This window comes from Aeromonas sp. R7-2 (assembly GCF_040908105.1).
GTDB classification, from domain to species: Bacteria; Pseudomonadota; Gammaproteobacteria; order Enterobacterales; family Aeromonadaceae; genus Aeromonas; species Aeromonas caviae.
In genome coordinates this window covers 1-230,686 of sequence record NZ_JBFODC010000022.1, presented here as the reverse complement: position 1 = coordinate 230,686, position 230,686 = coordinate 1, and the positions used below count along the sequence as shown (strand labels likewise).

Annotated in this window: 189 protein-coding genes, 1 tRNA gene and 1 other RNA gene (1 of these 191 cut by a window edge); 81 read left to right on the top strand and 110 right to left on the bottom strand. The window is 62.8% G+C overall.

All coding sequences use genetic code 11. The features are described 5' to 3' along the window. From ppiD to tig, 6 genes are all read right to left on the bottom strand, one after another. Nucleotides 1-436: the start of a peptidylprolyl isomerase gene (gene ppiD, locus AB5Y47_RS08340; protein WP_042016078.1), read on the bottom strand. 1,478 nt of this gene lie to the left of the window's left edge; 436 of the gene's 1,914 nt are visible here — the first part of the coding sequence; it begins with the start codon at nt 434-436; the stop codon falls past the left edge of the window. A 149-nt stretch (nt 437-585) separates the two neighbouring features. Then, the gene (hupB, locus tag AB5Y47_RS08335) at nt 586-858 is read right to left on the bottom strand and encodes a nucleoid-associated protein HU-beta (protein WP_005315375.1); all 273 of its coding nucleotides are present in this window, start codon (nt 856-858) and stop codon (nt 586-588) included. A 240-nt stretch (nt 859-1,098) separates the two neighbouring features. Beyond that, nucleotides 1,099-3,453, bottom strand: coding sequence for an endopeptidase La (gene lon / locus AB5Y47_RS08330; RefSeq protein WP_221436949.1), 2,355 nt, complete (start codon nt 3,451-3,453; stop codon nt 1,099-1,101). Nucleotides 3,454-3,592: 139 nt separating this feature from the next. Continuing rightward, complete coding sequence (gene clpX, locus AB5Y47_RS08325) at nt 3,593-4,867, bottom strand: ATP-dependent protease ATP-binding subunit ClpX (RefSeq protein ID WP_010674573.1); 1,275 nt, start codon at nt 4,865-4,867, stop codon at nt 3,593-3,595. A 70-nt stretch (nt 4,868-4,937) separates the two neighbouring features. Further along, nucleotides 4,938-5,561 carry an ATP-dependent Clp endopeptidase proteolytic subunit ClpP gene (gene clpP / locus AB5Y47_RS08320; RefSeq protein ID WP_005324106.1) on the bottom strand — a complete coding sequence of 208 codons (624 nt, stop codon included), beginning with the start codon at nt 5,559-5,561 and terminating at the stop codon, nt 4,938-4,940. Nucleotides 5,562-5,647: 86 nt separating this feature from the next. After that, on the bottom strand, nt 5,648-6,958 hold the full coding sequence (tig, locus tag AB5Y47_RS08315; RefSeq protein WP_319896655.1) for a trigger factor: 1,311 nt from the start codon (nt 6,956-6,958) through the stop codon (nt 5,648-5,650). A gap of 430 nt (nt 6,959-7,388) precedes the next feature. On the opposite strand from tig, the gene AB5Y47_RS08310 reads away from it, so the two are divergent. Further along, entirely contained in the window at nt 7,389-7,823 is a 435-nt protein-coding gene (locus tag AB5Y47_RS08310) for a YccF domain-containing protein (RefSeq protein ID WP_042016081.1), read from the top strand. A gap of 84 nt (nt 7,824-7,907) precedes the next feature. After that, nucleotides 7,908-8,498 carry a 5'-deoxynucleotidase gene (gene yfbR, locus AB5Y47_RS08305; protein WP_010674569.1) on the top strand — a complete coding sequence of 197 codons (591 nt, stop codon included), beginning with the start codon at nt 7,908-7,910 and terminating at the stop codon, nt 8,496-8,498. Nucleotides 8,499-8,628: 130 nt separating this feature from the next. Here the strand turns inward: yfbR and lolE are convergent, their stop codons facing one another. The 3 genes from lolE to AB5Y47_RS08290 are packed head-to-tail and all read right to left on the bottom strand — an operon-like array spanning nt 8,629 to nt 11,844. Next, nucleotides 8,629-9,870: a lipoprotein-releasing ABC transporter permease subunit LolE gene (gene lolE, locus AB5Y47_RS08300; protein WP_039039045.1), complete on the bottom strand. Its 1,242-nt coding sequence runs from the start codon at nt 9,868-9,870 to the stop codon at nt 8,629-8,631. Then, a complete protein-coding gene (lolD, locus tag AB5Y47_RS08295; RefSeq protein WP_010674567.1) occupies nt 9,870-10,568 on the bottom strand; it encodes a lipoprotein-releasing ABC transporter ATP-binding protein LolD in 699 nt (232 codons plus the stop codon). The genes lolE and lolD overlap by 1 nt, the downstream gene beginning before the upstream one ends. 40 nt (nt 10,569-10,608) lie before the next feature. Further along, nucleotides 10,609-11,844 carry a lipoprotein-releasing ABC transporter permease subunit gene (locus tag AB5Y47_RS08290; RefSeq protein WP_124244105.1) on the bottom strand — a complete coding sequence of 412 codons (1,236 nt, stop codon included), beginning with the start codon at nt 11,842-11,844 and terminating at the stop codon, nt 10,609-10,611. Between the two features lie 76 nt (nt 11,845-11,920). Between AB5Y47_RS08290 and AB5Y47_RS08285 the strand changes: the two genes are divergently transcribed. After that, the gene (locus tag AB5Y47_RS08285; protein ID WP_042863798.1) at nt 11,921-12,496 is read left to right on the top strand and encodes a PilZ domain-containing protein; all 576 of its coding nucleotides are present in this window, start codon (nt 11,921-11,923) and stop codon (nt 12,494-12,496) included. Between the two features lie 42 nt (nt 12,497-12,538). Then, the gene (mfd, locus tag AB5Y47_RS08280; protein ID WP_368220125.1) at nt 12,539-16,003 is read left to right on the top strand and encodes a transcription-repair coupling factor; all 3,465 of its coding nucleotides are present in this window, start codon (nt 12,539-12,541) and stop codon (nt 16,001-16,003) included. A 524-nt stretch (nt 16,004-16,527) separates the two neighbouring features. On the opposite strand, the gene fbp is transcribed toward mfd, so the two are convergent. Together fbp and AB5Y47_RS08270 are read right to left on the bottom strand one after the other, a co-directional pair. Continuing rightward, complete coding sequence (gene fbp, locus AB5Y47_RS08275) at nt 16,528-17,562, bottom strand: class 1 fructose-bisphosphatase (protein WP_029314452.1); 1,035 nt, start codon at nt 17,560-17,562, stop codon at nt 16,528-16,530. Next, nucleotides 17,550-17,792: a hypothetical protein gene (locus tag AB5Y47_RS08270; RefSeq protein WP_158656287.1), complete on the bottom strand. Its 243-nt coding sequence runs from the start codon at nt 17,790-17,792 to the stop codon at nt 17,550-17,552. Before AB5Y47_RS08270 ends, fbp begins: the two co-directional genes overlap by 13 nt. A gap of 143 nt (nt 17,793-17,935) precedes the next feature. Here AB5Y47_RS08270 and AB5Y47_RS08265 point away from each other — a divergent pair, with 143 nt between their 5' ends. Further along, nucleotides 17,936-19,552 carry a peptide ABC transporter substrate-binding protein gene (locus AB5Y47_RS08265; RefSeq protein WP_010674562.1) on the top strand — a complete coding sequence of 539 codons (1,617 nt, stop codon included), beginning with the start codon at nt 17,936-17,938 and terminating at the stop codon, nt 19,550-19,552. A gap of 50 nt (nt 19,553-19,602) precedes the next feature. Here AB5Y47_RS08265 and AB5Y47_RS08260 read toward each other — a convergent pair whose 3' ends face one another. The 3 genes from AB5Y47_RS08260 to sixA all read right to left on the bottom strand — a co-directional run bounded on the left by AB5Y47_RS08260 (nt 19,603) and on the right by sixA (nt 21,516). After that, entirely contained in the window at nt 19,603-20,523 is a 921-nt protein-coding gene (locus AB5Y47_RS08260) for a DMT family transporter (protein WP_104452888.1), read from the bottom strand. Between the two features lie 185 nt (nt 20,524-20,708). Then, nucleotides 20,709-20,915: a DUF1107 domain-containing protein gene (locus tag AB5Y47_RS08255; protein ID WP_005324080.1), complete on the bottom strand. Its 207-nt coding sequence runs from the start codon at nt 20,913-20,915 to the stop codon at nt 20,709-20,711. Between the two features lie 133 nt (nt 20,916-21,048). Further along, a complete protein-coding gene (gene sixA / locus AB5Y47_RS08250) occupies nt 21,049-21,516 on the bottom strand; it encodes a phosphohistidine phosphatase SixA (protein WP_069651167.1) in 468 nt (155 codons plus the stop codon). Between the two features lie 162 nt (nt 21,517-21,678). Here sixA and AB5Y47_RS08245 point away from each other — a divergent pair, with 162 nt between their 5' ends. Continuing rightward, entirely contained in the window at nt 21,679-24,453 is a 2,775-nt protein-coding gene (locus AB5Y47_RS08245) for an insulinase family protein (protein ID WP_323895383.1), read from the top strand. Nucleotides 24,454-24,737: 284 nt separating this feature from the next. On the opposite strand, the gene AB5Y47_RS08240 is transcribed toward AB5Y47_RS08245, so the two are convergent. After that, nucleotides 24,738-25,385: a thiopurine S-methyltransferase gene (locus tag AB5Y47_RS08240; protein WP_039039037.1), complete on the bottom strand. Its 648-nt coding sequence runs from the start codon at nt 25,383-25,385 to the stop codon at nt 24,738-24,740. A 110-nt stretch (nt 25,386-25,495) separates the two neighbouring features. After that, nucleotides 25,496-26,866, bottom strand: a complete 1,371-nt coding sequence (locus AB5Y47_RS08235; RefSeq protein WP_323895385.1) for a leucine-rich repeat-containing protein kinase family protein — start codon at nt 26,864-26,866, stop codon at nt 25,496-25,498. Between the two features lie 260 nt (nt 26,867-27,126). Here AB5Y47_RS08235 and AB5Y47_RS08230 point away from each other — a divergent pair, with 260 nt between their 5' ends. The 5 genes from AB5Y47_RS08230 (at nt 27,127) to AB5Y47_RS08210 (ending at nt 30,855) form a co-directional block, all read left to right on the top strand. Continuing rightward, the gene (locus AB5Y47_RS08230; RefSeq protein ID WP_368220124.1) at nt 27,127-27,657 is read left to right on the top strand and encodes a MarR family winged helix-turn-helix transcriptional regulator; all 531 of its coding nucleotides are present in this window, start codon (nt 27,127-27,129) and stop codon (nt 27,655-27,657) included. Next, entirely contained in the window at nt 27,654-28,436 is a 783-nt protein-coding gene (locus tag AB5Y47_RS08225) for a HEAT repeat domain-containing protein (protein WP_323895387.1), read from the top strand. Before AB5Y47_RS08230 ends, AB5Y47_RS08225 begins: the two co-directional genes overlap by 4 nt. Next, nucleotides 28,433-28,804, top strand: a complete 372-nt coding sequence (locus tag AB5Y47_RS08220) for a DUF6616 family protein (protein ID WP_323895388.1) — start codon at nt 28,433-28,435, stop codon at nt 28,802-28,804. Before AB5Y47_RS08225 ends, AB5Y47_RS08220 begins: the two co-directional genes overlap by 4 nt. Before the next feature lie 407 nt (nt 28,805-29,211). After that, the gene (locus AB5Y47_RS08215; RefSeq protein ID WP_124244096.1) at nt 29,212-29,976 is read left to right on the top strand and encodes an SDR family oxidoreductase; all 765 of its coding nucleotides are present in this window, start codon (nt 29,212-29,214) and stop codon (nt 29,974-29,976) included. Nucleotides 29,977-30,027: 51 nt separating this feature from the next. Next, on the top strand, nt 30,028-30,855 hold the full coding sequence (locus AB5Y47_RS08210) for a methylated-DNA--[protein]-cysteine S-methyltransferase (RefSeq protein WP_319885825.1): 828 nt from the start codon (nt 30,028-30,030) through the stop codon (nt 30,853-30,855). Between the two features lie 185 nt (nt 30,856-31,040). Here the strand turns inward: AB5Y47_RS08210 and AB5Y47_RS08205 are convergent, their stop codons facing one another. From AB5Y47_RS08205 to AB5Y47_RS08185, 5 genes are all read right to left on the bottom strand, one after another. Beyond that, on the bottom strand, nt 31,041-31,799 hold the full coding sequence (locus AB5Y47_RS08205) for a hypothetical protein (protein ID WP_182310606.1): 759 nt from the start codon (nt 31,797-31,799) through the stop codon (nt 31,041-31,043). 901 nt (nt 31,800-32,700) lie between these two features. Next, complete coding sequence (gene guaA, locus AB5Y47_RS08200; protein ID WP_010674550.1) at nt 32,701-34,290, bottom strand: glutamine-hydrolyzing GMP synthase; 1,590 nt, start codon at nt 34,288-34,290, stop codon at nt 32,701-32,703. An 84-nt stretch (nt 34,291-34,374) separates the two neighbouring features. Continuing rightward, on the bottom strand, nt 34,375-35,838 hold the full coding sequence (guaB, locus tag AB5Y47_RS08195) for an IMP dehydrogenase (protein ID WP_010674549.1): 1,464 nt from the start codon (nt 35,836-35,838) through the stop codon (nt 34,375-34,377). A 263-nt stretch (nt 35,839-36,101) separates the two neighbouring features. Further along, nucleotides 36,102-36,737 carry a YitT family protein gene (locus tag AB5Y47_RS08190; RefSeq protein ID WP_010674548.1) on the bottom strand — a complete coding sequence of 212 codons (636 nt, stop codon included), beginning with the start codon at nt 36,735-36,737 and terminating at the stop codon, nt 36,102-36,104. A gap of 840 nt (nt 36,738-37,577) precedes the next feature. Further along, entirely contained in the window at nt 37,578-40,784 is a 3,207-nt protein-coding gene (locus AB5Y47_RS08185; RefSeq protein WP_368220123.1) for an alpha-amylase family glycosyl hydrolase, read from the bottom strand. 376 nt (nt 40,785-41,160) lie between these two features. On the opposite strand from AB5Y47_RS08185, the gene AB5Y47_RS08180 reads away from it, so the two are divergent. Beyond that, nucleotides 41,161-42,069, top strand: a complete 909-nt coding sequence (locus AB5Y47_RS08180) for a DMT family transporter (RefSeq protein ID WP_103243224.1) — start codon at nt 41,161-41,163, stop codon at nt 42,067-42,069. 106 nt (nt 42,070-42,175) lie between these two features. Continuing rightward, nucleotides 42,176-43,540 carry an exodeoxyribonuclease VII large subunit gene (gene xseA / locus AB5Y47_RS08175; RefSeq protein ID WP_368220122.1) on the top strand — a complete coding sequence of 455 codons (1,365 nt, stop codon included), beginning with the start codon at nt 42,176-42,178 and terminating at the stop codon, nt 43,538-43,540. A 56-nt stretch (nt 43,541-43,596) separates the two neighbouring features. Here the strand turns inward: xseA and hutW are convergent, their stop codons facing one another. From hutW to pspA, 12 genes are all read right to left on the bottom strand, one after another. Further along, nucleotides 43,597-44,952: a heme anaerobic degradation radical SAM methyltransferase ChuW/HutW gene (gene hutW, locus AB5Y47_RS08170; protein ID WP_368220168.1), complete on the bottom strand. Its 1,356-nt coding sequence runs from the start codon at nt 44,950-44,952 to the stop codon at nt 43,597-43,599. 275 nt (nt 44,953-45,227) lie between these two features. Beyond that, nucleotides 45,228-45,716: an OmpA family protein gene (locus AB5Y47_RS08165; protein WP_368203673.1), complete on the bottom strand. Its 489-nt coding sequence runs from the start codon at nt 45,714-45,716 to the stop codon at nt 45,228-45,230. 33 nt (nt 45,717-45,749) lie between these two features. Continuing rightward, entirely contained in the window at nt 45,750-46,991 is a 1,242-nt protein-coding gene (locus tag AB5Y47_RS08160; RefSeq protein ID WP_368220121.1) for a diguanylate cyclase, read from the bottom strand. Then, nucleotides 46,988-47,506, bottom strand: a complete 519-nt coding sequence (locus AB5Y47_RS08155; RefSeq protein ID WP_368220120.1) for a YfiR family protein — start codon at nt 47,504-47,506, stop codon at nt 46,988-46,990. The genes AB5Y47_RS08160 and AB5Y47_RS08155 overlap by 4 nt, the downstream gene beginning before the upstream one ends. A gap of 222 nt (nt 47,507-47,728) precedes the next feature. Then, nucleotides 47,729-49,276, bottom strand: a complete 1,548-nt coding sequence (gene tyrR, locus AB5Y47_RS08150) for a transcriptional regulator TyrR (protein WP_043156202.1) — start codon at nt 49,274-49,276, stop codon at nt 47,729-47,731. A gap of 142 nt (nt 49,277-49,418) precedes the next feature. After that, on the bottom strand, nt 49,419-49,757 hold the full coding sequence (locus AB5Y47_RS08145; RefSeq protein WP_010674539.1) for a 4a-hydroxytetrahydrobiopterin dehydratase: 339 nt from the start codon (nt 49,755-49,757) through the stop codon (nt 49,419-49,421). A 41-nt stretch (nt 49,758-49,798) separates the two neighbouring features. Then, the gene (gene phhA, locus AB5Y47_RS08140; RefSeq protein ID WP_183148519.1) at nt 49,799-50,593 is read right to left on the bottom strand and encodes a phenylalanine 4-monooxygenase; all 795 of its coding nucleotides are present in this window, start codon (nt 50,591-50,593) and stop codon (nt 49,799-49,801) included. 166 nt (nt 50,594-50,759) lie between these two features. Continuing rightward, nucleotides 50,760-51,803 (bottom strand): YcjF family protein, encoded by a 1,044-nt coding sequence (locus AB5Y47_RS08135; protein WP_201872075.1) that lies wholly within the window; start codon nt 51,801-51,803, stop codon nt 50,760-50,762. A 49-nt stretch (nt 51,804-51,852) separates the two neighbouring features. Further along, nucleotides 51,853-53,259, bottom strand: coding sequence for a YcjX family protein (locus AB5Y47_RS08130; protein WP_368220119.1), 1,407 nt, complete (start codon nt 53,257-53,259; stop codon nt 51,853-51,855). A gap of 72 nt (nt 53,260-53,331) precedes the next feature. After that, nucleotides 53,332-53,736 carry an envelope stress response membrane protein PspC gene (gene pspC / locus AB5Y47_RS08125; RefSeq protein WP_010674535.1) on the bottom strand — a complete coding sequence of 135 codons (405 nt, stop codon included), beginning with the start codon at nt 53,734-53,736 and terminating at the stop codon, nt 53,332-53,334. Nucleotides 53,737-53,842: 106 nt separating this feature from the next. After that, nucleotides 53,843-54,079 (bottom strand): envelope stress response membrane protein PspB, encoded by a 237-nt coding sequence (gene pspB / locus AB5Y47_RS08120; RefSeq protein WP_005300084.1) that lies wholly within the window; start codon nt 54,077-54,079, stop codon nt 53,843-53,845. A 3-nt stretch (nt 54,080-54,082) separates the two neighbouring features. Beyond that, entirely contained in the window at nt 54,083-54,763 is a 681-nt protein-coding gene (gene pspA / locus AB5Y47_RS08115) for a phage shock protein PspA (RefSeq protein WP_214004899.1), read from the bottom strand. 196 nt (nt 54,764-54,959) lie between these two features. Between pspA and pspF the strand changes: the two genes are divergently transcribed. The 6 genes from pspF to AB5Y47_RS08085 all read left to right on the top strand — a co-directional run bounded on the left by pspF (nt 54,960) and on the right by AB5Y47_RS08085 (nt 61,688). Further along, a complete protein-coding gene (pspF, locus tag AB5Y47_RS08110) occupies nt 54,960-56,006 on the top strand; it encodes a phage shock protein operon transcriptional activator (RefSeq protein WP_368220118.1) in 1,047 nt (348 codons plus the stop codon). Between the two features lie 136 nt (nt 56,007-56,142). Then, complete coding sequence (sapA, locus tag AB5Y47_RS08105) at nt 56,143-57,738, top strand: ABC transporter substrate-binding protein SapA (RefSeq protein ID WP_010674532.1); 1,596 nt, start codon at nt 56,143-56,145, stop codon at nt 57,736-57,738. Between the two features lie 61 nt (nt 57,739-57,799). Next, nucleotides 57,800-58,759, top strand: coding sequence for an ABC transporter permease subunit (locus AB5Y47_RS08100; protein ID WP_010674531.1), 960 nt, complete (start codon nt 57,800-57,802; stop codon nt 58,757-58,759). 89 nt (nt 58,760-58,848) lie between these two features. After that, nucleotides 58,849-59,742 (top strand): ABC transporter permease subunit, encoded by an 894-nt coding sequence (locus AB5Y47_RS08095; RefSeq protein ID WP_010674530.1) that lies wholly within the window; start codon nt 58,849-58,851, stop codon nt 59,740-59,742. A 79-nt stretch (nt 59,743-59,821) separates the two neighbouring features. Continuing rightward, nucleotides 59,822-60,820 carry an oligopeptide/dipeptide ABC transporter ATP-binding protein gene (locus tag AB5Y47_RS08090; protein WP_010674529.1) on the top strand — a complete coding sequence of 333 codons (999 nt, stop codon included), beginning with the start codon at nt 59,822-59,824 and terminating at the stop codon, nt 60,818-60,820. Between the two features lie 82 nt (nt 60,821-60,902). Continuing rightward, a complete protein-coding gene (locus tag AB5Y47_RS08085) occupies nt 60,903-61,688 on the top strand; it encodes an ABC transporter ATP-binding protein (protein ID WP_039039015.1) in 786 nt (261 codons plus the stop codon). A 138-nt stretch (nt 61,689-61,826) separates the two neighbouring features. On the opposite strand, the gene miaE is transcribed toward AB5Y47_RS08085, so the two are convergent. Beyond that, the gene (gene miaE, locus AB5Y47_RS08080; RefSeq protein WP_042016277.1) at nt 61,827-62,585 is read right to left on the bottom strand and encodes a tRNA-(ms[2]io[6]A)-hydroxylase; all 759 of its coding nucleotides are present in this window, start codon (nt 62,583-62,585) and stop codon (nt 61,827-61,829) included. Between the two features lie 93 nt (nt 62,586-62,678). After that, complete coding sequence (locus tag AB5Y47_RS08075) at nt 62,679-63,689, bottom strand: LacI family DNA-binding transcriptional regulator (protein ID WP_103243232.1); 1,011 nt, start codon at nt 63,687-63,689, stop codon at nt 62,679-62,681. Between the two features lie 252 nt (nt 63,690-63,941). Between AB5Y47_RS08075 and ascF the strand changes: the two genes are divergently transcribed. Next, nucleotides 63,942-65,396: a PTS cellobiose/arbutin/salicin transporter subunit IIBC gene (gene ascF, locus AB5Y47_RS08070; RefSeq protein WP_368220117.1), complete on the top strand. Its 1,455-nt coding sequence runs from the start codon at nt 63,942-63,944 to the stop codon at nt 65,394-65,396. Between the two features lie 31 nt (nt 65,397-65,427). Continuing rightward, on the top strand, nt 65,428-66,858 hold the full coding sequence (locus tag AB5Y47_RS08065) for a 6-phospho-beta-glucosidase (protein WP_368220116.1): 1,431 nt from the start codon (nt 65,428-65,430) through the stop codon (nt 66,856-66,858). 89 nt (nt 66,859-66,947) lie between these two features. Here the strand turns inward: AB5Y47_RS08065 and purF are convergent, their stop codons facing one another. The 7 genes from purF to lrp all read right to left on the bottom strand — a co-directional run bounded on the left by purF (nt 66,948) and on the right by lrp (nt 76,007). After that, a complete protein-coding gene (gene purF / locus AB5Y47_RS08060) occupies nt 66,948-68,468 on the bottom strand; it encodes an amidophosphoribosyltransferase (protein ID WP_041215287.1) in 1,521 nt (506 codons plus the stop codon). Nucleotides 68,469-68,486: 18 nt separating this feature from the next. Next, nucleotides 68,487-68,978, bottom strand: a complete 492-nt coding sequence (locus tag AB5Y47_RS08055; RefSeq protein ID WP_010674522.1) for a CvpA family protein — start codon at nt 68,976-68,978, stop codon at nt 68,487-68,489. A 175-nt stretch (nt 68,979-69,153) separates the two neighbouring features. Continuing rightward, nucleotides 69,154-70,449, bottom strand: coding sequence for a serine--tRNA ligase (serS, locus tag AB5Y47_RS08050; RefSeq protein WP_039039009.1), 1,296 nt, complete (start codon nt 70,447-70,449; stop codon nt 69,154-69,156). A gap of 280 nt (nt 70,450-70,729) precedes the next feature. After that, a complete protein-coding gene (locus AB5Y47_RS08045) occupies nt 70,730-72,067 on the bottom strand; it encodes a replication-associated recombination protein A (RefSeq protein WP_041211365.1) in 1,338 nt (445 codons plus the stop codon). Nucleotides 72,068-72,134: 67 nt separating this feature from the next. Next, nucleotides 72,135-72,743, bottom strand: a complete 609-nt coding sequence (gene lolA, locus AB5Y47_RS08040) for an outer membrane lipoprotein chaperone LolA (protein ID WP_368220115.1) — start codon at nt 72,741-72,743, stop codon at nt 72,135-72,137. Nucleotides 72,744-72,820: 77 nt separating this feature from the next. After that, nucleotides 72,821-75,325 (bottom strand): DNA translocase FtsK 4TM domain-containing protein, encoded by a 2,505-nt coding sequence (locus tag AB5Y47_RS08035; RefSeq protein WP_368220114.1) that lies wholly within the window; start codon nt 75,323-75,325, stop codon nt 72,821-72,823. Between the two features lie 190 nt (nt 75,326-75,515). After that, entirely contained in the window at nt 75,516-76,007 is a 492-nt protein-coding gene (gene lrp, locus AB5Y47_RS08030; RefSeq protein ID WP_005300047.1) for a leucine-responsive transcriptional regulator Lrp, read from the bottom strand. Nucleotides 76,008-76,157: 150 nt separating this feature from the next. On the opposite strand from lrp, the gene ald reads away from it, so the two are divergent. The 3 genes from ald (at nt 76,158) to AB5Y47_RS08015 (ending at nt 79,707) form a co-directional block, all read left to right on the top strand. Further along, complete coding sequence (gene ald / locus AB5Y47_RS08025) at nt 76,158-77,273, top strand: alanine dehydrogenase (protein ID WP_010674517.1); 1,116 nt, start codon at nt 76,158-76,160, stop codon at nt 77,271-77,273. A 183-nt stretch (nt 77,274-77,456) separates the two neighbouring features. Then, nucleotides 77,457-78,407: a thioredoxin-disulfide reductase gene (gene trxB / locus AB5Y47_RS08020; protein ID WP_010674516.1), complete on the top strand. Its 951-nt coding sequence runs from the start codon at nt 77,457-77,459 to the stop codon at nt 78,405-78,407. A 58-nt stretch (nt 78,408-78,465) separates the two neighbouring features. Beyond that, nucleotides 78,466-79,707 carry a diguanylate cyclase gene (locus AB5Y47_RS08015; protein WP_029314438.1) on the top strand — a complete coding sequence of 414 codons (1,242 nt, stop codon included), beginning with the start codon at nt 78,466-78,468 and terminating at the stop codon, nt 79,705-79,707. A gap of 83 nt (nt 79,708-79,790) precedes the next feature. Here AB5Y47_RS08015 and AB5Y47_RS08010 read toward each other — a convergent pair whose 3' ends face one another. Further along, on the bottom strand, nt 79,791-80,261 hold the full coding sequence (locus AB5Y47_RS08010; RefSeq protein ID WP_041211363.1) for a glycine zipper 2TM domain-containing protein: 471 nt from the start codon (nt 80,259-80,261) through the stop codon (nt 79,791-79,793). 17 nt (nt 80,262-80,278) lie between these two features. On the opposite strand from AB5Y47_RS08010, the gene aat reads away from it, so the two are divergent. The 3 genes from aat (at nt 80,279) to infA (ending at nt 81,986) form a co-directional block, all read left to right on the top strand. Further along, the gene (gene aat / locus AB5Y47_RS08005; RefSeq protein ID WP_029314435.1) at nt 80,279-80,986 is read left to right on the top strand and encodes a leucyl/phenylalanyl-tRNA--protein transferase; all 708 of its coding nucleotides are present in this window, start codon (nt 80,279-80,281) and stop codon (nt 80,984-80,986) included. Continuing rightward, the gene (locus AB5Y47_RS08000; RefSeq protein ID WP_045524744.1) at nt 80,983-81,699 is read left to right on the top strand and encodes an arginyltransferase; all 717 of its coding nucleotides are present in this window, start codon (nt 80,983-80,985) and stop codon (nt 81,697-81,699) included. The genes aat and AB5Y47_RS08000 overlap by 4 nt, the downstream gene beginning before the upstream one ends. Nucleotides 81,700-81,767: 68 nt before the next feature. Beyond that, complete coding sequence (gene infA / locus AB5Y47_RS07995) at nt 81,768-81,986, top strand: translation initiation factor IF-1 (RefSeq protein WP_005300033.1); 219 nt, start codon at nt 81,768-81,770, stop codon at nt 81,984-81,986. 69 nt (nt 81,987-82,055) lie between these two features. Here infA and clpA read toward each other — a convergent pair whose 3' ends face one another. After that, on the bottom strand, nt 82,056-84,308 hold the full coding sequence (gene clpA / locus AB5Y47_RS07990; protein ID WP_010674511.1) for an ATP-dependent Clp protease ATP-binding subunit ClpA: 2,253 nt from the start codon (nt 84,306-84,308) through the stop codon (nt 82,056-82,058). A gap of 60 nt (nt 84,309-84,368) precedes the next feature. Continuing rightward, nucleotides 84,369-84,686 carry an ATP-dependent Clp protease adapter ClpS gene (clpS, locus tag AB5Y47_RS07985; RefSeq protein WP_005325410.1) on the bottom strand — a complete coding sequence of 106 codons (318 nt, stop codon included), beginning with the start codon at nt 84,684-84,686 and terminating at the stop codon, nt 84,369-84,371. 228 nt (nt 84,687-84,914) lie between these two features. On the opposite strand from clpS, the gene cspD reads away from it, so the two are divergent. Next, a complete protein-coding gene (gene cspD, locus AB5Y47_RS07980; protein WP_010674510.1) occupies nt 84,915-85,133 on the top strand; it encodes a cold shock-like protein CspD in 219 nt (72 codons plus the stop codon). A 116-nt stretch (nt 85,134-85,249) separates the two neighbouring features. On the opposite strand, the gene asd is transcribed toward cspD, so the two are convergent. Next, the gene (gene asd / locus AB5Y47_RS07975) at nt 85,250-86,362 is read right to left on the bottom strand and encodes an aspartate-semialdehyde dehydrogenase (RefSeq protein ID WP_042016283.1); all 1,113 of its coding nucleotides are present in this window, start codon (nt 86,360-86,362) and stop codon (nt 85,250-85,252) included. 339 nt (nt 86,363-86,701) lie between these two features. Here asd and sugE point away from each other — a divergent pair, with 339 nt between their 5' ends. Beyond that, nucleotides 86,702-87,016, top strand: a complete 315-nt coding sequence (sugE, locus tag AB5Y47_RS07970) for a quaternary ammonium compound efflux SMR transporter SugE (RefSeq protein WP_041211362.1) — start codon at nt 86,702-86,704, stop codon at nt 87,014-87,016. A 216-nt stretch (nt 87,017-87,232) separates the two neighbouring features. Here the strand turns inward: sugE and AB5Y47_RS07965 are convergent, their stop codons facing one another. Further along, nucleotides 87,233-87,916: a B3/4 domain-containing protein gene (locus AB5Y47_RS07965; protein WP_045524741.1), complete on the bottom strand. Its 684-nt coding sequence runs from the start codon at nt 87,914-87,916 to the stop codon at nt 87,233-87,235. A 340-nt stretch (nt 87,917-88,256) separates the two neighbouring features. On the opposite strand from AB5Y47_RS07965, the gene ycaO reads away from it, so the two are divergent. The 3 genes from ycaO to pflB all read left to right on the top strand — a co-directional run bounded on the left by ycaO (nt 88,257) and on the right by pflB (nt 93,571). Beyond that, nucleotides 88,257-90,017 (top strand): 30S ribosomal protein S12 methylthiotransferase accessory factor YcaO, encoded by a 1,761-nt coding sequence (gene ycaO, locus AB5Y47_RS07960; protein ID WP_048207529.1) that lies wholly within the window; start codon nt 88,257-88,259, stop codon nt 90,015-90,017. Between the two features lie 381 nt (nt 90,018-90,398). Next, nucleotides 90,399-91,247, top strand: a complete 849-nt coding sequence (gene focA, locus AB5Y47_RS07955) for a formate transporter FocA (RefSeq protein WP_010674505.1) — start codon at nt 90,399-90,401, stop codon at nt 91,245-91,247. Nucleotides 91,248-91,288: 41 nt separating this feature from the next. Beyond that, on the top strand, nt 91,289-93,571 hold the full coding sequence (gene pflB / locus AB5Y47_RS07950) for a formate C-acetyltransferase (protein ID WP_103244647.1): 2,283 nt from the start codon (nt 91,289-91,291) through the stop codon (nt 93,569-93,571). A 137-nt stretch (nt 93,572-93,708) separates the two neighbouring features. Here pflB and phnX read toward each other — a convergent pair whose 3' ends face one another. From phnX to phnW, 3 genes are read right to left on the bottom strand one after another with little or no spacing between them, the layout of a single operon-like run. After that, nucleotides 93,709-94,548: a phosphonoacetaldehyde hydrolase gene (gene phnX, locus AB5Y47_RS07945; protein WP_368220113.1), complete on the bottom strand. Its 840-nt coding sequence runs from the start codon at nt 94,546-94,548 to the stop codon at nt 93,709-93,711. Continuing rightward, complete coding sequence (locus AB5Y47_RS07940) at nt 94,541-95,965, bottom strand: aspartate aminotransferase family protein (RefSeq protein ID WP_368220112.1); 1,425 nt, start codon at nt 95,963-95,965, stop codon at nt 94,541-94,543. Before AB5Y47_RS07940 ends, phnX begins: the two co-directional genes overlap by 8 nt. After that, entirely contained in the window at nt 95,962-97,104 is a 1,143-nt protein-coding gene (gene phnW, locus AB5Y47_RS07935; protein ID WP_368220111.1) for a 2-aminoethylphosphonate--pyruvate transaminase, read from the bottom strand. The genes AB5Y47_RS07940 and phnW overlap by 4 nt, the downstream gene beginning before the upstream one ends. Before the next feature lie 254 nt (nt 97,105-97,358). Here phnW and phnR point away from each other — a divergent pair, with 254 nt between their 5' ends. The 5 genes from phnR (at nt 97,359) to AB5Y47_RS07910 (ending at nt 103,744) form a co-directional block, all read left to right on the top strand. Then, nucleotides 97,359-98,066 carry a phosphonate utilization transcriptional regulator PhnR gene (phnR, locus tag AB5Y47_RS07930; protein WP_016350513.1) on the top strand — a complete coding sequence of 236 codons (708 nt, stop codon included), beginning with the start codon at nt 97,359-97,361 and terminating at the stop codon, nt 98,064-98,066. 121 nt (nt 98,067-98,187) lie between these two features. Continuing rightward, nucleotides 98,188-99,207, top strand: coding sequence for a putative 2-aminoethylphosphonate ABC transporter substrate-binding protein (locus AB5Y47_RS07925; RefSeq protein WP_368220110.1), 1,020 nt, complete (start codon nt 98,188-98,190; stop codon nt 99,205-99,207). A gap of 284 nt (nt 99,208-99,491) precedes the next feature. Further along, nucleotides 99,492-100,586, top strand: a complete 1,095-nt coding sequence (locus tag AB5Y47_RS07920; protein ID WP_215801164.1) for a putative 2-aminoethylphosphonate ABC transporter ATP-binding protein — start codon at nt 99,492-99,494, stop codon at nt 100,584-100,586. Further along, the gene (locus tag AB5Y47_RS07915; RefSeq protein WP_368220109.1) at nt 100,583-102,319 is read left to right on the top strand and encodes a putative 2-aminoethylphosphonate ABC transporter permease subunit; all 1,737 of its coding nucleotides are present in this window, start codon (nt 100,583-100,585) and stop codon (nt 102,317-102,319) included. The genes AB5Y47_RS07920 and AB5Y47_RS07915 overlap by 4 nt, the downstream gene beginning before the upstream one ends. Nucleotides 102,320-102,337: 18 nt before the next feature. After that, nucleotides 102,338-103,744: an FAD-dependent oxidoreductase gene (locus AB5Y47_RS07910; RefSeq protein WP_368220167.1), complete on the top strand. Its 1,407-nt coding sequence runs from the start codon at nt 102,338-102,340 to the stop codon at nt 103,742-103,744. Nucleotides 103,745-103,862: 118 nt separating this feature from the next. Here AB5Y47_RS07910 and AB5Y47_RS07905 read toward each other — a convergent pair whose 3' ends face one another. Then, nucleotides 103,863-104,318, bottom strand: a complete 456-nt coding sequence (locus AB5Y47_RS07905) for a YcgN family cysteine cluster protein (RefSeq protein WP_368220108.1) — start codon at nt 104,316-104,318, stop codon at nt 103,863-103,865. Between the two features lie 255 nt (nt 104,319-104,573). Here AB5Y47_RS07905 and AB5Y47_RS07900 point away from each other — a divergent pair, with 255 nt between their 5' ends. Then, a complete protein-coding gene (locus AB5Y47_RS07900) occupies nt 104,574-106,394 on the top strand; it encodes a DUF4209 domain-containing protein (protein WP_368220107.1) in 1,821 nt (606 codons plus the stop codon). Nucleotides 106,395-106,540: 146 nt separating this feature from the next. Here the strand turns inward: AB5Y47_RS07900 and sucD are convergent, their stop codons facing one another. From sucD to sdhC, 8 genes are all read right to left on the bottom strand, one after another. Continuing rightward, entirely contained in the window at nt 106,541-107,413 is an 873-nt protein-coding gene (sucD, locus tag AB5Y47_RS07895) for a succinate--CoA ligase subunit alpha (RefSeq protein ID WP_005300222.1), read from the bottom strand. Then, nucleotides 107,413-108,579: an ADP-forming succinate--CoA ligase subunit beta gene (gene sucC, locus AB5Y47_RS07890; protein ID WP_005300220.1), complete on the bottom strand. Its 1,167-nt coding sequence runs from the start codon at nt 108,577-108,579 to the stop codon at nt 107,413-107,415. The genes sucD and sucC overlap by 1 nt, the downstream gene beginning before the upstream one ends. Before the next feature lie 106 nt (nt 108,580-108,685). Next, nucleotides 108,686-109,879 carry a 2-oxoglutarate dehydrogenase complex dihydrolipoyllysine-residue succinyltransferase gene (gene odhB / locus AB5Y47_RS07885; protein ID WP_368220106.1) on the bottom strand — a complete coding sequence of 398 codons (1,194 nt, stop codon included), beginning with the start codon at nt 109,877-109,879 and terminating at the stop codon, nt 108,686-108,688. An 86-nt stretch (nt 109,880-109,965) separates the two neighbouring features. Next, entirely contained in the window at nt 109,966-112,776 is a 2,811-nt protein-coding gene (gene sucA / locus AB5Y47_RS07880; protein ID WP_368220105.1) for a 2-oxoglutarate dehydrogenase E1 component, read from the bottom strand. Nucleotides 112,777-112,890: 114 nt separating this feature from the next. Beyond that, complete coding sequence (locus AB5Y47_RS07875; protein WP_010674497.1) at nt 112,891-113,607, bottom strand: succinate dehydrogenase iron-sulfur subunit; 717 nt, start codon at nt 113,605-113,607, stop codon at nt 112,891-112,893. Between the two features lie 17 nt (nt 113,608-113,624). After that, nucleotides 113,625-115,391 carry a succinate dehydrogenase flavoprotein subunit gene (gene sdhA, locus AB5Y47_RS07870; RefSeq protein WP_045524725.1) on the bottom strand — a complete coding sequence of 589 codons (1,767 nt, stop codon included), beginning with the start codon at nt 115,389-115,391 and terminating at the stop codon, nt 113,625-113,627. A 1-nt stretch (nt 115,392) separates the two neighbouring features. Further along, entirely contained in the window at nt 115,393-115,737 is a 345-nt protein-coding gene (gene sdhD, locus AB5Y47_RS07865) for a succinate dehydrogenase, hydrophobic membrane anchor protein (RefSeq protein ID WP_010674495.1), read from the bottom strand. Continuing rightward, nucleotides 115,731-116,120, bottom strand: a complete 390-nt coding sequence (sdhC, locus tag AB5Y47_RS07860) for a succinate dehydrogenase cytochrome b556 subunit (protein ID WP_029314418.1) — start codon at nt 116,118-116,120, stop codon at nt 115,731-115,733. The genes sdhD and sdhC overlap by 7 nt, the downstream gene beginning before the upstream one ends. Before the next feature lie 423 nt (nt 116,121-116,543). Here sdhC and AB5Y47_RS07855 point away from each other — a divergent pair, with 423 nt between their 5' ends. The 3 genes from AB5Y47_RS07855 to AB5Y47_RS07845 all read left to right on the top strand — a co-directional run bounded on the left by AB5Y47_RS07855 (nt 116,544) and on the right by AB5Y47_RS07845 (nt 118,860). Beyond that, the gene (locus AB5Y47_RS07855) at nt 116,544-117,830 is read left to right on the top strand and encodes a citrate synthase (protein ID WP_039040080.1); all 1,287 of its coding nucleotides are present in this window, start codon (nt 116,544-116,546) and stop codon (nt 117,828-117,830) included. A 93-nt stretch (nt 117,831-117,923) separates the two neighbouring features. Beyond that, nucleotides 117,924-118,238, top strand: a complete 315-nt coding sequence (locus tag AB5Y47_RS07850) for a DUF4377 domain-containing protein (RefSeq protein WP_323895425.1) — start codon at nt 117,924-117,926, stop codon at nt 118,236-118,238. A gap of 97 nt (nt 118,239-118,335) precedes the next feature. Then, nucleotides 118,336-118,860: a GNAT family N-acetyltransferase gene (locus tag AB5Y47_RS07845; protein WP_323895427.1), complete on the top strand. Its 525-nt coding sequence runs from the start codon at nt 118,336-118,338 to the stop codon at nt 118,858-118,860. Between the two features lie 83 nt (nt 118,861-118,943). Here the strand turns inward: AB5Y47_RS07845 and fabB are convergent, their stop codons facing one another. Beyond that, on the bottom strand, nt 118,944-120,155 hold the full coding sequence (fabB, locus tag AB5Y47_RS07840) for a beta-ketoacyl-ACP synthase I (RefSeq protein WP_069651496.1): 1,212 nt from the start codon (nt 120,153-120,155) through the stop codon (nt 118,944-118,946). Nucleotides 120,156-120,245: 90 nt separating this feature from the next. Here fabB and mnmC point away from each other — a divergent pair, with 90 nt between their 5' ends. Next, complete coding sequence (mnmC, locus tag AB5Y47_RS07835; protein WP_368220104.1) at nt 120,246-122,261, top strand: bifunctional tRNA (5-methylaminomethyl-2-thiouridine)(34)-methyltransferase MnmD/FAD-dependent 5-carboxymethylaminomethyl-2-thiouridine(34) oxidoreductase MnmC; 2,016 nt, start codon at nt 120,246-120,248, stop codon at nt 122,259-122,261. Between the two features lie 117 nt (nt 122,262-122,378). On the opposite strand, the gene AB5Y47_RS07830 is transcribed toward mnmC, so the two are convergent. Next, entirely contained in the window at nt 122,379-122,984 is a 606-nt protein-coding gene (locus tag AB5Y47_RS07830) for a DUF922 domain-containing protein (protein WP_045524720.1), read from the bottom strand. 323 nt (nt 122,985-123,307) lie between these two features. Here AB5Y47_RS07830 and dcuC point away from each other — a divergent pair, with 323 nt between their 5' ends. The 5 genes from dcuC (at nt 123,308) to AB5Y47_RS07805 (ending at nt 129,792) form a co-directional block, all read left to right on the top strand. After that, entirely contained in the window at nt 123,308-124,660 is a 1,353-nt protein-coding gene (dcuC, locus tag AB5Y47_RS07825; protein WP_010674486.1) for an anaerobic C4-dicarboxylate transporter DcuC, read from the top strand. A gap of 90 nt (nt 124,661-124,750) precedes the next feature. Next, a complete protein-coding gene (locus AB5Y47_RS07820; RefSeq protein ID WP_368220103.1) occupies nt 124,751-126,400 on the top strand; it encodes a bifunctional UDP-sugar hydrolase/5'-nucleotidase in 1,650 nt (549 codons plus the stop codon). Nucleotides 126,401-126,680: 280 nt separating this feature from the next. Further along, entirely contained in the window at nt 126,681-128,324 is a 1,644-nt protein-coding gene (locus AB5Y47_RS07815) for a hypothetical protein (RefSeq protein WP_368220102.1), read from the top strand. 131 nt (nt 128,325-128,455) lie between these two features. Further along, complete coding sequence (locus AB5Y47_RS07810; RefSeq protein WP_010674483.1) at nt 128,456-128,959, top strand: M48 family metallopeptidase; 504 nt, start codon at nt 128,456-128,458, stop codon at nt 128,957-128,959. Nucleotides 128,960-128,979: 20 nt separating this feature from the next. Continuing rightward, nucleotides 128,980-129,792 carry a DUF2927 domain-containing protein gene (locus AB5Y47_RS07805; protein WP_052258834.1) on the top strand — a complete coding sequence of 271 codons (813 nt, stop codon included), beginning with the start codon at nt 128,980-128,982 and terminating at the stop codon, nt 129,790-129,792. Nucleotides 129,793-130,070: 278 nt separating this feature from the next. Here AB5Y47_RS07805 and AB5Y47_RS07800 read toward each other — a convergent pair whose 3' ends face one another. Further along, entirely contained in the window at nt 130,071-130,325 is a 255-nt protein-coding gene (locus AB5Y47_RS07800; protein ID WP_010674481.1) for a DinI family protein, read from the bottom strand. Between the two features lie 225 nt (nt 130,326-130,550). Between AB5Y47_RS07800 and AB5Y47_RS07795 the strand changes: the two genes are divergently transcribed. Together AB5Y47_RS07795 and ykgO are read left to right on the top strand one after the other, a co-directional pair. Continuing rightward, a complete protein-coding gene (locus AB5Y47_RS07795) occupies nt 130,551-130,820 on the top strand; it encodes a type B 50S ribosomal protein L31 (protein ID WP_254231985.1) in 270 nt (89 codons plus the stop codon). Next, complete coding sequence (ykgO, locus tag AB5Y47_RS07790) at nt 130,817-130,942, top strand: type B 50S ribosomal protein L36 (protein WP_010674479.1); 126 nt, start codon at nt 130,817-130,819, stop codon at nt 130,940-130,942. The genes AB5Y47_RS07795 and ykgO overlap by 4 nt, the downstream gene beginning before the upstream one ends. Nucleotides 130,943-131,010: 68 nt before the next feature. Here the strand turns inward: ykgO and araC are convergent, their stop codons facing one another. The 4 genes from araC to AB5Y47_RS07770 all read right to left on the bottom strand — a co-directional run bounded on the left by araC (nt 131,011) and on the right by AB5Y47_RS07770 (nt 135,651). Next, entirely contained in the window at nt 131,011-131,922 is a 912-nt protein-coding gene (gene araC / locus AB5Y47_RS07785; protein ID WP_368220101.1) for an arabinose operon transcriptional regulator AraC, read from the bottom strand. Nucleotides 131,923-132,054: 132 nt separating this feature from the next. Beyond that, a complete protein-coding gene (araH, locus tag AB5Y47_RS07780) occupies nt 132,055-133,056 on the bottom strand; it encodes an L-arabinose ABC transporter permease AraH (RefSeq protein WP_010674477.1) in 1,002 nt (333 codons plus the stop codon). 48 nt (nt 133,057-133,104) lie between these two features. Then, entirely contained in the window at nt 133,105-134,601 is a 1,497-nt protein-coding gene (araG, locus tag AB5Y47_RS07775; protein WP_323894958.1) for an L-arabinose ABC transporter ATP-binding protein AraG, read from the bottom strand. Between the two features lie 66 nt (nt 134,602-134,667). Next, complete coding sequence (locus tag AB5Y47_RS07770; protein WP_039040094.1) at nt 134,668-135,651, bottom strand: arabinose ABC transporter substrate-binding protein; 984 nt, start codon at nt 135,649-135,651, stop codon at nt 134,668-134,670. 360 nt (nt 135,652-136,011) lie between these two features. Here AB5Y47_RS07770 and AB5Y47_RS07765 point away from each other — a divergent pair, with 360 nt between their 5' ends. Genes AB5Y47_RS07765 through araA form a run of 3 tightly spaced genes read left to right on the top strand, consistent with a single transcriptional unit; the run spans nt 136,012 to nt 139,897 of the window. After that, nucleotides 136,012-137,688, top strand: coding sequence for a ribulokinase (locus tag AB5Y47_RS07765; RefSeq protein WP_368220100.1), 1,677 nt, complete (start codon nt 136,012-136,014; stop codon nt 137,686-137,688). After that, nucleotides 137,685-138,383: an L-ribulose-5-phosphate 4-epimerase gene (locus AB5Y47_RS07760; protein ID WP_257726012.1), complete on the top strand. Its 699-nt coding sequence runs from the start codon at nt 137,685-137,687 to the stop codon at nt 138,381-138,383. Before AB5Y47_RS07765 ends, AB5Y47_RS07760 begins: the two co-directional genes overlap by 4 nt. Before the next feature lie 14 nt (nt 138,384-138,397). Then, nucleotides 138,398-139,897: an L-arabinose isomerase gene (gene araA, locus AB5Y47_RS07755; protein ID WP_324035985.1), complete on the top strand. Its 1,500-nt coding sequence runs from the start codon at nt 138,398-138,400 to the stop codon at nt 139,895-139,897. A 96-nt stretch (nt 139,898-139,993) separates the two neighbouring features. On the opposite strand, the gene AB5Y47_RS07750 is transcribed toward araA, so the two are convergent. Beyond that, a complete protein-coding gene (locus AB5Y47_RS07750) occupies nt 139,994-140,887 on the bottom strand; it encodes a LysR family transcriptional regulator (RefSeq protein ID WP_160836895.1) in 894 nt (297 codons plus the stop codon). Between the two features lie 115 nt (nt 140,888-141,002). Between AB5Y47_RS07750 and AB5Y47_RS07745 the strand changes: the two genes are divergently transcribed. From AB5Y47_RS07745 to AB5Y47_RS07735, 3 genes are read left to right on the top strand one after another with little or no spacing between them, the layout of a single operon-like run. Further along, nucleotides 141,003-142,154 (top strand): methionine aminotransferase, encoded by a 1,152-nt coding sequence (locus AB5Y47_RS07745; protein ID WP_319899588.1) that lies wholly within the window; start codon nt 141,003-141,005, stop codon nt 142,152-142,154. An 8-nt stretch (nt 142,155-142,162) separates the two neighbouring features. Next, nucleotides 142,163-142,978, top strand: a complete 816-nt coding sequence (locus tag AB5Y47_RS07740; protein WP_198497935.1) for a carbon-nitrogen hydrolase family protein — start codon at nt 142,163-142,165, stop codon at nt 142,976-142,978. Nucleotides 142,979-143,031: 53 nt separating this feature from the next. Then, entirely contained in the window at nt 143,032-143,802 is a 771-nt protein-coding gene (locus tag AB5Y47_RS07735) for an ABC transporter substrate-binding protein (RefSeq protein WP_323930042.1), read from the top strand. Nucleotides 143,803-143,894: 92 nt separating this feature from the next. Here the strand turns inward: AB5Y47_RS07735 and AB5Y47_RS07730 are convergent, their stop codons facing one another. Both AB5Y47_RS07730 and mprF read right to left on the bottom strand, forming a co-directional pair. After that, the gene (locus tag AB5Y47_RS07730) at nt 143,895-144,608 is read right to left on the bottom strand and encodes an AcvB/VirJ family lysyl-phosphatidylglycerol hydrolase (RefSeq protein WP_368220099.1); all 714 of its coding nucleotides are present in this window, start codon (nt 144,606-144,608) and stop codon (nt 143,895-143,897) included. A 10-nt stretch (nt 144,609-144,618) separates the two neighbouring features. Next, on the bottom strand, nt 144,619-147,174 hold the full coding sequence (gene mprF, locus AB5Y47_RS07725; RefSeq protein ID WP_368220098.1) for a bifunctional lysylphosphatidylglycerol flippase/synthetase MprF: 2,556 nt from the start codon (nt 147,172-147,174) through the stop codon (nt 144,619-144,621). 219 nt (nt 147,175-147,393) lie between these two features. On the opposite strand from mprF, the gene AB5Y47_RS07720 reads away from it, so the two are divergent. The 3 genes from AB5Y47_RS07720 to AB5Y47_RS07710 all read left to right on the top strand — a co-directional run bounded on the left by AB5Y47_RS07720 (nt 147,394) and on the right by AB5Y47_RS07710 (nt 150,365). Next, complete coding sequence (locus AB5Y47_RS07720; protein ID WP_319896776.1) at nt 147,394-148,104, top strand: metallophosphoesterase; 711 nt, start codon at nt 147,394-147,396, stop codon at nt 148,102-148,104. Between the two features lie 178 nt (nt 148,105-148,282). Beyond that, entirely contained in the window at nt 148,283-149,710 is a 1,428-nt protein-coding gene (sbcB, locus tag AB5Y47_RS07715; RefSeq protein WP_199770397.1) for an exodeoxyribonuclease I, read from the top strand. A gap of 148 nt (nt 149,711-149,858) precedes the next feature. Next, complete coding sequence (locus AB5Y47_RS07710; protein ID WP_368220097.1) at nt 149,859-150,365, top strand: hypothetical protein; 507 nt, start codon at nt 149,859-149,861, stop codon at nt 150,363-150,365. Nucleotides 150,366-150,423: 58 nt separating this feature from the next. Here AB5Y47_RS07710 and AB5Y47_RS07705 read toward each other — a convergent pair whose 3' ends face one another. Continuing rightward, nucleotides 150,424-152,139, bottom strand: coding sequence for a glycoside hydrolase family 36 protein (locus AB5Y47_RS07705; RefSeq protein ID WP_368220096.1), 1,716 nt, complete (start codon nt 152,137-152,139; stop codon nt 150,424-150,426). Between the two features lie 130 nt (nt 152,140-152,269). Between AB5Y47_RS07705 and AB5Y47_RS07700 the strand changes: the two genes are divergently transcribed. The 3 genes from AB5Y47_RS07700 (at nt 152,270) to cdd (ending at nt 154,420) form a co-directional block, all read left to right on the top strand. Then, complete coding sequence (locus AB5Y47_RS07700; protein ID WP_010674461.1) at nt 152,270-152,629, top strand: CidA/LrgA family protein; 360 nt, start codon at nt 152,270-152,272, stop codon at nt 152,627-152,629. Continuing rightward, a complete protein-coding gene (locus AB5Y47_RS07695) occupies nt 152,626-153,312 on the top strand; it encodes an LrgB family protein (RefSeq protein WP_041212945.1) in 687 nt (228 codons plus the stop codon). The genes AB5Y47_RS07700 and AB5Y47_RS07695 overlap by 4 nt, the downstream gene beginning before the upstream one ends. A gap of 226 nt (nt 153,313-153,538) precedes the next feature. Continuing rightward, nucleotides 153,539-154,420: a cytidine deaminase gene (gene cdd / locus AB5Y47_RS07690; protein WP_010674459.1), complete on the top strand. Its 882-nt coding sequence runs from the start codon at nt 153,539-153,541 to the stop codon at nt 154,418-154,420. A gap of 786 nt (nt 154,421-155,206) precedes the next feature. On the opposite strand, the gene AB5Y47_RS07685 is transcribed toward cdd, so the two are convergent. The 3 genes from AB5Y47_RS07685 to AB5Y47_RS07675 all read right to left on the bottom strand — a co-directional run bounded on the left by AB5Y47_RS07685 (nt 155,207) and on the right by AB5Y47_RS07675 (nt 158,472). Further along, nucleotides 155,207-156,871, bottom strand: coding sequence for an AMP-binding protein (locus AB5Y47_RS07685; RefSeq protein ID WP_368220095.1), 1,665 nt, complete (start codon nt 156,869-156,871; stop codon nt 155,207-155,209). Nucleotides 156,872-156,970: 99 nt separating this feature from the next. Further along, the gene (locus tag AB5Y47_RS07680; RefSeq protein WP_010674457.1) at nt 156,971-157,249 is read right to left on the bottom strand and encodes a YfcL family protein; all 279 of its coding nucleotides are present in this window, start codon (nt 157,247-157,249) and stop codon (nt 156,971-156,973) included. Nucleotides 157,250-157,356: 107 nt separating this feature from the next. Next, nucleotides 157,357-158,472: an ATP-NAD kinase family protein gene (locus AB5Y47_RS07675; RefSeq protein ID WP_042881832.1), complete on the bottom strand. Its 1,116-nt coding sequence runs from the start codon at nt 158,470-158,472 to the stop codon at nt 157,357-157,359. Between the two features lie 117 nt (nt 158,473-158,589). Here AB5Y47_RS07675 and AB5Y47_RS07670 point away from each other — a divergent pair, with 117 nt between their 5' ends. Continuing rightward, the gene (locus AB5Y47_RS07670; protein ID WP_010674455.1) at nt 158,590-159,312 is read left to right on the top strand and encodes a TerC family protein; all 723 of its coding nucleotides are present in this window, start codon (nt 158,590-158,592) and stop codon (nt 159,310-159,312) included. 86 nt (nt 159,313-159,398) lie between these two features. On the opposite strand, the gene aroG is transcribed toward AB5Y47_RS07670, so the two are convergent. From aroG to AB5Y47_RS07645, 5 genes are all read right to left on the bottom strand, one after another. Further along, nucleotides 159,399-160,454, bottom strand: coding sequence for a 3-deoxy-7-phosphoheptulonate synthase AroG (gene aroG / locus AB5Y47_RS07665; protein WP_041212942.1), 1,056 nt, complete (start codon nt 160,452-160,454; stop codon nt 159,399-159,401). Between the two features lie 197 nt (nt 160,455-160,651). Beyond that, complete coding sequence (gene aroA / locus AB5Y47_RS07660; protein ID WP_041212941.1) at nt 160,652-161,932, bottom strand: 3-phosphoshikimate 1-carboxyvinyltransferase; 1,281 nt, start codon at nt 161,930-161,932, stop codon at nt 160,652-160,654. 170 nt (nt 161,933-162,102) lie between these two features. After that, entirely contained in the window at nt 162,103-163,191 is a 1,089-nt protein-coding gene (gene serC / locus AB5Y47_RS07655; RefSeq protein WP_010674452.1) for a 3-phosphoserine/phosphohydroxythreonine transaminase, read from the bottom strand. Between the two features lie 224 nt (nt 163,192-163,415). Next, nucleotides 163,416-164,345 (bottom strand): electron transfer flavoprotein subunit alpha/FixB family protein, encoded by a 930-nt coding sequence (locus tag AB5Y47_RS07650; RefSeq protein ID WP_104452801.1) that lies wholly within the window; start codon nt 164,343-164,345, stop codon nt 163,416-163,418. 103 nt (nt 164,346-164,448) lie between these two features. Continuing rightward, nucleotides 164,449-165,198, bottom strand: a complete 750-nt coding sequence (locus AB5Y47_RS07645) for an electron transfer flavoprotein subunit beta/FixA family protein (RefSeq protein ID WP_191967265.1) — start codon at nt 165,196-165,198, stop codon at nt 164,449-164,451. A 126-nt stretch (nt 165,199-165,324) separates the two neighbouring features. Between AB5Y47_RS07645 and AB5Y47_RS07640 the strand changes: the two genes are divergently transcribed. From AB5Y47_RS07640 to AB5Y47_RS07630, 3 genes are all read left to right on the top strand, one after another. Continuing rightward, nucleotides 165,325-166,968 (top strand): electron transfer flavoprotein-ubiquinone oxidoreductase, encoded by a 1,644-nt coding sequence (locus tag AB5Y47_RS07640; RefSeq protein ID WP_368220094.1) that lies wholly within the window; start codon nt 165,325-165,327, stop codon nt 166,966-166,968. 415 nt (nt 166,969-167,383) lie between these two features. Beyond that, nucleotides 167,384-168,331: a magnesium/cobalt transporter CorA gene (gene corA / locus AB5Y47_RS07635; protein ID WP_005301617.1), complete on the top strand. Its 948-nt coding sequence runs from the start codon at nt 167,384-167,386 to the stop codon at nt 168,329-168,331. Between the two features lie 144 nt (nt 168,332-168,475). Further along, the gene (locus AB5Y47_RS07630; RefSeq protein ID WP_368220093.1) at nt 168,476-168,937 is read left to right on the top strand and encodes a DUF2919 domain-containing protein; all 462 of its coding nucleotides are present in this window, start codon (nt 168,476-168,478) and stop codon (nt 168,935-168,937) included. Between the two features lie 9 nt (nt 168,938-168,946). On the opposite strand, the gene AB5Y47_RS07625 is transcribed toward AB5Y47_RS07630, so the two are convergent. Continuing rightward, nucleotides 168,947-169,696 (bottom strand): hypothetical protein, encoded by a 750-nt coding sequence (locus tag AB5Y47_RS07625; protein WP_319873485.1) that lies wholly within the window; start codon nt 169,694-169,696, stop codon nt 168,947-168,949. 215 nt (nt 169,697-169,911) lie between these two features. Here AB5Y47_RS07625 and AB5Y47_RS07620 point away from each other — a divergent pair, with 215 nt between their 5' ends. The 5 genes from AB5Y47_RS07620 to AB5Y47_RS07600 all read left to right on the top strand — a co-directional run bounded on the left by AB5Y47_RS07620 (nt 169,912) and on the right by AB5Y47_RS07600 (nt 176,200). Further along, nucleotides 169,912-171,147, top strand: a complete 1,236-nt coding sequence (locus AB5Y47_RS07620) for an MFS transporter (RefSeq protein ID WP_368220092.1) — start codon at nt 169,912-169,914, stop codon at nt 171,145-171,147. A 60-nt stretch (nt 171,148-171,207) separates the two neighbouring features. Continuing rightward, the gene (locus AB5Y47_RS07615) at nt 171,208-173,181 is read left to right on the top strand and encodes a siderophore amonabactin TonB-dependent receptor (RefSeq protein WP_042017256.1); all 1,974 of its coding nucleotides are present in this window, start codon (nt 171,208-171,210) and stop codon (nt 173,179-173,181) included. 78 nt (nt 173,182-173,259) lie between these two features. Next, nucleotides 173,260-174,276, top strand: coding sequence for an amonabactin ABC transporter permease subunit 2 (locus AB5Y47_RS07610; protein WP_010674444.1), 1,017 nt, complete (start codon nt 173,260-173,262; stop codon nt 174,274-174,276). Nucleotides 174,277-174,288: 12 nt separating this feature from the next. Next, nucleotides 174,289-175,338: an amonabactin ABC transporter permease subunit 1 gene (locus AB5Y47_RS07605; protein WP_043155877.1), complete on the top strand. Its 1,050-nt coding sequence runs from the start codon at nt 174,289-174,291 to the stop codon at nt 175,336-175,338. Between the two features lie 43 nt (nt 175,339-175,381). Continuing rightward, a complete protein-coding gene (locus AB5Y47_RS07600; RefSeq protein WP_368220091.1) occupies nt 175,382-176,200 on the top strand; it encodes an amonabactin ABC transporter ATP-binding protein in 819 nt (272 codons plus the stop codon). A 90-nt stretch (nt 176,201-176,290) separates the two neighbouring features. On the opposite strand, the gene AB5Y47_RS07595 is transcribed toward AB5Y47_RS07600, so the two are convergent. Further along, nucleotides 176,291-177,022: a 4'-phosphopantetheinyl transferase gene (locus AB5Y47_RS07595; protein WP_368220090.1), complete on the bottom strand. Its 732-nt coding sequence runs from the start codon at nt 177,020-177,022 to the stop codon at nt 176,291-176,293. Between the two features lie 185 nt (nt 177,023-177,207). On the opposite strand from AB5Y47_RS07595, the gene AB5Y47_RS07590 reads away from it, so the two are divergent. Next, nucleotides 177,208-178,146 carry an ABC transporter substrate-binding protein gene (locus AB5Y47_RS07590; RefSeq protein WP_368220089.1) on the top strand — a complete coding sequence of 313 codons (939 nt, stop codon included), beginning with the start codon at nt 177,208-177,210 and terminating at the stop codon, nt 178,144-178,146. A gap of 81 nt (nt 178,147-178,227) precedes the next feature. Here the strand turns inward: AB5Y47_RS07590 and amoH are convergent, their stop codons facing one another. From amoH to AB5Y47_RS07555, 7 genes are all read right to left on the bottom strand, one after another. Beyond that, a complete protein-coding gene (gene amoH / locus AB5Y47_RS07585; protein WP_368220088.1) occupies nt 178,228-179,772 on the bottom strand; it encodes an amonabactin biosynthesis glycine adenylation protein AmoH in 1,545 nt (514 codons plus the stop codon). Further along, entirely contained in the window at nt 179,769-186,041 is a 6,273-nt protein-coding gene (gene amoG, locus AB5Y47_RS07580) for an amonabactin biosynthesis non-ribosomal peptide synthetase AmoG (RefSeq protein WP_368220087.1), read from the bottom strand. The genes amoH and amoG overlap by 4 nt, the downstream gene beginning before the upstream one ends. Nucleotides 186,042-186,055: 14 nt before the next feature. Then, the gene (gene amoA, locus AB5Y47_RS07575) at nt 186,056-186,805 is read right to left on the bottom strand and encodes an amonabactin biosynthesis protein AmoA (RefSeq protein WP_045524971.1); all 750 of its coding nucleotides are present in this window, start codon (nt 186,803-186,805) and stop codon (nt 186,056-186,058) included. A gap of 20 nt (nt 186,806-186,825) precedes the next feature. Then, entirely contained in the window at nt 186,826-189,927 is a 3,102-nt protein-coding gene (gene amoF / locus AB5Y47_RS07570; protein WP_368220086.1) for an amonabactin biosynthesis non-ribosomal peptide synthetase AmoF, read from the bottom strand. Next, entirely contained in the window at nt 189,924-190,832 is a 909-nt protein-coding gene (gene amoB / locus AB5Y47_RS07565) for an amonabactin biosynthesis bifunctional protein AmoB (RefSeq protein WP_069652602.1), read from the bottom strand. Before amoB ends, amoF begins: the two co-directional genes overlap by 4 nt. Nucleotides 190,833-190,855: 23 nt before the next feature. Beyond that, complete coding sequence (gene amoE, locus AB5Y47_RS07560; protein WP_069652603.1) at nt 190,856-192,517, bottom strand: amonabactin biosynthesis (2,3-dihydroxybenzoyl)adenylate synthase AmoE; 1,662 nt, start codon at nt 192,515-192,517, stop codon at nt 190,856-190,858. A 76-nt stretch (nt 192,518-192,593) separates the two neighbouring features. Then, nucleotides 192,594-193,781, bottom strand: coding sequence for an isochorismate synthase MenF (locus AB5Y47_RS07555; protein ID WP_069652604.1), 1,188 nt, complete (start codon nt 193,779-193,781; stop codon nt 192,594-192,596). Between the two features lie 320 nt (nt 193,782-194,101). Between AB5Y47_RS07555 and AB5Y47_RS07550 the strand changes: the two genes are divergently transcribed. After that, on the top strand, nt 194,102-194,653 hold the full coding sequence (locus tag AB5Y47_RS07550; RefSeq protein WP_069652605.1) for a lipoprotein: 552 nt from the start codon (nt 194,102-194,104) through the stop codon (nt 194,651-194,653). Between the two features lie 146 nt (nt 194,654-194,799). Then, a complete protein-coding gene (locus AB5Y47_RS07545; RefSeq protein WP_368220085.1) occupies nt 194,800-196,800 on the top strand; it encodes a hypothetical protein in 2,001 nt (666 codons plus the stop codon). 58 nt (nt 196,801-196,858) lie between these two features. On the opposite strand, the gene glgC is transcribed toward AB5Y47_RS07545, so the two are convergent. After that, entirely contained in the window at nt 196,859-198,133 is a 1,275-nt protein-coding gene (gene glgC / locus AB5Y47_RS07540; RefSeq protein WP_010674430.1) for a glucose-1-phosphate adenylyltransferase, read from the bottom strand. A gap of 188 nt (nt 198,134-198,321) precedes the next feature. Here glgC and AB5Y47_RS07535 point away from each other — a divergent pair, with 188 nt between their 5' ends. Further along, the gene (locus tag AB5Y47_RS07535) at nt 198,322-199,959 is read left to right on the top strand and encodes an EAL domain-containing protein (protein ID WP_069652607.1); all 1,638 of its coding nucleotides are present in this window, start codon (nt 198,322-198,324) and stop codon (nt 199,957-199,959) included. On the opposite strand, the gene AB5Y47_RS07530 is transcribed toward AB5Y47_RS07535, so the two are convergent. The 9 genes from AB5Y47_RS07530 to recR all read right to left on the bottom strand — a co-directional run bounded on the left by AB5Y47_RS07530 (nt 199,922) and on the right by recR (nt 209,677). After that, complete coding sequence (locus tag AB5Y47_RS07530) at nt 199,922-200,416, bottom strand: hypothetical protein (RefSeq protein ID WP_010674428.1); 495 nt, start codon at nt 200,414-200,416, stop codon at nt 199,922-199,924. The two genes, AB5Y47_RS07535 and AB5Y47_RS07530, sit on opposite strands and share 38 nt — an antisense overlap. Before the next feature lie 147 nt (nt 200,417-200,563). Then, nucleotides 200,564-200,926, bottom strand: a complete 363-nt coding sequence (locus AB5Y47_RS07525) for a DUF2750 domain-containing protein (protein WP_010674427.1) — start codon at nt 200,924-200,926, stop codon at nt 200,564-200,566. Nucleotides 200,927-201,050: 124 nt separating this feature from the next. Continuing rightward, nucleotides 201,051-202,679: a methyl-accepting chemotaxis protein gene (locus tag AB5Y47_RS07520; protein WP_039038910.1), complete on the bottom strand. Its 1,629-nt coding sequence runs from the start codon at nt 202,677-202,679 to the stop codon at nt 201,051-201,053. A gap of 162 nt (nt 202,680-202,841) precedes the next feature. Next, nucleotides 202,842-204,146 carry an inosine/guanosine kinase gene (locus tag AB5Y47_RS07515; protein WP_010674425.1) on the bottom strand — a complete coding sequence of 435 codons (1,305 nt, stop codon included), beginning with the start codon at nt 204,144-204,146 and terminating at the stop codon, nt 202,842-202,844. 175 nt (nt 204,147-204,321) lie between these two features. Beyond that, a complete protein-coding gene (locus tag AB5Y47_RS07510; RefSeq protein ID WP_104455791.1) occupies nt 204,322-204,714 on the bottom strand; it encodes an MAPEG family protein in 393 nt (130 codons plus the stop codon). Between the two features lie 64 nt (nt 204,715-204,778). Further along, nucleotides 204,779-205,753, bottom strand: a complete 975-nt coding sequence (hemH, locus tag AB5Y47_RS07505; protein ID WP_042017278.1) for a ferrochelatase — start codon at nt 205,751-205,753, stop codon at nt 204,779-204,781. Nucleotides 205,754-205,868: 115 nt separating this feature from the next. Beyond that, the gene (gene adk / locus AB5Y47_RS07500; protein ID WP_010674422.1) at nt 205,869-206,513 is read right to left on the bottom strand and encodes an adenylate kinase; all 645 of its coding nucleotides are present in this window, start codon (nt 206,511-206,513) and stop codon (nt 205,869-205,871) included. Nucleotides 206,514-206,751: 238 nt separating this feature from the next. Continuing rightward, complete coding sequence (htpG, locus tag AB5Y47_RS07495) at nt 206,752-208,665, bottom strand: molecular chaperone HtpG (RefSeq protein ID WP_010674421.1); 1,914 nt, start codon at nt 208,663-208,665, stop codon at nt 206,752-206,754. A 409-nt stretch (nt 208,666-209,074) separates the two neighbouring features. Continuing rightward, nucleotides 209,075-209,677: a recombination mediator RecR gene (gene recR, locus AB5Y47_RS07490; RefSeq protein ID WP_010674419.1), complete on the bottom strand. Its 603-nt coding sequence runs from the start codon at nt 209,675-209,677 to the stop codon at nt 209,075-209,077. A gap of 747 nt (nt 209,678-210,424) precedes the next feature. Between recR and hypF the strand changes: the two genes are divergently transcribed. The 6 genes from hypF to hypB all read left to right on the top strand — a co-directional run bounded on the left by hypF (nt 210,425) and on the right by hypB (nt 216,734). Further along, nucleotides 210,425-212,836: a carbamoyltransferase HypF gene (gene hypF / locus AB5Y47_RS07485; protein WP_368220084.1), complete on the top strand. Its 2,412-nt coding sequence runs from the start codon at nt 210,425-210,427 to the stop codon at nt 212,834-212,836. Between the two features lie 5 nt (nt 212,837-212,841). Next, on the top strand, nt 212,842-213,093 hold the full coding sequence (locus tag AB5Y47_RS07480) for a HypC/HybG/HupF family hydrogenase formation chaperone (RefSeq protein WP_021230224.1): 252 nt from the start codon (nt 212,842-212,844) through the stop codon (nt 213,091-213,093). Continuing rightward, nucleotides 213,087-214,205 carry a hydrogenase formation protein HypD gene (gene hypD, locus AB5Y47_RS07475; protein ID WP_368220083.1) on the top strand — a complete coding sequence of 373 codons (1,119 nt, stop codon included), beginning with the start codon at nt 213,087-213,089 and terminating at the stop codon, nt 214,203-214,205. The genes AB5Y47_RS07480 and hypD overlap by 7 nt, the downstream gene beginning before the upstream one ends. Next, on the top strand, nt 214,202-215,206 hold the full coding sequence (gene hypE, locus AB5Y47_RS07470) for a hydrogenase expression/formation protein HypE (protein ID WP_368220082.1): 1,005 nt from the start codon (nt 214,202-214,204) through the stop codon (nt 215,204-215,206). Before hypD ends, hypE begins: the two co-directional genes overlap by 4 nt. A 66-nt stretch (nt 215,207-215,272) precedes the next feature. Then, a complete protein-coding gene (gene hypA / locus AB5Y47_RS07465) occupies nt 215,273-215,614 on the top strand; it encodes a hydrogenase maturation nickel metallochaperone HypA (RefSeq protein WP_234579447.1) in 342 nt (113 codons plus the stop codon). 1 nt (nt 215,615) lies between these two features. Then, nucleotides 215,616-216,734 (top strand): hydrogenase nickel incorporation protein HypB, encoded by a 1,119-nt coding sequence (hypB, locus tag AB5Y47_RS07460; RefSeq protein ID WP_368220081.1) that lies wholly within the window; start codon nt 215,616-215,618, stop codon nt 216,732-216,734. 353 nt (nt 216,735-217,087) lie between these two features. Here the strand turns inward: hypB and AB5Y47_RS07455 are convergent, their stop codons facing one another. From AB5Y47_RS07455 to hybO, 11 genes are all read right to left on the bottom strand, one after another. Continuing rightward, on the bottom strand, nt 217,088-217,729 hold the full coding sequence (locus AB5Y47_RS07455; protein ID WP_368220080.1) for an ATP-binding cassette domain-containing protein: 642 nt from the start codon (nt 217,727-217,729) through the stop codon (nt 217,088-217,090). After that, a complete protein-coding gene (locus tag AB5Y47_RS07450; RefSeq protein ID WP_368220079.1) occupies nt 217,729-218,517 on the bottom strand; it encodes an ATP-binding cassette domain-containing protein in 789 nt (262 codons plus the stop codon). Before AB5Y47_RS07450 ends, AB5Y47_RS07455 begins: the two co-directional genes overlap by 1 nt. Next, entirely contained in the window at nt 218,511-219,326 is an 816-nt protein-coding gene (locus tag AB5Y47_RS07445) for an ABC transporter permease (RefSeq protein WP_368220078.1), read from the bottom strand. The genes AB5Y47_RS07450 and AB5Y47_RS07445 overlap by 7 nt, the downstream gene beginning before the upstream one ends. Continuing rightward, on the bottom strand, nt 219,316-220,293 hold the full coding sequence (locus tag AB5Y47_RS07440; protein ID WP_368220077.1) for an ABC transporter permease: 978 nt from the start codon (nt 220,291-220,293) through the stop codon (nt 219,316-219,318). Before AB5Y47_RS07440 ends, AB5Y47_RS07445 begins: the two co-directional genes overlap by 11 nt. An 11-nt stretch (nt 220,294-220,304) precedes the next feature. Beyond that, the gene (locus AB5Y47_RS07435) at nt 220,305-221,924 is read right to left on the bottom strand and encodes an ABC transporter substrate-binding protein (RefSeq protein ID WP_368220076.1); all 1,620 of its coding nucleotides are present in this window, start codon (nt 221,922-221,924) and stop codon (nt 220,305-220,307) included. A gap of 121 nt (nt 221,925-222,045) precedes the next feature. Beyond that, a complete protein-coding gene (gene hybE, locus AB5Y47_RS07430) occupies nt 222,046-222,582 on the bottom strand; it encodes a hydrogenase-2 assembly chaperone (RefSeq protein ID WP_368220075.1) in 537 nt (178 codons plus the stop codon). After that, the gene (locus tag AB5Y47_RS07425) at nt 222,564-223,094 is read right to left on the bottom strand and encodes a HyaD/HybD family hydrogenase maturation endopeptidase (RefSeq protein ID WP_368220074.1); all 531 of its coding nucleotides are present in this window, start codon (nt 223,092-223,094) and stop codon (nt 222,564-222,566) included. Before AB5Y47_RS07425 ends, hybE begins: the two co-directional genes overlap by 19 nt. Beyond that, a complete protein-coding gene (gene hybC / locus AB5Y47_RS07420) occupies nt 223,091-224,797 on the bottom strand; it encodes a hydrogenase 2 large subunit (protein ID WP_368220073.1) in 1,707 nt (568 codons plus the stop codon). Before hybC ends, AB5Y47_RS07425 begins: the two co-directional genes overlap by 4 nt. Next, complete coding sequence (gene hybB / locus AB5Y47_RS07415) at nt 224,794-225,981, bottom strand: Ni/Fe-hydrogenase cytochrome b subunit (RefSeq protein WP_368220072.1); 1,188 nt, start codon at nt 225,979-225,981, stop codon at nt 224,794-224,796. Before hybB ends, hybC begins: the two co-directional genes overlap by 4 nt. Next, nucleotides 225,974-227,011: a hydrogenase 2 operon protein HybA gene (gene hybA / locus AB5Y47_RS07410; RefSeq protein ID WP_069652625.1), complete on the bottom strand. Its 1,038-nt coding sequence runs from the start codon at nt 227,009-227,011 to the stop codon at nt 225,974-225,976. The genes hybB and hybA overlap by 8 nt, the downstream gene beginning before the upstream one ends. Nucleotides 227,012-227,013: 2 nt before the next feature. After that, nucleotides 227,014-228,147: a hydrogenase 2 small subunit gene (gene hybO / locus AB5Y47_RS07405; protein ID WP_368220071.1), complete on the bottom strand. Its 1,134-nt coding sequence runs from the start codon at nt 228,145-228,147 to the stop codon at nt 227,014-227,016. Nucleotides 228,148-229,210: 1,063 nt separating this feature from the next. Between hybO and alr the strand changes: the two genes are divergently transcribed. Next, on the top strand, nt 229,211-230,323 hold the full coding sequence (gene alr, locus AB5Y47_RS07400) for an alanine racemase (protein WP_216944125.1): 1,113 nt from the start codon (nt 229,211-229,213) through the stop codon (nt 230,321-230,323). A 91-nt stretch (nt 230,324-230,414) separates the two neighbouring features. On the opposite strand, the gene AB5Y47_RS07395 is transcribed toward alr, so the two are convergent. Together AB5Y47_RS07395 and AB5Y47_RS07390 are read right to left on the bottom strand one after the other, a co-directional pair. After that, a non-coding RNA gene (locus AB5Y47_RS07395) (RtT sRNA) lies at nt 230,415-230,544 on the bottom strand. Nucleotides 230,545-230,596: 52 nt separating this feature from the next. Further along, nucleotides 230,597-230,684: transfer RNA gene (locus AB5Y47_RS07390), tRNA-Ser, on the bottom strand. Nucleotides 230,685-230,686: the final 2 nt, after the last annotated feature.

Here is a 230,686-nt window from a genome sequence, read left to right as displayed (position 1 = left end):
CACGGCGAATGAGCTGCAGGTAGCGGTCATTGCTGAACTTGCCGTTCTCGGCAAACTCGGGCATGGCGACGATGGCCTGCTTGATCTGCTCATCGCTGACGCGCAGACCCAGGGAGCGAGCCTTGTCATCGATCAGCGCCTGATCGATCAGACGGTCCAGCACGCCACGGCGGAACTGTTTCATGTAATCGGGATTGGCGGCCAGCTGGTTGAAGGCCTCACCCATTTGGGATTCCATGCGGGCCCGCTCATTGCGGTAGGCATTCTCCAGTGCGGGGGCACTGATGTCATTGCCGTTGACGGTGGCGGGGGCGGTACGTGCCGGGCCATTGAGGTAGCTGCCTACGCCGGCCAAGGCAAAGGAGAGGATGATCAGGCCCAAGATAACCTTGGCTACCTTGCCCTGCGCCCCTTCGCGTAGTTTATCCAACATCATGTTTGTACTTATGCTCCCGAACTCGATGGGCGTAAATAATGAAAAGGCGCACCGATTGCGATGCGCCTTGGTCAAGCAGTATGAGGGAGAGCCCTCTCACTTGTCTGGTCAGAGACCAAGGACGGTGCCGATAGATATCAGCGACCGGCTTAGTTGACCGCGTCTTTCAGGGCCTTGCCGGCTTTGAAGGCAGGAACTTTACCGGCAGCGATTTCGATGGTCGCACCAGTTTGCGGGTTGCGGCCGGAACGGGCTGCACGCTCGCGAACGGCGAAAGTACCGAAACCAACCAGAGCAACCTGGTCACCCTCTTTCAGGGCTTCGCCCACGGCATCGATGAAGGCATCCAGCGCACGGCCAGCGGCAGCTTTGGAGATATCAGCACCGTCTGCAATCTTGTCAATCAGTTGAGATTTATTCACTCTTATATTCCCCTTTTATCGAACATCGCTGCGGCGCTGATTTCCCTGGCCACAACAAGTGGAGGTTTTATAACAAGCCTCCTGATCAGTTGCAAGTGACAATCTGGCGCAAACCCGCGCCACATCACGCATTGCGACTCATCATGAGTACCCGATCGGTGGTCAAGGCTACTTCCGTTGTCCGGTGCATGCAAGCCTTAACCACCCCCCGAATGCGCCAAATTTGCGGCGCATCAACATTTACACGACAGAAACGCGTTCGAAACCTTGCGGATTGTCCTGCAACGCCAGTGCAAGCACCTCATCAATCCAGCGAACCGGATAGATTTCAAGATCTTGTTTGACGTTGGCCGGGATCTCCTCGAGGTCACGTTCGTTCTCTTTCGGGATCAGCACACGCTTGATGCCACCACGGTGGGCCGCCAGCAGTTTCTCCTTGAGACCACCGATGGGCAGCACCTCGCCACGCAGGGTGATTTCACCCGTCATGGCCACGTCGGCACGCACCGGGTTGCCGGTGAGGCTGGAGACCAGGGCGGTACACATGGCGATACCGGCGCTCGGGCCGTCTTTCGGGGTCGCCCCTTCCGGCACGTGCACGTGGATGTCTCGCTTCTCGTAGAAGTCGCCGTTGATACGCAGCTTCTCGGCGCGGGCCCGCACCACTGTCATGGCCGCCTGGATGGACTCCTGCATCACGTCACCGAGGGAACCGGTGTAAGTGAGCTTGCCCTTGCCCGGCATGTTGGTGGTCTCGATGGTGAGCAGATCGCCCCCCACTTCGGTCCACGCCAGCCCGCACACCTGACCAATCTGGTTCTGGTCGGTGGCCTTGCCATAGTCAAAGCGCTGTACCCCCAGGAACTCCTTGAGGTTCTCCTGGTTGATCTGAACATGCTTGATGCTCTTGTCCAGCAGGATGCGTTTGACTGCCTTGCGACAGATTTTGGAGATTTCACGCTCCAGGCTGCGTACACCCGCCTCGCGGGTGTAGTAGCGAATCACCCCGATCAACGCCGAATCCTCGATGGTGATCTCGGAAGGCTTCAGGCCGTTGCGCTGGATCTGCTTGGCCACCAGGTGCTGCTTGGCAATGTTGAGCTTCTCGTCCTCGGTGTAACCGGACAGACGAATCACTTCCATCCGGTCCAGCAGCGGACCCGGGATGTTCATGGAGTTGGAGGTGGCCACGAACATCACGTCCGACAGGTCATAATCCACTTCCAGATAGTGATCGTTGAAGCTGCTGTTCTGCTCGGGATCCAGCACCTCCAGCAGGGCGGAAGCGGGATCGCCACGCATGTCCGAGCTCATCTTGTCGATTTCGTCGAGCAGGAACAGCGGGTTCTTCACGCCGACTTTCGCCATCTTCTGGATGAGCTTGCCGGGCATGGAGCCGATGTAGGTACGGCGGTGACCACGGATCTCCGCCTCGTCACGCACCCCACCCAGGGCCATGCGCACATACTTGCGGCCGGTTGCCTTGGCGATGGACTGGCCCAGGGAGGTCTTGCCCACCCCGGGAGGCCCGACCAGGCAGAGGATGGGGCCCTTGAGCTTGTTCACCCGCGCCTGCACCGCCAGGTATTCGAGGATGCGATCCTTGACCTTGTCCAGGCCATAGTGATCTGCATCCAGCACCTCCTGGGCCTTGCCCAGGTCTTTCTTGACCTTGGAGCGGGCCTTCCAGGGCACCTGCACCATCCAGTCCACATAGCTGCGCACCACTGTGGCTTCCGCCGACATGGGGGACATCATCTTGAGCTTGGCGAGCTCGGCCTGGGCCTTCTCGCGAGCATCCTCCGGCATCCCGGCCTCTTCAATCTTGCGATTGAGGGCTTCGAATTCATCCGGGCTGTCTTCCAGCTCACCCAGCTCTTTCTGGATGGCCTTCATCTGCTCGTTGAGGTAATACTCCCGCTGGCTCTTCTCCATCTGCTTCTTGACCCGGGAGCGGATGCGTTTCTCGACCTGCAACAGGTCGATCTCCGACTCCATCATGGCCATCAGAAACTCGATGCGCTCGGACACGGAGGCGATTTCCAGCACCTTCTGCTTGTCTTCGAGCTTGAGCGGCATGTGGGCAGCCATGGTATCGGCCAGGCGCGCCGCATCGTCGATCGCCGAAATCGAGGTGAGTACCTCGGGCGGGATCTTCTTGTTGAGCTTGATGTAACCTTCGAACTGGCCGATGGCAGAGCGCACCAGCACGTCCTGATCCTTCTCCTCGATGGGGGCGGACGCGATGTACTGGGCCTCCCCGACAAAGAAGTCGCGATCGTCGATCATCCGCTCAAGGCGGGCACGCTGGCCCCCCTCCACCAGCACCTTGACGGTGCCGTCCGGCAGCTTGAGCATCTGCAGAATATTGGCCACTGTCCCGACGGAGAAAATTTCCTCCACCGTCGGTTCGTCAGTCGACGCATCCTTCTGGGCCACCAGCAGGACTTTCTTGTCCTGCTCCATGGCCGCTTCCAGACAGCGAATGGATTTTTCCCGCCCCACAAAGAGTGGAATGACCATGTGGGGATAGACCACCACGTCACGAAGAGGCAGGACGGGAATCTCGATGCGTTCTGAACGCTCTAGGTTCATATATGTCCTCTCGGCTTGTTATACCGTTGGCAAAGGCTTGGCTGAGTATATGGGGGCGCAAAGATGAGATTCAATCGCCTTGGCCGTAAAAAGCATGAAAGGGGCAAAATGCCCCTTTATGTGATTAAAAATCAGACAGTTACTCTGAGGCTGCGGCCTGAGTCTCGGGATTGTCGTAGATCATCAGGGGCGCGGAGTCTCCCTTGATCACCGTCTCGTCGATCACCACCTTGCTGACCCCTTTCAGGGAGGGCAGGTCATACATGGTGTCAAGCAGCACGGCCTCGACAATGGAACGCAGACCCCGGGCACCGGTTTTGCGCTCCATGGCCTTGCGGGCAATGGCATTGAGCGCGTCATCACGAAACTCCAGCTCCACCTCTTCCAGGGCAAACAGCGCGGCATACTGCTTGGTCAGCGCGTTCTTTGGCTCTTTCAGGATCTGGATGAGGGCAGCCTCGTCAAGCTCGGTCAGGGTCGCGACCACCGGCAGACGACCGATGAACTCGGGGATGAGACCGTACTTGATGAGATCTTCCGGCTCCACCTTGGCAAAGTTCTCGCTCAGGGTGGCCTTGGCATTCTTGGATTTCACCTCGGCGCCAAAACCGATGCCGGTGCCCTTGACGGAACGCTGCTCGATCACCTTGTCCAGCCCCGCGAAGGCACCACCACAGATGAAGAGGATCTTGGAGGTATCGACCTGCAAAAACTCCTGCTGCGGGTGCTTGCGACCGCCCTGGGGCGGCACGGAGGCGATGGTGCCTTCGATCAGTTTCAGCAAGGCCTGCTGCACCCCTTCCCCGGAGACGTCGCGGGTGATGGAGGGGTTGTCCGACTTGCGGGAGATCTTGTCGATCTCGTCGATGTAGACGATGCCACGCTGGGCCTTCTCCACGTCGTAGTCGCACTTTTGCAGCAACTTCTGGATGATGTTCTCCACGTCCTCGCCCACGTAACCGGCTTCGGTCAGGGTGGTAGCATCGGCCATGGTGAAGGGCACATCCAGCAGACGAGCCAGGGTCTCGGCCAGCAGAGTCTTGCCGCTGCCGGTGGGGCCAATCAGCAGGATGTTGGATTTGCCCAGCTCCACGCCACCGGACTCGCTGCCGCTGCGAAGACGCTTGTAGTGGTTGTAGACAGCCACTGCCAGCACCTTCTTGGCGTACTCCTGACCGATCACGTAGTCGTCCAGATGGGCGCGGATTTCATGAGGGGTCGGCAGCTCGCTACCATCGCGCTTGGGAGAGATCTCGCGGATCTCCTCGCGGATGATGTCGTTGCACAGCTCGACACACTCATCACATACGTAGACGGAAGGGCCAGCGATCAGCTTGCGCACTTCATGCTGGCTTTTGCCGCAGAAAGAGCAATACAGCAGCTTGTCGCCCTCACCCTTGCGTTTCTCTGTCATTCAGCGACCTCGTTTTATCAATAGAGGATGGATCGTCCTGTTGAGTTTACAACAGGACGGGGTACCCTGCTCAGCCGCGCTGGCTCAGGATGCCGTCAACCAGACCATAGGCAACGGCCTGCTCGGCGGACATGAAGTTGTCACGGTCGGTGTCGCGCTCGATGGTGGCCATGTCCTGACCGGTATGGAACGCCAGACGATCGTTCAGGGTATTCTTGATTTTCAGGATCTCCTGGGCATGGATCTGGATGTCAGAAGCCTGCCCCTGGAAGCCGCCCAGCGGCTGGTGGATCATCACTCGGGCATTGGGCAGGCAGAAACGCTTGCCCTTGGCGCCACCGGCCAGCAGGAAGGCCCCCATGGAGCAGGCCTGCCCCATGCAGACGGTGCTCACGTCCGGCTTGATGAACTGCATGGTGTCATAGATGGACATACCCGCAGTGACGGCGCCACCCGGCGAATTGATGTAGATGCTGATGTCCTGATCCGGGTTCTCGGACTCCAGGAACAGCAGTTGGGCCACCACCAGGTTCGCCATGTGATCCTCGACCTGACCGGTCAGGAAGATCACCCGCTCTTTCAGCAGACGGGAATAGATGTCGTAGGAACGCTCCCCTTTCGCGGTTTGCTCTACCACCATCGGGATGAGCGCATTGCGTGGGGATTCAGTCACATCGTTATAGTTCTTGTACATAAGGCATTGTCCCTAAAATAAAATGGCCCGAGTGGAGATCACACGAGCCATTATACTTAACAGTTTTGACCTTAAGTCAAATGTTCTTAGGCAGCGGCACCGGACTTGTTGATCACTTCGTCGAAGGCAACTTCTTTCTCGGTGACTTGCGCCTTGGACAGGATCAGATCGATGGCTTGATCTTCAATGGCCAGGTTGCGCACGCCGTTCAGCATCTGCTCGTTCTGCTGATAGTACTCGATCACTTCTTTCGGATCTTCGTAGGCAGTGGCCATGGACTCGATGATGCTGGTCACACGGGCGTCGTCAGCCTTGATCTCGTTGGTGCGGATGACGTCACCCAGCAGCAGACCAACGCGGACACGGCGCTCGGCCTGGGCCTGGAACAGCTCGGCCGGCAGCTCGGGGGCGTTGCCGCCCTGGAAGCCACCGAAGCGCTGCAGAGCCTGCTGACGCAGGGTGTCGATTTCCTGGGTAACGGCAGCCTTCGGCAGATCGATCTGGTTGGCTTCAACCAGGCCGTTCAGTACCTGCTCTTTCACGCTGTTTTTCAGGGCCTGGGCCAGTTCGCGCTCCATGTTCTTGCGCACTTCTGCCTTCAGTTCTTCAACGCTGCCGCTCTCGATGCCGAAACGCTTGACGAACTCTTCGGTCAGCTCGGGCAGCACTTGCTCTTCAACCTTGTGCAGCTTGGAAGCAAATTTGGCAGCCTTACCCTTCAGGGCTTCGGCGTGGTAGTCAGCCGGGAAAGTCACCTCGATGGTGAACTCGTCGCCCGCTTTCTTACCCAGGATGGCGTCTTCGAAGCCCGGGATCATGCGGCCAGCGCCCAGTTCCAGGGTGAAGCCTTCAGCCTTGCCACCGTCGAACTCTTCACCGTCGATGGAACCGACGAAGTCCATGGTCACACGCATGCCGTTGGCGGCAGCCACAGCGGCTTCAGTCCAGGTGGCGTGCTGCTTGCGCAGGGTGTCGATCATGTTTTCCAGGTCGCTGTCCTTCACGGTGGCAACCGGCTTCTCGACCTTGATGCTCTCCAGACCGGCAACTTCGAACTCCGGATACACTTCGAAAGTGGCGGTGAATTCGAAATCCTGACCTTCTTTGATCTCTTTCGGATCCATGGTCGGGGCGCCAGCCGGGCTCAGTTTGTTCTCGATGATGGCCTTGATGAAGTTGTTCTGCATCATTTCATCGGCAACGCGGGCGTGAGCCATGGCACCGAACATCTTCTTGATGATGGCAACCGGAGCCTTGCCAGGACGGAAACCGTCGATGCGACGGGTTTTGGCCAGGCCATTCAATTCTTTGCGCACGGCGGCGTCAACGGTAGCGGCCGGTACAGTGATGGTAAGACGGCGTTCCAGACCCTGGGTTGTCTCTACAGAAACTTGCATTCTTTTACCTCGTTCAACTCAGCACTGCGTGCTGACCCTTTATTGCCCCCGGGCAAGCCCGGAGTCTTCCTGTTTATAAAGACAACGACTGTCTTTGTGATGAGAAAATATGACGCGACATTATAGCGGCGTGCAGTGGTCGCGTCGAGCCGCACATCCCCCATCCGGGGCACAGACAGCACAATTTGCGCAAGACTTTCTCCTATATGGGGAAGCCTTGCACCGAGTTCAAGCATTCCATCCGCAATAATTTGCACTGGCTCACTCTTTTTCACGGCGAACGGGCCATTTTGATCGCCATCCACCGCCAATCAGGCACAAAAATGGCGTGCTGCGACCCAAATTGTCCACCTTCTCGCCTGTGCCATTGCGTCCCCCGGCAGGGCTCGCTATGGTGACAACCAATTCACGTGCTGCTGGAGTCACCCACATGTCCTTTTTCCGCTTCTTGTTCAATCTGCTCTGGTTCGTGCTGGGAGGCGTCTTCATGGGGCTGGCCTGGTGGCTGGCGGGGCTGCTCTGCTTCATCTCCCTCATCGGGATCCCCTGGGGACGCGCCTGCTTCGTCATCGGCACTTTCACCTTCTTCCCGTTTGGCAAGCAGGCAGTGAGCCGCAAGAGCATGACGGGCCAGAGCGACATCGGCACCGGTGCCCTGGGGCTGATTGGCAACATTCTCTGGTTTGTGCTCATCGGGGTCTGGCTGGCCATCGGCCACATCGCCTCGGCGCTGGCCTGTTTCGTCACCATCGTCGGCATCCCGTTCGGCATCCAGCACCTCAAGCTGGCCCTCATCAGCCTGGCCCCCATCGGCCAGATGATAGTGACCAACCACGAGGCCGAATCGGGCCGCTACATCCGCTGACGGCCCATCTCAGGCTATCCTTGCGGGTGGAAAAAAGGGCAGACTAGGGTCTGCCCTTTTTCATTGCCCCATTCGAGGTCTTCCATGCTGCCCAGCCATTTTTTTGCCAACCTCGCCCGTATGCGCCTCATCTACCGCTGGCCCCTGATGCGCAACATCCAGCCCGAAAACATCGCCGAGCACAGCCTGCAGGTCGCCATGGTGGCCCACGCCCTCGGTCTTATCAGCAATCGCCTGTTCGGCGCTCAGGTGGATGCAGACCGGGCCGCCGTCATGGCCCTCTACCACGACAGCAGCGAGGTGCTGACCGGGGATCTGCCCACCCCGGTCAAGTACTTCAATCCCGAAATCGCCCGCGAATACAAGAAGATTGAGCTTGCCGCCGAGCAGCGCCTGCTCGGCATGTTGCCGCCTGAGCTGGTCGAGGACTTTCGCCCCCTGCTCGACTCCGGCGCCCAGGACGAGGCCCTCACCAGCCTGGTGAAGGATGCAGACACCCTCTGCGCCTACACCAAGTGTCTGGAGGAGCTGAGCGTCGGCAACCGGGAGTTCGAGCCCGCGCGAAAGCGCCTCGAGCAGATGCTGGACGCCAGGATGAACCCCGCCATGCGCTACTTCATCGATGTCTTCGTGGGGAGTTTTTCACTGCCTCTCGATGAGTTGAATGCCCATTGATGCCATCAACACGGCACCGGGCATCATCTCCTCCTGCGTATTACCCCGATAACCGCCACTTCGGGGGTTTCCCCACAAAAGAGTGACAATAAAAAGGGCCCCGCAGGGCCCTTTATCACATCCATGGGCATCAATGCCCCAGTTCCCGGGACGGCACCAGGCCGCTCGCCCGCCAGGCGGGATAGAGAGTCGCCACCAGGCTCATCAGGATGGCGGCGCCGGTCACGATGAGCAAGTCCTGCATGTGCAGCTCGGTCGGCAGGAAGTCGATGAAGTAGATGTCCGGATTGAGGAAACGGTGCCCGATCACCCCTTCAATGGCGCTCAGGATCTGGGTCAGCTTGCTGGAGAGCAGGCCGCCCAGCAGGGCGCCTAGCAAGGCTCCCGCCACCCCGTTCACCATCCCCTGGATGACGAAGGTAAGCCGGATCTGGCCCGGGCTCGCCCCCATGGTCTTCAAGATGGCGATCTCGCTGCGCTTCTCGTTCACCGCCATCACCAGAGTGGAGACGATGTTGAAGCAGGCCACCGCCACCACCATCAGCATCACCACGTACATCACGGTGCGCACCATCTGGATGTCCTGATAGAGATAACCCTGACGGCTCATCCAGCTACTGATATAGACGTAGTGCGGAAATTTCTGGGCAGCCGCCACCGTGATGGACTGGGCCTTGAGCACGTCGCTCACCTTGAGGCTGAACCCTTCCACCGCGCTGCCCATGCCGGTGATGGCCTGGGCGTCCGCCAGGTGCATGAAGCCGAGCAGGCCGTCGAGCTGGCCACCGATCTCGAGCAGCCCTACCACGGTGAGCGCCTCCCGTTTCGGGTTCTTGATGCCGGCGGCATCACCCGCCTGGGGCAGCAGCAGGGTGACGGTGTCCCCTGTCTTGACCCCCAGCTTGTCGGCGATGATCTTGCCGAGGATGACTCCGTGTTCACCCGCCTGCAGCTCGCGAAGGCCCCGACCCGTCATGAAGTTGCCCGCATCGGAGAGATTGGCTTCCAGCTCCGGCAGCACCGCACGCAGCTGGACCCCCTTGAGGGCGGAGCCGTGCTCCAGCAGGCCGTCCAGGCGAATGACGGGCGCAGCCGCCTCCACCCCGGGCTGGGCCAGCAGGTAGTCCCTGAGCCTCGGCCAGTCAGGCAGCGGCGCTTCCATGCCGATGAGCTCGCCGTGGGGGACCACGGAGAGCACCCGGTTCTTGAGCTCCCGCTCGAACCCGTTCATGGCGGAGAGGCCAAGAATGAGGGCCATCACCCCGAGGGCGATGCCGATGAGGGAGGAGGCCGAAATGAAGGCGATGAAGCCGTTGCGGCGGCGGGAGCGACTGTAACGCAGGCCCAGGAACAGGGGCAGCGGCTTGAACATCAGGCGACCTCCGCCATGATGCCGCTCACCAGGGTGACCCGGCGGTGGAGCTTGGCGGCCAGGCTCAAGTCATGGGTCACCACCACGAACGCGGTGCCAAGCTCGCGATTGAGCTCGCACAAGAGCTCATAGACGGCGGTGGCGCTGGCGTGATCCAGGTTGCCGGTGGGCTCGTCCGCCAGCACCAGGCTGGGTTCGTTGACCAGGGCACGGGCGATGGCCACCCGCTGGCGCTCGCCACCGGAGAGCTCGGACGGTCTGTGGTTGAGACGGTGGGAGAGCCCCACCCGCCCCAGCATCTTGCTCGCCTTCTCGGTGGCGCTGGCCACCGACTCACCGGCGATCAGCAGCGGCATGGCCGCATTTTCCAGCGCGCTGAATTCCGAGAGCAGGTGGTGGAACTGGTAAACGAAGCCCAGCTCCTGGTTGCGAAACCTCGCCTGGGTGCGGCTGTCCCAGCCATGGATGTCCTGCCCCTTGAACAGCACGGCGCCGCTGGAAGGGTTGTCCAGCGCCCCCATCAGGTGCAGCAGGGTGGTCTTGCCGGAGCCCGAGCTCCCCACCACCGCCAGCATCTCCCCGGGGGCGACGTCCAGCTCGATCCCCTTGAGTACCTGGGTCTCCAGATTGCCCTCTTTGTAGACATGATTGAGGGCCTGGCAGCGCAGCAGCGGCTCGCAGGAGACGGATTGATTCATAACGGGGGCTCCACTTGCACCAGTAACAACAGAAGATGAATTATTCATAACGCAGCGCCTCCGCCGGTTTGACCCGGGCCGCGCGGGAGGCCGGGTAAAGGGTGGCACTGAAACTCAGCAGCACGGCACCCAGCAAAATGGTCATGACCTGGGCCGGCTCGACGATGACCGGCAGACCGCTGCCCCCCGCCGCCATATAGAGGTTGAGCCCAAGGGCGTTCAGCAGAGGATTGAGGCCGAAGCAGAGCGCCAGCCCCGCCAGCCCCCCGAACAGGGCGCCGATGACGCCGCTCGACGCCCCCAGCACCATGAAGATCTTGACGATGCCGGATTCGCTCATGCCCATGGTACGCAGGATGGCCACCTCCCCTTCCTTGTCGGTGACCACCATCACCAGGGCGGAGAGGATGTTGAAGGTGGCGACCGCGATGATCAGCACCAGCATCAGCCCCATCATCCGTTTTTCCATGGCCACCGCCTGGAACAGCTCGCCGCGCTCGCGGCGCCAGTCCTGCCACTCCAGCCCGTCCGGCAACGCGGTCTTCACCACCTCGTCGGCGGCGAAGGGATCGTCCAGCCAGAGGCGGATGCCACCCACCTTGTCTGCGGGCAGGCGCAGCATGCGCTGGGCATCCCCGAGGGCAATCAGGGCCACCTGGCTGTCCACGTCGGCGCCGACCCCGAAGATGCCGGAGACGGTGAAAAGACGCTGGGCCGGCACCCGGCCAAAGGGGGTAAAGCGGGTACCTTCGGTCAGGATGAGACGCACCTGGTCGCCGATAGAGACCTTGAGGCGGCTGGCCACCCCCTGCCCCAGCACGATGTGGTATTCACCGGCCTGCAGGCTGTCAAGGCGCCCTCCCAGCATCTGGGCGTGCAGGATGTCATTCTTGGGCCAGCGGGCGGGATCGATCCCCTGCACGCTCACGCCGGTGAGCTGGCCCGGGCTTTGCAGCATGCCTTCGCTGTCGAGCATGGGGGCCGTGGCCACCACGTGGGGCAAGCGGGCCAGGTCGGGCAGACCTTCGGGCTCGGCCTCGATGCGTCCGGCCTGATTGGTCACCACCACATGGGGGATCACCCCGAGGATGCGCCCCTTGAGCTGGCCTTCGAACCCGTTCATCACCGAGATCACCACCATCAGGGCGGCGACCCCGATGGCGATGCCAAAGGTGGAGAACAGGGAGATAAAGGAGACGAAGCGGTTACTGCGTCGCGAGCCTGCATAACGCAGGCCGATGGCCAGCGACAGTGGCTGAAAAAGTCCGGTCTTCAAGGATATCTACGTTGCCAACGAAATAAGATACCGGATAATAAAGGGAAACCGTCTATGACAACAAGGGATAGCCTCCATGCAGGAACAGTTCTTCAGCGTCACCCATGCCACGCCGGTCAATGTGATCCCCATGCCGGCCGACTTTCGTCTGCCGACGCTGGAGGCCCTGGAGGCCGAGTTGCCCGAGCCGTTTCGCATCGCCTCCGCCATCACCTCCATCGATCTGGTGAGCAGCCGGTTGCTGCGCAGCCAGAACGAGTCCATGCACGATCTGGTGGAGATCATCAATCAGCAGTCCCGCAAGATCGACATGATCATGGGCTATGTGCTGGCGGCCCAGGATCACCCCGAGCACCGCTTCCACACCCTGCGCTTTGGCGCCGGGCAGCTCACCTACCTGCACCCCCACCAGGGGCACGGGGAGGCCCCCGCCCTGCACCAGATCGTGCGACTCAAGATCTTCCTGCGGGAAGAGGCCTCCGCCGTCTACTGCTACGGCGAGGTCGTGCAGCGGGACGCCGGAGAGCATGGCACCCACGTGGTGCTCGACTACGTGCGCATCCGCGAGGATGACCGGGAGCTGCTGGTGCGCGCCAGCCTGCATGTGCAGTCGAAACAGCTCAAGCTGCGTGCCCAGGAACGTCAGCGCTAACCCAGGTCCATGTCAAAAGAACGCCAACAGTAAAAGACTCCGATGATGCCAATGACCCTCCCCGCCTTGCCCGCCAAAGCGGGCCAGAAGACAACGTTCGGCCAGCTGGTCGGCAGCAGCCTGGCTCTGGTTGCCGCCCGCCTCACCCGGGAAGCCCGAAGACCCGTCCTGCTGGTCACCGCCGATACCCCGAGCGCCCTGCGCCTTGAACAGGAACTGGGGTTCCTGCTGGCGGATCAGGATTGCCCGGTGCTGCTGTTCCCGGACTGGGAGACCCTGCCCTACGACAGCTTCTCTCCCCACCAGGACATCATCTCCCAGCGCCTCGAGACCCTCTACCAGTTGCCGCAGATGCGCCACGGCGTGCTCATCGTGCCCATCTCCACCCTGATGCTGCGCACGGCGCCCCAGGCTTATCTCGACAAATACAGCCTGATGGTCACAAGCGGCCAGCGCCTCAACCTGCAGCAGCTGCGCGGGCGTCTGGCGCAGGCGGGCTACGTGGCGGTGGAACAGGTGCTGGAGCATGGCGAATTCGCCGCCCGCGGCTCCCTGCTGGATCTCTTCCCCATGGGGAGCAGCCGCCCCTATCGCATTGATTTTTTCGACGACGAGGTGGACTCCATCCGCCCGTTCGACCCCGAGACCCAGCGCTCCAGCGAGCCGGTGAAGTCGGTGAGCCTCCTGCCCGCCCGGGAATTTCCCACCGACGAGGGGGCCATCGAGCTGTTTCGTGGCCAGTATCGCGAACAGTTCGAGATCTCCCGGGCCGAGGGCTCCGTCTATCAGGAGGTGAGCAAGGGGCGCTGGCCCGCCGGCATCGAATACTACCTGCCGCTCTTCTTCAACCAGACCGCCAGCCTGTTTGACTACCTGCCCGAAAACACCCTGCTGCTCACCGTGGGGGAGATCTACCCCGCGGCCCAGCGTTTCTGGAACGACATCGGCCAGCGCTATGAAGACAGACGCTGGGACAACACCCGTCCCCTGCTGCCGCCCCAGCAGATCTATCTGCCGGTGGAGCAGCTCTTCGCCGCCCTCGGGGACTATGGCGCCGTGCGTCTGCAGGAGGCGACCGTTGACGGCGGAGCGGGTCAGCAGGATCTGCCCCTCGCCCCCCTGCCGGATCTGCAGCTCGACCACAGCAAGGAGCAGCCCCTGCTGGCCCTTGACGGCTTCCTGCAAGGCTTTGCCGGGCGCACCCTGTTTGCGGTGGAGTCCGAGGGGCGGCGCGAGGGGCTCGGGGATCTGCTTGCACGGATCAACCTGCAACCCCGGGAGTTTGCCTCCCTCGACGCCTTCCTCTCGAGCGATGCGCGCCACGGGCTGCTGGTCTGTCCCCTGGAGCGGGGCTTCCTGCTGCAAGAGCCCGGCCAGATGCCCCTTGCACTCATCACCGAGGCCGAGCTGCTCGGCGGCAAGATCCGCAGCAAGCGCCAGCGGGACAAGAGCAAGAACCTGAGCTCGGATGCGGTGATCCGAAACCTGGGCGAGCTGACCCAGGGCCAGCCGGTGGTGCACCTGGATCACGGGGTCGGTCGCTACCTGGGGCTCGAGACCATCGATGCCGGCGGCCTGCCCACCGAGTTTCTGACCCTGGAATACGCCGGCGGCGACAAGCTGTTCGTGCCGGTCACCAGTTTGCACCTGATCAGCCGCTACACCGGCTCCGACAACCCGCCCAGCCACAAGCTCGGCGGCGAGGCCTGGGTCAAGGCGCGGCGCAAGGCGGCCGAGAAGGTGCGGGACGTGGCGGCCGAGCTGCTGGATGTCTATGCCATGCGGGCAGCCCGTCACGGCTTTGCCTTCAAACACGACCGGGAGGCCTACCGCCAGTTTGCCGCGAGCTTCCCCTTCGAGGAGACCGAGGATCAGCTCAATGCCATCAACGCCGTGCTCGGCGACATGTGCCAGGCCAAGAGCATGGATCGGCTGGTGTGCGGCGACGTGGGCTTTGGCAAGACAGAAGTGGCGATGCGGGCGGCGTTTGTGGCCGTGCACGGCGGCAAGCAGGTGGCCGTGCTGGTGCCCACCACCCTGCTCGCCCAGCAGCACTACGACAACTTCCGCGACCGATTCGCCAACTGGCCGGTGCGGGTGGAGGTGCTGAGCCGCTTCCGCTCCGCCAAGGAGCAGAGCGCCGTGATGAAGGAGATGGCCGAGGGCAAGGTGGACATCATCATCGGCACCCACAAGCTGCTCGGCGCCGAGCTCACCTTCAAGGATCTGGGGCTGCTCATCGTCGACGAGGAGCACCGCTTCGGGGTGCGCCAGAAGGAGAAGATCAAGGCGCTGCGCGCCGACGTGGATATCCTCACCCTCACCGCGACCCCCATTCCCCGCACCCTCAACATGGCCATGTCCGGCATGCGGGATCTCTCCATCATCGCCACCCCGCCCGCCAAGCGGCTCGCCATCAAGACCTTCGTGCGCCAGCACGAACCTGCGGTGGTGCGCGAGGCGGTACTGCGGGAATTGAAGCGTGGCGGCCAGGTCTACTACCTGCACAACGACGTGGAGAGCATCGAGAAGTGCGCCGCCGATCTTGCCGAGCTGGTGCCGGAGGCGCGCATCGGCATCGCCCACGGCCAGATGCGCGAGCGGGAGCTCGAGCGGGTGATGTCGGACTTCTACCACCAGCGCTTCAACCTGCTGGTCTGCACCACCATCATCGAGACCGGCATCGACGTGCCGAGCGCCAACACCATCATCATGGACCGGGCGGATCATCTTGGTCTCGCCCAGCTGCACCAGCTGCGGGGCCGGGTCGGGCGCTCCCACCACCAGGCCTATGCCTACCTGCTCACCCCCCATCCCAAGCTGATGACCAAGGATGCGGCCAAGCGGCTGGAGGCCATCGCGTCCCTCGAAGATCTCGGTGCCGGCTTTGCGCTCGCCACCCACGATCTGGAGATCCGGGGCGCGGGCGAGCTGCTCGGCGACGATCAGAGCGGCCAGATTGAATCGGTGGGCTTCACCCTCTACATGGAGATGCTGGAGCAGGCGGTGGAGGCGCTCAAACATGGCAAGGAGCCGTCGCTGGAGCAGCTCATGAGCCAGCACACCGAGGTAGAGCTGCGCCTGCCCGCCTTGCTCCCGGACGACTACATCCCGGACGTCAACATGCGCCTCTCCATGTACAAGCGCATCGCCAGTGCGGCGGACGAGCAGGAGCTGCGGGAGCTCAAAGTGGAGCTCATCGATCGCTTCGGCCTCTTGCCGGAGCCGACCAAGACGCTGATGGAGCTGGCCGCCTTCCGCCAGCGCGCCACGGCGCTGGGCATTCGCCGGGTGGAGATGAGCGAGCGCGGCGGCTATCTGGACTTTACCCAGGAAACCAAGGTCAACCCGGCCTATCTGGTCAAGCTGCTCTCGGAGCAGCCGCGCATCTACAAGATGGACGGGCCGACCCGGCTGCGCTTCCAGGTACCGACCCAGGACAGGGCCATGCGCCTCAAACTGGTGGACGGCCTGCTGGCGGATCTCGCCCGCCATGCCACCCCCTGAGGGGAAGCATGACGTCAGCAGGGCGCGACCTGCCGCCTATAACAACGGGAGCCCCAGGGCTCCCGTTTCGTTGCTGGCAAGGGGCGGCATCTCGCCCCCGGCCCGCTTTCTTGCCTCCCGATGCCTCGGTTCGCCCTCCTGGCAGCACCATTTTGCCGCCGCATCCATCTGTTGATACGATGCATTGAGTCATAATCCATCTTAAAAACAGATGGATGTGGGGATGATCGTGGGCAAAAAACGGGTTCAACGCGCCTCGATAGCCCCGCAGATGGCCCGTGCCGTATTTATCCCGCCCACGTATCCAGACCAGATATCCAGGCCAGGCATCCCGGCAAGGGGCCACCAGCCATTGCACCGCGACAACCGAGGCGCCGCGTCAGTCCGTCAGCCCGTCAGCCCGTCAGCCCGTCAGCCCGTCAGCCCGTCAGCCCGTCAGCATATCAACCTGATTCAGCCCGCCTGCACGCCAATAAAAACGGGAGCCTTGACGGCTCCCGTGACGAAGGGATGCTGGCTCGGGCTCAGCCCTGGTTGGCCGGATCCTCGTGGGCGGAGAACTCCCGCATGAAGGCCTCGGCCCGCTCCACCATCCTGGTGGACCCGACGAAGTAGGGGGTGCGCTGGTGCAGAGCGGTAGGCTGGATGTCCATGATGCGGCCAAAGCCATCGGACGCCTTGCCACCGGCCTGCTCCACCAGGAAGGCCATGGGGTTGCACTCATAGAGCAGGCGCAGCTTGCCGTTCGGAGAGTTGGTGCCGGACGGGTAGATGTAGATGCCCCCCTTGAGCAGGTTGCGGTGGAAATCCGACACCAGGGAACCGATGTAGCGGGAGGTATAGGGCCTGTGAGTCGCCTCGTCACGCTCCTGGCAGTATTTCAGGTACTTCTTCACCCCGTCCGGGAACTTGATGTAGTTGCCCTCGTTGATGGAGTAGATCTTGCCCTCCTCCGGAATGCGGATGTTCTCGTGGGAGAGGCAGAAGCAGCCGATGGAGGGGTCATAGGTGAAGCCGTTGACCCCAAAGCCGGTGGTGTAGACCAGCATGGTGGAGGAGCCGTAGACCACGTAGCCCGCCGCGACCTGACGGTGACCCGGCTGCAGGAAGTCCTCCAGAGTGACCCCGGCGCCCGGTTTGCTGACCCGGCGGTAGATGGAGAAGATGGTCCCGACCGAGACGTTGACGTCGATGTTGGAGGAGCCGTCGAGGGGGTCTATCAGCACCACGTACTTGGAGTGACGAGAGAGCTCGGAATCGAAGGAGACGAAGTCCTCCTCCTCCTCAGAGGCCATGCCGCACACCTCGCCACGGGCCTCCAGCGCCGCCTTGAAGCGCTCGTTGGCATAGACGTCCAGCTTCTGCTGCACCTCGCCCTGCACGTTTTCGGCGCCGATGGAACCGATGATGTCCGCCAGACCCGCCTTGTTGATCTCCCGGTTCACCACCTTGGCGGCCAGGCGGATGGAGCTGAGCAAGGAGGTCAGCTCGCCGGTCGCGGTCGGGTAGTCCGCCTGCTTTTTGACGATGAACTCGCCCATGGTGATCATGTTTCGCATTCTTGTTCCTTTAAGATCGTTTCCGTTGGCCGTTGAAAACGTTTGCAAGTGTCGGCAAAAAAAGTGCCGATCCCCGGCAGCGTTGTTTTGTAACCCAATGTAACGCCTGTTTTTTGTTTTTGCAGCGAATTAAGCCGTTCTTTAAATCGCCAGAAAGCCGCGCCACCACGGGCTTTCGCCGTGAAAAAAGGGTGCCATCCGGCATCTTTTGGGGGGTTAATTCGTGACAAGAATTCATCCGGGCCGACGCGGCTGCCCGCCTTGCTCCCCCTGGCGCCCGGCAATGTTGCGCCAGAGGCGCCCCTCTTGAGATCTGCCCCCCAATCCCGCACACTGGCTGCGCTTTGGAAGCAAAAAAACATAAGGATATTCAATGAAAAAGTCGCTTATCGCCGGGGCGGTTGCCGCTCTGCTCACCCTCCCCGTCCTCGCCGCCCAGGTGCCTGAAGGCACCCAGCTTCTGCCAGCCGCCCAGCAAGTGTTCGTGCGCAACATCGGCACCGAGCCTGCCTCCATCGATCCCCAGATGGTGGAAGAGAGCGCGGGCAGCGACGTCGTCAACGATCTGTTCGAGGGGCTCTATACCCTGGATGGCAACGGCAAGCTGCAGGCGGCGGGCGCCCTTGGCTACGAGCTCGATGCCACGGGCACCGTCTACACCTTCAAGCTCAGACCCGATGCCAAATGGTCCAACGGCGAGCCGGTGACGGCGGCGGACTACGTCTATGGCTGGCAGCGGGCGGCGGACCCCAAGAACGCCTCCAACTACGCCTGGTTCATCGAGCTGACCGGCGTCGCCAATGCCAGCGACGTGGTGCAGGGCAAGCAGAGCCCGGATGCCCTGGGGATCAAGGCGCTCGATGACTACACCCTGCAGATCACCCTGAAAAACCCGGTCCCCTTCTTCCTCAAGACCCTCTCCCACTACACCACCTTCCCGGCGCCCAAGGCCACCATCGAGAAGTTCGGTCATGAGTGGGTCAAACCGGCCAATATAGTCTCCAACGGCGCCTTCGCCCTCAAGGAGTGGACCCCGAACGAGCGCCTCATCGCCGAGCGCAACCCCCACTACTGGGACAACGAGCACACCGTGCTGAACAAGGTGATCTATCTGGAGATCGTCTCCGATACCGCGGCCTACAACCGCTATCGTGCGAGCGAGCTGCACTACACCACCTATCCCCTGGAGCAGTATCAGCAGATCAAGCGCCAGAGCCCGGAGGAGCTGGTGAGCGCCCCCATGCTCGCCACCTACTACTACGTGTTCAACACCCAGCGCAAACCCTTTGACGACGTCAGGGTGCGCAAGGCACTCTCCCTTGCCATCGACCGGGACACCATCACGGAGAAGATCCTGGGACAGGGGCAGCTCTCCGCCTTTAGCCTGACCCCGCCGAGCGTGGACGGATTCGAGCTCAAACGCCCCGCCAGCGAGCTGATGAGCAAGGAAGAGCGCATCAAGCAGGCCAAGGCGCTGCTTGGCGAGGCGGGTTACGGCCCGGACAAGCCGCTGACGGTGGACATCCTCTACAACACCAACGAGGGGCACAAGAAGATAGCGCTCGCCATCTCCTCCATGTGGAAGCACAACCTGGGGGTCAAGGCGGAGCTCAACAACATGGAGTGGAAGACCATGGTGTCGGCCCTGAACGAGGGTGACTTCGGGGTGAGCCGCTACTCCTGGAACGGAGACTACAACGATGCCTCCACCTTCCTCGATATCATGACCTCCAGCAGCAGCGCCAACAGCGGCAAGTGGTTCAACAAGGAGTACGACGCCCTCCTGGCCAAGGCCCATGACGCCAAGGACCCCGCCGAGCGCAACCGCCTCTATCAGCAGGCCGAGGTGCTGATCGACGAGGAGGCCCCCATTGCCCCTGTCTACTTCTACGTGAAATCACGGCTGCTCAAACCCAACGTCAAGGGCTACCCCTACCAGAACCCGCAAGACCTGGTCTATGCCAAGGATCTCTATCTGACGGCGCAGTGACGCTGGGCACCGAACCAAAAAGACCGCCTCGAGGGCGGTCTTTTTTTATCCTACTTTTCCTGACAGCCCGCCACCGCGAGCCGGGCGCCCCTTCGCACCGTCACGGGCCTCACCAGCAACTGCGCCAGCAGCACCCCCATCAGGGTCATGCCGCCACCGATGAGGTGATAGCTGGTGAGCCGCTCCCCGAGCCAGCTGATGGCAAGGGCGGCCGTCATCACCGGCAACAGGTTCATGAAGATGGCGGTGCGGCTCGCCCCGAGCAGGGCAATGCCCTGCATCCAGAGCCAGGGCGAGAGGGCCGAGGTCGGGATCCCCGCATAGAGGATGAGCCAGAGGGCGCTGCCATCGGGCCAGTGCCCGTCCACCAGCAGATAGAAGGGGGTGAGGAACAGGAGGCTGCACAGCACCTGACCGTAGAGCATGGACCAGTTGTCCAGCCCCAGATCCCAGCGCTTGAGCAGCACGCTGTAGAGCGCATAGGTGGCCGCCGAGAGCAGCATGTAGACGGAACCGATATGGATGCCCTGGGTCAGCAGCCGGGCCGGATCCCCCTGCCCCAACAAAATCGCCAGCCCCAGAATGGAGATGGCGCCTCCCAGCAGCGCCCCCCAGGTGGGCCGCTCGCGCAGCAACCAGATGCTGAGCAGCACCGTCATCAAGGGGGTCAGTCCCATCATCAGGCCAATCTCGGTGGCCCCCAGGGTCTGGGCCGCGTAATAGCCAAAGGTCTGGTTCAAGACCATCCCGAGCAGGGCCAGCACCGCCAGCTTCGAGAAACCGGCCCGCAGTTTGCGGCGCTCGCGCCAGGCCCGGTGAGCCAGAAACGGGGTCAGCACCAGGGCCGCCACCATCCAGCGCGACCAGGCGAGCGCCGCAGGAGACAACACCCCGACCGCCAGCTTGCTGACGATGCCATTGCCGGCCCAGATGGCCATGCAGGAGAAGGGAAACAGGAAGGCAAGGGGCATTGCGATATCCAGAATAAAAAGGCGGGTATTGCGCGCGAGTATAGAGAGGCAATCAGGATAAGCAAGCCTGCCAACGCAGGAAGAAGCGCCATGACGCGAACGGTTGGCACCGCGCCCAGGCTCCATCAACAATCATGCCCGCACAGGGGCGGGCATGAGGGGGACCAGGGTCAGCCTGAGGCGCCTCAGGCGGCATCCATGTGGAGCCTTGAAATCAGTTCATTGACCTCGAGCACCGTCTGGCGATGGGGAATGTCGGCTTGCAATGGCATCATCAGCAAGCCCGACTGGAAATCGAAGCGCCCCCTGCCGTGGATGTAAATCCGCCCCTTGAAGAAGGTTTTGACATGTTTTGCCACCATCAGTGGCAGGTACTTCTTGAACACTCTCATCGTTTGCAACCTCTTGAAGTTGTATCCGTATGACAGCAGCTTATGCGAAATAATTCCGTTAAATTTATATAAAAAACCGGAAAATTCGACTCTCTCTTCCCCAAAAAACCAAACTGTAACTTATTATTAACTTTTACCGTATTGTATGCGGTCCTTCCAGCCAGAGCAAGACTCCTTTGCCATCTTGCCATTCGATGCAGGCCAGCCCGGACGTCGCGAACATGGGGGCCCCTGCCGCCGGGCAGAGACTCTGGACCAGATACCCCACCAGCGGCAGGTGGCTGACCATCAGGATGTTGTCATGCTCCGCCGCCAGCGCAGTGAGGTAGCTCGCCACGAAAGCCGGATCCCCGTAGGGGGTGATGTCGCCGCTCTCCTCGACCTTGAGGGCCTTGGGCAACTCGGGGGCGATGGCCTGCCAGGTCTGTCTGGCTCGCAGGTAGTTGCTGTGGATCACCAGGTTCAGGGAGCCTGCCAATTGGGGAGCCAGCCAGCCCGCCATGTGGATGGACTCTTCGATGCCTTGCTCGGTCAGTGGACGCTGTTCATCAGTCTTTGCGTTCATGCCAGCCTGGCCATGACGCATGATGTAGATTTTCATTACAACCTCGCCCAGGGGGCCTGTTTAAATAGCGGGGGAATCTTACCCCGCCATGCCGGGGGAAACAATTGCGCCACCTCTCAGAAAAGGGTTTGCCTCGCAAGATAGCGGGGTCGATAATCATGTTTAAATTCAAATAAATTCATCGCGAGCCCCTCCCCAATGAGCCCATATGCCAGTCCCAATGACCATCGGCGGTATCACTATCTGGAGCTGGCAAACCGGCTCAGGGTCTTGCTGATCTGTGATCCCGAGACCGACAAATCCGCCGCCTCCCTGGCGGTGAATACCGGCCACTTCGACGATCCTGCGGATCGCCAGGGCATGGCCCATTTCCTCGAGCATATGCTGTTTCTCGGTACCCGCACCTACCCCAAACCCGGTGAATACCAGCAATTCATGAGCCGTCACGGGGGCAGCAACAACGCCTGGACCGGTACCGAGTTCACCAACTTCTTCTTCGACATCGACAACGGCTTCTTCGAGGCGGGGCTCGACCGGTTCTCCCAGTTCTTCATCTGCCCCACCTTTGCACCGGAGTGGGTCGACAAGGAGCGCAACGCGGTGGACTCCGAGTACCGCCTCAAGCTGCAGGACGATGTGCGCCGCAGCTACCAGGTGCACAAGGAGACGGTCAATCCGGACCACCCCTTCTCCAAATTCTCGGTGGGCAACCTCGACACCTTGGCGGATCTTCCCGGCCGGGATCTGCGCTCGGACCTCATTGCGTTCTACGAAACCCACTACAGTGCGGATCGCATGGCGCTGGTCATGCTTTCACCGGCACCCATCGAGACCCAGCTGGCCTGGTGTGATCGCTTCTTTGGTGCCATTCCGGATCGCCGACTCGGCCCTCCGGTACTGAGCCATCCTCTCTACCGGCTCGATGATCTCGGCATTCGCATCCAGCTGACCCCGGTCAAGGAGACCCGCAAGCTGGCGCTGACCTTCCCGCTGCCGTGCGTGGATGAGTATTACGACAAAAAACCCCTCACCTTCCTGAGCCACCTCATCGGCTATGAGGGAGAAGGCAGCCTGCTCTCCCTGCTCAAGGGGCGGGGCTGGGTCAATCAGCTCGCCGCCGGCGGCGGCATCAGCGGCGCCAACTTCAAGGACTTTGGCGTGAGCTTTGGCCTCACCCCCCTTGGGCTTGAGCATGTAGACGAGATCATCGCCGCCCTGTTTGGCTATCTGAAGCTCATCGAGCGGGACGGGGTGCAGGCCTGGCGCTATGAGGAGAAGCGCAGCGTGCTGGAATCCGCCTTCCGCTTCCAGGAGCGGGGCCGGGCCCTCGACACCGTCTCCGGCCTCGTGCTCAACCTGTTCAGCTACGGGCCGGACGACCTGCTCTATGGCGACTACATGATGCGCGAGTTCGATGAGCCGCTGATCCGGCGCTTCCTCGCCAAGCTGACGCCCCACAATCTGCGAGTGACCATCCAGGCCCCGGAAGTGAGCACGGATCGCCTCGCCCGCTGGTACCAGACACCCTACAGCGTCCAGATCATCAGCGAAGCCGAGAAGATCCGCTGGCAGCAGAGTGAACCGGATCCCGCCCTGCACCTGCCGGCGCCCAACCCCTTCATCAGCACCCGCCTCGACGCCCGTCTGCCGGCGCTGTCCGCCGACATGCCGTCCTGCCTCATCGACAGGCCCGGTTTCCGGCTCTGGCACCTGCACGAGCATCAGTTCAGCGTGCCCAAGGGCAGCCTTTACATCTCCGTCGACAGCGAACATGCGGTCAAGAGCCCGCGTCACATCGCCATGGCGCGTCTGGCCGTGGAACTGCTCACGGATCACCTCAACGCCCTCACCTACCCGGCGGAGCTCGCGGGCCTTGGCTACCAGATTTATGCCCATCAGGGGGGCTTTACCATCAACCTCAGCGGCTTTGCCGACAAGCAACCGCTGCTGCTCGACATGATCCTCGGCAACCGCACCCTGGGGTATCCGGATCCGGCACGCTTTAGCGAGATCAAGGAGCAGCTTATCCGCAACTGGGAGAACCAGTCCAAGACCCGCCCCATCTCCCAGTTGTTCAACCAGCTCACCAGTTTGCTGCAACCCAACAACCCGCCCTTCGAGCAGCTGTTGCGCCACCTGCGCACCGTCGAACTCGGGGAGATGCCCGGCTTCGTCTCCGAGCTCTTTGCCAGGGTGCATCTGGAGGCCCTGGTACACGGAGACTGGACGGCCGCCGAGGCCCTCGAACTCGCGGCCCTGCTGGAGCGCCACCTCGGTGCCAACAGCCAGCCCAGCGCCGAGACCCGCCGCCCCCTCATCTCCATCCAGGATAGAGGCACCCTCATTCGGGAGCAGGGGTGCGATCACGAGGACTCGGCGCTGCTGGTCTACTACCAGTCGCGCACCACCCGGGCGCGGGATCTCGCCTGCTTCACCCTGGCCAACCACATCATGTCATCCACCTTCTTCCACGAGCTGCGCACCCGCCAGCAGCTCGGTTACGTGGTGGGAGCTGGCAACCTGCCCCTCAACCGCCATCCCGGTCTCATCTTCTATATCCAGTCGCCGGTAGCGGGGCCGCAGATCCTGCTGGATGCGGTGGAGGAGTTCATCGATCTCTTCCCGCTCGCCATGCTGGAGTTCACCGAGCAGCAGTGGCAGGAGAGCAAGGCGGGGTTGCAGGCCCAGCTCAGCGAGCGGGATGCCAACCTGCGCAGCCGCGGCCAGCGGCTCTGGGTCAGCATCGGCAACAAGGATCTGGGTTTTGATCAGCGCGAACGGGTACGCGAGGAGGTGGGCAGGCTCAGCCGTGCCGAGCTGGTGCGCTTCATCACCCAGCTGAGATCCCGTACCTCGGATCGCCTCATCCTCTGCAGCTATGGCCTGGGCCACGAGCACGACGAGCGGATCACCGGCCAGTTTGTCGACGATCCCAGGGCATTTCGGCTCAACGCCGCCACCTTCGAAGGCTGACCTCCCCTGTTGGCCACGCGCAGGCAATAAAAAGCCGACCCCGTGGGGTCGGCTGGAAAAACCATAATCAATTGCGACCAGAGTCGCCAAAAGTGAACATGAGCGTGAAAATCAGACACTGGGTTGATGTTCGGCCGGAGTTCAAACCAGAGCTCACCGGTCGGCACCAGCAGTGATTGAGAAACAGCCTCATCTTAGGCATTTCCCTGATTTTCCACGTTGATCTATGTCAAAGGAGGTAAAACAAGCGCCACTTCCCTCGTTGGCAGCGGCCTCGCGCCCTCTCAGCCCCGGCGGATCAGCCGGTAAGCCACCTCGTCGAAATAGGAGAGCTGCCCCGAGAGCACCCTGGGGTGATCCAGCTCCGCCCCTCGGCCCAGCACCTCGACACCAAAGTCGCGCTCAAACAGGGTGCGCACCTCCATCTCCCCCACCGAGAACGGCGGCTGTTGCTGCTGCTCGGGCTGATATTCGAGGGTCACCAGCAACACCTGCCCCCCCGCCTCCACCAGGCGGCTCATCAGGGCGGCATACTGGCGGCGCATGGCGCCCGGCAAGGCGATGAGGGCCGCCCTGTCATAGACCAGGCGATAACGCTGACCAAGCTCCGGAGCGGCGAAGAAGTCCCCCTGATAGATGCGCAGATCCTCGTGCCGGTGGCACTGATAGGGACCCACCTCGCTTCTCTCTGCACTCAGGTTGTTCTCGTCAAAAAACTGGGTAATGGCGAGCTCGGAGAGCTCGAAACCATCCACCGGATGCCCCTGCTCACGCAGCCAGAGCATGTCCCGGGACTTGCCGCAAAGGGGCACCAGCACGGGGTCGCTCCCTTGCTGGGCCGACCACCAGGATTGCAGCCAGCGGTTGAAATCTGCCTGATGAAAGCCAATCCGGTTCTCTTTCCACTTCTGGTGCCAAAATGCCGCTTCCATCATCTTCCTCTCGTCATCTGCAATGGTGCATCACTATCACAACTTCACCGAAGTGGCGCAAGCCCCATGATCCCGCCCCTGTGCAAGAGAACGCCCACGATGGGCAGGCCTCAGGCCACGACCCCAGGCAGGCTTGTCGCCATCGCTGCCAGCCGGGTCAGGATCTGCGCGAAGGTGGGTCGCCGGGAAGGCACCTCAAAGCCGCACTCCCCGGCCAGTCGATGAAGGGGGTCGAGGTCGGCGTCCCCCCCATCACAACGCGCCAGCAGCTCGGCCAGCAGGCAGCCAAAGGCCCGTACTTCCAGGCGCTCCAGCCGCCCGGCCAGCACCTCATCGACGCGGTCGTAACAGGAGGCGGCACCAAAGTCACCGAGCAGCACCCAGCCCGGCGCCTCCTGCGACGAGTGAGGCATCGCGGGCTGCAAGGAGTACAGCAGGTTGTGTGCGTAGAGATCGCCATGGAGGATGCCCCGCTCGTGCAGGTGTCGGGCGGCCGCAGCCACCCCCTGCACCATGGCCATCACCTGGGCCGGAGTGAAGTTCAGATCCGCCCCATAGACATCCCGGGTGCAGGAGTCCAGGCTTGGGGGCCCCGCCAGGGTGGCAAAGGCGGGGTCTATCAGGGGCATCACCAGTGCCGGGATGCCGGAGGGATGATCGCTCACCCGCCCCATCACCCCGACCAGGTTTGGATGGCGACCGGCGGCCAGGGACGCAGTCATCTCGCTCAGGGGCAAGCCATCGCTGGTGACGGCCCCCTTGAAGAGCTTGACCGCCACCGCCCCGGGCCCTTCAGCCCTCGCCCACTCGGCGCGATAGATGACGCCGGATGCTCCCTCCCCGAGCACATCCCCCAGTGAGAGCGCCTGCCAGGGGATCTCGGTAGTGAGCTCCGATGTGCCGTTCAGACACGCCTGCTCATCACAGAATGGGTTGCCCGCAAAGGCCAGCCAGGACAGACGCGGCATCGAGGGCAGCCAGCTCGGCAGCGCTGGCAGGCGGTTGGCGGCGATGCGCAAAAGCTCCAAACGGTGGCAACCGGCAAGCGTCTCGGGAAGCCCAGCGAGCCGGTTGCCCGAGAGCATCAGCTTTTGCAGGGCGTCGCACTGCCCCAGCTCGTCCGGCAGTCGTTCAATGGCATTGTCGGTCAGGATCAGCCAGCGCAATCTGGCGGGCAGGGAGGCGGCTGGGACGGTCGCGATGCGGTTGGCCTTGAAGCCCACCATGGTGAGCGCAGGGCAGCGCCCCAGCACCTCTGGCAGTTCGGTGAAGTTGTTCTCGGAGCAGAAGAGGATGCGCAGCTTCTTGCATTCGGCCAGCGCGTCAGGCAACTCGCTCAGCTGGTTGCCGGTGAGATCCAGCACCTCCAACGTTTCTTTGAGGCTCAGGATCTCGGGAGGGAACACCGCGAGATTTTCAGCAAGTTTGAGGTGGCGGGCGCCACAGAGCTCGCCTGCGCGAAGCTGTTCCAGGGTATGCATGGGATCGTCTCTGTCAACATTCGGGCTTGCGGTGGCTCACTGCGGGGCACTCCCCCCAGACCACAAAGGAGGGGCATTATAGGGAATGATGGCCAAAGATGGCCGATTTTCTTGCAACGCCTTCTCTTGCAAAGGCCCCCCATCGCCACACTCCCGCTCCCCGTTGCCATGAACCATCCCGGTCGCGCGCTTGGGTGGTTGATCATTTGGTTGGCGCCATATAGTATGGCGCCATACAAAGTCATTCGAGACTCACCATCATGATCACGCTGGAACAGAAACACCTCGCCCTGCTCGAGGATGCAGAGCGCCGCGGACACGCAGACACCCAAAACATACGCGTTTGCTTTGAGGTGTTGACCCTCGCCGCTGCCATCGCTCAGGCGTGCGCGGCGCGCCTGGCTCCCCACCGCCTCTCCGAAGGCAAGTTCGTGCTGCTGTTTTTGCTGCGCGACCTGCCACAAGGGCTGGCTCCCCACGAGCTTGCCGACAAGGCGGGGGTCACACGGGCCACCATCACCGGCCTGCTCGACGGTCTGCAACGGGACGGCCTGTTGGCTCGCCACAGCGACAGCCAGGACAGGCGAAAGATCTCGGTGCGCCTGACAGAGCAGGGCCAGGCCCTGGCGCAACACCTGCTCGATGAGCACAGCCAGTGGATAGGCTCCCTGTTTGCCGGGTTCGATCAGGCAGAGCGAGAGACCCTGAGCGCCCTGCTCAAGCGGGCCTGGCTCAATGTCCTCTCATCCCGGACAGGCTGCACTGAGGCCGCCACAGAGGAGCACCCATGACACGCAATCGCATCACGGATATCGCCCCCTCGCGCCTCGCCCAGCTCAACCGGGGAGAGGCTGAGGCAAGCAACCTGACCGAATGCCTGGCGGTGGATTTTGCCGCCCTGATGCAGTGTACCCTGCCTTCGCTCGGGCCCCAGGCGCTGGCATCAATGCACGCCGCATCCGGGGAGGGCATTACCCGGCGCATGGCACTGGCCGCCAGGCTGCTCCTGACCGAGAACGGCATGAGGGATCTTGCGACGCTCAGCCGTCATCCCTCCGATACCGTGCGGGGCTGGGCCTGTTTCATGGTGGGCGCGAGCGAGGGGCTGTCGCTCAGCGACCGCCTGGCCCTCATTCGCCCCCTCGCCGATGACCCGCACTTTGGGGTGCGCGAGTGGGCCTGGCTCGCAATGCGAACGACCATTGCTGCGCAGCTCGAGGTGGCCATTGCCGCCCTGGTGCCCTGGACGGCGGAGCCGTCCGAGCGGCTGCGACGCTTTGCAAGCGAAGCGACCCGGCCCCGCGGCGTCTGGTGTACCCATCTTGCGTCCCTGCGACAAGCGCCGGAGCAGGCCCTGATGCTGCTCGAGCCCCTCAAGGCCGATCCCGCCCCCTATGTGCAGGACTCCGTTGCCAACTGGCTGAACGATGCGAGCAAAGACAGGCCACAGTGGGTCACTGACCTCTGCGCGCGCTGGTCTCGCGAAAGCCCCTGCCCCGCGACAACCCGGATTTGTCAACGCGCCTTGCGCACCTTGCGCAAGGGCCAACTCCCGAAGGAACCCCTATGACCCACTATCTGGCAGAGCTCTACACCCCCACTCCCGCCTGGCTGGCACTGAGCCAGACGGCCCGTCAGCAGTTCTTCGAGGCCATTGGCACAGGCATGGCCAACCTCGCCGCCCTCGGGGTGGAGCCCATCGCCCTGGGCGAGACCGATGCTGCCACCCTCCATGGTGCGCCCCACCCCTTCTTCGCCATCTGGCGCGGGCCGGATGCCGCAGCCATCGAGGCCCTCGTCCAGGGAATAGCCGTATCGGGCTGGCACGACTACTTCGAGACGGTCAACGCCACCGGCGCCGGTGTCTCCCTGGGCCAGCACCTTGCACAGTTGGCCGCCCTGCCCTGCGCCGCCACATCCAGCCCCGCCCTGGCCTGATAACCCCTAAAAGAGCGTTATCCCACCAGACTTTGCGTCAGTGCCGCCGACACCGGTGGCACTGTTTTCCATGCCCTGCCCTTGCAAACCCAGGTCACCACCACCTGGGAAAGCGGCGCCACCACCCCGCTCCCTTCCACTCCCTTCAATAAACGCTGATATCTCCTGATACCGTGATGGCCCATCGCCGATGGGAAAAGTGAGCAAGATCCGGGTCGTCGTGACGAAGGTTCGCCGCCATAGTGCTTTCAAACCAACAGTGCTTTCGACCCCCCAAAGCTTTGAACCAAAGGAGGGTTGAACCAAAGGAGGTTTGAACCAGGAGGGGGTTGAACCCATCCACTTGTCTGCCAATCCTGCATGAGCGTCGCCACCTGGCGCCATGCGCATCTCGCGAGGGAACTGCCATGTCATTACTGTCCAACAAGGTCGCCATCATCACGGGCGCCAGCTCCGGTATCGGTCGCGCCAGCGCCATCCTGTTTGCAAGGGAGGGGGCCAGCGTCGTCGTCGGCGCCCGCCGCCAGCCCGAGCTGGATCTGCTGGTGGAGGAGATCAGGGAATTCGGGGGCCAGGCGGTGAGCCTGGCGGGAGATGTGAAAAGCGAAACCTATGCCCGCGCCCTGGTGGATCTCGCGCTGACCCGTTTCGGCGGACTCGATATCGCCTTCAACAACGCCGGCACCACGGGGACACCGGGCAGCGTGCCGGGGCTTGGACTGGCGCAGTGGCAGGAGACCCTGGATACCAACCTCACCAGCGCCTTTGTGGGGGCCAAGTACCAGATCCCCGCCATGCAGGCACGCGGGGGCGGCTCCCTTATCTTTACCTCCACCTTCGTCGGCCATACCCTGGGGCTGCCCGGCATGGCGGCCTATGCCGCGAGCAAGGCGGGCCTCATCGGTCTGACCCAGGTGCTGGCCGCCGAATATGGGGCACAAGGGGTGCGGGTCAACGCCCTGCTGCCGGGGGGCACCGACACCCCCATGGGGCGGGCCTTTACCGATACACCGGAGAGTCTCGCCTTTGTGCAGCATATGCATGCCCTCAAACGGCTGGCCCAACCGGAGGAGATCGCCCGCTCGGCCCTTTATCTCGCGTCCGATGCATCGAGCTTTACCACCGGCATTGCTCTGCTGGCCGATGGTGGGGTATCTATTTGTCGCACATGACCTTGTCGCACCCAAGATCCTGCGGCTGCAAACCTATCGTGAGAGCGCCTTATGTCTGATTACGCCCGCATCGCCGATGCCATCCGTTTTATCGCAAGCCAGGTGGCGCGCCAGCCCACCCTGGACGAGATAGCGGCGCACGTTCACTTAAGCCCCTTTCACTTCCAGCGGCTGTTCAGCCGCTGGGCCGGAGTGACACCCAAACGCTATCTGCAGGTGCTGACCCTGGAGCGGGCCAAGGCGCTGTTGCAGGAGTCGCGCCCGCTGCTGGAGGTAGCCGACACCCTGGGCCTTAGCAGCGGCTCGCGGCTCTACGATCACTTCGTGCAGCTCGAGGCGGTGACGCCGGGCGAATACAAGCAGCGCGGGGCCGGGCTGGTGATCGATCACGGGGTGCACGACACCCCCTTCGGCCAGGCGTTCGTCGCCCTGACCCAGCGGGGGGTATGCAACTTCTCCTTTCTCGATGACCAGGCCCCAGAGGCGCCCCTGGCCGCCCTCGCCCAGCGTTGGCCAGCGGCAGAACTGCGAGAAGCGCCATCACGCACCCAGGAGGTCATCCACACCATGTTCGATGGCAGCAAGACGCCGGATCGCCCCCTCTCCTTGCACGTGAGCGGCACCAACTTTCAGATCAGCGTCTGGCGGGCGCTGCTCGCGATCCCGCCCACCAAGGTGGTGAGCTACGCCCAGGTGGCGAGCGCCGTCGGCAACCCCAAGGCCGCCCGCGCCGTGGGACTGGCGGTGGGCGCCAACCCCGTCGCCTTGATGATCCCCTGCCACCGGGTCATCCAGCAAAACGGCAAACTCGGCGGCTATCACTGGGGCGAAACCCGCAAACAGGCGATACACGCCTGGGAAGCGGCGAGATATGAGTGAAGTTCGCCGGTCTGATAGGGGGAAAAGAGCCGACTGATCATGAGGCAACAGACCATCAGATATAGCCGGACAGTCGTCCGGCTATATCCAGGGGGGGATTACCGTACCAACAAGGGCCATCAGAATGCCAAAGGCATGGCCCTTGTTGGCGTCCGCTTGACCGACTAGTTAGGCGTGGCGCGTTACTAGTACTTCTCGTAATGTGCTGCTGCATAGCCGTCTTCCCATTCGCATTGAGGGCAAAGCTCGGCTTCTTCGTATTCCACATTCGAGTAGAGATAGTCTGCCTTGCATGACTTGCACTGGAGCACGGGTTCATTGTGACCACACAGCACACAGACCTCTGCCTCCATGTCGAAAGTCTCATTGCCGCACATCGGGCATTCCATCGTAGGAATACCGCTGCCGTTTAGCGCCTCTAAGACGCGAGCCTTTTCAAGTTCATAGAACTCGGCATACTCATTGAGGCGCTTCCACGCCGGATCTTCAATCCTGCGGCCAGCCCAATCGAGCCCTACTTCATCTGTGGCGAAGCGAAAGATAAAAGCGAGCACGCTACCAATGACAACCTTTGCCTCGGTTGCGTCAATGGAGAACTCATAGTGCTCAATTTCATTCCTCTTCTCTCTGATGGTTTTTAATGCGCTTTGGTCAGCCTCAGTGAACTCAACCTCTCCAATTCTTTGAAGGCGGCGTAAAGCATCCGCAGCCGTCACGGTGTGAGCTGTAGCAGAGGGGTACTTATCAACGTCAGACAGAATAAACGCAGGGTGAATTTGGCGAAGACGTTCTTTGAAAAGAAGTTCTGCTACGTGAGAGAGGTCCAGGATGATGCGCTTGAAGGTTCCTGCTGTTGGCGCCTTGGGCATTGCGTTGAGATGCGAAATCGCATGCTCAAGGCTGTCGAACGCGTTTTCTACCAGTGTGAGCTTCTGTGTTGCCATGGCTTTGAACTCAAGCGCCTAACAGTGATTAGATGGAAGGCGGTACTAATCCAATAGCAGAGCCTTCTGTATAACTCCGCTTCATCTTCATAACCGCCATAAAACTCATTTTAAATCATAATATTACCAACCAATTTCTGACAGCTGAGCATATTCGCCTGACTTCCTCTTTTGGCTCTATGACTTACGCCGTATGAAATACAGAAAAGAAATCAGCCATGGAAAGCACCACCAAACCCGCCTGCGTGAACAAGTCAAAATAGTGATGCATTTGCATCACTGAAACATCCGAATAGAAGATCCTGCTGGTACTGACTCGCTGTTGCATTCGCTTCTATCCACTGCGACACCCACTGGTACCCAGTCCGCCCGTGCCATTCCCGAATAACAGCCAAGCTACCGCCCGACAGCCTCCAGTTTGCTGCCTTTGGCCCACGCGATGTCTCTTGGCCTGACTCATAGGTGACTCCAAAGAAGTCATTTCCAAACGACTATCCTAGCGAGCGAGAGAGACAAGAAAAAGCGGAGGGTGGGTGTTTCCCAAGCCAGATCAAGAAATGACCCCGTCTTGGGGGGGCGCATCAGCCACTCGCATCACCCTCTTGCATCAAGATGGGGCATCCAAACGGCGGGTATCCGGCTCCATTACCCACATGGCAACTGCGGACAGGGGTTGCTCCCCCTCCCCGTCTGGATAAACCACAGCCTGCCGCCTTGTGTGGATGCGATGGATGGCGCTCTTCCGATCGACTCGGGCACTCACCGCGACAACGTTGGCAACAGAGCCCTCACCCCCTGCGCCAGGGACAAAATTTTCTCGCAAACGATTGGAAAAAGAAAAGGCGCCTCAAGGGCGCCTTTTTGACAGTTTTGCGTGATCGCAGGGAGAGGCGTTAGCCGCTTATTCCCATTCGATAGTCGCGGGCGGCTTGCCGGAGACGTCGTACACCACGCGGGAGATGCCGTTGATCTCGTTGATGATGCGATTCGACACGTGGCCGAGGAAGTCGTACGGCAGGTGAGCCCAGTGGGCGGTCATGAAGTCGATGGTCTCGACGGCGCGCAGGGCAATGACCCAGTCGTACTTGCGGCCATCGCCCATGACGCCGACGGAGCGCACCGGCAGGAAGACGGCAAACGCCTGGCTGACCTGGTTGTAGAGGTCGGCCTTGCGCAGCTCTTCGATGAAGATGGCGTCAGCCTTGCGCAGCAGGTCGCAGTACTCTTTCTTCACTTCACCAAGCACGCGCACGCCCAGACCCGGGCCCGGGAAGGGGTGACGGTAGAGCATGTCGTAGGGCAGGCCGAGTTCGAGGCCGACGCGGCGCACTTCGTCTTTGAACAGCTCGCGCAGCGGCTCCACCAGCCCCATCTTCATCTCTTCCGGCAGGCCGCCGACGTTGTGGTGGGACTTGATGACGTGGGCCTTGCCGGTCTTGCTGGCAGCGGATTCGATGACGTCCGGGTAGATGGTGCCCTGGGCCAGCCACTTGGCGTTCTTGAGCTTCTTGGACTCGTCGTCGAACACTTCGACGAAGACGCGGCCGATGGTCTTGCGCTTGGCTTCCGGCTCGTCGATACCCGCGAGAGCGGAGAGGAAGCGCTCTTCGGCGTCGACCTTGATGATGTTCAGGCCGAAGTGATCGCCGAACATGTCCATCACCTGCTGGCCTTCGTTCAGGCGCAGCAGGCCGTTGTCGACGAAGACACAGGTCAGGCGATCGCCGATGGCGCGGTGCACCAGCATGGCGACCACGGAGGAGTCCACGCCGCCGGAGAGGCCCAGGATCACCTCGTCGTCACCCACCTGCTCGCGGATGCGGGCAACGGCGTCGTCGATGATGGTGGCCGGGGTCCAGAGGCATTCGCAGCCGCAGATGTCCTTGACGAAGTGTTCCAGCATACGGGCACCCTGGCGGGTGTGGGTCACTTCCGGGTGGAACTGCACGCCGTAGAAGCGCTTGGCTTCGTCGGCCATGGCGGCATGGGGGCAGGTCGCGGTCTGGGCGATGGTGGTGAAACCGGCGGGGATCTCGGTGACCTTGTCGCCGTGGCTCATCCAGACATCCAGCAGGGCATTGCCGTTGTCGGCAATGGCGTCTTCGATGTTGCGCAAGAGAGCGCTGGTCTTGCCGGACTGGCCCAGCACTTCGACCTGGGCGTAGCCGAATTCACGCAGGTTGGAGGACTGCACCTTGCCGCCGAGCTGCTCGGACATGGTCTGCATGCCGTAGCAGATACCGAACACCGGCACACCGGCGTTGAACACGTACTCGGGGGCGCGCGGGCTGCCCGCCTCGGTCACGGATTCCGGGCCGCCGGAGAGGATGATGCCGCTCGGGTTGAACTCGCGGATCTGCTCTTCGGTTACATCCCAGGCCCACAGCTCGCAGTAGACGCCGATTTCACGGACGCGACGGGCGATGAGCTGGGTGTACTGGGAACCGAAATCCAGGATAAGGATACGGTGGGCGTGAATGTCTTTAGTCATTTTATTCCTGCATCAGGCTGATGTTGTCACAAAAAGCACGGGATAAAAAAAGGGTGGAAAAACGGGGCGCAGAGCCCCGTTTCATCAGCCCATCCGGTAGTTGGGGGCTTCTTTGGTAATGGTCACGTCGTGAACGTGGGACTCTTTCATCCCGGCGCCCGAGATGCGCACAAACTCGGCCTTGGTGCGCATGTCGTCGATGGTCGCGCTGCCAGTCAGACCCATGGAGGAGCGCAGGCCGCCCATCTGCTGGTGGATGATCTCTTTGAGGCGGCCCTTGTACGGCACGCGCCCTTCGATCCCTTCCGGCACCAGCTTGTCGGCGGCGTTGTCGGTCTGGAAGTAACGGTCGCTGGAGCCCTTGGACATGGCACCCAGAGAGCCCATGCCGCGGTAGGACTTGAAGGAGCGGCCCTGATAGAGCTCGATCTCGCCCGGCGCCTCTTCGGTACCGGCAAACATGGAGCCCACCATGACGCAGCTTGCGCCCGCGGCGATGGCCTTGGCCACATCGCCGGAGAAGCGGATGCCGCCATCGGCAATCACCGGCACGCCGGTGCCTTCCAGGGCGTCCACAGCGTCGGAGATGGCGGTGATCTGGGGCACGCCCACGCCGGTCACGATACGGGTAGTACAGATGGAGCCCGGGCCGATACCGACCTTGACGGCGTTGACACCCGCTTCCACCAGCGCCTTGGCGCCAGCGGCGGTGGCGACGTTGCCGCCGATGATTTGCAGGTCAGGATAGGCTTCACGGGTCGCCTTGATGCGATCCAGCACGCCCTGGGAGTGGCCGTGGGAGGAGTCAATCAGCAGCACGTCCACACCGGCTTCCACCAGGGCGGCGACGCGCTCTTCGTTGCCGGCACCGGCACCGACGGCGGCACCGACCCGCAGACGGCCACGCTCGTCTTTACAGGCGTTGGGCTTGCGCTCGGCTTTCTGGAAGTCCTTCACTGTGATCATGCCCTTGAGCTTGAAGTCGCCGTTGACCACCAGCACCTTCTCGATGCGGTGCTTTTGCATCAGGGCCACCACCTCTTCACGAGGGGCCCCTTCACGCACGGTCACCAGACGATCTTTCTGGGTCATGATCTGTTCGACGGTCTGGGAGAGATCGATGACGAAGCGCACGTCACGGCCGGTGATGATACCCACCAGCTGGTTGCCGTCAGTCACCACGGGGTAACCGGCGAAACCGTTCTTGTGGCTCAGCTCCTTGATCTGGGCGATGGTCATGTCAGGGCGCACGGTAACGGGATCGCTGACCACACCGCTCTCGTACTTCTTGACCTTGCGCACTTCGGCAGCCTGCTGCTCGATGGACATGTTCTTGTGAATGAAGCCGATACCGCCTTCCTGGGCCAGTGCGATAGCCAGACGGGCTTCGGTCACTGTGTCCATGGCAGCGGAGATCATCGGGATATTCAGCGTGATCGCAGACGTGAGCTTGGTACGCAGGTCGGCGGTATTGGGGAGAACAGTGGAGTGGGCTGGAACCAACAGTACATCGTCGAAGGTCAGCGCTTCTTTGGCAATCCTGAGCATGGCAATATCTCACCGTTGAGGAGTGGGGGTGTAAAATATTGCCGACAAATTTTACTCATGCATTGGGCAGTGGTAAAGAAGTTTTTTGAATTTTTTATGGCGTAGCCCGATTTAACGCCACCAACAGGGCAAAAAACCAATAAATTCAGCCGTAACCATGCCGTTTTTCCCGACAAGATGATCTTTTTTGCCGTTGAGCCCCTTTCTGCCGCCAGTCTCCCGGAACGGCCTTTTTCCCTCTCAGCCGTCAGCCAGACCGGCTGTCAGTTCCCCTGATAGCGGCCCGGCTTGTGCCAGTTCATCAGCATGGCGTTCATGGCCAGCGCACTCAGGGTTGACCAGAGCAGCAGGGGAAGCGGCAGGGTGAGCAGAGAGAGCGCAAACACCAGCACATCCAGCACCATCTGGCTCTTTCCCGCATTGATGCCGGTGCGCCGTTGCAGCCAGAGCGTCACCACGCCGGTGCCCCCCACGGAGGCATTGTGACGCGCCAGAGACAAGACCCCCATGCCGAGGAAGGTTCCCCCCACCAGGGCGGCAAACAGGGGATGGACATAGCTCACCGTCAGCAGCAGCGGCACCGCCTGGGTGGCCGCCGAGAGGGCGACGTTGACGATCAGCGTCTTGAGGGTGAAGGCGCGCCCCATGGTGACGTAGCAGAACACCATGAAGGGCAGGTTCACCAGGAAGAAGAGCACGCCGATGGGCAGGGTGCTGACATGGGCGATCAGCAGGGCGATGCCCGCGATGCCACCGGTGATCATGCCGGAACACTTGAGCAGATTGAGCCCCACGGCGATAAACATGACCCCGAGCACCATGCCGTAGACATCGTCCTTGAGGGTATGGGCCAGCCCCCTGCCCGCAGCCGCTGGCTGCATGGTCATTTCACCTTCCATATGACTCCTTAGATCCGATTTGATGGTGGCATCCGTTGCCCGACAACCAGGCCGCGTTGGGGCTGATGGCGGCGACCCGTTCACCTTGCCGTCCCCACCCCCCAATCTTGCGCTCCCCCGCCCCCTGATCTCGCCATCATGGGGATGACAAGGCACAGCAAAAAGAGCGCCAATCAAAACAAGAGTCCGCGATAACATAAATAATCGGATTTAAATTCCGACAAATGCGCAATATGCAGGTAGAATCCACCACTTCCGTGATCGGCCATCACAGTGGCGCAGCATGTTTACCCGCGTCACCGAAAAAGGCCTCGTGCTATCCCCTTCACAGCCCGGTTTTTCGGCAGATCATGTCGATAGGATGCCGCTTTTCAGCATGGATGATGCTTGTCATGGGGGAAGCCCGGGGGCCATACGGCGTGTTTCTTCGGGGCGGGTTCCAGGGGCGGATGTGGATGTCGCGCACCAATAAAGAGCAATTGCACCAATATAGAGCAGCCGAGTGGCACAGTTTGCCTTGCACCGCAGCGCAAAGACGACATGGGCACCGCTTTGCTCACTGCCATGAGCACAGCAATGAGCACTCCAATATGCAGAGCATGAAGTGACTCGGGCGGCGGATGCACCACTCCCCTTCCCTCTAGCCCCCTGCCCATGAGCGTGCTGGTCGCGAGTCCACAGGTCTGCCCATCCACCAGCCCCCGCAGCCAGAGCCAGAGCCAGAGCCAGAGCCAGAGCCAGAGCCCCATCAGGATGGGGCATCCATTCAGGCATAGGCAGAAGGCAGAATAAAAAAGTCGGCCCGAAGGCCGACTCGCTGCACCCTGTGACAGGGCTTCCTTACTTGAGGTATTTGCCGTCAGCACCGACCTTGCCCGGGCCGTTCAGTACCCAGACCCGCGCCGAATAGGCGGGCACCGCAAAGCTCAGGCTGCCGTTGCTGACGCTCTGGCTCGCACCGGTTACCGCGTCCGTGTAGGTGCCGTTCTTCAGGCCACTCAGGTTTATCTGCTGGGCCGAGTTGGCCGCAAGGCCCACGGCGGCGTAGCTCCCTTCGGCACTCAGATCACGCACGAAGCTGATGCCGCTCCCCCACTCGTTCACCTGGCTCATGGGCGCTTTTTGCAGGGCGGGCACCGCCTTGCGGATCTGGTTCAAGCGCTTGATGTGCTGATAAAGCGGGTGGCTCGGGGTGGCGGGGTTGTCCAGCACCTCCCCGTAGTAGGCACGACCGGTCTGATCCACCGTCATGGTGGCCCCATCGATATCCTGGGGCTTGCCCGCCTGGAACATCACCTCCTCCCCGTAGTAGAGGGTCGGGATCCCCCGCGCCGTCCAGAGCAGGTTGTAGGTCATGGCCGCATTCCCCTCTTCCCCGCCGTAGCGGTACTTGAAGTCGTTGTCCGGCCCCACGTCATGGTTCTGGAAGAAGGTGATGAGCTTGGTGGCATCCCCATAGACCCAGTCCATGGCGAAAATCCCCCCTACCCCGCCAAAGTTCCCCCGGGTGACGTTGTCACGGAAGGTGGAGAACAGCGAGAAGTCCAGCACAGAGAGGCCGGAATCGCCCCCTGCACGGGGATTGGCCGGGTTCGGCGTGGTGCGGGTATACCACCAGGGGCGGATCACCGCCGAGGCATTGTCGTTGGCCAGCTCAGAGCCCCAGCCGGTGCCCTTGACCAGGTTTTCGCCAAAGACGAACAGCCCCGGCTTGTGGGCCTGCCAGTCATGGACATAGGTCAGCAGTTCGTCCCGCTCGATGTGCTTCAAGGTATCGATACGAATCGCATCCACCCCCATGTCGAGGTACTGACGAATGGCGCCGTTGAGGTAGTCCTTGACGTTCTGGTTGCCGGTGGCGAGATCGATGCAGTCCCCCGCCATGTGCTTGCGCTGCAGGGCGAGCGGGCTCTCCCAGTCACCGCCGGACATGAAACCGTCCAGGTGATACCAGGCGGGATCCAGGGTCTGGGCGTCGATGCCGAAGAAGCGGTTGGGGTTGTAGCCTGCGCTCGGCACGGTGGCGCCGGTCTTGGGATCTACCAGGGGCTGGGTGCCCGCCGGATCGGACTGGCAGCGAGCCTTGTACCAGTCGGGCGCCGCCGGGTTGTCGTCGTCACAGCGGTTGGCACTGGCGTAATCCCCAAGATTGCCCTGATAGGGGCCATTGTTGATGAGTCCCTGGCTCGACCCCGCCGGTACGTAGTATTTGACGGGCAGGCGATCGATCCAGGTCTTGCCGCGCAGGCCGTACTGGCTCGAGTGGTTGAGCACCACGTCCTGGATCACCTTGAGCCCCTTGGCGTGGGCCGCCTGGATGAACTCCCGGTAACCCGCCCCCGGCGACTCCAGACGGGGATCGACCCGGTAGAAGTCGTAGGCATGGTAGCCGTGGTAGTCGAGGCCGGAGCGGTTCTCCACCGGCGGCGTCACCCAGATGGCGGTGAAGCCGAGATCCTTGATGTAGTCGAGCTTGGCGATCAAACCCTTGAAGTCGCCACGCCACTGGGGATCCCCCGCCTTGTAGCGATCCCGGTTGTAGTAGTTGTTGCTGGCATCGCCATCATAGAAGCGGGCAGTCAGCAGGAAGTAGATGCTCTCGGCGCGAAAATCGCCGCTCGCCACCCCCTGCTCGCCGATACGGTACTCGAAGCGCTGCTCGCGCTGATTGCCGCTGGCGTCGATGGCAAGGGTGCGGATCACCAGATCGGTGCCGCTCCCCTTGTCACTCGCCACCAGGGGCTGACCTGCATAGCGGGCCGATGCCGTGGTGGGCTGGCTGCCGTCCGTCGTGAAATGCACGGCGGGGGCGCTGTCCTGATCGTCGCTCACTCCCAGGGTGATGGACTGACTGTCCACATAACTCCCCGGGGACGGGGTGGCCGTCACCGTGGGGGCCTGCAGATCGGCCCCGGCCAGCGTCTCCACCTCGATGGCCTTGCGCAGGCTGTCAAAGCAGATGCGATAACTGGTGTTGGCGCTGACCAGGTAATCCTGGGCCGGATACGCCTCGGTCCAGTCCCCCTTGTGGTCAATCTTGAAGCGGGGGTTGTTGCTGCCAAAGGCCTGCTCGGTGCAGAAGATGGTGCCATCCTCGCTGGTCATGGGGGTGAGCCCCCAGTTGTTGGCCGTGCCCCGGAAGTACCAGCTGTCGCTGCTCTGTCCTGCCCCGACCACCACGCTCACGCTGCTGCTGCCCTTGGCGCCCTGATCGTCGGTGACCGTGAGGCCATAGGTGAAGGTGCCGGTCTGGGTGGTGTTGACGACGATGCTCTCCGTGGTCTCGCCGCTGCTCCACAGATAGCTCGCGATCTGGCCGTCGGGATCCGTGGAGTCGCTGCCGCTCAAGGTGAGCGACGCCCCCTGGGTCACGTTCACCGTCCCCCCCGGGGTGATGACCGCGAGCGGCGGCTGGTTGTCATCCCCAAGGGGGGTGATGCTGTAGGCCAGGGTCTGATCGTTGACCTGGATGCGCACCGTGCCCACGGCGCTCCAAAAGATGTCGCCGCCACTTTTCTCCAGCACGCCGTCGCCGTTGCTGTCGCCAAAGTTGACGGCCCAGTCCCCAGCCTGATCAAACTTGAGGCGCTGGCTCGCCTTGCCATCCAGGTAGGCTTCCACCTGCCACAGGTGATCCGCCACCAGGGTCATGGGGAGGCTGGCCCAGCCGTTGAAGGTGCCGCGCACGTTGAGCTGCGGCAAGGTGCTGGCAAACCCCGAGGCCTCGCAACTGGCCACCGCCGTCGCGCTCACCGCCTGGGTGCTCGCGTTGATGCGGATCTGGTACGCCGTGTTGGCATTGACCCCGTAGTCGGCCGCCGGGTAGCTCTGCTGCCAGTTGCCGTACCTGTCTATCTTGAAGCGCGGGCCGCCGCTGGCATCCCCGCTCACGAAGCGCTGGCAGGTATCAAAATTGACGCCGTCCGTCGACGTCATGGCGGTCGCCGCCCATCCATTCGCGGTGCCCCGGAAGAACCACTCCGCCGCCGTGCTCGGCGCCGTGATCAGGGTTCCCAACAATCCGGCCGCGAGTATCCATCTAGCCATTGATAGTCCTTTATTTTCATTGTTTGTGTGTGATGCCGGTGTGTCCCGGCATTCCCCCATCCGCAACGTCCCGCCTTCAGATGAGCCCGACCAGTCTAGAGTCCCCCATGGCCAATTCATGGCCAACACGCGCAAAATGTGACCACTGTCGACCTCATCATGGGCTGTATGTGATTGATAGCGCTTTCATTTCCTGGCGCAGAAGTGAGGGGCCCCCCCATCGGGGAGAGCAAGATGGCCGCCCTCCGCGACCACCTCGGGCACAGGGTCAGCCCCTGCCTCCTGCACGGCGCCGTTGCCATCGGGGACACTTGCCCCCATGATGCAATCCCTCTTGCCATCTCGGGCAACAGGGCGGTTCATTCAGGGAGAAACGATGAGACCATCGGATTACGGGAGATTGCTCGCGCTGGCAGCCATCTGGGGTGCCAGCTTCTTGTTCATGCGCATCGCGGCGCCGGCGTTCGGCTCGGTCAACACCACCTTCCTGCGGGTCTTCTTCGCCCTCGTCGGGCTCGCCGCCATGCTCCTGCTGCTGCGCACCCCCATGCAGTTTCAGGGCAAGCTCAAATCCATCATGGTGCTTGGCATCATCAACTCCGGCGTCCCCTTCCTGATGTATGCCGTGGCGGCCCTCTGGCTGCCCGCAGGGTATTCCGCCATCCTCAACGCCACCACGCCCCTGATGGGCGCCCTCATCGGCTTCTCCTTCTTTCACGAGGCGCTGACCTTGCGCAAGTGGGCCGGGGTCATGCTGGGGCTGGTGGGCATCGGGCTCATCACCACCACCGGGGAGGTCGACCTGAGCGGCCAACTGGCCATCGGGGTGCTGGCCTGCCTCATCGCCACCGCCTGCTATGGCTGCGCCGGCTTTCTGACGAGACGCTGGGTCACCGAGCGGGGAGGCCTGGACGCCAAACTGGTGGCCTTTGGCAGCCAGATAGGGGCCGTCCTCTTCCTGCTTCCCTTCTTCGGCTACACCCTGGCGACCGGCCCCGCCGTCGACTGGGCCCAGCCTGGGGTCTGGGCCAGCGTGCTGGCGGTCGGCTTCCTCTGCACCGCCTTCGCCTATCTGCTCTATTTCAGACTGATCGCCGACATCGGCCCCCTGCGAAGCCTCACTGTCACCTTCCTCATTCCGCCCTTCGGCATCCTGTGGGGCTATCTGGTGCTGGGGGAAACCCTCACCGGCGGCTTCGTGTTCGGCGGCGCCGTGGTCTGCCTCGCGGTCTGGCTGGTGACCAGCCCCGCCAAAGCCATCAAGTCGGCCAAGGCACAAGCCTAGGCTCCGCGTCATCTGCCGGGCCCATGGCTCGGCAGATGGGCGCAACTGGGGTATGATGACCCCCATCGTTTCTCCCGCCCCGGCGGACACCACAGCAGGGACAGCCTTGAATCACCTCGAACCCGCCAGTCAGAGCAGACAACAGCAGATCTTCACCGTCACCCGCCTCAACAGCGCCGTGCGCATGATCCTGGAGCAGGATCTGGGGCTGGTGTGGCTCACCGGCGAGCTCTCGAACCTCGCGATGCCAAGTTCCGGCCACTGGTACTTCTCCCTCAAGGACATGTCGGCCCAGGTTCGCTGCGCCATGTTCAAGGGCAACAACCGCCGGGTGCCGTTCCGTCCCCTGGATGGCATGCAGGTACTGGTGCAGGCGCGAGTCTCCCTCTATGAACCCCGGGGCGACTACCAGCTCATCATCGAGTCCATGCAGCCCGCCGGGGATGGCATGCTGGCCTTGCGCTTCGAGGAGCTCAAGCGCCGCCTCGGGGCCGAAGGGCTCTTTGACGAAGGGCGCAAGCGCCCCTTGCCCCGGGAACCCCGCGCCGTCGGGCTGGTCACCTCCGCCACCGGCGCCGCCCTGCACGACATGCTGACGGTGCTTGAACGCCGCGCCCCGGACTTGCCCGTTTTCATCTACCCGACCCAGGTGCAGGGGAGCGCCGCCACCGCCCAGATCGTCTCGGCCATCATGCTTGCCAACCGCCGCGCCGAGGTGGATGTGCTCATCGTCGGACGCGGCGGCGGCTCCCTTGAAGATCTCTGGTGCTTCAACGAAGAGGCGGTGGCACGGGCCATCGCAGGCTCCGCCATCCCCGTGGTGAGCGCCGTAGGACACGAGGTGGACGTCACCATCAGCGACTTTGCCGCCGACCTTCGTGCCCCCACCCCCTCTGCCGCCGCCGAGCTGGTGGCGCCGGACAGGCGCACCCGCGCCCAGCGCCTCGTGCACCTGCGCCAGCGGCTCACCCAGGCCATGAGCCGTCACCAGGTCGCCGCCCGCCATTGCTTCGTCCTGCTGCAGAAGCGGCTCGATCATCAGGATCCCAAGCGACGGCTGGAGCAGCAGTCACAGCGCCTCGACGAGCTCGACCGCCGCTTGCAGCAGCACCTGCGTGATCGCCTGCACCAGGGGGAGCGGCGCCTCGCGGGCCTCGCCATGCGCCTGCAGGCCAGAAGCCCCGAAAAGCGGCTGGCCATCGGCAAACGTCGTCACCAGCTTGCCGAGGAGCGCCTCCATGCCCTCATCGCAAAACGCCAGGATCTCGCCCGCCACCGCCTCGCCATGCTGGGAGCCCGCCTCGACGGCATCAGCCCGCTGGCCACCCTGGGGCGCGGTTACGCCATCGTGCGCACCCCCTCCGGGGAGGTGATCCGCCGCGCATCCCAGGTCAATGCAGGCCAGACCCTGATCACCACCCTCGCAGAGGGAGTGCTGCGGGTACGGGTGGACGAGGTCGACAACCGCTGACAAAAAGCGGGGGCCTGCACCAGGCCCCCGCCTCCTTTCTGTGCTCCGATAGCCCGTTATACCCGGGCATGACCGGCCATCTTGCCCGGGTGGCCGGATGGTTTCGCGCCCTCCTTGCTCCCCCCCGGTGGATTGCACCTCAGATACTCGAACAACCCGGCCTGCAAATTCACGTTCCAGAAACGCCCCGCCAGGGTGAGGGCGAGACGCTCGGCCGAGAGCCGTGCCAGCCCGTGTCGCTGCCAGGCCTCAAAGAGCGGCATCAGGTGGGAGACCAGCCCCTGTGGCAATTGCGACAACGCCAGCCATCCGGTATCGAGCCCCCCTCGCAGCAGCCCGTCGAGACGGGCATCGGGATTGGGCCTCATCACCATGCCGGGAGCACGCACGCCCCCCGCCTGCGCCTCATGCCAGGGCGCCAGATCCCGGCCATACATGAGGCCGTGGCCGTGAATGTTGCCCCCCGCCCCTGCGCCGAAGGGCAGGATCTCGGCGCCCCACTTGGCCATCTGGTTGTAACGGCTCTGCTCGGCATCGGTGCGCCGCCAGTGGCTGCAGGAGAGCCGCTCCCAGCCCCCCGCCTCCAGCGTCCGTGCCCCGTCGGCATACATGACTGCCCGCTGCTGGCCATCGGCGGCCCAGCCCAGGGTGCCTTTCTCGTCGGCGCGCGCCAGGTTGGTGCCCGCCATGGAGATGAGTTGATAGAGATCCACCCCGTGCACCCCGCTCGCCATCACATCCGCGATATCCTGGCGCCACACGGCCTCATCCTGCCCCGGCAGACCGAAGATGAGATCCGCCACGATCACCGCCTCGTTGTGGCGGGTCAGCGCCGCCAGCCGGGACAGCAAGGTCTCCCTGTCATCGAAGCGGGCCGCCTGCTGGCGCACGCGGGTATCAAAACTCTGCACGCCGAACGAGAAGCGATTGAAGCCACCCGCCAGGGCCGTCTGCCACTTCTCGTCATCAAAGCCGTTGAGCCGCCCCTCCAGGGTCAGCTCCGCATCTACGGTCAGGGGAAAACGGCGGATGGCGCTGGCCAGGCGGGCGAGATCGCCCGCCGCCATGTCGGTTGGCGTGCCGCCCCCCACATAGACCGCCGAAAAAGGCCGGCTCTGGACGAGCGGCGTCTCGGCTGCCTGGTGCAGCGACCCGCAGAGTGCCTCCATGTAGCGGCTCATGCGCGCCGGATGGGCGCCGTTTTCGAAGAAGTTGCAAAAACTGCAGCGCTTGCGGCAAAACGGGATATGGATATAGAGCGCTCGGGCCTTGGCCTCGCTCTCCTGCTGCCACCAGGCTTGCCAGCCGGCATCGTCCAGCATCAGGGGGGCGGTCCCTCCCCGGCTGGCATGGGCCGACGTCTTGGCGGTGAAGGCGAATTTGAGGGGATCCGGGGTACAAAGCCCCGTCATGGTCGAAGAAAGCTGGAGAGTCGTCACTGGGGTTACCCTGCGTAAATAACGCAAATGATAACGAATATCAGTTGCAGGTATTTGTGCTGGATCAAGTCGGGAAGGATTGAGCCGTCACTCTGTCCCCATCAGGGCAGCAGCGCGTCAGGCAAGGAAGACGTGAAACAACAAGGGAAGAGAGCCACTCTCCCACTGGAGAGTGGTGGCACACACGGGATCAGGCGGTTGATTCAAGGCTCCCGACGGGAGCGCCGCGCCGATACCGGCTGACGGGGTCAGCCATTGCCGATGATGATGGCAACCCGGCGATTTTCCGCTCGTCCGGCAGCGGTCGCGTTGTCAGCGATGGGCGCCTCTTCTCCGCGGCCACGGATATCCAGGTTCCCCTGGGGCATACCCACCGACACCAGGACATCGGCCACCGACCGTGCCCGCTTGAGGGAGAGTTGCTGGTTGTAGGCCTCATCACCGTTGGAGTCGGTATGACCGTCCACCCGGGCCCGGTTCAGTCCTACCTCAATCAGGGCCTTGCCGAGTTTCTCCACCACCTGGCGGGTCTCGGGGTTGAGGGCCCCCACATTGTTGGCGAACAGCACCTTGTTGGAGATATCCAGGGTCCATCCCTGGTCGGTCAGGTGAAATCCCTGCTCCTTCAAGGCGGCGATCTGCTCCGCCGTGAGCCCCTGGGGAGGGCTCTGGCACGCCGCCAGCACACTCAGCAACAGTGCCACCAGGCCCGCTTTGATCGGGTTCAACATGCGCATTCTTATCATCCTTTCACTATTTCCGGTTCAACTTCACGTGCTCGTTTTTCGTGTTTCTCTCTCCTCCCTGCGTTGTCGTTTGGCTTGATACATGGCGTCGTCTGCCCATTGCAGCAGGGCATCCGCCGTCTTCCCCTGCTCGGGATAGCGGGCAGAGCCGATGCTGATCCCCACCCCGAGATGGCGACCGTCACTCAATACCACGGGGGTGTTCATGGCCTGCTGCACTCGCCCTATCACCTCGCGCACCTCGTCCTCCCCCTGGATCGGGGTCAGGAGGATGACGAACTCATCTCCCCCCAGCCGGCAGACCAGATCCAGGGGCCTGAGCTGATGCTGCACCCGCCGCGCCACGGCGATCAGCACTTCGTCGCCGATGCTGTGGCCCAGGTTGTCATTGATCTGCTTGAAACGATCGCAATCCAGATAGAGCAGGGCAAAACCTTCATGCCCCTTGTTGCCTGCCAGGATGGCCTGCTCAATGCGAGCCTCGAACAGAGCGCGGTTGGGCAGACCGGTCAGGGGATCATGGGTTGCCTGATGCAGCAGGCTGGCGTTCTCCCGCTTCTGGTGGGCCTGCCAGGCTTCCAGCTCATCGAGCAGCGAATTGAAATCCTCGCCCAGCTCGTGCAGCTCGGCGATATTGGCCGCCGGCACCCGCTCCTTGAGGGCCCGCTGGCGGCTGACGTTGTAAGCCACCTCGGTCAGGGCCTTGAGGGGTGCCGTGATGGAGCGTTGCATCCGGCGCGCCACATGGAGTGCCCCGAGAATACTGATGAGCAGGCACACCAGGGTAGCCAGCAAGGTCTGCAACAGGAATCGCAGCAGGTACTGGCCGTGACCGACCAGATGCACCCTGGCTATCTCCTTGTGCTCGCGCACCATGGGGAGCGCCACGGGCCCCGGCAGGATCAGGCGGGCCAGGTGCTGCTCCAGGGTGGTCCAGGGGGTAGTGATGTCCCGGCGCCAGCTCGCCAGCACCTGGCCGTCCGGCAGTACTATGCTGGCGCTGGCTATGTCTTCCCGGGAGGTGATGGTCTCCAGGGCATCCAGTGCCGCCTCCTTGTCATGGAAGACCACGGCCGCCTCAGTGGTGTAGCTGATGGCCCGCGCCACCAGCTTGAGGTTGTGATCCGCATAAAGGCGCAGCGCCAGCAACGCCGTGACGGTCAGAAACAACCCGGCCATGCAGACGGCAGTCAGGGAGATCATCATGTGGGTGCGCCCCAGACTCTGTCGCAGGGTAAGCCGGGGAGTGGCGTGATGGACCGTCATCGCACCTCCTCATCGGCTCGCGCGAGCTTGAGCACGGCCGGGTGCACTCGCACACCGCTGCGGGCCAGCGCATCCAGATTGACCCGAAAACGCACCCTCTCCTCCCCGGCCTGCAGACAGAAGACCGCATCGGCGATGCATTCGCGGCTCTGCTCACTGATGCTGAGGATGGCGTGACCGCGCAGGCGCTCGAACAGGGAGAGGCGCTGCGCCGGTGCCAGCACCCCCAGATAGATGACATCGCAGCGCTGGATCAGCGACTCGTCGCCCATGTCGTAGCGATGGACCTCCACCGGTCGGCCATTGGCCTGCCGTTCGATGGTCAGAAGGGATGACGCATATTCCGTCGGCGCCGTGATGCAGAGCCGAAGTCTGGCGGGCTCGCTGGGCCAGCGGGTGTAACTGAGGATATCGAGCACGGTCTGGCGCACCATGTCGCCGCGCGCCTCGGCGGAGGTTGCCGCCATGGCCTGGTTTGCCAGCATCAGCATGCAGCACAGTGGCGCCAGCCACATCAGTAACCGGAGGTAACAAAACATCTGCATGGTGCCCGCGAGAGTGTCCAGGTCGGCGCCGGGGTAACCCGACGCCCATGATGAGAGTGCCTGCATGGCACCGCACCGAGCTTACCAGCCGGGTGGCCAGCCCCCAGAGGCAAGTGGCACGGTTGCGTCACCGGGTGTCGCAGCCGTGCCTGCAAGGCACTCAATGCCCCAGGCAGACACCGTCCATCGACACTACTTCTTGCCAATCCCATATTCGCGCAGCTTGTTGGCGATGGCGGTATGGGAGACACCGAGCCGCTTGGCCAGTTGGCGGGTGGAGGGGAACGCCGGGTAGAGCCGCTCCAGCAGGCGGCTCTCGAAACGCTTCACCGCCTCGTCGAGCCCCCCTTCGAACCACTCGTCGATGAGCGGCATGGCATCGGCCGCCACCGGCAAGTCCACGTGCTCGGGTCCAATCTCGTCCCCTTCCAGCAGGGTCATGGCCCGATAGAGGCAGTTGCGCAGCTGGCGCACGTTGCCGGGCCAGCGGTAGGCGGTGAGGTACTCGGCCATGTTGCGGGTAAAGCGCGGACGCGGGCGCTGCAGTTCGCTGGCAAAGCGCGACACGAACTGCTGGGCCAGGGCCATGATGTCCGCCTTGCGCTCGCGCAGCGGCGGCAGATTGAGGCTAAGCACATTGAGGCGGTAGTAGAGATCTTCGCGAAACTTCCCTTCATGGACCAGATCCAGCAACTGCTTCTGGGTGGTGCAGATGAAGCGCACGTTGACCCTCACCTCCTGCTCGTCACCGACCCGGCGAAACACGCCATCTTGCAGCACCCGCAGGAACTTGGTCTGCAGATGGGGGGACATGTCGCCGATCTCGTCCAGCATCAGGGTGCCGCCGCTGGCCAGCTCCAGCACCCCGCGCTTGCCCTCGGTGTTGTTGCCAAAGGCGCCGGGGGCATAGCCGAACAGCTCGCTCTCGGCCACGTTGTCCGGCATGGCCGCGCAGTTGAGCGCCATGAAGGGGTGGCTGGAGCGCAGGCTGGCGCCGTGGCAGGCCCGGGCCAGCAACTCCTTGCCGGTGCCGGTCTCCCCCACGATGAGCAAGGGAGCGTCCTGCATCGCGAGCTTGGCAGCCTGGGCCAGCACCTCTTTCATCTTCTGGCTCTCGGCCTGGAGGTGCTCAAAGCCCCCCACTTCCACCGCGTGCAGGGCACTGAAGTGCATGCCGACCCGGCGGGCGGATTTGAGCACCACCACGGCGCCGGCCAGAGCCTGCTTGCCCTTCTCTTCGGCCACGAACAGCGGCATCAGATCGCCCAGGTACTCTTCGCCACCGAGGCTCAGCTTGCAGGTCTGGGGCTTGATCTCCCCCGACTCCAGCCAGCGGCCAAACGAGAAGCCCTTGACCAGGGAGGAGATCGCCACGCCGCGCACCTCGTCCGGTGGCAACGCCAGGGTGGTGAGGGCGGCCTGGTTGGCCTGGGTCACCCGCCCCTTGCTGTCGAGGGAGAAGACCAGGTCCGGCAGTGCCTTGAGCAGGGCCTCTATCTCGTGGTGTTCCCGCTCGGAGGGCATGTAGGGGATGGTCTTGACGTCATAGACGCCGGGAATGCGGCGAATTTCCGGCATCAGATGCTGAAAGTCACGAAACTCCAGCTCGGGGAAATTGAGATAGATGATGCCTGAGGTATCGATTTCGATGCCGCGCAGATCGATGTTGTGCTCCACCAGTCGGTCGAGCAATTCCCGGGTCAGGCCCAGACGGTCTTCACAGCTGACTTCAAGACGCATTCGGCACACACTTCCTAGCTAACATTCTGAATAACGGGATAATACAGACTCGATCCCGCCAGTGCGAGCGCTCCCCCACAAAAATGCGGGCCTGCCCCGCTTTCACCGGGCAGGCCCTGTCTGCGTTGGCGCCAGACGGCGGTTACTTCATCAGACCGTCGGTGCGGGCTGCCATGATGAAATCGTTGCGATGCAAGCCGCCTATCTTGTGGGTCCACCAGCTCACGGTCACCTTGCCCCATTCAAGCAAGATCGCCGGATGATGGAACTCCGCCTCCGCCAGTTCTCCGAGGCGGTTGGTGAACGCCAGCCCCTCCTTGAAGTTGCGAAACACAAATTCACGACGCAGTTGCAGCTCGCCGTTGACCACCAGGGGCTGCCAGTCAGGGATGAGGTGCATCAGCTCCCCCAGCTCCTGATCGCTCACCCTGGGGGCATCGGCGCGGCACGCCTCGCATCGTTGACTCGCCAGTTCAGTCATTCGGGACTCCTTTCATGAAACATCGTGGGAATGAATACGGGTCAGCTCGCCTGCTTGCCGGCAACGGGGGCAAAGCGGGGTGGACGCAGGCCAAGACGACGGGCCTCGGCCACGGCCGCCATGATCCCCTGCCCCTCCAGACCATAGAGGGTATCGAGACGAGGCAGCACGAAATAGGTCGGCTGCATGATGTCGATGCGATAGGGGGTACGCAGGATCTCCAGCAGATCGAAGGGTTGCAGCTCAGGCTTGCCCGAGAGGGCATAAGCGGTCTCGCCGATGGAGGAGAGAATGCCGCCGCCGTAGATGCGCAGCCCCTCCTCCCCCTGCAGGAGACCGAACTCCACCGTGAACCAGTAGAGCCGCGCCAGATAGACCCGCTCCTCCTTGCTGGCATGGAGTCCGAGCCGACCATACAGGTGGGTGAAGTGGGCAAAGGCCGGGTTGGTCAGCATGGCGCAGTGGCCGAAGATCTCGTGGAAGATGTCGGGCTCTTGCAGGTAGTCGAGCTCGTCCCGGCGGCGAATGAAGGTAGCGACGGGAAAACGGCGATCAGCGAGCAGCGCGAAGAAGTGATCAAAGGAGATGAGGGCCGGCACCGCCGCCACCGACCAGCCGGTGGCGGGCATCAGGGCGGCGTTGATCTCGCCCAGCTGGGGGATTCGGTCCAGAGGCAGGTCGAGGCGTGCCAGCCCGGTCTGGTATTCGTCGCAGGCCTTGCCATCGAGCACCGCAAGCTGGCGTGCAATCAGGATCCGCCAGGTGCCGTGCTCCTCGTCCGTGTAGTGGATCCGGCCCTGCCCATCCGGTTGGCGGGCCGTGTAGAGACTTGCCATGAGTGCTCCCATCCTTCGGGTGCCAGCCGCCATCCGGGCGGTCACTGGCCGTTGAGTCATGGGATCACTGTAACGGTTTGCCCCTCAAAAAAGCAGCCGACCCCGGGGTCGGCTGCTTTTGATAATTGTAAATAATTTGTGACATCCATGTCGGGTGCCAGCCACCTCACGACTTGTTGAGATAACCCGCCAACTGGCCGATCAGCCGCTTGCGCAACTCCCCCAGTTTCGGCTTCTCGTCGGCACACCAGGGGAGCGGACGACAGGCTTCCATGGTACGCATCCCGAGGCGCGCGGTGAGCAACCCGGCCCCGACCCCTTGGGCGGCGCGGGCGGAGAGCTTGGCGGTCAGCTCGGCGCCCAGCAGATCCATCCCTACCTCGGTCACCAGCTCGGTGGCCCCCGCATAGAGCATGTTGCGAAACACCTGGCGGATGAGGCGGATGCGGCTCCAGTAGCCGAGCTCGATGGCGTAGACATCGGCGATGTCCTCGATCATCCGCAGGTTGCGCCAGAGCATCAGCATCATGTCGACGGTGGCGAGCGGGCTCAGGGCCACCAGCACGGCGGCCTCCCCCGACCATTTGGCGACGCGGGCCTGGGCCAGCTTGTCCCGCTCGGTGAGCACCAGCTGGCTGTAGAGGGTCAGCACTTCCCGATCGCTGTGGCTCTCGTCAAGCTGTGATAACCAGGTGCGATACCCTTCCCGCCCCTTGTCACCGCTCTTCTCGGCCAGGGCCTCGCAGAAGGCCTGCCCCTGACCGACCCCCTGATGGGCCAGCAGATCCTCGGCTCTTGAGCGCACATCCTGGCGCCGCTTCAAGGTGCGCAGCCGCAGCCATTCGCGCCCCGCCACCCCGGCGGTGCCCACCGCCACCAGGCCAGAGGCGAGCAGCCAGGCGCCGCCCCAGAAGGGGGAGGCGGCAAACTGATCCACCAGAAAAGCGCCAAACTGGCCAAGGGACAACAGCCCCACCCCACCCAGCCCCCAGGCCAGCAGACGATGACGGCGCCGAGGCCTGACGTGAAGCGCGGGTTCCACTTCGGTGAGCTCGTCCAGCGCGTCCAGAGGCTCGAAGCTCTCCTCTTCCAACCGCCGGGCCGGGGCGGGTGGCTTCGCTTCGCTTGCCATCGAAGGCGCGGGCTCCAGCGTCACCTTGCCTTGCAGAGGAGCGGCGTCATCGGTACGCCATCTTGTCTGATCGTTCATCGCATTCTCTCCTGTGGGCGCCCCTCGAGCACAGCGGGCCACCCACCCGTTATTCGAGGTGATCCCCGAGCAGGAATTCCAGCGCCGCATCGAGCCGGATATGGGGGAGCGCCTGATGAGCGCTCATGGGCAGCGGGCGAAAGGCCTGAAAATCAAACCCTTGAGTTTTCCACCACTGCGCAGGCGGGATCTGGGCAGGCACCTCCCCCGGGAAGAGCAGCAAGGGCTCGCCCGAGAGGGTAGTGCCACGAATGGCGGGAAATTCCCGTCCGTCTGCCACCCCCTTGCCCACCTCGGTGGCCTTGATGGCGGCCAGCGCCAGGCATTCGGTCTCTATCCCCTCGAAGCGGGCCTGGCCCCGGCCACGGCTCACCAGGTGCTGCAGGAGCGACACCAGAGGTCCGTGCTGCTCCGGCGTGACGTGATCGGCCTTGCTCGCCACAAACAGCAGCTTGTCGATGCGCGGGGCGAACAGACGGCGCCACCAGTTGCTCTTGCCGTAGGCGAAGCTTTCCATGATGCGGGCGATGGCCTGCTGCATGTCACCAAAGCTCGCGGCGCCGGCATTGAGGGGCGCCAGGCAGTCCACCAGCACGATCTGGCGATCAAAGCCTGCAAAGTGCTGCTCATAGAAGCCCTGTACCAGATGCTGCTTGTACTGCTCGAAGCGCTGCTTGAAGGTGGCGTAGAGAGTGCCGTCTTCGGGGGAGTGCGTGGGCATCTCCCACACCCAGGGCACGAATTGCAACAGCGGCGCACCGGCATACTCGCCGGGCAACACGAAACGCCCGGGCTGGATGAGGTGAAGCCCGAGATCCTGCTTGCAGGCGTGCAGATATTCGGTGTAGCGGGCGGCCAGTTCGCTGGCGGCACGCTCCTCGAAGGCTTGATCTGCCTGCCAGAGCGGCGTCAGCCAGCCTGCCGCCAGGGCTTGCAGCTCGGGGCGGCACAGTTGCTCCCGCACCTGCTCGCTCCACTGCTCGTAGTTCAGATCCAGCAGCGGCAAATCCAGCAGCCACTCCCCGGGATAATCCACCAGATCCACATAGAGGGTGGAGATCTCCCCCAGGTGCCGACGCAGCGGATGGCGGGTGCGATAACGGATCTCGAGGCGTACCTCGGCCACCCCCCGGGTCGGCGCGGGCCAGGCGGGCGGATCGCCAAACAGGGCATCGAGGCCCCGTTCATAGGGAAAGGTGGGAATGTGGGCGTTTTGCTGGGGCACCCGGCGAGCACCAAGGATGCGTCCCTGGCGCTGGGCGTCCCAGAGTGGCAGACGACCGTCGATGGCCGCGTGCTCCAGTTGATTGACCAGCGCCGTGATAAACGCGGTCTTGCCACTGCGAGAGAGGCCGGTGACCGCCAGCCGGATGTGGCGATCCCGGGCCCGGTTCACCGCGTCAACGGCCTTGTGCTGGAGCACCGACCAGGAGTGTTCAAGTTTGTTGCGTATCAAGGCGGGTCTTCTTCTCCTTGTGATCACATCAGAGAGACGGCCGCGAGGCAGTATCCTCGCGGCCCGGCACGATTAGAGCTTGCTGAACTCCCGTTGCAGGGTGAACTCCTTGGAGGTCACCAGCTTCTCGATGCGCTGCACCCTGGGCTCCAGTGCATCCAGCTCCTGGCCGATGCGGGCAAGGGCCTGATGAGGTGTGACGCCTGCCTGCCAGCTGCGCGCCTTCATCCGCACCTCTGCGAACTCGGCATCTTCCTGGGAGTAGAGGGTGACCGGCTTCTTGTCGAGCAAGAACCAGGCGGCAATATAGGCGGTGAAGGTGATGAAACCGGCAAAGATGAGACCACTGATGGCCAGCAGCCGCACGATCCAGGTCTCCACCCCGAAGTACTCTGCCAGACCGGCACAGACCCCGGCAATCTTGCCCCGCTGGGGATCCCGGTACAAGTTGCGCCCTTCACGACTGACACTGTTCATACCTTGTTCCTCCAACCGGGGACTTCCGCATCCAGAATTGACGCCAATACGGTTCCGGCCCGCTCCGGCTTTTTGCCACAGTCATGACATCTCTCATTGAAAACCGTCATACCTTGTTTCTCCAACCAGGAACCTCGGCATCCAGAATCGACTCCAGGGCGCCGACCCGTTCTTGCATCTTCTCGGCACGCACCAGCAAGCCCTGCAGCTGTTCACGCTCACCATCGGCAAGGCCGGCGCCAATGCGTCCCTTGGCGCGGTAGTGCAGCACCAGCCAGATGGGGGCCACCACCACCATGAAGACCACCATGGGAACCATCAATACACCCAGCAGATCTTCCATCTGTTACTCTCCCTGTTTCGGTGCCGGATTGTGCTGGCCCAGCTTCTGGCGCATGGCTTCCAGCTCGCGGCTGATCTGGTCGTCCGCTTCCAGCTCGGCAAACTGCTGGGCGAGCGCCTTGTCGGACTGCCCCAGATCGGCGCGGGCTTCCATCTCGTCGATGCGGCGCTCCATGCGCTCGAACTTGCTCACCACGGCCTGACTGTCGCCACGGGCCACCTGGCTTTGCACGTTGAGACGGCTGCTGGCGGCTTCGCTGCGAATGGCCATCGCCTTCTGGCGGGCACGGGCGTCTTCCAGCTTGGCTTCCAGCTGACGGATCTCCTCCCCCAGCTTCTCGATGCCGCTGTCCACCGCCTGCTGTTCACGAGACAGGGCGTCGGCAAGCTCCGCCTGCTTGCTCTTCTCGATGAGGGCAGCCCGGGCCAGATCTTCGCGCCCCTTGGTCAGGGCCAGCTCGGCCTTGCCCTGCCACTCGGCGACCCGCTCCTGATGGCGGCCCACCTGACGGCCGATCTCTTTTTGATTCGCGAGGAAGCGGGCCAGGTTGGAGCGCTCCTTCACCAGTTCATCTTCCATCTCCTGGATGATCAGACGCACCATCTTCTGGGGATCTTCCGCCTTGTCGAGCAGGGCCGTCAGATTGGAATTGATGATGTCGGCCAGGCGAGAAAAAATGCTCATGATTGTACTCCTGTGATAGGCATCGGGTTGTGTCTCCATTGACAATGGCAACTTGTGTGCCAATCTGGAACAATATTTAACTTGTTGATTTATATGGGCACTCAGAATGCAGTTCAAGTCCCGGGGAAACAAGTGATGATTAAAATAACCAACTTTTGGTAAGATTAACCAGATTTTTCAACTCACAGGGGCAGGGATGACCACGGCCACGGAAAGTCTGTTGGGTGAATCCAACGCATTTCTAGAAATCATCGAGCAGGCATCGCGCCTCGCGCCGCTGCGCAAGCCCGTGCTCATCATCGGCGAGCGTGGGACCGGCAAGGAGCTCATCGCCCACCGCCTACATTATCTCTCGGATCGCTGGGATCAAAGCTTTGTCACCATCAACTGCGCCACCTTGAGCGAGAGCCTGCTGGAAACCGAGCTGTTTGGCCACGAGGCGGGCTCCTTCACTGGCGCCGCCAAGCGTCATCAGGGGCGCTTCGAGCGGGCCGACGGCGGCACCCTGTTCCTCGACGAACTGGCCACCACCAGCGCCCGGGTGCAGGAAAAACTGCTGCGGGTCATCGAGTACGGGGAGTTCGAGCGGGTGGGCGGCGCCAAGCCCCTCAAGGTGGATGTGCGGCTGGTGTGCGCCACCAACGAGGATCTGCCAGCACTGGCGGAGAAAGGACGGTTTCGTCACGACCTGCTGGACCGGCTCGCCTTCGACGTCATCACCCTGCCCCCCCTGCGGGAGCGGCGCGAGGACATCCTGATGCTGGCGGAGCACTTCGCCCACGGCATGACCCGGGAGCTGGGGTATCCGCTCTTTGCCGGCTTCTCGCGCAAGGCGACCCAGCTGCTGCAAGATTACCCCTGGCCGGGCAACGTGCGGGAGCTCAAGAACGTGGTAGAGCGCAGTCTCTATCGCCAGGGCAACCCCCAGTTGCCGCTGGCGGATCTGGTGCTCAATCCCTTTGACTCCCCCTGGCGTCCCCGTGCCCGAGGTGACGCCACCCCTTCCACGGACGCCCCGACCTCGGCAGAGACAACCCCGACCCTGACCCTGCCGCTGGATCTCAAAGGGGCGGTGGCGGAATACGAGATTAATTTACTCAAGCAAGCGATGCAGCAATCCCAGTATAATCAGCGCAAAGCAGCCCAGTTGCTGGCCCTGAGCTATCACCAGTTCCGAGGGATGCTGCGCAAATATCAATTGCTGGACGGGGATGACAACAGTGGCAACCAGGAGGCGGGCTGATGCCTGGCACCGGGTCTGCGCGCGCGGATAACGCGGCGCACGTCACCCCCGACGGGAGCGCCTGCCCGGCCGCCCCCCGCAACGCGCCCGCCCCCTGGCGGGCAACTTTGTCTGAAAACATGGTTCCAACATGAGAATGCTCACCCCCCTGCTGCTTGGTCTCCTGGTCCTGGTCAGCGGCTGTCAGAAACGCGATGAAGCCTCCAAAACCGGGCTCATCTATTGTGCCGAAGGGGCACCCCGAACCTTCAACCCGCAGCTTGCCAATTCGGATGCGACCCTGGATGCCAGTGCCCGTCCCATTTACGATCGCCTGCTCGAGGTCAATGCCAACACCCTCGGCATCGAAGGGGGGCTCGCCACCCGCTGGCAAAGCAGCGAGGACGGCCTCTCCTATACCCTGACCCTGCGCAAGGGAGTGACCTTCCACCGTACCCCCTGGTTCAGCCCGACCCGTCACTTCAATGCCGACGACGTCCTGTTCACCTGGCAGCGTCTGCTGGACGAACACCACCCCTTCCACGCCGTCTCCGGCGGCGAGTACCCCTATTTTTACAGCCTGGGGCTCGGCAACCTCATCAAGCGGGTCTACAAGAAAGGGCCCTATGAGGTGGTGTTCGAGCTGAACCGCCCCGATGCCTCCTTCCTCGCCACCCTGGCCAGCGACTACGCCATCGTGCTCTCCGCCGAGTACGGGGAGCAGATGCTAAAGGCCGGCACTCCGGCGCTGCTGGACAGCCGCCCCATCGGCACCGGCCCCTTCAGCTTCAAGGAGTATCGCCACAACGAGTTCGTGCGCTACCTGCGTCACCCCGGCTACTGGGGCGGCGAGGCCAGAATGGAGCAGCTCATCTACGACATCACGCCCAAATCCTCCAAGCGCCTTGCCAAGCTGCTGACCGGCGAGTGCGACGTGATGAGCACTCCCTCTGCCAGCCAGCTGTCGGTGATAGACAAGGACTCCCACCTGGATCTGTCGGTGCAGTCGGGGATGAACGTCGCCTTCCTCGCCCTCAATACCCGCAAGGCCCCGTTCAACAAGGTGCAGGTGCGCCAGGCCCTCGCCAGCGCCATCAATGTGCAGAATCTGCTGCAGGCGGTCTATTTCGAGACCGGCCAGAGCGCTGCCAGCCTGCTGCCGCCCCTCTCCTGGGGTTACAATCCCTCCCTGCCCCAGCGCAAGCCGGATCTCAAGCTCGCTCGCCAGTTGCTCAAGGACGCGGGCTACCCCAACGGCTTCGAGATGCAGGTGCTTGTGCAACCCGGCGCCCGTCCTTACAACCCGGACGGTCTCAAGACGGCGCAACTGATGCGCAGCGATTTCGCCAAGATTGGGGTGAGCCTCAAGATAGTGCAGCAGGCCTGGCCGGTCATCGAGACCCGGCTCGCCCATGGACAATATGACAGCCTGCTCTCGGGCTGGATCGCCGACAACGCGGATCCGGACAACTTCTTCCGCCAGTTGCTGAGCTGCGCCGCCGTCGAGCGGGGCAACAACTACAGCCGCTGGTGCAGCCCGGCGTTTGATCAGCTGCTGGACGATGCGGTGACCACCCCGCAGCTCGCCTTCCGCCTGCGCAACTATTACTATGCCCAGTCCCTGCTCAACGAGCAGTTGCCGCTCATTCCCCTGGCCCATGCCCTGAGAACCCAGGTGAGTCGCAGCGACATTCAGGGGCTGACCCTGATGCCCTTTGGCGGCACCACCTTCAACCAGGCCCATCGGGAGTGACCATGACAGATAACCACTCCATCGTCGGGCCATCGGCGCACCGCCCCCAGGAGGCATAAGCATGTTTTTCTATATCCTGCGCCGCATCACCCTGCTGGTGATCACCCTTCTGGTGCTGACTCTGGGGGCCTACCTCCTGGAGTTTCGCCTCATCACCCAGGTGCTGGATTTCTGGCACGGCTATCCTGACTTCCTCCAGCGCATCGCCGCCGGGGATTTCGGGCTCTCCAGCGTCTCCGGCCAACCGGTCCTCGACGAGATCCGTCACTACTTCCCGGCGACCCTGACCCTCTGCCTCGCCGCCTTCGCCATCTCGCTGCTGGTGGGCATCCCCCTGGGCACCCTGGCGGCCCTCTATCAGGGGCGCAGCCCGGACCTCTCCATCATGGCCGCCGGCCTCGTCGGCTATGCCATCCCGGTCTTCTGGCTGGGGCTGCTGATGGTGATGTTCTTCTCCCTGGATCTTGGCTGGCTCCCCTCATCTGGCCAGATCAGCCTGCTCTACGACGTGCCCTCCATCACCGGGATCGCCATCGTCGATGTGCTGATGAGCCAAGAGCCCTGGCGGGAGGCGGCCCTGCACGACGCCCTGCGCCATCTGGTGCTGCCTTCCCTGGTGCTGGCCGTGGTGCCCACCACCGAGGTGATCCGCCACGTGCGCAGCTCCCTCATCGACGTGATGAAACAGAACTACATCAAGGCCGCCGCCAGCCGCGGACTCTCCCGCCGCCAGATCGTCTGGCGTCACGGGCTCAAGAACGCCCTGCCCCCGGTGTTGCCGCTGCTGGGGCTGCAACTTGGCAGCGTGCTCACCTCCGCCATGATCACCGAGGTGGTGTTCGACTGGCCCGGCATCGGCCGCTGGCTGGTGAGCAGCATCGCGCTGCAGGACTATGCCGCCATCCGCGGCGCCTTCCTGGTGGTGGCGAGCTTCGTCATCTTCATCAGCGTCAGCACCGATCTGCTGACCACCATCATGTATCCGGCACGGCGTAAAGAACTCTATGCAAGACAAGATTGATTGCGGTCTGTGGATGAACCACGGCGGCCCATGGGCCACCGGCGCACAGGCGTGCCCATACCCTTGCGACCAGCACGGGAGCCTGCTCCATGCACGATAAATCGAACATCTATCCGGAGCTCAAGATCCTCTCCCCCCTGGAGCAGACCTGGGCCTCCTACCGGCGCAACCCGCTGGCCATGGCGGGGCTCTGGTGCTTCGGCCTGCTGCTGCTGGTGACCCTCATCGGCCCCCTGGTGATCCCCTACGGCATCGACGATCAGCACAGCAACCACCTGCTGCTCGCCCCCTCCTGGGCCAACAGCGGCAACATCGATTACTTCCTGGGGACCGACGATCTGGGGCGCGACATCCTCTCCCGTCTGGTGGCCGGGGCCAGGCTCACCTTCGGCAACGCCCTGCTGGTGGTGCTCATCGCGCTGGTCATCGGCTCGGCCATCGGCATCCTCGGCGGCATGAGCAAGGGGGTGAAGTCGAGCGTGCTCCATCACCTGCTCGATACCCTGCTCTCCATCCCGTCCCTGCTGCTGGCCATCATCGTCGTGGCCATCCTGGGGCCGGGTCTGTTCAACACCCTGATCGCCATCACGCTCGCGTTGATACCGCCTTTCATCCGGGCCACCTACAACGCGGTCCACGCCGAGATGCAGAAGGAGTACATCATCGCAAGCCGCCTCGACGGCTCTCCGCCCCAGCGGATCATGCGTCTGGCCATCTTGCCGAACATCGTCGAGACCCTGGTGACCCAGACCACCCGCACCCTCTCCGCCGCCATCCTGGACATCTCTGCGGTAGGCTTCCTCGGTCTCGGGGCCCAGTCTCCCCAGCCGGAGTGGGGTGCCATGCTGGCCGATTCGAGCGATCTTATCTATCTGGCCCCCTGGACGGTGACCCTGCCCGGGATGGCCATCCTGTTCAGCGTGCTGGTGACCAACCTGGTGGGCGAAGGCATTCGCGAAGCACTCAAAGAGGGGAACGACTGATGTTGCCAGCCTTGTTATCTATCCCCGCCCCCGGACGCCCTGAGCGACCCGGCTGCGCCCTGAACGGGAGACATTGCTGATGCCCCTGCTCGACATACGCAACCTCACCATCGAAATCGACACCCCCCAGGGCAAGGTCAAGGCGGTGGACAGAGTCAGCCTGACCCTGAACGAGGGGGAGATCCGCGGGCTGGTGGGGGAATCCGGCTCGGGCAAGAGCCTGGTGGCCAAGGTGATCGTTGGCATCCAGAAGGACAACTGGACGGTGCGCGCCGACCGGATGCGCTTCAACGACATGGACCTGCTGACCATGGCGCCCAAGGAACGGCGCCGCATCATGGGGCGGGAGATAGCGATGATCTTCCAGGACCCCATCAGCTGCCTCGACCCCTCGGAGGAGATAGGCACCCAGCTCGAAGAGGCCATCCCCACCAGCGCCTTCACCGGCAAGTTCTGGCAGCGCTTCCAGTGGCGCAAGAAGCGGGCCATCGCCCTGCTGCACCGGGTCGGGGTCAAGGATCACCGCAAGGTCATGCGGGCCTATCCCCACGAGCTGTCAGACGGCATGTGCCAGAAGGTGATGATCGCCATGGCCATCGCCAACCAGCCGCGCCTGCTGGTGGCGGACGAACCCACCAGCGCCATGGAGTCCACCACCCACTCCCAGATCCTGCGGTTGCTGGACAAGATGAACAAGCTGGGCAATACCACCATCCTCATCATCAGCAACGACATCGCCGCCATCGCGAACCTGACCGACACCCTCAACATCATGTATTGCGGCCAGATGGTTGAAGTAGGGACCCGGGACCAGATCCTGGAATCCCCTCACCACCCCTATACGGATGCCCTGCTCAAGTCCATCCCAGACTTTGACAAACTGGTGCGCCACAAGTCCCGGCTCGAGACCCTGCCCGGGGTGATACCGCCGCTGCAGCACCTGCCCATCGGCTGCCGCCTCGGCCCACGCTGCCCCTACGCCCAGAAGCAGTGCGTGCAGACGCCGCTGATGAGCAAGGTCAAGGGGCATCAGTTCAGTTGCCACTTCCCGCTCAACATGGAAGAACCGAAGAAATGAACCGGCACCAGACCCTGATCCGGGGCACCTGCCCGCCCCGTCAGCCCCTCTATCCGGCGAGCACACCCAAGGAGACCACGTCGTGACCGAACCTTCCCTGTTGCAGGTCAGGGGCCTGTGCAAGACCTACCAGAACCGCACCGGCCTGTTCAGGCGCCGCGCGGTGGAGGCGATAAAGCCCCTCTCGTTCGATCTCGAAGTGGGCCAGACCCTGGCCATCGTCGGGGAGGCGGGCTCGGGCAAGAGCACCCTGGCCCGCATTCTGGCGGGCATGATTGAACCGAGCGGCGGGGAGATCGCCATCGAGGGGCAACCCATGGTCCACGGCGATTACCAGACACGCTGCAAGCTGCTGCGGATGATCTTCCAGGACCCCAACACCTCCCTTAACCGGAAAATCCGGGTCGGCCAGATCCTGGAGACCCCCCTTCGCCTCAACACGGCCCTGAGCGAGGAGGAGCGCCGGGAGAAGGTGATCCAGACCCTGCGCATGGTGGGCATGCTGCCCGACCACGCCCTCTTCTATCCCCAGATGCTCTCCGCCGGCCAGCAGCAGCGGGTGGGGCTGGCACGGGCGCTCATCCTCAATCCCAAGATAGTGGTGGCTGACGAGGCGCTCTCGACCCTGGATATTTCGGTACGCTCCCAGATCATCAACCTGCTGCTGGAGATGCAGGAGACCATGGGGCTGAGCTATGTGCTGGTGGCCAACGATCTGGGGATCGTCAGCCACATCAGCGACGAGGTGCTGGTGATGCACGAAGGCCGTGTGGTGGAGCGCGGCAAGACCTTGCGGGTCTTCGCCGATCCCCAGCACGACGTCACCCGCCGCCTCATTCAGAACTACAACAACGAATACCGCCGCTGATCCCGCGGCGCGTTTCCCCTTGTGCCAGACATAAAAAAACCCGGCCTGATGTCTCATCAGTCGCCGGGGGATTGCGCTCAAAAAGTGATTGCGTCGCTCGTAGTAGGAACAGGGGAATGGTAGGCAGCCCCCGTCACCTCAACAACTGTCAGATCTGACAGGCAGTCCGCTATGGAACCGGAATTGCGGATCCGGCGAACAGATGAGTTCGGCCTCCAGGCGACCGAAGAAGGCCACCCGCTCGCTGATGTCTTCGTCTGCGAACGTCTGTGCCAGGGCCAGGTAGTCCTGATAGTGACGCGCCTCCGAGCGCAGCAGGGAGACATAGAAGCGGCCAAGCTCCTCGTCCAGATGAGGGGCCAGCCTGGCAAAACGCTCGCAGGATCGCGCTTCGATATAGGCACCGATGATCATCTTGTCCACCACGGCCGCCGGCTCGTAGGTGCGCACATGGGTCAGCAGGCTGCGGGCATAGCGGGAGGCGGTGACGGGACCATAGGGGATGCCCCGTGCGGCCATGATCTCCAGCACCTGCTCGAAGTGGTGCAGCTCCTCCTGGATGAGGCGCACCATGGGGAACAGCAGGGGATTGCGCTCCAGCTCGGCAAACACGCTCCTGTCTGATTCGCCCATGGTGCGCTTGCCGAGGATCTCCGCCTTCTCCGGCAAGGCATCGAGCTCCCGGTAGAAGGTCAGCTTGGGCAGCAGGTGACGCTTCTCCTTGGGCAGGCAGTAGCGGCGCACCAAGCTGTGGGCGGTGAGTGCCGCCTTGTTCTCGCAGTTGGCGTGATCGATAAGCAGGGTCGGCAACTGGGCGGGATCCCGCGCCATTTCCACCCACTCATCCGGGGTCTCGCAATGCAGGAACTGGCGAACGGGGGCTAACAGGTCATCCATCTGAACTCTCATCTGTTGATACGACACGCGGCGCCTGGCGCCGGGGGGCCTATGCTAACGGATCCCGCCCGGCCTGCCCACCGCCATCATGGCTCAGCCCGTCAGACGCCTGAGGGAGTCGCGGCGGATCAGGGTGCCGCTGAAGGCGGGCAGTGCGTCCCGGCTCCCCTCCTCCACCATGGTGATCAGGCGGTTGATGGTCTCCTGGATCATCCCGTTCACCGGCATCTTGACGCTCGACAGCGCGGGAATGACGTAAGGGGCCAGGGGGATGTCGTCAAACCCCACCACCGAGACCTCGTCAGGCACCATCACACCGGCTTCGTGCAGCCGTTTGATGGCCCCGATCGCCATGTCATCGTTGCTGGCCACCAGGGCGCTGAAGCGAGCGCCTCGCGCCAGCAGGGCCGAGACGGCGGCCGCGCCACAGGCGGGGGTCCATTTGCCGGGGGCGATCAAGGTCTCCTGCACCGGGATGCCGTGCCGGATCAGCGCCTGCCGGTAGCCGGCCAGGCGCTCGGCGCCGGTGGGGGAATCCGCAGAGCCTGCGATGAAGGCGATCTCCCTGTGCCCCATGGCCACCAGCTTGTCCACCACCGCCTCCGCCGCCGCCTGCTGGTCCGCATAGACGCAGTGGGCCGGATGGCGGCTCAGACGCCGGTTGAGCACCATGATGGGCTGCTCATGCTGCTCGATGATCTCGTCCATCTCCTCCACCCCAAGAAAGCGCGGATAGATGATGACGCCATCGCAACGGGAATCGAGCAGATACTGGATGGCCTGGCGCTCCTCGTCGGCGCTGTGCTTGCCGTCCGCCAGTATGAGCTGGCGCCCCCGATCCTCGGTCATCCGCGCCACCTGGGAGAGCAGCTCGCCGAAGTAGACGCCGTGGTAGAGGGTGTTGGTGACCACCAGTCCCAGGGTCCGGGTGTGCCTGGTCGCCAGCTGCCTCGCCACCAGGTTGGGGCGATAGCCGCACTCCTCGATGGCCTGCTGCACCCGGTCCCGGGTCTCCTGGCTGGTGTAACCATTGCCCGACAACACCCGGGAGACCGTCGCCTTCGACACCCCTGCCCGCCTTGCCACCTCCAGCATCGTCGTCATTGTGTTCTCCCTTGCTCGTAACGGGGCGCAGTGTACTGCACCGCCCCCGGCTTGTCGTCGCACGAATGGTGTGCTGGCCCGGGTTCAGTGATCCCATTCACGGATCCGGACGCTCGCTGCACAAGGTGCTTGTCTCCCGCGCTCAGGCCGCGCACTCTATGTGGAACCGGTTCCACATTCAGTTTCATGCGCGTTCCCGCCCTTCGCGGCGGCGGGGCGAGCAGGCCCACTTGGTGAAAAGGATCTACCTCGATGTCAAAAAACTATGCGGCTCTGGCCGGTACCGTCATCACCGCACTCGGCGGCGCCGACAACGTCGTCGCCGTGACCCACTGCATGACGCGGCTGCGCTTTGTGCTCGGCGATCCCGCCCGGGTCAATGGCCCTGCCCTCAAGGCCATCACGGGCGTGCTCGGGGTGGTGCAGGCGGACAACCAGTGTCAGGTGATCATCGGCAACACCGTCTCCCACGCCTATCGCGAGGTGCTGGCCCTGCTGCCCCAGGGCGGCGGGCAGACTCCGCTTCCGGAGGCTTCCGCTGGCTGGAGCCTGCGCCGCATGGGCGCTGCTATCCTCGACGCCCTGATTGGCACCATGTCCCCCCTCATCCCGGCCATCATCGGCGGCTCCATGCTCAAGCTGCTGGCCATGGTGCTGGAGATGACCGGCGTGCTGGAGAAAGGCTCCTCGACCCTCACCATCCTCACGGTAGCCGGGGATGGGGCCTTCTTCTTCCTGCCCCTGATGGTGGCCGCCTCCGCCGCCGTCAAGTTCAAGACCAACATGTCCCTGGCCATCGCCATCGCAGGCGTGCTTGTGCACCCCAGCTTCATCGAGCTGATGGCCAGAGCCGCCGAAGGGGAGCAGGTGACCTTCGCCCTGGTCCCGGTGACCGCGGTCAAATACACCTACACCGTCATTCCGGCCCTGGTGATGACCTGGTGCCTCTCCTACATCGAGGGCTGGGTCGACCGCATCACCCCGGCGGTCACCAAGAACTTCCTCAAACCCATGCTGATCGTGCTGATCGCGGCGCCGCTGGCCATCCTCTTCATCGGCCCCGTCGGCATCTGGATTGGCACCGCCATCTCCGGCCTGGTCTACACGGTCCACGACTACCTGGGCTGGCTGTCGGTGGCCATCATGGGGGCGCTCTGGCCCCTGCTGGTGATGACCGGCATGCACCGCGTCTTCACCCCGACCATCATCCAGACCATCGCCGAGACCGGCAAGGAAGGCATGGTGATGCCCTCCGAAATCGGCGCCAATCTCTCTCTTGGCGGCTCGTCCCTGGCGGTGGCCTGGCGCACCCGAAACCCGGAACTTCGCCAGACGGCGCTCGCGGCGGCCGCCTCCGCCATCATGGCGGGGATCTCCGAACCCGCGCTCTACGGTGTGGCCCTGCGCCTCAAGCGTCCGCTCATCGCGAGCCTCATCAGCGGCTTTGTCTGCGGTGCCGTCGCCGGCATGGCGGGGCTCGCCAGCCACTCCATGGCCGCCCCCGGGCTCTTTACCAGCGTGCAGTTCTTCGATCCGGCCAACCCCATGACCATCGCCTGGGTGTTCGGCGTGATGGCCCTCTCGGTGGTGCTCTCCTTCGTGCTGACCCTGGTGATGGGGTTCGAGGACATCCCGGTCGAGAACCCGGCCCCCCGCGCCGAGCCCGTGCAACCCGTCGCCACCAGCCAGGCGCAGGCCGGACTGTGACACCCCATTCAGACATGACAAGAGGTAACCAATGTCGTTAACAAGATTTCCCGAGGGCTTTCTCTGGGGCGGTGCCCTGGCCGCCAATCAGGCGGAGGGCGGCTATCTCGAGGGGGGCAAGGGGCTGACCACGGTGGACATGATCCCCCACGGCCCGCGCCGCATGGCGGTCAAACTCGGCCAGGAAAAGCGCATCACCCTGCAAGATGACGAGTTCTACCCAAGCCACGGGGCCATCGACTTCTATCACCGCTATCGGGAGGACATCGCCCTGATGGCCGAGATGGGCTTCACCGTGTTTCGCACCTCCATCGCCTGGGCCCGTCTCTACCCCAGGGGGGACGAGCGCGAGCCCAATGCCGAGGGCATCGCCTTCTACCGTGCGGTGTTCGAGGAGTGCAGAAAGTACAACATCGAGCCCCTGGTGACCCTGTGCCACTTCGATGTGCCCATGCACCTGGTGACCGAGTACGGCTCCTGGCGCAACCGCCAGATGGTGGAGTTTTTCACCCGCTACGCCCGCACCTGCTTCGAGCAGTTCGACGGCCTGGTGAAGTACTGGCTCACCTTCAACGAGATCAACATCCTGCTGCACAGCCCCTTCTCCGGGGCGGGGCTGGTGTTCGAGGAAGGGGAGCACCAGGATCAGGTGAAGTATCAGGCCGCCCACCACGAGCTGGTGGCCAGCGCCCTGGCGACCCGGATCGCCCACGAGGTGAACCCGGCCAACCAGGTGGGCTGCATGCTGGCGGGGGGCAACTTCTACCCCTACTCCTGCAAGCCCGCCGACGTCTGGACCGCCCTCCAGAAAGATCGGGAGAACCTCCTCTTCATCGACGTGCAGGCCAGGGGCGCCTATCCAGCCTATGCACAGAGGGTGTTTCGTGACAAGGGGATCACCCTGGTGAAGGAGCCGGAAGATGACGAGATCCTCAGGCACACCGTGGATTTCGTCTCCTTCAGCTACTACGCCTCCCGCTGCGCCGCAGCCGACATGAATGCGGGCAACACCAGCGAGGCCAACGTGGTCAAGTCCCTGCGCAATCCCCACATCGAGGTGAGCGAGTGGGGCTGGGGCATCGACCCCCTGGGCCTTCGCATCACCCTCAACACCTTGCACGATCGCTACCAGAAGCCCCTCTTCCTGGTGGAAAACGGCTTGGGTGCAGTGGACGAAGTGAACGAGCAAGGGGAGATAGAGGACGACTACCGCATCGACTACCTGCGCGCCCACATCGAGGCCATGGGGGACGCCATCGAGGACGGCGTGCCCCTGATGGGGTACACCAGCTGGGGCTGCATCGATCTCGTCTCCGCCTCCACCGGCGAGATGAGCAAGCGTTATGGCTTCGTCCACGTGGACCGGGACGACGCCGGCCATGGCACCCTGGCCCGCCGGCGCAAGACGTCGTTCTGGTGGTACAAGAAGGTGATCGCGAGCAACGGGGAGGATCTGGCCTGAGCCCCTCTCAGTTTCGCCGCAAGGCGCATCCATGCAACAGGGGGGCCGAGGCCCCCCTGTTGCTCATCACGCTGGCAATCTGAAAACGTTTAACTGCCTTCGTTGAAGATCTCGAGGTTGCTGGTCCCTTCCTGCCACTCGCGCACGGCCTTGTTGTCGTCGCTGCGCAGGGCATTGAGGTGGTCCAGATAACCCTGATCCACGTCGGAGGTCACATAGTGACCGTTGAAGACCGAGGTCTCGAAGTGGCGCAGCTCGGGGTTGATCTCCCGCACCGCCTCTTCCAGATCTTCCAGATCCTGGAAGATGAGGCCGTCAGCACCGATAAGCTTGCACACCTCTTCCACTTCACGGCCATGGGCAATGAGCTCGTTGGCGGTGGGCATGTCGATGCCGTAGACGTTGGGGAAGCGAATTTCCGGCGCGGCCGAGGCGAAGTAGACCTTGGCGGCCCCCGCTTCACGGGCCATCTGGATGATCTGCTCGGAGGTAGTGCCCCGCACGATGGAGTCGTCCACCAGCAACACCTTCTTGCCCTTGAATTCGGAGCTGATGGCGTTGAGCTTGCGGCGCACCGACTTCTTGCGCTGGGTCTGGCCCGGCATGATGAAGGTACGGCCGATGTAGCGGTTCTTCACGAAGCCCTGACGGTACGGCAGGCCCAGGGTGTGGGCGATTTCCAGCGCCACGTCGCAGGAGGTCTCGGGGATGGGGATGACCACGTCCACGTCGAGATCGTCCCACTCCCGTGCGATCTTCTGGCCCAGCTTGCGACCCATGTTGAGGCGGGCGGCATAGACGGAGACCTTGTCGATGAAAGAGTCGGGACGGGCGAAGTAGACGTATTCGAAGATGCAGGGGTTCATCTGCGGGCTTTCCGCACACTGCTCGGAGAAGAGCTGGCCCTGCTCGGTGATGTAGATGGCCTCGCCCGGGGCGACGTCACGCACCGTCTCGAAGCCGATGGCGTCGAGGGCCACGCTCTCGGAGGCGAGCATGTACTCCACCTGCCCCTGCTCGTCGACCCGGCGACCCAGGATCAGCGGGCGAATGCCGTTCGGGTCACGGAACCCGATGAGGCCGTGGCCGATCACCAGAGAGACCACTGCATAGGCACCGCGGATCTGCTGGTGCACCTTGCGCACCGCCGAGAAGATATCTTCCGGGCGCAGCGCCATCTTGTCGCACAAGTCCAGCTCATGGGCCAGCACGTTCAGCAGCACTTCGGAGTCCGAGGTGGTGTTGATGTGGCGGCGGGCCACCTTGAACTGCTGCTCCTTGAGCTCCTTGGCGTTGGTGAGGTTGCCGTTGTGGGCCAGCACCATGCCGTAGGGGGAGTTCACGTAAAACGGCTGCGCTTCTGCCGCACTGGAGCTGCCTGCGGTGGGATAACGGACGTGTCCGATGCCGATATTCCCTTTCAGGCGCTGCATGTGGCGCACTTCAAACACATCCTTCACCAGACCGTTGGCCTTGCGTTGCCGGAAGTTTCCACTGTCAATGGTCACGATCCCGGCGGCATCCTGTCCCCTGTGCTGCAACACCGTCAAGGCGTCGTAGAGGGCCTGATTGACGGGGGTGGTGCCAACTATACCGACAATACCGCACATGTCTTTGCTACCTCGAAGTCACTGTACCTGTTGAAGAAAACTGGACGAGTTCATCATGAACCCGAAAAACCACTGGATCACCGGCTTGAACTCCGGCACCAGCCTGGACGCCACCCACCAGTCGCTCTGGGAGAGGCTGGTGAAGGTATCCATGAAAAACAGCAGGGCGCTGACGATCAGCACCCCGCGAATGGCGCCAAAACAGACCCCGAGCACCCTGTCGGTGCCGGAAAGCCCGGTCTTTTCCACCAGCAGGCCCACCACGTAGTTCACCACGCTGCCGAGGATCAGGGTCGCCACGAACAGGGCGGCGATGGCCAGACCGTTGCGAACCATGGCATCGGAAAAAGAGGTGAAATAGACGGCGAGATCGGGATAGAAATGGCTGGCAATGAAAAAGGCGACGAACCAGGTGACCAGAGACATGGCCTCCTTGAGAAAGCCGCGCACCAGGCTGATGAGGGCGGAGAAACCGACGATGCCGATGATGGCGTAATCAATCCAGACCATAGAAAAAGATGTCCTGCGAAATTGCGGCGCAGTCTAACAAAAACGATTGCGCAATGCTTGATAAAATTGTGTTACAGGCCCGAAGGGAGCTATCCCTTCCCCTTGCAGCGGGTTTCCCGGGCCCAGAATGCACAACGCCATGGCATGCCATGGCGTTGTCGTCTGCAACGAGCGCTTACCCGATGTGGGTCAGGCCGCCCATGTAGGATTGCAGCGCAGCCGGGATGGCGATGCGGCCATCTGCCTGCTGGTAGTTCTCGAGCACGGCCACCAAGGTACGACCCACTGCCAGACCGGAACCATTCAGGGTGTGAATGAGCTGCGGCTTGCCGTCGATGCGCACGCGAGCCTGCATGCGGCGCGCCTGGAAGTCGGTGCAGTTGGAGACGGAGGAGATCTCGCGATAGGTGTTCTGGGCCGGCAGCCACACTTCCAGATCGTAGGTCTTGGCGGCGCAGAAGCCCATGTCACCGGTGGAAAGCGCCATCACGCGATACGGCAGCTCCAGCAGTTGCAGCACCTTCTCGGCGTGACCCACCATCTCTTCCAGGGCATCCCAGGATTTTTCCGGGTGCACCAGTTGCACCATCTCGACCTTGTCGAACTGGTGCATGCGGATGAGGCCACGGGTATCACGACCGTAGGAGCCCGCTTCGGAGCGGAAGCAGGGGCTGTGGGCGGTCATCTTGATGGGCAGCTCCTGCTCGTCGAAGATCTCGTCACGGGCCATGTTGGTGAGCGGCACTTCGGAGGTCGGGATGAGGGAGAACTTGCGCACCTTGCCTTCGTCTTCCCCTTCCCCTTCGATGCCGGTATTGAAGAGGTCCTGGGAGAACTTGGGCAGCTGGCCGGTGCCGTACAGGCTGTCCGGGTTGACCAGATAGGGCACGTAGCACTCGGTGTAGCCGTGCTGCAGGGTGTGCAGGTCCAGCATGAACTGGGCCAGGGCGCGGTGCAGACGGGCAATCTGGCCCTTCATCACCACGAAACGGGCGCCGGAGAGCTTGACGCCGTTCTTGAAGTCGACCCCCTTGGCCGCCTCACCCAGATCGATGTGATCGCGCACCGGGAAATCGAACTCACGCGGGGTACCCCAGCGGCGGACCTCCACGTTGTCGTTCTCGTCACGGCCCACCGGGGTGGTCTCGCTCGGCAGGTTGGGGATGGCGTCGGCGATCCCCTTGAGCTGGGCCAGCAGGGCCTCCAGCTCGACCTTGCTGGTCTCGAGCTCGTCGTTGATCTTGGTCACCTCGGCCTTGAGGGGGGCAACATCTTCACCACGACGGGCAGCCTCACCGATGGACTTGGAGCGGGCGTTGCGCTCGGCCTGCAGCTCCTGGGTGCGGGACTGCAGATCCTTGCGTTTCTCTTCCAGAACATTGACCGCCGCTACGTCCAGAACGTAGCCACGTGTCGCCAGACGAGCGGCAGCTTCGGTGATGTCGCTGCGCAGATATTTGGGATCCAGCATGGTTTACCTACTTTTTTTAATGGGATCTGGGCCCGGGTCATCGTGACCGGGTTGGGAAACAGATCCGGAAGTTAACATCGGTTGGCGCACCCCTTTGCCTTCGGAATCGGGCCTTCGAAATCAAGAAGATGGTGCAAGGCCAAGACAACCGGGGTCAGACGGGCAGTGTAGCAGACCGCCCCCCCGCCCGAACAGGGACTATTGCGCCCGTTTTTGCCGGGCCCCCCTCCCCTGATGCCCTTGCCGTGCGCTTTCCCGGCGAGGGGCTTGAAGGTCTTTCCTATCGCTTGCGCGGACTCTGCTTGTCCAGCTCGTGCAGATAGTCGAGCTTCTGGGCTATCTGCTTCTCAAGCCCCCGCTCGGTGGGCTGATAGTACTGCTTGCCGGCAAGCTCCGGGGGGAAGTACTGCTCGCCGGCGGCATAGGCCCCCGGCTCGTCGTGGGCGTAGCGATACTCGGCGCCGTAGCCCAGCTCGCTCATGAGCTTGGTAGGGGCATTGCGAAGGTGCGGCGGCACCTCGAAGTCCGGCAGGTTCTTGGCGTCATGAAGCGCCGCCTTCCAGGCGGTGTAGACCGCATTGCTCTTGGGGGCGCAGGCGAGGTAGACGATGGCCTGGGCGATGGCCCGCTCCCCTTCCGCCGGGCCGATGCGATGGAAGCAGTCCCAGGCCGAGAGCGCCACCTGCATGGCACGGGGATCGGCGTTGCCCACGTCTTCCGAGGCAATGGCCAGCAAGCGGCGGGCGATGTAGAGGGGATCGCAGCCGGCGCTCACCATGCGGGCATACCAGTAGAGGGCCGCATCCGGCGCCGAGCCGCGAATGGACTTGTGCACCGCCGAGATGAGGTCGTAGAAGTGATCGCCGCCCTTGTCGAAACGGGCCACGTGCTCTCCCACCACGGCGGCGAGCAGGGTACTGTCGATCACCCGCGCCCCTGAGCTGTCGGCCTCGGCCATGTCGGCCAGGAGCTCCAGGTAGTTCAGAGACTTGCGCCCGTCCCCGTCCACGGCTTTCGCCAGCGCCTCCTTGGCCCCGGGGGCAAAGCGCAGGCTAGGGTCATTGAGCCCGCGCGGGTCCTGCATCGCCTGATCGATCATGGCGAGGATGTCCTGCTCCTCCAGCCTCTTGAGCAGATAGACCCGGGCCCGGGAGAGCAGCGCATTGTTGAGCTCGAACGAGGGGTTCTCGGTGGTGGCGCCGATGAAGGTGATGGTGCCGTCTTCGATGTGGGGCAGGAAGACATCCTGCTGGCTCTTGTTGAAGCGGTGGACTTCATCCACGAACAGGATGGTGCGCACCCCGCGCCAGCCGTTCTCCTTCGCCTTGTCGAGGGCCGCGCGGATCTCCTTGATGCCGGAGGTGACCGCCGAGAGCCGCTCCACCTCCGCCTGGCAGTAGTGGGCAACCAGTTCTGCCAGTGTGGTCTTGCCGGTGCCGGGGGGCCCCCAGAGGATCATGGAGTGGCAGTGCCCCGCCAGGATCGCTTTTCGCAGGGGCTTGTCCGGCCCCAGGATATGCTGCTGGCCGATGTACTGCTCGAGGGTTTGCGGCCGCATCCGGGCCGCAAGCGGACGAAAGTCCGAGGAGAAATCCAGGGATAAATTGCTCATCTGCATTGACCTTGCATCTGATCGGTCATAAACAACACCCGGTCAGACGATAACGCCGGTAACGGCTGGCTCATCAGCGCTGGTCGTCCAACTCGACCCCCTTCGGGATCTTGAAGACAAATTCGTTGCCCTTGAGCACCGGCTTGCGGTTGAAGCTGCTCAGGGTGAACTCGCTCCACTGGCCCTGGGCCTCTTTCACGTCGAAGCGACTGATGTTGTTCTGACGGTCGAAGGTGATGCGAAAGGAGGCGATCAGCTCGTCCTTGTTGCGGCTGGTGACGGTGTAGACATCCCCTTCCTGGGTCACGTCATAGTTCTTCCAGAGGCTGTTGTCGTTGCCCGCGATGAGCACGAAGGGGGTGTTGAGCACCGCATCCTTCATCTTGAGGGCGGTGACCTGCTCGACGAAGGGGTCGTACACCCACACATCCTTGCCATCGGCCACGATCAGACTCTCGTCCGGGGAGGTAGTGTGCCAGTTGAAGCGGTTGGGTCGCTGCACCAGCAGGGAGCCGCTCGCCTTTTGCAGCTCCTTGCCCTTGCTGTCATAAACGGTCTGGGCAAACGTCGCGAAGAAGACATTGACGGAGGAGAGCTTCTCCTTGAGATCGCTGGCCGCATCGGCCCACACCTGGCTGCTGGCGACCAGCAGAATGGAACCCATCAACAGTTGTTTTTTCATCAGGCTCTTCATAGGGAGGTTCTCGATAAAAGGCCACGCCCGCAGAGGGCATGGCCAGAATGATACAGGAGTTAGGCTTAGTCACGAACCGGCGGCGGTGCCAGCACGTCGCGCTGGCCGTTGCCGCCCGGGGCGCTGACGATGCCCTGGTTTTCCATCTGCTCGATGAGACGGGCCGCCCGGTTGTAACCGATCTTGAACTTGCGCTGGACGCTGGAGGTGGAGCCACGGCGGGATTCCACCACGAAGGCCACCGCCTCGTCGAACAGGGGATCGAGCTCTTCATCGCCGCCCCCGCCGAAGTCGCCACCGCCGCCCTCGCCGTCCGACTCGCCGGAGAGGATCTCGTCGATGTAATCCGGCTCGCCACGCAGTTTCCAGTCCGCCACCACCTTGTGTACCTCGTGGTCATCGACGAAGGCACCGTGGACACGGGTGGGGTTGGAGGTGCCGGCAGGCATGTAGAGCATGTCACCCATGCCGAGCAGGGATTCGGCGCCCCCCTGGTCCAGGATGGTGCGCGAATCGATCTTGCTCGACACCTGGAAGGAGATACGGGTCGGGATGTTGGCCTTGATGAGGCCGGTAATGACATCCACCGACGGACGCTGGGTCGCGAGGATAAGGTGAATACCAGCCGCCCGCGCCTTCTGGGCGATACGGGCGATAAGCTCCTCCACCTTCTTGCCGACGATCATCATCATGTCGGCGAACTCGTCCACCACCACCACGATGTGGGGCAGTTTTTCCAGCTCCGGCGGCATCTGATCCATGGAGTCGCCCGGACGCCACAGGGGGTCGACCAGGGGATCCCCCGCCTCGATGGCGGCCAGCACCTTGTCGTTGTACCCCTTGAGGTTGCGCACCCCGACCGCGGACATCAGCTTGTAACGACGCTCCATCTCGCCTACGCACCAGCGCAGGGCGTTGGCGGCATCCTTCATGTCGGTGACCACCTCGGTCAGCAGATGCGGAATGCCTTCATAGACCGAGAGCTCCAGCATCTTGGGGTCGATCATGATGAAGCGCAGATCCTCGGGGGAGGATTTGTAGAGCATGGAGATGATCATGGTGTTCACCCCCACCGACTTGCCCGAGCCCGTGGTACCGGCCACCAGCAGGTGAGGCATCTTGGCGAGGTTCACCACCACGGGTTCCCCCGCGATGTCCTGACCCAGCCCCATGGTGAGCGGATTGCGGCTGGTCGCGAACGCCTCGCAGTCGAGGGTTTCCCGCAGGTAGACGGTCTGGCGTACCCGGTTGGGCAGCTCGATCCCGACGAACGTCTTGCCCGGGATCACTTCCACCACCCGCACGCTGCTGGCAGAGAGAGAACGGGCGAGATCCCGGGAAAGATTGGTGATCTTGCTCGCCTTCATGCCCGGCGCCAGGTCCAGTTCGAAGCGGGTAATGACGGGACCGGGATAGACGCCCACCACCTTGGCCTGCACGTTGTAATCGGCGAGCTTCGCCTCCACCAGCCGGCCCATGCGCTCCAGCTCGTCCTTGCTCATCATCTGGGTCTTGGCGGGCGGTCTGTCCAGCAGATCGATGCTCGGCAAAGGGGCCAGACCGGGCTGGGGACGTCGCTTGGCTTTCACCGGCGCAGCGGCAACGGGAGCATCGGGTTCGTCATCCCCCTCCGCCCAGGGCAAGTCGAGGTCATCTTCTTCCTGGCGCACGGCGGGACGCGGACGGCCATTGGCCACACGCTTGCCCTTGGCGGCAGGCGCCGGAGCCTCGTCCTCTTCGTCGTCAAACTGCGGATCGAACTGGAAGGTGTCTTCGTCAAGCTCCGGCAGCCATTCGTCAGCTTTTGTCTTTTGAGCGCGATTCTTCGCCTTGGGGTTGCGTGTCCAGCTGCCGTGGGGGTCTTCGTCATCCTCTTCCTGATCGAAGCTGCCTACGCCCCCTTCCAGCAGGGGATCCGGCCCCTCATAGCGGGGCTGGCGCCAGCCACCGGTGAGCCAGCGGCCCAGGGTGGTGGGGAAATGGTAGATGGCGCTGACAGAGCCGGTGCAGGCGGCACCGATGCGCTCGACAATGGTGAGCCAGGACCAGCCGGTAAAGAGGGTGATGCCGGTCGCCACGAAGCAGAGCAGCATCAGGTTGGCCCCCACGCCGCCAAAGAGCGGCACCACGGCGGAGGCGATCACATCCCCCACCAGGCCGCCGGCGGAAAAGTTCTGCAAGTCGTTGAAGTTCATGCTGGCGATGGCGGACATGCCGAGCACCGTCAGTACGAAGCCGATGATCCGTACCGACAGGGTGAGGTAATCCACTTCCAGCAGCTTGCTCGGGCGCCAGAACAGGCTCCAGCCAAGCAGCACCACCAGAGGGGGCACTAGATAGGAGAAGGCCCCGAAGGTAAACATGGTGATGTCGGCGAGCCAGGCACCGGCGCTGCCCGCGAGGTTTTTCACCTCCCCTTGCCAGGAGGTTTGCGACCAGCCGGGATCGGCGGGATGGTAGGTCAGCAGGGCAAGCAAAAGATAGGCAGCCATCAGGGTGATGGCGATCAAGACGGCCTCGAAGATCCGTTGTGTACCTGATAAAGGAGTAAACAGCTTTTTATCGGCCAAACTCCGGCTCCTTTGTGAAAACATGAATGCGGGGATAGGGGGCCTAGTATCCCTGAAAAGCCCACCGATTGTCAGCCAGTGCCTGAGGGCGGGCCTGAAAACTCTCTATAAGAAGAAACGAGCGGACCGGCCGCTCGTTTCTGACTATCGTGACTCGTCATGGAACTTGCAAGTCACAGCACAACCCCGCTTATCGGGTGCTGATCACCAGACGACTGCTCTGTTTGACCTCTTCCATCACCACGTAGGTGCGGGTGTCGTTGACGCCCGGCAGACGTAGCAGGGTTTCACCCAGCAGGCGGCGGTAAGCGGACATGTCGCTGACGCGGGTCTTGAGCAGATAGTCGAAATCACCGGACACCAGATGACATTCCTGGATCTCTTCGAGCACCTGAACAGCCTTGTTGAACTGCTCGAACACATCGGGGGCGCCACGATTGAGGGTAATTTCCACGAACACCAGCAGAGACGCGTCCAGATAATGAGGGTTCAGAATGGCGGCATATCCTTCGATATACCCTTGTCGCTCCAGGCGACGAACCCGTTCCAGACACGGTGTGGGACTCAGGCCAACTCGTTTGGACAACTCAACGTTCGAAATCCTGCCATCCTTTTGCAGTTCATTCAGAATGTTGCGGTCAATCCTGTCCAAATCCTTTAGCCGACTCTTAGCTTCCATCATTTAATTCCATCCTTTGGCTATTTTTTGGTAAGAATCACCAGTCATTTTATAATAATGGTCACAAATCCTGTCAATACCTGAATATACTAGGCGCAAATGTCGCTTAACATCTAGGCAACATAAACCACCAATCGATAGACGAGGGATAGCATGATTATCGGTGTACCTAAGGAAATAAAAAACCATGAATATCGCGTAGGCATGGTTCCGGCCAGTGTACGTGAACTGACAGCACGAAACCATACTGTTTTCGTCCAAAGCGGCGCAGGAAATGGCATTGGGTTCAGTGACGCAGATTATCTGGCTGCCGGAGCCGAGATCCTGGCCTCCGCTGCCGAAGTTTTCGCCAAGGCGGAGATGATCGTCAAGGTCAAGGAACCCCAGGCAGTGGAACGGGCCATGCTGCGTCCCGGCCAGACCCTCTTTACCTATCTGCATCTGGCGCCGGACCTGGCCCAGACCCAGGATCTCATCGACAGTGGTGCCGTCTGCATCGCCTATGAAACCGTCACAGACGGTCGTGGCGGTCTGCCCCTGCTGGCCCCCATGTCGGAAGTGGCCGGACGCATGTCTATTCAGGCCGGTGCCCAGGCACTGGAGAAATCCCGTGGCGGCAGCGGCGTGCTGCTCGGTGGTGTGCCCGGTGTAGAACCGGCCAAGGTGGTGATCATCGGTGGTGGTGTGGTGGGCTCCAACGCAGCCCGCATGGCCGTCGGCCTGCGTGCCGACGTCACCATCCTCGACAACAACGTCGATACCCTGCGCCGTCTCGACAGCGAGTTCCAGGGGGCTGCCAAGGTGGTCTACTCCAACCGCGAGACCCTGGAGCGCCATCTGCTGGCGGCGGACCTGGTCATCGGCGGCGTGCTGGTGCCTGGCGCCACTGCGCCAAAACTTGTCAGCCGTGACCACATTGCTCGCATGAAACCCGGTGCGGCCATCGTGGACGTGGCCATCGACCAGGGCGGCTGTGTCGAGACCTCCCATGCCACCACCCATGAAGATCCCACCTTCATCGTCGACGAGGTGGTGCACTACTGCGTGGCCAACATGCCGGGGGCCGTGGCACGGACCTCCACCGTGGCCCTGAACAACGCCACCCTCCCCTTCATCATCAAGCTGGCCGAACAGGGCTATCGCAACGCTCTGCTCGCCGATCCCCACCTGTTGCACGGCCTGAACGTGATGGCGGGCAAAATCACCTGCAAGGAGGTTGCCGTGGCCCACAACCTGGCTTACACGGATCCCCTGACCCTGCTGAACTGATCGCGTCCCTGCAAAGGGAGGTAGATGAGTGAAAATCCGCCCGCGATGGGCGGTTTTTTTATGCCTGCCATCCCCGGCTCACCCCTCTTGTTGGCGATTGCCCCAATCGATGCGCTGGCCTTTGACCACGGATCACGAATTACCTACAATCGCGCAAACTCATCACGTCTCGGAAATCACATCATGAGCCAAGTCACTCACAGCAAACTGCTGATCCTGGGATCCGGTCCGGCAGGTTACACTGCGGCCGTCTATGCCGCTCGCGCCAACCTCAATCCCCTGCTCATCACCGGCATGCAGCAAGGTGGTCAGCTGACCACCACCACCGAAGTGGAAAACTGGCCAGGGGACGCGGAAGGGCTGACCGGCCCGGCCCTGATGGAGCGCATGAAAGAGCATGCAGAGAAGTTCGATACCCGCATCCTCTTTGATCACATCAATGAAGTGACGCTGACCGAGCGTCCCTTCCGCCTCAAGGGCGACAACGGGGAATACACCTGCGATGCGCTGATCCTCGCCACCGGCGCCTCCGCCAAATACCTGGGTCTGCCCTCCGAAGAGGCCTTCAAGGGCCGCGGCGTCTCCGCCTGCGCCACCTGTGACGGCTTCTTCTACCGCAATCAGGAAGTCGCCGTGGTCGGCGGCGGCAACACCGCCGTGGAAGAGGCACTCTATCTGGCCAACATCGCCAAGAAGGTGCACCTCATTCATCGCCGCGACGAGTTCCGCGCCGAGAAGATCCTGATCAAGCGCCTCAACGACAAGGTCGAGAGCGGCAATATCGTCCTGCATACCCATCAGACCCTGGACGAAGTACTGGGTGACGACATGGGCGTCACCGGTGTGCGCCTGCGCAGCACCCGGGATGACACCACCTCCGAGCTGCCGCTGATGGGGGTCTTCATCGCCATCGGTCACCAGCCCAACACCCAGATTTTCGAAGGGCAGCTGGCGATGGAAAACGGCTATCTGAAGGTGCGTGGCGGACTGGAAGGGTTCGCAACCCAGACCAGCATTCCGGGCGTATTCGCCGCTGGCGACGTGGCCGACCACGTCTACCGCCAGGCGATCACCTCCGCAGGAACCGGCTGCATGGCCGCCCTCGATGCAGAGCGATATCTGGACGCACAATAATCAGAAGGATATAAAGGGCATGCCAGTTGGCATGCCCTTTTTTATTGCAAGGAGCAGGATGAAACGAAAAATAATGATAGTGGAAGACAGCCTGACGGTACGCCGCATGCTGACCCAGGCCATTGCGCAGCAGACCGGGCTGGAAATCGACGCCTTCGATACTCTTGAAGGGGCTCGCGATTGCCATGGGGAAGATTATGTGGTCGCCCTGGTGGATCTCACCCTGCCGGACGCCCCCGGCGGAGAGGCTGTCAACGTGCTGAGGGAGCGTGGGCTGCCGGTGGTGATCCTGACGGCCGACATCAGCGAAGAGAAGCGGGAAGCCTGGCTGGAGGCCGGGGTGCTGGACTATGTGATGAAGGATTCACGTCACTCCCTGCAATATGCCGTCGGTCTGGTGCACCGCCTCTACCTCAACCAGGCCATCGAAGTCTTGGTGGTCGACGATTCACGCACCTCCCGTCACCGCACCGCGGCCCAGTTGCGCAAGCAGTTGTTGCAGGTGCACGAGGCCAATTCAGCCCGCGATGCGCTGGCGCAGCTCGAGCAGCACCCCGCCATTCGCCTGATGCTGGTGGACTACTACATGCCGGAGATCGACGGCATCAGCCTGGTGCGAATGCTGCGCGAGCGCTACAGCAAGCAGCAGCTCGCCATCATCGGCATCTCGGTGTCGGACAAACACGGCCTCTCGGCACGCTACCTCAAGCAAGGGGCGAATGATTTTCTCAATCAGCCCTTTGAACCCGAGGAGCTGCAGTGCCGGGTCAGCCACAACCTGGAGGCCCTTGAGCAGTTCAACAATATCCAGGAATCGGCCAACCGAGACTACCTGACCGGGCTTTACAACAGACGCTACTGGTTCAACGAGGGTCAAAAGTGGTTCGAGGAGCATCAGCGCCATCAGGCGCAGCTCTCCCTGTGCGTGCTCGACGTGGATCACTTCAAGCAGGTCAATGATCACTGGGGGCACGCCATCGGCGATCAGCTGCTCTGTCATCTGGCCAGGCTGCTCACCCAGTTCTTCCCGGATGCCATGATAGCCCGATTCGGTGGTGAAGAATTTGCCCTGATGGTGCCACACTGCCCCGTTCCCGTGCTGCTCAAGCGACTGGAAGGGCTTCGTCTGCAAATGCGTCAGCAACCGCTGTCGCGGGAGATATCGCTCTTTGTACGCGCCAGTTTCGGCGTCATCAATGTCGGGCGGCTCTCCATGGACGAGGCGCTGAGCGAGGCAGATCGCCAGTTGTATCAGGCAAAGAATACCGGGCGAGACAAGATAGTCTGTCAGGACGTCTGAGCAAGCATCAGCAGAGGCACTCCGTGTAGTACCGCCCGGCGCCCCTTGTGTGGCGGCCGCCGGGTCAATCCCTTCTTCACCGTTCAATAGGTCTTATCGACTCGCACCCCATCGCTGAAATAGAGGATGCGCACCTTGTCGCCCTGCGCAAAGACCATGGCCGGATCGTAATCTTGGATCACGTTGATGAGCCCGTTCTGCTCGTTGCGGATCAGCAGCTCCACCAGCTTGTTCTCCACCACGCTGCCCCCTGACTGAAACTGCTGCACCGCCGCCGCTCCCGCCAGTGCCCCGACCGCAGTGGCAATCTCCCGCCCGTGCCCACCGCCAAACTGGTTGCCGAGCAGCCCGCCAAGCACGGCCCCTCCCAGCGTTTTCCAGCCGGAATGCTCTGATTCCACCATCTGGCGCTGGGTGATGTTGCGCACCGCATCCACCTGGCCGAAGACCACCTGCTCCACCGGACGCGCCGTGTTGCGTTCATACACCGCACTCCAGGCCGGTGCCGTGACAAAGCCAAGCAAGCTGGATACTATCAGGATAATGGCCTTCATCTATGAACCTCTGCCTTATGTCTCGCTATCTTACCGAACTGGATGATGAGCTGTGCTGGTTTCCCTCCCCCAGCCATGCGCTGGAAGAGCCCAACGGGCTGCTCGCGATTGGGGGAGATCTCTCCCCCACTCGATTGCTGGCAGCTTACCACAGCGGGATCTTTCCATGGAATGAACCCCATCAGCCACTGCTGTGGTGGTCACCGGATCCCAGGGGAGTCATCGTGCCCGAGGAACTCCACATCGGCCGCAGCCTGCAGAAGTGTTTGCGCCGCACCCCCTTCGAGATTTACATCAATCGCGCCTTTGATGACGTCATTGCAGCCTGCGCCGCCCCCCGTCGCACCGCCAGCGGCACCTGGATAAGTGCCCCCATGATCGACGCCTATCGGCGCCTTCATCGCCTCGGTCATGCCCACTCCATCGAGATCTGGCAGGATGATCAGTTGCAGGCAGGTCTCTATGGCCTCTCCCTGGGCCGACTCTTTTGTGGTGAATCCATGTTCAGCCGCATCGACAATGGCGCCAAACTGGCCATGGTGGCCCTCTGTCGCCACTTTGCAGGGCACGGCGGTGCCCTCATCGACTGCCAGATGCAAAACGACTTTCTGGCCACGCTGGGCGTTCAGGAGTGGCCAAGGCAGCGCTTTCTGACCACCCTGGCCACCCTGACCCGGCAACCGTTGCAAGAGGGATGCTGGCAACCGAGGAGAATCAGCCTATGAGTGAAGAAGTGATCCTCAAGGTCGGGCTGACCCCCAGGCACCCGTGCAGCTACCTCGGTCACGAGCAGGAGCAGTTGCTGGTCCTGATGGACCATGAACTGCTCAACGCCGCCGGGTACGAACGGCTGCTGACGGCAGGATTCCGGCGCAGTGGCAACGACATCTATCGTCCTCACTGCCCCGCCTGCAGCGCCTGCCAATCCTTGCGCATACACAGTGAACGCTTCATCCCGAGCCGTGGGCAGAAGCGCATCCGCCAGTTGAACCGGGATCTCGAGCTCGTGCTGAGCTATGACGACAAGCCCGAGTATTACCAGCTCTATGAACGCTATATCCGTGAGCGCCATAGGGATGGCAGCATGTATCCACCGAGCCGGACCCAATACAAGGGATTCCTGCACTGTGACTGGATGCCCCCCCTCTATCTGGAGATGCGCAAGGAGGGACGCCTCATCGGCGTGGCCACCACGGATCTGCTTCCCCACTCTCTGAGCGCCATGTACACCTTCTTCGACCCCGACTATGCCGACCGGTCGCTCGGCACCTTCGCCATCCTGAGCCAGTTGGAACTGGCCAGACGTACCGGTCGTCAGTGGCTCTATCTGGGGTATCTGGTGGAGGAGTGCCGCAAGATGAATTACAAGCGCCAATACCTGCCCCATGAGCTGCTGGTACAGGGCGAATGGAAAAAAATCGACACCAAGCCCGAGTAAACTTTACACATAGCCTTAAATCCGGCATGATCCAGCGGTTTTTTGTTGTGGCTTATCAAGAGGATTCAATGGCTAAAGAAGACAGTATTGAGATGCAGGGTACCATTCTCGAAACCTTGCCCAATACCATGTTCCGTGTGGAACTGGAAAATGGTCACGTGGTTATCGCTCATATTTCCGGCAAGATGCGCAAAAACTACATCCGTATCCTGACTGGGGACAAAGTAACGGTGGCTCTGACTCCGTACGATCTCTCCAAGGGACGTATTGTTTTCCGCTCTCGCTAAGCCAGGAATTCAGCAAAAAACCCCAGCCTCTCGGTTGGGGTTTTTTGTCATTTCCGGCCTTGCTCACAGTCAGTGAGAGACAGCTTCAACGTTGACCTGAAAATCAAAGCTGAGGCTGTTGTTCACCAGTTCGACCTTCACAATGCCGCCATCGACCAAGGAACCGAACAGGATCTCGTTGGCCAGGGGCTTCTTGAGGTGCTCCTGAATGACCCGGCCCATGGGTCTTGCTCCCATTGCCCTGTCATACCCTTTCTCTGCCAACCAGTGGCGCGCCTCTTCAGACACCTCCAGTGAAACGCCCTTGGCATCCAGCTGAACCTGCAGCTCGACGATGAACTTGTCGACTACCTGATGGATCACTCCCATGTCGAGATGGTTGAACCAGATGGTGTGATCGAGCCGGTTGCGGAACTCCGGACTGAACGTCTTGTTGATCACCGCCATGGCATCATGGCTCATGTCCTGCTGCTGGAAGCCGATGGACTTGCGCTGGGTCTCCTGAACCCCTGCGTTGGTGGTCATCACCAGGATCACATTGCGAAAATCTGCCTTGCGCCCGTTGTTGTCCGTCAGGGTACCGTTGTCCATCACCTGCAGCAGCAAGTTGAAGACATCCGGGTGCGCCTTCTCGATCTCGTCAAGCAGCACGACGGAGTGCGGATGCTTGAGGACGGAGTCGGTCAACAGCCCTCCCTGCTCGAATCCCACGTAACCGGGAGGAGCCCCGATCAACCGGGACACGGTATGGCGTTCCATGTATTCCGACATGTCAAATCGCAATACCTCGACCCCGAGCGCCTTGCCAAGTTGCTGGGTCACTTCGGTCTTGCCCACCCCGGTCGGGCCGGCAAACAGGAAGCAGCCCACAGGTCGGCGTTCGTTGCCAAGCCCTGAACGTGACAACCGAATGGCATCGGTCAGCACCTCGATGGCCTTGTCCTGCCCGAACACCACCATCTTGAGATTACGCTCCAGGTTCTTCAGCACCTCCTTGTCGGAGGAGGAGACAGATTTCTCGGGAATACGGGCAATCTTGGCAACAATGGCCTCGATTTCCGGCACATTGATCACCTTCTTGCGCTTGCTAACGGGCAAGAGGCGTTGCCCTGCACCCGCTTCGTCGATGACGTCGATGGCCTTGTCAGGCAGATGGCGATCATTGATGTACTTGGCGGAGAGCTCCACCGCCGCCCGGATCGCCTTGACGGTGTAACGCACGCCATGGTGAGACTCATAACGGCTCTTGAGTCCCATCAGAATGCGAGTGGTGTCGTCTACTGTGGGTTCGACGATGTCGATCTTCTGGAAGCGGCGAGCAAGGGCCCTGTCCTTCTCGAAGATCTGGGCATATTCCTGGTAGGTGGTGGAGCCCACGCAGCGCAGCAAACCATTGGAGAGCAGCGGCTTGATGAGGTTGGCCGCATCCAGCTGGCCACCGGAAGCCGCACCAGCGCCAATGATGGTGTGGATCTCGTCGATGAAGAGGATGGCCCCCTCCTGACGTTCAATCTGCTTGAGCAGCACCTTGAGGCGCTTCTCGAAGTCACCACGATACTTGGTGCCCGCCAGCAGGGAGCCCATGTCCAGGGAGTAGATGGTGCTACCCGCAATCACCTCGGGCACATCCCCCTTGACGATACGGTAGGCAAGCCCTTCGGCGATGGCGGTCTTGCCCACGCCGGCTTCCCCGACCAGCAAGGGGTTGTTCTTGCGGCGGCGGCACAATACCTGAATGGTGCGATTGAGCTCCTGATCACGGCCGATGAGCGGATCGATGCGCCCCTCCAGCACCAGCTGGTTGAGGTTGGTGGCAAAGCTTTCTATCTGGGCAGAGGATACCTCGTCATCAGATTCCGCATTGTTGCCACCACTCTCGGGCTTGTTGTCCTTGCGCACCCCGTGGGACAGGAAGTTCACCACATCCAGGCGGCTTATTTCGGCTTTTTTCAGGAAGTAGGCGGCCTGGGACTCTTGTTCGCTGAAGATGGCGACCAGGACATTGGCACCGCTCACCTCGGTATTGCCGGACGACTGGACATGGAAGACGGCACGTTGCAGCACGCGCTGGAAGCCCAGCGTCGGCTGGGTTTCCCTGTCTTCGTCGTCACGGGGGATGAGCGGGGTCGTTTGATTGATGAAGGCGCGGATCTCTTTGCGCATCTGTTCCACATCCGCACCACATGAACTCAGCGCCTCATGGGCTGAGCTGTTATCCAGCAGGGCCAACAACAGGTGCTCGACGGTCATGAATTCGTGGCGCTCGTCACGGGCCAGCTTGAAAGCCTCGTTCAGCGTCTTTTCTAGATCTTTGTTCAACATAGGCACCTCCCCTCAGTACAGCAACAATGCGGTGTCGTTATCGCCATCAAGTCATCAGATTCAAGCCTTTTCCATGGTACATAGCAGTGGATGTTCGTTGTTACGTGAATAGGTGTTGACCTGGACCACTTTGGTCTCGGCAATCTCGGCGGTAAATGTGCCGCAGACTCCCTTACCACTATAATGCACGCTCAGCATCACCTGAGTGGCCTTCTCCAGATCCATACCAAAGAACCTTTGCAGCACCTCCACCACGAACTCCATCGGTGTGTAGTCGTCGTTGTTCAGGACGACCTTGTACATGGGTGGCGGTTGCAGCTTCGTTTTCTCTGCCTCTGCAATCTCTTCATTAGCAAAGAGTTCTTTCTGCTTGCTCATAGTTGCGCTTTGGTACCTCTAGATTACTACCGTGTCGCTCAAGATTGTCAATAGACTTGTTAACCAGATCACATCGGTTGTTAACAACTTCTTGACTCGCTTAAAAGTTGGACTAGATTGGTTACTTGCTAATCGGCGCCCGTCTGCTACGGGGTCATGCCCTAGTTATATAAGGCTGGCGCAGGTTACTCAACGACTTCAGGGTAATCAATAAAAGGATGTAGATGTATGGCAACCGGAACAGTCAAGTGGTTCAACAACGCAAAAGGATTTGGGTTTATCTGTCCGGAAGGCGGTGGTGAAGACATCTTCGCTCACTACTCCACGATTCAAATGGAAGGTTACAAGACCTTGAAAGCAGGTCAGGCAGTCAACTTTGAACTGCAGCAGGGGCCGAAAGGAAATCATGCCTCTGTCATCGTGCCAAACGAAGCACAGAACATCTAAGAGTCAAACTGGATAAATTAAAAAGCGGCATCCCAAGGGATGCCGCTTTTTTATGGACAGACACGAAAAGGGGAACAAGAAAGGCAAGGCCTTCCCTGTTCCCTGCTGCCGCTACCTCAGCGGGCCAGCAGGATGTTGAGCATGCGGCGCAGCGGCTCGGCGGCGCCCCACAGCAGTTGGTCACCCACGGTAAAGGCGGCCAGGTACTCCGGGCCCATGTTGAGCTTGCGCAGACGACCCACCGGGATGCTGAGGGTGCCGGTAACGGCAGCCGGGGTCAGCTCGCGGGCGGTGATGTCGCGATCGTTGGGGATCACCTTGACCCAGTCGTTGTGGGCAGCCAGCAGGGCTTCGATTTCGGCCAGCGGCACATCTTTTTTCAGCTTGATGGTGAAGGCCTGGCTGTGGCAGCGCAGGGCGCCGATGCGCACGCACAGACCATCCACCGGAATGGCGGCGTTTTCGATACCCAGGATCTTGTTGGTCTCGGCCTGGCCCTTCCACTCTTCACGACTCTGGCCATTGTCGAGCTTGGTGTCGATCCAGGGGATGAGGCCACCGGCCAGCGGCACGCCGAAGTTGTCCACCGGCAGGGTGCCGGAGCGGGTCTTCTCGGTGATCTTGCGCTCGATGTCGAGGATGGCGGAAGCAGGATCGGCAAGCTCCACCGCCACTTCATCGCGCAGCATGCCCATCTGGGTGACCAGCTCGCGCATGTGGCGGGCACCACCACCGGAGGCCGCCTGATAGGTGGCCACGCTCACCCACTCCACCAGATCGGCCTTGAACAGGCCACCCAGGGCCAGCAGCATCAGGCTGACGGTGCAGTTGCCGCCAACGAAGGTCTTGATGCCGTTGTTCAGGGCATCCTCGATGACGTCGCCGTTGACCGGATCCAGGATGATGACAGCGTCCTTCTCCATGCGCAGGGAGGAGGCGGCGTCAATCCAGTAGCCCTGCCAGCCGGCGGCTTTCAGACGCGGATAAACATCCTTGGTGTAGTCGCCGCCCTGGGCGGTGATGATGACATCCTGTGCGGCCAGCGCCTCGAGATCGAAGGCGTCCTGCAAGGTGCCGGCATCGACACCAAAATTGGGGGCGGCCTCACCGGCCTGGGAGGTGGTGAAGAAGGTGGGTTGAATGCGGGCAAAGTCCTTCTCTTCCTGCATCCGGCTCATCAAGACCGAACCCACCATGCCACGCCAACCGACCAAACCTACTTTTTTCATAATGTCCTACCCTGGATAGCTGCTTATAGAAATCGTGTGTGGTACCCGTGACCCCTGCCTTGGCGCCAACCGTTTACAAGGGATTCACAATATATGAGTTGCAAAAAATGCGTCTGTCCACATTACGGATTGTGACGGCGGGCGCAAGTCGAATTGCGCAATATTCTGTGCCATTCGCTGCAATATCCGTCGGCCTGGCCGACCTGCGGGCAGCCGGTTGGCATCCTGCCTCCAGTTGGGGCATCATTGAGACCGACCGGCAGCCCCGCTGCCCCTCGGGGACGGCCCCGAGGCCTCCTGATACGCAGGGACGACCCTGCTTCCTGCGGAATCTGCTTTATGTCCTGGTTGCTCCTGCTGTTGGCCGGCCTGTTCGAGGTCGCCTGGGCCATCGGCCTCAAATACACCGACGGTTTCAGCCGTCCCCTCCCCACCCTGCTGACCCTGATCGCCATGGCCGTGAGCGTGCTGCTGCTCGCCATGGCGGTCAAACAGCTGCCCCTTGGCACCGCCTATGCGGTCTGGACCGGCATCGGCGCGGTCGGCACCGTGCTGATGGGGATCTGGCTGTTCAACGAACCGGCCACCCTAGCCCGGGTGCTCTGCCTGCTGCTGATCATCGGCGGGATCCTGGGTCTGAAATTCATCGGTTAGGCGCGCTGAAAGGGCCGGGTACACCGGCCCCGACGTGGCAAGCTCCAGGGGGCGATGTCAGCCCGGCGTGTTGCGGTGTTCCTCTGCTTGCTGATGTGTTCGCAGACGGTGGGTAAAGGCGGGTGGCACAGACGTGGCATGGCGAGCAAGATCCGCCCCATGACCGCCCGGGCGAGCATGAGGCGCCTCCTTTTATCTTTTCGTCTGCTCCTTCAATCACTCCACCAGCGTCTGCTCGATGCGGGCCCCAGGCATCATCTGCGTGAGACCGGCAATCAGCCTGTCGCCGGCCTCCCACAAGGCCGTGCGCGGCATCGGCGGCAGACACTCCAGAATGAACCACATCCGGGGGGAAGAGAGGCTCAGGCGAGTGCGGATCCCCTGGCGCCAGTTCCAGCGGCGACAGGTGACGCCGAGATCGTCCCGCCACACCACCTCTCCGGGAGCCGGTGCCTCCTGGATTGGCAGCCCTTCTTTGAGGGTGTCAAAGCATTCGCTGCCATCGGCAATCACCAGGCGCGGCGTCCCCACATAGGCCGCCAGATCCTCCCCGCCCACGGGAATGGCATACTCGATGCTGATGGCGTTGTAGAGATCCACCACAGGATCGATGGCGGGCAAGACGCCATCGCGCAGCACCCGCTTGCGCAGTGCCTGGGCCGAGCAGGGCGTGCGGGCAGGCTTGGCGCCAAACCCCTTGAACACCTGATCCCAGGCGGCCAGATGTTCAAGGGCCCAGGGGGCCTCGTCGGTGCCAAGGGCCGCACATGCCCGGGCCAGGGCCCGCTCCCCCACCAGAGTGTCAATCACGGGGGCGGCTTCCACCACGATGCTGAGGGCACAAAAACCCGGCGCCAACCTGGCTATCTCGGGGTCGATACGGGGGATCATCGGGAACATTCAGCACTCCTGGTCAAGGCTCATCAAGACGGGGTGGCGGAACGGGCACGGGCGTTCCCCTCTTTTCCTTCCCCCGCCAACGGTTGACGCCATGATGAAGGGCACAGGGTCATAATAAAATTTACTTTATCTTAATTATGTTAAGTAAAACTGATGGCCCAACCCTCTTTCCCATGAAAAATCGCCGCCCCGCCCCGCAGCGCACCGCCCGGCCCCACTACCACACCCCGCCCATCCAATGCAGACCTGGGCAAGCCCACACCATTGCCCTGGCCGCTTTCCCCGTCACTCATGCTATTATCTGCGTCCAAACATGAGCCCATAAAATCAGGACATTGTGATGACCGACCACACTTTTATTCCCGGCAAGGACGCAGCGCTGGAAGACTCCATCGAACGCTTCCAGACCAAGCTGCAAGCCCTGGGGTTTGATATCGAAGAGGCCTCCTGGCTCAACCCCGTGCCCAACGTCTGGTCCGTGCACATCCGGGACAAGGAGTGCGCTCTCTGCTTCACCAACGGCAAGGGTGCCAGCAAGAAGGCGGCGCTCGCCTCCGCCCTTGGCGAGTATTTCGAGCGTCTCTCCACCAACTACTTCTTCGCCGACTTCTACCTGGGCGAGCAGGTAGCCAATGGCGACTTCGTCCACTACCCGAACGAGAAGTGGTTCCCCATCGAGGGGGATCAGCTTCCCACTGGTCTGCTCGACTCCTTCACCCGCAAGTTCTACAACCCGGACGGTGAAGTGACCGCCGACATGCTGGTGGACCTGCAATCCGGCAACGAGGAACGCGGCATCGTCGCCCTGCCCTTCGAGCGCCAGTCTGATCACCAGACCGTCTACATCCCGATGAACATCGTCGGCAACCTGTATGTTTCCAACGGCATGAGCGCCGGCAACACCCGCACCGAAGCCCGCACCCAGGGGCTGTCGGAGGTGTTCGAGCGCCACGTGAAGAACAAGATCATCGCCGAGGCCATCAGCCTGCCCCAGATCCCGGGCGAGGTCATCGCCCGTTACCCCGGCATCAAGGCGTCCATCGATGCACTGGAGGCCGAAGGCTTCCCCATCTACAGCTTCGATGCCTCCCTCGGCGGCCGTTATCCGGTCATCTGCGTGGTGCTGCTCAACCCGAGCAACGGCACCTGCTTTGCCTCCTTCGGCGCCCACCCGCGCTTCGAGGTCGCCTTCGAGCGCACCGTCACCGAACTGCTGCAAGGGCGCAGCCTCAAGGATCTGGACGTCTTCGTGCCGCCGTCGTTCGACAACGAGCAAGTGGCGGATCACCACAACCTGGAGACCCACTTCATCGACTCCTCCGGCCTCATCAGCTGGGATCTGTTCAAGGAAGAGTCCGACTTCGAGTTTGCCGACTGGGACTTCCGTGGCACCTCGCAAGAGGAGTTCGACCACCTGATCGGCATCTTCCACGAGCTGGAGCAGCCGGTCTACATCGCCGACTACGAGCACCTGGGTGTCTACGCCTGCCGTATCCTGGTGCCCGGCATGTCCGACATCTATCCGGTGGAAGATCTGCTGCTGGCCAACAACACCATGGGGGCCCACCTGCGGGAGACCATCCTGGCGCTGCCGGCGCTCGAGTGGGACGCAGAGCAGTACATGGCCCTGTTCGACCAGCTGGATGAAGAGGGTCACGACGAGCGGACCCGGGTGCGCGAGCTGCTCGGCATCGCCGCCGCCAAGGGCACTGCCCTGCACACCCTGCGCGTCGGTGAGCTCAAAGCCATGCTGGCGCTGGCCGCAGGCGACCTGGAGAGCGCCCTCGACCTCATCGACTGGACCATGGAGTTCAACCAGTCGGTGTTCCCGGCGGATCGGGCCGCTTACTACCGCGCCCTGCGCGCCTGCGTCGAGCTCTTCCTGGACGAGGAACGCGACCCCGAGCAGTACCGCCCGGTGTTCGCCCGCATGTTCGGGGAAGAGACCCTGGCACAGGCGTGGGCCAACGCCCGCGGCGAGGCGCGCTTCCACGGGTTGGAAGCCGCCGATCTCTCCCTCTCCCAGTTCCCGCTGCACCAGAAACTGCTGGCCGCTTACGAGAAATTGCAAAAAGCCAAACGAATCCATACCTGGAACTGATATGCTAGTGTGACGAAGGGGCCTTATGGCCCCTTCTGTTTTATGTTCTACGCTTTGGCTGGCCGTGCCACAAAGATGAAATAAAAGACAAAAAATACCTCTTAGGGGGTTGTTAATTTGGCACTCATGGTGCAGTGCGGCCGCACAGGTGCCTGGCCGGTACTTTTTTCAGGGTGTCCTTTATAAGTTCTTAAAAATCATAAAATTAATAACAGACTCATTTCTGTTTCACCTGAAACCTGGTGTAAAGAAACGCTTCCGGATGGCGAAAAATCCTGTAGTAAAATTACATTCACAATCTGTAATTCTTGATCGGAGTCAATTTTGGGGATCAGCCCCTTTGTTATGATTTCCACAGGCAAAATATGCAGGTACTGAGAATTGAAAGCAGAATCTCCCTTTGATTGTCTGAAGCCCGAAGCCATCGCCGCCCTGGCCGAAGACATTACCTATGCCAAGGCCACCAAGCCCGCATACAAGGTCATTCCCCTGGCCATCACCGCTGGCGCCTTCATCGCCATCGCCTTCGTCTTCTATATCACCGTCACCACGGGCTCAAGCGGCATGGCCTGGGGCATGTCCAAGCTGGTGGGCGGCATCTGCTTCTCCCTCGGTCTCATCCTCTGCGTCCTGCTCGGCGCCGAACTGTTCACCTCCACTACCCTCACCCTGGTAGCCAAGGCGGCGAATCGCATCAGCTGGGCCCAGTTGCTCAAGAACTGGGGACTGGTCTACTTCGGCAACCTCATCGGCGGTCTCATCATCGTCGGCCTCATCATCATGTCGGCGGAATACACGGCAGCGGATGGTCAGTGGGGGCTGAACGCCATGAAAGTGGCCCAGCACAAGATCCATCACACCTTCTTCGAGGCCGTGGCCCTTGGCATCCTCTGCAACCTCATGGTGTGTCTCGCCGTGTGGATGGCCTTCGGCGCCCGCAGCGCCACCGACAAGGTGATGGTGATGCTGCTCCCCGTCGCCATGTTCGTGGCCTCCGGTTTTGAGCACAGCATCGCAAACATGTTTATGATCCCGGTCGGTATCGCCATCCACAGCGTCGCGAGCCCGGAATTCTGGCAGGCCATCGGCCAGGATCCGGCAACCTTTGCCGACCTGACCGTGTCCAACTTCGTCCTGCACAACCTCATCCCTGTCACCATCGGTAATATCATTGGTGGTGGCGTCATGGTTGGGCTGACTTACTGGTTTATCTTCCGTCGCCATCATTAAGGATGGCGGCAGACACATAAATACCTTGAGAGGTAATGAAAATGGCAGAACTTAACGAACAGTTCCAAAAAGCATGGGAAGGCTTCGCAGCCGGTGAATGGCAGACCTCTGTCAACACCCGTGACTTCATCCAGAAGAACTACACCCCGTATGAAGGTGACGAGTCCTTCCTGGCTGGCGCGACCGAAGCCACCACCAAGCTGTGGGACAAGGTCATGGAAGGCATCAAGATCGAGAACCGCACTCACGCGCCGGTCGATTTTGATACCGACCTGCCCTCCACCATTACCGCTCACGATGCCGGCTATATCGACCAGAGCCTGGAGCAAATCGTTGGTCTGCAGACCGACAAACCGCTCAAGCGCGCCATCATCGCCAACGGCGGTATCAAGATGGTCAAGACCTCTTGCGAAGTGTACGGTCGCCAGCTTGACCCCATGGTCGAGAAGATCTTCACCGAGTACCGCAAGACTCACAACCAGGGCGTGTTCGACGTCTACACCAAAGACATCCTGAACTGCCGCAAGTCCGGCGTCATCACCGGTCTGCCGGATGCCTACGGCCGTGGCCGTATCATCGGTGACTACCGTCGTGTTGCCCTGTACGGTATCGACTTCCTGATGGCCGACAAACTGGCTCAGTTCAAGTCCCTGCAGGCTGACCTGGAAAACGGTGTCAACCTGGAAGCCACCATCCGTCTGCGCGAAGAGATCTCCGAGCAGCACCGTGCCCTGGCACAGATGAAGGTGATGGCTGCCAAGTACGGTTGCGATATCTCCGTACCGGCCAAAAACGCCAAAGAAGCCGTCCAGTGGACCTACTTCGCCTACCTGGCGGCGGTCAAGTCCCAGAACGGCGCGGCCATGTCCTTCGGTCGTACCTCCAGCTTCCTGGACATCTACATCGAGCGTGACCTGCAAAAGGGTCTGATCACCGAGCAAGAAGCCCAGGAGCTGATGGACCACATGGTCATGAAGCTGCGTATGGTTCGCTTCCTGCGTACCCCGGAATACGATTCACTGTTCTCCGGCGACCCGATGTGGGCTACCGAGACCCTGGCCGGTATGGGCGTTGACGGTCGTACCCTGGTCACCAAGAACAGCTTCCGTATGCTGAACACCCTGTACACCATGGGCCCGTCCCCTGAGCCGAACCTGACCATCCTGTGGTCCGAGAAGCTGCCGGTCGGTTTCAAGAAGTACTGCGCCAAGGTATCCATCGAGACCTCTTCCGTTCAGTACGAGAACGACGACCTGATGCGTCCGGACTTCAACAACGATGACTACGCCATCGCTTGCTGTGTGTCCCCGATGATCGTCGGCAAACAGATGCAGTTCTTCGGTGCCCGTGCCAACCTGGCCAAGACCATGCTGTATGCAATCAATGGCGGTATGGACGAGAAGCTCAAGATCCAGGTCGGTCCGAAGACCGAAATGGTCACCTCCGAGTACCTCGATTACAACGACGTGATGGACAGACTGGATCACTTCATGGACTGGCTGGCCAAGCAGTATGTCGCCGCCCTGAACATCATCCACTACATGCACGACAAGTACAGCTACGAAGCCTCCCTGATGGCGCTGCACGACCGTGACGTCTATCGCACCATGGCCTGTGGTATCGCCGGTCTGTCCGTAGCCGCTGACTCCCTGTCTGCCATCAAGTACGCCAAGGTCAAGCCGGTACGTGATGCCGATGGCGTCTCCATCGACTTCGAAATCGAAGGCGAGTACCCGCAGTTCGGCAACAACGACGCTCGCGTCGATGACATCGCCTGCGACCTGGTCGAGCGCTTCATGAAGAAGATTCAGAAGCTGAACACCTACCGTGGTGCCGTGGCTACCCAGTCCGTGCTGACCATCACCTCCAACGTGGTGTACGGCAAGAAGACCGGTAATACCCCGGATGGTCGTCGCGCCGGTGCGCCGTTCGGCCCGGGTGCCAACCCGATGCACGGTCGTGATCAGAAGGGTGCCGTTGCTTCCCTGACTTCCGTTGCCAAGCTGCCGTTCGCCTACGCCAAAGATGGTATCTCCTATACCTTCTCCATCGTGCCGAATGCCCTGGGCAAAGACATGGAAGCCCAGAAAGCCAACCTGGCCGGCCTGATGGATGGTTACTTCCACCACGAAGCCAACCTGGAAGGTGGTCAGCACCTGAACGTCAACGTGATGAACCGTGAAATGCTGCTGGACGCCATGGAAAACCCGGAGAAATATCCGCAGTTGACCATCCGCGTATCCGGTTATGCCGTTCGCTTCAACTCCTTGACCAAGGAGCAACAGCAAGACGTCATCACCCGTACCTTCACCGCCTCTCTGTAATCGCTTATTGATAAGCAAGAGCTGCAGTGAATCAAAACCGGCGCCAAGGCGCCGGTTTTTTTATGCCTGATAGTCAGGGGACATCGGCCTGAACCTGCCAGCAAGGCCGGCTCTCCCCTCCTCTCATCCCGCCTTGTTCAGGGCCGCTCACCCGCAGTCAGACGGCGATTGATATCGGCGATGACCGGGGCGATATCCGCCAGGGTGTCGATGATGTAGTGCGCCCCCGCCGCCCGCAGTTTGGCCTCGGCCGGTACGCGCCGGGCGGCGATCTCCGCCTCGCTCATGGCGGCAAACTCGTCCCAGGTGGAGCCAAACTCGTTGCCGGAGACCGACAATCCCACCGTCCACATGCCCGCGTTCAACCCTTCGCTGATACCCGGCACGGCGTCATCTACCTTGATGCAACGATGCACCGCGCTCACTCCCAGCTCAATCACGTTGGCCAGCGCCATCCAGGGGCCGGGGCGACCGCCAGCCTTGAGATCGTCGGTGGCGACCCAGTGATCCGGGCGATAGCCGTGATCGGCCGCCGCTGGCACCAGTGCCTCCATCACCGGACGGGGGTAACCGGAACAGGAGCCGATTCGCAGCCCCTGACCCCGCAGAGCGTCCAACACCGGCAGCACACCGGGGATGGGGGCGGCAAAGCGGGTCACGGCGGCAATCTGCAGCGGCATAAAGGTGTGATAGAGGTGGTCCACCTCGGCGTGGCTCATGGGGTGGCCAAAGCGGGCCTGCCAGCGCGCATCCACCGAGGGCAGACGGCCGAGCGCCGCGATATGATCCCACTTGCCCAACCCCATGGGCTGGCGCGCCTCATCCAGGGTCACAGCAAAGTCATAGGCGCGGGCGAAGGCCTCGACGAAGATGGAGGTGGGGGCGAAGGAGCCGAAATCGACGACGGTGCCGGCCCAGTCGAGGATCAGCGCCTCTACGTCGGTGGTCGGGTCTACAACAATCTGCAAGTCAGTCATGGTGGTGTTCCTGTTTCGGTGAAAGTGCGATCTCGCCAAGGGCGTGATCGAGAATGGTGATGGCACGCACCAGATCGGCGCGGGCGATATTGAGCGGTGGCGAGAGCTGGATGACATTGCCCTGAGAGACCTTGAAGCTGAGCCCCAGCTCAAGACAGCGGTAGAGCAGCCGCTCGGCGGCCTGGCTGTTGCGGGTGCGACTCTGGTGATCGACCACCAGATCGAGCGCCCAGAGCAAACCGATACCGCGCACCTGCCCAATGAGCGGGTGGCGCTCGGCAAGCGCCGCGAGCTCTACCGCCATAAAACGGCCATCCTCCCGCACCTTGGCCAGCAACCCCTCTTCACGGATGGTACTGATGGTGGCAAGGGCCGCCGCGCAGCCGATGGGGCTCTTCTCGTGGGTGTAGTGACCCAGTGAAATGGCCGCCGCCTGATTGAAACGATCGCGGGTGATGAGCGCGGCAAATGGCACCACCCCGCCCCCCAACCCCTTGCCAAGGCAGATGATGTCGGGCTCGATGCCGAACTCTTCAAAGCTGAACCAGTGGCCAGTGCGCCCCAGGGCATTGGGGATCTCGTCGACGATCAACAGCACCTTATGGCGATCGCAGATCTCCCGCACCCGCTGCCAGTAGGCCTTCGAGGGCACCTGTACGTCGGTGTTGCGGATCGGCTCGGCGATAAAGGCGCCAATACCCCCCTCCTTCTCGATGACGTACTCCAGATAATCGGCGTAGTGCAGGTCATCCCCCTCCCCGCGATACCAGACACCGCGATAACGGGTGGGGGGAGGAATGCGCTCCACCCCGGCCATCAAGGGGCCCATGCCGGCGCGAAAACAGGCTTCACCGCCGACCGAGATGGCATCGAGGGAGGCACCGTGAAAAGCATCCCAGAGGGACACCACCTTGCTGTTGCCAGTGATGAAACGGGCGAGCTTCAGGGCAATCCCCACTACCTCGCTGCCGCCGGGGGCGAACAGCACCCGGTTGAGATCGCTGGGGGCCAGCTCGGCCAGAGTGCGGGCGCAGTCGATAGCAACCCGATGGGTGTAGCGGCGAGGCGCAAACGGCAGTGCGGCGAGTTGCTGTTGCACTGCGGCCACCACATCAGGATGACCGTGGCCCAGCTGATGGACGCTGTTGCCGTGAAAATCGAGGTAACGCTTGCCCGATACGCTGGTCAGCCAGCTCCCCTGCGCGCCCTCAATCAGATCGAGACAGGGGGTGGAGAGCGCCTGATGGAGGAAGTAGCGGCTATCCTCCGCCAATCCGGCCTGTACATCTTCGCTCTGGCCCGCCCACCAGCGTGAGCGCCCCTCGCCGAGGTTGATATCCCCTTCGCTGTCGGCGCGGCCGCGGCCGTGCAGCTTATGGTCGTGCTGATCGCAACCGTGAGGCACCATGCTGGTCATCGCGCGTCCCCTTGCCAGTAGCAGGCGCTGGCCATGCCGGCGAGCAGATCCCGCACCCGCTCTGGGGTCACATCGCCGATATTGCCGATGCGGAAGCAATCGGCTTGGGAGACCTTGCCCGGATAGATGACAAAGCCCTGCCCCTTGAGTCGCTGGTAGAAGTCGGCGAAGCGGTAGTCAGGGTGGGTCGGAGAGTAGAAGGCGGTGATGATGGGGGATTGCCACTGCTCGGGCAGCAGCGGCGCAAAGCCGAGGGCCGCCATCCCCGCCACCAGCGTGCGCTGATTCTCGCTATAGCGCCGATGGCGGGCGGCGATGCCTCCCTCCGCTTCCAGTTCGCGCAGCGCCTGGGCAAAGGCGAGTACGGTATGGGTGGGCGAGGTAAAGCGCCACTTTCCCCCCTGCCGCTCCATGGTCTGCCACTGGGCATGCAGGTCGAGGGAGAGCGAGCGGGCGCGACCGACGCAGGCCGTGAGCGCCACGCGGCGAGCGATGACGAAGCCAAAACCCGGCACCCCCTGAATGCACTTGTTGGCGGAGCTGATGAGAAACTCGATGCCAAGGCGTCCCATATCGATGGGGATACCGCCAAAGCTGCTCATGGCATCGACGATAAGGCGAATGCCGCGGCGCTGGCAGAGCTCGGCCACCTCGTCGAGCGGGTTGAGCATGCCGGTGGTGGTCTCGCAGTGCACCATGGCCAGATGGGTGATCTCGGGGTGGCGCGCCAGCATCGCCTCAATGGCGGCGGGCTCCGGGCGGCTTGTCTCGCCGCAGTCCAGCTCATGGTGACGCAGGCCAAGGCAGCGGGCCATCTCCCCCATGCGGGCGCCGTAGGCACCGTTGTTGATGATCAGCAGACACTCATCGACGCCTATCGCCGAGCCCAGTACGCTCTCCACCACATAGCTGCCGCTCCCCTGCAGCAGCACGGCGCTGTAGTCGCTCTCATATTCCGGGCCAGTGGCGAGGCGCACCAGCTCGCGGCGGATGGGCTCCACCACACCCTGGTTGTAATCCGCATCCCAGGTACAGCTGTCTTGCAGCATGGCGGCGCGCACCGTGGCGGTGGTCGAGAGGGGGCCCGGGGTCAGCAGCAGGTAATCGACGGCGGCGGGGGCCGCAGGAATATGGGTCATGACTTCGCTCCTTTTTGGTATATACCAGAATGAGCGCATTGTGGGTAACTGCCCCGCCAAGGTCAAAGGGGTGGCGCTACGTGCAACAAAAAATTCATTTTCAGCGCCGGGATCGCGATAATCTAGGAAGCCTGAACAGCAGGGGCGATTCTGGTATCTACCAACGCATGTTGATGTTGCCGTGTAACGACCGGGCAGATGACCAGCCCTGTGCCCAACTCATTGCACAACTCATTGCATAACCAGGGATTTTCATGAGCAAACCGCAATACCTGCAGATCAAGGATGCCCTCGCCAACCAGATCCTGGCGGGGGGCCTGGCCCCCAACGACAAGCTCCCCTCCGAGCGGCTGCTGGGGGAACTCTATGGCACCACCCGGGTTACCATCCGCGAGGCGCTGGTGCAGCTGGAGGCGAACGGCCTTATCTATCGGGAGGATCGCCGCGGCTGGTTCGTCACCCCGCCGCGTTTCAGTCTCAACCCCAGACGCACCTCCAACTTTCACCAGATAGTGCGGGAGCAAGGGGGAGAACCGCACACCGAATTGCTGGAGAAAAGCCGCCAGGCGGTGCCGCCCGCGTTGATGGCGCAGTTGCAGCTCAAGCCGTTTGACAGCCTCTTTTTGCTCAAGCGACTGCGCTACGCCAACGGGCGCGCCATCTGCTACTGCGAGAACCACTGCCTGCCAGAGCGGGTACCCGGCCTGCTGGAGCTGGATCTCAACGGCAGTCTGACCGAGATCTACCAGGCCCATTACGATCTCCACTACGCCCGCATGCAGGTGCGCTTCTTCCCCACCGCCCTGCCGGACGAAGTGGCCAAGGCGCTCGGGGCCACCGCCGGTCTGCCCGCCCTGCGCCTCGAGCGACTCAATTTCGATCAGCACGGCCGGGTGCTCGACTTCGATCTGGAGTACTGGCGCCACGACAGTCTGGAGATCGAGGTGGATACCCAGGATTAGTCACGGACAAATCAGGAACGGAAAAAACGTCACGGGGCTGTCACGGTCACGTCATAAAGATCCCCTAGCCTCTCTCTCGACCAATCTGGTTTATACCAAGCCAACTTATATGGAGAAGAGGATGAAACAGGGAACCCATCTGCTGGCCGCCGCCGTGCTGGCTGCCACGACAGCCCCGGCACTGGCCGCGACCGACCTCACCGTCTACACCGCCTTCGAACCGGAGCAGCTCAACGAGCTGAAAACCGCGTTCGAGCGCCAGCATCCGGATATCAACATCAAGTGGGTGCGTGACTCCACCGGCGTGGTCACCGCCCGCTTGCTGGCAGAAAAAGCCCAGCCCAAAGCGGATGTGGTATGGGGACTGGCGGCGACCAGCCTGATGCAGCTCGATCAGCAGCAGATGCTCAATGCCTATGCCCCGAAAGGGCTGGATAAGCTAGACAGCCGCTTTCGCGACAGCAAGGCCGAGCCGCACTGGATCGGTCTGGACGCCTTCTTCAGCGCCATCTGCTTCAACAAGGTAGAGGCAGAAAAACAGGGGATCCCGGCGCCGACCAGCTGGGCCGACCTTACCAAGCCCATCTACAAGGGCAAGGTGATCATGCCCAACCCCAGCTCCTCCGGCACCGGTTACCTGAGCGTCGCTGGCTGGCTGCAGACCATGGGTGAGCAGCAGGGCTGGCAATTTATGAACGGCCTGCACCAGAACATCGACCGTTACACCCACTCGGGCTCCGCCCCCTGCAAGCTGGCCGCCAGCGGCGAGACGGTGATCGGTATCTCCTTCGACTTCCCGGCCACCAGCCTCAAGGCCAAGGGGGCTCCCATCGAGGTGGTGTTCCCGAAAGAGGGTTCGGGCTGGGATATGGAAGCGGCCGCCATCATCAAGGGTACCCCCAAGCTGGAGGCCGCCAAGCAGCTGCTCGACTTTGCCGCCACCGAGCAGGCCAACGCCCTCTACAACAAGTCGTTCGCAGTGGTCGCCATCCCCGATGTAGCCCAACCGAGAGCGGGCTATCCGGCGGATATCAAAGGCCAGATGATCGACAACGACTTTGGCTGGGCCGCCCGCGAGCGCAATACCATTTTGGCCCAGTGGAGCGCCAGCTTCGACGGCAAGACCGAAGCCAAGCAGTAAGCGTGAAGGGCGGCGGTTTGTTCACACCCCACACACCGCCACCAATAAACTGCCAGTCGAAGGCCAACAGGTGTTGGCCTTCCCTTTTTGGGTTGCGCTCACTGTTTTCGTTTCACTTTTTGTTTCACTCCCAATTAGCGACGCTTCGCCCATCCACACAGGGCCTAGCCACTTGCTGGCGACCCGATCTCATCTGACTGTCATCAGGCTGTCATCCCTCGATCACCTGACCGTCACACTTCACCCGCAAACTGGTATATACCAAATCAGTAGCGAGTCGAACCATGACCCAGCCCTATCTGGACATTCAACATCTCAACAAGCAGTTCGGTGCGTTTCAGGCCCTTAAAGGGATCTCTCTGACCATTGAGCCGGGGGAGTTTATCTGCTTTCTCGGCCCCTCCGGCTGCGGTAAAACCACCTTGCTCAGAGCCATCGCCGGGCTGGATCTGCCGGACAGCGGCGAGATCTGGCAAGGGGGGCGCAACATCTCCCGCCTGCCGCCCCAGCAGCGCGACTTTGGCATCGTGTTTCAATCCTACGCCCTCTTCCCCAACCTGACGGTGGCCCAGAACATCGCCTTCGGCCTTGAGAATCAGGGGCTGGCACGGGATCTCATCAAGGAGCGGGTCGATCACTGGCTGGGGTTGGTGGATCTCACTGCCCAATCCCACAAATACCCGAGCCAGATCTCCGGCGGCCAGCAGCAGCGGGTGGCGCTGGCCCGGGCACTGGCCCTCTCCCCCGGCCTGTTGCTGCTGGACGAACCGCTCAGCGCGCTGGATGCGCTGGTTCGCACCCACCTTCGCAGCGAGATCCGCGCCCTGCAGCAGCGCCTTGGCATTACCACCATCATGGTGACCCACGATCAGGAAGAGGCGCTGACCATGGCCGATCGCATCGTGGTGATGGAGGGCGGCCGCATCGTGCAGGTGGGCACCCCGCAGGAGATCTACCACCAGCCTGCCAGCCGTTTCGTGGCAAGCTTTGTCGGCACCATGAACTTCCTCGACACCCTGGTGCTCAGCCCCACTCAGGTGCGCCTAAACGAACAACCGCTGACACTTGCCAACCGGGCCGCGGCCGGCAGCAAATTGCAGGTGGCAATCCGCCCCGAGGCGATCACCCTGAGTGCGCCGAGCGAGCCGTATCTTGGGCAACATGGCATTGAAGCAACCATCGATCAGGTGGAGTTTCTCGGCGCCGCTCAGCGCCTGATCTGCACCGCCGACACCTATCTGGGCCCGCAGCAGATCCTGGTGGAACGCCCGACCCACGAGCTGCCCCGCCACGAACAGGGGGGCTGGCGCAGCGGCATGCGCTGCTCGCTGCACTGGCCCGCCGGAGCGATGCAGCTGTTTGAAGGAGAGCGCCCATGACAGCCCCCCTTGCGACCTCCTCCCTGTTGCCGCCAGCGACAGCCCGCCAAGACTCTCGTTGGTCGCGGCTTTGTCGCGGCTGGAGCCGGGATCAGCTGCTGCAACTGACCCTGCTGGTGCTCGGCATCGCCCTGCTTATCGGCGGCTTGCTGCTGCCGCTGCTCACCATGCTGCAAAAGAGTCTGCAGGATGAGAACGGCCTCTGGGTGGGGCTTGCCAACTTCAGCGCCTACTTCGACTCCCCTCATCTAGGGCGCACCATCGGCAATACCCTCTGGCTCGGGGTGCTGATCACCGCGCTGGTGGTGACCATCGCCTTTGGCTACGCCTATGCCCTCACCCGCACCTGCATGCCGGGCAAGCCCCTGTTTCGCCTCATCGGTTTGATCCCGCTGTTGATGCCCTCCCTGCTGCCCGCCATCAGTCTGGTCTACTGGTTTGGCAATCAGGGGATCGCCAAGGGGCTGCTCGGCGGCGAGAGCATCTACGGCCCCATCGGTATCGTCATTGGTCTGGGCTTCTGGTGCTTCCCCCACGCCCTGATGATCCTTATCACGGCGCTCGGTCAGAGCGACGCCCGCCTCTATGAAGCCTCCCGGGTGCTCGGCAGCAGCGGCTGGCGCACCTTTGTCACCGTCACCCTGCCCACCGCCCGTTATGGCCTGCTGAGCGCAGCCATCGCCGTCTTCACCCTCACCATCTGCGACTTCGGGGTTGCCAAGGTGATTGGCGGCCAGTACAGCGTGCTGGCTACCGATATCTACCGGCAGGTGATCGGGATGCAGAACTTTTCGCTGGGCGCAGTGGCCAGCGTCACCCTGCTGCTGCCGGCACTGTTGAGCTTTGCGCTGGAGCACAGGGTGCGCAGCAAGATGCAGGAGCAGAGCAGCACCAAGGCGGTGCCCTATCAGCCCAAACCACATCGGCTACGGGATCTGCTGGCGCTCGGCTGGTGCACGCTCTGGGCCCTGCTGTTTCTGGCGCTGGTGGGGATGGCCGTTTACGGCTCGCTGGTACAGTTCTGGCCCTACAACCTCGCTCTGACGCTGGATCACTACGCCTTTGACAGCAACAGCGTCTATGGCTGGCAGCCCTTTACCAACACCCTGCAGCTGGGCCTCTATACCGCGCTGATCGGCACCGTGCTGGTGATGGTGCTGGCCTGGGCACAGGAGAAGGGGCGCCACTTCCCATGGCTGCGCCAGCTGCTGCATCTCTTAGCCATGCTGTCGCTGGCGGTACCCGGCATGGTGCTGGGGCTGGGTTACATCTTCTTTTTCAACGGCAATCCGCTCTTTGGCAGCCTCTATGGCACTCTGCCGCTGATGGTGCTCTCCTGCGTCATCCACTACTACACGGTGGGCCATATGACGGCGCTGACCAGCCTCAAGCAACTGCCCAAGGAGCTGGAGCTGGTGGCCATCTCATTGCGCATTCCGCTCTGGAAGGCGTTCTGGCGAGTCACCCTGCCCGCCTCCCTGCCCGCGCTCTTGGAGATCTTTATCTATCTGTTCGTCAACGCCATGACCACCACCTCGGCGGTGATCTTCCTCTATTCGAGCGACAGCGTGCTCGCCTCCATCGCCGTGCTGAACATGGAGGATTCCGGCGATACCGCCGCGGCCGCCGCCATGGCCACCCTGATCCTGCTGGCCGCCGCCACCGTCAAGCTGCTCCAGCTCTTTTTGAGCCGCGCCCTGCTGGATCGCACCCAGCGCTGGCACCACCCATAACCTTGTGGAGGAGTCATGATGTCCACTCTCCCCTTCTGGCTGGCCGAAGCGCTCGCCGCCGAACAACCCGCGGCCCCCACGCCCCTCGTCGGCCACCACGAGGTCGATGTCTGCATCGTCGGTGGCGGCTTTACCGGGCTCTGGAGCGCCATCGCGCTCAAACAGGCCGAGCCACACTTGCGCATCACGGTGCTGGAGAAAGATCGCTGCGGCAGCGGCGCCTCCGGGCGCAACGGCGGCTGCCTGCTCACCTGGTCGGCCAAATACCTGACCTTAAAGCGCCTCTTTGGCGAGCAGCAGGCCGCCTGGCTGGTGCAAGGATCCGAGCAGGCGGTGCACGAGATTGCCCGCTTCTGCGAACAGCACAATATTGAGGCACAGCTGAGGGTCGAGGGCACCTGCTACACCGCCACCAGCGAGGCCCAGCGCGGCCTGATGGAGCCGGTATTGCAGGAACTCAAACGCGCAGACCTTAACCAGTGGCAAGTGATTGAAGAGGATAAACTGGCGAGCCAGAGCGGCTCTCACGTTCATCTGGAGGGGCTCTACAGCCCCCACGCGGGCTCGGTGCAACCGGCACTGCTGGTGCGCGGCTTGCTGCGGGTGGCGCGGGAGCTGGGGGTCGAGGTCTATGAAGGCTCCCCCATGCAGCGCCTTGAGGCGGGCCAGCCGGCGCGGGTGCAAACGCCGCAGGGCGAGGTGCGTGCCCGCAAGGTGGTGCTGGCCCTCAACAGCGCCATGACGGCGCACTTTCGCGAGTTTCGCCGCAGTATCGTGCTGGTCTCCTCCGATATGGTGATCACCGAGCCGGCACCACAGGCGCTTGCCGCCCAGCAGCTCAATCACGGCCGCAGCGTGGTGGATGGCCGCACCTTTGTGCACTACTACCGCTCCACCCCGCAAGGGCGGCTGATGCTGGGCAAGGGGGGCAACACCTTCGCCTTTGCTAACCGCCATCTGGCCGAGTTCGATGCGCCGAGTCGTTATCTTGCCCCCCTCACCCGCACCCTGCGCCGCTTCTTTCCGGCGCTCAAAGAGGTCCCCATCGCCGCCAGCTGGTGCGGCGCCTCCGACCGCTCGGTAGATGGCCTCCCCTTCTTCGGCCACTGGCGAGGGCAGCCCAATATCGTCTATGGCCTCGGCTATTCCGGCAACGGGGTGGCACAGAGCTGGATGGGTGGCCAGATCCTGGCGGCGTTGGTGAGAGATGAGGTGCGGGAAGAAGACAAGCCGTGGCGCGACTGCGCGCTGGTGAGCGGCCCACGCGGCTACTTCCCGCCAGAGCCATTCCGCTGGCTGGGGGCCATGGCGGTGCGGGGTGCCATCCGGCGCAAAGAGAAGGCGGAAGATGAAGGCCACGCGGTGGCCTGGTATGACAAACAGCTGGCCCGGCTGGCGGATGCGGCGGGCAAGGCAGACAAATAGGCGCCTTCGTCCAGCGCTTCGGAAAGCACCAAAAAACCGAAGGGGCAGGAGAGTGATGACTCCCCTGCCCCTTCGCAGTTGGTACGGCTCTCGGCTGGCCCGATAGACAGCCCTGGCGTTAGCTGGCCCAGGTAATGATGTGATCGATCCAGTCGCCGGCATCCACCTCGTGCACCACCTTGCCGCGCACCGACTGACCAGCCTGGTGCATGGCGCTGCGGCTGCCGGTGATAAGGGGATGCCACTGCGGCAAGCTCTGCCCCTCCGCCAGCAGGCGGTAGGCGCAGGTCGAGGGCAACCAGTCATATTCGGCAATCTTGTCGTGGGTGATCTGCAGGCAGTCCGGCTCTTTTTTAAAGCGGTTGCCGTAATCGGAGCACTGGCAGGTCTTGGTATTGAGCAGGTTGCAGGCGACATTGGTGAACACCAACTCCTCGGTGTCCTCGTCAATGAGCTTGTTCAGGCAGCACTTGCCGCAGCCGTCGCACAGGGACTCCCACTCGGCCGTGGTCATCTGTTGCAGGCTCTTCACCTGCCAAAAGGGGGCGGTCTGCACGGGTTCACTCTGCTGCATAAAAATGGGCTCACTCAATACACTGACAAGCGCGTGGTTATACGCCCTATGGCCCGATTTTTCAAGGTGAACGGGGAACACCGATCTGCACAAGGTTGGATTAACCGTGTGATTCGCTGCGCTCAGCACCAACCAAATACGTTCATTGAATGTGGCTGAAACTATGAAACCCAACATATGAGATATGCTAGCCAACAATTTATGATACTTTTTCATAATTACAATTGTGTGATTTTTCAAGGAGGGTACGGAAATATGGAAACTTCGTTACAGCTAACTCGTGAACTATTTCTGGAATGCAACTGGAACTATGACATCCCCCCAGAAGACCATTATGGGTACTCTTCGGTCATGAGTTATCTACAAAAATCCTCGAAGGAAATGTTAGAGAGAGGAAAGACAGAACACTCAAAAACTCTCGAACTATTAGCACGAGCAGCATCAATGATGTTGACACCTAGCAGTGTTAATGAACCATTCAAAGCTTACTTTCACGATTTTCAAACAGGGCGAAGGTCTACTCTACCTGAAGACTTTACTGAAGATGAGTTGACATTCTTCGATGAAATTATTAGTGACTTAAATGAGCCATGGCTGAAATCAAGACTAGCGGACATACTATGGTTACTGAAAAGGCCTAGAAATATAGAGTATGCAAAGCTAGCAATAACATCATATATTTCATTGCCTATTGACGGAGCAACTTGGGTTTGTGATGTAAACAAATGTTGGGAAAGATCTGCACGCTTGTGTATACAAATAAAATGGTTGGAAAAACTGAAGGAAATAAAGGAAAGTCTATTTGTAGCCTTTTGTTTGGAATATCCCACAGAAAAATTTATGGCGCTTTGGATTGCTGAGCTATTAGATAATCTGGGAATTGACAGTGATTTCATAGCGGATATAGCATTGTCCCTACAAAAAAACGCCGTTTATTTAAAAAAGCAAGGGGACTTCTATTCCGCTAGGCAATATTTGGAATTGTTATCGAAAAAATATCAACAATGTTCTAACGAAGAAGGATATTTAAACTCTCTCATTGAAATGGCCGAATGTTTTGAACTGGAGGCCGATTCGCGATCTAGTGGTAGTAATATGGTCGCAAACTCTTTCTATGAGAGCGCGATACAAGCATATCGCCGCATTCCTAATAAGCACAGGAACACTTATAACATTAAGGAAAAAATAAGAGGAATCCGAGTAAAAATAACGGCAACAGGACATGCGTCCCTAGACGAAATGGGTATGATAAGCACTCCTGGAGTCGACATTTCAGATATGATAAAAAAAGCAACGGAGCATGTTTCAGGGAAAAGAAATCCCGAGACAGCACTAATGTATTTCACAGGATTATCTAACGGAGCAAAATACAAAAAACTTGAGGAATGTGCAAAACAATCATTGCAGAGCGGCTTTTTAAGTAGCTTTTTTGGGTCAACCCAAATGAGTGAAGATGGGCGAGTCATTGCTAAAACACCGGCTATTAATTTAAGTGCAGGTGAGGATGACCCTAGCAATAGGGTGGCATTACATAGAAATATTCAGCAACAGTTTTCTATTGAAGTGCAACTTGTAGTCGAAGGTCAGATACTACCAGCATTAAGACAATTACTCATGGAACATAGATTTACAAAAGAGCTCATGGTAGCCGCTTGTCATCACTCATCTATAGTTCCACGGAACAGAGAGGAATTATTAGGGCATGCTCTTTGGCTAGGGTTCGAATACGAATTTGGTGCTGCAATCCATATGCTGTGTCCGCAGATTGAAAACATTGTTAGAATTAAATTGAAAGAATATGGTGTTCATACAAGTAATATTGATAAAGAAGGAATAGAAAATGAAAATGGCTTAAGCACCTTAATGGATTTACCAGAAGCGCTTAAGTTATTTGGAGAAGATTTAACCTTTGAAATAAAAAGCATATTTACAGATCCCCTCGGTTCCAATTTGCGGAATGAAGTGGCGCATGGATTATTGGACGATAACACATCATCATCAATATATTCTGTTTACGCTTGGTGGATGATTCTTAAACTAGTTATAAGGTCAATTATGAACAGCAGTGCTAAATAAGAACGCATTATATGTTCTACTTCGCAAAGTCAGCACTAAATAAAAATGTGAACAAAAATCTAACAGGTAAAATGAAAATTTATTAATCATTAAAAAATGCCGACCCTAAGGTCGGCATTTTTATCAGAGATAACAGGCTAAAGAACTTACCAGCCGGTCACTTCACGCAGGGCCTTGCCGATATCGGCCAGGGAGCGCACGGTTTTTACGCCGGCATCTTCCAGAGCGGCAAATTTCTCGGCCGCGGTGCCTTTACCACCGGCGATGATGGCGCCCGCATGACCCATGCGCTTGCCAGCCGGGGCGGTGACACCCGCGATGTAGGAGACCACCGGCTTGGTGACGTGGGCCTTGATGTAGGCAGCCGCGTCTTCCTCGGCGTTGCCGCCGATCTCGCCGATCATCACGATGGCTTCGGTCTGCGGGTCATTCTGGAACATCTCCAGAATGTCGATGAAGTTGGAGCCCGGGATGGGGTCGCCACCGATACCGACGCAGGTGGACTGGCCGAAGCCCTCATCCGTGGTCTGCTTGACCGCTTCATAGGTCAGGGTGCCGGAGCGGGAGACGATGCCCACCTTGCCCGGCTTGTGGATGTGGCCGGGCATGATGCCGATCTTGCACTCACCCGGGGTGATGACACCCGGGCAGTTGGGGCCGATCATGCGCACGCCGGTTTCCTGCAGCTTCACCTTGACGTCCAGCATGTCCAGGGTCGGGATGCCTTCGGTGATGGTGACGATGAGCTTGATGCCGGCATCGATGGCTTCCAGGATGGCGTCCTTGCAGAACGGGGCCGGGACATAGATGACGGAGGCAGTGGCGCCGGTGGCTTCCACGGCGTCACGGACGGTGTTGAACACCGGCAGGCCCAGGTGAGTGGTGCCGCCCTTGCCCGGGGACACGCCGCCGACCATCTGGGTACCGTAGGCAATGGCCTGTTCGGAGTGGAAGGTACCCTGACCGCCGGTAAAGCCCTGGCAGATCACCTTGGTGTCTTTGTTGATCAGAACGCTCATTATTTGGCCTCCGCTGCTTTTACCACTTGCTGAGCTGCGTCAGTCAGACTCGTTGCGGCGATGATATTGAGGCCGCTGTCGGCCAGTTTACGGGCACCCAGTTCGGCATTGTTGCCTTCCAGACGCACCACCACGGGCACTTTCACCCCCACTTCCTTCACGGCACCGATGATGCCTTCCGCGATCATGTCGCAGCGCACGATGCCACCGAAGATGTTGACCAGCACGGCTTGTACCTTGCTGTCGGAGAGGATGATCTTGAAGGCCTCGGTCACGCGCTCCTTGGTGGCACCGCCGCCGACGTCCAGGAAGTTGGCAGGTGAACCGCCGTGCAGGTTGACGATGTCCATGGTGCCCATGGCCAGGCCCGCGCCGTTGACCATGCAGCCGATGTTGCCATCGAGCGCCACATAGTTCAGCTCCCACTGGGCGGCGTGCGCTTCGCGGGGGTCATCCTGGGACGGATCGTGCATCTCGCGCAGCTTGGGCTGACGGTACAGGGCGTTGGCGTCGATGTTGATCTTGCCGTCGAGGCAGTGCAGGTTGCCCTTGTCGGTGATGACCAGGGGGTTGATCTCCAGCAGGGCGAAGTCGCAGTCCAGGAACATCTGGCCCAGACCCATGAAGATCTTGGTGAACTGCTTGATCTGATCGCCGACCAGACCCAGCTTGAAGGCCAGCTCACGGGCCTGGTAGGGCTGCGGGCCTACCAGGGGATCGATGGCGGCCTTGTGAATGAGTTCCGGGGTTTCGTGGGCGACTTTCTCAATCTCCACGCCACCTTCGGTGGAAGCCATGAAGACCACGCGGCGAGAGCCACGGTCGACCACGGCGCCCAGGTACAGTTCCTTGGCGATGTCGGTGCAGGACTCCACCAGGATCTTGGTAACCGGCTGACCATTGGCGTCAGTCTGATAGGTCACCAGGTTCTTGCCGAGCCAGTTCTGGGCAAAGGCGCGGATCTCGTCCTTGCTCTTGGCCAGCTTGACGCCGCCCGCTTTACCGCGGCCACCGGCGTGGACCTGGCATTTGACGACCCAGGTGTTGCCGCCAATCTTGTCGGCCGCTTCGGCCGCTTCCTGCGGGGTGGCACAGGCATAACCTTCGGAGACCGGCAGGCCATACTCGGCAAACAGCTGTTTTGCCTGATATTCATGCAGATTCATAGATGCTCTATCCGTGTTGTAGGTATTTCCGTCCGGGGCTCGTGTTTCTCAATCCCCTGTGAATGGGGGCCTGGGCGGCCCCTCGTTATCTTTCAGTCACGCTTGCTCAGACATCCAGCAGCAGACGGGTCGGGTCTTCCAGGAGCTCCTTGATGGAGACCAGGAAGCCCACGGACTCGCGGCCGTCGATGATGCGGTGATCGTAGGAGAGCGCCAGGTACATCATCGGCAGGATCTCGACCTTGCCGTCGACGGCCATGGGGCGGTCCTGGATCTTGTGCATGCCCAGAATGGCGCTCTGGGGCGGGTTGATGATGGGGGTGGACATCAGGGAGCCGAACACGCCACCGTTGGTGATGGTGAAGTTGCCACCGGTCAGTTCATCCACGGTCAGCTTGCCGTCACGGCCCTTGCCGGCCAGGTCTTTGATGGCCTTCTCGATGTCCGCCAGGCTCATGTTGTCGCAGTCACGCAGCACCGGGGTCACCAGACCACGGGGGGTGGAGACGGCGATGCTGACGTCGAAGTAGTTGTGGTAGACGATGTCGTCACCGTCCAGCGCCGCGTTCACTTCCGGGTAGCGCTTGAGGGATTCGACCACGGCCTTCACATAGAAGGACATGAAGCCGAGCTTGATGCCGTGCTTCTTCTCGAAGATCTCGCCGTACTGCTTGCGCAGCTTCATGATGGGCGCCATGTTGATCTCGTTGAAAGTAGTCAGCATGGCGGTGGTGTTCTTGGCCTCCAGCAGACGCTCGGCGATGCGCTTGCGCAGACGGGTCATGGGCACACGCTTCTCGGTGCGACCGGCCAGCGGCGCGACCGGCACGGCAGCCACGGGAGCGGCAGCAGTCGGCGCAGCCACGGGAGCCTTGCCCAGATTCTTGATAAAGGCTTCCACGTCTTCCTTGGTGACACGACCACCCTTGCCGGTGCCGGTCAGCTTGGCGACGTCGATGTCGTGCTCGGCCACCATGCGGCGCACGGAAGGGCTCAGGCCATCGGCAGCGTCGTCGGCCACGGCTTCCACCGGCTTCTCGCTGGTCGCTTCACCGGCAACGGGGGCCGGCTTGAGCATGGCGATCAGCTGGCGGGAGAGCACGGTGGCCCCTTCGCTCTGCAGGATGTCGCCCAGTACGCCGGCTTCCGGCGCGGGCACTTCCAGCACGACTTTATCGGTTTCGATGTCAACCAGCACTTCGTCACGGGCAACCAGATCACCCGGTTTCTTGTGCCAGGTCGCGATGGTGGCATCCGCCACTGATTCCGGCAGGTCCGGTACCTTGATCTCGATAGTCATGTAATCAGTTCCTTGTTACTTCTTGGCCAGCAGGCTTGTTCCAGGTCAGAGAGGGTCCCGACACGGGCCCTCTCATCCACAACTCGTTATTCCAGGGTAAGGGCGTCTTCCACCAGGGCTTTTTGCTGCTTGGCGTGGACGGACATGTAACCGACGGCCGGTGAGGCCGAGGCCGGGCGACCGGCATAACGCAGACGGGCATGGCTTGGCAGCACGCTGTCGTAGTGATGACGGGTGCTGTACCAGGCGCCCTGGTTCTGCGGCTCTTCCTGACACCAGACGAAGTCGGTGACATGGCTGTAATCGGCCAGGATGGCGCGCACTTCCTCTTCCGGGAAGGGGTAGAGCTGCTCGATCCGTACCAGGGCCACGTCCTGCTGCTCGGCCTTGCGACGGGCATCGAGCAGGTCGTAGTAAACCTTGCCGGAGCAGAACACCACGCGCTTGACGCCTTTGGGATCCAGCGCATCGATTTCGCCGATGGCGTTCTGGAAGGTGCCCTCTGCCAGCTCTTCGAGCTTGCTCACCGCCAGCGGGTGGCGCAGCAGGGATTTGGGCGTCATCACGATTAGCGGACGGCGCATGGGGCGTACCACCTGGCGACGCAGCATGTGGAACACCTGCGCCGGGGTGGAGGGCACGCACACCTGCATGTTGTGCTGAGCGCACATCTGCAGGTAACGCTCCAGACGGGCGGAGGAGTGCTCCGGGCCCTGACCTTCGTAACCGTGGGGCAGCAGCATGGTCAGGCCGCACATCCGGCCCCACTTCTGCTCGCCGGAGGAGAGGAACTGGTCCACCACCACCTGGGCGCAGTTGGCGAAGTCACCGAACTGGGCTTCCCAAATGGTGAGACCGGCCGGCTCCGCGCTGGCGTAGCCATATTCAAACGCCAGTACCGCGTTCTCGGTCAGCACGGAGTCGTACACCTCGAACGGGCCCTGCTCGTCGTGCAGATTGCACAGCGGGGTGTAGGTGCTGGCATCGGTCTGGCTGTGCAGCACGGCGTGGCGATGGAAGAAGGTACCGCGGCCGGAGTCTTCCCCGGTAAAGCGAATGCGGGATCCCTTGTCCACCAGGGTGGCGTAGGCCAGGGTCTCGGCAAAGCCCCAGTCCACCAGCTTCTCACCGGCGGCCATCAGGCGACGGTCTTCGTAGATCTTCTCGACCTGACGTTGCAGCACATGGGTCGCCGGGTACTGGCTGATGCGCTCGCCCAGGGCCTTCAGATGCTCCATGGGCACAGTGCTGTCATAGGCCATGGCCCAGTCGTGACCCAGATAAGGGGTCCAGTCCACGGAGTGCAGCTCCATGGGGCGCCACTCCTTGCTCACCCGCTCGCCCCGATCCAGGGTATCGCGATAGTCGTTGACTAGCGTGGTGGCCAGCTCCGGCGCGATGGCTCCTTCGGCGATCAGCTGATCGGCGTAGATCTTGCGCGGGGTCGGGTGCTGCTTGATCTTCTGATACATCAGGGGCTGGGTCGCGCTCGGCTCGTCAGCCTCATTGTGACCGTGACGACGGTAGCAGACCAGCTCGATCACCACGTCGCGCTTGAAGGTGTTGCGGTAATCCAGGGCGATCTGGGTCACCAGCACCACGGCTTCCGGGTCATCCCCGTTGACGTGCAGCACAGGGGCCTGCACCGCCTTGGCGATGTCGGTGCAATATTCGGTGGAGCGCAGGTCACGGATATAGGAGGTGGTGAAGCCCACCTGGTTGTTGATGACGATGCGCACCGTGCCGCCCACGCCATAGGCACGGGTCTGGGACATGTTGAAGGTCTCGGCAACGACCCCCTGCCCCGCGATGGCGGAGTCACCGTGGATGGTGATGGGCAGGACGCTGGAGCCGTCCTTGTCACCGCGACGGTCCATACGGGCACGGACGGAGCCGATGACCACGGGGTTGACGATCTCGAGGTGCGACGGGTTGAAGGCGAGCGCCAGGTGGACGTTGCCGCCCGGGGTGGCGAAGTCGGAGGAGAAGCCCATGTGGTACTTCACGTCCCCTGTGCCCCAGGATTCGCCGTGCTTGCCGGCGAACTCGTCGAACAGGTCCTGGGCGCGCTTGCCCAGCACGTTGATGAGCACGTTGAGGCGACCGCGGTGGGCCATGCCGATGACGGCTTCCTTGCAACCCTGCTCACCGGCGCGGCGGATCAGCTCTTTGAGCATGGGCACCATGGCATCGCCCCCTTCCAGGGAGAAACGCTTGGCCCCCGGGAACTTGGCACCCAGGTATTTTTCCAGCCCTTCGGCGGCGGTCAGGCTCTCGAGGAAGCGGGTCTTCTCTTCGAGGGTATAGTTGCCCGTCCCTTCGATGGATTCCAGCCTGTCTTGCAGCCAGCGCTTCTCCTCGGTGGAGGTGAGGTGCATGTAGTCGGCGCCGATGCTGCCGCAATAGGTTTTCTTCAGCGAGGCATACAGATCGGAGAGCACCATGGTCTCGCGACCGATGGCGTAGGAGCCCACATTGAAGGTGGCCTCCATGTCTGCACCTTGCAGGTTGTGGAAGGCCGGGTCCAGCTCGGCGACCGGCTCGCGCTGCCACAGACCCAGGGGGTCCAGGTTGGCGTTCTGGTGACCGCGGAAACGGAAGGCGTTGATCAGTTGCAGTACGCGAACCTGCTTGGCATCCACCTGGGGATCGGAGACGGGAGCGCTGTAACGGGAGGAATCCTTGGCCAGGCGGCGGAAATAGTCGCGAACCTGGGAGTGGGGTTGTTCTACTGCATGTCCGTTGACCTGGGGCAGCGACTGGAACAGGCTGCGCCATTCGTCGGCAACGGAGTCGGGGTTTTCCAGGAAGGATTCGTACAAATCCTCAATGTAGCTTGCATTCGCACCAGCCAGGTGAGATGACTCCAACCAGGCCTTCATCACGCCGTTATGCATTTCTATCCCTTGTACATCTTGTTCGCTGCACTGCAGCTTGTAGGGTCATAGCCATCCCGGGGCGGGATGGCTATCCAGAGGTCGGGCCCGGCGCAAGGCGCCCTGGCCCCGATACTACACGGCTCGGTTGAGCAACATCGACTTGATCTGACCGATGGCCTTGGTCGGGTTCAAGCCCTTGGGACAGACGTTCACGCAGTTCATGATGCCGTGGCAGCGGAACACGCTGAAGGCGTCATCCAGGTTGCCCAGTCGCTCACTGGCCGCAGTGTCGCGGCTGTCCGCCAGCCAGCGATAGGCGGCGAGCAGGCCGGCCGGACCGATGAACTTGTCCGGGTTCCACCAGAAGGAGGGGCAAGAGGTGGAGCAGCAGGCACAGAGTATGCACTCGTACAGGCCATCCAGCTTGGCGCGCTCTTCGGGGGATTGCAGGTGCTCACGCACGGGCGGCAGTTTTTCGTCATTGATGAGGAAGGGTTTGACCTTCTCCCACTGGGTGTAGAACTGGGTCATGTCGATCACCAGATCCCGGATCACCGGCAGACCGGGCAAGGGCCGAATGACGACCTTGCTGCCCTTCTTCAAGAGATCGGAGAGCGGCGTGATGCAGGCCAGACCGTTCTTGCCATTCATGTTGAGACCGTCAGATCCACAGACCCCTTCGCGGCAGGAGCGGCGGAAGGCGAGCGTGGGATCCAGCTCCTTGAGCTGGATCAGTGCGTCGAGCACCATCATGTCGGAACCTTCAGGAATATCAAGACGATAATCCTTCATATACGGGACGTTATCAACGTCCGGATTGTATCTGTAGACAGAGAATGTGACGTTCATTGTGCTTGGCTCCGCAATCAGTAAGTCCGGACCTTGGGCGGGAACGCCTCACGGGTCTTGGGTGACATGTTGACAGCGCGACGGGTCATGGACTCGGTGTCCGGATGATAGAGGCTGTGGCACAGCCAGCTCTCATCGTCACGCTCCGGGAAGTCGAAGCGGCTGTGGGCGCCACGACTCTCGGTACGGAAGTTCGCCGCCACCGCGGTGGCATAGGCGGTCTCCATCAGGTTGTCCAGCTCCAGGCACTCGATGCGCTGGGTATTGAACTCCTTGGAGGTGTCGTCCAGACGGGCGTTCTTGAGACGCTCGCGGATGAGTTTCAGCTCGGCCAGCCCTTCTGCCATGGCATCCCCTTCCCGGAACACGGAGAAGTTGTTCTGCATGCAGCGCTGCAGGTCCTTGCGGATCTGTGCCGGGTCTTCCCCGTCACGGTTGTTTTCCCAGCGGTTGAAGCGCTCCAGCGCCTTGGCGATGTCGGCGTCGGTGGCTTCCACACCGTGCTCCATCGAACCAAGGGTCTCCACCAGGTGCATGCCGGCAGCACGACCGAACACCACCAGATCCAGCAGGGAGTTGCCGCCCAGACGGTTGGCACCGTGCACGGAGACGCAGGCGATCTCGCCCACCGCGAACAGACCGACCACCGGCACGTCGTTGCCATCCTTGTCCTGGGTCAGGCACTGGCCGTTCACGCTGGTCGGCACGCCGCCCATCATGTAGTGGCAGGTCGGGATGATGGGGATGGGCTCTTTGACCGGATCCACGTGGGCGAAGGTGCGAGAGAGCTCGCAGATGCCCGGCAGGCGGGATTCCAGCACCTCTTTGCCCAGATGATCCAGCTTGAGCTTGATGTGCGGGCCCCAGGGACCGTCACAGCCACGGCCTTCGCGGATCTCGATCATGATGGAACGGGCCACCACGTCGCGACCGGCCAGATCCTTGGCGTTTGGTGCATAACGCTCCATGAAGCGCTCGCCGTCCTTGTTCAGCAGGTAGCCGCCTTCACCACGGCAACCCTCAGTCACCAGTACCCCTGCCCCGGCAATACCGGTGGGGTGGAATTGCCAGAACTCCATGTCCTGCACGCCGACCCCGGCGCGCAGCGCCATGCCGACGCCGTCACCGGTGTTGATGTGGGCGTTGGTGGTGGACTGATAGATGCGACCGGCGCCGCCGGTGGCGAGCACGGTGGCCTTGGCCTTGAAGTAGACGACTTCGCCGCTCTCCATGTCGATGGCGGTACAGCCGACGATATGGCCATCCTGGTTCTTCACCAGATCCAGGGCATACCACTCGGAGAAGACGGTGGTCTTGTTCTTGACGTTTTGTTGATACAGGGTGTGCAGCAGGGCGTGACCGGTACGGTCGGCTGCCGCCGCAGTGCGGGCAGCCTGCTCGCCGCCGAAGTTCTTGGACTGACCGCCGAACGGACGCTGATAGACAGTACCGTTGTCAAAGCGGGAGAAGGGCAGACCCATGTTCTCCAGTTCATAAACGGCCTCGGGGCCGGTCTTGCACATGTATTCAATGGCTTCCTGATCACCGATGTAATCAGAGCCCTTGACGGTGTCGTACATGTGCCACTGCCAGTTGTCGTCGTGGGCATTGCCCAGGGCGACCGTGATCCCGCCCTGGGCGGAGACCGTGTGGGAACGGGTCGGGAAAACCTTGGATAACAGGGCGCAGCTCTTGCCGGACTGGGCAATCTGCAGCGCGGCGCGCATACCGGCGCCACCGGCACCGATCACGACCGCATCAAATTCACGAGTTGGAATAGTCACCTTACACACCCCACAGCACGACGAAACCAGTCATCACATAGACAAACAGCACCACCACCAGCACAAACTGCAGCGCACCGCGCAGTCCGACCGGCTTGATATAGTCGGTCAGCACCTGCCACAGACCGATCCAGGCGTGGATCAAGACGCATACGAGCGTCAGCAGGGTGAAGACCTTGGTGAAGGTGTTGGAGAAGAAGCCGGTCCACACCTCGTAGGTGATGTCGTTGAACGCGACAAAGCCAACCAGATAGAGGACGTAGCACGTCATGATGAGGGCGGTGGCGCGGATCAGGATGTAATCATGAACACCGCTGCGCCCGAAAGTTGCAGAATTGGTTACCATACCAGTACCCCCGCCAATACCGCCAAAACCGCGGTGATCACGAAGGCCACACGGGCACTCTGATTACCGGATTCCAGCTCTTCCCAATAGCCCATGTCCATGACCAGGTGCCGCAGACCGCCCACGATGTGGTAAGCCAGCGCGGTCAGGATCCCCCACAGCACGAACTTGACCAGGAAGTTGTCCATGATGGCAACGACCGATTCAAATCCTTCGGGAGAGGCGAGTGAAGTACCAAGCATCCACAGCAAGATGGCCAATGCCACAAAGGTGATGACCCCTGAGACACGATGCAAGATGGAAGCGATGGCGGTGACAGGAAAGCTGATCGTCTGTAGGTCGAGGTTTACAGGTCTCTGTTTGTTTTTCACGGCTTTGCCCACTCAGCTCCATTGAGCACGTTAGTTATTGTTTTCACACGCTTTGAGGGCGAGGAGTGGCATTTGTTAGGTTTTTGTTACCAAAACAACTCAGGAAAGCCAAAAATAACATTTTCGATATCACATCTGGCTTTGCGAAAGCGTTTCAAACACCGACGACCATCACCCACGTGGCGCAGTATATCGGCGGCCTTAACCAATGACAATCAAATAGCTACACAGAAAATCCAAAACCGTAAACCAGATCTCACAACAGCTTTAACAAGTCATTAATGATCATCCAGCAAAATTGACAAAGACATGGTTCTCTGGTTCAAATAAGGCGCTCCAGCCGCCGTGGTACGGGTAAGAACCTTTGCCAGCGTCATAACAGTCGTAATAAAGTAGGGCTGGAACCAAATTATAAAAGAGCAAAGGAGACGTGCTATGGCTGATAAGATAGCCACCCTACATCTGCCCGGAAAAGAGCCGGTTGAACTGCCGATCCTCTCCGGTACCGTTGGACCCGATGTGATCGATGTCAGAAAGCTGGGCACGCAAGGATATTTCACCTTCGACCCCGGCTTCATGGCCACCGGTTCTTGCAAATCTTCCATCACCTACATCGATGGCGACCAGGGTGTCTTGCTGCACCGCGGTTACCCCATCGCCCAGTTGGCCACCCAGGCCAGCTACCTCGAAGTCTGCTACATCCTGCTGTACGGCGAGGCCCCCACCAAGACCCAATATGCGGAATTTGAACGTCTGGTCACCCGCCACACCATGGTGCACGAGCAGATCGCCTTCTTCTTCCGCGGCTTCCGCCGCGACGCCCACCCCATGGCCGTCATGTGCGGCGTGGTCAGCGCGCTGTCCGCCTTCTATCACGACGCCCTCGACATCAACAACGAGGAGCATCGCGAGATCTGTGCCTTCCGTCTGCTCTCCAAGATGCCGACCCTGGCCGCCATGTGTTACAAGTACTCCATCGGCCAGCCCTTCATGCAACCGCGCAACGCCCTCTCCTATGCAGGCAACTTCCTGCACATGATGTTTGGCGTGCCGACCGAAGAGTACAAGGTCAACCCCATCGTCGAGCGCGCCATGGACCGCATCTTCACCCTGCATGCGGATCATGAGCAAAACGCCTCCACCTCCACCGTGCGTCTGGCCGGTTCTTCCGGTGCCAACCCGTTTGCCTGTATCGCCGCGGGGATCGCCTCCCTGTGGGGCCCGGCCCACGGTGGTGCCAACGAAGCCTGCCTCAAGATGCTCGAAGAGATTGGCTCCGTGGATCGCATTCCCGAGTACATCGCCAAGGCCAAGGACAAGAACGATCCGTTCCGTCTGATGGGCTTCGGTCACCGGGTCTACAAGAACCACGATCCCCGTGCCACCGTGATGCGTGAAACCTGCCACGAGGTGCTTACCGAGCTGCAGATCAAGGATCCGCTGCTGGACGTGGCCATGGAGCTGGAACGCATCGCGCTGTCCGACCCCTACTTCATCGAGAAGAAGCTCTACCCGAACGTGGACTTCTACTCCGGCATCATCATGAAAGCCATCGGCATCCCCATGTCCATGTTCACCGTGATCTTCGCCATCTCCCGTACCATCGGCTGGATTGCCCACTGGAACGAGATGCATTCGGACCCGGATCAGAAGATCGGCCGTCCCCGTCAGCTCTACACCGGTCAGCCCCTGCGCGAGTTCGTGCCCCTCGACCAGCGCTGAGCCCGATCTGTCATGGTTTGTTACAAAGGCGGTCATTGACCGCCTTTTCTTTTGCAGGTTTAATCGCGCCCTTTTACGCCAAGGACACTCATCATGAAATCTCCCCTGCTCCTCAGCTCCGCCCTCCTGCTCAGCGCCTGCCAGAGCGCCCCGACCACCGAAACCCTCTATATCCAGGACAAGCTGGCAGACTGCGTCGGTGTCGCCCCCATGAAGTGCATGCAGGTACGCAGTCAGCCGGGCGAGAGCTGGAGCCTCTTCTATCAGCAGATCGAAGGCTTCACCTTTGAACCGGGCTTTCGCTATCAACTCGAAGTGAGCAAGGAGCAACTTGCCGATGTGCCGGCCGATGCCCCTTCCTTTCGCTACCAGCTGATCAAGGTCGTGAGCAAGGAACCGGTTCGCTGACGAGTCGCTGGCAGGTGACCCGGTTTCGTTTGTGTGCTCTCTGGGGTATGCTGTCACCCCTTTTTGCCACGGTTTGAGTACGGACTCGACCCGCATCATGATCACCATCCGCACCATCCGCACGCCAGACTGGCCCGCCATCATGGCCATCCAGCACGAGTGTTATCACCAGTTCGAACCCGAGCCCCTCGAGGTGATGCAGAACAAAACCGAGCTGGCCCCCGCCTCCTGCTGGGTGGCCGAGCGTCAGGGCAAGGTGCTGGGTTACCTGCTCTGCCACCCCTGGCGTGCCCACCAGCCCCCGCCCCTCTCGGTGCCGATGAAGGCGCTGGCCGGTCACGACGAGTTCTATCTGCACGATCTCGCTGTCTCGAGCAAGGCACGCGGCCTGGGTGTCGGACAGCGGCTGCTGGCAAGGGCGCTCGCTTTCGCGAGCCATGCAGGATATCGCCATGCAGGCCTGGTGGCGGTTCAGGATGCCCCCGCCTTCTGGCGCAAGCAGGGGTTTGTGCCCGCCGACACCGGCAAATCGCTGGTGGAGTATGGTGACGGGGCTGTCTATATGCGGTTGCCCCTGGCAGACAACGGTCCCAAACCGGGAACCATCAGCAGAGTTCAATAAAAAGAATTCAATAAAAAGAGTTCAATAAAAAAGGCGCCTTTCGGCGCCTTTTTCTATTCCGCGTTGTGCTCCCGACGGGGAGATCAAGCCTTGAACTTGCTGAACACCAGAGAGGCGTTGGTACCGCCAAAGCCGAAGCTGTTGGACATGACGGTATTGAGATCGGCGGCTTCGTACGCACGTACGATGGGCAGGCCCACGGCTTTCTCGTCCAGATTCTCGATGTTGATGCTGGGGGCGATGAAGCCGTGTTCCATCATCAGCAGGGAGTAGACGGCCTCGTGCACGCCGGCGGCGCCCAGGGCATGGCCGGTCATCGCCTTGGTGGCGGAGAGCTTGGGGGCATTGCTGCCAAACAGGGTCTGAATGGCTTCCAGCTCCTTGGTGTCACCAACCGGAGTAGAGGTACCGTGAGTGTTGATGTAGTCCACCTTGCCGACACCCTGCATCGCCATCTTCATGCAACGCACGGCGCCTTCACCACTCGGGGCCACCATGTCGTAGCCGTCGGAAGTCGCACCGTAACCGGTGATTTCGGCGTAGATGTGGGCACCACGGGCCAGGGCGTGTTCCAGCTCCTCGACCACCAGGATGCCGCCACCACCGGAGATGACGAAGCCGTCGCGGTCCGCATCATAGGTGCGGGACGCTTTTTCCGGGCTGTCGTTGTACTTGGTGGAGAGCGCGCCCATGGCGTCGAACTGGATGGTGGAAGACCAGTCCAGCTCCTCGCCGCCACCGGCAAAGATGATGTCCTGCTTGCCAAGCTGGATCAGTTCCAGGGCGTGACCGATGCAGTGGGCAGAGGTCGCACAGGCGGAGCTGATGGTGTAGTTGACACCTTTTATCTTGAACGGGGTGGCAAGACAGGCGGAGGTGGTGGAGGACATGGTACGCGGCACCATGTAGGGACCCACCCGCTTGACGCCCTTTTCACGGGCGATATCGGCAGATTCGGAGGTGTTCTTGCCGGAGGCGCCGCCGGAACCGGTCACGATGCCGGTACGCTCGTTGGAGACCATCTCTTCCGGCAGGCCGGCATCTTCGATGGCCTGCTGCATGGAGAGGTAGGCGTAGGCCGCGGCGTCACCCATGAAACGCATGACTTTACGGTCGATCAGTTCAGACGGATCGAGTTTGATGTTACCCCAGACACGGCTGCGCAGGTTGTACTGCTCGAACTGCTCGGAATAGGTGATGCCGGATTTGCCTGCTTTCAGGGAGGCCAGCACCTCTTCCTTGTTGTTGCCGATACTGGAGATGACGCCGATACCGGTGATCACTGCTCTTCTCATTAATTCATCTCGTCTGGAAAAACTGGCACCGAGTCTACCCGCTTTCGGCTGCCAAACTGGTCTGCTTTCACGTAGAATGCCCGCGATTTTGTGACGCGAGCCGAGGAAAACGTGAGTCAAACATCCTTACATCATGCCCGATTGGACTGGAACGAAGCGGGAACTCCAGTCTCCAGTGAGTTCGGGGATGTGTACTTTTCCAATGATAACGGTCTAAGTGAAACCCGCTACGTCTTTTTGCAGCAAAATCGACTGCCAGAGCGATTTTCGCACCACGATAGTGACAGTTTCGTGATTGGTGAAACAGGTTTCGGTACAGGACTTAACTTTCTGGCCACAATGGCCGCCTTTCTGGAACAGGCCCCCCTGTCCGGCAACGGATCCCGGCTGCACTTCATCAGCGTCGAGAAATACCCCCTTACCCAGGCCGATCTGCGCAAGGCCCTGGCCGCCTGGCCCGAGCTTGCCCCCTTGAGCCAGCCTCTCATCGACCAGTGGCCGTTGCCGGTCTCCGGCTGCCATCGCCTGCTCTTTGCCGATGGCCGCATCCGCCTCGACCTCTGGTTTGGCGACATCAAGGAGATGCTGCCCCAGGTGCCCCATCCGGCAACCGGTCTGGTGGACGCCTGGTATCTGGACGGTTTCTCCCCTGCCAAGAACCCAGAGATGTGGACCCAGGATCTCTTCAACGATCTCGCTCGCCTCGCCCGCCCCGATGCCACCCTCTCGACCTTTACCTGCGCCGGTTTCGTGCGACGGGGGCTGATTGCCGCCGGCTTTGCCATGAAGAAGGTGAAGGGCCACGGCAGCAAGCGGGAGATGCTGGCGGGTGTTCGGGAAGGCAAAGTGCCGCAGCAGAGCATCGCCCCCTGGTATGCCCGCCCCGCAGGGCGGGAGGGAGAGGTGCTCATCATTGGTGGCGGCATCGCTTCCGCCATGACGGCGCTCTCTCTGGTGGAGCGGGGTCGGCACGTCACCTTGCTGTGCGAAGATGGCGAACCGGCCAGCGGCGCCTCCGGCAATCGACAAGGAGCCCTCTACCCCCTGCTCAACGGCGAGCACGATGCCCTGTCGCGCTTCTATTCGCTGGCCTTTGGCTTTGCCAGAAACCGGCTGCTGGCCCTGGCAAAGCACCACCCCGTCGCCTTTTCCCTGTGTGGCGTCACCCAACTCGGCTACGACGACAAATCCGCCGCCAAGCTTGCCAAGATGAGTCAGGGCCCCTTCCCCCCCGAGCTGATGCACCCACTCTCGGCAGCGGAGGTTGAGCAGGTGGTCGGCCTGCCCTGCGATGCGGATGGCGTGAGCTATCCCCTGGGGGGCTGGCTCTGTCCGGCGGATCTCACCCGCGCCGCCATCAGGGAGGCGCAGGCCAGCGGGCGGCTGGAAGTGGTGTTCAATGCCGCTGTAACCCGCATTGCCGAAGAGGCCGATGGCTGGCACCTGGAGAGCCGGGATGGCCGCCAGTGGCGTGCCCCCAATCTGGTGGTGGCAGCCGGGCATCAGTTGCCAGCCCTTCTCCCCTTTGCCGAGCTGCCGCTCTATCCGGTGCGCGGCCAGGTGAGCCATGTGCCGACCACGGCTGGCTTGAGCCAGCTCAAGACCGTGCTCTGCTACGATGGCTACCTCACCCCGGCCCACAACGGCGCGCACTGCATCGGGGCCAGCTATGGCCGCAACCAGACCGATCTAGCCTACCGCGCCGACGAGCAGGAGCAGAACAGGGCGCGGCTGCAAGCCTGCCTGCCGGATCAAACCTGGCCGGCCGAGGTGGATGTGAGCGGCAACCAGGCGCGGGTGGGGGTGCGCTGCGCCAGCCGGGATCACCTGCCGGTCGCCGGGCCCGTCGCCCGGTTGGCGGCGCTGGCGGATCATGACGTCAACGCCCCCGCGGATCAGCAGAGCGCGCTGCCCCTGCACGCCGGCCTCTACGTGCTGGGGGCGCTCGGCTCCCGGGGGCTCTGCTCGGCGCCCCTGTGCGGCGAGCTGGTCGCCAGCGAGATCTGCGGCGATCCCCTGCCGCTGGCCGCCGATCTGCTGGAGGCGCTCCACCCCGCCCGCTACTGGGTGCGAAGACTGCGCAGGGGCAAGCCACTGCGCGACTAGCCACCCAGGAGCCGGGGCTGCCCGCCTCCACCCCATTGGCGTACCAACAAAAAAACGGGCTCAATCAGCCCGTTTTTTATGTTTCCCATGAGTGGCCATGGGCCTGTACACGTGTTATCAGCCAGCCCTGGGCCAGACGACCCCAAGCTTGCGCCCCTGATCGGTCTGGCTGGCCAGGGTGTCGAACCGCGCCCGGGTTGCCTCCAGCACCGCCTGCCCTGCCTGCCAGCCCTGATGCTCCAGGGTTGGGCAATCCCGGGTCACCGGCAACTGGGCGAGGCGCGTGCCAAGCTGGCTCACGCTCTCCAGCAGAATATCCTTGTGACGGCTCTCGTAGTCAAACATGGCGGCCACCAGCTTGTCCCACTTCTGGCGCTCCTTCGCGGGCGCACGGGCCTTGTCCATCCAGTTGGGCACCCTGACCTGGATGCGGGCACGAACGCTGGCCTGCTCCAGCTCGCAGCGTGTCGCCGTCGCCTTCGTCTGCAACTGCCAGGAGAGCTGATAGCTGGCCTTGCCGATGTGCCCGTCCGCCTGGGTGGGCGACAAGGCGGTGATCTGGCGCATCACAGCCCCCACATCGGCCCCGGAGACCCGATAGAACTGGAAGTCGACCTTGATATCGGGGGCGACCTTCACACCGGCATAGTGGGAAGGTACAGCACCGATTGAGGCGGCATAAATGAGGGCCACCGTCACCCCTGTCTTGCTGAAGAGTCCCATCTGTCCGCGGCTTTGCTCCTTGTGAGTCCCAGCTTAATTTCAATTAATAATCAATGCATTAATAACCCGATTGGGAGATTACCCCTGATCCAGCCCCCTGTCATCCGCTCTTGGCACCCGCTTGCTGCAAACGTGCGAGTCATCACCCCGGCTCAGGCGGGGATTTGCAGTCGAGATCACAAGCTGCCATCGAATGGATGGTGAAATACTCCTTAGTGGGTAATATCCGCAGTGTTTTTGTTGGCCGATGCCGGATAGTCCAGCGCAACCCTCTGGTGAGCCCTGGCAGGCCACCCCCTCATTTCAACTCTTGGGAAGGTTTTATGATAGAACTCCTGATCGGCACCTTGGTCACCCTGGCCGTGGGTCGCTACATCTTCAAGGGCTACTCCGCCACCGGGGTACTGCTCAGCGGCGGCCTGCTGCTGCTGGCGATCACCGCCCTGATGGGCAAGGCGGTGCTGCCGGCGAGCGTCCCCTCCACCGGCCACATGGCCACCGACATCTTCGAATACGTGCGCTTCCTGCTGGTCGACAGGGGGGGTGGCCTCGGCATGCTCATCATGGTGCTGTGCGGCTTTGCCGGCTACATGAGCCACATCGGCGCCAACACCATACTGGTGAAGCTCGCGAGCAAACCCCTCGGTGTCATCAAGTCCCCCTACATCCTGCTGGTGGCCGCCTATCTGGTCGCCTGCGCCATGTCGTTGGCGGTGAGCTCCGCGACCGGCCTCGGGGTTCTGCTGATGGCCACCCTCTTCCCGCTGATGGTCAACATGGGGATCTCCCGTGGCGCGGCGGCGGCGGTGTGCGCCTCGCCGGCCGCCATCATCCTCTCACCCACCTCGGGGGACGTGGTGATGGCAGCCCAGGCCGCGAACATGGAGCTCATCGAGTTTGCCTTCAAGCTGACCCTGCCCATTTCCCTGGTGGCCATCGCAGCCATGGCGGTGACCCACTTCTTCTGGCAGCGTTATCTGGATCAGAAGGCCGGGGAGCACAACGCCGCGGTCGCCCCGAGCGATCTCGTCACCGACGCCCCCGGCTTCTACGCCATCCTGCCCTTCACCCCCATCATCGGTGTGCTGCTGTTTGACGGCAAACTGGGGCCCAAGCTCGACATCGTCACCATCATCGTCATCTGCCTGGTGCTGGCTGCCCTGCTGGAGCTGGTGCGCAAGCGCAACGGCCGCGAGCTGCTGGACGGGCTGCAGGTGTGCTGGCGCAACATGGCCGACGCCTTCGCCGGCGTGGTGATGCTGCTGGTGGGTGCCGGGGTCTTTGCCCAGGGTCTGATGGGGCTTGGTTTCATCGCCAATCTCCTGGATCTGGCCCAGAGCTTCGGTACCGGCGGCATCGTCATCATGCTGGTGCTGGTGGTCATCACCACCCTGGCGGCCTTCACCACGGGTTCCGGCAACGCCCCCTTCTACGCCTTCGTGGAGCTCATCCCCCATTTGGCCACCAGCCTCGGCGTCAACCCCGCCTATCTGGTGATCCCCATGCTGCAGGCATCCAACCTCGGCCGCACCATCTCGCCGGTCTCCGGGGTGGTGGTCGCCTGTGCGGGGATGGGCAATCTCTCTCCGTTCGAGGTGGTCAAACGTACCTCGCTGCCGGTGGCCGTCGGCCTGCTGGTAGTGATCCTCGCCACCCAGATCATGGTTCCCGCCTGACTCTTTACCGGCCCGGCTGCCGCCGGGCTGGTATCCCCCCCACCCCATGCAGTAGACTCGGTGCTCTTTTTTCCTAAGGAGGACCGAGCCTTGAGTATGACGGTTCAACTTGCCCACTTCAGCGACTGCCACTCCCATTTCGATGGCGCCCCCATGCGCTTCTCCCCCGATGGCGAGTCCGAATGGCGCACCCAGTGCGGCGGCTATGGCCGCATCCTGACCCGGCTCACCGCCCTGCGCCAACAGGCCGAGGCAGCCGGCCAGACCTGCCTGCTGCTGCATGGCGGCGATACCTTCCAGGGGTCACTTTACTTCAACCGTTTCAAAGGGCGGGCCAATGCGGACCTGCTGGCCCTCTTGCGACCGGATGCCATGGTGATCGGCAACCACGAATTCGATCTGGGCAACGGGCCGCTGGTGGAGTTTTTGCGCCAGCTCGATTTCCCGGTGCTCGCCGCCAACATCGACAACCGTCAGGAGCCCGCCGATGCCCAGCTGCGGCTGCAGGGACTGCCGCAGCTGTTTGACGCGAGCCGCCCCTGGCACAAGCGCGTCATCGACGACGTGCCCTTCGCCCTGCTCGGCATCACGCTGCCGCAGATGGCCGCCATCGCGAGCCCCGATCCCCACACCCGTTTCCACGGTATCGAAGAGACCTTGAGCCGCGCCCTCGAAGAGATCAAGGCCGCCGGCATCCAGCACATCATCCTGCTCAGCCACCTGGGTCTGGCGCAGGACAAGCGACTGGCGACCCGCTTCCCCGAGCTCAGCCTCATCGTCGGCGGGCACACCCACAGCCTGCTGGGGGATCTGGCGCCGCTCGGGCTCGACAGCGAAGGCAGCTATCCCCTCATGGTGAACGGGGTGGCCATCCTGCACGCCGCCCACAGCGCCCTCTGTCTCGGGGTGTGCGAACTCACCTTCGACGAACAGGGACGCGTGTGCCAAAGCCGCGGCCAGCTGGAGTGGTTACCCTGGGATCCCTGGCCCTTTGCTTCCCCGCCTCCTGCGGGGCTGCACTTCTGCGAACCGGCCCCCGAGCTCGAGCTGCATCTGGCCCGGCGTTATCGCCCCGAGCTCGAGACCATGACCCGCCGCATCGTGACCCGCCTCGCCGGGCCACTGCACCATCAGCGGCTGCCCGATGCCACCCAGCCCGCCGGCAGCCAGGTCGCCCCCCTGGTGGCGAGCGCCATGCTGGCCAGTGCCCGCGAACAGGTGGGTCAGGTGGACTTTGCCCTGCACAATGCCGGGGGCGTGCGCTGCTCCCTCGAGCCCGGCCCCCTGACCGAAGCAGACGTTGCCGGACGCCTGCTGCCCTTTGCCATTCCCCTTACCCTCTACCGGGTGCACGGCCATGAACTGGCCGAGGCACTGGAGGGGGCCATCGACAACGCCACCAACAACGGGGTGACGGGCAATGGCAGCGGCAGCTTCCCCTACACCGCCGGGGTGCGCTTCTGCTATCAGGCCGACAGGCCCAAAGGGGAGAGGATCACTCGCCTGGAATGGGAAGCCAGCCCGGGTCAGTGGCTGCACGTCGAGCCGAATGCCATCTATCGCGGGGTCTCCAGTGCCTATACTGCCTCCGGCAAGGAGGGCTACACGGCCCTTGCCCGCACCCTGACCCAGCACAATCAGGAGCTCGGCATCACCCTGGCGGATGCCTTCCTGCGCTGGGCACGCCACCTGCCGGAGCTCAGCCCCCTGCCGGCCCTGGTGGAGTATCACGGCCAGTGAATCTGGCACCGACCCATCCCGGGTCGGTGCCGCCTTTTCGCCGCATAGGGGAATCCTGGTCCGCTCCCAGGCGCAGGCCCCCTTTCCATGCAACCTCAGGCTGTGACGCCCGACTGCGCCTGCCCTGTCTTGTGATGGGGCCTGCCAGTGCAGCCAGAGGCGTGAAAACGATACTTTTACGAATTATTTCAGGTGCCTACACTTCTTCCATTGCATCGTGCAGCCCGGCTCGGCAAGATAAGCCCGCTTTTTCAGTCTTTCCCGCAGGAACAGGTCACCCATGAATCACGCCATCCGCTTTACCCCGCACCGCCACAATCCCGGGATCAGGCCGTCGGTCATCTTGCTCACCGCCCTGATGGCTCTGCTGTTCTGTCTACGCAATCCGTTGTTCCACGGCATGGCCCCGGGATTTGATGCCTCCCTGTTTGCGGTGATGGGCAAGATGTGGAGCGAGGGGGGCGTACTCTATCGGGACATGATCGACATCAAGGGTCCCATGATCTTCGCCCTCGATGCACTGGGCTATGGCCTTGGTGGCTTCTTCGGGATCTGGCTGCTGGAGTGGGTGCTCTGCTGGCTGGGCCTCATGGCGAGCTGGCAGGCTTTTTCGCAGCTCGGGCTCTCGGTGCGGGCGCGACTTGGCAGCATGCTGGCCCTGCTGGCGCTCTACAGCACTCGCTACTACTATGGCAACATGACCGAGGACTGGACATTCCATCTGGCCCTCATCGCCCAGTGGGCTTTCATCACCTTGCTGCTGGACAAGCGATTCAGCTGGGGACCGGCCCTGGTCGCCGCACTCACCTTCGCCATCGTGGCCTGGATGCGCACCAACAACGGCGCCTTCTGGGGGGCCTGGTATCTGGTGCTCTTCTGTCACTGGTGCCTGCGCGAGCAGTGGCGCTGCGCCTTTGCCCTGCTCTTTTCCAGCCTGCTTGGACTGGCTCTCGTCGGCGGCCCGCTCTATGCCTACTTCCAGCACCACGACGTGCTGGCAGAGTTCAAATACTACGCCTTCGGCATCTTCTTTGAAGGGAGCTACGGCAACGGTTTCTCTCCTGAGGTAGGCGCCGTCGGTCTGCTGCGCACCGGCCTCATCATGCTGCTGCCCGCCTTCCTCGTCCTGATGCTCGGGCGCCGCCAGGAGTGGTATCTCCCCGCGCTGTGCGCCACCCTGCTGGGGGGGCTGTTCACCCTGATCGCCAACTCGGTCTCCGGCCATGTGTTCGATCACTATGACGTGCTCTATCTGCAGCTTGGCCTGCTGCCGCTCGCCTGCCTGCTGGACAGAAGCGAGCAGCGATCCGATGCCCTGGGGCTACTTTGCATCTCCCTGGTGGTGCTGACCGCCAGCTGGTTGCTGGCCCAGCAGCTCGGCTATGGCTGGAGCACCAAGGAGTGGTCTCTGGAGCGGGTGCGCGAGGTGCTCGGCAACAGCCTGCTGTGGGCCTTGCCCGTGCTCATTCTGGTCCCGCTCTGGCGCGCCTGGGACGTGCGAAGCGCCACCCCCTGGCTCGCCTCGCTGGCCATGCTGGCGCTGCTGGTCAACAACGCCTGGGAAGGCAATCTCAAGGGCAGGCCGTTCAATCCCCCCGCCCAGGTCAGGGTCGATCGTATCCTGGCCGAGACGGCGCCCACCGACAAGATCTGGGTCGATGGCATCCAGCCGCAATACTACCTCTGGACCGATCGCCAGCCGGCCTCCGCCTATCTGTTCTTTGCCAACGTCAACCCGCCCTACGATGTGCGCGAGCGGGTGCTGGCTGACATCCAGCGCCAACAACCCAAATTCATCATCGCCAAACCGGAGCGGGTGGCACAGGAGCTCAAGACTCCGACCTCCCCCTCCCACCTTGCCTTCTACCAGTATCTGGCAGCCCAGTATGAAGAGGTGGACCCGGGCCTGTACCGGCGCCGCTAATCAGGCACACAGAAGGGGCCATCCTGGTGATGGCCCCTTTTCGTTGTCGTCATAAAGAGGGGGGCCGACCATGTTCAAGGCGCTCCATCCTGACTACAATGGCGCTCTTTTTTGCGGCAGAGGGAAGAATCATGGCGGAGCTGACTTATCTGGGGGGCTATCCGGAGCCACTCAAGGCTCAGGTACAGCAGTTGATTGCGGCGGGCAAACTCGGCGAGATGCTGGCCAAACGCTACCCGCAAACCCACCTCGTCCAGAGCGACAAGGCGCTGCTCGCCTATACCATGGAGCTGAAGAACCGCTACCTGAAAAGCTCGGCGCCGCTTTCCAAGGTGATCTTCGACGGCAAGATCAACGTGATCAAGGATGCCCTGGGACTGCACACCTATGTCAGCCGGGTGCAAGGCAGCAAGCTCAAGGCCAAGAACGAGATCCGCATCGCCGCCCTGTTCAAGGAGGCCCATCCCGCCTTTCTCAAGATGATAGTGGTGCATGAGCTGGCCCACCTGAAGGAGAAGGATCACAACAAGGCTTTCTACCAGCTCTGCCAGCACATGGAACCGGACTATCATCAACTGGAGTTCGATCTCAGGCTCTGGCTCACCTGGCGTGATATCGAGCGTACCGCCCGCTGATCCCCTTGCAAGGAGGCAAGATGCGCCCATGGCACACACCTCTCCAGCCCGTTCGCCATGGGCACTGGTTGCTCCCGGGGCTGATGCTCTGGCTCTTCTCCCTGCCGCTGTCGGCCACCGAACGCTGGCAGCGTGATGACTACCTTGTCCAGAGCTTCATGGAAATCGCCATGAAACGGGAGTATGGCCATGAACAACAGGAGCACTTCTCTCGCTGGCCGGGCCCCGTGCGTCTCAAGCTCGTCAACGAATTCGGCGACAAGCCGCTGCAGGCCGAGGTCGTCAAGGTACAGACCCGTCACCTGAGCAGGATCACCGGTCACCCCATCGAGATTGTCAACGACAACCCCAATCTCACCCTCATCATGACCCGGCACAAACAGATGGCGAGCTGGGCTGCGCGCACCATGCGCCAGGACGAGTCGGTGCGCATCGCCCTCAAGGAGGGGATTTGCCTGGCCAATTTCGCCACCAACGCTCGCTACGAGATCACCCGTGCCACCATCATCATTCCGGTGGATTACAGCCGGGCAAAGGGCCGTTTTCTGGATTGCGTAGTGGAAGAGTTGAGCCAGGTGATGGGGCTGCCCAACGACTCGGACAAGGTGTTCCCCTCCATCTTCAATGACAGCAGCATCGACAGCTTTCTGACCGGGCTCGATTACGTGTTGCTCAGGCTTGCCTACCACCCGGCATTGCAACCGGGCATGACGGCGGACGAGGTACGCGCGGCGCTCCCCACCGCCCTCAAGGCACTACGCGCCAATGGCGACATCGCACAGGCCACCCAACGGGTGCAGGTCGACAGCCTCAAGCGTTGGGCGGGACTCTGAACGCAGCGCCGTCACTCTTCTACTCTTCTACTCTTCGACTCTTTCGCCTTTCGCCTTTCGCCTTTCGCCTTTCGCCTTTCGCCTTTCGCCTTTCGCCTTTCGCCTTTCGCCTTTCGCCTTCATGGTCATGCGCTTACCCCATCAACGCAACACGCAGCCCATGGCTGCGTGTTTTGAAGAGCGGTTCGGCAAAGCCGGTACAGGGATCATCATCCGGCTGGAGACTCCTCCTCTCGGCCTGGCAGATCACGACGATGCTTGCCGCTGAGAGCTTATCTTCAGGCCTCCAGAGCCTCTTCCTCCGGCATCCAGCTATCGGCGTTTTCCCACACCTCCTGAACCATGGCTTCGGCCAGCTCCTTGTCTTCCTTGCTGGCGCGACTGACCGTCAGAGCCATGGCACTACCCGGTGCCACCCGCACATGCAGATCGGGAAAGCGCTCACCCAGTTGCTTGAGCAGCTCCTGGCGCAAGGCCTCCATGGTCGAGGTGGGGATCTGGTGTTTTCTGTCGATGATGATTTCCAGGCGCATAGGGTACGTCTCCATGATAGTTTACTGTATTTTTATACAGTAATTTTAAAAAGTAAAGATGGTGGCTGCACATAGGCCCTCACCGTCCATGCCTTCTCGCTGACGATGTGCAGCCGAACGACCCCGATTTTCCCCCATTGCTGTCATCATGGAAAAAACAGTTGATATTGATTCTCATCCATCGCATTATCCATGCCTTGTTATAACATAACAACAGAGGCAATCATGCGCCCCCATATTCACCCTGAATACCGCAAGGTTCTGTTCCACGATCTCGCCAGCAATACCTACTTTCTGATCGGCTCCACGCTGGCCACCGATCGCACCAGAGAGTGGGAAGATGGCAACACCTACCCCTATGTGACGCTGGATATCTCCAGCGCGTCCCACCCCTTCTATACCGGCAAACAGAAGCAGGTCGGCAAGGAAGGTCAGGTCGCTCGCTTCGGCCAGCGATTCGGTCAGTTCTTCAGCAAAGGAAAAGAGAAACAATGAAAGTCCTCGCCTCCCTGAAATCCGCCAAGTCGCGTCACCCGGACTGTCAGATCGTACGTCGACGCGGCAAGCTGTTCGTCATCTGCAAGAGCAATCCCAGGTTCAAGGCTCGTCAGGGCTGATTGCGCATCCGCCCCTCATGGATAACAAAAGCCCTCGTCATGAGGGCTTTGTCATCTCTGGGCTCTGCTCACAGCGGGGTGGCGCACTTGCGGTATTCGGTGGGGCTGACCCCGACCCGCTTTCGGAACACCCGCGAGAAGTAGAGCTGATCGTCATAGCCCACCTGCTGGCCTATGGTGGCGACCGACAGCGGCGTGGTCTGCAGCAGCAGCTTGGCCCGTATGATGCGCTGATCCTCACGCCAGCGCACTATGCTCACCCCCACCTGCTCGCGAAACAGGTGCGCGAGGCGCGAGGGGGACAAGAACACCTGCTCCGCCAGCGCTTCCACCGAGATCTCGGCCGAGAGGGACTCGCTCAGGATCTGGCACGCCTCGTGGACCCGGTGATCGATGGCGGGATAGGCATTCTGGGACGATGCCTCGTAGCAGCGGATGAGCAACCGCTCCAAGAGGTTCATGGCCAGTTGCTCCGACATGGGCCGCAGCTGCTTGTGGGTCTCCTCGATGTCGAGGAAGAGGGCGTCGAATTCGGTGAGCAGCTGGTTGTCCGCCAGTTGCAGTCGCCCCACCTGCTCCGTCACCTGGGGCCACTTGAGCCAGTCAGCCCAATAGGCCCGCGGACGGAAATAGACCCAGCGGTGATACCACTCCCGGGCATCCGGCGCCCGGCCGTAATGGTGCACCGCCGCTGGTGGAAAGAGCAGCAGGTCGCCGGGTTCCACGGTGAAGGCCTTGTCCCCCTGAAAGATCTGCCCCTTGCCCTTGATGGTCAGATTGACGATGAACCCCTTCATGCCGTGGGGCCTGTCGATGGTGAAATCCAGCGCGCTCCCCTGCTCGATGGGAGTCATCCCCGAGACCAGGAAGACGTCGAAGGCGTAGCCAGGCAGCAGGGGATTGAGTTGTTTCGGCTTCTCTTTTTGCATCGAGGACATGGCGGAAAACAGGGTTTCGGTAAAAAAGTCGACATGGGCCATTGTAGAGATCCGGCGTAGGAACCCCCTAAGTTCGCAAGCTGTTCGTTGTGAAATTGTTGAACTGGCTCACAGCTTGCCGGGGAAAACACCGGGCCGGCGCGAGGCCGGCCCGGTGACAAGGAAAGACATCGCTCAGATACGGGCTTTGCGCACCTGCTTGTAGCGGTCGAACAGCACGGCGGCGAGCAGGATGAGGCCACGCACCACGTACTGGGCAAACGGGGAGATGTTGAGCAGGTTCATGGCGTTCTCCATCAATCCCAGGATCAGCACCCCGGCGATGATGTAGGAGATCTTGCCGATCCCCCCCTTCATGGAGACCCCACCCAGCACGCAGGCGGAGATCACCACCAGCTCGAAGCCGATGGAGGTCATGGGCTGACCCGAGGTCATGCGGGATGCGAGGATGATGCCGGCGAGCGAGGCGATGAGCCCGGTCATGGTGAAGATGATGATCTTGGTGCGCACCACGTTGACCCCGGCCAGACGTGCCGCTTCCTCGTTACCCCCCATGGCCAGGGTATTGCGCCCGAAGGTGGTCTTGTTGAGCAGCAGCCCGAACAGCACGAAGCAGACAGCCGTCAGCCAGATGGGCGTCGGGATGCCGAGCAGGGCGGAGTTGCCAAGCTCGAAGAAGCCCTCCTCCACGATGCCCACCGCCTTGCCGTCGGAGATGATGTAGCCCACCCCGCGCGCCATCTGCATGGTGGCAAGGGTGGTGATGAGGGCGTTGATCTTGAATTTGGCCACGACGATGCCGTTGATGAGGCCAAAGACAAGGCCCACCGAGAGACCGGCCAGAATGCCGAGGGGGATGCTCTCGGTGGCGTTGATGCCCACCGCGCAGGCAACCCCGGAGCAGGCCACCACAGAGCCCACCGACATGTCGAACTCGCCGGAGGCGAGGCAGAACAGCATGCCACAGGCCACCATGCCCGACATGGAGACGGCAAGCCCGAGCCCCCGCATGTTGATCAGGCTGGCGAAGTTGGGGACCAGCACGCAGGCGAGCAGGAACAGGATGGCGAAGATCACCAGCATGCCGTACTGATCCCAGATGCGGGTCAGTTGCAGGCGGGTACCGCTCGCCGCGGTGTCGTTGGCGGCTTGGCCGACCGAGGTAGTAGTTGTCATGGTATTTCTCCTGAAAATTCCGGGTGCTATCTCGTTGCGGTCAGCAGATCAACGGGCCGGCATGGCCAGATTGAGCGCCTTGACCTCGTTGGCCTCGTCGTGGGAAAGCTCTCCGGCGATCTCCCCCTCCCGCATGACCAGGATCCGATCCGCGATGCCCAGCACCTCCGGCAGCTCGCTCGAGACCACCACCACGGCAATGCCCACCTTGGCCAGATCGTAAATCACGTTGTAAATCTCGTTCTTCGCCCCGACGTCGATGCCCCGGGTCGGCTCGTCGAGCAGGATCACTTTCATGTCTTCCGACAGCCAGCGCCCCAGAATGGCCTTCTGCTGGTTGCCGCCGGAGAGGTTCATGATGGCCTGCTGGGGAGACGGGGTCTTGACCCGCATGTCGCGGATCCGCAGCCTCGCGTTCTCGTCTTCCCACTGCTGGTTGATCCAGAAGCCTCCCCACGCGTGGTGGCGGCGGGCGCTGATGTTGATGTTCTCCTGCACCGAATGGATGGGGATGATGCCGAGCGCCTTCCTGTCTTCGGTGCAGAGCATGATGCCGCTGCGAATGGCGTCGATGGGGCTCTGAATGACCACCTGTTTGCCAAACACCGATATCTCGCCCCCTCGAGGTGTCTCGGCGCCGAAGATAAGCTTCATCAGCTCGCTGCGCCCGGCCCCCACCAGCCCGAAGATGCCGAGGATCTCCCCTCTCTTTACCTCGAGCGACACCGGCGCCTTGAGGCCGGGCCCCATCAGGTGCTCCACCTTGAGGCCCGCCTCGCCTAGCGGCCTTGGGCTGTAGCCATAGATGTCGGTCAGCTCGCGCCCCACCATGGTCTTGACCAGCAGATCCCGGTCCACCTCGGCCATGGAAGCGAAGGTGCGCACGAACTGGCCATCCTTGAACACCGTGATGGCATCGCACAGGGCGAAGATCTCGTCCATGCGGTGGGAGACGTAGAGAATGACCTTGCCCTCGTCCCGCAACTGGCGGATGACCCGAAACAGCTGCTCAATCTCGCGGGACGACAGGCTGCTGGTCGGCTCGTCGAAGGCGATGACGCTGGCGTCCCGGGTCAGGGCCTTGGCGATCTCCACCATCTGCCACTGACCCAGGGACAGGTACTTGAGCGGCGTCTCGGGGGAGACGTCCATCCCGAGGCGCGCCAGCTGCCTGGCTGCATCCTGATAGAGCTTCTCCCGATCGATGACGCCGCGCCGGGTCGGCAACTGCCCCAGGTAGATGTTCTCCGCCACGCTCATTTCAGGGACCAGGTGCAGCTCCTGATAGATGATGGCGATCCCGCTCTCAAGGGCATCGACCGTGTTTTGGAACACTTTCTCCTGACCCGCCAGCTTCACCACCCCGCGGGTGGGCACCTGAAAACCGCTCAGGATCTTGAGCAGGGTGGACTTGCCGGCCCCGTTCTCTCCCATCAGCGCGTGTACCGTGCCCTGCTGGCAGGCGAAGGAGACGTTCTGCAGCGCCTTGACGCCGGGAAACTCCTTGCTGATGCCGCAAAACTCCAGATATGGAACTTGATTCATGAGATGACTCCAGCCAGCCGGCACGGCGCACTCCGCCATGCCGGCATGGGTATCAAGGGATGGGGATCACAGCCCTTTCTTTTGCAGCTCGGCCTTGAAGTTGTCGCGGGTGATGAGCACCACGTCGGTCACCTCGGTGAACTTGGCAGGCTCGGCGCCGTTGACGACCCAGTCATGGAGCATCTGGATGCTCTTGTAGCCGTGTACGTCCGGGCTGGGCAGCAAGGAGCCGAGGAAGCCGGTGGCGCTGGACTTGGAGAGCTCGTTCACCGCATCCACCCCGTTGATGCCGATGCCGATGACGTTCTCCGCCTTGAAGCCCTGCCCTTCGGTGGCGCGCACGCCGCCGAGCACCGTGTTGTCATTCATGCCGACGATGAGCCAGTTCTTGACCTCGGGGTGTTGCACCAGCATGGAGTTGGCGGCATCCAGCGCCCCCGGAATGTCGTTACTCTTGGTGGGCGCGCGGAAGATCTGGCCCTCGGGGAAACCGGCGGCCTTGAGCGCGCCCAGGGAGCCCTCGACCCGGCGACGGGCGGTATCCAGCTCGTCGGCGGTGATGGCGAGCACCCCGGTCGCCTTTACGTCCCACTGGCGCTTTTGCATCTCCTTGTAGAGCTCCTGCCCCTGACGCTCGCCAATCTTGGTGGCGGCCATCATCACCAGGGGCACTTGCTCCATGGGCTGGCCCTTGGCATTGACGAACTGGTCATCCACCGTGATGACCTTCAGATCCATGCTGTTGGCCTTGGCCATGATGGCGGCACCGAGTTTGGGATCCGGGGTACAGATGACGAAGCCCTTGGCGCCATTCGCCGCCAGACTGTCGATGGCATTGAGGGTCTTCTCCCCGTCGGGGACGGCTATCTTGATCACCTCGAAGCCCAGATCCTTGCCCGCCTTGTCGGCGAAGTTCCACTCGGTCTGGAACCAGGGCTCCTCGGGCTGCTTGACCAGGTAGCCCAGCTTCAGCGCTTCGGCCGAGAAAGCAGAATTTGCCATACCAAGGGCGAACCCCATCGCGATCATGCCTTTAACGATTTTGTTCATGCGAATGTCTCCAACGGTTCTATCAATCCATGTATCCACGCAGTGCTGCTCGTTGAGTCAATCAAGTCACAGCCATATAAAAACATGCTTAAACAGGACGTTATTGTTGTTGCTGGTTGAGCGAACCAAGTTGTAATCGTTTTCACAATTAAAAATGGAGAGCAGGATCACGCCATGAGATTGCAGCCATTTCGTCTATATAATTAGCAATTTCGTCACATATTGAATTTTAGAGAGCCGTCACCCTGTCGCACTGACAGCGTTAAAATCCATATTTCCAGCAGCCAATGGCTAACCGCCCCTCCTGCCCATCTCCTATGGTTCCCCCCAGTCACCCCTCATTGATGGTCAGGAGCACTTATGTCTGAGCACATCGTCATCGGACTCGATTTCGGCAGCGACTCGGTCAGGGCACTCGCCGTGCGCTGCCAGGACGGCGCCGAGCTGGCGACCCATGTCGTCTATTACCCGCGCTGGCAGGCAGGCCACTACTGCCAACCGGTCAACAACCAGTTCCGCCACCACCCCCTCGACTATCTGGAGTCCATGGAGCAGGCGGTGGTGGCGGTGGTGAGCCAGCTCACGCCGAGTCAGCGCACCGCCGTGCGCGGCATCGGGGTGGACAGCACCGGCTCCACCCCCGCCCCCATCGACAGAGAGGGGCGCGTGCTGGCCCTGCGTCCGGAGTTTGCCGACAACCCCAACGCCATGTTCGTGCTGTGGAAGGATCACACCGCCATCGAGGAGGCGGAGGCCATCACCGCCCTGTGCCACGGCGGCCAGTTCCCCGACTACAGCCGCTACATCGGCGGCATTTACTCCTCCGAGTGGTTCTGGGCCAAGATCCTGCACGTCTCCCGCGCCGATGCCGCCGTGCGCGCCGCCGCCTGCAACTGGGTCGAGCTGTGTGACTGGGTACCCGCCATCCTGAGCGGCACCCAGGCCCCGGCCACCCTCAAGCGCGGGCGCTGTGCCGCCGGCCACAAGTCCCTCTGGCACCCGAGCTGGGGCGGCCTGCCCCCCGCCGACTTCCTCAATGCCCTGGATCCCCTGCTGACGGAGGATCTCGACTTCCCCCTCTTTACCGACAGCTGGACCGCCGATCTCCCGGTCGGCACCCTGACCCCGGAGTGGGCGGAGCGGCTGCACCTCTCCTGCGAGGTGGTGATCGCCGGCGGCGCCTTTGACTGTCACATGGGGGCGGTGGGAGCCGGGGCCGGCAACAATGCGCTGGTGAAGGTGATAGGCACCTCCACCTGCGACATCCTGATCGCCGACGAGGCCACCATCGGAGATCGGGCCATTGCCGGGATCTGCGGCCAGGTGGATGGCAGCGTGGTGCCGGGCATGGTGGGGCTGGAGGCGGGACAGTCCGCGTTCGGTGACATCTATGCCTGGTATCAGCGCCAGCTCGGCTGGCCCCTGGACAGCCTCGCCGCCCAGTATCCGGAGCTTCGCACCGCCATCGAGCGCCACAAGCAGGCCCTGTTACCCAGCCTTGCCGCCGCCTGGGATCAGCAGCGCGACCTGGCGCACCTCCCGGTGGTGCTCGACTGGTTCAACGGCCGGCGCACCCCCTATGCCAACCAGCGCCTGCAGGGCACCCTCACGGGGATCAACCTCGGCACCGATGCCCCCGATCTTTTCGGCGCCCTGGTGGCCTCCACCGCCTTCGGTGCCCGTAGCATCATGGAGTGCATGACCAGTCAGCAGGTGCCGGTGGAGCAGGTGATCGCCCTTGGCGGCATCGCCCGCAAGTCCACCACAGTGATGCAGACCTGCGCCGACGTGATGAACAGGCCCATCCAGGTGGTGGCATCGGATCAGTGCTGCGCCCTGGGGGCGGCCATCTTTGCCGCCGTGGCGGCCGGGATCCATCCCGATGTGGCCAAGGCCCAGCACCACATGGCGAGCGCCGTGGAGCGCACCCACCAGCCTGACCCTAAGCGGGTCGCCGAATACGAGCGCCTCTACCAGCGCTACCTCGCCTGGGGCGCCGCCGCCGAACCGCTCTACAACCGGGGGGTGCCGGCATGAACCTCAAGACCCTCAAGGATCAGGTGCTCGCCGCCAATCTGGATCTTCCGCGCCATGGCCTGGTGACCTTCACCTGGGGCAACGTGAGCGGCATCGACCGAGAGCGCAATCTGGTAGTGATAAAGCCAAGCGGCGTCAGCTACGAGCGGATGCGGGTCGAGGACATGGTGGTACTGGATCTGGCGGGCAAGCAGGTTGAGGGCGCCTTGCGCCCCTCCTCCGACACCGCCACCCACCTGGTGCTCTATCGCGCCTATCCGGAGCTTGGCGGCGTGGTGCACACCCACTCCACCCATGCCACCGCCTGGGCCCAGGCGGGGCGCCCCATCCCCATTTTCGGCACCACCCAGGCCGACTACTTCCACGGCGAGATCCCCTGCTCCCGCCTGCTCACCCCGGGCGAAGTGGAGGAGGACTACGAGGGGCTGACCGGTCATCTCATCGTCGAAACCCTCAAGCAGACCCCCATCCTCACCATGCCGGGGGTACTGGTGGCCAACCACGGCCCCTTCAGCTGGGGCAAGAGCGCCGAGGATGCAGTACACAACGCCGTGGTGCTGGAAGAGGTGGCCCGCATGGCCTGGCTCACCGGCCAGATCAACCCGGGGGCCCGCCCCCTGCCCGATTACCTGCTGGAGAAGCACTACCAGCGCAAGCATGGCAAACACGCCTATTACGGCCAGACAAAAGCCTAAAAGAGGACAAACTCATGGAATTGATGAAACAGCTGGAAGTGTGGTTCCTGGTCGGCAGCCAGCACCTGTATGGCGCCACCACATTGAAGCAGGTGGCCGATCACGCCCACACCATCGCCAGCCAGCTCAACGAGGGGGCGAACCTGCCCCTCAAGATAGTGCTCAAACCCACCGGTACCACCCTGGATGAAATCAGCGCGGTGGCCCGGGATGCCAACCACGACGAGCGCTGCGCCGGGCTCATGGTGTGGATGCACACCTTCTCCCCCGCCAAGATGTGGATCCCGGCGCTGAGCCAGTTGCAAAAGCCCCTGTTGCAGTTCCACACCCAGTTCAACCGGGATCTCCCCTGGAGCGAGATCGACATGGACTTCATGAACCTGAACCAGACCGCCCACGGCGGACGCGAGTTCGGCTTCATGGGAGCCCGCCTGCGGCTGCCCCGCACCGTGGTGGTGGGTCACTGGCAGGATGAAGAGGCCAGACAGAAGATTGGCAACTGGATGCGCATCGCCGCCGCCATCCACGACAGCCGCCACCTCAAAATCGCCCGTTTTGGCGACAACATGCGCAACGTGGCGGTCACCGAGGGCGACAAGATTGAGGCCCAGATCCAGTTCGGCTATCAGGTGAACTACCACCCGGTCGGCGATCTGGTCAAGGTGATCGACGCCGTGCCCGAGAGCGACATCGAGGCGCTGCTGGCCGAATATGAGGCGACCTACACCCTGACCGAGGCGGTGCAGGCGGGTGGGGGGCTTCGTGCCTCCCTGTATGAGGCGGCGCGCCAGGAGCTGGGGATGAAGAAGTTCCTCACCGACGGCGGCTTTGGCGCTTTCACCACCACCTTCGAAGATCTCTATGGTCTGCACCAGCTGCCGGGCCTCGCCTGCCAGCGCCTGATGGAGCAAGGCTTCGGTTTTGGGGCAGAAGGGGACTGGAAGACCGCGGCCCTCTTGCGCACCCTGAAAGTGATGGGCGCAGGCCTGCCGGGAGGCGCCTCCTTCATGGAGGACTACACCTACCATCTGGAGGCGGGCAACAACCTGGTGCTGGGGGCCCACATGCTGGAGGTCTGCCCCTCCATCGCCGCAGGCAAACCCGTGCTGGACGCCCAGCATTTAGGCATAGGCAAGAAGGCCGATCCGGCCCGCCTGCTGTTCGCTGCCCCCGCCGGCAAGGCGGTCAACGCCAGCCTCATCGATCTCGGCAACCGCTTCCGCCTGGTGGTCAATCAGCTGGAGGTGGTGGACCTGCCAGAGGCCATGCCGAAACTCCCGGTGGCGAGCGCCCTGTGGAAACCCCTGCCGGACCTGCAGACCAGCGCCGAGGCCTGGATCCTGGCGGGCGCCGCACACCACTCGGTGTTCACCCAGGCGGTGGACATCGAGCAGCTGCGCACCTTCGCCGACATCATGGGCATCGAGTTTGTGGTCATCGACGAGCATACCCGCATCCCCGCGCTCAAGGAGCAACTGCGCTGGAACGAGGTCTACTACAAGATCTGCCAGTGACCCTTTAATCGGCCAGCGGCCATCACCATGACTGTATGGATATGGTATTCGCCTGACAACAGCCCCGCCCGCGGGGCTGTTTCATTTCGCGTCCCCTCAGGGATGACCCTCCTCCCCCTCCAGCAGCCAGTGACAGACTCGCTGTACCCCGTGGCGCCGGCTGTCGGGTCGGGCGAGCAGGGCGTATTCGTGATCCGTCTCCAGCACGGGAGCAAAGGGGGCGACCAGGGCGCCGCTCTCCAGCTCCTCGGCCACTATGGTGGGATCCCCGAGAGAGAGGCCAAACCCCTGCAGCGCAGCATTCATCGCCAAGTCCAGGGTATCGAACAGCTGCCCCCCCTGGGGCTGCCAGGGGATGTCGAGGAAGGCGGCAAACCAGTTGCGCCAGTCCCGCCTATCGGCGCTGGCATGGATGAGGGGCAGCAGGGGCAGCTCGTTCAGGTCGCGCTCGAACAGTCGATGCTTGGCAGCAAACGCCGGGGCGCAGACCGGGGTCAGCCGTTCCCGAAACAGGGGCTGGCTGTGGGGATAACGCCCCAGACAGGGCTGGTAGACGATGGCGAGATCGAAGGGCTCCCGGGAGAAGTCGATGCCATGGCTGTGGCTGCCACGCACCTCCACCGCCTCCCCCTCGAACGCCTGCAACCGCCGCAGCAGCCAGCGGCTGGCGCAGGAGGGCACCTTGATGCTGATCGCTTGCTCGTGGGGCAGGGCCTGCAAGGCGCTGAGCCCCTCCCCCATGCGGGCCAGCCCTTCACGAACGAAAGGCAGCAGCCGCTCGGCGGCGGGGGTCAAGGTGAGACACCGGGTGCCACGCACGAACAGCAGGTGGCCCAGGCGCGCCTCCAGCTGGGCGATCTGCTTGCTCACCGCCCCCTGGCTCACGCACAGCTCGTCGGCGGCCAGGGTAAAACTCAGGTGGCGGGCAGAACACTCGAAGACCTGCAGGCCATAGAGAGGCAACTGAGTACGCGGCTGGGTGGACAACATGACAAGCCTCCATGCTTGAGAAAAACTCATGCATACCATGCCGAATAATCCGTTGTCCGGCAAGCCTTGGGGGGGCTAAAAAGGGACCTCTTTCACACACGCAGGTGACGGCGCCATGTCCATCCCCCAGGTTTCCAGCAAACTGCCCCAGGTGGGCACCACCATCTTCACCGTGATCGGGGATCTGGCCGCCCGCCACCCCAGCATCAACCTCTCCCAGGGGGCGCCGAGCTTCCCCTGCGATCCCGAACTCATCCGGGTGACCCACGAGGCCATGCTGGCCGGTGAAAACCAGTACGCCCCCATGACGGGGCTGCCTGCCCTGCGCGAACAACTGGTAGCCAAGATTGCAGCCAGCTACGGCCATCACTATGATGCGGGAGAGGAGATCACCATCACCGCCAGCGCAAGCGAAGCCCTGTTCTGCGCCATCACCGCCCTGGTTCACCCCGGCGACGAGGTGATCATGTTCGAGCCGGCGTTTGACAGCTACCGCCCCATGATCCAGTTGCAGGGAGCCACCCCTGTGGTGATCGCCCTCAAGGCGCCGGATTTCGCCATTCCCTGGGACGAGGTGGCCGCCCGCATCACCCCCCGCACCCGCATGATAGTGCTCAACACCCCCCACAACCCCACCGGCACCGTCTGGCAGGCAGGGGATCAGGAGCGCCTCGCCCGCCTGGTGCGCGGCACCGACATCCTGATCCTCTCGGACGAGGTGTACGAGCACGTGGTGTTCGACGGTGCCCTGCACCAGAGCGTGATCCGCTATCCGGAGCTGGTGGAGCGCTCCGTCGCCGTCTTCTCCTTCGGCAAGACCTTCCACGTCACCGGCTGGCGGGTGGGCTACTGCGTGGCTCCCCGTCCCCTGATGGAGGAGATCCGCAAGGTGCACCAGTTCGCCATGTTCGCCGCCGACACCCCCATGCAGTACGGCTTCGCCCACCTGTTGCAGCAACCGGCCCACTATCAGGGGCTGGCAGCCTTCTACCAGCGCAAGCGTGACCTGCTCGCCTCGGCCCTGGCCGGTTCGCGCCTGACCCTGCTCCCCTCGGCAGGCAGCTTCTTCATGCTGGCGAGCTACGAGCGGGTAAGCGACGAGCCCGACAGCCTCTTCGTGCAGCGGCTCATCCGCGATCACGGGGTCGCCACCATTCCGGTCTCCGCCTTCTATCACGACGGCACGGATCAGCGGGTCATCCGCCTCTCCTTCTCCAAGGATGACGACACCCTGCTGGCGGGCGCCGAGCGCCTGTGCGGCGTCTAGGGGGCACCATGGATTCACTGCGCGTTGCCGTCCTCCAGATGGTCTCCGGGGATGACCTTGACCACAACCTGGCCCAGGCCGAAGCGTTGCTGCGTCAGGCCGCGGCCGAGGGGGCAGAACTGGCCCTGCTGCCCGAATACTTCTACCTGATGCCGGTTGATGAGCGGGCGCGGGTGGCCCTGGCCGCCCCCGCTGGCGATCACCCCCTGCTGGCCTGGGTACAGAGGCTGGCCCGGGAGCTCGGCGTCTGGATCCTGGCCGGCACATTGCCGCTTGCCAGCCACGAGCCCGGCAAGATGCACAACAGCAGCCTGCTCATCGACCCACAAGGGCAGCTCGCAAGCCGCTACGACAAGCTGCACCTGTTTGGCTTTTGCACCGGGCAGGAGCAGTATGACGAGGCCGCGACCATGACCCCGGGCCGGGAGGTGGTGAGCCATCCCCTGCCCTGGGGCGTGCTGCGCCTCGGGATCTGCTACGACCTGCGCTTCCCGGAGCTGTTTCGCCTGGGGCCCACCCCCGATTTCATCGCCCTGCCCGCGGCCTTCACCCACACCACCGGGCTCGCGCACTGGGCGCTGCTGCTGCGGGCCCGGGCGGTAGAGAACCTTGCCTTCGTGTTCGCCAGTGCCCAGGGGGGACACCACCCCGGTGGGCGGCGCACCTTCGGCCACAGCATGATCATCGATCCCTGGGGCCGGATACTGGCCCAGGTAGAGGAGGGTCAGGGCATGGCCATCGCCACCCTGGATCTGGCGGCACAGCGCACGGTGCGCAGCCAGTTGCCGGCCCTCACCCATCGCAAGATAGCCGTCGGCCCTTGAGGCCGGCACCTTTTAGCACGCTAGGAATGACACCACACTTCAAGGGACTGACCATGAAACTCAACACACTGATGATGCTGATGGCCCTGGCCACCGCCGGCCAGGCCGCCGCCAAACCCCTGGTGATCGCCACCGATGCCACCTATCCCCCCTTCGAAATGGTCGACAGCAGCGGCAAGCTCGGCGGCTTCGAGGTCGATCTGGCCTATGCCCTGTGCGCGGCCATGAAGACCGAGTGCGAGGTGATCAACCAGCCCTGGGATGCCCTGCTGCCCGGCCTGCAGGTGCGCAAGTACGACGCCATCATGTCCTCCATGAACATCACCGACGAGCGGCGCCAGAAAGTGGACTTCAGCCAGGTCTACTACATGATGCAGAACCGTTTCGTGGGGCGCAGCGACAAGGCCGCCGACTTTGCAGACGATCCGGCCCACTTCAAGGGCAAGGTGATCGCGGTGCAGGAGGGCACCCCCCAGGACAACTTCATCACCGCCCGCTACGGTGAGGTGGCCAAGATCAAGCGCTACGTCAATGCCCAGTCCCCCATGCTGGATCTGCAGTCCGGCCGCGCCGACTACACCTTCGGCAACATGGTGCAGTTGAAGGTGGGCTTCCTCGACAAGGAGATGGGCAAGCAGTTCGCCTTCGTCGGTCCCCAGTTCAACGGCACCCAGGACAAGATCCTGGGAGAAGGGGTGGCGGTGGCCCTTCGCAAGAACGATGACAAGCTCAAGGCCCGCTTCGATGCCGCCATCGAGAGCGTCAAGGCAGACGGCACCTTCAACACCCTGCTCAAGAAGTACCAGCTCGAAGATCTGCTCTGATCCCGGCATGCCGGCCCCCTGGACAGTTGCAAGGGGCCACGGCAACAGGGCGGCCATTGGCCGCCCTGTGTCGTTTTCCCGGTCTCTCGCCGTTATTGGGCCAGACCCAAGTGCACGGCAATCTGCTGATACAGGGTCTGGTAGTTGTCGTCGAAGTGGTGGGAGCCCGGCAGGGTCACCGTCGTCACGTTCGGCTGCTGCAAGCGCGGACAGAGTTTGACCGGGGAGTCGTCCTCCGCTCCCTGCACGCAGAGCAGCGGCAGACTCTGGATGCGTGTCACTTCCGGCAGGGTGGGATAGCGGCCCCCCTTGTCGTGCACCACCATGTCGCTGACGTGGATCTCGAAATCCGATGCCGTCGAGGGGGAGAGCATCACGGCCCCCGCCAGGCTGTCGCGATAGGCTGGCGGCAGACGATTGATGACGAAGGGCACTATCTCGGCGCCAAAGGAGAAGCCCACCAGCAACCAGCGCTGGCGCCCCCAACGGGACTGGTACTCGGTGAGGATGCGCACCAGATCCGCCGTCGCCTGCTCCGGCGTCTTCTTCTTCCAGTAATAGGAGAGCGAGCTCCAGCCCACCACCGGCATGCCGTGGGCCTGCAACTGGGCGCTGAGTCCCTTGTCCAGCGCCGCCCAGCCGCCATCCCCGCTCATGAAGACCACCATGGGGGCGGACGAGGCTTGCGCCACGGGCAACTCCACCAGCCCCAGATCCGCGCCGACCCGGCCCGGTTGGGCGGCCACCGCTGGGAGGGTGAACGAGGAGGCGAGACAGCAAATCAACAGCAACAACATGGCTCTCATGGGCCAACTCCTATTTTTTCATGAGCCCAAAGGGGCCGCGACTGATGAGGGAGACGAGGTGGGTCAGGGTGCGGGGCAGCACCAGATGACCGGTACAGAGCAGGTAGCGGGGCTCCCACCTTGGGCCGAACTTCTCCTTGTAACGCCGCAATCCCTGGAAGTTGTAGAAACGGCTGCCCCGGGTGAACAGGGTGTTGCCAAGGCGGGCCCAGTAACCGCCGAGGGGGTTGTCGTTGAAGCCCGACATGGGGGCCATCCCCAGGTTGAAGCTGGCATACCCCTCCTGCTTGCCCCACAGCAGGAGCTCGACAAACAGGAAATCCATGACGGGCGCCGCCCCTGTGTCCAGGCTGTAGCGCATCAGATCGATGGAGAGGCTCTCCTTGTTGTCGCTGGTCCAGAGGTTGGCAAACCCGACGATCTGCCCCTCCCGCCGCACCAGCGCCATCGGGTTGAGGGTGAGGTAGGCGGGATCGAAACTGCCCACGGAGAAGCCCTTCTCCCTGCCCTGCTTGCTGTGCAGCCAGCTGTCGGAGATCCCCTTCAACTCGGGCAGCAAGGCGGCAATCTCACCGGGGGCCACCACCTCGAAGCGCAGCCCTTCCCGCTTGCCTTTGGCGTGACTCTGGCGCAGGTTGCGCAGGCGACTGCCGGCGAGATCGAAGCTCGGCAGATCCACGATGGCCTCCTCCCCCAGCTTGAAGGGGATGAGCCCGAGATCCAGATAGACAGGCAGATATCGGGCCGACACCTGGTAGAAGACCGGGCTGACGTCGTGCTCGTCACAGCGCTCGCGAAACTGCCAGAGCAGCTCCTCCACGAGGGAGGGCTGGCCGACGGGATCCCCCATCACTATCCAGCTGCTGCCCTCGGCCCCGTACATGAGGAAGGCCTCGCCGCTTGGGTGGAACAGCAGGGACTTGTCCCCGAGCTGGGCCAGGTAGCCGTGGCCTCCCCCTGCCCGCATCACCAGCCCATGGGCACGGGAGAGCGCCTCGGCATCCGGCTTGCCGACGGCCAGGCGCAAGGGAGCCAGCAGATGGGCCACCCCGACCACCGCCAGCACCCCGATGACGCTCCCCATGGCGCGCAGGGCGCGGGAGGCGGCCCCGGGCCCGTGGGCCGAGACGTGCAGCCAGAGGGAGGGGTCGTACTCCACATGGCGGTAGGAGAAGAGCAGCAACCACAAGGCCCCCAGCAGCACGGCTCCCACCGACATCAGCCAGGAAGGGGTAAACCGGGCGTGAAGCAGGGAACCCTTGCGATAAAAGAGAGGGCGGCAGGGGGTGATGATGAGCAAGAAGCCCCCGAGCAGCAGGGCGGACTCCCAGTCAAACCCCTTGAACAGGGAGAACAGCATGCCAAGCCCCAGCAGCCACTGGGTGATCCTGAATGCCCCGTCATGACGGCGGTAGAGGCTGTGGGCCAGCAACAGCAGCAACACGCCGCTGACACTGCCGAGCACATGGGAGAGCTCCAGCAGGTGCAGGGGCAGCACCTGCAGGAAGGCTTCGATCCGCCCCCTCATGGTCGGGATCATCCCGGAGCAGAGCAGCAGGGTGCCCGCCGCGAAGGTACCCATGCTCACCAGGGCGGGCACGAACTCCCGGGTCGCCATCATCACCCCCTGCAGCCGGTGCAGGCGGGCCCGCTGTTGCAGCAGCTCCTGACCTGCGAACAGCTGCAGGGCACAGAGGAAGGGCAGGAAGTAGTAGACGCAGCGGTAGATAAGCAGGGAGGCGAGCAGCTTGTCCACCGGCAGATAGTGGGTGAGCAGCAGGCTCATGCTCGCCTCGAAGACCCCGATGCCCCCCGGCACATGGGCCAGCACCCCGAGCAGGCTGGAGAGCACGAAGGCACTGAGCAGCACCGGATAGGGCACGCTGCCCGATGGCAGCAGCACATAGAGCACGGCGGCGGCGGCCATCCAGTCGAGCAGGGCGATGAGCAGTTGCAGCAGGCGGTATCTGATGCGCGGCAGGAACAGCGGGTGCCCGCGCCAGACCAGGGCTGTCCCCGGCCACACCAGATACGCCAGCACCGTCAGCAGGGCCAGGCCCCCCGCCAGTTGCAACAACCCGGTCGCCCAGCGGGGCCAGTCCACCAGCAGGGCCGCCCCCTGCCCCAGCAGCAGGGCACTGCCTCCCCAGCCCAGCAGACCGAGGAAGAAGGTGATGGAGCAAAAGAGGATCACCCTGGCCACCTCCCCGGTGCCAAGCCCCAGGGAGGAGTAGAGCCGGTAGCGTACCGAGGAGCCGGTGAGCAGCGCAAAGCCCAGGGTGTTGGAGAAGGTGTAGGCGATGAAGGAGGTCATCCCCACCTGCTGCCAGGGCAGGCGTTTTTCCAGCACCTTCAGGGCCAGCAGATCATAGCAGCAGAGGCAGCCATAGCTGAGCAGGGTGAGCAGCAGGGCGCCCCCCAACTGCGGCAAGGGTTGTGACCAGATGGCCTGGCGGATGTCGTGCCAGTGCCACAGGTGGGTCAAATGATAGAGGACGGTCAAGGCCGCCCCCAGCAGCAGCAGGCTGCACAGGGGGCCTATCCAGATCAACAGCTGACGCCGCATTCAAGATTCCTGTCAAAAAGCGTGGAGAAAGAGAGGCTCCGAAAGCGGGCGGACAAGGCGCCCTCCCGGAGTGACTCCCCCACAGGCGGCGCGTGACGCCGCACGTTCACGGGGCCAATCCTATGATTTACTAGACCCAGCCCGCTCGCCACTTTTCTTCTGTAACCTTATGTACAGACAGACAAAACATCCCCGTCCGGGATAGAGGCAGGAGACGCCATGACACCCTCCCCCCTGATAAGACGCTTCCCCCAAAACGCCCAGGGGCGCGATCTGGCCGTCGGCGACATCCACGGCCACTTCGCCCTGTTGCAGCAGGCCCTCGACACCCTGGATTTTGATCCCGCCCGGGACCGTCTCTTCAGCGTCGGGGATCTGGCGGATCGCGGGCCCGAGTGCAGCGAGGTGATCCACTGGCTGGCCAGACCCTGGTTTCACCCGGTCTGCGGCAATCACGACGACTACGTCTGCCGTTACGAGAGCTGCGATCGGGAGAACTGGATCCGAAACGGCGGCGGCTGGTTTCAGCAGCTGACCCCTGCCGAGCAGGCGGCGTTCGCCGTCCACTACCGCAGCCTGCCCCTGGCCATCGAGGTGGCCACCACGGCCGGCCCCGTTGGGCTGCTTCACGCCGATTGCCCCTTCTCCACCTGGCAGGGGCTGCTGGACCAACTCGATGCCGGGGTGAGCGGCGGACGGCTTCGGGCCATCAAGAACGTCTGCCTCTGGTCAAGGCGCCGTATCGAACGGCTGGACGAGGGCGGGGTCGCGGATCTCGCCGCCCTGGTGGTGGGCCACACCCCGGTGAGGGTGCCGGTGCGCCTTGGCAACGTCCACTACATCGACACCGGCGGCTGGTATCCCGAGGAGGGCGGCTACTTCACCCTGCTGGACCTCAATACCCTGACCCCTCACTTTCCCCTGCCCTGAGCCGGACCGATGGGATGACCAGGCTCACGGACAACGCCCACTGCCCATTAAAGCGCCAGGCGAACGCCCCGGACTTCGCTCTGCCAGCGCGATGGTTTACCATGCAGGCAATTGCGGTGCATGGCACCCCCACCCAGGCGCCAGGCGCCGCCGTCATCGGATACTCCTTTCGAGCAACATGAGCACATCAGCGCACCCGGCCAGCGGGCCCACGTTCTACTTCCACGACTACGAGACCTTCGGCATCAGTCCGGCCAAAGACAGGCCGTCGCAGTTTGCGGGCATTCGCACCGACGCGGATTTCAACGTCATCGGCGAGCCGCTGGTGATTTACTGCAAGCCGCCGGCGGATTACCTGCCGGAGCCGGAAGCCTGCCTCATCACCGGCATCACGCCGCAAAAGGCGATGAAGGACGGGCTGTGCGAGGCGGACTTCATCCGCCAGATCCACGCAGAGTTCGCCACCCCGGGCACCTGCGTGCTGGGCTACAACAGCATCCGCTTCGATGACGAGGTGACCCGCTACACCCTCTATCGCAACTTCTATGACCCCTATGCCTACGCCTGGCAGAACGGCAACTCCCGCTGGGACATCCTCGACATGCTGCGGGCCTGCTACGCCCTGCGCCCGCAGGGGATAGAGTGGGCGTTTGACGACGAGGGCAAGCCGAGCTTCAGGCTGGAGAAGCTGACGGTGGCCAACGGCGTGGCCCACGCCAACGCCCACGATGCGCTCTCGGATGTGCTGGCCACCATCGAGATGGCCAGGCTGGTGAAAAATGCCCAGCCCAAGCTCTTCGAGTACCTCTTTGATCTTCGCAACAAGAACAAGGTGAAGGCCCTCATCGACGTGGTGACCATGAAACCCCTGGTGCACGTCTCCGGCATGTTCTCCCCCTGGCAGGGGTGTGCGAGCTGGGTGTCGCCGCTCGCCTGGCACCCCACCAACCAGAACGCGGTGATCATGGTGGATCTGACCCGTGACCCGACTCCGCTTATCGAGCTCTCCTGCGAGGAGATCCGCGAGCGCCTCTACACCAAAAAAGAGGAGCTGGGGGATCTGGCCGGCATTCCGGTCAAACTGGTGCACATCAACAAGTGCCCGGTGCTGGCCCCGGCCGCTACCCTGACGCCGGAGCGGGCGGACGAGCTGGGCATCAATCGGGCTCAGTGCCGCAAGAGCCTGGATCTGCTGCGGGCCCACCCCGAGGTGCGGGAAAAACTGGTGGAGGTGTTCAACCAGGAGTTTGCCGGCAGCACCGACGGCGACCCCGACACCCAGCTCTACGCCGGCTTCTTCGGCCACGGCGACAAGTCCACCATGGACCTGGTGCGCGCCACCCCGGCGGATCTGCTGGGGGAGCGGGAGTTTGCCTTCACGGATCCCCGTCTGCCCGAGATGCTGTTTCGTTACCGCGCCCGCAACTGGCCCCACACCTTGAGCGAAGCGGAGCAGAAGCGCTGGCGCCTGCACTGCAGCGACTACTTCAGCCGCCGCCTGCCGGATTATGTGCCGCGCCTGGAAGCCCTGGCGGAACAGAACCAGGGGAACGAACGGAACTTTGCGATTCTAAAGAGTCTCTATCACTACCTTGAAAATCTGTGAGATGTGAGCCGTTTCACAGTTAAAAACCGATGCGTTTCCCCGGCTCGCGACATAATGGGCAGGGAGCCCAAGCTCCTGATAGTGTGAATATTTAGATGCGCTGACGGCATGGATGCCGTGCTTTCGACTATTGGGGAACTCTCGTTTTATGCGTTCAGCTCTGCCTGCTTTGACACTCGTCGCCTGTGCCCTGCTGCCCCAGGCCGCCCTCGCTGGCGCCCGGTTCGAGGTGCCAGACTACCTCTTGCGCCTGCCGGAGCAGACCTACCGGCTCATCGAGCACAACTTCAGCACCCTCTACCAGCAGACCGACTTCACCCCGCAAATCACCAACAGCTATTTCAACCACTCGGATCTCTACCGCTTCGCCGGCATTCCCCTGGCCATCACGCCGCAAAACGGCTTCCAGATGGAGGTGTTCGGCCAGCTCTACAACAAGTCGTCCCAGATCTATGCCCAGATGAGCCAGGATCTCTCCCTCTATCGCACCCTGCGGGTGGACATGATGGGGGATCAGAGCGACGAGATCGCCATCGGCATGGGGCTCGGCATCCCCCTGACAACTCGCCTCACCGTCAAGGCGCTCGCCTCCAGCAACGAGATCCCGGGCTATGGCTCCGCCAATTACGCCATCGGGATGGAGTGGTACTTCTAGAGACCATTTCGCCACGCAAAAAAGGCTCCCGAGGGAGCCTTTTTGCAGTGCAACGCCATCAGGGGTAGCGGATCACCGCCCCCTGCCCCCCTTGCAGCACCAGGGTGCTCCCCAGGGGCGTCTCGTCCCAGAAGTCCGTGCCCCCCGGCGCCAACGGGAACTCGCAGGGGTGCTCCCCCCAGTTGAACAGGCAGAGCAGCTCGCCGCTCCCGGGCAGCGCCACCCGCCCGCGCTCGAATGCCATCCCCTCGAAGCGGGCCGCCGGGGTGCGCGCGGCGCACAGGGCGAGCAGCTTGCCAAGGCGCGCCCCTTGCGCCTCGTCCAGATCCTGCAATCTGTCCCCCGCCAGTACCATGCCACCGCTCGCCACCAGGGCGGCCAGGTGGAAGTCGTACTCGGCGCGGCTCCCGTGCTGGCCCGGGATATCCCGCAGGCAGACGCAGTCGGGGTCCAGCACCCAGAGCCGCTCGTGCTGCCAGGCGCGGCAGAAGGCTTCTCGCGCTATCTGGCGAAAACGGGGGCCCCGGCGCTCCACGTCATCGCTCACCCGCATGCCGTGCACCAGGCCGAGGCTCGGCCACAGCGGCGCATTGCAGCCGAGCAGGAAGGCCCCCTCCCCGGCGCCGCGCAGGATGGCGGCCATGCCGCGCCGATAGGCCTCCACCCGGGTGGCGGCGGGGTCGTGGAAGCGACCACCGTGGATGGCCCCCCAGAAGTTGGCATCGAGCTTGAAGTAGTGGATGCCCCACTGGGTACGCAGGGTGCGAAATACCTGCTCCAGGTGCGTCTGCACCTCGGGGTGGGTGCCATCCAGCACGTACCAGGGGGTGCAGCGCCAGCCCCCGTAGGTGACCCGCTCCGAGGGGAGCGGCAGGCCATCCTCCCCTTTCACGAACCAGTCAGGGTGATCCTGGAACACTCGGGAGCCGGGCTCGGCGATAAAGGGGGCGACCCAGAGCGCAGGCTCGCAACCGGCGGCGCGGATCTCCCCTGCCAGGGCCGCCACCCCCTCCTCGAACTTGGCGGAAGGGGTGAGCCAGTCCCCCATCTTCGCCTGATAGCCATCGTCTATCTGCACGTAGCGCAGGGCCGGGAAACGCTCGGCCCGCACCGCCAGGTTCTCGCGAATGTCCGCCGCGCTCACGTTCGCGTAGTAGTGATACCAGGAGCACCAGCCGCTCGGGCGCGTGGGCACCTCCCCCACCAGGGAGCCGTGCTCGGCGGCGATATGCTGCGCCAGCGTCGCGAGCAGAGCCTCCCTGTCCGGCCCCTCCAGGCAGATCAGCGCCTCGCTCTGCCAGTGCGCACCCGGCGCCAGGGTGCGCCCTTCGGTGTTCATCACGATCTCGAGGCGCCCGTCGGGATGGAGGCGAAACTCCCCGCCAAAGCGCTGGCAGCTCGCAAAGGCCAGCAGCAGCCAGCCCCCCTCCTGCGCCACCAGCAGCAGGTTGTGCACCGTGTGGTAGCCATCGTCGGCGGTGATGCGATAGACAGACGCATCGGGGCAGCGGCCCAGGTGCTCGGGGGCATTCCAGCGTCCCCCGGTCTGGGCCAGCATCTGGAACCCCTCTCCGTAGATGGCCGCGTCGGGCGCAAGTCCGAGATCCCCCTCAAACAGCCGCCAGTGGTGGACGGCCTCGGACTGCTTCCCGGTGTTGTCAAGCCTCACCCGGCAAAGCGGCCCCTCCCATTGGCGGGTTTGCAGCAGGGTGTCAGGGAGGGCGGGATCGGCGGGCAGTTGGCGCAACCGGGCCAGGAGAGAGGGGGTCGACATGGGAACTCCTTCTTGTGAATGGGGATGAAGCCGGGGCCATTGTATCCCCTGCGGGCCAGTTGACCCTGTTCCCTCCCCCCCGTGCCTGTTAAACTGCGACCTTGCTCACACTTGCCAAGATGAGGCCCCCGTGCTGCTGCAACGCACCCTGCGCTACCTTCGTGATTTTCTGGTCATCATCGCCTGTCTGCTGGCAGGCAAAGCCGTGGCGGCCATCCTGCCCTTCGCCTTCCCCGGCAGCATCATCGGCATGCTGCTGCTGTTCGTGCTGCTCTCCTTGCAGATCGTCCGCTTCTCCTGGGTCGAGCTGGGGGGCGGCCTGCTGCTGCGCCACATGGGGGTGCTGTTCGTGCCGGTGGCGGTGGGCCTGGTGGCCTGGCTCGAGCCCCTGCGCCAATCCTTCGGTCTCATCATGCTCTGCGTCGTGCTCGGCATCGTGCTCATCCTGGGCGCGGTCGGCCACCTCTATCAAAGGATGAACAAGCCATGATCCTCTGGTTCGCCCTGCCCCTCACCCTGGCCCTCTATTTCATGACCCGGGCCCTCTACCGCCGCCTGCCCTGGCCCGTCATCAATCCGGTGCTGATCCCCACCGCCGTCATCATCGGCCTGCTGCTCTGGCTCGATCTGCCCCTGGATCAGTACCAGCAGGGGGCCTCACCCCTGACCGCCCTGCTGGAACCCGCCGTGGTGGCCCTGGCCCTGCCGCTTTACCAGCAGGCGCGCCAGATCCGCGACAAGCTCACACCCATCCTGGCCTGCACCCTCACCGCGGTGCTCATCTCGGTCTGCACCACCCTGGGGGTCGGCCACCTGATGGGGGCGGATCCGGCGCTGCTCGCCTCCATCGCCACCAAGTCCATCACCACGCCGCTCGCCATGAGCGTCAGCCAGTCCCTCGGCGGCATTCCCGCCATCGCCGCCGCCGTGGTGGTGGTGGTGGGGATCCTGGGGGCCCTGGCGGGCTATCCCCTGCTCAAGCTGATGCGGGTCACCGACCCCGAGGCCCAGGGGCTCGCCATGGGAGCCTGCGCCCACGCCATCGGCACCGCCGCCTCCGCCGAGCAGGGAGTGACCCAGGGCGCCTTCTCGTCGCTGGCCATGGTGGTGTGCGGTGTGCTGACCGCAGCCATCGCCCCCCTGCTGTTCGCCCTCTACCACTGGCTGACCTGATCCCCGTTGCCATGGCCGCCCCTGCGGCCATGGCCTCTGTGCCCTTTCACCGTTTCCATCCGATACCCTCGCCTCCCTGATGCCGGGAGCTGGCGCACAGATTGCGAAAGACAAACGTTTCCTTTACCATCCCCGCCCCTTTGCCCATCAAGGCGTGAGCGCGCTCACACAATTCGCCGCGCTTGCTCCCTACAATGGCCCCCCAATTGGCCTTTGAGGACACAGTATGCATCCCCGCTTTGCCAAGCCATTCGAGACCCTTTCCGCCCCGCTCCAGGCTGCCCTGCTGCCCATGCTGGGGGACGATTTCCAGGCCCGTTTCACCCCGGACCAGGTCGCGACCCTGAAAGCCGCCACCGGGCTGGATGACAGGGCCCTGCGTCTGGCCTTGCTGCCGCTGGCGGCCGCCTGCTCGGTGGCCCCCATCTCCAGGTTCTTCGTCGGCGCCATCGCCTGCGGCCTGAGCGGCACCTGGTACTTTGGCGCCAACATGGAGTTCGCGGGCCAGGGGCTGTTCCACTCGGTCCACGCCGAGCAGTCCGCCATCTCCAACGCCTGGCTGGGTGGCGAGACCGGGATCTCCGAGATCACCGTGAACTACACCCCCTGCGGCCACTGCCGCCAGTTCATGAACGAGCTGAGCACCGCCAAGACCCTGAAGGTCTCCCTGCCGGACGATCTCAGCGAGCTGCAATCCTTCCTGCCCCACTCCTTCGGCCCCGCCGATCTCGAGATCACCGATGCCCTGATGAGCCCCCAGGCTCACGACGAGCTGGTGCTCGAGAGCGACGATCCCCTGTGGCAGGCTGCGCTCGCCGCCGCCCGCCAGAGCTATGCCCCCTACAGCCAGGGCTATGCCGCGGTGGCGCTGCAGTTCGAGGACGGGCGCATCTTCTGCGGCCGCTATGCCGAGAACGCCGCCTTCAACCCGAGCCTGCCGCCGATGCAGATGGCCTGCGCCCACGCGGTGCTGGGTGGCGAGGATCTCGCCACCGTGCGCCGCGCCGTGCTGCTGGAGAGCAAGGATGGCCAGATCAGCCAGCGGGACTCCGCCCAGTCCACCCTGAAGGCGCTGGGCTCCGTCGAGCTTGAGTACAAAGCCGTCTGACCCCGGCATCCGCCAACGGGAAGGGGAGCTGCGGCTCCCCTTCTTACTCTCTGCCCCTCAGCCCCTTTCTCTGCGCCTCTGGCGCCGTGCATTAGATGCCCCCCTGCCCCATGTGAGGGCGGTCTCCCTCCGATGACCTTATTGGCAGACCTCCTCTGCGGCGGCGGGAAACGTTGGGGAAGGCGTCAATGCCCTGCCCTCGCCCCTTGCGGTCCCCGTGTGTGACCCCAAGATGCATTTGCCAAGCCACTGGGATCCCGCCTCTCCATGGATTTTGCAAATACCTTTCCCTGCCTGTTCCCCCGACGCGGGGCGGCATGGTGGCAGCGGGAAACGTCGGGGAAGGGATAAATACCCCGCCCCTGCCCCTTGCGGCCCCCGTGTGTGACCCCAAGATGCATTTGCCAGCCACTGGGATCCCGCCTCTCCATGGATTTTGCAAATACCTTTCCCTGCCTGTTCCCTCGATGAGGGGCGGTATGGCGGCAGCGGGAAAGGTCGGGGAAGGGATAAATACCTCGTCCCCGCCCCTGGCGGCCCCCGTGTGTGACCCCAAGATGCATTCGCCCAGCCACTGGGATCACCCCTCTCCATGGATTTTGCAAATACCTTTCCCTGCCTGTTCCCCCGCCGCGGGGCGGCATGGCGGCAGCGGGAAGCATCGGAGAAGGGGTCAATGCCCCAGCCCCGCCCCCTGTCGGCTTGCTTCCCCCTGAAATACAGCGGGGGAGCCACTGGCTCCCCCGACTGTCATTGATGTGGCCCATATGGCGGCGCCGGCCCCTGTCAGGACTCCCACAGGATGCGCTGGCTGCCGGACCAGCGTTCGCCGATGTCCGCGTATTTTTGTTCCAGCAGGTGGCGGCGGATCTTCATGGTGGGGGTCAGCACCCCGTTCTCGATGTTCCAGGGGCTCTTGACCACCAGGATGCCCCGCAGGCGAGCATGGGATTCCAGCTTGTCGTTGACCCGGTTGAGGGCGGCCTCCAGCTGGGCTTCCACCCCGGCCTTGTCCCCCTTCATGGCGCTCTCGGCGAGCTGCACCAGGGCGACCGGCTGCGGCATGCCGTAGCCGATGACGCAGAGCTGCTCGATGATGGGCTCCTGCCCGAGCATCCCCTCGATGGGCACCGGGGCCACGTACTTGCCCTTGGCGGTCTTGAAGACGTCCTTCATGCGGCCGGTGATGGTGAGGTAACCCTCCCTGTCCAGCTTGCCCATGTCACCGGTGTGCAGCCAGCCCTCGGCGTCGATGGCCTCTGCACTGTGCTCGGGATCCTTGTAGTAGCCCACCATCATGCCGTCGCAGCGACAGAGGATCTCCCCCTCGTCGGAGATCTTGATGGTCACCCCGGGCCCGGCCTTGCCGACGGTGCCTATCTTGTCCGCCCGGAAGGGGTAGTTGAGGGTGGAGTAGGCGTGGTTCTCGGTCATGCCCCAGGCCTCGGTGATATGGATGCCGATGCTGTGATACCACTCCAGCAGCGCCGGGGCCACCGGCGCAGAGCCGCAGCCCAGCACCCGCGCCTGATCCAGCCCCAGCCCCTTTTGCAGCTTGCTCTTGATGAGGCTGGAGACGAGGGGGATCTTGAGCAGCAGCGCCAGCTTTTTCTGGGGCAGCTTCTCGTGGATCTTGATGCGGAACATGGCCCAGAGCCGCGGCACCGAGATGAAGACGGTGGGACGGCAGCGCTTGACGTCCTCGATGAAGGTGTCGAGGGATTCGGGGAAGGCGATGGTGGCACCGCTGAACAGGCTGCCGCCGTAGATGTAGACCCGCTCGGTGATGTGGGCAAGGGGCAGGTAGGAGAAGCCGCGATCCTCGGCGGTGAGGGAGACCGCCTCCACCAGCTTCTCGCAGGACCAGGCGTAGCGCTCCACGCTCAGCATGGCCCCCTTGGGCTTGCCGGTGCTGCCGGAGGTGTAGACCAGGCTCAGCAGGGCATCCGGCGCCTGCACCGGGCTGTCCGGGATGGGGTCGTATTGCGCCAGCAGATCGTCCCACTGGTGGACGGCCGGCATGGTGTCATAAGGCAGAGCGATACGCAGCAGATCCCCGGGCACCCCCGCCTCCTGGCTCTTCCAGTCGTCCAGCTTGCCGACGAAGATCGCCCTGGTTTCGCTGTGGCGCAGCACGTATTCGATGGTGTCGACGTTGGCGGTGGGGTAGATGGGCACGCTCACGTATCCCCCCATCTGCATCGCCAGATCGGCGATGAACCACTGGGCGCAGTTCTTGGAGAGCAGGGCCACCTTGTCACCGGGCACCAGGCCCAGGGCGCGCAGTGCCGTCACCATGCGCCGCGCCTCGTCGGCAACCTCACCCCAGGTGAAGTCGACGTATTCGCGGTGGATGGTCTGACGCAGATAGATTCGGTCGGGACACTGCCGCTCCCAGTGATAGAGCATCTCGAGCGGCAGTCTGGTGGCAATGCGTGAGGTGGAGGCCATGGTTTAATCCCTGAAACAAAAGGCGAGCCTCATTATTAACCTTTTGATAACACTCAGGGAAGCAGATTACTTAAACTTGTGTTTGAACTGCGAATGGGATCAAGCTTCCGCCTGGGCCTGCAGACGCTTCCACATCTCCTGCACCAGCACCTCGTCCTGCTCGGAGAGCTCACCCTGCAAGATGGCCTCGTTCAGGCTGCGCAGCACATAGCTCTTGACGTCCCGCACCAGGGTCTTGCCCTCCAGCTCGGCGCGCGCCACCGCAAGGGAGATGTGCCCTCGCAGATAGCCACCCGCAAACAGCTCGTCTTCGCTGGCCGTGGCGACCATGGCGTCGATCAGTCCCAACAACTTGTGTTCAAAATCGTGAATCGTCATTTAACGCAGCCTCATTTCCGGGGTTGCCGGCAAAAAATTCGGGGAGTGGAACCGCGATCCGGTTGATCGCGGCTCTCTGGCGCCAGGCCAGCCGCATCCTTGATGTCCTATTCCGGGTTGGCCACCGGGTAGATGACCTGATCCTTGTATCCCGTGGTTATGCGCAGATAACCACTCAACGACCGGTTCAGTGCCGGATCGTCGGTGTCCACCAGCAGCGGACGGCCTTCTAGCGCCGCCAGCTTGGCTTTGGTGGCGAGCACCTGGATATGCTCGCGCCCGACGGCCCGGATCACGTCTGGACTCAATTGCTGATTTCCGCGCCCGAACAGATGTCCCTGACCGCCGATCAGGGTGATGATCAGACGGCAGCGACGGCCGCGGATCCGGGTCAGGATCTCGGCGGCGCTGAGATCCTGCCCGATAAGCCGGCCATTTTCCACCAGATCCACACCGAGCAAGGTATTTTCCAGACCCAGCTCCCCCATGCAGGCGGCCACCGTGCTCCCCGACCCCATCAGGTAGAGGGTATCGGGCTCCATCTGCTCCACCACACCGGCGGCAAGATCGGCGAGCACCAGCTCCTCGGACTCCCGCCCCCCCTGCTTGACCGCCTGCACGTAGCGCAGATCCCCGGGCACCAGCAACTGGCCGTAGTGGCGGGCGCGCACCTTGCCGGCGCGAAACGCCTCCTCGTCGATGTCCATCACCTCCGCATCCACCAGGCTCAGAAGCTCCCCTGCGATCATTCTGGCCGCCACCCGGCCACTCGCCGCCGGCGTCACCCCGTAGACCCCGGAGTGGATCTTGCACCCCGCCGGGATACCTAGCACATGGCAGGACTCCCCCACCGCCGCGCAGATGTCACGGGCGGTGCCATCGCCACCGGCGAAGAGCAGCAGATCCACCCCGGCATCGCGCAGGGCCAGGGCGGCAGCCCGGGTGTCCTCGGCACTCGTCTGCGCCCCGGCAGGCCGATGGACGATGCGATGGGGCAACCCCAGCTCGGCGGCGAGGTCGGCCCCCATCTCTTCGGCCACCGTCAGCAGCTCGAATGACGTGGTCAGCTCGCACAGGGGCAACAGGGCCTGGCGGGCCCGCTCCCGGGCCTTGGGGACGGCCCCGCGCGCCAGCGCCTCGGCGACCATGCCGTCACTGCCCTTGAGACCGACGGCCCCGCCGATGCCGGCGACGGGGTTGATGATGAGCCCTAATCGAAACATGTTTCCCTCCTGTTGGATCGCCGCCATTTTTATCTTTTCCCGCCACTGGGACAAGCCATGACCCCCTGCTAAAATGCGCGGCTTCTACCTCAATCACTGTTCAACCAAGGTTCAATCATGCTGGAATGGATTGCGGACCCCTCCGCCTGGGTCGCGCTCGCCACCCTGACCCTGCTCGAGATCGTGCTCGGCATCGACAACATCATTTTCATCTCCATCCTGGTGGGTCGTCTGCCGGAAGCCCAGCGCCAGAAAGCGCGCATCCTGGGGCTGGGGCTCGCCATGGGCACCCGCATCCTGCTGCTGCTCTCCTTGGCCTGGGTGATGCGCCTCACCGAGCCCCTCTTCACCGTGCTGGGGGAAGCCATCTCGGGACGGGATCTCATCCTGCTGGTGGGGGGTCTGTTCCTCATCGCCAAGAGCACCCACGAGATCCACCAGAGCCTGGAAGGGGCCGCCGAAGAGGCGGGTGTGGTGAGCAAGACCGCGGGCTTCCTGTCCACCCTAGTGCAGATCGCCATCCTCGACATCATCTTCAGCCTGGACTCCGTCATCACCGCCGTGGGCATGGCGGATCATGTCCCTGTCATGGTGCTGGCCATCATCATCGCCGTCGGCGTCATGATGTTTGCCGCCAAGGCCATCGGCGACTTCGTCGATACCCACCCCACCATCAAGATGCTGGCCCTCTCCTTCCTTATTCTGGTCGGGGTGGCGCTGATGGCCGAAGGGCTGGATCTGCACATTCCCAAGGGTTACATCTACTTCGCCATGGCCTTCTCGCTGGTGGTGGAGATGATCAACATCCGCCTGCGCGGCCACCAGGAGCGGGCCAAGTAAACCGCGACCTGCCGAGAGATGGCCAAACAAAAAGCGCGACCCAGGGTCGCGCTTTTTTATTGCCCCGCCAACGGGGCGCCTTGGGCTCAGAGGGCGTTGCGAGCGGCCACGGCGTCCGCCAGGTTGCGCAGCAGCACCTCGGTATCGGCCCAGCCGATGCAGGCGTCGGTGATGCTCTGGCCGAAGGTGAGCTCGCACCCGTCCACCAGATCCTGGCGCCCTTCCACCAGGTGGCTCTCCACCATGACGCCGAACACCGCCTTGCTGCCGGCACGCAGCTGACCGGCCACGTCCTCGGCCACCAGCATCTGGTTCTTGAACTGCTTGCTGCTGTTGGCGTGGCTGAAGTCGATCATCACTTTCTGGGGCAGACCGGCCTTGTCCAGACCACTCACCACCTCATCCACGTGACGGGCGCTGTAGTTGGGCTCGCGGCCACCGCGCAGGATGATGTGACAGTCCGGGTTGCCAGCGGTCGAGACGATGGCGGAGTGGCCGTACTTGGTCACCGACAGGAAGTGGTGCGGGGCGCTGGCGGCGCCGATGGCGTCGATGGCCACCTTGATGGTGCCGTCGGTGCCGTTCTTGAAGCCCACCGGGCAGGAGAGACCGGAGGCCAGCTCGCGGTGTACCTGGGATTCGGTGGTACGGGCGCCGATGGCACCCCAGCTCATCAGATCCGCCACGTATTGCGGGGTGATCATGTCGAGGAACTCGGAGGCGGTCGGCAGCCCCATGTCGTTGAGATCCAGCAAGAGCTTGCGACCCAGGCGCAGGCCGTCATTGATCTGGCAGCTGTTGTCGAGGTAGGGATCGTTGATCAGCCCCTTCCAGCCCACTGTGGTACGGGGTTTTTCGAAGTAGACCCGCATCACGATCTCCAGCTGATCTTTCAGCTCGTCGCGCAGCACCTTGAGGCGTTTGCCGTATTCCAGGGCGGCGACCGGATCGTGGATGGAGCAGGGGCCGATCACCACCAGCAGGCGATCATCGTCGCCGGCCAGGATGTTGTGGATGGCCTGACGGGATTCAAACACGGTGGCCGAGGCGGTGTCGGTCGCCGGAAACTTCTCAAGCACCGCAACCGGGGGCAATAACTCTTTGATTTCACTGATACGAACGTCGTCGGTTTGATGCTGCATGACCAAGTTTCCTGCTAGATGACTGCGATAAAGAGATCTCAATCTAGCCCTGTGCCGGGTCGGTGTAAATAGAAAATTACATTCTTCGGCAAGGAATTTTATTATCGCACCTTGCAAGTTTGCATAATGCTGCTAGGAGGCATGAAAAAAGCGGGGGGCAGAGATGAAAAGGCCCGCACGAAGCGGGCCGAAAGGGCTCAGGCCTGACTGACGCTGGCCAGCTTGTCGAAGTAGTCCGGGAAGGTCTTGGAGGTGCAACCCGGATCATTGATGGTGACCGGCGTATCGGAGAGTGCCACCAGGGAGAAGCACATGGCGATGCGGTGATCGTTGTAGGTGTCGATGGCCGCGTGGGTCAGCTGTGCGGGCGGGATCACGGTGATGAAGTCGTGCCCCTCCTCCACCTCGACGCCCAGCTTGCGCAGCTCGGTCGCCATGGCGTGCAGGCGGTCGGTCTCCTTTACCCGCCAGTTGTAGATGTTGCGGATGGTGGTGGTGCCCTCGGCAAACAGCGCCGTGGTGGCGATGGTCATGGCCGCATCCGGGATGTGGTTCATGTCCATGTCGATGCCGTGCAACGGCCCCTGCTCGGCCTCGATGAAGTCATCGCCCCAGGTGATGCGGGCCCCCATCTTCTCCAGTACGTCGGCGAAGTGGATGTCCCCCTGGATGCTGTGCTTGCCGATGCCGGTAACCCGCACCTTGCCCTTGATGGCGCCCGCCGCGAGGAAGTAGGAGGCGCTGGAGGCATCCCCTTCCACCAGGAAGTCCCCCGGGCTGACATAGGTCTGGTTGCCCTTGATGTAGAACACCTTGTAGTCGTCGTGCTCGATGACCACCCCGAACTGCTTCATGATGTGCAGGGTGATGTCGATGTAGGGCTTGGAGACCAGCTCCCCCTTGATGTGGATGCGGGTGTCGCCAGCCGCCATGGGGGCCGCCATCAAAAACGCCGTCAGGAACTGGCTGGAGACGGAGCCGTCGATGTGGACATCGCCACCCCAGAGCCCCTTGGCATCCACCACCAGGGGCGGATAGCCATCTTTCTTCAGGTACTGGATGTGGGCACCCGCTTCGCGCAAGGCATCCACCAGGTGGCCGATGGGGCGCTCTTCCATGCGCGGCTCGCCGCCCAGGGTATACTCGCCGGAGCCCAGGCACAGGGCGGCGCACAGGGGGCGCATGGCAGTACCGGCATTGCCGAGGAACAGGTTGACCGGCGCCGAGACCGCGAAGCTGCGACCCAGACCGTGCACGGTGCACTCGGTCTTGTCGGCGGAGAGCTTGTACTTGACGCCGAGCTGGGTCAGCGCCGCCAGCATGTGGCGGATGTCATCGCTGTCGAGCAGGTTGGTCAGCCGGGTGGTGCCCCGGGCCAGGGCCGCCAGCAGCAGGGCCCGGTTAGAGACACTCTTGGAGCCGGGCAGATTGACCACCCCGGCCACGCTAGAAATGGGTTCCAAACGCAACGAATTCATAGACTTCCTGTTCGATCTCAATTAAATCACCTGACCGGACGTTAACAGCCCGCGTCCCCCGCGGCAAGTTCGACAGTGGCACGACCGCGGGAGAGGGCCGCCTGGGTCAGGATGGGTCTGAAAAACAGACGCCGGGGAGTCCCCGGCGTCTGGCAATGGGGAGGCACGCCTCAACCGTGGCGTTTGGCAAAGTCATCCATAAAGCTGACCAGGGCCTTGACCCCTTCCAGGGGCATGGCGTTGTAGAGGCTGGCGCGCATGCCACCGACGATGCGGTGTCCCTTGAGGGCCAGCAGACCGGCCGCTTCCGACTCCGCCAGGAACAGCTTGTCCAGGGCCTCGTTCTTCAGCTGGAAGGGCACGTTCATGCGGGAGCGGCAGGCCACATCCACCTTGTTGCCATAGAAGCTCGACTGATCGAGGTAGCCGTAGAGGAAGTCGGCCTTCTCCTTGTTGCGTGCTTCCATCGCCGCCAGGCCACCCTGCTCCTTGAGCCACTCGAACACCAGACCGGCCAGATACCAGGCGTAGGTGGGGGGCGTGTTGAACATGGAGTCGTTCTTGGCGGTGAGCTGGTAGTCGAAGATGGACGGCACATCGGCGCGGGCCTGGTTCAGCAGGTCATCGCGCACGATGGCGATGGCCAGACCAGAGGGGCCTATGTTCTTCTGGGCACCGGCGTAGAGGATGCCGAAGCGGCTCACGTCGAGGGGACGGGAGAGGATGGTGGAGGAGAGATCCGCCACCAGGGGCACATCGCCGGTGGCCGGGATGTCGAACATCTCGATGCCATCGATGGTTTCGTTCGGGCAGTAGTGCACATAGGCGGCATCGGCGCGAAACGCCGGCGTCGGCAGCAGGTGGGAGACCCCCTGCTCGTTCTTGGCCACCCCCTGGAAGGTCTGGATGTCACCGTATTTCTGGGCTTCATCCACGGCGCTCTGGGCCCAGACGCCGGTCACCAGGTAATCCGCCTTCTTGTTGGCGCCACCCAGCAGGTTCATGGGCACGGCGGAGAACTGGCCGCGGCCACCGCCGTGCATGAAGAGCACCTTGTAGTTGTCCGGCACCGCCAGCAGGTCGCGCAGGTCCGCTTCGGCCTTCTCGGCGACCGCCATATAGGGCTTGCCGCGATGGGAAAGCTCCATGACCGAGGCTCCCAGCCCCTGGAAATTACAAAATTCGCGCTGGGCGCGCTCCATGACTTCAACCGGCAACATGGCGGGGCCGGCGCAGAAGTTGTAAATCTGTTTGCTCATGACGCTTTCCGTGAATGGATGTGTGTGATCGGTGACTCGAACGTTTTTACACGACAGTCCCCCGTGGGGGCAAAGGCTTTTTGGGATCCAGCGCAACCTTTTGCCCTGGTGCCACCGGGCACCCATCAGACAAAAGCCCTGAACGGGCCAGGGCTTGCAGAGAATATGCATGGAAACGGGGGCGAGACAGCACGGACGGCTTTCTTCGCCCCTTTGTGGCAAATTTACAGCTTGGCGGTGAGCTCCGGCAGCAGGGTGAAGAGATCCCCCACCAGACCGTAGTCCGCCACCTGGAAGATGGGGGCCTCGGCGTCCTTGTTGATGGCGACGATCACCTTGGACTCCTTCATCCCCGCCAGATGCTGGATGGCCCCCGAGATGCCCACCGCGATGTAGAGCTCGGGGGCCACCACCTTGCCGGTCTGCCCCACTTGCAGGTCGTTGGAGACATAACCCGCATCCACGGCGGCCCGCGATGCCCCGACGGCAGCCCCCAGCTTGTCCGCCAGGGCGTCGATGAGGGCAAAGTGCTCTTTCGAGCCGAGTGCCCGCCCGCCGGAGACCACCACCCGGGCCGCCCCGAGCTCGGGTCTGGCGGAGCGCACCGCACGCCGCTCGATGAGCCGGGTACGGCAGCGCACCTCGCCCACCGGCAGCGATTCCATCACGGCACGCTCCTCCCCGGACCCGGCCTTGGCGAACGCGGTGGGCCGCACGGTGAGCACCTTGATGGGGGCGCTGCTCGCCACCCGGGCGATGGCGTTGCCCGCATAGATGGGACGCAGGAAAGTGTCGGGCCCCTCGATGCCGGTCACCTCGGCGATCATCTCCACTCCGAGCCTGGCCGCCACCCGCGGCAGCAGATCCTTGCCCTGGCTGCTGGCCGCCATCAGGCAGTGCTGGTAGTCCCTGGCCACCTCGGCGAGCAGTCTGTCGACCCCGTCGTTGAGCCCCTCCGCCAGCATGGGATGTTCCGCCAGCAGCACCCGGTTTACCCCCGTGAGGGCGGCGGCCTGTTCCCCCGCCTCCGTCAGCCCCTGTCCCAGCAGCAAGAGATGCACCTCGCCCCCCAGGCGCCCCGCCGCCGTGACCAACTGGGCCAGGTTGTCGGCGATCCGCCCCTGATGATGTTCCGCAATCACAAGTACGCTCATGGCAGCACCTTCATGTCATCCATTGATCCCTTGCTCCCCGGGGCCGTTGCCCCATGCATGGCGCTCACGCCTGCGGGAGGCATCCCTCTCATGCCCCTGCCCATCAGAGCACCCGGGCTTCGTGCTTGAGCTTGTCCAGCAGCTCGTCCACCGAGCCCACCCTGATGCCGGCACTGCGCACCGGTGGCGCCATCACTCCGAGCTGCCGTGTCTGGTCGGCCGGCACCACCCCGAGGGCGGCGAACGGCTGGCTCTCCAGCGGCTTGCGCTTGGCCTTCATGATGTTGGGGAGGGAGGCGAAGCGCGGCTCGTTGAGGCGCAAGTCCACGGTCACCACGGCGGGCAGCGCCATGCCGAGGGTCTCGAGGCCACCGTCTATCTCGCGGGTCACCTGCAATTCCCCCTCCACCAGCCTGATGGCGGAGGCGAAAGTGGCAAGCGGCCAGTCATTGAGGGCGGCGAGCATCTGCCCTACCTGATTGTTGTCAGAGTCGATGGACTGTTTGCCGAGCAGCACCAGATCGGGCTGCTCCTGCCCGCACACCGTTTGCAGGGCCCGGGCCACGGTGAGCGGAGTCAGGGACTCGCCGGTAACATAGTGCAGCGCCCGATCCGCCCCCAGCGCCAGGGCATGGCGCAACTGCTCGGCCGCCGCCTCGGGGCCGAAGGTCACCACCACTAGCTCGGATGCCACGCCGGCTTCCCGCAGCCTGACCCCCTCCTCCACCGCGATTTCACAAAACGGGTTGATGCCCATCTTCACATTGGCGAGCTCCACATCGGAGCCATCCCCCTTGACCCGGATCCTGACGTTGTAATCAACGACCCGTTTGACTGCGACCAGCAGCTTCATGGCGGTCATCCCTCATACCTGTTGTGTGGGTCCACCTTGTCGTCACTCACTTTTCTGCTGACAAAGTGGTTTACGTTTACGTAAACTACCAGCACTACCCTAGGCCAAGTCGAGCACAGAGGCAAGATGGAACGCGAAGCAATGGAATTTGATGTCGTCATCGTCGGTGGCGGCCCGGCAGGCCTGAGCGCCGCCATCGCATTGAAGCAGCAGGCCCCGGCCCTCTCAGTCTGCCTGCTGGAGAAGGGGGCCGAGATTGGCGCCCACCTCATCTCCGGCGCCCTGCTCGATCCCGTCGCCCTCAGGGAGCTGCTGCCAGAGAGCTGGCAGGAGGCCCCCCTCGGCGTACCGGTGACAGATGATCAGGTCCATCTGCTGCAAAGCGACAGCCGCTCCCTGCAACTGCCCCACTGGGCGGTGCCACCCCGCATGCACAACGACGGCAGCCACATCATCAGCCTCGGCACCCTCTGCCGCTGGCTCGGCAAGCAGGCCGAGGCCCTCGGTGTCGAGATCTACCCGGGCTTTGCGGCGAGCACCCTCATCGTGGAGGAGGGCCGGGTTCGCGGGGTGGTGACCGGCGATCTTGGTCTCGACAAGGAGGGCAACCCCAAGCCGGATCACGTGCCCGGCATGGCCCTGTATGGCCGCTATACCCTGTTTGCCGAAGGGGCGCGCGGCCACCTCGGCAAACAGCTGATCGCCCGATTCCATCTGGAAAATACCGCCCAGCCGCAGCATTACGCCATCGGCTTCAAGGAGCTGTGGCAGCTCCCTCCCGGCCAGGGCAAACCGGGCCGAGTGCTGCACGGCAGCGGCTGGCCCCTTGGTGAGGGAAAAGGCAACAAGAGTCAGGGGGGCTTCTATCTCTATCATCTGGCCCAGGATCAAGTGGCAGTCGGCCTTATCGTCGATCTCAACTACCAGAATCCCTGGCTCAGCCCCTTCGACGAATTCCAGCGTCTCAAGCACCACCCCCTCATCGCGGCAACGTTGCAGGGGGGCGAGCGCATCAGCTACGGCGCACGGGCCATCACCAAGGGGGGCTGGCACTCATTGCCGCGCATGCACTTTCCGGGCGGCCTGCTCATCGGCTGTGATGCGGGCACCCTGGACTTCTCCCGCATCAAGGGGATCCACACCGCCATGAAGTCCGGCATGGTGGCGGCCGCGACGGTCGCCATGGCACTGCGAGGAGGGGATGAAGGGGGACGGGATCTGGCCGAGTTTCAGGACGCGCTGCTGCAAAGCTGGCTGACTCGGGAACTGAAGAGGGCCCGCAACGTTGGGGCCGCCCTGCACCGCTTCGGCCCCTGGCTCGGCGGCGCCTTCAACTGGCTGGAGCAGCGACTCTTTGCCTTGACCTCTCCTTTTACTCTGCTGGACAAGGAGCCGGATTACCGCCAGCTGCGCCTGGCCAGCCGTTGCCAACCCATCGACTACCCCAAACCCGACGGCAAGCTCAGCTTCGACAAGCTCTCCTCCGTCTATCTGGCCAGCACCAGCCACGACGAGGATCAACCCTGTCACCTGACCCTTCAGGACGCGCGCATTCCGGTCGAGGTCAACCTGCCCACCTGGGCCGAACCCGCCCAGCGCTACTGCCCGGCGGGGGTGTTCGAGATCCTCGATGGGGATTCCCGACCAAGGCTGCAGATCAACGCCGCCAACTGCATTCACTGCAAAACCTGCGACATCAAGGATCCCAGCCAGAATATCGTCTGGACGCCGCCCCAGGGCGGCTCGGGCCCCAACTACCCCAATCTGTAACAGGCTTGCCCACGCAAACCAGAGCAGATAACAAGGAGACGCCGCCCCGGAACACCGCCCGGAGACCGTTTCCTGCGCTTGGCCGGGGGCTGTCGCAGGGCGACCATAAACCCGCCATTCCCGCCGGTGAGCCCGGGCCCTCCTCCACTCCAGGGCGAACAAAGGAGGCGACGCCGGGATCGCCCGCATCGGGGTCGCCACGGCTGATCCGACCTCGCCGCTTTTTTGAGCGAACAGGCTGAACCCCTGATGAATAGGCCCTGACAAGCGGGTCCCGCCCCTGTATAGTTCGCCGCATTCAGGTTGTCCATCGGCCTCGTTATGCTATTTCATGGGATCGCTTTCCGTGCGATCTAAGGCCGCATGAACCTGTGCAACCATCCCTGATTACCCATGACTTCTTAAGGGGGGACAGATGATCACCGCCTACATTCTCAACAACAAGGTGCTGGACATAGTCACGCTCGGGCCGGATGACATCGTTCCCGACAACACCGTCTGGCTGGATGCCTACAAGCCGGACACAGCGGAGCGAGAATGGTTGACGGGCCTGTTCCTGGAGGAGGTGCCGGACAAGGAGGAGCTCGATGACATCGAGGCATCCGCCCGCTTCTACTGGGACACCGACGGTCTGCACATCCACTCCCTGTTTCCCCAGCGCATCGGCCGCGACACCAAGGGTGTGCACGTCTCCTTTACCCTGCGCAACAACCTGCTGATCAGCATTCGCGAGGATGACATCGGCCTGGTGCGTCTGCTGCGCCACTACATGCGCCAGGACAGGCTGGAGGTCGAAGACGCCCTCGACATCCTGCTGGAGGTGCAGAACCTCAAGGTGGAGTATCTCTCAGACCTGATCGAGGATGGGTACAAGACCCTGGAGAACACCGCCGATCAGATCTTCGAGCCGGACCAGATCAACCCCATGCTCAAGGAGCTGATGGCCCAGGAAGAGGCCAACGGCCAGATCCGTCTCTCCCTGCACGATACCCGCCGCGCCCTGCGCTTCCTCAAACGCAGTCTGCGCCAGCGCATGACGGGGGAGCAGAACAAGTGGATCGACGAGATGCTGCACGACGTGGAATCCCTGCTGCCCCATACCCAGTTCCTGTTCGACAAGATCAACTTCCAGCTGGAGGCATCCATGGGGGTGACCAATCTGGAGCAGAACAAGGTGATCAAGATCTTCTCGGTAGCCGCGGTGATCTTCCTGCCGCCGACGCTCATCGCCAGCATCTACGGCATGAACTTCGGCCGCATGCCGGAGCTCGCTTGGGAATACGGCTACCCCCTCTCCCTGGTGCTGATGGTGATGTCATCGCTGGGCACCGGTCTCTTCTTCAAGCGAAAAGGCTGGCTGTGACGCCGGAACCCGGCAACTAAAGACTGCGGATTGGGGGGCCTGGCCCCCCGATTAATTCCCGGCCGTTGCCGGCCTTGCAATGGCCTGCCTTGTGCCCCATATCCCCTTCATCACTCGCACTGCATGAATGGATACCGGGCCACCATGACCCTCTACCCCGAACACCGTTACGACGATCACGGCCAGTTACGCCCCCCGCTCTGGTTCTGGCCCATCGCCCTCTTGCTGACCCGCTCGGTCTGGCTGTTTCTGATGGCCGGCGTCACCCGCGAGAGTGGCAGCGCCATCCTGACCCTCTTCTACCCGGACAAGCTCACCCTCTATGTCAGCCTGCTGACGGACGTGCCTGCCATGCTGGCGCTGCTCGCCTGCGGCGGCACCCATCGCCAGACCCACAGTGCCAGAGCCTGGCTCAGACGCCACAGCCCCTTGCTGCTGCTCTGCTCTGCCGTCAGTGGCCTGCTGATGCAACTGCACAGCCTCAATCTGCAGCAGTGGTCGTTCAACTGGCCCACCGCCCTGGTGCTGGTCGCCAGCCTCTGGGCGCTCTGGTATCTGCTGAGAAGCCGCCAGTTGCGGGATTACGCTCTGGATCAGCCCCACTGACAGGCAGGTTCACTGGCGCGTGACCCGGATCTGCAGAGTCTGGCGCTCGCTGCCGCTGGCCCTGCCCATGCCTGATGGATTGGCGATCGCGGCCTCCCGGCTGCCTTGGGTTGTGGAAAGCTCCCCCACCGTCAGCCACTGGCCCGGGGCGCCGCTCACCTCGGTGGCACTCTGGCCGGTGTGTATGTTGCCTCGCTCCACTCTTGCCTGTTCACTGCTGAGGGCCACCTGCACCCTGTCCCCTATCAGGGTCGCGGTGGCGTAGAGACCGTTCATCAGCGGCATCATGCCCACCACCCTTCCCCCCTGCCACTGGTAAAAGGTGACCGGCTGATAGGACCCCATCTGCAACAACACGGGCCGCCCGGAGAGGCCGCGCACCTGCCAGTTGTCACTCTGGCTGCGTTCATAGTGCCGGGCATCCCCCTCCAGCAGCCACTGCCGTTTGGCATCCAGGCCCAGCCCCACTCCGGCCTGCTGACGGCTGGAGGCGCCATCCACCCGCCACTCGATGAGCAGGCTTTGGGGCGGCTGGTTCACTTGCGCCAGGGTACGCTCGGCCTCCTGCAACTGGGCGGGGGTTCCGCTCAGTACCAGCTGGTTGCCCATGGCGCTCACCCCGAGATCCGGGTAGATCTCCTTGAGCGTCTGCACCGCGGCATCCGCTTCGAATACCGATATGACCTTCACTTCGGCCCTCAGGGGCAATGCCAGCAACAGGCAGCACCCCAGCCCCCAATACCCTGATCCAGCGCGCATCTTCTCCTCCCGGCGTTCACCGCCACCCTCTCGCTTCCTGCCATCATGGTCCATGGCGCCTCGATTGCAACGGGCCTGGTATGCATCCCCACACAGAGGCACCAGATAAAGACTCGTTAAGATACCAATCAATACAAATAAAAATGGTTATCATTTGTTGTCACAACAAAAACCCTCGGATACAATTCGGACTCATTTTTTCGAGTCAGCCTCTGATGAAGCCAGAATCCATCGCATCCACCCCTGCCGCCATCCACCTGGCGCTGCTCATCAACATGCTCTCCATGGGCTGCATGATGATGGTGATGCCCCTTGGCCCGGAACTGGTAACCCGCCTGGGGATGCTGCCGGAGCAGACAGGTTACTTCAGCGGCGGCGCCACCCTGGGCGCCGCCCTGCTGGGCCTCCTGGCCGCCCCCTGGCTCGATCGGGTCAACCGCAAACCCGCCCTGCTGGTACTGCTGGTCCTGCGCTTCCTGCTCTTGATGGCTTGCGCCCTGGCCGAGGATAGCCAGACCCTGCTGCTGATCTTTATCATGTCCGGCTGCGTGGCCGGCCCCCTGGGGGCCATCCTGATGGCGGCGGTGCTGGATCTGGTACCGCCCGCCGAGCGGGGCCGCCGTCTCGCCTACGTGGGCATGGCGTTTTCCCTGGCCGCCATTCTGATCGTGCCCGCGGCCCTCGTGCTGGCTCAGTGGTCTGGCTGGCAGAGCCCCTTCCTCTTGTTTGGTGCAGGGGGCCTGCTGCTGGCCCTGCTGTGTGCCATCTGGCTGCCGTCCCTGCCGGTCAACCGGGCCCCGGCAGGCCAGGGGATGCGCCAGTTGCTGGGGTCACCGCTCTGCCAGGGAGCCCTCTTCATCCTCTGCCTGCAGATGTTCGGCCACTTCCTGCTCATTCCGCACTTTGCCAACTACTTCCAGTTCAACCTGGGTTTCCCGCGCGAGCAGATCGCCAGCCTCTATCTGTGCGGCGGCCTTGCCAGCATGGCCACCATGCGCCTGTGCGGCGTCTGGATCGATCAGGGCCGCGCCCAGGGCGCCATCCTGCTCACCAGCCTGGCCCTGGCCCTGATCACCCTGGTGGGCTTTGCCTTGCCGGCAGGCCTGCCTCTCTATCTGCTGTTCACCCTCTTCATGGCCCTGAGCTCCGCCCGTGCCAGCACCACCCTCGCGGTCACGGCGGCCATTCCGGCCCCCCACCAGCGCGCCGCCTTCATGTCTTTCCAGGGCTCGATCACCAATGTGGCGGCGGGCCTCGGCAGCCTGCTCTCCGCCAGATATCTGGTCTCCGACGAGGGGGGCGCCCTGCACGGTTTCCCCACCCTGGCCTGGATCAACATTGCATGCACCCTGGTGGCCTGCGCCGGTGTCTGGTTCCTCATCCGGGGCCTGAAGAGCACAAGAGATAACAATAATCCTGCCTCTGGCACCGCCAGACAAGGAAGTCAGTGAGCACCGGATCAGAAGAATCCGGACCCCATAACCTCAGTTATATCCATGGAGTTTTTGACAATGCAGTTGCAGCACGGCCTCTTTAAACTGAACCCCATTCTGCTCTCCCTTGGTCTGCTGGCCGTACCGGGCCTGGCCCAGGCCGAGTCCGTCAAGGCCAACGAGACGGTGGTGGTCACCGCCACCCAGACCAAACACACCGAGCTGACCGCCCCGGCCAGCGTCTCCGTGGTCACCCGCGCCGATCTGGACAAGATGAACGTCAACAACATCGGCGATGCCCTCAAGCACGTGCCCGGTGTCAACATCATCGGCACCAACCCCACGGGTCGCAACGAGATCAAGATCCGCGGCATGGGCGGTGACTACACCCTGCTGCTGGTCAACGGCAAGCGGGTCAACGCCCGCGAGACCCTGGGCAGCTCCTTTGGCAACGACTTCGACTTAAGCTCCATCCCCATGGCCGCCATCGAGCGCATCGAAGTGATCCGCGGTCCCGTCTCCTCCCTGTACGGGGCCGATGCCCTCGGCGGCGTGGTCAACGTGATCCTGCGCCAGGCCAAGGAGAACACCGAAGCGGCCGTCGGCTACACCCACACCATGCCCACCAAGGGGGATGGCGGGGATGCCAACCAGGGTAGCGCCTTCGTCTCCGGCGCCCTGATCGACAACAAGCTGCTGGGCAGCGTGGTGGTGGAAGGCTATCAGCGGGATCGCTGGAAGAGCGATCAGTCCAATAACCCGGATGCCGACGCCCTGGAGAAACGGGAAGTGGTCAACGTGCTCTCCAGCCTGAAGTGGCTGGTGGCCGACAACCAGGACATCGACTTCGATCTGGGTTACAACCAGAACGACATGGACAGCTACTTCAACAACGTGCCCCGTGCCCCGACCGCACCGGCCACTCCCCACAACGTGCAGAAACTCGATCGCCTGAGCCTGGGGCTGACCCACAACGGCCGTTGGGAACACTTCGACAGCCGCGCTCGTTACTACTTCGAGCAGACCGATCTGATGGATGACTCCCAGCTCAACGGTGGCGCCGCCGACATCACCCAGACCAACAACACGGTGGATGGCCAGTTGAGCGGCTACCTCGGGGATCACCTGCTGACCTCGGGTGCAGAGTTCCGCAAGACCGAGCTGGAGCACAGCCGCAGCATCCAGAACGGCAGCGTGGATGCGAGCCAGAGCGCCCTCTACCTGCAAGACGAGTTCGGCTTTGGGGATCTGGCCCTGACGCTCTCCGGCCGTCTGGATCACCACGAGACCTATGGCAACGAGTTCAGCCCCCGTGCCTACGCCCTCTACTCCCTGAGTGACGAGTGGGTGATCAAGGGCGGCGCCGGCAAGGCGTTCAAGGCCCCGACCCTGGCCCAGTCCAGCGAAGGGTTCGCCACCACCGCCTGCCGCGGCGCCTGCAAGGTGATAGGCAACCCGGATCTGAAGCCGGAAACCTCCGTCAGCTACGAGCTTGGCACCGCCTACAACGCCGATCGCTTCGGCGCAGGCGTGACCGGCTTCCACAACGAGATCGAGGATCTGATCCAGAGCGATCAGTGGGGCCCGGGCTACCGTCCGACCGTCATGACCTACCTCAACGTCAAGAAGGCCCGCATCAAGGGGCTGGAGCTGACCGGCTGGTTCGACGTGCTGGACAACGTGCAGCTGACCGGCAACCTGACCCTGCTGGACTCCGAAGACAAGAGCACGGGTGACGATCTGGCCAAGACCCCGGATCACACCGGCAACATCGGCCTGGACTGGAAGGCGAGCGACGTGGTCAGCGCCAACCTGGCCTGGCAGTATGTCGGCAGCCAGGTGATCAAGGTGCCGGCCCGCAACGCCCAGGCATTCACCTCCAAGCACTACCAGACCCTGGACGTGAACACCAAGTGGACCGTCACGCCGGCCCTGGACTTCAAGCTCGGCATCACCAACCTCACCAACACCCAGCGTGACGAGGTGGCGACCGACGCCGACTTCATCCTGGAAGGTCGCACCGTCTACGCAGGGGTCGATTACAAGCTGTAATCCATCCTGTATGCGGGAGCCCCGGTCGCGGGGCTCCCTTTTTGCGTTTCTGCCTCCCCGAATTCAAGGAGTCATTGAGTGCTCAGATACCAAGCTCGGCTGTTCTGGCTCGGCGTGCTGCTCCTCTTCCTGCTGATTTGTCTGTCACTGGCCACCGGGGCCGGTGTCTATGGTGGCCGCGAGGTCGCCGGTTTCCTGATGGGCGATCCCGCCTTCGTGGCCGATGAAAAGCTCGCCATGATAGTCCATACCCTGCGCCTGCCCCGTACCCTGGCAGCCCTGGTGGTGGGGGCGTCACTCTCCCTGGCGGCCTCCATGCTGCAAAGTGCCACCCGCAACCCTCTGGCCGAACCCGGCCTGCTCGGGGTCAATGCCGGCGCCGTCTTTGCTCTGGTGATCGGCCTCACCTGGTTTGGCGTCGAATCCGCCTACGGGTATCTGCTCTGGTCCGGCATGGGGGCCCTGCTCGGCAACCTCATCGTGCTGGGCCTCGGCCTCATGGTGGGGCGCTCCAACCCCCTCAAGCTCATCCTGGTAGGGGTCGCCCTCTCCGCCACCTTCGGCGGTCTTTCCAACTTCCTGCTGCTCTCCAACCGGGTGGTGCTGGAGCAGTTCCGCTTCTGGAACTTAGGGTCCCTTGCCGCCTCCAGTCTGGAAGCGGTACTCACCGTGGTCCCCTTCGCCCTGGCCGCCCTGCTGCTGACCCTGGCGCTCTGTCGCCCTCTCACCCTGATGCAGATGGGGGATCACCAGTCCAGGGCCCTCGGCATCCGCCCCACCCGGGTGCGGATCGGCGTGCTCTTGGCCGCAACGCTCTTCACCGCCTGCGCCATCGCCATCGCCGGTCCCATCGGCTTTGTCGGCTTCCTCGCCGCCTACTGCGCCCGCCTGGTGGAGCCGGTTCGCCTCGCCATCCAGGTGCGCTTCTCTGCCCTGTTCGGGGTGCTCTTTCTGCTCGGTGCCGATGTGCTGGCCCGCTGGCTTATCCAGCCCTACGAGCTGCCCAACGGCGTCATTCTGGCGCTCATCGGGGCGCCTGTGCTCATCCTGGTGGTGCGCAGCGGCGGCTTCCGCTCCCTGCTGGCCGTCAAATAAGGTGCCACGCCCATGAAGAACTCTCTCTCACTCCCGAGTGGCACCCTCTGCCTTCGTCTTGGCAGCCACACCCTGTTGCTGCACCGCCGCGCCTGGCTCATTACCCTGGGGCTCCTGGTCGCCCTCACCCTGCTCTCCCTGCTGGCCCTCACCCTGGGTTCCGGCAAGATCACCATGATGGGGGTGATCCAGACCCTGCTCGGGGAGGGAAGCCGACTCGATCAGGTAACCGTCTTCAAGATCCGACTGCCGCGCCTGTTGGCGGTGCTGGTAGCCGGCGCCGCCATGGGACTCTCGGGCTGCCTGGTGCAGACCCTGGTGCGAAACCGCCTCGCCACCCCGGACATGATCGGGGTCAACGAGGGGGCATCCCTGGCCATCATCATCTTCTCCCTCTATTTGACCCTGGGTACCTGGCCCTGGTGGGCCGCCCCCTTCGGCGCCCTGTTTGCCGCCGCCGTGCTCTATGCCCTGTGCAACAAGCCGGGGGAGCAGGGCTACCTGTTCGTGGTGATCGGCATCGGGGTCTCGGAGCTGATGAATGCCCTCGGCCAGTTCGTCATGTCCACCCAGTCCCTGGTGCACCTCACCAGCCTCTATCTGTGGAACATGGGCAACTTCGTCGGTCAGGGCTATGGCACCCTGCTGCCGGTGAGCCTGCTGCTCCTGCTCATCTGCCCCTGGACCGTCTGTCTCTCCCGCTCCCTCGGTGTGCTGCGCCTGGGACCGGTGACGGCCAGCACCCTCGGGGTCAACGTGAACCGGGTCCAGCTCGGGGTGCTGGCCCAGGCCATCATTGTCGCAGCCCTTGGCACCGCCATCGGCGGCCCCGTGGTCTTCATCGCCATGGCGGCCCCCATCCTTGCCTCCTGGCTCAGCCGGGATCGCATCGTGCCGCTCTGGATTGCCGCCCTGTGCGGCGCCCTGATGCTGCTCGCCAGCGACACCCTGGTGCGGGTGCTGGCCAGCCCCCACGAAGTGGCTACCGGCATCATGACCCGCATTCTCGGCGGCCTGCTGCTGCTCTTCATCCTGCTCAAAGATCGCCAGAAGGCCGACTGACCATGGCATTCATCCATTTTCAATACAGACCGAGGGCCGCCCGATGACGCTCACCGTGAACCGACTCCAGTTCGGCTACCCGCAAAAGACCATCTTCAAGGAGGTCTCCTTCTCCCTCCCCCGGGGCAAGCTGGTGGGGATCGTCGGCCCCAACGGCGGTGGCAAATCCACGCTGCTCAAGCTCCTTGCGGGACAGGAGCAACCCCGGTCCGGGGAGATCCTGCTCAAGGAGAAGCCACTCGGTGCCTATGGCGCCAAAGCCCTGGCTCGGGAACTCGCCTATCTGCCCCAGCGCCCCCTGGTCCCCCCCGGTATCCTGGTGGAGCAGCTGGTGCAATATGGCCGCCATCCCCATCAGGGCTGGTTCAATCAGTGGAGCGAGGAAGATGCCCGCATGGTGGACTGGGCCCGGGAGCGGATGCAGCTTGATGCCATCTGGCACCAGAGCGCCAGTTCGCTGTCCGGCGGTCAGGCCCAGCGGGTGTGGCTCGCCATGGTGCTGGCCCAGGATGCGGACATCATCTTGCTGGACGAGCCCACCAGCGCGCTGGACATCGGCCACCAGACCGAGGTGATGGAGGCCATCCATCGGGTCGCCGCCGAGGGCAAGACGGTGCTTATCGTCATCCACGATCTCGCCACCGCCGCCCGCTACTGCGACGAGCTGATTGCCCTGGGGGATGGCGCCATCCAGGCCATGGGCCCGGCCCGGGAGGTGGTGACCAAGCCCCTCATCGATCGCCTCTACCAGACCGATGTGGACATACTGCACGCCCCCGGCGACGGGGCCCCTGTCATCGTGCCCCGCCGACGCGCTGACGAAGCGCCTCGCCTGCGCGCCGACCATGGCGTGTCGGCCTGAGCCATACCCTGTGCCCAAAAAAGAAACCGCCTGATGGCGGTTTCTTTCTCTGGGCTTTGCGTGGGCGTTATCCGGGCGCTGGCATCGTGCTCACAGCAGCAAGACGGTGAGCACGCCCCCCGGCAGGGCTTGCCAGTGCAGGGTGGCGCGCCAGCCGGCGGGCAGGGTCGGTGTCAGCGGGCATTTGAGCTCCAGGGTGAGAGTCTGCGCCGTCATGGCGAGCCAGCGGGCATCGAGAAAGTCAAAGTAGCGCCCCACCCGGGGATAGAGCCCCTTGAAGAGGCTCTCCTTGGCGGAAAACACCAGGGTCACGCCCTCTGCCAGGCTCAGCTGGGTGTCGTGAACCCCCGCCTCCAGCCGTCCCCACTCCTCCCCATCCATGATGCCGGGCCAGAGCTGCGCCCCTTGGTCGCCATCGAGCCAGGCCTCCAGATCCAGCCCGATTCCCTCCTGGCCCGGACGCACCGCACACAGGGCCACCCCCTCTCCCGCCAGCCGGCTGTGGCTGATGCTCCCCTCCACCCCTTCAGGCCAGAGCGGCTCCCGGGCCGCTCCGATGGCCACGCTGCATCCTGCAAGACCGAAGGGACGCAGGGCCTCACGGGCTGCGAGACGCCCTGCCAGAAACTCCCCGAGGCGCTTGGGGGCAGCCCCCTGCAATGAAGCAGGCAGGATGATGCCCTGGGCCCCAAAGCACTCCGGCGAGAAGGCGGCGGGCTCGAAACAGACCCGATGAAGAGGCAGCGTCTCCAGGCCCGGCAGGCACAAGGTATCGGATTGACGGACAAAGGATCCATCGAGTGAGGGACAACGAGGCAACATGCAAGGCTCCTGACAGGGGCCTGCGATGGTACCAAAGCAAGCCGAGGCCATGCCACAAATACAAATGACAACGCTTCTCACTTGCTTTGTGGTAGCATGTCCCCGCCCATTCGGGGCTGGCCGGGCGGCTCTCAGGCACTTTCCACAGACTCCGGCCCACCGATTTCACCCATAAGGATGTCACCATGAAGATCTTCTCCCCGCTGGCCACCTTGCTCATGCTGGCCAGCCTGACGGGCTTCCAGGCCCAGGCGGGCAGCCGCCAGGTCATCGATGCCAACGGCCAGCCCCAGAGCGTCCCCGATTCGCCCCGGCGGGTCGTCGTGTTGAGCGAACTCGATCTCGACAGCGCCCTGACTCTGGGGGTGCAGCCGGTGGGCACCGTCAATGGGCGCGGCCAGTCCACCCTGCCCCGCTATCTGCTGGACAAGGCGGGCAAGGAGATCGCCGTGGTCGGGGATCTGGACAACCCCAATCTGGAGACCCTCATCGATCTGGAGCCAGACCTCATCCTCACCGGCCAGACCAAGCCCGAGCTCCTCGCCCTGCTCAAGGAGATCGCCCCCACCGTCGTCACCGGCAACTGGGGCGAGCCCTGGAAAACCGTGTTCGGTCGCAGCGCCGACGCGATGAACCGGGGGGCCGAGGCCAAGGCGTTCCTCACCCGGTATGAGGCCCGCCTGGCAGAGGCCCGCAGCAAGCTCGCCCAGCATCAGGGGGAACAGATGAGCATAGTGCGCTGGAACCCCAAGGGGCCGAGCTACATGCACGGCGGCACCTTTGCCAGCAGCGTGGTCACCGAGATGGGGCTCACCCGACCCTCCCACCAGATTGGCGACAAGAGCCCCCACTCCCCGGCCCTGAGCCTCGAATCCCTCAACCTGCTGGACGGTGACTGGCTGGTGATCGGCACCCTCAGCACCAGCGGGGATGCGGTGGATGCCATGAAGCAGGCCGAGCAGACCCCGGCCTTCCAGCAACTCGGCGCCATCAAGGGCAAGCGCTTCGGCGCCGTCGACGGGTCGCTCTGGACCTCCACCGGCGGCCCCCAGGCGGCCCTCAAGGTGATCGACGACGTCGAGCGCCTGCTCACCAAGGCGGATGCCGCCCCCATCGCTAACTAATCCTCGGTTTACGGCCAACAAGAAGCCCGCATGATGCGGGCTTCTTTTTTATCCATCGCTCTTACCATCCGGCAAGGCCGCCTACTCGGGCAAGGGCAGCGCCTTTCTGTCGAGCTTGCCGCTGCCGGTCTTGGGCAGGGCATCCAGCAGGATGAGCCGCGCCGGCACCATGTAGTGTGGCAGCGTCGCCTGCAACCCCTTGCGCAGGGCCAGCCGGTTGAGGGTCACCCCGCTTTTCGCCTCCACGTAGCCCACCAGCATGGCCTCGTCCCCCTTGCCCACCAGACGCACCGCTGCCTCCTGCACCCCGGCCTGGCGACGCAGTCCCGCCTCCACCTCGCCGAGCTCGATGCGAAAACCGCGCAGCTTGATCTGATCGTCGCGCCGTCCCAGATAGAGGAAGCGGTCCGCCCCAAGGAGGCGCACCCGATCGCCGGTGCGATAGAGGCGATGGGCGGCAAGGCGCAGGAAGGCGGCGCTGGTCAAGGCCGGCTTGCGCCAGTACCCCTCGCACAGGGCCGGGCTCTCGATGCAGAGCTCGCCGCACTCTCCCTCTGCCACCGGCTGCCCCGCCTCGTCCAACACCCAGTGCCGATAGCCGGGCAGGCTGTGGCTGATGGTGATCTGGCCATCAGTCGGTGGCCAGCGCACCTCGCTCACCAGGGACCAGACGGTGGCCTCGGTCGGCCCGTAGCAGTTCCACAGTCGCCGGGTGCGGGCACAGAGCTGCTCGGCCAATCCCAAATCCAGCGCCTCGCCGCCGCACAGGGCAGTGAGGGTATTGCGCCCCTGCCAGCCCGCTTTAAGCAGCATACGCCAGCAGGCCGGGGTGGCCTGCAGCCAGTTGATGGAGGGGTCGGCCTCGAGCAGTGCCAGCATCCCCAGCGGATCCTTGTTGTGCTCGCTATCGGCCACCGTCAGCCGGCCACCGCTCCAGAGCGGCCCCAGCATCTCCAGCAGGGAGATGTCGAAGGCCGGGGTGGTGATGAAGAGCCAGTGGCAGCTCGGTGATAGCCCGAGCCGCTCGCGGATCCCGTCGAGGAAGCAGAGCAGGGCCCGCCGGCTGATGACCACCCCCTTGGGCTCGCCGGTGGAGCCCGAGGTGAACATCATGTAGGCAGCCAGGGCGTCATCCACCTGAGGCCAGGAGACCGGCCCTGCCGCTGCGGGCCCGTCGAGGGTACGCAGTGGACAACCGAAAGCGGGCACCGATCGATTGCCGTCGCAGATCACCGCCGACAGGCGCGCCTGGCGGGCGATCCCCTGCAGCCGCTCCACCGGAAAGTCCGGCTCGAGCGGCACGAAGGTGAGGCCGAGCCGCAGGCAGGCCAGCAGGCTGGCCACCAGATCGGGGCTGCGGGAGAGATAAAGGCCGACCCGCTCCCCCACCGCCAGCCCCTGCAGGCGGGCGGCAATCCGGGCCACCCGATCATTGAGCGCGCCATAGCTAAGCCACTGCTCATCTGATCCTCCCTCACTGATGCCCTCCCCGCCCATACGGATGGCGGGAGCCAGCGGGGTGGCGGCCAGACAGGCCGCCAGCCGCGCGCCCAGGTTGGCCGCCCCCTCACGGGGGGCAGGCCGGGTTTGCACGAGCGGAGCCTCATGCTTGATGGTCACCGTCATAACGCTGCCTCCGTTTGGCTTACCAGCCAGTGCCGATAGAGCCGGCTGGGGGATGGATGGGCCTTGAGCGTCTGCAGGGTAAGTGGCGCCCGATCCTGGCCAAACGCCTCGTTGAGGGCCGCCAGCAGGGCGAGCTGCTGCACCGAATCCACCCCGAGTTCACACAGGGTCTGCAGCCAGATGCCGGGCACGCCGCACTGGCGCTCCCACAGGGCCACCAGCACGCGGGCCTCGGCCGGCGGCTGAGCCAGGCCGGGCTCCGCCCTGGTGGCGACCACCAGCGGCATCACCGGGGACTGTACCGCCGCCACGCTGGCCGGTTGGCCCAGATCCGCCTGCGTCAGCCAGCCAAGCTCGGCCAGCCAGTCAGACAGCACCGCCTCTGCCCGGGCCTCGGGGATCTGCTCGCCGTCGAACTCGAGGCGCAGCTGGAGCGTCTCGCCACGGCTGCTGACCACGAGCGACAGAGGAAGCTCCACCTTCTCCACCACGGCGCCAAACTGCGGCACCAACTGGTGGGGTTCGGGGGCGGCAGGGGTTGCCGGCATGGGATAGTTCTCGAACACGAACAGGCTCTGGAACAGACGCGACCGGCCTTTGGTCAGTGCCGCCAGCGACTGGGTGCCGTGCTCGTTGAGCGCCATCAAATCGGTCTGCAACCGGGCGATATGCTCGGCCAGGGTCAGCTCGGTGCGCCACTCAAGCGCCAACGGCAGGCTGTTGATGTAGAGCCCGACGCTCGCGGTGATCCCCTCGATGGGGTAATCCCTACCCGGGGTCACATTACCCACCAGGGTGACGGCATCGCCAGAGCGGCGTGCCAGCAGACGGTGCCAGGCATATTGGGCCAACAGGCCCGCAGTCACGCCAAGCTCGCGGGCACGGTGCGCGAGCAAGGTCGCCACCTCGGCCGGCAATGCCGTGGCGCGCACCGCCGGTCGCTGCTGGGTATGGCGCCCGCTTGCGCCAGCGTCCAGCGTCACCCCGAACAGGCAGGCGAGATCGTTAGGCTTTGTTAGCAGCTCGCCCCGCCCCTGCCAGTAAGCCTCGGCGCTGCGGGTTTGGCTGGCGATATGGCGGCCAAACTCGAGCCAGGCGGTATCCGGCTCGCCCTGCGGCAACAGGCCGTTCATCAGCGCCTGATAGGCGCGATGCAAGGAACCCAGCAACACGGGACCGCTCCAGCCATCCAGCACGCCGTGATGGGCGCTGAAGATCACCTTGTGGTGATCGGGGGCCAATTTGAAACAGGCAAGGCGCAGCAGGGGGGCCTGTTCCAGCGGGATCGGGCTGGCCAGATCCTGCTCGCGATAGGCCTGGACCCGTGTCTCTGCATGTTCCACTTCAGACAAATCCTCATAGTGGAATGGCAACTCGGCGTGCTTGAGGATGCGCTGGAGCGCCACCCCATCCGCCAGCACCAGCTCGCTGCGAAGGGCCGGCCAGCGGGCGATCTGCCCCTGCCAGGCCTGACGGTAGACCGCCACGTCCAACGGCTGGTGATAGTCCATCTCGGTCTGCAGGTGATAGGCGTGATCCCGGGGCGCCAGCGCCCTGTGATGGAACATGCTCTGCTGAAGCGAGGTCATGGGCAGCAGGGTCTCCACTTCGCGCCCACTCAGCACCCGATCGAGCGCGGCTTGCGAGAGGCCAAGCCCCGGGAAGTCGCTCGGGGTATGGCGCGGAGCCTTCAAGTTGCAGCAGTGCTCCACCAGCGCCGTCAGGTTGTCCGCCAGCCGCGCCATCAGGGCGTCGCTCGCCTGCTGGTTGAGGGCGCCCACCTGACGCAGGGTGAGGCGGCCATCAAACACGCCACCGTGCAGACTGACCAGCTCGCGCGGCAGGTTGTCAGGGGAGCTGGGTGCCCCCGGCGCCATCGGCAGGGGCTGCCAGGCTTGAGCGGCCTCACCCTGATGGCTGACCCCCAGGTAGTTGAAGACCACCAGGGCCTGGGGCAGCTCAGACCCACGAGGGTGGTGCAGTCGCAGGGCGTTGAAGCCCACCCCCTTGTCCGGTACGGCGCGCAGCTGCTCCTTGGTGGCGCAGACCAGCGCATCCCACGCCCCGGCATCCGCCAGCGCCAGCGGATAGGTGCTGGTGAACCAGCCGAGGGTACGGCTCACGTCCAGTTCAGCATCGATGGCCTCACGACCGTGTCCTTCCAGCATCACGCAGTGACGGCTGCCGTAACCCTGCTCGTTCAGGGTACGGGTCAGTGCCGCCAGCAGCAGGTCGGGCACCCGGGTGAAGTAGGCCTGGTTGGCGGTGTCGATGAGACGAGCCGTGGTCTCCTGACTCAGTTGCAGCAGGCTGGCGGCGGCGCGGCCATCGGCGGCGCGCGCCGCCTCCAGCAGGTGACCCTGGCTGCCCTCCCCCTGAGCCAGCCAGAAGCCAAGCTGATCCTCTTCCCGTTTGGCGTAGGCCGCCAGCCCCTCGCCCCACTGGCGATAGCTGCTGCCCTTGGCGGGCAGCGGCTCGCCCCTGCTCACCCGGGCCAGATCCTCGGCCAGAATGCGCCAGGAGACGGCATCGATCACCAGGTGATGGAAGGCGAGGAAGAGCCCCTCCACCGTCTCGCCCTCCCGCGCACCTTCCAGGGAGAGATTGCGCAGACGGGCCCAGGCCAGGGTGTGGCCGCTGGCAGGGTCGAGCTCTCCCTGCAGCTCGGTCAGGCGGGCCTGCAGCTCGGCCTCGTCGAGATTGGCGGCATCCAGGGTCGACAGCGGCGGCAATGGCAGTTCGGCCAGATAGCGCTGACCGGTCGGGGTCACCGCCAGGCGCAGGGCATCGTGGTGCTGGCGCAGGGCATTCAGCCAGCCGCGCAGGGCCTCATCGTCCACCCCGGCCGGCAGGCGCAGGATCACCCCCTGATTCCAGTGACCGGGCCTGGCAAAGCCCTGCTCGAAGAACCAGTGCTGAATGGGGTGGAGCGGGAACTCGCCGGTCAGGCTGCCCTGCTCGCTCCTGTGGCTGACCGCCTGCTGCTGGCCGAGCTGGCGGCAGAGACGGCGCACCGTCTTGGCTTCGAACACGTCCTTCACGCTGCAGTGCAACCCCGCATCCCGCAACCGGGTGGTGAGCTGGATGCTGAGGATGGAGTCACCGCCTAAGCGGAAGAAGTCATCCTCCACCCCGAGCGGTTGTTTGAGCACCCCTTGCCAGATGGCGAGTACGGTCTGCTCCAGTTCGTTTTGCGGCTCGCCCTTGCTCTGCTGCCAGACGATGGCGGGCAGGCGGCGCAAGTCCAGCTTGCCGTTGGGGGTGAGCGGCATCTCGGGCAGCCAGCAGAGGCGCGCCGGCACCATGTATTCGGGCAGGCACTCGCCGGCCCGCTGCAGCAGGGCATCGCCGTCGGGCTCCCTTGCCCCGGCCTGCAAACAGGCGTAAGCGAGCAGGCGCCCCTCCTGCACCACCACCTTGATCTGGCGAATGGCCGGGCACAATTCGGCGAGCCGGGTCTCTATCTCCCCCGGCTCGATGCGATAGCCGCGCAGCTTGATCTGCTCGTCTATCCGGCCCAGATACTGGATGTTGCCATCGCGGCGCAGCAGGGCCCGATCGCCGGTGCGATAGAGGCGATATGTGCGTTCCTCATTCGTTGCATCAAAGGCCGGCTCGATAAAGGCCTCCTGGGTACGCTGTGGCAGATTGAGGTAGCCGCGGGCCAGCCCCAGCCCCGCCAGGCAGAGCTCGCCTGGGACCCCCACCGGGCAGAGGTTGCCCGCCTCGTCCAGGATCAGCGCCTTCAGGTTGTTGACGGGGCGACCGATTGTGATGGGCGCCCCCGGGGTGAGCCGCGCGCAGAGCGCGGTGACGGTGCACTCGGTCGGGCCGTACATGTTGAACAGGGCCACCCGATCCCCCCAGCGCTCCACCAGGCTGCTCGGGCACGCCTCGCCGCCAAAGCCGATGGCCTTGAGGGAACCGAGTTCCGCCGGTGGCAGCAGGTTCGCGAGCAGGGCGGTCGGCAAAATCATATGGCTGGCACCGCAAGCGATCGCGGCACTGATCACCCCCTCACCCGGCTCGCCGAAGTGCTGGGCCGCGCCGCAGTAGAGCGGCAGCAAGCTGGTCATGTTGCCCGCATCGAACGAGAGGGACATGCAGTTGAACATGGCGCCATCCTTCCCAAGGGCGATGCGCTCACCGTGATCCGCCATCAGGTTGACCAGGCTGCCCTGCTCCACCATGACCCCCTTGGGCAGGCCGGTGCTGCCCGAGGTGTAGATGATCTGGGCCAGCATGGCGGCGTCCCGGGGCAGTGCGGGTGTGCTGGTTGGCATCTTGTCCAGCGCAAGCTGGTGCAGATCGTGATACGCGGCCGTCGTGCCCGCCAGCGCCTCCCCAAGCCGCGGGTCCGGCACGCCACCCAGCACCAGGCTGATGGATGCATCGCCAAGGATATGGGCCAGCCGCTCGGCGGGATAGGCAGGGTCGAGCGGTACATAGGCCGCCCCCGCCTTCCAGCAGGCGAGCAGGGCGATGACGAAGGCCACATCGCGCCTGGCCTGGATGCCGATGGCGGCGCCCGGGGTAACGCCGCAGGATTGCAGCCAGTGAGCCAGCCGATTGGCACGCACCTCCAGCTCGCCATAGGTCAACGATTGCGCGCCGTCGCTCACCGCCAACGCGTCCGACAACTGAATAGCGCGCCGCTCGATATGACAGAGCAGGGTGTCACGGCTCGGATAGTCCGGCGGCAGGTCGGCAAGCTCGGCGGCCAGCGCGGCCTGGTCGGTGCCCGCCTCCAGCGGCAACTGCCAGATGTCGGTCTCGGGGGCCGCCACCACGGCGCGCATCAGGTGCAGCAGGCGATCGGCATAAGCCTGGATGGTCTCTCGCTCGAACAGGGCGGTGGCGAACAGCCAGTCCACCCGGACGGAGTCCATCAGCTCGGTCACCTTGACCGAGATGTCGGTCTTGGCCGGCAGCACAGGCGAGGTCTCCTCCACCAGCTGGCAGCCGGGGATGAGATCGTTGAAGTCCACCTTGGCCTGATAGACCAGCATGATCTGGAAGATGGGGTTGATGGCAGTAGTGCGATCGGCGCCGATGGCCTCGGCCAGCGCCTCGAAGCGGTAGAGCTGGTGATCGAAGGCCGCTAGATCCTCCTCCCGGCACTGCTGCAGATAGTCGACAAAGCTGGGCTTGCCGCTGAGTTGAGTACGCAGCACGAGCGTATTGACGAAAAAGCCCACCAGCGACTCGATCTCGTGGCGCTCGCGATAGGCGAGCGGGGTGCCGATCACCACCTCCTTCTCGCCGCTCTGGCGCACCATCAGCAGGGCAAACAGGGCGTGCAGACCGATGAAGTTGGAGGTGCTGTGGCGCTGGCAGAGGCGCTTGAAGCTCTCCCACAGCGCGTTGTCGATGGTGGAGAAGACCAGCTCGCCGCCGCTGTCCTGATGGGCCGGGCGCGGCTTGTCCAGCGGCAGGCCGTGCACTTCGGGGCTGCCACCGAGCCGGTCGACCCAGAACGGCTTGAACTCGGCGTGATAATCGAGAAAACGCGGCGAGTTGAACCAGCGGGCATAGTCGATGTAGGTGAGCGGCAGCTCGCTCACCTGCAGGGGCTCGCGGTTCTGATGGGCAAGAAAGGCGCGCTTGAGATCCGCGAACATGTTCTTGACCGACCAGCCGTCGGAGATGATGTGGTGCTGGGTGATCAGCAGCACATGCTCGCAGCTACCCAGCCGAATAAGATGCACCCGGCTCAGATCCCCCTGGGTCAGGGAGAAGGGGCGGCCTATTTCCTCGCGCACCCGGCAGGCCACATAGGCTTCGCGCTCGGCAGCGGGCTCTGCGCTCACATCCTCAATCTGCAGCGTGAAGGGCGTGTGGGGCAGGATCTCCTGGGCCCCCCTGCCCGCTTCGTCCTTGATGAATCGGGTACGCATGCTGGGGTGGCGGGCAAACAGGTGGTCGAAGGCAAACTCCAGCGCCGCCGTGTCCAGCTCTCCCTTGACGCGAAAATAGACCGGCATGTTGTAGAGGTGGGAGGCCTCTTCGTACTGCTCGATAAACCAGAGCCCGCTCTGGGACGACGAGAGCGGCCCCTGCCGCGCGCCCTCGGAGGCGATGGGGGCCTCGAAAGCGGCGCGGGCCGCCAGGCAGCGCACCAGCTCATCCTTGTGGGCCTTGATTGTGGCGCCGATGGTCGGCGTCACCGCCTCCTTGCTCGACTGGGAGATAAGCTGGCCCTTGTCGTTCAGCGCCAGCTTGACCCCCTGCCGTTCCAGCTGTTTCAACAGCAAAATCATATTGTTCATCTGTTTCTCAAGCCTCAGGCACTCAGGGTGGCGCCGCCGTCGACGACCAGATCCTGCAGCGTGATGTGGCTGGCCAGATCCGAGGCCAGGAAGAGGACGGTATGGGCGATCTCCGCCGGGGTGGCTACCTTGCGCAAGGGGATGCCGAGCTTGAACTGCTCCGGCAACCCGGCAATGGTGCGGGCCATGGCCTCCTCGCTTGGCAGCATGCCGCGCAGCATGGGGGTATCCGTCGAGCCCGGCGACACCAGGTTGGCGCGCACGCCGAAGGGGGCCAGTTCCAGCCCCACCGTCTGGGTCAGGCTGGTGACCGCCGCCTTGGAGGCGCAGTAGGCCGCCATCTGCATGCGCGGCACATGGGCGGCGTTGGAGCCGATGGTGACGATGGCGCCGCGCCGCTGCCCCTTGAAGTGGGGCACCAGGGCCCGCAGCAGATAGAAGACGCCGCTGGCGTTGACCGTCATGCAGTCGTGCCAGTCGTCATCGCTCAGAGTCTCGGTGGGGCCGAGGCGCAGCACCCCGGCCCCGTTGACCAGCACATCCAGCCCGCCGTCCGCCAGCAGCGCTGCGCAGCAGGCGTTGACCGCCTGCGAGTCGCCGATATCGAGCAGCCGGGTGGCATAGGGGTAGTCGGCTTCGGGAAACGCCAGATCCAGCCCCACCACGGATGCGCCGGCCGCCACGAACTGCGTGGCCACCTCGCGGCCGATGCCGCGCCCGGCCCCGGTCACCCAGACCCGCTTGCCAGTGAAATCAAAGGCCATTGCTTGTTGCTCCTTATCCATCACCACACCATCTCCACGCTCTCTTCGTCCTCGGCAAGCAGGCCGTCGAGGAATCGGCAGAAGTCGTCAAGGCGAGGGTGATCGAACACGTCGGAGACCTTGACCTGCACCCCGAACTCGGCGCCGAGCCGGTTGACTATCTGGATGGTCTGCAGGGACTGGCCCCCCAGTTCGAAGAAGTTGTCCGTGGGCGCCATGGTGGCCAGCCCCAGGATCTGCTGCCAGATGGTGCCGACCCGGTTCTCGGTCTCGCTGCCCAGGGTCAGGGCTTCGCCGCCCGCCTGGTAGGCGGCCAGCAGGGCCTTGCGATCCAGCTTGTTGGAGCCGGTGCGAGGCAGCTGGTCATAGTGGCGATAGTCGGTGGGGAGCATGGCGGCAGGCAACACCCTGGCCAGCTGCGCCTTGATGACCCGGCTGTCGCGCTCCGGCCCCGCCACGAAGGCCACCAGCCGGCGCACGCTGCCGATGCTCACCCCCTGCACGCAGGCCTCATCCACCCCCGGCAGGGCCAGCAGCTGGGCCTCCACCTCGCCGGGCTGGATGCGATAGCCGCTTATCTTGAACTCGTTGTCGCGCCGGCCGAGGTAGACCAGCCGGCCGGCCACCAAGCGCACCCGATCGCCGGTGCGATAGACGGGCAGCTCCTCCTCGCCGATCCGCAGGGAGCCAAAGCTCCCTTGCACGCCCCCCACGTAGCCGTTGGCCAGCTGCGGGCCGAGCAACACCAGCTCTCCTTCCTCGGCAGGTTGCTCCCCCGCCCCCAGAATGAGCGCCTGCATGCCGGGCAGCGGCAGGCCGATGGGCAGCTGGGTCTGGCTGGGGTCTTCCTGCTGCAGCTCCTGGGTGGTCACCACCACGGTCGTTTCGGTGGGGCCGTAGGTGTTGAACAGGCGCACATCGGTGCGGCCCTGACGCTGCCACTGGGCCAGCTGCTCGGGGTAGACCGCCTCGCCGCCGATGATGACGGTGGTAAGCCCGGCAGGAATGTGGGCCTGGCCCGCCGTCAGCGCCACCACCCACTCGTTCCAGAACGCGGTGGGCAGGTCGAGGTGGGTGATCCCCATCTGCTCCACCCCGGCCGCAAAGGCGGGCATGGATTCGAGCAGGGCGTCGGTGCGCAGCACCAGGGTGGCACCGGCGCTCAAGGTAGCGAACACCTCCTCGATGCTGGCGTCGAAGTTGAAGGGGGCGAATTGCAGCATCCGCGCCTCTTCATCCAGGTGATAACGGCAGCGGGCGGCGGCGGCGAAGTGATCCAGCGCGCCGTGGCTCACCGCCACCCCCTTGGGCAGACCGGTCGAGCCCGAGGTGAACATCAGGTAGGCGACGGCACGGCCGGCGGCCGACTGGTTGAGCCGATCATCGCTCACCAGATCCCCCGCCAGCAGCGTGCGCCCCTCAAACAGGCTGGCCAGCTTGTGACGGTACTCGGCCTGGGTGATCAGGGTCTTGACCTCCCCCAGCCGCAGAATATTGCCCTGGCGCTCCAGCGGCTGCTCGGGGTCGAGGGGCACATAGACGGCGCCGGCCAGCAGCACCGCCAGCTGGGCGAAGATGGCCTGTGGGGTGCGGGCCAGCATGACCCCCACCTTGTCGCCGGGGACGACGCCTGCGGCCTGCAGGGCGGCAGCCATCTGTTCGGCTCTGGCCAGCAGCGCCTCGTAGCTGAAGCGGACCTCTCCCTGCGCCGTGCTCTGAATCAAGGCAATCTTGTCCGGGGTCTGGGCGGCGAAGTGGCAGAGCGCCTCCAGCACAGGCCGCACCTGGAGAACTTCATGGGCGGGGCCGGCGATCAGGGCGCTGGCTCGCTGCTCGGCCAGCCAGTCGGCCTTGAGCGTTCCCAGGGTCTGGGCGGGCTCGGTCAGCCAGCGGCCCAGCAGGGCAAACAGGGTATCGGCGATGACCGCCAGATCGGCCTGACAGTAGCAGCCGGGGTTGGCGTCCAGATCCAGTCTGGGCTGGCCATCGACGCCGACCTGCACCTCGATGGTGAGATCCTCCACCGGACCGGCGCTGATGTTGAGAATATGGGCAGATAGCGGCCCGAAGCGGCGAGCGTGATCGAACGGCATGATGTTGACCAGCGGGCCAAACAGGCGCTTGTCGCCCCCCACCAGGCCAAGGTCGCGGCGCAGCAGCTCGTAGCGGTAGTGCTGGTGCTTGCGCACCCCGCGCTTGGCCTTGGCCACGGCGCCAGCAGCCCCCGCCAGATCCAGTTCTTCACCCAGAGTCAGCGCCAGCGGGGTAATGTTCATCTGCATGCAGGGCACGGTCAGCGACGCCGAGCCGATGCGGTTCATCATCATCAGGCCGAGCAGGGTCTTATCCTGGCCGCTCGACAGCGACAGCTGGGCAGAGAGGCCGGCCAGCAGCAGATCGGGCCAGCCCAGCTTGTGCTCGTCGGCAAAGCCGGTCAGGGATTGCCAGAGCGCCGCCGGCAGCGGACGGCTCTCGCGGATAAATTCGGCGGCAATCGGTGCGCGGGTCTCGCCAAAGGACTTCACCTCGGGCCAGGCTTGCAACTGCTCCTGCCAGAAGGCGCGGGCGGCGGCGTTCTTGCCGCTCTGCTCTCGGCTCGCCTCTTCGGCCAGCACCTCCGCCAGAGAGCCGAAGGGGGATGGGGAGTTCATCTTACCGGCCAGCCCCTCTGCATACAGCTCGGCGATGCGCTGGAACAGCAAGGTGGTGCCAAAGCCGTCAAGGGCGATGTGGTGCACGCAGCTGTAGAGATAATCGCGCCCGGGGCCGCGCAAAAGGGCGAAGCGGCAGGGCGCCTCTTGGGTCAGCTCGAACGGGCGGCGCAGATCGGCCCAGGCCCAGGCGCGGGCCAGCGCCTCGTCATCGCGCTCGAGGGAGACCTCTACATAGGCCAGGGGCAGCTCATGCGAGACGAAGCAGACCGCCTCCTTATCGTCTTCGAAGTGGCCCTTGAGCGCCTCGCACTCCCCCACCGCCTTGGCAAGGGCCGCGGCCAGCACGGCTGCCTCGACCTTGCCGTCGAAGGCGATGCACTCGGCGGTGTTGAACATCGCCTTGTCGTCATTGAGCAGATGTCCGGACCAGAGCCCCTGCTGGGGGATGGTCAAGGGGAAGCGATTCATGGGGTCACCTCCAGCGCCTGGGCTGCCAGCCTGGCTTCGATCAGGCGCCACCAGCCGTTGAGGGTCGGCAGCTTGGCGAGATCCACGAAGCCGAGCTCCACCCCGGCGGCGCGCCACTCGGTGAGCAGGGCCATGATCCGCACCGAATCCAGACCGTAGTCGATGAGGTTCTCGTCGGGGTCAAACTCATCTTCGTCCTCGTCGATATGACTCAGCAGCCGCGCCTTGAGCCCCTCATACGTCAGCAACGGATTGCTCTGGACGGCAGAAGCGGCAACCGGCGCAAGGGCCAGCACCTCCTCGCAGCGGATCACCTTGCCGCAGCGGGTTGCCACATAGTCGAGCGCCATCTGGTGGTCGGCCAGGGAGAAGTCCGCCACCCCGTCCGCCAGGAAGAAGGGCTGGATGTCGCGCATGAAGGCGTCGCAGGCGGTCATCATGCAGCCGATATGGCCGTAGATGCCGCCGATGATCAGCTGATCCCGCCCCAGCGCTTTGAGCATCTGCTCGAGCTCGGAGCGCTGGAAGGCGCTGTAGCGCCACTTGACCAGCACGGTGTCGTCCCGCTCTGGGCGCAGGGCTGCGACCACCTGCTGCTGCTCGGGCCGCTTGTTGAGACCCGGGCCCCACATGTCGCTCAGCAGGGCGCGATCTTCAGGGGATTGATCCTTGGGCTGGGCGGTGTAGAAGACCGGGATGCCGAGGGCCTTGCACTGCTTGCGCACGGCGGCCAGGCGCTCGGTCAGGGCCGCGATCAGCGGGCTGTTTTCGCCATAGAAGGCGGTGAAGTACTCCTGCATGTCGTGGATCAGCAGGGCGGCACGTTTGGGTTCCAGAGACCAGTTGACCTTGTTGGCCTTCCACTGGCTGGGCATGGCGTAATTGTTCAGGGTTGGGATAGCCATAACGTCATGATTCCTTTTTAGTTTTATGCTGTTGTCAGGGGCTGGTTGGCGGCGATGGCGTGCGCAATGCGCGCCCGCAGCCCCTGCTTGTCAATCTTGCCCACCGCCGTCATGGGCAGGGCGTCCAGGGTTTCGAAACGGTCGGGCAGCTTGAAGTCCGCCACCCCGCGCTCGCGCAGAAACTTGCGCAAGGCCAGCGGTTTCAAGGCGGGATCCGTGCTGACGATAAAGGCGCAGCTCTTCTCCCCCATGGCGCTGTCGGGCATGGAGACCAGGGCCGCATGGGTGATGGCAGGGTGGTGCAGCAGCTGGTTTTCCACCTCTTCCGCCGCGATCTTCTCGCCGCCCCGGTTGATCTGATCCTTCTGCCGCCCGACCACGGTGAGGTAGCCATCGGCATCCTGTACCACCAGATCGCCGGAGCAGTAGAAACCCTCGGCATCGAACACCCGGGCGTTGTGGGCCGGGCTCTGGTAGTAGCCGCGGAAGGTATAGGGGCCGCGGGTGTGCAGGGCGCCAGGCTCGCCGGGGGCAACCGGATTGCCCGCCTCATCGAGGATGCGCACCTCGTCGTCCGGGCTCATAGGACGGCCCTGGGTGTGAATGACCTTCTCGTCGGGATCAGAGAGCCGGGTGTAGTTGACCAGCCCTTCCGCCATGCCGAAGACCTGCTGCAGCCGGCAACCGATCAGCGGCCCAATCTTGCTGGCCACCGCCTCCCCCAGCTTGGCGCCGCCCACTTGCAGCAAGTCGAGGCTCTCGAGCTGAGTGCGCGCTGTGGGATCCGCTTCCGCGGCCTGCAGCCAGAGCGAGACCGCCGGCGGCACCAGCGAGGTGAGATTGACCCGGTGGCGGGCGATCAGCGGGAAACAGCTGATGGGGCTGGGATCGGGTGCGAGCACCACGGTGCCACCCGCCTCGAACACCCCCAGGGCGCCAGGGGAGCTCAAGGGGAAGTTGTGGGGCGCCGGCAAGGCGCACAGATAACGGGTATGGGGGCCTAGGCCGCAAATTTCGTTGCTGCGGCGCACGCTGTACAGGTAATCGTCATGGGTGCGGGGGATGAGCTTGGGGGTGCCGGTGCTGCCACCGGAGAGCTGGAAGAAGGCCACCTCGTTCGCCGGGGTCGGGCCATATTTCACCGGCTCACTCTCATCCCCCTTCGTCAACCAGCGGGTCAGCCCCAGCTCCCCCCCATCGCCCTCCAGCAGCACCAGCTCGGCGCCGATGCTTGTCAGCAGATCGCTCTCGCGACCCTTGCTCGCAAACAGCGGGTGAGCCAGCGAGCCGACAAAGAGGCGCGGAGTGATCTGTTCGGCATAAGAGAGAAGCTCCAGCCGGTTGTGGCTAAAGAGCGCATTGACCGGCGCGATGCCGGCCTTGAGCAGGGCGAAGAACACCAGATAGAACTCGGCCACGTTGGGGAGCTGCACCAGTGCGGTATCCCCCACCCCCAGGCCGTGGCGGGCCAGATTTGCGGCCAGCCGGCTCGAGGCGGCGTCCAGCTCGCGATAACTGAAGCGGCGCTCGCCGCAGAGAATGGCTTCGGCGTCGGGGGCCAGCTCGCACTGACGCGCCAGCATGGCGGTCAGCGGCTCGCCGCGCCAATAGCCCTTGGTGCGGTAACGCTGGGCCAATTCGTCAGGCCAGCGGGTATAGGGCAGAAAGTGGTTTAATTGGCTCATTGCGCCACCTCCGAACTCAGGCCCAGGGCTTCCAGATTCGGCTGTCCACTCTGCCAGCCCAGATATTGAAGCTGGGTCATTGCGCCACCTCCAAATCCAGGCCAAGGGCTTTTAGCATGGTGCCCAGCTTGGTGCCGGTCTCGGCCCACTCCATGGCGGGATCCGAGCCAGCGACGATACCGGCGCCGGCAAACAGCTCGACCTGATGGCCATCGAGCACGCCGCAACGGATCACCACGGCCCACTCACCGTTGCCCTGGCTGTCGCACCAGCCGACGATGCCGCTGAACAGGGCGCGCCGGAAGGGCTCCTGCTCGCGGATGAACTGGCGGGCCAGATCGGTGGGATAGCCGCACAGGGCCGGGGTGGGATGAAGCTGGCAGGCCAAGGAGAGCACCGACGCCTCGCCGCCATTGAGCCGCCCGGCGATGGGAGTGCCCAGATGCCAGAGGGTATCCGTGCTCATCAGCGAGGGATGAGCGGGGATCGCCAGCTCGCGGCAGTGGGGGGTCAGCACCCGGCGGATCTCGTCGATCACCAACTTGTGTTCATGCTGATCCTTGCGAGAAGCCAGCAGATCCCTGGCCACCATTTCGTCTTGCGCCGGCTCGCTCACCCGTCTGGCGGAGCCCGCCAACGGATGGGTGAACACCTCTCCCCCGCTAACCCGCAGCAGCAGCTCCGGGCTGGCGCCCAGCAGGCGGCGACCCTGGCCGAGCGGCAAGGAGAAGTGGAATGCGTGGGGATTCTGGGCCATCAAACGGGCCATCACCTGCGTAGGATCGGCGGGCCGGTGCAGGGTAAGGGTGAGTTTGCGCGACAGCACCACCTTGGCGAGCCGACCTTGTGCAAACGCATCCAGCGCCGCACTGACCGAGGCCTGGAATTCGCTGGCCGGCGGGGTGCTCTGCACCGAGATGACCCGGTTGGCCTCGACGGTCTGCTCCACTTCTGTCGCCGGTGTCGGCTCTGTCGGGGCCAGTTTCTCGCCCCGCTCATAACGGCCGGGCACATAGAGGCAGGAAGCCTCTGCCGGATCAAACGCAAAAGCACCGATGAGCAGAGGGTTGGTCTGGCCGGCAGCCCTGGCAGCATCGAGGGCCAGGGTTATCTGCTGTGCCAGCAGGGGCCACTCGCAGGCGGGGGTGGTGATGGGTTGCCCCAGGTCAGTGGCACTGATCGTGCCCTGACACGAGGTAAACAAGAAATCAGGCGACATCTTCGCCTCGGCAGGTGCGCCATTTTCCATTACTCGAGTCTTCACATCATACCCTCAAAGAAGATTCAAAATGATAATGATTATCAATTTGACTTTGTGCGGCGGTAAAATACTCGCTTTGAAATCGCGGGGTCAATGGGATTTTGCATCGTTAAAACAGGAGCTTGTCTGTGGGTATGTCGGGGATGACGCCAGGACGGGCCTGCTGGCCGTGAAGGGAAACAGCTACTCGAATGAAAACGGATTGCCATCCCCATATGGGGGATGCGACAGAAACCGGTCATAGAGGCCCCACTGGCGGCCAACCCGCTTTGCCTCTAAGATGGCGCCACCTCTTGTGACAGCCCCGAAAATGGAACCCTCCCATGTTGAAACACCTGCTTCTGCTTCCCTTCGCCCTGCTGCTGGCGGCCTGCTCGCTGACCCAGTACAGCGTCAGCGAAGGGGAGATCAACCAGTACCTCAAGGAGCGAGTCGCCTTCGAGAAACAGCTGGGGATCCCCGGCATCATGTCGAGCAAGATCCGACTCGATGACATGCAAAGCCGCATCGGCCGCAGCCAGGCCGACAAGGTCGAGCTGGATGCCGCCGGCGAGCTGCAGGTGGCGAGCCCGCTGGGCAACCAGCAGATGAAGATCCGCCTCTCCCTGCGGGCACGCCCGGACTATGTGGCCGAGCAGGGCGCCATCTATCTGCGCGATCTCGAGCTCATCTCTGTCAAGACCGAGCCGGCGGACGTGGGCACCGCCCTCTCCCCGCTCTTGCCCACCTTCAACCAGTCCCTCTCCCTGTTCCTCTCCCAGACCCCCGTCTACCGGCTCGATGGCAGCCGCCAGAACGAGGCGCGGATCAAGGAGAAGGTCGAAGCCCTCAAGGTGGAGCCGGGCCGACTGGTCATCCCCTTCAAACTGATGTGACACCTGCCGCCGCGCCTCTCCTCTTCACCCCACCGGGGCGCGGTTTTTTTCTTCTCAAGCCCCGCCCTTTGCCCCATAATGCACACCATTCTCATTTAGATTCATGAGAAGCGTCATAATAAAATCAACAATATGGTGAGAAGGACATGAGAAAAACCGTACTGGTGCAGGCGATCGCCTGCGCACTCCTCAGCAGCGCCGCACAGGCTGCCGTCAAGGTGGAGGACAAGACGTTCAACACCGCCGCCAACATGCTGGCCTACACCGAATTCGAGCTCTCCGGCGAGCCGCTGGCCGAGGCCCTCGGTCTGGATCTGGATGTGCTGGACGCCAACCGCGCCGACGAGCCGACTCCGTTCGACTTCGCCGCCGGGATCGAATCCTATGAATACTCCGAAGAGGCAATGTACGCCCTCAACTACCAATCCGGCATGGGCCCCCATCTGGTAAACGGGCCGCAAAACCAGGCCCGTGGCGGCACCCTGGCCGACCTGGGCAAACGGGTACTGGCCATGGCCGAGGCCGTCGGCTTCCCCGCCGATGAAATTCCCCAGGGCATGTATCCCCTCTCCCTGCCCTACGCCTCCGCCAATCCGGAGTTCGCCCAGGCCGTGAACGCCACCCCGGTCAACGGTGACCAGATCACCATCAAGACCGCCAAGGGCAACGAGAAGAGCGTCAAGACCCAGGTCCCCGCCTACTTCCGCGACTACGCCACCCTGCGCTGGAGCGGCAGTGATAACCTGCTGGTCCCGGCCGCCGTGGGCGGCATCCTGCTCAAGGAAGTGATGTGGTCCCAGGACTTCCTGGGGGGCATGCACGTGGCCGAGACCGATGAAGAGGTGGAAGCCGCGTCCGCCACCATGGATCAGGACGGCAAGCACAAGCTGGGGGTTTCTGCCGCCGACGGCTTCAACGGCATGATGCTGACCGAGCAGTCCATCGACAAGCTCGCCATCCTGCAAGGTCAGCTCGGCTTTGACGGCAAGACCCTGGGCGCCAAAATCACCCCGCAGTACGATCCGGCCAAGGGGGTTGTCTACTTCCCTCATCAGGTGAAGGTAACCGAGACCAGCAAGAACGACGCCGATGCCATCGGCAAGCTGGAGGTCGTGGACGGCTCCGCCCAGTTGCGCGACGCCTGGATGCTGCTGTGGCCCCTCTCCGAGTTCTACGCCTTCAGCGATCAGCGCACGGCCAACACCAATCAGAACCCGGCCTTCCACGCCGTGTTTGACGGTGCCCCGTTCGCCGCCGCTCCGGCTGCCAACCAGACCAACGATCTGGGCAAGGCGGTGGCGGGCAGCGATGCCTTCTCCCTGGCCCTGAACCTCTCCAACCTCACCTTCAAGAACCTGCTGGCCCTGCACTTCGAGCCCAAGGCTGGCACCCTGGTCGACAGCTGGCAGGCTGGCAAACAGGCCGGGCACGTCACCACCTTCGACGCCGCCTACGCCCTGGTCGCCCTGCAGATCTTCCAGCGCGCCCAGGATGCGCTGCCTGTGGGTTACGCCGCCGGTGACAATGGCGAGCTGAACCTCAAGACCCCACAGGGTGAGCAGGCGATCGCACTGGTCCGCAAGCAGGCCGATTTCATCCTCGCCAACCTCAAGGGCAAGAACGGCCTGGTCCATGACGGTCTGACCCTGGGCGGCAAGCTTGACGCCGGTCAGTCCATCGACGCGCAGTTCGCCGCCATCCGCGGCTTGACCGCCGCCTTCCTGGCCACCTCGGATGCCAAGTACCGCACCGCGGCGCGCGAGCTCTTCATCGCCGCCGACAAGGCCTACTTCAATGCCAAGGCCGGAACCTGGCTCGCCGGCAAGCAGGGTGAATACACCCCCTGGACCCAGGCCGCCATCTCCGGCGCCCTGCGCTCTGCCATGCTGAACCTGCGCAACGAAGGGGCCGAGAAGGCACCCGAGCTGGAGCTGGCCCAGCTGACCCAGCGCTACGTGAGCTGGTTCCGCGGCACCGTCAACGGCGGCATGCAGATGGCCGAGTGGATCGGCGACTCCGGCGAGAACGTCATCGAGGGTGCCGGCAGCGACACCGACGAAGATGGTGTCCCGCAAGTGACCGCCGCCGGTGGCAAGCATGGCACCGCCATGGTGATGGCCGGCAAGGCCCTGGTCAGCGAGAAATAAATCGACCACCAATAGAAAGGGAGCCCAGGGCTCCCTTTTTTTGTCTGTGTCGACGAGGTTAGCCGAGCTTGGCCAGCATCGGCTTGGTCACCAGCACGATGCCCTGCTCGGAGCGGTAGAAGCGGCGTGCATCCTCGTCCGCGTTCTCCCCCACCACCAGGCCGTCTGGCAGCTTGCACCCCTTGTCCACCACCACCCGGCGCAAGCGGCAACCAGCCCCGATCTCGACCCCGGGGAAGATCACCGCCTGATCCAGGGTACAGAAGGAGTGCACCCGCACGTTGGTGAACAACACCGAGTTGAGCACGAAGGAGCCGCTGACAATCGACCCCCCCGCGAACATGGAGTTGATGGTCATGCCGTGCTGGCCGTTTCTGTCCTGCACGAACTTGGCCGGGGGCGACATGTTCTGGCTGGTCCAGATGGGCCAGTTCTCGTCATAGATGTCGAGCTCGGGCACCACGGAGGCAAGGTCCATGTTCGCCTCCCAGAACGAATCCAGGGTCCCCACATCGCGCCAGTAGGGTTTTTGCCCCTCCTTGGCCCCGACACAGGACATGTTGAACGGGTGGGCAAAGGCCTTGCCCTCCCCCACGATGCGCGGGATCACATCCATGCCGAAGTCGTGCTTGGACTCCAGATTGTGGATGTCCTCTTCCAGCAACTGGTAGAGGTACTCCGCCTCGAAGATGTAGATGCCCATGGAGGCCAGCGAGCGATCCTCGCAGCCCGGCATGGCGGGCGGATTGGCCGGTTTCTCCACGAAGGCGCGGATCTTGCGTTGCTCGTCGATGTCCATCACGCCGAAGGCCGATGCCTCGCAGCGCGGTACCTCGATACAGGCCACCGTCACCTTGGCGCCGAGGCGCACGTGATCGAGCAGCATGGCGGCGTAGTCCATCTTGTAGATGTGATCCCCCGCCAGCACCACGATGTACTTGGGACCGTAGTCACGGATGATGTCGACGTTCTGGTAGATGGCGTCTGCGGTGCCGCGATACCAGTGCACCTCGTCCACCCGCTGCTGGGCGGGCAGCAAGTCGATGAACTCGTTCATCTGGTAACGCAGGAAAGACCAGCCCGATTGCAGGTGGCGCAACAGACTGTGGGACTTGTACTGGGTCACCACACCCACCCGGCGGATGCCGGAGTTGATGCAGTTGGAGAGCACGAAGTCGATGATACGGAATTTGCCGCCAAAGTGGACGGCGGGCTTGGCGCGGTTATCGGTCAACTGCTTCAGGCGGCTGCCCCGTCCCCCTGCGAGCACCAAGGCCATACTCTGATTCAATAGTTGCCGTGCTTTGGCGGTGTCTACGGGTTCTAGCAACATATCTACCTCTGCTCTGTTGGGGCTGTTTTCAACCCATCTTCGCTTTTTTTACAGACCATGAAAGTGTTTTCACTCACATTTAGTTGCATTCCGCCGGCGCTTTATCGTGGAGTTGCGTGAGTACTCATGTTTTGCGCCAGCGACTTGGTTAGAATTTCTACATCATGAACATCATCAAGGATGAAACGATGTTGAATAAACATGAGGGAAACCTGCTGCTGGTCAGCGCACTGGTCTGCATTCCCATGCTGCTGTTGCAGGGAGTGCTGCTCGCCCCCCCCGCCTCACCGCTCACCCTGCTGCTGGTCCTGATGACCACCCTGACGGGATTCGCCCTGCTGCTCTTTCTCACCCACAGCGTGCGCCGTGGGGAAAAGGCGAGGCAGGAGCAACGCTGGCTGCTGGCGTTGCAGCAGCGGGATCCCGCCATGCTCGACAGCGTACAGGCACAAACGGCTCTGCGCCAGCTCCTTGCGTCCTTCAATGAGGCCGAGATAGATGCCCACCGCCAGATCACCGAATTGCACAATCAGGCGACCCGGGACGAGATGACGGGCCTTGGCAACCGCCACGCCTTCCGGCGCGATCTGACCGAGCTGCTGCAACAGGAAAATACCCAGACCGCCATCCTGGTGCTCATCCGCGCCACTGAGCTTGGGACCCTCAACGCCCAGCGCGGCTTCCAGTCCGGAGATGCCTACATCCGGGACATCGCCGCCCTCATCAGCCACACCGTCAGCCGCTTCCCGGGCCACCGGGTCTATCGCATCTCGGGGGCCGATTTTGCCGTCCTGCTGCCCCCCCTGGCCCAGATCCCGCCCCATCTGCTGGGACGGGACCTAAAGCTCGCCTTCGATCGCTATCAGCACGATCACGAGCTCGAGAGCGCCGCCTACTCGGGCATGACCCGCCTGAGCAGCGAGCAGAAGATAGAGGCCATTCTGGCCCGGGCGGATCTCGCGCTGGCCCGCGCCCAGACAGAGGTAGTCAATGGCTGGGCCATCCAGCAGAACGACGAGGTGGTCGAAGTGCAGGGTCAGCGTCACTGGACCCAGGTGCTGACCGATCTGCTGGAGCAGGAGAGCGTCAACTTCACCTGCCAGCCCATCCAGCCCCTGCATCGTGGCATGCTCGCCTATCACGAGATCTATCCCCGCTTTTGCAGCAGCGACGGCACCGTGCTGCCAAGCGATACCCTGCTCGCCATGGCGCAGCGGCTGGACATGGTACTGCGCCTGACCCAGATGGTGATCCGCCACGTCATCCGCCAATACCGCGCCTTCGGAGGCCACAACAGCCGATGGGGTCTCAATCTGCCAGGCTCCCTGCTGCAAAACAGCGCCTTTCTCATCTGGCTGGATCACCAGTTGCAAAAAGACCCCGACATCGGGGCCAACCTGGTGTTCGAGCTCGACGAGGAGCACCTGGAGCGCAACCTGACCGGGTCCAGGCGGCTGTTCGAGCTGCTCAGGCGCCACGGCAGCCGCTCGGCCATCTGCAACTTCGGCAAGGGGATCGGCTCCTTCAGCCTGTTTCGCGAGCTCAAACCCGACTACATCAAGCTGGACCCCGGACTCATCACCGAGCTGGAGCAGGATCTGACCAATCAGCAGTTCGTGCGGATGATCGTCGACGTCTCCCATCGCATGGGCTGCCTGGTGATCGCGGAAGGGGTGGAACAGATAGGCCAGAAGCAGATGCTGCAGAGCATGTATGTGGACGGCTTGCAGGGCTACCTCATCGCCCGGCCCCAGGAGCTGGGACCGGAGATCGGTCAGATGGGGATCTTCACGGAGACGGTTTCAGCTTCAACAGGGTCAGAATGATGTCGTTGAGCTGGCGATAGCGCTCCAGCTCCTTCTGATCGTAACGGGTCGCCAGCATGGTCGGGTTGTGGCGATGCTTGAGGTAGCGGTTGATCTGCAGGCGGTTGAACCCGGCCACCTTGTAGATCTGGCCGAGCAGGGCATTGAGCTCGTCGTCCGCCAGCCCGGCCCGGGTCAGGTAATCGGGTTGGGACGGGCTCTCCTGGCGGGCCGTGACCTTCTCCAGCTGGCCACGCTCCTGCAAATAGGTGAGCCACTGCTCCACGTAGAGCGGCTTGCAGCCCCCCAGCAGATTGAAGTACCCCACGGCATCGCAGCGGCACCCGCTCAGCAGCACCAGGGCCAGCTCGTCGCTGTCACACTGAAAGCTCACCGGACCGCTCTGGCTCCAGTCCAGCGCCTGCACCTGGATCCTCCCCTGCGCCCCCGCCTTCGTGGTCACGTCAAAGACAAACATGGCACCTCCCGATCGGCAAAGGGTTGATGATGACCCATCCCCGGGACGGGTGCAAAGGCAAATCGTCTTTTCATGGCCCATGGCGGCCATAAAAAAACCGGCCCCCCGAAGGGGGCCGGTTCATCACAATCCGGCGGGACGGCAGACTCAGGCGTCCAGTTCCACCAGCGCCTTGGCCAGCTCGATGGGCTCGAGCTCCTGGCCTTCCAGATCGGCGTTCCAGTTCGGGCCGACCAGCACGTCATCCTCGTCCAGATCGTTGATCCAGATGTCCAGGAACTCTTCGAGCTCGATCACTTCCGGCTCGTAATCCGCCCACTCGTCCACGCAGTGCAGGCGGGCATCCCCTTCGGCGGACCAGAGCGGCATCACGTCCGCATCTTCGAACTCGGCGGAGCGGCACACCACCCAGTCTTCACCGTAGCGCAGACCCCACACCTGACCCGACTCGCGGACTTCTTCGATGAACAGCTGGAAATTGGCGTCAAGATTGTCAGTTAGTTTGCTCATGGGGTCTCTCTCTTGCAAAGCAATGGCAGGCTGTCGGCCAGGGCTGGCCGAGAATGGGGCAGATGGTGTCCCAAAAGCCCCCCAGACTCAAGCCTTATCCCCAAAAAGACAGGGATAAACGCCGTCAGATGCGATATTTCGCCACCAGGGCCCCCAGCTCGTCGCAGGCCAGCGCCAGTTGCCCGGATGCCTGCTCGGTCAGCCGGTTCTGGGCCAGGGCATCCGCCGCCAGCTGGGTGATGGCCACCAGCCGCTGGTTGATCTCCTCCGCCGCCCGGCTCTGCTCCGCCGCCGCCGTGGCAATCTGCCCATTCATGGCAGTAATGGTGTGGACGGATCCATCGATGGCATTGATGGCGACATCCGCATCGCCGGCCCTGTCCGCCGTCGCGCGGGAGAGCTGCTGCAACTGGCTGATGCCGCTGACCACCTTGCCGGCCCCCTCCTGCAGCCGCTGGATCATCTGCCGGATCTCGTCGGTGGAGCTGTGGGTGCGGGTCGCCAGGGTACGCACCTCATCGGCGACCACCGCAAAGCCGCGCCCCTGCTCCCCGGCCCGTGCCGCTTCAATGGCGGCGTTGAGGGCCAGCAGGTTAGTCTGCTCCGCCACCCCGCGAATGACGTCGAGCACGGAGCCAATCTGCTGAGTCTCCTGCTCGAGGCGGCTCACCGCCTGCACCGTCTCCACCATTTCGTCCGCCAACTGGCTGATGGACTCCCGGGTCTGGACCACCACCTCGCGGCCATGCTGGGCCAGATTGAGGGCCGAGTCCGCCGCGTCGGCGGCCTGGGCCGCGTGCTGGCCCACTTCGCGGCTGCTCACCGTCATCTGCTCCATGGCGCTGGCCACCCGCAGGGTATCCTGCTCCTGGCCGGTGACGATGGCGCCGGTACGCTCCACCACCTCGGCCAGCTGGTGGGCATGCACCCGGTTCTGATCCGCTATTTGCTGGCTGCGGGCCACCAGCTGCGCCATCTGGCTGGCGAAGAGGTTGAAGTTGATGCTGAGCTGGCTCAGCTCGTCACGCCCCGACTCCGGCAGACGTACCCGCAGATCCCCCTCCCCCCTGGCGATGTTGCCAAGGGCCGAGACCGAGCGGGAGAGGGGCACGACGATGCTGCGCACAATGAGGCCGACCACGGCAAACAGCAGGAGGGCCAGCACCAGCCCGATCCCCAGCAGGGTGTGCAGCACCTCCCGGTACTGGGCCTCGACGTCGTCCACATAGACGCCGGTGCCGATGATCCAGTCCCAGGGGGCGAAGCGCTTGATGTAGGAGATCTTGCGTACCGGTTCGTCCACCCCCGGCTTGGGCCAGTAGTAGGCCACCTCCCCCGCGCCCTGGGCCCGGGCCAGATCGGCGAAGGCGACGAACAGCCTGAGCCCCTGCTTGTCCTCCACCCCGGAGAGATCCTTGCCGTCCAGCTCGGGTTTCATGGGGTGCATCACCATGGTGGGGTGGCTGTCGTTGATCCAGAAGTAGTCATCGTTGCCGTAACGCAACCCCTTGATCAGCGCCAGCGCCTCGGCCTTGGCGCTCGCCTCGTCCAGCTCCCCCTTGCGCACCCTGGCTTCCAGCCCCGCCACCAGGCTGTAGGCGGTCTCCACCTGGGCCTGGGTCTGGCGGCTCTTCTCCCCCATCAGCCCCTGCTGATAGATCTGCAGGCAGAAGAACAGCAGCAGTCCCAGCAGCGCCAGCACCATCAGGGTCACCAGCGACAGACGCCGACCGATACTCCATTGTCTCAACATACCCTCGCCCCGCAGCAGCTACATATCCTTAACACAAGGTATGCCGCCGCGACGCGGGCTGTCCACGATGTCAGCAAAAGCGATGCCAAAAACATGATCCAGCCCCAAAAACAAGAAAGGGTGCCCAGTGGCACCCTTTCTTGTGGTCGACAGGAAGAGGTATCACCGCTCCCAGTACACCTCTTCCAGGCTGTCTTCCTTCTCCGGCAACCCGCGGGAGAGGCGCGGGCTGCTCTGGGCCAGCACCTCGTAGCTCACCCGGTTGGCGTACTTGCACACCTGGGCCAGAGAGGAGTAGGTCAGGAATTCCGAGAGATGCTTGGCGGAGTTCGGCACGTTCATGCGGTGGTAGGCGTTCGCCACCATGTCGTGCAGCACGGCGGACAGCGCCCCGTCCCCTGCCCCGTTGGTGTTCTTGATCTTCTCCGGGCCGCCCATGTAGGGGGAGATGTGGGAGTAGATACGCGCAGGCTTGCGGCACTTGTCCCGGGCCATGGGGCGGCTGAACTCGTACATGTTGAACTCGGGGATGACGCCGGGCAGCAGGGTGTGGGTGGTCTCGCGCTTGTAGTCCTCGTCGGTGTAGCTCGCCATGTAGAGGCCGATGGGGCCGGCGGTGCAGAGCACCATGTCCGCCCAGTCCAGCGCCTTGTCGGCCGCGCCGAGGGGATCCTTTATCCCGGTCAGGGCCTCCGCCTCGTCCTCGTTCATGGCGAGCACGGTCACGTTCTCGCTGATGAAATCGCGCCACCACTGGGGATTCTCGTCGATGACGAAGCGGGTGCCCAGGGTCAGCACCACAGGCACCCCGGCCTCGCGGGCATAGCGCACCGCGGCCATGGCTGCCTCCTTCATGGGCGTGCCGTCGGCGCCGCGCACCAGGTAGGCGGTGATCACCAGGGCCGAGGCCTCCTTGATGATGGTCTCGGGGATGTGGTCCACATCCAGGTGATCCATCTTGCCGGCGTTGATGCCAAAGCTGCGCTCTCCCCCTTCGGTGATGAAGGTGAAGCAGCGCCCGACCGGGCCGTCCACCGGCTGCAGGTAGTCGAGGTTGACCCGGGAGGAGGTGTTGCACAGATAGCGGTAGGCATAGCTGCCGATGCGGATGTCCTGGCTCATGACGCCAAGCAGGATGGAGTGGGAGTCCGCCAGCACGGAGTAGTTGTGCATGGTGTTGCCGATGGTGCCGCCGGCAAATTCGCTCACCACCATGTTGTTGGCCTTGAGCTCGTCGTAGACCAGCTCCGCCACCTCGTCGGAGATGAGCATGGAGTGGCCCTTGCTCAGGCCGTACCGGTTCAGGAAGTCTTCGTCCACATGGGCTTCGATATCCACCAGAGTCTGATCGATGCCCACTACATAGGCCTTGCCCAGTTCGGTGAGCTGGGAATTCTGCGGGATCAGGGGATCACGTCTGTCGACCGGGAAGTAGTGTTTGGACTTGCGCTGACCGGGAAATTTCATGGCAATCTTCTGTGCTCTGGGGAAAAGAGGGGCGGGATTTTAACACAATCCACCACGCCGAAAAGTCGCACGATTGAATTTTGAGGTCAGTATAGACAAGGGTTTGCGAGGAAAACGTTTGACTTGGCTACCACAAAAAACCACCCCGTGACGGGGTGGTGTTGCGGGATGACATTCAGCTTGCCGAGAGCCCCTGCACCAGGGCCAGCACCGAGAACATCCCCAGCGACAGCCAGAAGAAGAGGGTGCCGAAGAGGCGCGGCATGTTGGGAGCTCTGGGGATCTGGATGCCGATGGCATGCAGGATGCGCCCCACCAGCAGCAGCACACCGCCCAGGTGCAGCCAGAGCGCCCCGACCCCCGCCAGTTCGCACAGGGCCATCAGCAGCAGGGTGAGGGGCACGTACTCGGCAAAGTTGCCGTGGGCGCGGATCGCGGCCAGCATCTCGGGGGCTTCCCCCTCCCCAATCATCACCCTGAACTGGGCGCGGCGCTTGACCACCCAGAAGGAGAGCAGCAGGAACAAGAGCCCGAGCAGGCCGGCGTAAATCAGCGTGATATGCATCATCAGGACACTCCTTTATCGTTGAATCCGAACGTCCGCCACGTCGGGCACCGGATGAGAACGGCCATCATGCCAGCTCGCGACAGATGAGGGAAACCATCATGCGGATATGGGCCTGATCGCTGTTGAGGGCCGGGATGTATTCAAACTGCTCGCCACCGGCGGCCATGAAGATCTCCCGGTTCTGCACCTGGATCTCCTCCAGGGTCTCGAGGCAATCCGCCGAGAAGGCCGGGCAGATGACATCGAGCCGCTTGACACCGCGAGAGGGCAATTCGCCCACGGTCAGGTCCGTGTAGGGCTTGAGCCACTCCTCCTTGCCAAAGCGGGACTGGAAGCTCGCGGTCCACTGCTCCGGGGCCAGCCCCAGCGCCTCCGCCAGCAGGGCGGCGGTGCGTCTGCACTGATGACCATAGGGATCCCCTTCCCGCTCGTAGCGCTCGGGAATGCCGTGGAAGGACATCAGCAGATGCTCCCCCTGGCCGTGCTGCTCCCAGTGGCGACGCACGCTCATGGCCAGCGCCTGGATGTACTCCGGGTGGGCATGGTAATCGCGGATGAGCCGCACCACCGGCAGATTGCGCTCGGTTTTCATCGCCCTGGCCCAGGCGTCGAACACCGAGGCGGTGGTACTGACCGAATACTGGGGATAGAGCGGCAGCAGGATCACCCGGTTGACCCCCTGGGCCTTGAGGGCCTGCCAGCCATCGGCCAGCGACGGGGCGCCATAGGTCATGGCGAGCGCCACCGGCACTTCGACTCCTTCCCGCTTGAGCTCGTGCTCCAGGGCCGCGCGCTGCTGCTGGCTGATGACCATCAGAGGGGAGCCCTGCTCGGTCCACACCTGCTGATAGAGCTTGGCCACCTTGGGGGAGCGGGTCGGCAGGATGATGAAGTGAAGCAGGGGGCACCAGAGGTAGCGCGGCAGGTCGACGACCCGCTGATCGTGCAGAAACTGGCTGAGAAACGCCTTGACCGCTGCCGTGGTCGGCGCGGCCGGGGTACCCAGATTTACCAGCAAGATCCCGGTTTTCGTGGTCACGTTAGCATCCTGTCGTTCTGTGTCGTGGGAATTGCAAGAAAGGGCCCGGTATGGACCCTTTTCTCACCCTCATAGCCAGCCGGCGAACGGCTGCGTCCTGCCGGCCCTGAATGGCTTAACCGAGAATGGCGGCCAGTTGCTGGCTGACCAGATCCACCGGCTGGGTGCCGTCGATCTTGACGTAACGGGTGTTGCCCGCTTCCGCTTCCTTGCCGTAGAAACCGATGAGCGGCGCGGTCTGCTGATGGTAGACATCCAGACGCTTGCGCACTGTGGTCTCTTCGTCGTCGGCACGGATCACCAGATCCTCGCCGGTCACGTCATCCTTGCCTTCCACTTTCGGCGGGTTGAACACCACGTGATAGGTACGGCCGGAGCCGGAGTGCACGCGGCGGCCGCTCATGCGCTTGACGATCTCTTCGTCCGGCACGTCGAACTCCAGCACGAAGTCCACGGTCACACCGGCATCCTTCATGGCTTGCGCCTGGGGAATGGTGCGGGGGAAGCCGTCCAGCAGGAAGCCGTTGGCGCAATCCGGTTGCGCGATGCGTTCTTTGACCAGGCCGATGATGATGTCGTCGGAGACGAGCTGACCTGCGTCCATCACGGCTTTGGCCTTGAGGCCCAGCTCGGTACCCGCCTTGATCGCCGCACGCAGCATGTCGCCGGTGGAGATCTGCGGAATACCGTGTTTTTCCATGATGAACTGAGCCTGGGTACCCTTGCCGGCGCCCGGAGCTCCCAACAGAACAATGCGCATACACGCTCCTAGTTGATTGGTTATTCAATTCTTGAGAAGGCAAAAAACTACACGTTTTCGCCCGTATTAACAAGCTCGCCCCGTGTGAGTGGCCAGATTATCACCACACTCCCGCCCCGTCTCTGCGACCAAAGACGCAGACGACGACCACGAAAAATGATTGAAAATGCAGCAGCGCACCAGAGGGGAACGGCCAAAAAAAAGCCCACTGTCATGCAGTGGGCCAATCACAATCACATCACGCCTGGAGTAGCAGACGGTTGATACGGGAGACGAAGCTCGCCGGATCATTGAGGCCACCCTGCTCCGCCAGCTGGGCCTGCTCGTGCAGGAGGGAGACCCACTCGCCAAACAGGCTCTCATCCTCGATGGTGCCGAGCTTCTTCACCAGGGCATGGTCGGGGTTGAGCTCCAGGATGTACTTCTGCTCCGGCACCGGCTGACCGGCGGCGCGCATCAGCTTGATCATCTGGGTGCTCATGCCGTGGGCGTCGGTGACGATGCAGGACGGCGAGTCGGTCAGACGGTGGGTGACGCGCACCTCTTTCACAGCTTCACCGAGGCTCTTCTTGACCCGCTCCACCAGACCGGCGTTGGCTTTTTCGGCCTCTTCCTGCGCCTGCTTGGAGGCTTCGTCTTCCAGATCCCCGAGATCCAGTTCGCCACGGGTGACGGAGACCAGCTGCTTGCCGTCGAACTCGGTCAGGTGGCTCATCAGCCACTCGTCCACCCGCTCCCACATCAGCAGCACTTCGACGCCCTTCTTGCGGAAGATCTCGAGGTGCGGGCTGTTCTTGGCAGCGGCATAAGAGTCGGCGGTGATGTAGTAAATCTTCTGCTGACCTTCCTTCATGCGGCCAACGTAATCCTCCAGCGACACGGTCTGGGCTTCGCCCTCGCCGGCGGTGCTGGCAAAGCGCAAGAGCTTCGCGATCTCTTCCCGGTTGGCGTAATCCTCGGCCGGACCCTCTTTGAGCACATTGCCGAACTCGCTCCAGAACTTGGCGTACTTCTCGCCATCCTCTTTCGCCAGCTTGTTGAGCATGGTGAGCACGCGCTTGGAGCAGGCCTTGCGCAGGGAGGCGGTCACCTTGTTGTCCTGCAGGATTTCACGGCTGACGTTGAGCGGCAGATCGTTGGAGTCCAGCACCCCTTTCACGAAGCGCAGGTAGGTCGGCATGAACTGCTCGGCGTCGTCCATGATGAAGACGCGCTGTACGTAGAGCTTCAGACCGTGCTTCTGTTCGCGGTTGTAGAGATCGAACGGCGCGCGGGCCGGGATGTAGAGCAGGCTGGTGTACTCCTGGGCCCCTTCCACCCGGTTGTGACCCCACAGGAGCGGATCTTCGAAGTCGTGGGCGACGTGCTTGTAGAACTCTTGGTACTCCTCGTCCTTGATGTCCTTCGGGTTGCGGGTCCAGAGCGCGGTGGCGCGGTTGACCTGCTCCCACTCCCCCGGGGTGCCGACGATGGTTTCACCGTCTTCTTCCCGATCCGGCGTGCCCTCCTTGAACATCTCCACCGGCACGCTGATGTGGTCGGAATATTTGCTGACCACGGAGCGCAGGCGCCAGTCGTCCAGGAACTCCTCTTCATCGCTGCGCAGGTGCAGGATGACGTCGGTGCCGCGACCGGCTTTGGTCACGTCAGCCACGGTGAAGGAGCCTTCCCCTTGTGATTCCCACTGCACGCCCTGCTCCGGCGTGGTGCCGGCGGCGCGGGAGACCACGGTCACCTTGTCGGCCACGATGAAGGCGGAGTAGAAGCCCACCCCGAACTGGCCGATCAGCTGGGAATCCTTGCCCTGGTCACCGGAGAGGTGCTTGAAGAACTCGGCGGTGCCGGACTTGGCGATGGTGCCCAGGTGCTCGATCACCTGGTCACGGGTCATGCCGATGCCGTTGTCCGAAATGGTCAGGGTCTTGTTCTCTTTGTCCACCACCAGGCGCACGCGCAACTGGCCGTCGTTTTCGAACAAAGAGGCATCGGAAAGCGCCTTGAAGCGCAGCTTGTCCGCCGCATCGGAGGCGTTGGAAATCAGCTCGCGCAGGAATACTTCTTTGTTGGAGTAGAGGCTGTGAGCCATCAGGCTCAGCAGTTGTTTGACTTCAGTCTGAAAGCCGTGGGTTTCGGCGTGAACACTTTGGGTCATCGACCAGTCCTCAAAACGTCGGGTTGAACAGATTCCCAAGCTAGATGGGGTTGGCCTTTCAAATATCAAGGGGCTTGCGTGCAAACTTGAGAGCAAATTTGCACACCGGCCCCTCGCTTGGCCCACACAGGCAACCCCCTCCCGGCCTCCCCCTTCACAAGGGGGAGGTGCACCGTCGTCCCCTGTCTGGCGAGGAGGGTCAGATTGGGATCGCGCGTGGAGCCAATAGCGGGGTCAGCCTTGCTCTCCCCTGCCAAAGGGAGGAGTGGGGCAAGATCCATTGCTCCCTCCCCTATCAAGGGGAGGGCTGAGGCGGGGTTCGTTGCTTTCTTCCCTGCCAAAGGGAGGAGTGGGGCAGGATCCATTGCTCCCTCCCCTGCCAAGGGGAGGGCTGGGGTTCGTGGCGTCTTCAGCTCAGACGCTGGCGCCCCATCAGGGAGTGGGAGAGCGTGGTGCCATCCACCAGCTCCAGCTCCCCGCCCACCGGCACGCCATGGGCGATGCGGCTCACCTCCACCCCGGCGGTGCGGGCCATGTCGGCGATGTACCAGGCGGTGGCATCCCCCTCGATGGTGGGGTTGGTGGCGAGGATCAGCTCCTTGATCTGCTCCTCTTGCAGGCGGCGCTCCAGGATATCGAGCCCCAGCTCCTCGGGGCCGATGCCGTCAAGGGGCGACAGGTGGCCCATCAGCACGAAGTAACGGCCGGAAAACTGGCCGGTCTGCTCGATGGCGGCCACGTCCGCCGGGCTCTCCACCACGCAGAGCAGGCCGTTCTCCTCGCGCTTGGGATTGGCGCAGATCTCGCAGCGATCGTTCTCGGTAAAGGTGCGGCAGTGGCTGCAATGACCGATTTCGGTGAGCGCCCGGTTGAGCAGGGAGGCCAGACGCAGACCGCCGCTGCGCTCGCGCTCCAGCAGGGTGAACGCCATGCGCTGGGCCGATTTCGGGCCCACGCCCGGCAAGACCTGCAGCGCCTTCATCATCTCATCGAGCAGGGGACTGAATTTCATGGGGATATCCTTTGATGCCGCGAAGAGAGGCGCCGCCCCAGGGGCATCGGCAAGCCGTCTCTCCAACCTCTTTTGTTGGCGCAGGACTATACCAGCCCAGGGCCGCCAATGGCAGATCCCGCCCGCAGGCGCCTCGCCGCCGAGACGCTCCGGGAAACCGGGCTGGCCCCGTTTTTCAGGGCCGGCAGCCCCCCGCCAGCCCCCGCAAGGGGTAAAACAGCCCCCAAGGTGTTCAATTTTTCCAATCGATTGACCGTAATCGTTAAATAAAACCAAACAAAAAAACCTGCGTGTTGGCCCCGCCATCCTCGATTTGCCCCCTTCAGGGGCTGGTTCAGCGCCCCGGGGGTGCGGCGCCGCCAGTTCTCACGCACCGATCGCTGGCGGAGCAGGCTCACAGGATCGCAAAGAAGCGCCGCATCTGGCACTCAAACCGGGGCGAGATCAAGGTATTGGGGACCAGGGCCCCGGTAAACTTGGCCCCCGTGACAGGGCGAGGGCCTCCTCTGCCTGTCAAGGCTACGCCCCTTCTATCGCGACGCAGCCCGTTGCCCCCCGTTCGTTGCACCCGATGGCCCATGCCGTGGCGGCAGGCCAGCAGATGGGAGTTCGATATCGCATGACATCCCCCAGGATGATCGTCGGATGGCCGCCCCTGTCGGCCCTCCCCAGCCTCCCTGTCATGAGGGAGGGTTCCCTGCCCCCCGGTTATGAGGGAGGGGCGCTGGCCCCTCTTTGGATGGCGCCATGACCACGTCGACACGCCTTCGACTGCGCCGGGAATTTCATATCGACGGCATCGTACAGGGGGTCGGCTTTCGCCCCTTCGTCTATGGGCTAGCGCTGCGCCACGGCCTTGCCGGCTATGTGTTGAACGACGCGAGCGGCGTCACCATCGGTGCCGAAGGATCCCCTGAGCAGCTCGCCAGCTTTGCCCGCGAACTGCGGGAACTGGCGCCGCCCTTGAGCCGTATCGATCACTTCAGCGAGCGGGAGCTGCCCCGAGATCAGGATCCCGACTTCGATGGCCAATTTCATGGCCAGTTTCGAATTAAAGCCAGCCAGCAGCAGAGCGCTGCCACGGTCGCCATCTCGCCGGATCAGGGGATGTGCGAGGCGTGCGCCAACGATGTGGCCAACCCCAACGATCGCCACCACCACTACCCCTTTACCAACTGCACCCACTGCGGCCCGCGCTACACCATTATCCGCCGCCTCCCCTACGACCGCCCCCATACCGCCATGGCGAGCTTTGCCATGTGCCCGCGCTGCGCGGCGGCCTATGAAAACCCGCTGGACAGACGCTACCACGCCCAGCCGGTGAGCTGTCCCGAGTGCGGGCCCCATCTCAGCTGGCGAAATGGCCGTGGCGATGCCTTGGCCGAGCGCGAGGATGCCCTGCAGGCCACTGCAAGCGCCCTGCAAGCGGGAGCACTGATCGCAGTCAAGGGGATGGGGGGCTATCACCTGATATGTGATGCCCGCAATGAACAGAGTGTTGCCAGATTACGAATGCTCAAACGGCGCGAACGCAAACCACTGGCGGTGATGATGGGCTCCCTTGCCGAGGCCAAATTGCATGTCACCGGCAGCGAAGACGAGTGGCAACTGCTCGCCTCTCAGGCCAGACCCATCACCTTGCTGCGCAAGCGCATTAACGATGATCGGCTCTCAGAATCCCTACTGACAACCGCGCCGCTGGCCGAGGGGATCGCCCCCGGCATCCCCTACCTTGGCGTCATGCTCCCCTATACCCCGCTCCATCAGCTGCTGCTGAACGCCTGCGCCATGCCGCTGGTGGCCACCAGCGCCAATGGTCGCGGCAGCCCAATCCTTATCGAGTGCGAGGCGGTGGTCAGGGAACTCGGGGGCGAGATTGACGGCATCCTGGATCACAACCGCCCCATACTGCACCCCTGCGACGACAGTCTGGTGCAGTGGGCCGGCGGGCGTCGCCAGACGTTGCGCCTCGCCCGGGGCTATGCCCCCTGCACTCCCAGCCTGAAACAGGCGGTCAAGGTGCCACTCTTGGCAGTCGGGGCACAACAGAAGAACCAGCTGGCGCTGGCCTTCGGCCGCCAGCGCATCTACAGCCCCTATATCGGCGATCTGCACAGCCTGCCGATGCAGGAGCACTTCGAGCAAACCCTGGCCACCTTTCGCGATCTCTACGATCTCAATCCCGAAGTTCTGGTCTCGGATCGCCACCCCGGCTACCTCAGCCACCAGTGGGCCAGGGACTACTGCCGCGATCAGGATGCAACCCATCTCGAGGTGCAGCACCATCACGCCCACCTGCTGGCTGTGATGGCCGAGCATGACATCACGGGCCCGGTGCTGGGTTTTGCCTTCGATGGCACCGGCCTTGGCGATGACGGCACCCTCTGGGGCGGCGAGCTGCTGATCGCAGACGTTAAGGGATTTGAGCGGGTTGCCCACCTTGCCCCCTTCAAGCTGATCGGCGGCGAGGCGGCCATTCGCGAGCCGGTACGTCAGCTGCTGGGGCTGCTGTTTGAATCGCACAGCCCTGAGCAGATCAGTGCCCTCGATATTCCGTTGATCAAGCAACTGCCCCTTAAGCGGATCAGCAACCTGCACCAGCTCTGGCATCTCGGTCGCAACGCCCCCTACACCAGCTCCATCGGTCGACTGTTCGATGCGGTGGCAGCGCTCTTGGGAGTGATCGCCCCCCCCGATTACGAGGGCGAAGCGGGGCTATTGCTGGAGGCGGCCTCCTCGCGGCTAACCGCCGATGAACAACCCTTCCCCCTCGCCTTTGATCTCAGCCAATCAGCGGAAGGGCCGCTGCAGATCGAGTGGGCCGAGCTGATCCATACCCTTGTCAACGAGCAGCGCCAAGGCACCTCCACCGCCAGCCTAGCCGCCGGTTTTATCCGCGCCATCAGCAATCTGGTCATCGCCCTGGCCGAGCGCTTCCCCGGCTATCCGGTGGCGCTGGGGGGCGGCGTCTTTCAAAACCGGGTGCTGATGGATCAGCTGGTGCCCGCGCTCGAAGCGGCCGGTCGGCAGGTATTGACCAGCGAAACCCTGCCGCTCAATGACGGTGGCATCGCCGCCGGTCAGCTCTGGTTTGCCATCCACCATCTTGCCACGCATCAGCCTGTCACCACCGGTTGTGCCACCTTGTCGGAGTCCTGAAATCCATGTGTCTATCCATCCCCTCTCAGGTGGTGCAGCTGCACCCCGAAGATAACTGCGTCACCGTCGATACCCTGGGGGTGCAGCGGCGCGTCAGCTGCATGCTGCTCGAAGAGCCTCTCAACATTGGCGACTATGTGCTGCTCCATATCGGCTTTGTGATGAGCAAGATTGACGAAGAGGAGGCGCAGGCCAGCCTCGAGAGCTTCCGCCAGATGGTGGCCCTGATGCCAGAGCAGGATATTTTGCCATGCTGACCCTCAATGATCTCTTTCAGGGCTTTCGCCAGCCCGAGGTGATCCGCGCCCTCGCCGCGCAAATTACCGAGCTTGCCAAAGATCTGCCCGAGCCGCTGCGGGTGATGGAGGTGTGCGGCGGCCATACCCACACCATCATGAAGTACGGCCTGCACCAGCTGCTGCCGGCCAGCATCGAGTTCGTCCACGGCCCCGGCTGCCCGGTCTGCATCATGCCCAAAGAGCGCATCGATCAGGCCATCGAGCTGGCTAGCCAGCCCAGCGTCATTCTGGTCACCCTGGGGGACATGATCCGGGTGCCGGGATCCAGGGGCACGCTGGCCCAGCAACGGGCCAAGGGGAGCGATATCCGCCCGGTCTATGACCCCCTCGATGCACTGCGTATCGCCCGTGAGAATCCGGAGAAAACCGTGGTCTTCTTCGCCATCGGTTTCGAGACCTCCACCCCCATGACCGCCGCCTTGCTGGCTGCGGCTGAAGCTGAGGGGATTGAGAACCTGCTGTTTCATATCAACCATGTGCTGGTGCCCCCCGCCATTCATGCGGTGATGGCCGACGGGGTGGCCAAGGTGAACGCCTTTATCGGCCCCTCTCACGTCAGCGTCATTACCGGCGCCGATATCTACCTGCCCATCGTCGATCGCTATCAGGTGCCTGTGGTGGTTAGCGGCTTCGAGCCTGTGGACGTGATGGAGGCGCTCTTGATGATGGTGCGCCAGAAGGTGGAGGGTCGCTACGCACTGGAGGTGCAATACAGCCGCGCCGTTACCGCCAGTGGCAATAAAGCCGCCCAGCGGCTGGTCGAGCGCTTTTTCGAGACCCGCGAGCACTTTCGCTGGCGAGGTCTGGGGGATATCAACGCCTCCGCCCTGCGCCTGCGCGATGCCTTTGCCAAGCGCGATGCAGAGCGTCACTTTCAACTCAGTGAGACCCCCATCGATGACCACAAGGCGTGCCAGTGCGCCGATATCCTGCGCGGCCTGGCCAAACCGAACCAGTGCAACGTCTTTGGCCGGGGCTGCACCCCGACCCAACCCATGGGCAGCTGCATGGTCAGCTCCGAAGGGGCCTGCAATGCCTACTACCGATATATGGGGATCCAGGAACGATGAGAGAAATCCAACTTAGTCACGGCGGCGGCGGCGTGGAGATGAATCAGCTGATCAACCAGCTCTTCTTTCGCCACTTTGGCAACGAGATCCTGCTGCGCGGTGAAGATGCCGCCCTGCTGCCGGTAGAGGGCCCCGTCGCCTTCACCACCGACAGCTTTACCGTCTCGCCGCTGTTCTTCGAGGGGGGCGATATCGGCAAGCTGGCCATCGCCGGCACGGTCAACGATCTCGCCATGATGGGGGCCAAGCCCGAGTATCTTAGCTGCAGTTTTATCATCGAGGAGGGTTTCCCCTACGCCGATCTCGCCCGCATCGTCGAGTCGATGGCGGCCGAGCTTGCCAAGAGCGGCGCCCGTATCGTCTGCGGCGACACCAAGGTGGTGCCCAAGGGAGCCGCCGACAAGATCTTTATCAACACCAGCGGGGTCGGCACTTTCCCGCTGCCTGAGCAGAGCCGGGACATATCGGTACGGAGCCTCAAGGCCGGTGACGCCATTCTGGTGTCGCGGGATATCGGCAGCCACGGCGCCTGCATCCTGATGGCTCGCGATGCCCTGCAACTGGGCTCTGATCTGAAAAGCGACTGCACAACCCTCTGGCCACAGGTAGAAGCGCTGCTGCAGGCAGGCATTACCCCGCACGCCCTGCGCGATGCCACCCGCGGTGGCCTTGCCGCCGTGCTCAACGAGTGGAGCAGCGCCTCCCAGGTGGCCATCGAGCTGGAGGAGTCCGCCATTCCGGTGTGCGATCCGGTGCGTGGCCTGTGCGAGCTCTACGGTTTCGAGCCCCATGATCTCGCCAACGAGGGGACCATGGTGCTGGCCCTGCCTGCCGAACAGGCGCAGGACGCGCTGGGCATCTTGCGGCAGTTCAACCCCTCAGCCAGCCAGATCGGCGTGGTGCAGGCGAGCGATCGCCACAAGGTGATCCTCAATAACCCCTGGGGCAGCCGCCGTTATCTGGAGCTGCCGCAGGGGGAGCTGCTGCCGCGGATCTGTTGAGCGGCCATGCCGTTCCGTCAATTACAGAGGGGAGTCACACCTCCCCATATCGGTTAAGGAGCCACCATGCACGAAATGTCTCTGGCCATGGCCGCCATCGATCTGGCAGCCGAGCAGGCCACCCAGCGGGGCTTTAACAAGGTGACCGCCCTCTGGCTCGAGGTCGGCAGCTTCTCCTGCGTCGACCCGGACACCATTGCCTTCTGTTTCGAGGCTGCCGCCAAGGGCACCGCCGTCGAAGGAGCCCAGCTTCACTTTCAGCACCAGGCGGCAGAAGCCTGGTGTTACGACTGCAACAAGACGGTCACCCTCACCGAGCGCGGGCAGGCCTGTCCCGAATGTGGCGGATACAAATTACGAGTCGCGCAGGGGAACAGCCTGCGCATCACCGACATCGAGGTAAGTTGATATGTGTAGCGTATGCGGATGCGGCCAGGCGCGGATCGCCGGCCATAAAGATGATCACGACCATGCACACCCCCACGAGCACGCTCATGAGCGCCATCATGACCACGAGCAGAGCGCGCCGCGCACCCTGATCATTCACCACCACTACCACCACCAGGGGGATGTCCATCACCACTACCATGGCATGGCTCCCGCCCTCCTGGCGGCTCAGCCAAGTGCCCACGGGAATGATCACACCCATGACCACGGCCACAAGCATGGTCATCATCATGATCACCCTCATAAGCACGGCCACGAACATGACCACCACCATGATCACGCCCACTCTCATGACCACGGCCATTCCCATGCGCATCCCCATGATCACAGCCATGACCATGACCATGACCATGACCATGACCATGACCATGACCATCAGCAGGGTGAGCTGCACTACGGCAAAGGGGAAGCGGGATTGTCGGTTCCGGGCATGGGGCAGCGCCAGCTGATCGCCATCGAGATGGATGTGCTGGCCAAGAACAACGCGCTGGCGGCCCACAACCGCGAACACTTCGACGAAGCGGCCCAACTGGTGCTCAACCTGGTCTCTAGCCCGGGTTCAGGCAAAACCACCCTGCTGTGCGAAACCCTGCGCCAGCTGGCCGACAAGCGCCCCTGCGCGGTGATCGAAGGGGATCAGCAGACAAGCAGAGATGCGGATCGCATCCGTGCCACCGGTGTCCCTGCCGTGCAGATCAACACCGGCAAGGGCTGCCATCTGGACGCCAAAATGGTTCACGATGCCTGCCACCAGCTGCCCGCCAATCAAGGGGGCATCCTCTTTATCGAGAACGTGGGCAATCTGGTCTGCCCCGCCAGCTTCGATCTCGGCGAGAAGTACAAGGTAGCGATCCTCTCCGTCACCGAGGGGGAAGAGAAGCCGCTGAAATACCCGGATATGTTTGCCGCCGCCCAGCTGATGGTGATCAACAAGATTGATCTGCTGCCCTACGTCAGCTTTGACGTGGCACGCTGCATCGAGAACGCCAAACGGGTCAACCCCTATATTCAGGTGGTCCAGGTCAGCGCCACTACCGGTGAAGGGATGGATGCCTGGCTGAACTGGCTGGCCACGGCCTGAACCAGAACCGGTTAAATGCCGCTGATAACGGTAGAAAACAAAAGAGGGAGGCTGATGCCTCCCTCTCTTTTATCTGCGCTTTGCCAACGGTTCTCTCTGTACAGAATGGCCAGCGACTCATACTCGCGTCCCCTCACCCTGGCCCTCTCCCCAAGGTGAGGGAATCGGTTTGTGGATGTCGCGACTATACGACTCCCTCAACCCCCTCAGGGGGCGCTTCGAGCATAACAACCAGCCATATTTTCAAACCCAGAGGTTCTCCAAACCCTAAACCCCGAGCGTGGTGAGATGGCACCTTCTGCTCCCTTCTCCCCTTGCGGGAGAAGGGCTGGGGATGAGGGGGAAGCCAATCCTCAGGCCACGCTACGGGCCATCGCCTCCTGCTCCGCAGGCACCTCACCAAAGCGCAGCACCCGATGGCAGATCTGGCGCAGCAGCGCCTGCTGGTGACTGAATATCACCATGCCAAGCCCGCGCTGTTCGCACTCAACCATCAACTCCTGCCAGAGCTGGCGCTGGATTTGCGGATCCAGCTGGGCGGTCACCTCGTCGGCAATCAGCAGTCGGGTGCGTGGATCGAGGGCGCGCAGCAGCGCGATGCGGGCCAGTTCGCCGCCAGAGAGCTGGCCAGGTTTACGACTGAGCCACGCAGGCTTGACCATAAAGCGGGCCAGCATTGCGTCATCGGGGCGCCATACATCCCAGAGCGCCTGCCCGGTGGTGCGATAGGGATTGAATGTGAGCTCCGGGTGCTGGGGCACCAGCTGGATGGGGTTATAGCCTTTTACCTGTTCAGGCACCGGCTGTCCATCCAGCAGGATCTGCCCGCCGGCCCCAACCGGTTGCCAACCCGCCAATACCCGCCCCAGCGTGGTCTTGCCATGGCCACTCGGCGCAGAGATGCCGAGCCGTTCGCCCGCTTTCACCGTCAGCGATAATCCCTGCCAGAGGGGACGTTTCCCCTGCGCGATAGTGAGATTTCGTACTTTCAACATCAGGAAACCTCCGGCACAGAGAAGAGCGCGTTGAACTCCGGCAGCGCCTGCCAGTGGGCTCTGAGCATCTCGCTCCCCTGCCCCTGGCGCAGATGGTGGCTGCTCAAGATGTCACTTACTTGGCCCTGATGCAGGGCCACGATGCGATCGGCAAACCGGGCCGCCAGCGCCAGATCGTGGGTCACCCAGAGGATACCGCTGCCCTGATTGGCCAATTCACGCAACTGGCCGAGCAGCAGACAGGCCAGCCCCTCGTCGAGCCAAGCGGTGATCTCGTCTGCCAGAATGTAGCGGGCACCGCCGAGCGCCGCAGTGCAGGCCAGAATGCGCTTGGCCATGCCACCTGAGAGCTGGCGCGGATAGCTGTCCAGCGTGGCGGCGGGCAGCTGGTAGCGCAGCAGTTGCTCGCCGAGCCGCTCGCGGGAACCGCTCTGGCCGCAGAGGCGTGCCGCCCGCCCCAGCTGACGCTCCACCGTCAACAGTGGATTGAGGGCGCTTACCCCCTGTGGCACATAACAGAGGGTGTGGCCACGCAGACGGGCGCGGCTGGCATCGCACAGGGGCACGCCATCAAGGGAGATGGCGCCGCGCATGCGCAGGTTGTCCGGCAGCAATGTCAGAGCGCTTTGCAGCAGCAGGCTCTTGCCCTCGCCGCTCCCTCCCACCAGCGCCACTATCTCCCCCGGCGCCAGTTGCAGGCTGATATCGGTCAACAAAGGCTGCCAGCTGCGCCGCCCCAGCCAGGAGTAGTGGGCCGCCTCTATGGTCACCTGATCAAAACTCAGCATGGTTCACTCCTGTGCCACAACAGCTGTTGCAACGCGCGGGTAGCCTGATCAAACAGCAGTACCAGCAGCAGCAACATCAGTCCCGGGAAGAGGGCCAGCCACCAGCCACCGCCGGCCAGATATCGCAGGGCATCGGCCAGCAGCAGGCCCAGCGAGGCCTCGTGGGCCGCCAGACCAAAGCCGAGAAAGCTCAAGGCCGCGCTGTGTAGTACCGCATGGGGAAACATCAGCAGGGTGCCGATAAACCACTGGGGCAACAGCCCCGGCAACAGGTGGGTACGCCAGCGACGCAGCGCCCCCATCCCCTGACAGCGGGCCAGCACCACATAGTCGCTGCAGGCGATCCGCCGCGCTTCTGCGCAAAGGATCAGCGCCAACTTGGGCCAGTGGGTGAGTGCCACCGCCAGGATCACTCCGCGCATACCGCCCCCCACGGTAAAGCAGATGAGGGTCAGCAGCAGCATATGGGGCAGCGCCAGCATGGCATCGATCAGCAGCCGCACCGCCGCATCACATCTGGGGTGAATGAGCGACACGCTTGCCGCCACCATGGCCAGCAGGCCACTGCAGAGAGCAGTACTGATGCCTAACTCCAGACTGGTGAGGGTGCCCTGGAAGGCCCGCAACCAGAGATCCCGCCCCATCTGATCGGTGCCAAACCAGTGGGTCAGCGAGGGGGGCTGCTGGCGCGCCAGCAGATCCATCGGCACATCCTGATGAGAGAGGCTCCAGCCGTAAGTTGCCAGCAGCGCCAATCCGAGCAGGGCAAAAACCAGCCGCAGTATGGAGGGAAGCGGATTAAACAGCATGCTCACCCTCCCAGCCCCGATTGATGCGGGCCAGCAGCAAACTGGCCACTGTGTTGCCAATAAAGACCAGCAGGGTGCAGAAAAGCACGATTCCCATCAGCAGGGGAATATCCCCCCGCAGCCCTGCATCCACGGTGGCCTGGCCGAGCCCCGGATAGGAGAAAACCTTCTCCGCCAGCAGGGATCCGCCAATCAGCTCACCAAGGGAGGCAAACTGCAGGCAGAGCGCCGGGGTCAGGGCGTGGCGCAGCACATGAAAACGCAGCATGGGCCAGCCGCCATCCCCCTGAGCACGGGCGTAGCGGATAAAGTCGCTCTCCAGCACCTCGGCCACCCGCCCCCGGGTGTGCAGGGCGATGTTGCCAAGCCCGAGCAGGGTCAAGGTCGCCACCGGCAGCAGCAGATGACGCAACCGCATGACCCAATCCGCCTCATCGGCAGCGAGCCCCGGCGTCCAGGCGCAGCAGACCGGCAGTAGCGGCCAGTGCACCGCAAACAGGGCGAGCAGCAACAGGCCGACCCAGAAGGTGGGCAGGGAGGCGAGCAGGTAAGCAAAGCGGCAAATAAAGCGATCGGGCCAGCGGTTGAGATAGCGACCGGCGCTGAGGCCCAGCAACATCCCGAAAAAGCCGGAGAGCAGCCAGGCGCCCGCCAGCAGCAGGAAAGAGGCGGCAAAGCGCTGGCCTATGACTTCACCCACAGGCGCGTTGTAGAGCATGGAGTAACCGAGATCCCCCCGCAGCACCTGGCTGAACCAGTGCCAGTAGCGCAGCCAGAGCGGCTGATCCAGCCCCCAGCGAGCGGCGATCCGGGCGTACTGCTCCGGCGGCACATGCAGCAGATCGTTGCCGATATAGGCCTTGATGGGATCGATGGGGGAGTAACTCAGCAGCACAAAGGTGGCGACCGAGACCAGACATAACAGCCCTGCCAGACGCAGCAGGGCTTTTAGAGTGGCAGTCATCATAGTGGACGAACTTAACGGCACGTCCACCGCCAATCCTGCAGGTTGTTGAGCAGGGACCAGCTACCGTGGATTTCCGGCGCCCCCTTGCCAAGGTCGATGCAGCGATTGGCCAGATAAGTGTGCTGCACGTTGAGCAGCCAGGCCCAGGCCGCATCTCCCTGCACTCCGGCGCCGGTCTTGCCATCCCACTCCACCTGCTGCCAGAACGGCACGGCCGCCTGCCAGTTCGGGGCATCCAGCGCCTGCTTGAGGTGGCTATCCACCACAGGGTTGCTGTAGTAGCCCGGATTGTAGAACTCCACGCCACCGGAGCCGCTCTGGTAGTGGTGATAGAGCTCCATGGGATCCAGACTCCCCCACCCCATCAGCACCGGATTGGCGTGCATCTCGCGCTCCACCTGCTCCCAGCTGCCGGACTTGAGGCTCACCTTGAGGCCGATGGGTCCCAGCATGGCCCGCACCGCTTCCGCCAGATCCCGGCGAGTGCTGTCGCCGCTGGTGTACCAGAGGGTAAAGGCGGCGCGCAGGTCGCCCTTGTGGCGAACGCCGTCGCTGCCCATCTGCCAGCCTGCCTCATCGAGCAGGGCATTGGCATGGGCAACATCGCCATCCTTGAAGGCGGTGGCCTTGTTCAGCCAGGGCAAGCCTTCCACCGCGCTGTAGGCGGGAATGGCGTGCCCTTCCAGCAGCTGGTCGGCCAGCAACTTGCGGTCGATGGCGTAGTTGATGGCGCGGCGCACCGCTACATCCGAGGTCACGTCGTTGCCGATGGGATAACCCTTGGCATCTTTTTTACCAGCAGGAGGAATGGGGAAGACGATGCCACGGTTCTCGACACTCGGCCGCACCCAGAGCTTGAGGGAAGCAGGCACGGTTGGCGCCAGTGACGGGGCAATGCGCACCAGGTCGAGCTGGTTGCTCTGGGCGGCGGCATAGGCGCTCTCCTCGTCGATAAAGACAAACACCAGCCGTTTGAAATCATTGTTGCCGCCGGCGTAATGGGGGTTGGCCTCCACCACTAGCTGCTGACCGGGCAGGAAGCTCACCAGCCGGTAAGGCCCGGCGCCGATCGGATGGCGGGCGTAAGTCTTGGGATCGTAATCCCGCTTCGACACTATCCCCAAAGATCCCAGCACGTTGAAGAAGGTGCTCTGGGGGGCGCTAAGAGTGATGGCAACCTCGGTAGGCGAGAGCACCTTGGCCGAGACAAAGTTGCCCATATCGATCTTGCCGCCACCCTGGGCTGCGCTGTTGTAGGTGAAGGCCACGTCTTCGGCGGTGAGGGGCGCGCCGTTGGAGAATGTCAGGTTCGGCTTGAGGCGGATAAGCCACCCCTTGCCATCCTGGTTCGGAGTCACCGATTGGGTGAGCACATTCTGCCAGCTGAGGTCGGCGTTCTGTTTGAGCAGCGGACTGTGCAGCAGCAGGTAGCTGCCGTGGCTCCAGCCAAGCAGAGGGTCAAACCCTTCGGTGGGCTCACTGCCGATGGCGAGCTTGAGTTCGGCGGGGACGGGCTGGGCAGCCAGCGCCATGGACGAGAAACCGCCCGATAGCAGGGCCAGCAGGGGTAGTGCCCGCACCAGGACTGGCGCACCAAGCAGGCCATCGACGCGGCCATGTTCAATCTTCATCATGATCCTTGTTCCCAGGATTCACTCGCAGAGATGCAACGCCACCTCAATGAGGCGAGTGAGGGGCCCATGCCGGCCCCTGTGTCAAACTGACGCGCCCGGTTGTCGGCACGCCTTGGTCTCAGGACTTTCGTCCCCCGAACAGTCGTCGGCGCCCCAGATCCACGCCGCCCTCCCCCTGCTGCACCGGAAGCGAAAGCAGCATCTTGAGGGTGCTGCTCACCAGCGCCCGCCCCTCGTCGGCCCCCAGATGCGGGTCGATGGGGGACATGAGCGAGCAGGCCAGCAACTGCCCCGTCTCGGGCAATGCCCCCACCATAAAGGTCAGGTTGCCGCAGGGGAGCTGCAGGGCGAGCCGATCGCGGCTGCCACGCACCGGCCAAAGCTGATCCGGCCCCGGCAGCACTACCACGCTCAACATCCAGGGGGTGAGCACGCAGCCGAGCCACTGCCCTTCAAACAGGGTGCACTCTGCGACTATGGGCATGGTGGCGTGATAGAAGGGCAGCGCCTGCATCTCTTGCTGCGCGATCCGCTCGTACTGGGCTACCAGCAATGGCGCGGGATTCGCGGCAAAACCGGCGAACTCCTGCGCCGACTCTGTCGCGGCTTCGTTCACTGTCTTGTTCACTACCTCATTCACAATGGATTGCGCCATAGGCCCTCCCGCGCTCGCTCGGCCTTCTCCTGCTCAAAGAGCGGAATGGCCGGAGCTCCCAGGCTGGCCAGCAGGGTCAGGATCCGATCCGTCGCCTCCCCCATGGCAGCCGCCACCACGGGGGTGAGGCCGATGCGGGGTTCGAGGGATTCGGGCTCGACCCCGATCAGGGTGAGCCGCCTGGGGGACTCCCCCGTCATGTGCAGCGCCGAGAGCACGTCCGCCAGCCCCAGCTGATGGGGGGAGATCTTGCGACCGAACAGGGTCGGGATCGCTTCATCTTTCAGGGTCACCACGGTGCCCGGCGGATTGCCGCTGCGCACCGCGTCCGCCAGTATGATGTGGTCGCGACTGGCCATCGATTCGAGCAGCTCCATGCCAGCGGTGCCGCCGTCAAGCAGCTCGATGCCAGGGGCGAAGCGGTAGTCGCGCTCCAGCCCCTCGACGATGCGCACGCCGACGGCCTCATCGCTCAAGAGCAAGTTGCCCACGCCCAGGATCAGGGTGTTCATAACAGCACCTTCACCTGAGTTGTTTCACCACTCTGGGTATCCACCACGTGCACCGCGCAGGACATGCAGGGATCGAACGAGTGGATGGTGCGCACCACCTCCAGCGGCTTGCCGGGATCCGCCACCGGGGTGCCTACCAGGGATTGCTCGTAGGGGCCGGGCTCGTCGTTGAAGTTGCGCGGGCCCGAGTTCCAGGTCGACGGCACCACCGCCTGATAGTTCTCGATCTTGCCACCCTTGATGACTACCCAGTGGGAGAGCATACCGCGCGGCGCCTCTTCAAAGCCCACCCCGCGAAACTCCTTGTCCGCCGGGATCTCGGTCTTGATGTAGGCGCTGGAATCCCCCTTGCCGATGTTGTCCACCAGCGCCTGCCACTGGTGAGACAGGGTATCTTTGAGCACGCAGCAGCGCACCGCGCGGCCGATGATGCGGCCCAGGGTGGAGTGCAGCTGTTCGGTCTTGATGGCCGAGCCGGTCAGTGCCTTGTAGATGCCATTCAGCTGATCGAAGTGCGCCACAGTCCCGGGGTGCTTGGCGGCCAGCTTCACCAGGAGGTCTGCGAGGGGCCCCACCTCCACCACCTTGCCGTAGAAGGTGGGGGATTTGACCCAGGAGTACTTGCCGTCATCCTGCCAGCCGGTGTAGTCGGGCTCAGTCTTGCCCTCCCAGGGCTTGAGGGGGACGTCATCCTTGTACCAGGCGTGCTTGTTGCTCTCGGCGATGCCATCCATCAGCCAGGCATCCTGATGGCTCTCGATGGGGCGATAGCCGGCCAGATCGCCGTTCTCGATGTAGCCCCCCGGCATCAGGAAGCTGCCGCCGTCACCGTCGGTGGGCAGCTCCGGCACGCTCAGGTAGTGCCTGGCCCCCTGCCCCAGGTTCAGCCACTCGGGGTAGTGGGCGGCGATGATGGCGGCATCCACCTTGTAGACCTGCTCGATGAACTCGCCGAGCCGGTCGATAAAGCTCTTCACGTAGAGCAACCGCTCCAGGTTGAGCACGCTCGGCGCATCCAGGTTGATGGGGTTGGCCACGCCGCCCACCGCCAGGTTCTGGATGTGGGGGGTCTTGCCGCCGAGGATGGCGACGATGCGGTTGGCATCGCGCTGGCACTCCAGCGCCTGCAGGTAGTGGGCCACGGCGATGAGGTTCACCTCCGGGCTCAGCTTCATCGCCTTGTGGCCCCAGTAGCCGTTGGCGAAGATGCCGAGCTGGCCGCTCGCCACCAGGGCGCGGATCTTCTCCTGCACCTTGGCGAGCTCCTCGGCGCTGTTGAGGGACCAGGTCGATACCCCCTTGAGCATGTCCGCCGCCTTCTGCGGGTTGGCCTCGAGGGCCGCCGTGATGTCCACCCAATCCAGCGCGGAGAGCTGATAGAAGTGGACGATGTGATCGTGGATGTTGTGGGCTGCAATGATCAGGTTGCGGATGTACTGGGCATTGACCGGCACCTTGGCGCCGATGGCGTTCTCCACCGCCCGCACAGAGGCGATGGCGTGAATGGAGGTACATACCCCGCAGATGCGTTGCACTATCATCCAGGCATCGCGCGGGTCGTTGCCCTTGACGATCTCCTCCATCCCGCGCCACATGGTGCCGGACGACCAGGCCTTGGTGACGACGCCGCCTTCGATTTCACAGTCGATACGCAGGTGACCCTCGATGCGGGTGATGGGGTCTATGGTGATACGTTGGCTCATACGTTGGCTTTCCCTCGGGCCTGATAATCTTGGTGAACACGTTCAAGTGATGGCAGTACCGGCAACAGCCGGATCAACAGCAAATAGGCACACACCTCGATGGCAACGAAGCCCAAGGAGATCAGCACTTCCGCCGCGGAGGGGAAGTAGTGGTAGCCATTGCCGGGGTTGAAGGCGAGCAGGGAGTAGTCCAGTCGCCAGAGGGCGGCGCCCAGCAGCATGCTGAGGGCCCCCAGGAACAACATGCGGGAATCCCGGCGGCTCTTGTCCCAGTGGAATACCAGCAGCGGGAAGATCATCAGCGCGATCTCGCTCCAGAACATCAAGGCGTAGCGATTCCACTGGGAGAGGTACTCCGACTTGTCGTGGATGACGATCTCGGCAAAGCGCAGCGCCACAAACAGGATCAGGAAGATGTCGATCACCTGGGTCAGCTTGTAGAACAGCGACTTCTCGTTGGGGCCGCGCCCCGCCAATCCGGCCTGCACCAAAGAGCCCTCAAATACCACGATGGAGAAGCCCATGATGAAGGCGGTCAGAAGCGAAAAGACCGGCAGCAGCTCGTAGCTTTGCCAGAGCGGATGGATCTTCTCCCCCGCCACTATCATCAAAGAGCCCATCGAGGATTGGTGCATGGTGGGCAGCAGGGCCCCCAGCGCCAGGATGAAGAACATGATCTTGTTGAGCCGCGCCATGGAGGCCTTCCAGCCGAACTTCTCCAGGAGCACGGGCGCAAACTCCAGCGCCATCACCCCGATGTAGATGGTCATGCAGACCGCCGTCTCGAACAGCACCGAGGAGGTGTTGAAGTGACCGGGCAGGTAGAAATAGGGCAGGTTCCAGTAACGGCCGACGTCGATGGTGATGGAGAGGCCCCCCAGCGAGTAGCCAAACAGGCTAGCCAGCAGGGCCGGTCGCACCAGCGGGTGATACTCGCCCCGGTTGAAAACGTAGACCGCCCAGGCCAGTGCCCAGCCACCGCAGGCGAAACCGGTGCCGATCAAAAGGTCAAAGGAGATCCAGAGCCCCCAGGGGTAGCCGCCGTTCAAGTCGGTGACCGAGCCCAGCCCGAAGATGAGGCGTTTGAGGATCAGCATGCCGCACAGGATGACGAACGGCGCCAGCACCATGACCGGCCAGCTGACCAGTCTGCCCCCCAGCGGATGTGCCTTGTGATTACTCATGGTCCTTGCCTCCCGTATTCTGGTCATGACCCTTGCTCTGGCCATGGCTGGCATCATCCCCCTCTCCCCCGCCATGCTGCTTGGCATTGCGGCGAATGAGTACCGAGAGCCCGGTCAGCACCACCAGCGGCAGCACCATCCCCTTGTAGAGGGTGTGCTGGATATGCTCGGAGCGCGCCCCGGAGGAGAGCTCCGGCAAGTCAGGCATGTCGAGCTTGGTGTAGGGCACCCCGGCCAGCACCAGCACCTGAGTACCGCCCCCCTCCTTCTCGCCATAGACGTAAGGCTGGTAGTTGGGCACTTCGTGCAGGTAGGGATCGTTGGCGCTGAAGGTCTGGCGCGGGTAGGCATATTCGCTGCCCGGGGTGGCCAGCAGCCGGCGCTTGGCTTCGGCCATCAGCGCCTCGCGGGTGCCGAAGATGACGGCGCCGGTGGGGCACACCTCGACGCAGCCGGGCAGCTTGCCCTGATCGATGCGCTCAAGCCCTTTCTGGTTGCAGAGCTCGCACTTGTGGATCGCCCCGAACGGGTTGTCGTAGTCATATTTGGGCACGTCGAACGGGCAGCCCACCATGCAGTAGCGGCAGCCGGTGCAGACATCCGGGTCGTAGTGGACGATGCCGGTCTTGGGATCCTTGGTCAGCGCCTGCACCGGGCAGACGGAGACGCAGTTGGGATCGACACAGTGCATGCACTGCTTCTTGATGTAGGCATAACCATCCACCAGCTGATCCTTGTGCTCACCCGCGCCGCTCTTCCACACCTGAATGATGTTGTTGGTGTAGGGGCTCAGCTTGTCGTTGTTGGACCAGGTTGCTTCCCCGGCCGGATTGGCCGGGTTGCCGTTGAGGCGCTGACACTCCGCCACGCAGGCCTGGCAGCCGATGCAGAGGGTGGAGTCGTAGAGCATGCCGAGTGCACCGGGAATGGGCGGCTTGTTCTCGGCCGCCGCCAGGGCAGTGCCGGAGACGGTGGTGCCCGCCGCCAGCGCACCGACGGAGGCGAATTTGAGAAAATTGCGTCTGTTCACGGTCACTCCTCCCGTGAGGTGTGCTGCCCGGCTTCATGGCGCTTCTGCTGGCGACCGAGCTCGCGCACCGTCATCAGACTCACCCCGACCAGCACCCCGAGCGCCCCACCGATAAGGCCGGTGGCGGTGGGCGACATGTGTCCTCCCTCCAGGATGGCCACGTCGGGCTTGTTCACCCGCGGGGTGGGATTCTCCACCTTGGCGAGCTGGAAGATCCCCTTGCTGAAACCCACCCCCTGCTCGTTGCAGCCATAGCAGGGATGGCCGATGCCCACCGGCCAGATGCCGCCGCCCACGTCGCAGAACTCCAGGGTCGAGCAGTTGCCGTAGGTCTCCGGCCCCTTGCAGCCAAGATGGTAGAGACACCAGCCCTGACGGTGGCCCTCGTCGCCGAACTCCTTGGCGAAGCGACCGGCGTCGAAGTGCGGGCGACGCTCGCAGTTTTCGTGGATGAGCCGCTCATAGGCAAACAGCGGCCGCTTCTTGGCATCGAGCGCCGGCAGCTTGCCGTAGGTGATGTAGTAAGCGACCGTGGTGAGGAAATTGTGGGGGTTGGGCGGGCAGCCCGGGATATTGATAATCGGCGTGCCGAGGTTGCCGAGGGCCTCTTCCAGGCTGACGGCGCCGGTCGGGTTGCCACCGCTGGCGGGCACCCCGCCCCAGGCGGCGCAGGAGCCGATGGCGATGACGGCGGCCGCGTCACTGGCGGCACGGCGAATATGGTCGACGATGGGCTCGCCAGCCACCATGCAGTAGATGCCGCCATCTTTAAGCGGGATGGAGCCATCCACCACCAGCACATACTTGCCCTTGTAACGTTCCATGGCGTTGTGCTTGTTCTCTTCGGCCTGATGACCGAAGGCCGCCGAGAGCACCTCGTGGTACTCCAGCGAAATGGTGTTGAGGATCAAGTTCTCGATGGTGGGGTGGGTGGCGCGCAGCAGCGATTCAGTGCAACCGGTACACTCCTGCGCCCCTATCCAGATCACCGGCGGCCGCTCGGGGCTGGTGAGCGCGGTGGCCATCTTGGCGACGGCGTGTTGGCTTAATCCAAGGGTTGCGGCCATCCCGGCGCACAATTTCATAAAGTCACGGCGATTAATTCCATGAGCCGATAAAAAAGTATCCTCGACCATTCTTCTTATTCCCGTCAGTGAGCATTGTTTGACAAATGCTTAATTGCGGGAATGCTATGCCTTCCCCTCCCCCTTTATGTTGATCTCCATCAAGTGACGGAACATTATTCAAATAGAAAACTCATCATCATGGATTTAAAAACTCCATATATAGCATAGACTTAGAAAGCATGGTGTGGGCCACTAAAATACCCACTAGGGGGTATTTTTGCGTGTTATTGAATTTAATTCATTTAAATTACCCGTTAGTTCGTGATGTTAAATAATCAGAATGAAAGCGTTGTCACACTATTTTATCCAATATTTATGCTACCAGTTACAGGCTTTTTTCCGCGTCAAAAGTAGCTAAAAATATATACCTTTAAATTTTATTTAATTATATGTCACCAACCAAAATGAACGCGCAAACGATATTTATTATCAGCTTTTAAGAAATAACCCGCCCTGCTGTTCAAGGCTGATCTTCGCCGCTTGATTAATTAACCGGCCCACATCCATGCTTCATCATCCCTGGCCACGGATGACCTGTCTCTCCGGCCGCGTGCGCCACCAAGCCGGCCACAAGCTTTCTTGGTGGCGTACACCACTCGCCGGTTCGACGAGATGCCCTCTTTAATCCGGCAGTTCCACCTTCACCCCCCATGGAGCTGGTAGCCTGCTTTTCTCCTCTGCCATGCACCTGCCCCTCCCCGCACCTTGGCCAGTGGTCGGCAACCCCACCTGCACGCAGCCGGTGCGAAAAACCGCCAACAATGTGCGAAAACGGCTCGATCCCCCTCCCGTTTTAAGGGGAAAAACCAGTGATAAATATTGCCCGATAGGGAGCCAGAGAAAGCGTTGGCAGGGAAATTTATACCGAGGAATATTCCGTATTTTGCGCATTTACGCATTCCTATTCGCCACATAATTTACCAACAAAAAAACAACTGATAACATCTTTTTACATTTTAAAGCATATAAAAAACATGATTCAGTGACCCCCGTTTGCTCGTCCCGGCAGCCAGGATCACCGGATCGGGATTGAAACCATCAGCCAACTACTCATCGAGCAGACACCCGACCCATGATGAACACAGTTACGGCCAGCATCGATATCGATGCACTCCAGCACAATTTCACCGTGGTGCGCCGCCATGCCCCCCACAGCAAGATCATCGCGGTACTCAAGGCCAATGCCTATGGCCATGGGCTGCTGCAGGTGGCCCACGCCCTCGCCCAGGCCGATGCCTATGCGGTGGCAAGGGTCGAGGAGGCGCTGGTGCTGCGTGCCAACGCCATCACCAAGCCCATTCTGGTGCTGGGAGGCTTCTTCAGTGCCGAGGCGCTGCCGCTGCTGGCGAAACACGAACTGCAAACCACCTTGCATACCTGGGAACAGCTGGCACTGCTCGAGCAGGCCAGTCTGCCCGCCCCCATCAAGGTGTGGCTCAAGCTCGATACCGGAATGAACCGGCTCGGGCTGCGCACCCTGGAGCTGCCCGCCTTCATCGAGCGGCTGAGCCATTGTCGCAACGTGGTGCAGCCGTTCCATCTGATGACGCACTTCAGCCAGTCCGATGAGCAGGATACCCAGGCCACCCGGCTGCAGATCGAGGAATTCAACCGCCTCTCTGCTCATCTGCCGGGCGAGCGGGCCATGGCCAACTCCGCCGGCATCCTCGCCTGGCCGGCATCGCGCAGCGACTGGATCCGACCCGGCCTCATGCTCTACGGCGCCTCCCCGTTTACCGGTCAGCTTGCCGCCGACCATGACCTGCGCCCGGTCATGAATCTCAAGAGCCAGCTCATCGCCACCCGCGCCTGCCAGCAGGGCGAGGCGGTCGGCTATGGAGGACACTGGGTGGCGGATCGAAATACTACCCTCGGCGTGGTGGGCGCGGGATATGGCGATGGTTACCCCCGCATGGCGCCCGAAGGTACCCCCATGCTGATCAATGGCCGCCGGGTGCCCATCGTGGGTCGGGTTTCCATGGACATGATCACCGTCGATCTGGGGCCGGCGGCCAGCGACAAGGTGGGAGACGAGGTGACGCTGTGGGGGGAAGGGTTGCCGGTGGAACAGGTGGCCGAAAAGATAGGCACCATCCCCTACGAGCTGCTGACCCGCCTGACCAGCCGGGTCCATCTGACGCACTGTGACAAACGCGAACAGATGCCGATGTTGAAGCTGGCCTGAGCAAGCGGTCTGAGACCGGCCACAGAGAAGTGTCAAACCAGCCCTTGATAAACAAAAGGCCCCGTCTTTCGACGGGGCCTTTTGTTTTATTTGGCGGTAAGGGAGGGATGATTCGCCACTGCGTGGCTCACCCCTTCGGGGCGGCCTGCGGCCGTTCATCCCGGCAAGCTGCTCTGCTCGAACCCGGCGAGGGTTCTCACCCCCCTCTTCGAGATGAGCTGATGACACTTCCCCAAAGCAAAAAACCGACCATGAGGTCGGTTTTTTGCAATTTGGCGGTGAGGGAGGGATTCGAACCCTCGATACGTTGCCGTATACACACTTTCCAGGCGTGCTCCTTCAGCCACTCGGACACCTCACCAA

Excerpts from the sequence above, each read along its gene's own strand:
- lon (WP_221436949.1), bottom strand. The coding sequence starts at position 3,453 with ATGAACCTAGAGCGTTCAGAACGCATCGAGATTCCCGTCCTGCCTCTT.
- clpX (WP_010674573.1), bottom strand. The coding sequence starts at position 4,867 with ATGACAGAGAAACGCAAGGGTGAGGGCGACAAGCTGCTGTATTGCTCT.
- clpP (WP_005324106.1), bottom strand. The coding sequence starts at position 5,561 with ATGTACAAGAACTATAACGATGTGACTGAATCCCCACGCAATGCGCTC.
- tig (WP_319896655.1), bottom strand. The coding sequence starts at position 6,958 with ATGCAAGTTTCTGTAGAGACAACCCAGGGTCTGGAACGCCGTCTTACC.
- AB5Y47_RS08310 (WP_042016081.1), top strand. The coding sequence starts at position 7,389 with ATGTCCTTTTTCCGCTTCTTGTTCAATCTGCTCTGGTTCGTGCTGGGA.
- yfbR (WP_010674569.1), top strand. The coding sequence starts at position 7,908 with ATGCTGCCCAGCCATTTTTTTGCCAACCTCGCCCGTATGCGCCTCATC.
- lolE (WP_039039045.1), bottom strand. The coding sequence starts at position 9,870 with ATGTTCAAGCCGCTGCCCCTGTTCCTGGGCCTGCGTTACAGTCGCTCC.
- lolD (WP_010674567.1), bottom strand. The coding sequence starts at position 10,568 with ATGAATCAATCCGTCTCCTGCGAGCCGCTGCTGCGCTGCCAGGCCCTC.
- AB5Y47_RS08285 (WP_042863798.1), top strand. The coding sequence starts at position 11,921 with ATGCAGGAACAGTTCTTCAGCGTCACCCATGCCACGCCGGTCAATGTG.
- mfd (WP_368220125.1), top strand. The coding sequence starts at position 12,539 with ATGATGCCAATGACCCTCCCCGCCTTGCCCGCCAAAGCGGGCCAGAAG.
- fbp (WP_029314452.1), bottom strand. The coding sequence starts at position 17,562 with ATGCGAAACATGATCACCATGGGCGAGTTCATCGTCAAAAAGCAGGCG.
- AB5Y47_RS08265 (WP_010674562.1), top strand. The coding sequence starts at position 17,936 with ATGAAAAAGTCGCTTATCGCCGGGGCGGTTGCCGCTCTGCTCACCCTC.
- AB5Y47_RS08260 (WP_104452888.1), bottom strand. The coding sequence starts at position 20,523 with ATGCCCCTTGCCTTCCTGTTTCCCTTCTCCTGCATGGCCATCTGGGCC.
- AB5Y47_RS08255 (WP_005324080.1), bottom strand. The coding sequence starts at position 20,915 with ATGAGAGTGTTCAAGAAGTACCTGCCACTGATGGTGGCAAAACATGTC.
- sixA (WP_069651167.1), bottom strand. The coding sequence starts at position 21,516 with ATGAAAATCTACATCATGCGTCATGGCCAGGCTGGCATGAACGCAAAG.
- AB5Y47_RS08245 (WP_323895383.1), top strand. The coding sequence starts at position 21,679 with ATGAGCCCATATGCCAGTCCCAATGACCATCGGCGGTATCACTATCTG.
- AB5Y47_RS08240 (WP_039039037.1), bottom strand. The coding sequence starts at position 25,385 with ATGGAAGCGGCATTTTGGCACCAGAAGTGGAAAGAGAACCGGATTGGC.
- AB5Y47_RS08235 (WP_323895385.1), bottom strand. The coding sequence starts at position 26,866 with ATGCATACCCTGGAACAGCTTCGCGCAGGCGAGCTCTGTGGCGCCCGC.
- AB5Y47_RS08230 (WP_368220124.1), top strand. The coding sequence starts at position 27,127 with ATGATCACGCTGGAACAGAAACACCTCGCCCTGCTCGAGGATGCAGAG.
- AB5Y47_RS08225 (WP_323895387.1), top strand. The coding sequence starts at position 27,654 with ATGACACGCAATCGCATCACGGATATCGCCCCCTCGCGCCTCGCCCAG.
- AB5Y47_RS08220 (WP_323895388.1), top strand. The coding sequence starts at position 28,433 with ATGACCCACTATCTGGCAGAGCTCTACACCCCCACTCCCGCCTGGCTG.
- AB5Y47_RS08215 (WP_124244096.1), top strand. The coding sequence starts at position 29,212 with ATGTCATTACTGTCCAACAAGGTCGCCATCATCACGGGCGCCAGCTCC.
- AB5Y47_RS08210 (WP_319885825.1), top strand. The coding sequence starts at position 30,028 with ATGTCTGATTACGCCCGCATCGCCGATGCCATCCGTTTTATCGCAAGC.
- AB5Y47_RS08205 (WP_182310606.1), bottom strand. The coding sequence starts at position 31,799 with ATGGCAACACAGAAGCTCACACTGGTAGAAAACGCGTTCGACAGCCTT.
- guaA (WP_010674550.1), bottom strand. The coding sequence starts at position 34,290 with ATGACTAAAGACATTCACGCCCACCGTATCCTTATCCTGGATTTCGGT.
- guaB (WP_010674549.1), bottom strand. The coding sequence starts at position 35,838 with ATGCTCAGGATTGCCAAAGAAGCGCTGACCTTCGACGATGTACTGTTG.
- AB5Y47_RS08190 (WP_010674548.1), bottom strand. The coding sequence starts at position 36,737 with ATGGAAGGTGAAATGACCATGCAGCCAGCGGCTGCGGGCAGGGGGCTG.
- AB5Y47_RS08185 (WP_368220123.1), bottom strand. The coding sequence starts at position 40,784 with ATGGCTAGATGGATACTCGCGGCCGGATTGTTGGGAACCCTGATCACG.
- AB5Y47_RS08180 (WP_103243224.1), top strand. The coding sequence starts at position 41,161 with ATGAGACCATCGGATTACGGGAGATTGCTCGCGCTGGCAGCCATCTGG.
- hutW (WP_368220168.1), bottom strand. The coding sequence starts at position 44,952 with ATGACGGGGCTTTGTACCCCGGATCCCCTCAAATTCGCCTTCACCGCC.
- AB5Y47_RS08165 (WP_368203673.1), bottom strand. The coding sequence starts at position 45,716 with ATGCGCATGTTGAACCCGATCAAAGCGGGCCTGGTGGCACTGTTGCTG.
- AB5Y47_RS08160 (WP_368220121.1), bottom strand. The coding sequence starts at position 46,991 with ATGACGGTCCATCACGCCACTCCCCGGCTTACCCTGCGACAGAGTCTG.
- AB5Y47_RS08155 (WP_368220120.1), bottom strand. The coding sequence starts at position 47,506 with ATGTGGCTGGCGCCACTGTGCTGCATGCTGATGCTGGCAAACCAGGCC.
- tyrR (WP_043156202.1), bottom strand. The coding sequence starts at position 49,276 with ATGCGTCTTGAAGTCAGCTGTGAAGACCGTCTGGGCCTGACCCGGGAA.
- AB5Y47_RS08145 (WP_010674539.1), bottom strand. The coding sequence starts at position 49,757 with ATGACTGAACTGGCGAGTCAACGATGCGAGGCGTGCCGCGCCGATGCC.
- phhA (WP_183148519.1), bottom strand. The coding sequence starts at position 50,593 with ATGGCAAGTCTCTACACGGCCCGCCAACCGGATGGGCAGGGCCGGATC.
- AB5Y47_RS08135 (WP_201872075.1), bottom strand. The coding sequence starts at position 51,803 with ATGAACGATCAGACAAGATGGCGTACCGATGACGCCGCTCCTCTGCAA.
- pspC (WP_010674535.1), bottom strand. The coding sequence starts at position 53,736 with ATGAACAGTGTCAGTCGTGAAGGGCGCAACTTGTACCGGGATCCCCAG.
- pspB (WP_005300084.1), bottom strand. The coding sequence starts at position 54,079 with ATGGAAGATCTGCTGGGTGTATTGATGGTTCCCATGGTGGTCTTCATG.
- pspA (WP_214004899.1), bottom strand. The coding sequence starts at position 54,763 with ATGAGCATTTTTTCTCGCCTGGCCGACATCATCAATTCCAATCTGACG.
- pspF (WP_368220118.1), top strand. The coding sequence starts at position 54,960 with ATGACCACGGCCACGGAAAGTCTGTTGGGTGAATCCAACGCATTTCTA.
- sapA (WP_010674532.1), top strand. The coding sequence starts at position 56,143 with ATGCTCACCCCCCTGCTGCTTGGTCTCCTGGTCCTGGTCAGCGGCTGT.
- AB5Y47_RS08100 (WP_010674531.1), top strand. The coding sequence starts at position 57,800 with ATGTTTTTCTATATCCTGCGCCGCATCACCCTGCTGGTGATCACCCTT.
- AB5Y47_RS08095 (WP_010674530.1), top strand. The coding sequence starts at position 58,849 with ATGCACGATAAATCGAACATCTATCCGGAGCTCAAGATCCTCTCCCCC.
- AB5Y47_RS08090 (WP_010674529.1), top strand. The coding sequence starts at position 59,822 with ATGCCCCTGCTCGACATACGCAACCTCACCATCGAAATCGACACCCCC.
- miaE (WP_042016277.1), bottom strand. The coding sequence starts at position 62,585 with ATGGATGACCTGTTAGCCCCCGTTCGCCAGTTCCTGCATTGCGAGACC.
- AB5Y47_RS08075 (WP_103243232.1), bottom strand. The coding sequence starts at position 63,689 with ATGACGACGATGCTGGAGGTGGCAAGGCGGGCAGGGGTGTCGAAGGCG.
- ascF (WP_368220117.1), top strand. The coding sequence starts at position 63,942 with ATGTCAAAAAACTATGCGGCTCTGGCCGGTACCGTCATCACCGCACTC.
- AB5Y47_RS08065 (WP_368220116.1), top strand. The coding sequence starts at position 65,428 with ATGTCGTTAACAAGATTTCCCGAGGGCTTTCTCTGGGGCGGTGCCCTG.
- purF (WP_041215287.1), bottom strand. The coding sequence starts at position 68,468 with ATGTGCGGTATTGTCGGTATAGTTGGCACCACCCCCGTCAATCAGGCC.
- AB5Y47_RS08055 (WP_010674522.1), bottom strand. The coding sequence starts at position 68,978 with ATGGTCTGGATTGATTACGCCATCATCGGCATCGTCGGTTTCTCCGCC.
- serS (WP_039039009.1), bottom strand. The coding sequence starts at position 70,449 with ATGCTGGATCCCAAATATCTGCGCAGCGACATCACCGAAGCTGCCGCT.
- AB5Y47_RS08045 (WP_041211365.1), bottom strand. The coding sequence starts at position 72,067 with ATGCAGATGAGCAATTTATCCCTGGATTTCTCCTCGGACTTTCGTCCG.
- lolA (WP_368220115.1), bottom strand. The coding sequence starts at position 72,743 with ATGAAAAAACAACTGTTGATGGGTTCCATTCTGCTGGTCGCCAGCAGC.
- lrp (WP_005300047.1), bottom strand. The coding sequence starts at position 76,007 with ATGATGGAAGCTAAGAGTCGGCTAAAGGATTTGGACAGGATTGACCGC.
- ald (WP_010674517.1), top strand. The coding sequence starts at position 76,158 with ATGATTATCGGTGTACCTAAGGAAATAAAAAACCATGAATATCGCGTA.
- trxB (WP_010674516.1), top strand. The coding sequence starts at position 77,457 with ATGAGCCAAGTCACTCACAGCAAACTGCTGATCCTGGGATCCGGTCCG.
- AB5Y47_RS08015 (WP_029314438.1), top strand. The coding sequence starts at position 78,466 with ATGAAACGAAAAATAATGATAGTGGAAGACAGCCTGACGGTACGCCGC.
- AB5Y47_RS08010 (WP_041211363.1), bottom strand. The coding sequence starts at position 80,261 with ATGAAGGCCATTATCCTGATAGTATCCAGCTTGCTTGGCTTTGTCACG.
- aat (WP_029314435.1), top strand. The coding sequence starts at position 80,279 with ATGTCTCGCTATCTTACCGAACTGGATGATGAGCTGTGCTGGTTTCCC.
- AB5Y47_RS08000 (WP_045524744.1), top strand. The coding sequence starts at position 80,983 with ATGAGTGAAGAAGTGATCCTCAAGGTCGGGCTGACCCCCAGGCACCCG.
- infA (WP_005300033.1), top strand. The coding sequence starts at position 81,768 with ATGGCTAAAGAAGACAGTATTGAGATGCAGGGTACCATTCTCGAAACC.
- clpA (WP_010674511.1), bottom strand. The coding sequence starts at position 84,308 with ATGTTGAACAAAGATCTAGAAAAGACGCTGAACGAGGCTTTCAAGCTG.
- clpS (WP_005325410.1), bottom strand. The coding sequence starts at position 84,686 with ATGAGCAAGCAGAAAGAACTCTTTGCTAATGAAGAGATTGCAGAGGCA.
- cspD (WP_010674510.1), top strand. The coding sequence starts at position 84,915 with ATGGCAACCGGAACAGTCAAGTGGTTCAACAACGCAAAAGGATTTGGG.
- asd (WP_042016283.1), bottom strand. The coding sequence starts at position 86,362 with ATGAAAAAAGTAGGTTTGGTCGGTTGGCGTGGCATGGTGGGTTCGGTC.
- sugE (WP_041211362.1), top strand. The coding sequence starts at position 86,702 with ATGTCCTGGTTGCTCCTGCTGTTGGCCGGCCTGTTCGAGGTCGCCTGG.
- AB5Y47_RS07965 (WP_045524741.1), bottom strand. The coding sequence starts at position 87,916 with ATGTTCCCGATGATCCCCCGTATCGACCCCGAGATAGCCAGGTTGGCG.
- ycaO (WP_048207529.1), top strand. The coding sequence starts at position 88,257 with ATGACCGACCACACTTTTATTCCCGGCAAGGACGCAGCGCTGGAAGAC.
- pflB (WP_103244647.1), top strand. The coding sequence starts at position 91,289 with ATGGCAGAACTTAACGAACAGTTCCAAAAAGCATGGGAAGGCTTCGCA.
- phnX (WP_368220113.1), bottom strand. The coding sequence starts at position 94,548 with ATGACTGACTTGCAGATTGTTGTAGACCCGACCACCGACGTAGAGGCG.
- AB5Y47_RS07940 (WP_368220112.1), bottom strand. The coding sequence starts at position 95,965 with ATGACCAGCATGGTGCCTCACGGTTGCGATCAGCACGACCATAAGCTG.
- phnW (WP_368220111.1), bottom strand. The coding sequence starts at position 97,104 with ATGACCCATATTCCTGCGGCCCCCGCCGCCGTCGATTACCTGCTGCTG.
- phnR (WP_016350513.1), top strand. The coding sequence starts at position 97,359 with ATGAGCAAACCGCAATACCTGCAGATCAAGGATGCCCTCGCCAACCAG.
- AB5Y47_RS07925 (WP_368220110.1), top strand. The coding sequence starts at position 98,188 with ATGAAACAGGGAACCCATCTGCTGGCCGCCGCCGTGCTGGCTGCCACG.
- AB5Y47_RS07920 (WP_215801164.1), top strand. The coding sequence starts at position 99,492 with ATGACCCAGCCCTATCTGGACATTCAACATCTCAACAAGCAGTTCGGT.
- AB5Y47_RS07915 (WP_368220109.1), top strand. The coding sequence starts at position 100,583 with ATGACAGCCCCCCTTGCGACCTCCTCCCTGTTGCCGCCAGCGACAGCC.
- AB5Y47_RS07910 (WP_368220167.1), top strand. The coding sequence starts at position 102,338 with ATGTCCACTCTCCCCTTCTGGCTGGCCGAAGCGCTCGCCGCCGAACAA.
- AB5Y47_RS07905 (WP_368220108.1), bottom strand. The coding sequence starts at position 104,318 with ATGCAGCAGAGTGAACCCGTGCAGACCGCCCCCTTTTGGCAGGTGAAG.
- AB5Y47_RS07900 (WP_368220107.1), top strand. The coding sequence starts at position 104,574 with ATGGAAACTTCGTTACAGCTAACTCGTGAACTATTTCTGGAATGCAAC.
- sucD (WP_005300222.1), bottom strand. The coding sequence starts at position 107,413 with ATGAGCGTTCTGATCAACAAAGACACCAAGGTGATCTGCCAGGGCTTT.
- sucC (WP_005300220.1), bottom strand. The coding sequence starts at position 108,579 with ATGAATCTGCATGAATATCAGGCAAAACAGCTGTTTGCCGAGTATGGC.
- odhB (WP_368220106.1), bottom strand. The coding sequence starts at position 109,879 with ATGACTATCGAGATCAAGGTACCGGACCTGCCGGAATCAGTGGCGGAT.
- sucA (WP_368220105.1), bottom strand. The coding sequence starts at position 112,776 with ATGCATAACGGCGTGATGAAGGCCTGGTTGGAGTCATCTCACCTGGCT.
- AB5Y47_RS07875 (WP_010674497.1), bottom strand. The coding sequence starts at position 113,607 with ATGAACGTCACATTCTCTGTCTACAGATACAATCCGGACGTTGATAAC.
- sdhD (WP_010674495.1), bottom strand. The coding sequence starts at position 115,737 with ATGGTAACCAATTCTGCAACTTTCGGGCGCAGCGGTGTTCATGATTAC.
- AB5Y47_RS07855 (WP_039040080.1), top strand. The coding sequence starts at position 116,544 with ATGGCTGATAAGATAGCCACCCTACATCTGCCCGGAAAAGAGCCGGTT.
- AB5Y47_RS07850 (WP_323895425.1), top strand. The coding sequence starts at position 117,924 with ATGAAATCTCCCCTGCTCCTCAGCTCCGCCCTCCTGCTCAGCGCCTGC.
- AB5Y47_RS07845 (WP_323895427.1), top strand. The coding sequence starts at position 118,336 with ATGATCACCATCCGCACCATCCGCACGCCAGACTGGCCCGCCATCATG.
- fabB (WP_069651496.1), bottom strand. The coding sequence starts at position 120,155 with ATGAGAAGAGCAGTGATCACCGGTATCGGCGTCATCTCCAGTATCGGC.
- AB5Y47_RS07830 (WP_045524720.1), bottom strand. The coding sequence starts at position 122,984 with ATGGGACTCTTCAGCAAGACAGGGGTGACGGTGGCCCTCATTTATGCC.
- dcuC (WP_010674486.1), top strand. The coding sequence starts at position 123,308 with ATGATAGAACTCCTGATCGGCACCTTGGTCACCCTGGCCGTGGGTCGC.
- AB5Y47_RS07815 (WP_368220102.1), top strand. The coding sequence starts at position 126,681 with ATGAATCACGCCATCCGCTTTACCCCGCACCGCCACAATCCCGGGATC.
- AB5Y47_RS07810 (WP_010674483.1), top strand. The coding sequence starts at position 128,456 with ATGGCGGAGCTGACTTATCTGGGGGGCTATCCGGAGCCACTCAAGGCT.
- AB5Y47_RS07805 (WP_052258834.1), top strand. The coding sequence starts at position 128,980 with ATGCGCCCATGGCACACACCTCTCCAGCCCGTTCGCCATGGGCACTGG.
- AB5Y47_RS07800 (WP_010674481.1), bottom strand. The coding sequence starts at position 130,325 with ATGCGCCTGGAAATCATCATCGACAGAAAACACCAGATCCCCACCTCG.
- AB5Y47_RS07795 (WP_254231985.1), top strand. The coding sequence starts at position 130,551 with ATGCGCCCCCATATTCACCCTGAATACCGCAAGGTTCTGTTCCACGAT.
- ykgO (WP_010674479.1), top strand. The coding sequence starts at position 130,817 with ATGAAAGTCCTCGCCTCCCTGAAATCCGCCAAGTCGCGTCACCCGGAC.
- araC (WP_368220101.1), bottom strand. The coding sequence starts at position 131,922 with ATGGCCCATGTCGACTTTTTTACCGAAACCCTGTTTTCCGCCATGTCC.
- araH (WP_010674477.1), bottom strand. The coding sequence starts at position 133,056 with ATGACAACTACTACCTCGGTCGGCCAAGCCGCCAACGACACCGCGGCG.
- araG (WP_323894958.1), bottom strand. The coding sequence starts at position 134,601 with ATGAATCAAGTTCCATATCTGGAGTTTTGCGGCATCAGCAAGGAGTTT.
- AB5Y47_RS07770 (WP_039040094.1), bottom strand. The coding sequence starts at position 135,651 with ATGAACAAAATCGTTAAAGGCATGATCGCGATGGGGTTCGCCCTTGGT.
- AB5Y47_RS07765 (WP_368220100.1), top strand. The coding sequence starts at position 136,012 with ATGTCTGAGCACATCGTCATCGGACTCGATTTCGGCAGCGACTCGGTC.
- AB5Y47_RS07760 (WP_257726012.1), top strand. The coding sequence starts at position 137,685 with ATGAACCTCAAGACCCTCAAGGATCAGGTGCTCGCCGCCAATCTGGAT.
- araA (WP_324035985.1), top strand. The coding sequence starts at position 138,398 with ATGGAATTGATGAAACAGCTGGAAGTGTGGTTCCTGGTCGGCAGCCAG.
- AB5Y47_RS07750 (WP_160836895.1), bottom strand. The coding sequence starts at position 140,887 with ATGTTGTCCACCCAGCCGCGTACTCAGTTGCCTCTCTATGGCCTGCAG.
- AB5Y47_RS07745 (WP_319899588.1), top strand. The coding sequence starts at position 141,003 with ATGTCCATCCCCCAGGTTTCCAGCAAACTGCCCCAGGTGGGCACCACC.
- AB5Y47_RS07740 (WP_198497935.1), top strand. The coding sequence starts at position 142,163 with ATGGATTCACTGCGCGTTGCCGTCCTCCAGATGGTCTCCGGGGATGAC.
- AB5Y47_RS07735 (WP_323930042.1), top strand. The coding sequence starts at position 143,032 with ATGAAACTCAACACACTGATGATGCTGATGGCCCTGGCCACCGCCGGC.
- AB5Y47_RS07730 (WP_368220099.1), bottom strand. The coding sequence starts at position 144,608 with ATGAGAGCCATGTTGTTGCTGTTGATTTGCTGTCTCGCCTCCTCGTTC.
- mprF (WP_368220098.1), bottom strand. The coding sequence starts at position 147,174 with ATGCGGCGTCAGCTGTTGATCTGGATAGGCCCCCTGTGCAGCCTGCTG.
- AB5Y47_RS07720 (WP_319896776.1), top strand. The coding sequence starts at position 147,394 with ATGACACCCTCCCCCCTGATAAGACGCTTCCCCCAAAACGCCCAGGGG.
- sbcB (WP_199770397.1), top strand. The coding sequence starts at position 148,283 with ATGAGCACATCAGCGCACCCGGCCAGCGGGCCCACGTTCTACTTCCAC.
- AB5Y47_RS07710 (WP_368220097.1), top strand. The coding sequence starts at position 149,859 with ATGCGTTCAGCTCTGCCTGCTTTGACACTCGTCGCCTGTGCCCTGCTG.
- AB5Y47_RS07705 (WP_368220096.1), bottom strand. The coding sequence starts at position 152,139 with ATGTCGACCCCCTCTCTCCTGGCCCGGTTGCGCCAACTGCCCGCCGAT.
- AB5Y47_RS07695 (WP_041212945.1), top strand. The coding sequence starts at position 152,626 with ATGATCCTCTGGTTCGCCCTGCCCCTCACCCTGGCCCTCTATTTCATG.
- cdd (WP_010674459.1), top strand. The coding sequence starts at position 153,539 with ATGCATCCCCGCTTTGCCAAGCCATTCGAGACCCTTTCCGCCCCGCTC.
- AB5Y47_RS07685 (WP_368220095.1), bottom strand. The coding sequence starts at position 156,871 with ATGGCCTCCACCTCACGCATTGCCACCAGACTGCCGCTCGAGATGCTC.
- AB5Y47_RS07680 (WP_010674457.1), bottom strand. The coding sequence starts at position 157,249 with ATGACGATTCACGATTTTGAACACAAGTTGTTGGGACTGATCGACGCC.
- AB5Y47_RS07675 (WP_042881832.1), bottom strand. The coding sequence starts at position 158,472 with ATGTTTCGATTAGGGCTCATCATCAACCCCGTCGCCGGCATCGGCGGG.
- AB5Y47_RS07670 (WP_010674455.1), top strand. The coding sequence starts at position 158,590 with ATGCTGGAATGGATTGCGGACCCCTCCGCCTGGGTCGCGCTCGCCACC.
- aroG (WP_041212942.1), bottom strand. The coding sequence starts at position 160,454 with ATGCAGCATCAAACCGACGACGTTCGTATCAGTGAAATCAAAGAGTTA.
- aroA (WP_041212941.1), bottom strand. The coding sequence starts at position 161,932 with ATGAATTCGTTGCGTTTGGAACCCATTTCTAGCGTGGCCGGGGTGGTC.
- serC (WP_010674452.1), bottom strand. The coding sequence starts at position 163,191 with ATGAGCAAACAGATTTACAACTTCTGCGCCGGCCCCGCCATGTTGCCG.
- AB5Y47_RS07650 (WP_104452801.1), bottom strand. The coding sequence starts at position 164,345 with ATGAGCGTACTTGTGATTGCGGAACATCATCAGGGGCGGATCGCCGAC.
- AB5Y47_RS07645 (WP_191967265.1), bottom strand. The coding sequence starts at position 165,198 with ATGAAGCTGCTGGTCGCAGTCAAACGGGTCGTTGATTACAACGTCAGG.
- AB5Y47_RS07640 (WP_368220094.1), top strand. The coding sequence starts at position 165,325 with ATGGAACGCGAAGCAATGGAATTTGATGTCGTCATCGTCGGTGGCGGC.
- corA (WP_005301617.1), top strand. The coding sequence starts at position 167,384 with ATGATCACCGCCTACATTCTCAACAACAAGGTGCTGGACATAGTCACG.
- AB5Y47_RS07630 (WP_368220093.1), top strand. The coding sequence starts at position 168,476 with ATGACCCTCTACCCCGAACACCGTTACGACGATCACGGCCAGTTACGC.
- AB5Y47_RS07625 (WP_319873485.1), bottom strand. The coding sequence starts at position 169,696 with ATGCGCGCTGGATCAGGGTATTGGGGGCTGGGGTGCTGCCTGTTGCTG.
- AB5Y47_RS07620 (WP_368220092.1), top strand. The coding sequence starts at position 169,912 with ATGAAGCCAGAATCCATCGCATCCACCCCTGCCGCCATCCACCTGGCG.
- AB5Y47_RS07615 (WP_042017256.1), top strand. The coding sequence starts at position 171,208 with ATGCAGTTGCAGCACGGCCTCTTTAAACTGAACCCCATTCTGCTCTCC.
- AB5Y47_RS07605 (WP_043155877.1), top strand. The coding sequence starts at position 174,289 with ATGAAGAACTCTCTCTCACTCCCGAGTGGCACCCTCTGCCTTCGTCTT.
- AB5Y47_RS07600 (WP_368220091.1), top strand. The coding sequence starts at position 175,382 with ATGACGCTCACCGTGAACCGACTCCAGTTCGGCTACCCGCAAAAGACC.
- AB5Y47_RS07595 (WP_368220090.1), bottom strand. The coding sequence starts at position 177,022 with ATGTTGCCTCGTTGTCCCTCACTCGATGGATCCTTTGTCCGTCAATCC.
- AB5Y47_RS07590 (WP_368220089.1), top strand. The coding sequence starts at position 177,208 with ATGAAGATCTTCTCCCCGCTGGCCACCTTGCTCATGCTGGCCAGCCTG.
- amoH (WP_368220088.1), bottom strand. The coding sequence starts at position 179,772 with ATGACGGTGACCATCAAGCATGAGGCTCCGCTCGTGCAAACCCGGCCT.
- amoG (WP_368220087.1), bottom strand. The coding sequence starts at position 186,041 with ATGAACAATATGATTTTGCTGTTGAAACAGCTGGAACGGCAGGGGGTC.
- amoA (WP_045524971.1), bottom strand. The coding sequence starts at position 186,805 with ATGGCCTTTGATTTCACTGGCAAGCGGGTCTGGGTGACCGGGGCCGGG.
- amoF (WP_368220086.1), bottom strand. The coding sequence starts at position 189,927 with ATGAATCGCTTCCCCTTGACCATCCCCCAGCAGGGGCTCTGGTCCGGA.
- amoB (WP_069652602.1), bottom strand. The coding sequence starts at position 190,832 with ATGGCTATCCCAACCCTGAACAATTACGCCATGCCCAGCCAGTGGAAG.
- amoE (WP_069652603.1), bottom strand. The coding sequence starts at position 192,517 with ATGAGCCAATTAAACCACTTTCTGCCCTATACCCGCTGGCCTGACGAA.
- AB5Y47_RS07550 (WP_069652605.1), top strand. The coding sequence starts at position 194,102 with ATGTTGAAACACCTGCTTCTGCTTCCCTTCGCCCTGCTGCTGGCGGCC.
- AB5Y47_RS07545 (WP_368220085.1), top strand. The coding sequence starts at position 194,800 with ATGAGAAAAACCGTACTGGTGCAGGCGATCGCCTGCGCACTCCTCAGC.
- glgC (WP_010674430.1), bottom strand. The coding sequence starts at position 198,133 with ATGTTGCTAGAACCCGTAGACACCGCCAAAGCACGGCAACTATTGAAT.
- AB5Y47_RS07535 (WP_069652607.1), top strand. The coding sequence starts at position 198,322 with ATGTTGAATAAACATGAGGGAAACCTGCTGCTGGTCAGCGCACTGGTC.
- AB5Y47_RS07530 (WP_010674428.1), bottom strand. The coding sequence starts at position 200,416 with ATGTTTGTCTTTGACGTGACCACGAAGGCGGGGGCGCAGGGGAGGATC.
- AB5Y47_RS07525 (WP_010674427.1), bottom strand. The coding sequence starts at position 200,926 with ATGAGCAAACTAACTGACAATCTTGACGCCAATTTCCAGCTGTTCATC.
- AB5Y47_RS07520 (WP_039038910.1), bottom strand. The coding sequence starts at position 202,679 with ATGTTGAGACAATGGAGTATCGGTCGGCGTCTGTCGCTGGTGACCCTG.
- AB5Y47_RS07515 (WP_010674425.1), bottom strand. The coding sequence starts at position 204,146 with ATGAAATTTCCCGGTCAGCGCAAGTCCAAACACTACTTCCCGGTCGAC.
- AB5Y47_RS07510 (WP_104455791.1), bottom strand. The coding sequence starts at position 204,714 with ATGATGCATATCACGCTGATTTACGCCGGCCTGCTCGGGCTCTTGTTC.
- adk (WP_010674422.1), bottom strand. The coding sequence starts at position 206,513 with ATGCGCATTGTTCTGTTGGGAGCTCCGGGCGCCGGCAAGGGTACCCAG.
- htpG (WP_010674421.1), bottom strand. The coding sequence starts at position 208,665 with ATGACCCAAAGTGTTCACGCCGAAACCCACGGCTTTCAGACTGAAGTC.
- recR (WP_010674419.1), bottom strand. The coding sequence starts at position 209,677 with ATGAAATTCAGTCCCCTGCTCGATGAGATGATGAAGGCGCTGCAGGTC.
- hypF (WP_368220084.1), top strand. The coding sequence starts at position 210,425 with ATGACCACGTCGACACGCCTTCGACTGCGCCGGGAATTTCATATCGAC.
- AB5Y47_RS07480 (WP_021230224.1), top strand. The coding sequence starts at position 212,842 with ATGTGTCTATCCATCCCCTCTCAGGTGGTGCAGCTGCACCCCGAAGAT.
- hypD (WP_368220083.1), top strand. The coding sequence starts at position 213,087 with ATGCTGACCCTCAATGATCTCTTTCAGGGCTTTCGCCAGCCCGAGGTG.
- hypE (WP_368220082.1), top strand. The coding sequence starts at position 214,202 with ATGAGAGAAATCCAACTTAGTCACGGCGGCGGCGGCGTGGAGATGAAT.
- hypA (WP_234579447.1), top strand. The coding sequence starts at position 215,273 with ATGCACGAAATGTCTCTGGCCATGGCCGCCATCGATCTGGCAGCCGAG.
- hypB (WP_368220081.1), top strand. The coding sequence starts at position 215,616 with ATGTGTAGCGTATGCGGATGCGGCCAGGCGCGGATCGCCGGCCATAAA.
- AB5Y47_RS07455 (WP_368220080.1), bottom strand. The coding sequence starts at position 217,729 with ATGTTGAAAGTACGAAATCTCACTATCGCGCAGGGGAAACGTCCCCTC.
- AB5Y47_RS07450 (WP_368220079.1), bottom strand. The coding sequence starts at position 218,517 with ATGCTGAGTTTTGATCAGGTGACCATAGAGGCGGCCCACTACTCCTGG.
- AB5Y47_RS07445 (WP_368220078.1), bottom strand. The coding sequence starts at position 219,326 with ATGCTGTTTAATCCGCTTCCCTCCATACTGCGGCTGGTTTTTGCCCTG.
- AB5Y47_RS07440 (WP_368220077.1), bottom strand. The coding sequence starts at position 220,293 with ATGATGACTGCCACTCTAAAAGCCCTGCTGCGTCTGGCAGGGCTGTTA.
- AB5Y47_RS07435 (WP_368220076.1), bottom strand. The coding sequence starts at position 221,924 with ATGAAGATTGAACATGGCCGCGTCGATGGCCTGCTTGGTGCGCCAGTC.
- hybE (WP_368220075.1), bottom strand. The coding sequence starts at position 222,582 with ATGGCGCAATCCATTGTGAATGAGGTAGTGAACAAGACAGTGAACGAA.
- AB5Y47_RS07425 (WP_368220074.1), bottom strand. The coding sequence starts at position 223,094 with ATGAACACCCTGATCCTGGGCGTGGGCAACTTGCTCTTGAGCGATGAG.
- hybC (WP_368220073.1), bottom strand. The coding sequence starts at position 224,797 with ATGAGCCAACGTATCACCATAGACCCCATCACCCGCATCGAGGGTCAC.
- hybB (WP_368220072.1), bottom strand. The coding sequence starts at position 225,981 with ATGAGTAATCACAAGGCACATCCGCTGGGGGGCAGACTGGTCAGCTGG.
- hybO (WP_368220071.1), bottom strand. The coding sequence starts at position 228,147 with ATGGTCGAGGATACTTTTTTATCGGCTCATGGAATTAATCGCCGTGAC.
- alr (WP_216944125.1), top strand. The coding sequence starts at position 229,211 with ATGATGAACACAGTTACGGCCAGCATCGATATCGATGCACTCCAGCAC.